Below are 230,615 nucleotides of genomic sequence, written 5' to 3'. Positions count from 1 at the left end.
TCGAATCCCTCTTCCTCCGCCATTTATTTTTCCATCAAGTTGGTTTTTGAACTAGCTTAGTTAGATGGAACAGTCAATGCTCTTTGTGGGCATGGGCTAAATTCAGTATATTTTTTATTGGCGCGGGGTGGAGCAGTTCGGTAGCTCGTCGGGCTCATAACCCGAAGGTCGCAGGTTCAAATCCTGCCCCCGCAATATGGTCTGGTAGTTCAGTTGGTTAGAATGCCTGCCTGTCACGCAGGAGGTCGCGGGTTCGAGTCCCGTCCAGACCGCCATTTTTTTATGGCTCAGTAGCTCAGTCGGTAGAGCAAAGGACTGAAAATCCTTGTGTCGGCGGTTCGATTCCGTCCTGAGCCACCATTATCATGCTCTTGGTAATGGCGGTTGTGGCGAAGTGGTTAACGCACCAGATTGTGGCTCTGGCACTCGGGGGTTCGATTCCCCTCAATCGCCCCATTAATTTTTAATACGCGGGTGTAGTTTAATGGTAAAACTCCAGCCTTCCAAGCTGATGTCGTGGGTTCGATTCCCATCACCCGCTCCATATATGGGCCTATAGCTCAGCTGGTTAGAGCGCACGCCTGATAAGCGTGAGGTCGATGGTTCGAGTCCATTTAGGCCCACCATATTTTTTTCTTATTATTCCGCAGTAGCTCAGTGGTAGAGCAATCGGCTGTTAACCGATCGGTCGTAGGTTCGAGTCCTACCTGCGGAGCCATTATGGGGAAGTACTCAAGAGGCTGAAGAGGCGCCCCTGCTAAGGGCGTAGGTCGGGTGACCGGCGCGAGGGTTCAAATCCCTCCTTCTCCGCCATAAATGGCCCCTTGGTCAAGCGGTTAAGACACCGCCCTTTCACGGCGGTAACACGGGTTCGAATCCCGTAGGGGTCATAAAACAAGAAAGAGTAGCAGGCATCTTGCCCGCTGCTCTTTTTTGTATGTTCTTTCCTATTCCTTATATGTAAACCCTCATTATTTTTCTTTCCTTAAATCCCGCATAATGAAATTTGGAGCACTTACAAAGAAGGACTAACCTTTGCTTCAAACAACCAATACTAAATCCTATCTAAATTTTTTACAATTAGTTTTGAATGTAAGTTTATTGGAGCTGAGGGTACTGACTCCGACAGAATGTAGCAGCAAGGTGGAGACCTCACAGGCACTAGCGAGGAGGATTAAAAAAGCTTCTGCTCCACAGATTATTGTGGATGTAAATTTGAATTCGTCCAAAGCTATTAAATGCTTTTCTTTAGATTAACCAATCCAGCAAAAGCATTCTTGTTTTCATCAAAAATAAATTCAACATAAGGAGTATTTTATTTCTCTTTAATTACCCCAAGGATCGGCTATTCACTGTTGTTCGGGCGCTAAATCTTCCTTTAAAGCCCGAAGGAGTGACTGCCCACCACTGTTCGGGCGTTAAATCTTCCTTTAAAGCCCGAAGGAGTGACTATCCACCCCTGTTCGGGCGTTAAATCTACTTTTAAAGCCCGAAGGAGGAGCTCTCTACTGCTGTTCAGGCAATAAATCTTCCTTTAAAGCCCGAAGGAGGGACTGTCCACCACTCCTCGGGCTTTAATCTATCTGTTAGAACATGAAACAATTCCAAGAGGTTCCAGTTCTGCCGTCAAGGTTAGCAAACGTGTTTTATGCTCTTTTAATAGTTGAGAGGGAGGCACTCTTTCTTTTTTGGGGCTTTTCTTCTTTCATATAATCGGTGGATGGTCCTGTATCAGCCCATTCGTTAAAACCACTCTTTGTGGTGATGAGCCAAATTAATTTTCTTGTCCTAAGAGTTTTCTGAATAATTTTAAATCTTTTTTTTAAAAAAAGAGGTTATTCTTTTAACATAAAAGGGTATTGATAAGAATACTTCAAAAATAACAGAAAAATTCCTACGGTCGGTTTGCATTTTCTTTAGGCTCTTTTCTCTTTTCCTTTCATTCGGCAAATTACATATMCCTTTTGACATTGGGTGACTATTCACTTTCCTGCCATAATTTTTTCGAGTTTACGGGCGGGATTTTATCTTTTTATGAAGGAAAAATTGTCTGGTGCGGATAGAAAGGGTGGAATATCCGGTATTTATGGGAGATTCACCAATTTTTTGTCAAAAAAGCAAGGAATTTTTGTCAAGGGATTGTGGCGGATAAAGAGAATTATAGTTCAAAATTGGAATATTCATTTCAAAGGGATTTCAATGTGAAACAGCATGCAGGGGCATGCGACTCCTTTTGAAAGTATGGACAAAGGCGGTTAGAGCATTTGTTTCACCTTCACTTCAATAAGGGCTTTAATGGGAGAGCAAAGGGGTTCCAATCTTTCCAGAAAAATGCCGGGTATTTCAGACAAGGCCTCGACGGGATGGTTCACATTCTTCGCAAGGGCTTTTGTTTTTGCCCGGAAAAGAGAGGAGCAGCCATAATGGCAAAGAAAAGATGCGTGGCTATGCTGTTGGCAGGGGGACAGGGCAGCAGGCTGAAAATGTTGACAAGGAATATTGCGAAACCCGCAGTTCCGTTTGGCGGGAAGTACAGAATCATCGATTTCACTTTAAGCAATTGCGCAAATTCAGGCATTGATACTGTCGGCGTGTTGACCCAATACCAGCCGATGGTGCTGAATTCCTACATTGGAATCGGAAGTGCGTGGGATTTGGACAGGAAGGATGGAGGGGTAACGGTCCTGCCGCCTTTCAGCGAGTCCTCCGAAGTGAAGTGGTACACGGGAACTGCTTGCGCTGTTTACCAGAACCTGAATTACCTGAAGCAGTATGACCCGGAGTACGTCCTCATTTTATCGGGCGACCATATTTACAAGATGAATTATGAACTTATGCTCCAGTACCATATTGAAAAAGGCGCCGATGCCACGATATCGGTCATTGAGGTGCCTTGGGCTGAGGCTAGCCGTTTTGGCATTATGAATACGGGCCCGGATATGAGAATCATAGAATTCGAGGAGAAGCCGGATGTTCCAAAAAGCAACCTCGCCTCAATGGGGATTTATATATTTAATTGGAATGTGCTGCAGGAGGGCCTTGAAATGGATTATATAAATGGGGATTCGAGCCATGATTTTGGGAAGGATGTCATTCCCCGTCTCGTTGAGGAAGGCAAGCGGCTTGTGGCCTATCCTTTTGCGGGGTACTGGAAGGATGTTGGGACGCTCGAAAGCTTCTGGGAGGCAAATATGGATTTGCTGGATGATACGTGCGGGCTGGATTTGTTCGATAACGATTGGAGGATTTATTCGGTCAATCCGAACCAGCCGCCACAGTTCATTTCAAGTGATGCGATGGTTGTGCACTCACTTGTCAATGAAGGATGCACCATCGAGGGAGACATTGAACGCTCCGTTGTTTTCCAGGGGGTCACAATTGAAAGAGGGGCCGTGGTCAAGGATTCTGTTATCATGCCAGATGCTATTATTGGCAAAAACACATTTATCGAGAGGGCGATTGTCCCTTGTGATATGCAAATTCCGGATGGCGTGGTGATTCGCCCGGAAAACGGGGAAGTTGTACTCGTTAATAAAGAAATGATTGAAAAGAGATATTTAGCAACTTAATTTTCAAAGGAGGGGCAAAAAATGAAGAAACAATTATTAGGAGTGATCGATGCCGCGACATATCACGAAGACTTGCAAGAGCTGCTGCCGCACAGGCCGGTTGCCGCCCTGCCCTTTGCAGGGAGATACCGCCTGATTGACTTTGTCCTTTCAAGCATGGTGAATTCAGGAATCAGCAGTGTGGCAGTTTTTCCAATGTCAGGCTATCGGTCATTAATGGACCATCTTGGTTCGGGGAAGAATTGGGACTTGAACAGAAAGAGGGACGGGTTATTTCTTTTCCCGGCTTCTCCATCTGAAGCTGATAAAGAGTCTGGCATCGGGTGCTATTCACACTATGCCGAAAATCTTGATTTCTTTTACAGGAGCTCCCAGAAGTACACGTTGATTTCCAATTCATTTACCGTAATCAATACGGACTTCACCAGCCTTTTAGAGAAGCATATTGAGTGCGGATGCGATTTGACCGAGGTATATAAAAACGGGCGCGCGCTCGATATTTATCTGCTCGAAACCTCGCTCCTTATCGATTTAATTGAGAGCCGGGCCGAAACCGGGTATACGTGCATCAAGGACGTATTTGAAGATATGTCCAGCCCTTATACGGTGTGCAGATATGAATATGAAGGCTATGCGAAAAGGGTGGAAACGATTCAGGGGTATTATAAAACGAGCATGGAATTGCTTGATGCCCGTGTATGGAATACTTTGTTCAAAAGGTCACAGCCGATCTTTACAAAAGTGAAGGATGAGCCGCCATCCCGCTACTATGCGGAGTCAACGGTGAAAAGAAGCCTTATTGCCAATGGATGCCAGCTGAAAGGGAAAGTCGAAAACAGCATTATTTCAAGGGGAGTCACAATCGATAATGGCTCAATTATCCGAAACAGCGTGATTATGCAAAAGTGCCAGATTGGGGAAAACTGCGTACTCGATGGCGTCATCCTTGATAAAGATGTAACGGTTGAATCAGGCACTGTCCTGATTGGAAATCCGACGAATCCTATCGTCATCCGCAAGGGTTCTTACGTGGAGAATGCGAAACTGCCGGCGAATTCTCTCATGATTTTATAGGAAACGCTCAAGAACCTGAAGCAAGACAAACCTTATTAATAAAGGCCAGCTCCAGATGATCTGGAGCTGGCCTTTATACTATTCATTGGTCATTTCTTGTTATCGTCATCGTCTACATAGCTGTCCTTCCGCTTGTAATGGACGTCCCCCATTTGCGACTCCAACCCTTTCCTATCCAGCAAGTCCTCCAATTCCTTCAGCTTTTCATTGTTTGGATTGAATTGACGGTTTCCGCCTTCCATGTCATTGGAAAGGAATTCTTCAATGTCCTCTGGCGGAGCCTCTTCGTTGATGCCGTTTTTGTAGAGCTCGTCGTAGCTGTCGTAATCGCCAACAAGATCCTGGGGCCCTTCGGAAGTGCCGTAGCGGGCAACTTCCTCAAAGGAGTCATTTGTATCGATGACGCCTCCTTCGCTTCTTCCGCGGAAAGAATTTGGTACAGAAGGTTCAAGAATTTCCTCCTCAACAGGCCTGTCATTGGCAATTGTCCGGTCAGGTGTATGCTCGACACAATAGAGGGTGGAAGGCAGTGCTTCCAAACGTTCATATGGGATGTCTTCCCCACACTCCCGGCAGACGCCATAGAAACCATCATCGATTGCTTTAAGTGCTTCCTTCACCTTTTCCAGCTGTGAATCGGCATGGCCGTCCAAGGCGAAGCTCTTTTCCCTTTCAAAAAGCTCGGTTCCGAGGTCGGCAGGGTGGTTGTCGTAAGAGGACAGTTCCCCAACCGTTTCTGTTTCTTCCTTGTCGCGGTCCGCGTATCCGCCTTTCATTTCAAGCTGCTGCTCCAAAGCGTTTTCTTCTTCCTTCAATACATATTTCAATGAGTTCAATTGGTCTTTCGTTAACATACAGTTCACATCCGTTTCATTGCAAATTGGCTGTACTTAGGTTTTTCCCCTTACGCCCTGTGGCGAAACATTGTGCAAAGGAAGATGGTATGATGCTAGTGGTTTGGTTTGTGGGCCAATTTTCCAAAAAAAGAAAGCGGTGTGTGATAGACTTGAACAAATGAGCCAAAGGGAAGAGGAGAGGCGTGGTATGGGGATTTTTGTTAAGGAAGGGGCGCTTGAGGTACGGGAGCTACAGAAGGGGGATGCGGTCCTGTTGGCGAAATGGCTTTCCGACCCGGCAGTGCTTGAGTTTTATGAAGGCAGGGATAATCCGTTCGATTTGGAAAAGGTGATGGAAGTGTTTTACCAACCAGACGATGGTGAAACGAGATGCATTGTGGAGTATGAGGGGAAAGGGATTGGATATATTCAGTATTACAGGCTGGATGCAGAGACGAAAGCCGTATATGGCTATGAAGATGGATTCATATATGGAATGGATCAATTCATTGGGGAGCGTTCGTATTGGAACAGGGGGATTGGCGCGGCACTCGTTTCTTCGATGGCGGAGTACCTGGTTGGCGTGGAGAATGCGGATCGGGTCGTGATGGATCCGCAGGCCGGTAATGCCCGGGCGCTGAGGTGTTATGAAAAATGCGGATTCGAAAAGGTCAGGCTACTGCCGAAACGAGAGCTGCACGAGGGAGGATATCGAGATTGCTGGCTGATTGAATATAGAAAAGCGTAAGCGAACGTTTAGCGCAGTACAGACTTGGGGACATGGGTGCGTACTTACAAATATAAAAAAGCTCCCGCCGAAGCGGAAGCTAGGTGAAATGGCCGATGAAGAGGCCTATGGATAAAAGGAATCCGAATATTGTGTTTGTCTGGGCTGTTGATTTCATGGCGGGCATCATTTGGATTGGGACTTTGCCTGCCTTGAAGCCTTTGATTGCCTTTACAGCTTTCGGCGCGCTCAGGATGACGATTGCCGCCCATGGGGAAGCGATGCCAAGGCCAATCATGATTGCAACGAGAGCGTATGATGCGATGAACATGGCTGCGAGGAAATGGATTGCGTTTTCCCTGCCAAGCAAGATCGCCAGGGTTTTCCTGCCGAACTCCTTGTCGCCATCATGGTCGCGGATGTTGTTGGCAAGCAGGATTGCACCAACTAGGATGGAGACAGGGATGGAAACGAATACGCTTGTCGCCGATACGAATCCTGTTTGGATAAAGAATGAGATCAGGATGATCAGGCAGCCCATGAAGAACCCGGCAAACAGTTCGCCAAACGGTGTGTAGGCAATCGGGTACGGGCCTCCTGTATACAGGTAGCCGGCGAGCATCGATACGCTTCCGATGACGGCGATCCACCAGCTTGTTTCCATGCAAATATAGACGCCGAGCAGGATAGAGATGCCGTATAGGATTAGTGCAAGCTGCATGACAGTTTTTGGCTTGATTCCGTCGCGGACGATGGCGCCGCCTATCCCGACGGAATGCTCGGTGTCGAGGCCGCGCTTGAAATCATAGTATTCATTGAACATATTCGTAGCTGCCTGGATGAGCAGGCACGCAATCAGCATGGCAAAAAAGAGACCGAAATGGATTGTTCCTTCCTGGAGCGCAAGCGCTGTACCGAGGAAAACGGGTACGAATGCGGCTGTAAGGGTATGTGGCCTTGTCAGCTGCCACCAGGCGCGAAATCCGCGGTTTGATTCTGGAATATGGGGGGTGCCGGTCTGTACGTGTGATTGCATGAAGAACACTCCCTTATAATTAAATTCTGACTAGAAATCTACTAAAAATGGCCAAAAGGCCACCAGTCTTAAGTGTATGGAATTGATTGGAGCCTGTCAATGACTTTTTCCTGGCAGCTGGAAGCGAGGAAGGGATTTTATTTCCAATGAGAGAGACGAATTTGAGCATTGAATCAGGTTTGGCTTCGCGTTGAGAGTGGAAAAAAAGGCGGGTGGCTTTCTTTCGGACGGGAATGGAAATTTCCATCGGTTTGCAGGCGGCGTTTGTCGAGCTTTGCGGCAGAATACGGTATAATAAGGAATGAACCCGGTTGGTTGTGACAAGTGTTATTGACACTCCAACGGACAGAGTAGTATCCTAAATTGGGTTTAGGTTGAATGGATAACAGCTTTGGCTGCTGTTTTGGAGGGAATTTTGTGGTTACCATTCATGAAACGGAACTGAAAGAAGCAATCCTTCTTGGCATTGAAAAAGCAGGGGAAGAGGGCAGGCCAATCCTTGTAAGCGAGGTGCAAAAGGCTGGCGCCTTTGAAGCCCTTTCTTTTTTTGATAGCGGCAGAATGGATTTTTTTGGTGAGCGATTTTACTGGAGGGACCCGGATGGCAACTATTCCATCGCTGGGCTCGGCATCGCCGCCCAATTAAGCTCCGGCCTGGGGAATGGCCGGTTTTCATATATTGGCCGCAGCTGGAATGAGCTTATCCAGGGCGGAATCATCGTTAACCCTTTTAAAAGGGCAGGGCTTGGGCCAGTCATGTTCGGCGGCTTTTCCTTTGATCCGCTAAAGCCGAAAACGGCGCTTTGGTCCAAATATCCGGACGCCCTTTTTCATATTCCAAGGTTTATGCTGACCGTAGCAGGCGGGGAAGCGTTTTTAACAACAAATGTCGTATGTACGAAGCATGACGGCATTTCGCTATTCAATAAGGTTGCGGCTGAAAGGGAATCCTTGTTCAGGAACTTTGCAATCCAACTGGACATGGAAAAACCGCATCTCGAAGAAATTGAAGAAATCGGGGCGGCCGAGTGGAAAGAGATTGTTTCGGAAGCGGTAAGGCAGCTTCAGGACGGCCCTCTTAAAAAAGTTGTCCTTGCAAGGGAGCTGCGCCTCCATTTTGATAAAGAAATCGAAAGTGGCCTTATACTAAGGAAGCTCGAGCAGGAACAAAAAACGAGCTTTATTTTTTCATTTGAATCCGGCGGGGATAGCTTCATCGGGGCGTCTCCTGAGCGGCTTATCCAGAAGCATGGGCAGGCAGTAAGATCAGCGTGCCTTGCGGGCTCGATACCGCGCGGGCAAACCGCTGAGGAAGACTCCGTTCTCGGCAACCTGTTGTTGTCCGATGAGAAAAATCTTGAGGAACACCAATATGTGGTCGACATGATCCGAGGGGCAATGGAAGAGACGTGCGAACGGGTCGACATACCTGAGCGGCCGCAGTTAATGAAGGTCCGCGATATCCAGCATTTGTATACCCCTGTTGAAGGTATCGCCAAGGATTCGGCGAGCCTCCTTGATATGGTTGAAAAGCTCCACCCCACCCCGGCGCTCGGGGGGCTTCCAAAAGAAGCGGCGGTGGAGAAGATTCGTGAACTGGAAACACTGGATCGGGGCTTTTACGCGGCTCCTATCGGCTGGATGGATTATGCGGGGAACGGGGAATTCGCGGTTGCAATCCGTTCGGGGCTCATCCAGGGAAAGGAAGCCTCGCTATTCGCAGGCTGCGGTGTTGTCGCCAATTCAGACGTGGAGAGTGAATATTTGGAAACCGGGCTGAAGTTCAGGCCGATGCTTTCAGTTCTTGGAGGAGTAAAGGAATGAGTCATCAAAATGCATTGACAGCTTATATCGCCGCTTTTGTGGCAGAGCTTGTCCATAACGGAATAAGTGATGTTGTTGTTAGCCCGGGATCCCGCTCGACGCCGATGGCGATGGTCATGGCAGAGCACCCGGGATTGAATGTCCATGTCCATGTGGATGAACGTTCCGCGGCTTTTTTCGCGCTCGGGATTGCTAAGGCAAGCGGAAAGCCCGCAGCGCTGTTATGTACGTCCGGTACGGCTGCCGCCAACTACTTCCCAGCAATTGTCGAGGCCCGTTATTCACGCGTGCCTCTTCTTGTGCTGACTGCGGATAGGCCCCATGAATTGAGGGATGTGGGCGCGCCGCAGGCAATTGACCAGATCGATTTGTACGGTAAGCATGTAAAATGGTTTAGTGAAATGGCATTGCCCGAGGAGTCGGCAGACATGCTGCGCTATGCCAGGATGGTATGCGGGCGCGCTGCGGCAGTGGCTCTTCAGGCACCAGCCGGTCCGGTCCACCTGAATTTTCCGTTCCGGGAACCTTTGATCCCCAACCTTGAAAACGAGCGGCTTTTTGAGCTCGCCGAACGGGCGGAAGGGTATGTAACGGTCACACATGGAAAACGGGTATTGGACCGTGGAGGGCTTGAGAGGATTGCCGCGGAACTGGGAATGTATGAAAAAGGCATCATTGTATGCGGCCAGCTTGACAATGGCGATTTTTCCGAAAAGGTTGGAGAGCTTGCTGAGGCGACTGGGTATCCAATCCTTGCCGACCCGCTCTCCCAGTTAAGAAGCGGAAGCAGAGCTGGAAAATGGATTGTCGATGCCTACGACTCTTTCTTGCGCTTCGATGATGTAAAGCAAAGCCTCAAGCCGGATGTGGTGATCCGTTTTGGCGCGATGCCAGTATCCAAGGCATTGGCTATTTTTCTAAAAGAAAACCGTAATGCCAGGCAATTCGTTGTGGATGGCGGAGGTGGCTGGCTTGATCCGCATGCCCTGTCCACCGAAATGGTTTATTGTGACGAAGCGCTCTTTTGCGAGGGGCTCCTTCCATTCTTGGAGAAGAAGAAGCGTGGCGGGGATTTTGCCGGCCAGTGGCTAAGGCTTAATTCAATCGCAAAGACAGCGATGGATGCCGCGATGGACCGTGAGGAAATGAATGAGAGCCTCGTTTATCGTGAGCTTCCCGAATTGCTTCCCGAAGGTTCGTCGCTCTTTGTCGGGAACAGCATGCCGATTCGCGATCTCGACAGCTTTTTCTGGCTGAACGATAAAAAAATCAATGTGCTGGCAAACAGGGGGGCGAATGGAATCGACGGTGTTGTTTCCACCGCGCTTGGGGCGTCGCTTTACGTGGGTCCGATGTATCTTGTGCTCGGCGACCTGACGTTTTACCACGACTTGAATGGCCTTTTGCCAGCCAAATTGTATAACCTTGATATAACCGTCATTGTTATCAACAACAATGGCGGCGGAATCTTCTCGTTCCTTCCCCAGGCAGGGCAGGCTAAGAATTTCGAGCGCCTTTTCGGTACCCCGCTAGATGTTGATTTTTCCCATGTAGTTAAGATGTATGGGGGAAGTTTTAGCCGTGTACACGATTGGCCTTCCTACAGGGATGCTATCTTGTCGGCGAAAAACGAGCCAGGCCTGAAGGTTATTGAGGTTGTAACGGATCGGGAAGCGAACGCTGCTGATCATAGGAGGCTATGGGCATCTGTTTCCCGGGAAATAGCAAAGCTTGGAGACGGGGAAGAATGAACATAGAACTTGAAGGCGCAACCTTCCATGTGGAGATGTGCGGGAAGGGTGCGCCACTTTTGCTCCTTCACGGTTTTACAGGTAGCAGCGGAACATGGATGCCATTTTGCGAGACGGTTGGCCGCCATTCTTTCATGATTTGCCCCGACCTGCCAGGACACGGAAAGACAATTGTGGAAGGCGGAGCCGGCTCTTACAGCATCGAGTCGGCGGTTCGCGGGCTGAAGGAAATTCTTGATGTTCTCCAAATTGAAAAGGCTGATGTTCTTGGCTACTCCATGGGAGGGCGCCTCGCCTTGGCTTTTGCGTTAACGTATCCCGAACGGATGGGGAAGCTGATTCTCGAAAGCGCTTCGCCTGGGCTTGAAAGTGAAGGGGAGCGCAATTCCCGGCGCATGAAAGACCGTGAACTGGCAAATTTTATAAGAGAGCATGGGATTGGGCCTTTTGTCGATTATTGGGAGAACATCCCGCTTTTTAATTCGCTTCAAGCCATGCCCGGACTGGTAAAAGAAGCTGTACGGAAGCAGCGGCTTGAAAATTCGCCTGATGGGCTCGCCAATTCACTCGTTGGAATGGGTACGGGAGAACAACCGTCCTATTGGGACAGGCTTCCGGAACTTGGAACCGAAGTGCTGCTTTTGGCAGGTGAGCTTGACGAAAAGTTCTGCGGGATTGCCGGCAGGATGTCCAAGCGGATTAAATCGCCCAAAGTTGTCATTGTCGAAGGTGCGGGCCATGCAATTCATGTGGAGAATCCGGGAAAGTTTGGTACAATAATAAGTGGGTTTTTGACACATACATAATAGGAGGTTTTCCATTTGGCAGTAGAATGGGTTGCAGAACGCAAATACGATGAAATTCTATATGAAACTTATAATGGCATTGCCAAAATTACCATCAATCGTCCGGAAGTGCACAATGCATTTACGCCGAAAACAGTTATGGAAATGATCGACGCCTTTGCTTATGCAAGGGATGATTCAAATATCGGGGTAATCGTCCTTACTGGTGCCGGAGATAAGGCATTTTGTTCAGGAGGAGACCAAAAGGTACGCGGCCATGGCGGTTATGTAGGCGAGGATGAGATTCCGCGTCTGAACGTCCTTGACCTACAGCGATTGATTCGCGTCATCCCTAAACCAGTCATCGCGATGGTTAAGGGCTATTCAATTGGCGGCGGCAATGTGCTTCAGGTCGTGTGCGACCTGACAATCGCTGCTGATAATGCGATTTTTGGACAGACTGGCCCTAAAGTTGGAAGCTTTGACGCCGGGTACGGTTCAGGCTATCTTGCCAGGATTGTCGGGCATAAAAAGGCCCGCGAAATCTGGTACCTATGCCGCCAGTACAATGCTCAGGAAGCGCTTGACATGGGCCTTGTCAACACGGTTGTTCCGCTAGAGAAGGTGGAAGAAGAAACAATCAAATGGTGTGAGGAAATCCTTGAAAAGAGCCCGACAGCTCTTCGCTTCCTGAAGGCTGCAATGAACGCGGATACGGACGGGCTTGCCGGCCTCCAGCAATTCGCGGGGGATGCGACACTTCTTTATTACACTACCGACGAGGCGAAGGAAGGCCGCGATTCTTTCAAGGAAAAGCGCAAGCCGGACTTCGGCCAGTTCCCAAGGTTCCCTTAAACCGGGAAGAGATTCATGGCGCATTGGCCAATTATTTTATTTCATTCTGCAGCTTGATGGGCACGCCCATCAGGCTGTTTTGCTATAGAAGGTGGATTGAATGGCAAACACATTGCCTCTTTTTTTAAAAAAACGCGCATTTCTGACCCCGGAACGGAAAGCCATCAGCTTTGAGGGTGATACGCTAACGTTTGGCGAGCTTTACAGCAGAAGCATGGTTGTTGCAGGGCAATTGGCTGCGGCCGGGGTAGGAAACGGAACCTATACAGCTGTTCTCGTAAAAAACAGCATGGAGGCGGCGATATTGCTGTACGCGCTGCAGCTTTGCGGAGCCCCGGCAGTCATGCTGAACAATCGGCTGTCCCCGTCCGAACTTTCCTATCAGTTAACGGATGCGAAAGCGGAATTCCTCATTTACGATGATGCATTCAAGGAGAAGGCGGAGGGTTCGGCGGCAGGGCTCGTGGGATTGTTCTGTATGTCAATGGCGGAATTGCATGATACGGATCCTGCAGTCTTCACTGTCCCCGATGATGTGCTATTGGATGAGGTATGCACAGTGATGTATACATCCGGTACGACCGGCAGCCCGAAAGGAGTCGTCCAAACCTATGGCAACCATTTTTGGAGTGCTTCAGGTTCAGCCTTGAACCTTGGTTTGTCCACGGATGATACATGGCTTTGTTCGGTTCCGCTTTTCCACATAAGCGGGTATTCCATTCTGATGAGAAGCATCATTTATGGAATGCATATTGTTCTCCACAGCCACTTTGACGAGGTAAAGGCAATTGAAGACATATACTTGAAGCGAGTGACAATCATGTCTGTTGTCAGTGCAACGCTGGCCAGAATGATTGACAAGCTTGGTGAAAGGGGCCTCCCCGAAGCATTCAGGTGCATGCTGCTTGGAGGAGGGCCCGCCCCGCTGCCATTATTGGAAGTATGCAGGGAGAAGGGGATTCCGGTCTATCAAACGTATGGGATGACCGAAACAGCCTCGCAATCTGTGACACTTTCCCCGGAATACAGCCTCTCCAAGCTTGGTTCAGCCGGAAAGCCGTTATTCCCGGTTTCCATGAAAATCGAGCTTCCCGATGGCAGGGAGGCGCCAACAGGAGAAGCGGGGGAAATCCTTTTGAAAGGCCCGAATGTCACACCCGGTTATTTGAACAGGCCGCGAGAGACAGCGGAGAGAATTGTCGACGGCTGGCTGCATACGGGCGACATCGGCCGTCTTGACGAAGAAGGATTCCTCTATGTTCTCGACAGGCGCTCCGACCTGATCATCTCCGGCGGGGAAAACATCTACCCGGCGGAAATCGAAGCTGTACTCCTTTCCCATCCGGAAATACGGGACGCGGGGGTGGCCGGAATGCCCGACAGCAAATGGGGCCAGGCACCGGCAGCGTTTATTGTTCCAAAAGGGGACATTACGCTTTCAATTGATGAGCTGCGCCAGTTTTGCCTTGGCCGGCTCGCGAAGTACAAGGTTCCGAGGGAGTTTCATTTTGTTTCCGAACTTCCGAGGAATGCATCAAACAAACTGTTGCGCAGGAAACTGCCCGATATGATTGGGGAGCGGGAACAATGAACCTGTCTGCCATAGTGATTCGTATTATTTCCATGCCTTTGAAACAGCCCTTCCATACGCATCTCGGGACAGTAAGGGAGCGGGAAAGCATCATTGTGGAAGCGATGGACAACGATGGAAATGCCGGATTTGGGGAGGGGGTCGCTTTTTCTTCCCCCTGGTACACCGAGGAAACTGTCGGTACAAGCTGGCATGTGGCGACGGAATTTCTGATTCCTCTTTTAAAAAAAGCACAAGTTTCCCATCCAAACGATGTCACCCGCCTGTTCAGGAGCGTCCGCCGGAACCATATGGCAAAGTCCGCCATTGAACTCGCACTTTGGGATTTGTATGCGAAGCAAAGGCATGTATCGCTCTCGAAGCTGCTCGGCGGGGAGGCGGAACGGCTTCCGGCAGGGGTCGTTGTTGCGGCGGGTAATGAAACAGAAGCGCTCGAGCAAACGGCCAAGTATGTGGAGGAAGGCTATCAACGGATTAAAATCAAAATCAATCCGGCCAATGATTATCAGCTTCTGTCGGGGATTCGGGCATCTTTTCCCGATTTGCCGATTATGGCGGATGCAAACTCGGCCTATACATTGGACGATGCGGACAGGCTGAAGGCGCTCGATGAACTTGGCCTGCTAATGATTGAGCAGCCGCTTGCCCATAATGATTTCCTTGAGCATGCAAAGCTGCAGTCGCTGCTCTCCACCGCCATATGCCTTGATGAAAGCATTAACTCGTTTGAGGACGCGGTCCTTGCTGCGGAGCTTGGCAGTTGCCGGGTTATTTCAATTAAGGCAGGAAAAGTTGGCGGGCTGCACGAGGCGGTTCGGATCCATGATTTTTGCAGGGAAAGGGGAATCCCGGTCTGGTGCGGCGGAATGATTGAATTCGGGATATCGCGGGCTCACAATATCGCGCTTACATCCCTCCCCGGCTATACAATCCCAGGCGATATTTCATCATCCTCCCGTTTTTGGGACGAGGACATTATCACGCCGGAAGTAAGGGTGGAAAACGGCTGGATTTCCGTTCCGAAGAGTCCGGGGATAGGGTATGAAGTCAATCGAAGCCGCCTCGGGCGTGTGACGATAAAGAAAGAGGCTTTCCGTTTCTAAGAACGGTAAGGCTTTTTTTGCTTAATTGGAGCCTTAACTGCTCTACTCATTCGATTAGTATTCGCGGTGATTCGATTAATTCTTCCCTTATTTCGATTAGAAGAGGACTTTTAACCCTCCGTTTTAAGGAATCCAAAAAACCGGCCCCAAATTAATTGGGACCGGCTTTCTAATTAGTGGCCATGAGGCTGAAATGTCTTGCAGTCGGTTTCATGGCTTGTGTCCGCTGTTTCGCCGGTATGGCTAACAACATAAATTTGATCTGCACCGCATTTATTGCCATGTTCCCAAAACGTGCAATTGTTTACCTCGCAAAGCACATCTTTTGCCACTCGTATCACTCCTTATTAGTGGGATACGAGTATAGTTTCCGAAAGGCTATGACAAAGCATCCATGGGAATAAAACACTAATCCGCCTTGTTTTTCTCTTGTTGCCGAAGATATTTTTTGTCATGCATGAACAGGCTCCAAAAATAGATAAACCCCGGAAATAGAATCGCAAATCCAACAATGTACGTTGCAAAAACCGCCCTAAACGAATTGGGATCGGTGAAGGCGGAATGGATGGTTACATCGGGATAAACAAGGTATGGAAGATGTGCCCGTCCATATACATAGCTTGCCACAAGGTACTGAGCGGTTATCGCCACCACGGCCAGGCGGGGCATGCCAATCATCCGTCTGCCATCCTTTTTGGACGGAAGGAAGAGGGCCAGGCCGCCAAGCAGGAACAGCGCCAATGACAAATAAAGCAGTGGAAGATTGTCCATCATCCGATCATAAAGCCAGGCCACTTCCCTATTTAACGTAATCATGATTGCGAGGGCCATCACCATTGAAACAGGGCCAAGGATGAGGGCGTCGCGCCTGTATATCCGGTAGGCATGGTGTTCGTGGGAGACTTTTGAATAATCCGCAAGCAGCAACGAAGAAAGGAACAATGTTGAACTGATTGCGAAGCCGAAAAAGGCATATTCATTCGGGCTCGTAAATAGCCTGGCCAGATTCAACGTTTGCCGCCCGTCAATCGTATCTATATAATGGCCGTGGGTAATCGGGAGAACGCTCATTAACAGCCCCGGTATTAGAAAGCCGCAAATGCCTGACACAAATGTTAAAGGCTTTCTGTATTCCTCGGCAATATTTGAAAAGACAAGGAAAGCGCTCCTTAAAGTGAGCAAAATCAGGATTATGCTTCCGGGAATCAGCAAAACGGTACCCAACGTATAGGCACCTCTTGGAAAAAGGCTGTAAACAGCCACAACAAGTGCGACAATGAATGTATTCGTAACCTCCCAGGTCGGCGAAAGATAGCGGTTTGCAATCGTTGTTGCCGATGTGTTTTTCCTGTTGATATAGACCATCGACCAAAAGCCCGCGCCAAAGTCCATGGTTGCCATTACGGCATAAATGAAGACAAATCCCCATAAAATCGTGATTGCGATATAGGCATCAACCAACTCGGCACCTCCTATGTATTCGAACTAAAGAGCTGTCCATTGCCGCCTGAAGCACGGTCGAGGTCTCTTTGGAGAGGATTCTTTTTAAAAAAGTGAAGCAGGACAAAAATCGCAGCTGCAGCCAGGATGATGTAAACAATAATAAAAGAGATGAAGAGCGGTCCCAGGTTTGTTTGTGTTGTGACCGATTCAGCGGTTGAAAGCATCCGGTAAATATTCCATGGCTGCCGGCCTGTACAGGCGAAAATCCAGCCGAATTCAATCGCCAGGATGGAAAGCGGTCCGGAAGCAACAAAAAGCCACAACATCCATTTTGGGTATTTCCCTTTTTTTAAGAATCTTTTCCAAAACAGCCCCAAGGCAGAAATTAGAATGAGGTAGGTTCCAATAAAAACCATTCCATTAAAAAGGGTATGGGTGAAAAGCGGCGGCCACTCGCTTTCCGGCCACTCATTCAATCCTTTTACGACCGTGTCAAAGCGGTTTCCTGCCAGAAAACTTAGCGCCCATGGGATTTCGATCCCGTACTTTACAGATTCGCTTTCCCGGTCGGTCMCCCCGCCAATCGCGAGCGGCGCGTACGATTGTGTTTCAAATAAACCTTCCGCTGCTGCCAGTTTCTCGGGCTGGTATTTGTGGAGCATCTGGGCGGATTCATGCCCGTTTACGGCTGTGAGGAGTGAAAAGATACCCCCAATAACAAGCGATAGGGTTAGCGCCTTTTGGTGGAAACGGTAAATCCTTGAACCGTGTTCAGCGCGAAGCATTTTATAGGCTGCGACCATCGCAACAACGAATGCGCCGACGACATAGGCGGAGACAGCCACATGGGTCGCTGTCACAAAAAAGCTCGGATTGAAGAAAGCTTCCCAAGGGTTCACATTGACAATTTCACCGTTTACGATGTCAAAGCCCGCGGGTGTTCCCTGGAAAGCGTGGACGTTTGTGATCAGCACGGCGGAAGCCAATCCACCGAGCGCGACAAGTATAAGACTTGCTATTCTCATCCAAGGTTTGATTCTTTCCGCCGCGTACACATAGATGGACATGAACAGGGCTTCAACAAAAAAGGCGTAAATCTCGATTTGAAAAGGAAGCGCCATGACCCGTCCGATCACTTCCATAAAACCAGGCCATAACAAAGAAAGCTGCATTCCTGCGATCGTTCCTGTCGGGATGCCTACCCCCAAAAGAACGGCAAAAGCTTTTGTCCACCGCTTTGCCATGACCACCCATTCAATATTTTTCGTTTTTTGATACAGCAGTTCAGCGGCGAGAATCATCAGCGGCAGGCCGACTCCGATTGTCGCATGGATAATATGAAAGCCCATTGTCGTTCCGAACAGGGACCGGGCTATGACTAAATCGCTCATTCCACTCTTCCTTTCAAAAATGCATAGCAACAGTGTTGACGAGGCGGCAATATTTTAGACGCGTTTCCTCGTCAATGAGCGGATTTTAATAAAAAAACACCCGTTTGCCGGCGGGGCAACGGGTGCTCTCGTGGTGAACAAGGATTAATTCATCGCCTTGTTCAGCGTCTCAAGATTTTTTTCCATTAATGAAAAATAGGTTTCTTTGTCTTTGATGTCTTTTTCTGTCCGTGTGGCGAGGTTATGGACCTGGATAATTTTCGCGCCCGTCTCTGCCTGGACGGTTTTTGCGAGTTTCGGGGAGATGTTCTGCTCAACAAGGATATAGTTGATGCCGGCTTTTTTTACGGTCGAAATAATCCTCTCCATATCTTTTTGGGTCGGCTCGCTTGCCGTTGACATTCCCGCGATCGAAACTTGTTTTATCCCATATCTGGATTCCCAATAGCCGAACGCGGCATGGGAGACGATGATTTCTTTATGCTTCGCGTTTGCAGCGGCATCCTTGAACTTCTGGTCCAACTCGTCAAGATCGGAAGCGAGGTCCTGATAATTCTTTTCGAATTCAGCCCTGTTTTCCGGTTGCTCTTCAGCCAATGCTTTTTCAATCTCGGCTGCAAGCGACTTTGCATAAACCGGGTCAAGCCAGACGTGCGGGTCGATACCCCCATGATGATGCCCATGTTCCCCGGCTTCTTCCTCATGGCCGTGATCTTCGCTTTCTATCTCTGTTTCGTGGCCGTCTTCAAGTTCGATATCCTTTGCGGCAGCCACCATCTTCACTTGTTCGTTTTTCAGGCTGTCCTTTGCCTTTTCCACAAAACCTTCCAGGCCTAGGCCTATATAGACAAACAGGTCTGATTCGGCCAGAGAAATCATATCCTTTTGGGACGGCTCATAGGAATGTTCGTCCGCGCCTGGAGGGTAAATGGAATGAACCTCCACATGCTTTCCGCCAATTCTTTCGGTAAAATATTGAAGGGGGTAAACGGTTGTGTACACGGTAAGTGCTTCTTTTTTATCCTTGTGTTCCGGCGTCTGCCCGGCAGTGCCGCCACATGCCGAGAGAAGCATGCCGGCAATCAGGAATATTAACGCCAGTGTCTTTTTCTTCATTCGTTGTTCCTCCTCTTAAATCGTACTGATTCCGATTTAAATTCCAAAAAAATATAGTTAATACGTAATGATTCCGATTTGTTGACTGGTTTATCATACACAAAAATCATACGGAACGCAAGCATTAAAAATTGTTTTTTCTTTATACATTCCGGTATTCTATAAAAAGGAACTTTTTGCGGCAAACAGCCGCGGCAAATCTACAATAAAAAGGTGAGAGAATAATGGAAATGCTGAATGAAATTTTGGAATACAATAAAACCTTCGTGGACAAAAAAGAATATGAAAAATACCAGACAACCAAATTCCCGAATAAGAAGATGGTTATTTTAACATGCATGGACACGAGGCTATTGGAACTTTTGCCAAAAGCGATGAATCTCAGCAATGGCGACGTAAAATTAATTAAGAATGCTGGCGCGTTAATCGCCCATCCTTTCGGCAGTATTATGCGCAGCGTCCTTATCGCGGTTTATCAACTTCAGGCAGAGGAAGTGATGGTGATTGGCCACCATGATTGCGGGATGAGCGGAATGAAGGCGGAGCCGGTGGTGGAGTGCATGAAAGAAAGGGGCGTTGCCCAAGAAACGCTTGATACACTCAACTATTCGGGTATCAACATCGAGCAATGGCTCCACGGATTTGAAAATGTAAGCGACAGCGTCAAACACAGTGTCGAGATGATCAAAAATCACCCGCTTATGCCAACGGATGTCCCGGTACACGGACTTGTCATCAATCCCGAAACAGGGGAGCTTGACCTTGTTGTAAATGGGTATTGATCAAGCGGCACTAAATAAATGGATTAGATTCTAATAAAACATTGCGGTTGATTGGTGCTCCTGGCACACCTTGCCCGCCGGACGCTGAATGGTATCTTCGAAATTGCCCACGCACGAAGAAAAAGCGAAGCATTTTCGAGGAGCCGGTGCGCTCCGCTCCAATCAACTTATGCTCCAAATTAATTTTATAGTTCAACCATTTTCAGGTGTTTTTTTCCTAGCCGGCCATTCTTCCGGTACGGGGTCGATTCCTCCGGTGTGGAGAGGGTGGCATTTAACAATCCTTTTAGCCGCCAGCCATCCGCCCTTAAGCGCCCCGAAACGTCGGACCGCTTCAAGCCCGTATGTGGAACAGGTCGGATAGAACCTGCACGTCGGCGGTTTTAAAGGAGAAATGGCAATCTGGTAAAAACGGATAATTCCAATGAAAAGCTTCTGCAGCATAATGATTTCTCCCTTTGGTGTTTTTTTTCATCACTGTACCATAAAACAGGTAAAGCGTCTAAAACATGAATTTCCTAAAAGTAGATGAATTTAGTCGGAATTTATGGTAGGATATAGGAAGAATGCTTAAAGGAGTGAAGCAAATGCCTTCAGTTGAGAGCTTTGAACTTGACCATAACGCCGTGAAAGCCCCTTATGTCCGCCACTGCGGCGTCCATAAAGTCGGCAGCGACGGGGTTGTAAATAAATATGACATCCGTTTCTGCCAACCGAATAAGCAGGCGATGAAGCCTGACTCCATCCATACTCTAGAACATCTGCTTGCGTTCAACATTCGCAAACATGCCGATAAATATGACCATTTCGATATTATTGACATTTCCCCGATGGGCTGCCAGACAGGCTACTACCTTGTCGTAAGCGGTGAACCGACAGTGGAGGAAATTATTGATTTGCTTGATGATACGATGAAGGATGCCGTCGAAATTACCGAGATCCCGGCTGCGAACGAGAAGCAGTGCGGCCAGGCAAAACTTCATGACCTTGAAGGCGCGAAGAAGCTGATGCGCTTCTGGCTCGGACACAGCAAAGAGGAATTGAAGCAAGTATTCGCTTAATTAAAAGGATTTGGGCTTTCTATATAAATTAAACTAAAGAATTGCCATGCAGGACCGAAGTGCCTGGAGCGCAGGTCGAGCAACATGAAAAACATAAGTTTAATTTATATATTTCCCCAGGATAGCAAGCCCTAACGATAAAACACAAAAGGCTTCCCGGCAATGTGGTCCGGGAAGCCTTTTAGCTGTTGGCAACGTTTCTGGTGCTATCTTTTGAATCATCTTTTCCTTTCGGCAGGGAATCCATCGAATCGACCGAATGTTTAAAAGCATAGGCTTTATTTGTCACAATAACAGTCAGCCAAATGACGGCAATGCAAATGATGATGCTGAAAATCATGACAATGACCATTTCCGTCCCCCGTTCCATACAGCCATATTTGCCGGCTGTTTCTTTTGGTTCCATTGTAGCATAGCAGAAGTGGAAAGGCCAAAGGACTGGTTTCCCAACCACTTTTATACGAAAAAAAGAGCCTATCGCTTTGTGTGAAGGCTCCCCTTTTCCCAACCCCTATGTATTTTTAATGTATATTTCTAGGATAGAAGGTTACGGGGCGCTGCCCGTAGTCATCCTTGGCAAACTTTCCTTTCAGGCTCTCTATTAGATAAATTCCCATCAGGTCATACAGCTCCTGCTTGTCCATATCCTGGATCAAGGCTAGCAGGTCTTCATGCGTCATTTCCTCAAGAAAGGCAAATGCAAGCATATCAATATCTTCCTCATCCCCGGTAAGTTTGTTGCGGTATAATTCATATAGCTCATCAACCAATTTCACAACATTCACCTCCAGACAAGAAGAAAGTTTTTGCCTATTATTTTAATACCCTTTGTTAAAAAAAGTATTCCTGTTCAAGCTTCGCACCGTTGAATAATTGCACCCTGTTTGAGGGAAACAAATCATAATACGGTTTTGAAGGGGGCTCCTCGGAATGGGCCAGGACAAGAAAACATATTATATCGCTGTTGAGAGCGGCGAAATTTCCAGGGATGAAACGAGCTCAACCTGGAGTTTTAAAATAAAGGCCACGGATGAAGAAATTACTGAGTTGCGCTCCCTATTCAATGAGAATTATGCGAATGAATGGAAGAACTTTATCAGGGCTCACATTCCATTTAGGGAGTACCACCACGATAAGGAAAATAATGCTATAGATGAAAAGCTGAAACAAATCTATCAGGCCATCCATGATTTAGGGGATGAGCAGGCAAAGAACCATATAGAAGAAATGGGGATCCTTTCCGAAAATCCAATGGCTTGAATTTTCAATCCCCAGCAAGCTGCCGGATTGATTCTGGGACTGAAATGCCCTTGATTTTATTAAAGTTGGAATAGTTCCCTTCCATCTCCTGTTCCATTGTAACAGAATTGCCTGTGATGGAAAGCTCTATTTCCGCCTTTGCATTAAAACGGGAAGGGAAAAAGCTTTTTCTGTTAACAACAAGTTCATAATTGAAACTTTTAATGTGCAGGTTTTCAAGCAATTCATTATTACGCTGCAGTTCGGCAGGCATGCTTGCAGTAATGATTTTTTTCAAATCCTTCCTATGCTTATCCCCCGCCGCCTTTAACGTAATAATAAATTCTTCGCTGTTTTCCACCAAGGAGAGGATGGGGTGCAATCCATCTGCCTTGTGAAGCTCTGCTGCGGGATTCATTTGCAAGCTCGCTGCGCCGGCCCGGGCTGCCTGCTCAGGCGTTACCTTTATCCACCCGGCCCCACTTTCATTATTTAGGTACATGCCATCGTCAGTATAGTATGTTTCCGACATTTGGCGAAGGCCGGAAATTGAATCTTCAATGGTTGAAGTTTGGTGGAAAGCCGCCGGAGCCGTCACCATATCGGTATGAATTTCCGAGAAATGCTTCTGCCTTGTTCCCGCTCCATCTACCTCCATAAACTGCGTAACCTCTAGATCGATAGACAGGCTTCTCAGGCTTTCAAATGCCGTATCTGCTTTTGCGAGGATCTGTTCCACGGTATAAGAATCGGAACTTGCCTTTTTCGGCCCGCTTTTGTTCCAGTTACAGCCGGCCATTGAATAGAGAAGGGTAATGGCTGCGGCGATGGCCAATATTTTTTGCAAAAGAAATGCCTCTCCTTCCAAAACTTTCCCTTCCTATCATTTAGCCTTATCTTCGTGGATAAAAACCATCGTTCGAAAATTTTCGCCATTTATTTGAATGAAGTGTAAATCACGACTAATATAAAATTGAGAGGATCAAGGGGAGAAACCCAATTTAGTGAGGTAACGTATGAAACAATTTACGGATACAAACGGGAATAAAGTCGAATTATCCTTTTGCCGGAATGCTTTTTCGGAAAAACAGGGCCACGTTCTTGTCATTTGCCTGCATAACGGTAAGTGGCTGTTGACGAAGCACGGTCATCGAGGACTTGAATTCCCAGGCGGAAAGGTGGAACTAGGCGAAACACTTGAAGGAGCGGCCCGCCGCGAAGTCCTTGAGGAAACAGGGGCGGTTCTCTGCGAATTGCATTGGATTGCGGAATACCGGGTGACAAGCCCAGCAGCTTCTTTTGTCAAAGCTGTTTTTTATGGAGTAGCCAGGGATGTGCAGGTTCGGGAAACGTATTTTGAAACCTACGGCCCTGAATTGGTCGATGGCGATCTTGAGGAACTGAGGTTTGGGGGAAAATATAGTTTTATTATGAAGGACGATGTTGTCGGAGAATGCCTGAAAAGGATAAGGGAATTAAAGCTTCGGGAAAAATAGCGAAGGCTGGCGTGGTTGGCCAGCCGGTACGGTATGGAAGTCGCCAATCCTTTAATTTTTTACGATTTTCTTCTCCAACAAGGCCACGAGCTGGTACATAATCGTCGCGAAGATGGCAATGACGAGGAGCGACAAAAGGACAAGGGTGAAATTGAACACCTGGAAGCCGTAAATAATCATATAGCCAAGCCCTTTTGATGAAACAAGGAACTCACCGACGATGACGCCAACCCATGAGAGTCCGACATTGACTTTTAGCGTGGAAATAATCGTCGGGAAGGATGCTGGCAAAATTGCTTCCCTAAAACATTGGTACCTCGTTGCCCCGAAAGTTTGCAGCACTTTCAGGTAATTCGGGTCGACTTCGCGGAAGGAAGTATAGACGACAATCGTCGTGATGATAACCGAAATAATGGCTCCCATCGAAATGATTGAAAGATAGCCGGGCCCAAGTGCGACGATTAAAATCGGGCCAAGGGCGACTTTCGGCATTGCATTCAGGATGACCAAATACGGGTCCAGGATTTTTGAGAGAATGGGCGACCACCAGAGAATCGCCGCAATCATCGTCCCAAGCAGCGTTCCGAGGATGAACCCCGCAATTGTTTCGCTCAGGGTAAAAGCAAGGTTGGAAAGAAGGCTTCCATCCTGCAGCTTTACGAGCATCAGCTTCCAGATTTTCGATGGAGCGCTGAAAATGAGCGGATCGACCCACTGCAGGCGGCTGCAAAGTTCCCAGCCCGAAAAAAATACAAGAAAGATTAAAGCCTGGAAAAAGCGGACCTTCCGTTTTTCTTTTTTCAGGGACATCAGGTAAAGCGCGTGTTGGGAGCTGATGGACGGTTCATTGTTCAAGCGACTCCAGCTCCTTCCATATTTCTTTAAAAAGCTTGTTGTAGCTCTCATGGTTCCTTGAGTCAAAAGGCTTCAGGCGGCGAATGGCATCCGGCATATCGAAAATTTTATGGATGCGGCCAGGGCTTGGGGATAATAAATAAATCCGGTCGCTCATCGCAATGGCTTCACCGATATCATGGGTGACAAGGATGGCTGTTTTTCCAAGTCCTTTTAACGTGGATGATACAAGGTCCTCAAGCTTCAGCTTTGTTTGGTAATCAAGCGCCGAAAAAGGCTCATCAAGAAGCAGGACCTTTGGTTCGGCAGCAAGGGTCCTGGCGAGGGCGGCCCGCTGCCTCATTCCGCCGGAAAGCTGTTTTGGGAGCTTCCTTTGGACCCCGGGCAGCCCGATTTCCTTTAATAGCCTGATTGCCGCTTCCCGCCGCTCGGGAGTGAGGGCATTTGCGAGCTTCAGGCCAATGAGGACATTTTCCTCAATCGTTTTCCAGGGAAACAGATAGTCCTGCTGGAGCATATAGCCTATTTGTCGCTTTGCGGCTGCTGCCGGCCTGCCGCCTAGCAGCACCCGGCCGCACGTTGGCTCAACCAATCCGGCGATGATGGAAAGCAGTGTCGTTTTGCCGCAGCCGCTAGGGCCGAGGAAGGAGATAAATTCCCCTTCCTCAACGGAGAGCCTGATACCGGAGAGGGCCGTTACTGCCATGTCTTTCGTGAAATAAGTGTGGTGGATTTCTTCAATCGTCAGGAAACTCATGAAACGGCCTCCTTTGCGGCAATCATTTTACTTTTTCAGCAATTTCCGTGTTAACAAGTGTTTGGTGGCCAATCCGCTGTGGAAGTTCGCCTGCTTCGTCCATGATGTCCTGGAGATTGTTCCATTCGTCCTCGTCAAGGATCGGGTCGGTTGCGAATGATCCCTGGCTTTTGTAACGGTCGACAACTGTTTCGATAATGCCTGGATCGGTATCTTCAAAATATGGTTCAATCGCTTTGGCGATTTCCTTTGCATCTGTTTCGGCAACCCATTGCTGTGCCTTATAGAGAGCTTTCGTGAACTTTTTGATGATTGCGGGATTTTTCTTCATATAGCTTTCTTTTGCCATAAATGTGGTATAGGGTAGGTGTCCGGATTCGGTCCCAAATGATGCGACAATATGGCCTTTTCCTTCTTTTTCAAAAATGCTTGCTGTCGGCTCGAACAGCTGGACGAACTCGCCTGTGCCCCCGGCAAATGCATTGGCGATGTTCGCGAAGTCGATATTTTGGATGAGCTGCAAATCTTTGTGCGGATCGATGCCATGCTTTTTCAGGACAAATTCGCCGGCCATTTGCGGCATTCCGCCTTTGCGCTGGCCAAGGAATATTTTGCCTTTCAGCATATCCCAGGAAAAGTTGTCGATTTTTTCACGGGAGACAAGGAAAGTGCCGTCCGTCTGGGTGAGCTGGGCAAAATTGATGACAGGGTCATTCGAGCCCTGTGCATGGACATATATCGATGTTTCGGATCCGACAAGTGCGATATCGGCACCGCCGGAGAGAAGCGCGGTCATCGTTTTGTCTCCGCCCCATGTTGTCGTCAAGTTGACATCGAGCCCCTCGTCCTTAAAGAAACCTTTTGCGAGGGCTACATATTCAGGTGCGTAGAAAATCGATCTTGTCACCTCTGCGATGCGGACTTTTTCAAGCTTCTTTTCCTTTGGCTTTTCCTGGCACGCGGTGAGAAGCAGCATCGCGCCAGCAAGCATCATCAGGGCGGCCCTGAATGGTTTTTTCATGCAAATACCTCCTGGGTAAAATAATTGGGCTGTTTGCTCTTGTGATATCGTATGAACCGGGCGTGATTGTGTGTATGCCCATATTGGAAAAAATAATTGGATGGAGTGATACGGATGGAGATAGCGGATGGACAAATCATTGCGGAGCAGCGGTTCCCGTCACCAAATCCGGATGTCGCCCTGTCTTTGGTCACCTATTATTCCGGCGGCCTGAAGGTAAAAGGGATGCTGGCCAAGCCTTTGGGCTATGAGCCGGCGGATGGTTTCCTCTATTTGCGAGGAGGTATCAAAAACGTCGGCAAGGTGCGCCCTGCCCGGATCGCCCAATTCGCTTCAGAAGGTTTTACGGTTTTCGCGCCATTTTACCGTGGAAACCAGGGGGGCGAGGGGGATGAGGATTTTGCCGGTGAGGACAGGCAGGACGCGTTCTCGGCTTTCCGTCTTCTACAGTCGCTGCCTTCCGTTCGTGATATCCATATTTTCGGATTTTCGCGGGGAGGGGTCATGGCCCTGTTAACAGCACTCGAATTCCCGGAAGCCGCTTCGATGGCGACGTGGGGAGGGGTGAGCGATATGGCGCTTACCTATGTGGAAAGGAAGGATTTGCGGAGAATGATGAAGCGGGTCATCGGAGGTACGCCATTGAAATATCCAGAGAGATACCAGTACAGGACACCGCTTTACAGACTCGAACAGTTGGAGGTGCCGGTCCTAATCATTCACGGTGCCAAGGATGGAAATGTATCAGCGGAACATTCATACAGGCTTGAAAAAAGGCTGAAGGAACTGGGCAAACCAGTCGAAAGCTGGTATTTTGAGGAATTCACCCATTACTTCCCTCCGGCGGTCAACAGGAAAGTTGTCGCGGACGTTACGAAGTGGATGAAAAGCCATAGCGGCAAATGATATGATTAGAGAAAGGTGAATTTGAGGAGGGTCAAGTATGGGAATGCCACTTGAAGTGAATACAATGATCGTTACCAAGGGCAAGGAGCAAAGGCTCGAAGAAAATTTATTCCTTTTGGAAAAAGAAGGATACCGCCTCTATCCAATTGATATTCCTGTCGATATCCGGCGGACCATCGAAGCGGATTCGAGCGGGACGGCAAAAATCCTGAAGGTTGAACTTGAAGGCGGCAAGACACGGATTACGTATGAGCTTATTGCACTTAGCTCACCGAATTGATAGGTATGGTTTTAGTGTTGAAAAGAAGCCTATGATGAATGCTCCCGGCGGCGTGCCGGGGGCGTTTTTTTGTTGTAGAGCAGTTTGGAATTGGGTGTTGCAAAAATTGGATGCGTGATAACCTCGTGTATAAAGTTGGTTTAGGGTGTCGCTCGAATCACGGTTAAGTGCAACTAAAGGGCAAAATCCAGGTGTGGTTGTAAGAAATCCCCGATATGTGACAAGCGAAGGCAGGAATTGGATTAGCTTGTCAAATAAAGCCCTGATATGTGACAAGCGGAGGCTGGAATTTGGTTGGGTTGTCAGATAGAGCCTAGATATGTGACAAGCGTAGGCTGAAATTGGGTTAGGTTGTCAGAAAAATTACATGAACAGTGCCAAAAGAAGCCCAAAATTCGTCCCAGATGTCACACGAGTATAAAGAAATAACAAAAGCACGTGAGGGAAACAGCTCCGTTTTCCTCACGTGCTTTATTTATCCTACCTTATTAACAAACTGCCGACAATTCCTTATTGTATGATCGGTCCGCCTTTTTCAGCGATCTCCGGAGCGACGCCGGAAAACTTATTGAAGTTGCTGCGGAATTTTTCAGCAAGTTCAATTGCCTTTACGCGGTAGGCTTTTGGGTCCTCCCAAGTCTTTTCCGGCTGCAGGACTTCATCAGGAACCCCAGGGACATGAAGCGGAACATGCAGGCCGAAAATGTCGTCCTGGACCGTTTCAATGTTGCTTAACTCGCCTTCAAGGGCGGCCTGGATCATCGCTCGTGTATAGGCAAGCTTCATCCGGCTGCCTGTTCCATATTCACCGCCGGTCCAGCCAGTGTTGACAAGAAACACCTGCGCGTTGTGTTCAAGGATTTTTTCTCCGAGCATTTCCGCATAGCGTTTGGCAGGGAGTGGAAGGAAAGGCGCGCCGAAGCAGGTGGAGAACGTTGCCTGCGGCGAGGTAATGCCGCGCTCGGTTCCGGCCAACTTGGACGTATAGCCGCTTAGGAAGTGGTACATTGCCTGTTCCTTCGTCAGTTTTGAAATTGGCGGCAAGACACCGAAAGCATCCGCCGTCAAAAAGACAATTGTGTTCGGATGGCCGGCAACGCTTGGCGAAACGATGTTCTTAATCGCTTCAAGCGGGTAGGCGGCACGCGTATTCTCGGTCAGCGATCCGTCATCATAGTCGGCAGCGCGGGAGTTCGGGTTGACGACAACGTTTTCAAGGACAGCACCAAAGCAGATTGCATCAAAAATTTGCGGTTCTTTTTCGCGGCTGAGGTTGATCGTTTTTGCATAGCAGCCACCTTCGATATTGAAGACGCCGTTTGCGGACCAGCCATGCTCGTCGTCACCAATCAGGCGGCGGTTCGCATCTGCGGACAGGGTCGTTTTTCCTGTGCCCGACAAGCCGAAGAACAGGGCTACATCGCCTTCGACCCCAACGTTGGCAGAACAATGCATCGGCATGATTCCAGCCTCGGGCAATAAATAATTCATAACGGAAAAAATCGATTTCTTCATTTCTCCGGCATATTCCGTTCCGCCGATCAGAACGATTCGCTTTTCAAAAGAAATGATGATGAACGTTTCCGATTTCGTTCCATCGACTTCCGGGTCGGCCTTGAAGCCGGGCGCGGAGATAATCGAGAATTCCAGATTATGTCCAGGCAATTCCGACTCTTCGGGACGGATGAATAGCTGGTGTGCGAAAAGGTTGTGCCAGGCGTATTCATTGATAACCTGGATTGGCAGCCTGTATTTTTTATCCGCGCCAGCAAATCCATTAAACACGAAGATTTCATTTTTTTGTTTTAAGTAATCAATTACTTTATTATAGAGAGTAGAGAATGCTTCTTCTGAAATAGGCTGGTTAATTGGGCCCCAATCTATTTTGCCGCTGCTTGATTTTTCTTCGACAATGAACTTATCTTCAGGAGAACGGCCTGTATATTTACCGGTCGATACGCTGATTGCACCTGTCGATGTCAGCAGCCCTTCACCACGGCTCAACACTTTTTCAACTAATTCCGGAACGGATAGCTGGACTAGAAGGTTTGCTTCATTCAGCAACTTGAACGGAGTTTCTGGATTATGCACACCAAACATGTATTAATTTCCCCTTTGCCTTTTGTTTATAAAGCGCTTTTTTATCCCACGAATAGTATAGCACATTCATCTAATTGGTCTATACTAATAACAATCTTTTTTATAATAAATTTGGAGGGTTTTCAATGAAGCTGCTGGCGCTGTATGACGGAAATTGTGTCCTTTGCAATAAGTCGAAGGCGAAATCCGAAAAAATCGATTGGCTTGGAAGAGTCCAGTGGCTCTCTCTTCAAGAATATGAAAAGGAAGGCCGCAAGCCCGATTTCAGGGCAATCGACCTTCGCAGGGAGTTGCACCTGATTGGCGGGGACGGGAAGGTTTACAAAGGCTATTTTGCGGTCAGGAAACTGCTGCTCCAATTCCCTGTAACTTTCTTGCCGGCACTTCTCCTTTACCTCCCATTTGCCGCAAAAGCCGGAATTCCAATCTACAATTGGATTGCCAGAAACAGGGTCAAATGGATGGGCGAAATGTGTGCGGATGGAAGCTGTTCAATCTAATGGTTTTTTTATGAAAAACCATAAGAAAAATAGATGGTTTTTGAAGATGGTTTTCTCATAAAAATCATTGACATGCTTCGACAGTGTGGTATGATTTTACCTTGAACGGATACTCTCTTATCCTGAGCCGGTGGAGGGACAGGCCCTATGAAGCCCGGCAACCTGCCTATGGGAAATATTTCCCGGAAAAGGTGCCAAACCTGATGCAAGGCGCATGCCTTGAACGATAAGAGTGAAAGGCGCAAACCACTCAATGCAACCTTTCCTCAAAAGGGAAGGTTTTTTATTTGCAGCCTTACGAATCAGCATCTTAAGGAGCGGGGTATTCATAAAACCCCCAGGTTTACTTCATACTACTTAGGGAAATGAGTACCGTGAAACCGAGGTTGCAAGGCAGGCCGGAAATGTTCCATGCAGCTGACCTCATTTATAAAGAAGATATAGGAGGAATCCAGATGCCATCAAAACGCCGACTATTCACGTCTGAATCAGTGACTGAAGGCCATCCAGACAAAATCTGCGACCAGATTTCCGATTCGATTTTAGATGCGATCCTGGCAAAAGACGCAAATGCCCGCGTCGCTGCAGAAACTTCCGTTACAACAGGCCTTGTCCTTGTAGCGGGTGAAATCACAACGTCAACTTATGTTGATATCCCAAAAATCGTCCGTGAGACAATCCGTGAAATTGGCTATACACGCGCGAAATATGGCTTCGATGCCGATACATGCGCAGTATTGACGTCAATTGACGAGCAATCAGCCGATATCGCGATGGGCGTTGACCAGGCGCTTGAAGCCCGTGAAGGCAGCATGTCGGATGCGGAAATTGAAGCAATCGGTGCGGGGGACCAGGGACTTATGTTCGGTTTCGCCTGCAATGAAACAGAAGAGCTAATGCCGCTTCCAATCTCGCTTGCACACAAGCTTTCCCGCAGGCTGACAGAAGTGCGCAAGGATGAAACACTTCCATACCTGCGCCCGGATGGAAAAACCCAGGTAACGGTTGAATATGATGAAAACAATAATCCAGTCCGAATTGATACAATTGTTATTTCAACCCAGCATGGCCCGGAAGCTACGCTTGAACAGATCCAGAGCGACCTGAAAAAGCATGTTATCGGCCCTGTTGTTCCGCAGGACCTTATGGATGACAAGACAAAATACTTCATCAACCCGACCGGACGTTTCGTCATCGGCGGCCCTCAAGGGGATGCCGGACTTACCGGCCGGAAGATCATCGTTGATACGTATGGCGGCTATGCGCGCCACGGCGGTGGTGCTTTCTCCGGAAAGGATCCGACAAAGGTTGACCGTTCCGCCGCATACGCAGCGCGCTATGTAGCGAAAAATCTTGTTGCCGCAGGCCTTGCTGACAAGGTAGAAGTCCAGCTTGCCTACGCGATTGGGGTTGCCCGTCCTGTATCGATTTCGGTTGATACATTTGGAACTGGCAATGTAAGCGAAGAGGTTCTTGTTGAACTCATTGAGAACAACTTTGATCTTCGCCCTGCCGGAATCATCAACATGCTTGATCTTCGCAAGCCAATCTACAAACAAACAGCCGCCTATGGCCACTTTGGCCGCAATGATGTCGACCTCCCATGGGAGCGTACCGACAAGGCTGACGCATTGAAGGAACAGGCATCCAAATAATTGTGCTTAACGGGAGTTGCATGATATCATGTAACTCCCGTTTTTTATTTGCGTCAATAAAGGAAAAGGAGGTTGGGGACGCGGTTTTGGACTAAAATCCATGTGTTCCGTAATTTTCCTTCGGCTGCAAGTGCAATTTTTTTCTGAAAAATGGTAGTATTAAGTGGTGCCGAAGTAACGGCCATTTAACGAGTAAACATAACCAAGTGACTTTGAATTTAAAACTGTTGGCTGCACCTCTTACGGAAGCATGCCGCAGGGATAATTACAGTCAAAAAAAAGCAATGATCGGAGTAGGTGAACTACATATGTGCGGTTTTATCGGTTGTGTCCATGAACAAGAACAAAGTTTCAGGGACGATGAAAAGAAGATTTTTAAATGCATGAATGATATCATTACCCATCGCGGGCCGGATGATGATGGATACTATTTTGACGAGCATGTGCAGTTTGGCTTCAGGCGATTGAGCATTATTGATATCGAATGTGGCGCCCAGCCGCTGACATATGAAAACGAACGTTATTGGATTATTTTCAATGGCGAGGTCTACAACTATGTCGAGCTTCGTGAAGAGCTAGTAAAGGAAGGGCTGACATTTTCGACAAGTTCGGATACGGAAGTCATCCTCGCCCTGTACAGCCATCTGAAGGAAAAGGCTGTCCAGAAGCTGCGCGGGATGTTTGCGTTTGTCATTTGGGACAAACAGGAAAAGACGCTGTTCGGCGCCCGCGACCATTTTGGAATCAAGCCGTTCTTTTATTATGAAGGCGATGGCAAGACGTTTTTTGCCTCAGAGAAAAAGAGCATCCTGCTTGCGCTCAACAAAGAGGAGCTGAATTATGATTCGCTCCAGCATTATCTGACATATCAATTCGTTCCGGAGCCGGAGACGATGACAGAAGGAATCCATAAACTTGAGCCGGGCCATTATTTTACAAAAAAAGCCGGCGGGAAAATGGAAATTAAACGGTACTGGAAAGCGAATTTCACTCCTGTTTTGAAATCCGAGGATGAGTTCGTCAAGGAAATCAGGGAGGTGCTTTTCGATTCAGTTAAAATGCATATGCGGAGCGATGTCCCTGTCGGCTCTTTCCTGTCCGGCGGTATCGATTCTTCAATCATCGCCTCAATCGCGAAGGAATACCATCCTGCCATCAAGACGTTTTCGGTCGGCTTTGAGCGGGACGGCTTCAGTGAGATTGATGTGGCGAAGGAAACGGCCGATAGGCTCGGCGTGGAAAATATCAGTTACGTGATCACCCCGGAGGAGTATATGGCCGAGGTTCCGAAAATCATGTGGCATATGGATGATCCGCTTGCCGATCCGGCCTGTGTTCCGTTGTACTTCGTCGCACGCGAGGCCAGGAAGCATGTAACGGTTGTCCTGTCTGGTGAAGGCGCGGACGAGTTGTTCGGCGGATACAATATATACCGCGAACCGGGCGACCTCGAAGTGTTCAACAAGATTCCACGGGTAGGGAAAGTTCTTTTAAAAGGAATTGCCAGCATGATGCCTGAAGGAACACGGGGCAAAAGCTTTATTGAACGCGGTGTAACCCCGATGGAGGAGCGCTATATCGGGAATGCGAAAATGTTCACCGAGGAAGAAAAGCGCGAATTGCTGAACGTGTACCGCGAAGGGCTTGATTTTACCGATATTACGAAAAAGCTATATTCTGAAAGCGAAGGCTATAATCCAGTCGACCGGATGCAGTATATCGATATCCATACGTGGATGCGCGGAGACATTCTGTTGAAGGCGGATAAAATGACGATGGCGCACTCACTCGAACTCCGGGTACCGTTCCTGGATAAGGAAGTGTTTGACATCGCCTCAAGGATTCCAGCCGATTTGAAAACGGCCAACGGCACAACGAAGTATATTTTAAGGAAAGCGGCCGAAAGCTTTGTTCCCGCGCATGTACTCAACAGGAAGAAGCTTGGCTTCCCAGTGCCAATCCGCCACTGGCTGAAGGACGAAATGAACTCATGGGCAAAGGATATCATCCGCGAGAGCAACACGGACCACTTGTTCAACAAGCAGTACCTGCTTAAGCTGCTCGATGACCACTGCCTCGGAAAAGCAGACAACAGCCGGAAAATCTGGACAGTACTGATGTTCATGGTTTGGCATCAAGTGTACGTTGAAGATAAGTATTCCTTTGGCGCGAAGCAATCGTATCAGGCCATGAATTAGAATGTTGTTAAAAAGGAGCTTCCCGCTTGTATAGAGGGGAGCTCCTTGCTTTTTTATCAAAAGTCGCTGGCCGCGATTGATCTGCTTATTTCAGGTTTAGGGGTGTAAGGCCCTTATAATACTGGGCTTTTTCGGCATATTCCCTTGTAATCCTCTCCATCTCCTTAATGTCTTCCTCGTTTAGTTCGCGGACAACTTTTGCCGGTCTTCCGAGCGCCAGTGTCCGGGGAGGGATTTTTTTGCCGGGAGGAACGAGGCTCCCAGCCCCGATAAAGGCGCCTTCGCCTATTTCAGCCTTGTCGAGGATAATGGAGCCCATCCCGATTAGCGCGTTTTTCCGGACGATGCAGCTGTGCAATGTGCACTGATGGCCGACCGTTACTTCATCCTCGAGGATGAGCGGGTTGCCGGGGCTTTGGTGGAGGACGGAATTGTCCTGGATATTGACCTTTTTGCCGATGATTGTAGGCGCGATATCGCCCCGGATGACCGTGTTGTACCAGACACTTGATTCAGGGCCGATTGCCACATCGCCCGAAATGGTGACGTAATCTGCGATGAATGCGGTTTCATCTATTTGCGGATACTTGCCTTTATACGGATAGATCATTGAATACTCCCCTTTATCTTTTTCATACATTGAAAGTGTACCGGATTATGTCCATTACTTGCAAAGCAAAATGGGTATCACGGGGACAATTCTATGTTATTATTCTTTTAACGTTAGTTTTCGGTTGCTGCTTAAGTATTCATAATATAGAACTTTGTGAATAACTCGAATAAAGTTATTGTAATCCAGCTCAGCGTCTAGCCCCTCGAGTTCGCTTCGGTCCTTCAGCGCTTGTCGGGGCTAATCAAGGCGCTTGCGCATTTTGTGCTAGGAGGAAGATTTATGTGGAAATGGGAAGCAGACGGCGAAGCAAAAGCCGTCATCGTGATGGTGCACGGAGCGATGGAGCATCATAGGCGCTACGGGTGGCTGATTGAAATGTGGCGCTCATCCGGGTTCCATGTCATCATGGGCGACCTTCCCGGCCAGGGGATGACCACGCGCGCATACCGTGGCCATATCGATTCGTTTGATGAATATTTAACTGAAGTGAAGGAATGGATAGAGGCGGCGTATATATACGGCTTGCCGGTTTTCCTGTTGGGGCATAGCATGGGCGGGCTGATTGCCATCAGGCTCCTGCAGGAAGAAAAACTGACAATAGCTGGAGTGATTCTGTCATCTCCATGCCTCGGGCTTGTCCATGAGCCGCCAAAGTTTATCAACTTCCTTTCCTATGGCCTCAACCTTGTAATCCCTTCACTAAGAATGAAATCGGGGATTACGGTTAAGATGGCGACACGGAACAAGGAAGTCCAGGAATTTGATTTGAATGACACTCTTTATGTGACGAAGGTTTCGGTCAGGTGGTACCGGGAGCTGCAGGATGCGATGAAAGCAGCGTTCCATGATCTTGGGCACATCCAGGACGTCCCAGCGCTTGTCATGCAGGCGGGGAATGATTTGATTGTCAGCAAGAAAGCGGTCAGGAGCTGGTTCAACCAGGCGCCGCTATCGGAAAAAAGGATCAAGGAATGGCCGGAATTCTACCATGAAATCTTCAATGAACCCGAGCGTGACAAGGTATTTGAATACGCCCACGACTTTGTCAATGGCCAGTTGCGGGAAATCGGTTATGTAATTGACTAGACTACAAAATGCCAGCACGGGCATCCACAAGTGATATCAGGCACGGGGATTAACCCGTCCCGGATTCCAGAAGCCCGTGCTTTTCGAATGATAGGTGATAACAATGGCAATCCCAATGAAACCGGCCAGTTTAATGGCTACAACATACCGGAAGATTTTCCCGGCAGTTAAAGACGAATTATCTTATTGGAAAAAAAGGGCCGAAGCCATCCCGAATAAGGAACTGCGCACACAGGCTTTGGCGAGCATAGACACGAAAGCGTTCCATTGCGAAGGCGGGGCCATCCTCGCGCTCATCGCAAAAGAAGAGTATAAAAAGGCGATTTCGTTCATCGTTGCCTACCAGACAATTAGCGATTATCTTGATAATCTTTGCGACAGGAGTACGTCGCTTGACCCGGATGATTTTGCAAGCCTCCATGATGCGATGTTCGATGCGCTCATCCCGGGCGAGCCGCACGGTGATTACTACAGCAAGCGTGAGGACAGGGATGATGGCGGTTACCTTGCAGAGCTTGTCGGAAAATGCAACTCAGTCCTCGCTTCCATGGAGAGGTATCCGGTTATCAGGGACCACCTTCTCGAATTGTGCGGCTTCTACTGCGAGCTTCAGGTACATAAGCATGTTACCCCTGAAGAGAGGGAACCACGCCTGCAGGAATGGTTTGCGCGGCATAAAACACGGATGCCGGAAATGGAGTGGTACGAATTTTCCGCCTGCTCCGGTTCGACGCTCGGCATTTTCTGCCTTGTCTCGTATGCCCTTGGGAGCGATTTTAGCGAACGGGAAGCGGAAAAGGTGATGAACGGTTATTTCCCTTATATCCAGGGGCTTCATATCCTGCTTGATTATTTCATCGACCAGGAGGAGGACCTCGCGGGCGGGGATTTGAATTTCTGCTTTTATTACAAAAACCAGGAAACGCTGTTCAATAGGCTGAGGCATTTTATGGAAGAGGCGGACCGGCATACGGAAGGGCTGCCGAACCAGCGATTCCATAGGCTGATCAACCGGGGCCTGCTGGGCATTTACTTGTCCGACGAAAAGGTCCGCAAGCAGGAAGGGGTCCGGAAGCTTGCGAAAAAAATCATCAAGTATGGCGGCCCTGTCAGCCGATTTTTCTATGTTAACGGCATCGCCTACCGTTTTTTCCAAAAAGTCATGCCAAATTAACAAAGAGGCATCCACAGTATTTATTTTGCGGATGCCTCTTTTTTACCTTTTTTCGATAGCAATTATGAAAGGTGGATTGTTCTTCTGATTGATGAACTCATATTGAAGGACATGCGCCTCTTTCTGGTCAAGCTCGCTTGCAAATTCGAGCAGGCTGTCGCGTTCGTTTGCCCCTCCCTCGTGTCCGTGATAGATGACGAGGACAATGATTCCGCCGGGTGCCATTATTTCGAGCAACTGTTCAATTGCCGCAATCGTTGTTCCAGGTTTGGTGACAATGCTCTTGTCACTTCCCGGCAGATAGCCAAGATTGAAAATGGCCCCCTGCAGTTTCCCGTGATACTTGGCGGGAATCAGCTCCATGGCCCGTTCATGGCCGGCATGGAAAAGTGTTGCCCCCCTTTTCACACCATTTTCGGCAAGCCGTTGCTTAGTTGCCTCAAGCGCCTCCGATTGGATGTCGAACGCAAAAACCATTCCATTTTCGCCTGTGAGCCGGGTGAGGAAAAGCGTGTCATGGCCGTTTCCCATTGTCGCATCGATAGCGGCACCGCCTTCCGTGACGGCTTTTTCCAACAGGATCCTTGCAAAAGGAAGGACGCCATCAAGCTTCATTGCAACTACCTCCAATTTCTCTTGCACCTATGCGGCTTTTATAAAACTTTCCTTGCCAGCTGTCCCGCCGCTTTAGTTCCGCATCAATTGAGTTCAGCACTTCCCATTTATTGACGCTCCACATTGGTCCGATCATCAAATTGATTGGCCCGTCCCCGGTTATCCGGTGGACGATCATTTCAGGCGGCAGGAGCTCCAGCTGGTCACAAACAAGATTTACATACTCATCGAACTTGAGGAATTCAAGGAGCCCTTTGTCATACTGCTTCACCATCGGCGTTCCTTTGAGGAGATGGAGCAGGTGAATTTTGATTCCCTGCACGTCAAGTTTCGCAACTTCACGCGCTGTTTCAAGCATCATCTCTGTCGTTTCAAGGGGCAGGCCGTTGATAATATGCGTGCAAATGCGGATATTATGTTTGCGGAGCTTTGCGACGCCTTCTTTGTAGCAGTTGTAATCGTGCGCCCGGTTGACCAGGCTTGCAGTCCGTTCGTGGATAGTCTGCAGGCCAAGCTCGACCCATAAGTACGTGCGCTCATTCAACTCTGCCAGGTACTCGACGACATCATCGGGGAGGCAGTCTGGCCGAGTCGCAATTGATAGTCCGACAACGCCTTCCTGCTTAAGGACGGCCTCGAATTTTTCACGCAGCTCGGAAACGGGCGCATGTGTATTCGTAAAAGCCTGGAAGTAGGCCATATACTTGCCATTCTTCCATTTCGTGTGCATTTTGTTTTTTATTTCATGGAATTGGGTCTCGAGTTCATCCGCCCGCTTTCCGGCGAAATCACCCGACCCTGCGGCGCTGCAAAATGTACAGCCGCCATGTGCGACTGTGCCATCCCGGTTGGGGCAGTCAAAGCCGCCATCGAGCGCCACCTTGAAAACTTTGTGGCCGAAGTGGCCCCGAAGATGATAATTCCACGTATGATATCGTTTAGTGTCCATTGCATATGGAAAAGGGCTGGTTTGCGCCAATTCGCACACCTCATTTTTTTACTGTCATTTTGTTGTTGATATTTTGCTTCCCGCCGGATGAACAGGGAGGCACAAACTGAATTTTAACACGAATGGCTTCTTCAGGCTATTTCATTTCTTCCCACTAATTATCAGCTCGGAGACGTGATAGCTGGCGGCTGGGTGAACACACTAAGTATGAAGCTGCTGTTGCAGGTTCCGGCCCGGAAGGAAAACGGGACGTATTACCAATGTTAGGGGGGACTTCATTGGCAACCCGGCAATCAATCGAGGATTTCATCGGCAAATGCCAGCAGACAATCGAATTTGCCCAGGATCAATACAATCATACAGCCAGGCAGGAGCATTACAATGCCGAGGGGTATACTGAAGCGCTAAAAGCTCTCGAAGATGCTTACAATGATATGACTATTCTTGCCATGAGCGCCAATTCCCAGCAGCGCGAACGGCTGAACAGGATGAGGCTTCAGCTCCAGGGCATCCAGAATGACTTGATTCTCCAAAGGCATTAGGAGGGCGTGACTATGAAAAAAAGATCGAAAAAGAATAATCCCGAACAAAAAACACGGAATGGCTACAACAGCCAGGATGTAGAGGTTGGAACCGACCTAAATTTGATTGACCGAGCGAAAAGGGCTTATGAAAAGACAGGCGGCCAGCCGGTGAAATCGAAAATGCATGTTGAAAACAACAAGTATTAGCCATTGGCCAGGAAAGATGGAACTTCCTCCCAAGGCAGTGCCCGTATGGGTGCTGCCTTTTTGGATGATTTTTGCTCCGCTTCACCCCTATGTTCATAAAATCTTCACAATTCGAATCCTTCCTAAACTCCTTTAAAACCATTCCTGTTCCTTGATTTTCCTAAAACCACAAACTACAGAAACTTGCCGTTCACAATTTGGAAACGAGTCAATTTATTTTTGTGATGTTGGTCACAGAATGAGGGGGGGTTCCATGGTTTAAATAAGGTAGCAAAACAGCGGAAATCCTTTGTTAAAGCCTCAACTTCTGCGGGTTTGGACAGATTTTCTTTTGAAAGGAAGAGTGGACGATGGTTAAAAAAGTTATCGCCTGTTTTTTAGTGATGGTTCTTATGCTGCCCGTTTCAGTACTTGGAGAAGAAAAGGAAAACGGGATTTTGAAGATGGAGGAGCTGTCCATCCAGGTTATGCCTGAATTCGCCATTCATCCGAATGACAAAGAAACAAGAAAGCCACCGCTCCTGATTGGCTACCAGGGCAGCCTGATCAACAATTCAGGCAAAGCGCAAAAAGGAAAAATTGAAATTCCCCTGCCCGTGAATGAGGACAATTTCCGGATTGGGTTCGTCGCCGATTATTCCAGCGACCTGTCACAAATGTTTGAGATAAATTATGAGCTCGATGTGAAAAAAGGGACGATCGCCTGGGAAACGAGCCGGGCAATCGAGCCAAATGACCAATATAAATTCGTGATCGAGTTTTACACCGATGCAATCAAAACAAAAGGCACCAAAAAGGTTTTGGATTATTCGTTTAAAAGCTTCGCCGACATTATGCTTGTCAACCTGACCGTACTTGAGCCAATGGAGGCAGCCAATGTGAAGCTCACCCCCTCGGCAACCGAAGCTCCGCATGAGAATCCGTACGGGCTGAAGATGCATACGTACCAGGTAAAAGGGATGAAGGCAGGCGAGGCGAAAGATTTCACACTTTCCTATGACCGGAAAGAAACTCGGACGACGAATGAGCTGCTTGAGGCTGCCGGAAAGACGGCCGAGCCAGCCAAGGCTGCCCAAACGGAAAAAATGCCGCTAGGCCTTACGATTGCCGGTATTAGCGCGGCAAGCCTGCTTGCGTGCGGGTTGCTCCTCCTTTTTTTGAAAAAAAGGCATACTTCAGCCGTGACAGCATCTTTTGAACCCGCTGGCGTTGGTACTAAAAAAGCGCAGCTCCGGAAAATGCTTGTCGATGGGACGATTACCGAAGCAGAGTACAATGAACTTCATAAAAAACTTAACCTATAAAAATGAAAGGAGGCCGACAGCATGTATATTGTTGGAAATGCATCTTTAATCCTTGGAATATTGCTGTCGGCCTATATTCTTGCCGCAACTGCCATGGGCATCAGGTCACAGAGCCAGCAGTGGCTTGGCAGCGCGAGGGGTGGAGTCTTCGGGGTACTCCTAGTATCCATTTCGGCATCCAGCCTGCTCCTTTATTTCCTGGCAGCCGGCAAGTACGAGTATACGTATGTGGCTTCCTATACAAACGAGAGCCTTCCGCTCATCTATAAGCTTTCCGCCTTCTGGGCGGGAAATGCCGGGTCGCTCTTGTTCTGGACGCTGTTGCTTAGCATGTACACGGCAATCATCGCCTTTTCGAAAAACAGCAAGTATACGCCATATGTCCTTGCAGTACTTTCAATGAACCTGCTTTTCTTCTTTGGGGTATTGCTGGGGCTGGCCAACCCGTTTGAACTCTCGGAAACCATCCCCGCGGACGGGAATGGGCTGAATCCGATGCTGCAAAACCCGGGTATGGTCGTCCATCCGGTCACACTGTACCTTGGCTATGTCGGATTGGCGGTTCCGTTCGCGTTTGCGATGGCTTCGCTGATGATAAAAAGCATGGATTCGGCATGGCTGAGGCTGACGAGGAAATGGACCCTCGCCTCATGGATGTTTTTGACCGCGGGCAACCTTATCGGGGCGTGGTGGGCATATGTCGAGCTTGGCTGGGGTGGCTACTGGGCATGGGACCCGGTTGAAAACGCTTCGTTTATGCCGTGGCTTACTGTATCTGCGCTGCTCCATTCGGTGATGATCCAGGAACGGAAAAATATGCTCAGGAAATGGAACCTGTTCCTTGTCATTCTGTCATACGGACTGACCTTGTTCGGAACCTTCCTCGTCCGAAGCGGCATCCTGACCAGTGTGCATGCCTTTGCCGACAGCAGCCTTGGTACATACTTTTTCATTTTCCTGTCATTCATGGTCCTGTTCGCGGCCTACATGGTTGTATCGCGTTACCGGCTCATCAATAACGGGAGTGTACCGGTCACGACTTACTTTTCAAAGGAAAACAGCTTCCTTTTAAATAACTATATTTTGCTCGCCGCGGCCTTCGCCGTTTTTTGGGGAACGATCTTCCCGCTTGTTTCTGAAACATTTCTAGGCGTGAAAATCAACACCGGCGCCCCTTATTTTAAACAGGTTATGGGCCCGATCCTGCTCTCGCTCATTTTGCTTATGGCAATTTGCCCGGCCATCCCTTGGGAAAAAGCAAGCCTGTCACGTTTCCTGAGGCAGATCAGTTTGCCCCTCGGGCTATCCGTCCTGTTTGCTGTCTTTCTGGCGGGGAGCGGCGTCAATGGACTGTTTGCCATTATCGGGATATCGGCTTGCGTGTTCATGCTGGCAACACATGCGATGGAAATCATCCTGGCAGTCAGGGCAAGGAGAAAGGCGACATCCGAAAACGCGGCAACAGCCTTATTGAAGCTTTTTACAAAAAACAGGCGAAGATACGGCGGCTATCTTGTCCATATTGGAGTCGGGGTACTTGCTGTCGGCATCATCAGCTCCCAGGCCTATCCGCTCGAACTGATTAAAACGGTAAACAAGGGTGAGAGTTTCACTATCGGGAGCTACGAGTTAACGTTCAATAGCTTTAACAAAGTAAAAAAAGCCGACAGGGACATCATTTTTGCAGAAATGGGAGTAGCCTATAAGGGGGAAAAACTTGCCCCGGTCCACCCGGAAAAAATCTATTATGACAACTGGGCGGAGCCATCGACAGAGGTGGCTGTAAAGTCGCGATGGAATGAGGATTTGTATGTAGTCCTCAGCTCGTGGGAAACGAAAAACAAGATTACTGTCCTTGCCAGGGTGAATCCGTTCGTCAGCTGGATTTGGACTGGGGGATATATTATGCTGGCGGGCATCCTGGTAGCCTTATCGGGCAGAAGGCAGACAGCTGGAGCTGCCATTGTGCAGCATGTCACAAAAAGGGAGGCGATCCGATGAGCAGAAAAGCAATCTTTCTTCTGGCGTTCTTCCTGGCGTCGCTTCCCGCGGCCGCATTTGCCTCCTTTTCGGAAAATTCCCCGGAATTCAGGGAAGTAACAAGCCAGCTTAATATGGATGGCCACTCTGAACATGATCTTTCAACATGCAAAGTGCGGAAAGCCTATAACAGTGAAGTGGTTGAGATGCTGAACAAAGGTATGGAGCCGAAGGATATTATCAGCTATTACACGGATGAACTCGGCCCCGGGGCACTGAAGGTTCCCGAAAAGATAGGAAGCGGGCTGCTCGCCTGGCTAATGCCGATTGCGGGGCTGGCGGGCGGAGGGGCAATAGCGGCGGTTGCCATGAAAAGGATTACAAAGAGGAACATGCAAAAAGAATCAGCTTGTTTTGCCGGAGAGCCGTTAAGCGGTAGGGAATACGAAAGCCTGGAAGAAACGCTCGACAACGAGCGGAGGAAGTATTTTTAACAAAAAGGGGGCGGTGGGTTTGCTGTACATCATAACGATCAGTGCGCTGCTTGTCTCGGCCTGCCTTTACCTTGTCATCGCACCCTTTTTTGGGGGAGACAGGCTTGCGGCAACAGCCGAAACTGAAAAAGGCCTTGAGTTGAAACAAGTGTATGAGGCCGTCAATGAATTTGAAATGGACGTGTTAATGAACAAGATTTCGGCTGAGGATTTTAACATCCTGAAAGAGTCGTATTACCGCCTTGCAGCAGAAACCATTGAAGAGAAGCGCGAGGTGGATGAAGATATCCGGAAAGCGCTTGCCTTCATCCGCTCAAAAGCAAACACAGCGGATGCCGGACAATAAGTGTAAATGTGGCCGGAACGCCCGAAGCAATAATGGAACTGATTAGAACACATTGGTGTTTTAATAGATAAACATTTACCTGGGGAGGTGAAAGAATGTTTAAGAAACTTTTGGCGATTGATAAAAAAATACTCATTTTCGCCGCGCTCTTCGCGGGGATTGTCCTGTCTGTTGTGACTGTGAAAACGATGGCCTATACGGACTCGCCGGATTTCTGCCAGAGCTGCCACATCATGGACTCTGCGTACGGATCTTTTACGGATTCGACACATTCGACTTTATCCTGCAATGACTGCCATTTGCCGCATGATAGCGTGGCTAAGAAGCTGGTATTCAAGGGAAAGGCCGGAATGGGGCATATGTACTTTAATACGCTCGGGACCGAAAAAATCCCGAACGTGCTGCATGCAACCGAAAAGACAGAAAGGGTTGTCGAGCAAAACTGTATTACATGCCATGAAAGCACACTCACAAACATAGAGCACGATGCAAAGGAAAGCTGCACGACATGCCACCGCAGCGTGCCGCATGGAAAGAATTTTAAAACAAAAGAATTCAATAAGCCGCCTAAGTCCGGCGAGCTGCTTGAACATAAGGGAGGGTTTTAAGGATGTCCAAGTTCCGTTTCGGAGCATACTTGATGCTTTTGGCATTCATTCTGATTATTACGGGCTGCAGTTCCTCCAGTGAACAGGCAGCCGCCAAACCGAAAACAACAGGTCTTTCCAAAGATGAAATCTCAAATGAAGCATTCAAGGACATGTTTCCGCTTCAATACAACAGCTACATGAAGAACGAAAAAATGTCGGACACGAAATACAGCGGTTCCGTCAAACGTTCAAAATATGACCCGGACAAAGAGCCATACCTGCCAATCCTATTTAATGGATATGGTTTTGCAACTGAATATAACGAAGACCGCGGCCACGTTTATGCGCTCGAGGATGTGAAGAATGTCGCAAGGATTACCGATAAGTCGGTTGGTTCCTGCTATACATGTAAATCGACCGCTGTGCCGAAAATGATTGAAGAAATGGGCGAGAAGTATTGGAGCGCCAATTTTAAAACAGAGATTTTCCCTAAGGGTGAAAAGATGGGCCATTCGCCAATCGGCTGTTCCGACTGCCACGACCCGCAGACAATGGACCTTCGCGTAACGCGGCCAAGCTTCGTAAAAGCGATGGAGCGAAAGGGCATCGATGTATCAAAGGCGACAAAGAATGACATGCGCAGCTATGTGTGTGGCCAGTGCCACGTTGAATATTACTTCGACGCAACCAACAGCGAAGTAACCTTCCCGTGGGACAAGGGCTACAAGCCGGAAGACATGTATGAATACTATTCGACAATCGCCAAGGAAAAAGGCTTTGAAAAAGACTGGATCCACAATGTTTCCGGAACCCCAATGCTGAAGGCGCAGCACCCGGATTTCGAAACATTCATGGAAGGCACCCATGGCAAAGCCGGCGTTGCATGCGCGGATTGCCATATGCCGTATGAACGGGTCGATGGCAAACGCAAGATTTCATCGCACTGGTGGACGTCCCCGCTTAAGACAATGAAATCATCGTGCGGAACATGCCATGGCGACAGGGACTTGGATAAGCTGGAAGCAAGGGTGATGGAAATCCAGGATACCCACATGAGGCAATTGCATACGGCGGAAGAAGTTTCCATCAATGCGCATTACTATGTGAATAAAATGATCACCACAGGCGTCAAGTCGGATAAGGTAAAAGCGGCGCAAGAGCATGTAAGGAAAGCCCAATGGTTCTGGGACATCGTCGCTGCGGAGAGCTCCGCAGGCTTCCATAATCCACAGGGAGCGATGGATTCCCTCGCAGTTTCAATCGAAGAATCGAACCAGGCAATCCAGATTGCAACCGAAGAGTTGGTTAAAAAAGGCGTCAATATCGATAAACTGAAAGAGGAAATCGAAAAGGCGAAAAACGCTGTAACAGGCGAAAAGGATAACTTCCAGAAGAAAACACACGCCATCAATGGGGAATTCCCTGCACAGCAGCCGGTTGTTCCGGCAACACCGAAAAAGTAAGCTCAGCCGGGATTTATCTGGAAGCTTGAGCGCCAATAGTCTCAATGGAAGCACTGTAGCCATTTTGGTTACAGTGCTTTTCTCTTATTTGGGATAAAAAGCATTGCACAGTTTTGGGAAAAGGAATAGAATATCCTTTGTGTTTGGAAATGGGAAACAACTTTTTAAAGAAATATGTCTAGCTCTGCGCCCGGCGCCTAGTGTACTTCGGCCCCCTTGCTACGATAAGCCAACATCGATTCGTTTGTGCTCATCGTGCTTCGTGGTCTCAAGTCCATACGACGCTAAACGGGGCGCTTGCGCAATACTAATGAGAAGGGAGAATCAAGATGCCGCGTTCATTATGGCTTTTAATCATCGGAATGGTCGTCAACGTCACAGGTTCATCCTTTCTCTGGCCTTTGAATGCAATCTATATCCATGACCACCTCGGCAAATCGCTAACCACCGCGGGCATAGTCCTTATGCTGAACTCCGCGGCGAGCGTTGCAGGAAACCTGGCGGGAGGAAGCTTGTTTGACAGGCTTGGCGGTTATAAAACAATTTTGCTTGGGATTGGCATTGCTTTGCTTGCATTGCTTGGATTGACATTTTGGAACGAATTTACCCCTTATGCGGTTTTCCTTACAATTGCAGGCTTTGGCGCTGGAATTATTTTTCCGGCAATGTATGCAATGTCGGGAGCTGTCTGGAAGGAAGGGGGAAGGCGCGCATTCAATGCGATTTATGTTGCCCAGAACCTTGGTGTAGCTGTGGGTGCGGCGCTCGGCGGTTTAGTTGCCAGTTTTTCGTTCCAGCTGATTTTTGTTGCAAACCTGTTCATGTATATCGTCTTTATGGCGATTGCATTTTGGGGCTATAAAAACATCGCCGACCGGGAAGGTGCCCAGACTTCTGTTTTGCAGGAGAATCCCTCGGCCGGTATGAATAAAAAGCTAAAAGCGCTGCTCATCCTCTGTATTGGCTATCTCCTTTGCTGGGTTGCCTATGTGCAGTGGCAGACAACAATCGCTTCTTATACACAGGAAATCAATATAACTCTTACCCAGTACAGTTTGCTTTGGACAGTGAACGGGGCGATGATTGTGCTCGGCCAGCCAGTACTGAACGGCTTTTTGAAACGTTTTGGCCGGTCGCTTAAAACCCAGATGGTGCTCGGCATGCTAATTTTTGTTGTCGCATTCATCGTAGCGGCCAATTCGGGGAGCTTTACAGGATTTATGGCGGGGATGATCATTTTAACAGCCGGTGAAATGCTCATTTGGCCGGCGGTTCCGACAATTGCCAGCGAACTTGCGCCTCGGGGCCGTGAAGGCTTTTACCAGGGAATTGTCAACAGTACGGCAACCGGCGGCAGGATGATCGGACCGGTTCTGGGCGGAATCCTCGTCGACCTGTTTGGCATGTCCATGCTGTTCATGATCCTGATCGGCTTGTTTATCGTTTCAATTGGAACGACTGTCGTGTATGACCGGGGCATTAAGGGGAAAACCCAGCCGGTTCGTGCATAAAGAGAGTCCCGCGCCTTTTTACGGAGCGGGACTTTTTCGATTGTTTATATTAAGATGGATCTATTTTAAAGCTATCAAAACAGGGGGCTGCATACTCCTGATTATGGCGGAAATCTCCGCAATGGCACATTTTCAACCGGGCGGCTTGCATCCCGCGGCAAATTTTAATAAAATAGCACTATGTAAATAGTTTAATGACTGTGAAAAGGAATAGTAGTGATTCCGTCCCGCATTGTAGAGAGCTGGCGGTTGGTGCAAGCCGGCCGGGACCATCATGAACTCGCCTTTGAGTCGCAGGCGTGAAGTGCCAGTAATGCCTGCCGTTTTCCGCGTTAAGGACTGAATGAAGCGAGTGTTTTCACACTAATGTGGGTGGTACCGCGGGAAGATACATATCCTCTCGTCCCTGTTTAAGGGATGGGAGTTTTTTTATTTTGGAAAAAAAGATTGAGGGAGGAAATCGAGATGAGCTTCAACCACAGGGAAATTGAAAAGAAGTGGCAGACGAAGTGGGAGACAGAAAAAACATTTAAAACGGGCGAGGAGAAGGGCAAGCCGAAATTTTACGCGCTTGACATGTTCCCGTATCCTTCTGGGGCGGGCCTCCACGTCGGCCACCCGGAAGGTTACACGGCGACTGACATCCTTTCCCGCATGAAACGGATGCAGGGCTACAATGTGCTTCATCCGATGGGCTGGGATGCATTCGGACTTCCTGCCGAGCAATACGCGCTTGATACTGGAAACGACCCGGCGGAGTTCACCGAGAGGAATATAAACACTTTCCGCCGCCAAATCAAGGAACTAGGCTTTTCATACGATTGGGACCGGGAAATCAATACAACGGATCCGGATTATTACAAATGGACGCAATGGATTTTCCTGAAGCTGTATGAAAAAGGGCTTGCCTACATTGATGAGGTGTCGGTTAACTGGTGCCCGGCGCTTGGGACCGTCCTTGCGAATGAAGAAGTCATCGACGGCAAGAGTGAGCGGGGGGGCCATCCGGTTGAACGCCGCCCGATGAAGCAGTGGGTTTTGAAAATTACCGCCTACACTGACCGCCTCTTGGAGGACCTTGAAGAGCTTGATTGGCCAGAAAGCCTGAAGGGTATGCAGCGCAATTGGATTGGCCGTTCTGAAGGTGCTGAAGTTACTTTCAGCATAAAGGGCCATGACGACACTTTCACCGTTTTTACTACCCGTCCCGATACGCTTTTCGGAGCAACTTACGCTGTCTTGGCTCCTGAGCATACGCTTGTTGAGAAAATCACAACCACTGACAGGAAAGAAGCGGTTGAAGCGTATCTTGAAAAAATCAAGAGCAAAAGCGACCTAGAACGGACCGACCTTGCGAAAGAAAAGACCGGCGTTTTCACAGGCGCCTATGCAATCAATCCGGCAAATGGTGAAGAAATGCCGATCTGGATTGCGGATTATGTCCTCGCGAGCTACGGGACAGGTGCAATTATGGCGGTGCCTGGGCATGATGAGCGCGACTACGAATTCGCGAAGCAATTCGGCCTGCCGATTGTTGAAGTCGTAGCCGGAGGGGATATTGAAAAAGAAGCCTATACTGGCGATGGCGAGCATGTTAATTCTGGCTTCCTAAATGGGTTAAATAAAGAGGATGCGATCCGTGACATGATTGCCTGGCTTGAAGAGAAAGGCATCGGCACGAAAAAGATTACGTACCGCCTGCGTGATTGGCTGTTCAGCCGTCAGCGCTACTGGGGAGAGCCGATTCCGATCATCCACTGGGAAGATGGCACAAGTACCGCCGTACCGGAAGACCAGCTGCCGCTTGTTTTACCAAAAACAAAAGATATCAAGCCATCCGGAACGGGCGAATCGCCGCTTGCGAACATTGAGGACTGGGTAAATGTGGTTGACCCGGAAACAGGCAAAAAAGGGCGCCGCGAAACGAATACAATGCCGCAATGGGGAGGAAGCTGCTGGTACTATCTGCGCTATATCGATCCAAGAAATAATGAACAGCTAGCCGATCCGGAAAAATTGAAGGAATGGCTTCCTGTCGATATTTATATTGGTGGCGCCGAGCATGCGGTATTGCATTTGCTATACGCCCGTTTCTGGCACAAATTCCTTTACGACATCGGAGTCGTTCCTACAAAGGAACCGTTCCAGAAGCTGTTCAACCAGGGGATGATCCTTGGCGAAAATAATGAAAAGATGAGTAAATCGAAAGGCAATGTTGTCAACCCGGATCATATCGTTGAAAGCCACGGTGCGGATACATTGAGGCTTTATGAAATGTTCATGGGGCCGCTCGATGCTTCTGTTGCGTGGTCAACGAACGGGCTTGACGGCGCGCGCAGGTTCCTTGACCGGGTATGGCGCCTGTTCATTGAGGCAAATGGCTCGGTATCCGCGAAAATCCAAAAAGGTGCGAAAGCGGATAACCTTGAACGCGTGTACCACCAGACTGTTAAGAAGGTTACCGAGGATTACGAAGGGCTTCGTTTCAACGTCGCCATTTCCCAATTAATGGTGTTTATTAATGAAGCGTATAAAGCTGATGTTCTTCCAAAGGAATACATGGAAGGCTTCGTCAAACTTCTTTCGCCAATCGCACCGCATGTTTGTGAGGAGCTGTGGCAAAAGCTTGGCCATACAGATACAATTGCCTATGAGCCATGGCCAACATTTGATGAAACTAAGCTTGTTGAAGATGAAGTGGAAATCGTTGTCCAAATCAATGGCAAGCTTAAGAAAAAGCTGATGGTTCCGTCCGCTGCGACGAAAGAAGCGATGGAAGAACTGGCGATGAAAGAAATCAGCGCCGAGCTTGAGGGCAAAACCGTCCGCAAGGTAATCGCCGTACCAGGCAAGCTTGTCAATGTTGTTGCGAATTAACAGGATACGACATGGCCTGATGGCCGTAATGGTGGCTGAAAAAACAGCTTCATGGGAAACTATAGGGTGAAAAAACATTCATAGCATCCCCCGGAATGCGGGGGATGTTTTTAACAAAGGGGTGTAATCATGGAACCAATTAAAACAATCTCTACGGAAGAGCTGAAAAAGAAGCTTGAGAATGGAGAAAATCTTGAACTGATCGATGTCAGGGAAGACGATGAAGTTGTTTACGGAATGATCCCGGGAGCGAAACATATCAAAATGGGGGACATTCCCGCGCACCTCGAGGAACTGGACAAAAACAAGGAACATATCATCATTTGCCGGTCAGGCGGTCGAAGCATGAACGTCTGCCACTTCTTGCAGCAGCAGGGCTACAAGGTTATCAACATGGACGGCGGCATGCTCGAGTGGGAAGGCGACGTTGAAGTTAAAGGGTAATTGATTTATTTTTTAGGGTACATTAGGGTTTCTATTAAAAAAATGCTTTTCACAGATGAGGTGGAAAGCATTTTTTGTTTTCTTTCAGATAGAAAGTTGATTTGTAGCAGAGGGGGTCGCTAGGTACCTTGTGTTCGGACAGCTTTTCTAAATCCCGGTGTGTATGTGTCCAAAGATGCTTGATGTTTGGACAGCAAAGTGAATTTTTCAGGGATGCGAGTCCAAAGATGCTCGATGTTTGGACAGTAAAGTGAAAAATCAAGGTCCGTGTGTCCAAAGTTGTTCCAAAATCAGAGCAAATTTCCATCGGCTCTAACAAAACTGTTACTTCTTTTTCAAATTCTCCTGCGCCATGCGTACGAGTTCCTTAACCATGCTGCCGCCAAGCCTTCCGCCAACTTTCCCGGCGTCTTCTGCAGCCAGCCTGCCGTTATACCCATGCTGAAGCGGGACTCCGACCTCTTTTGCGGCTTCAAATTTGGCATCTTCGGGACGGTTTGCCCCGACCACCTTTGCTTTCAATTCATCAAGCCCTTTTCTAGCTTCCGGAACGAGAATCTTGTTGCGTCTAGCCATTTAGCCAGCCTCCTTTTTAAGCTTATTTTTCCGCAAAAAACAAACCTTATCCGTCGCCATCTGTTAAAAAGTTGAAATATTGGTAAAACTGTTGGAAAAAGAGGGAGGAAGGCATAATGATCCAGGTGAAACTTTTCGACAAGGAGCATGAAGCAGACCTTGAAACCGATATGAATAACTTCCTGAAAGGGCTCGATGAAAAAAAGCTGCTCGATATTAAATACAATGTCGCAGCCCTTCAGGAAGACGAGGATGATCAGATTTACTGCTTCTCAGCCATGGTTATCTACCGAGCGTGACCAGCGTTATAGTTGGCAATGAAAAAACAATCCGCATTCGTGAAAATAGCCAATAGCTTCATAATAAACTAAATACAAAGGAGCTCCCCACCACATCAATTTTGGCGGAAAGCTCCTTTTTTAACGGACTTCGGTTGCGTATTCAGCCGCGCTTCCGCCGGCAAGCCTGCCGGTCACAAACGCTGCGGTAATATTGTAGCCCCCTGTATATCCATGGATATCAAGAATTTCCCCGCAGAAATAAAGCCCGGCCATCTTTTTGGATGCCATTGTCTGAGGCTCAATCTCCTTTACGGAAACGCCGCCCCCAGTCACAAAAGCTTTTTCAAGCGGGAGGGTGCCATTCACATTGAACGTAAACTGCTTGCACAGTCCGCAGAAAGTACGGATTTTCTCATGTGAAATCTCCGTTCCCTGCGCGCCGGCGTCAATCCCGCTTTGTTCAAGCAAAAACAGCAAATACCGTTCCGGTAAAAGGCCTTTCACCAAATTCTTCATGCTCTTTTTCGGTTCAGCCTTAACAAGCCCGACAATTTCCTGAAATAGCGCTTCGCCGTTCTGATCCGGAAGCACGTCGATTTGCATCCCGACTTCCTTCAGATTCCACTTCTTCATTGCTTTGACTACGAACTGGCTGCAGCGCAGTACCGCGGGGCCGCTTACCCCGAAATGGGTGAATAGCATGTCCATCCTGTGCGTGATGAGCGGCTTTCCTTTCGGGTTCAGCACGCTGACTGCAACGTCCCGGAGCGACAGACCCTGAAGGACTTTGTTTTTAATAAAAGGCTCTTTGGACGTTACGGGCACTTCAGTCGGGAAAAGCTCGGTAATCGTATGGCCGGCTTTTTCAGCCCACACATAACCGTCACCGGTCGAACCGGTATGGGGAACCGATTTACCGCCCACTGCGACTACAACGGCATCTGCTTCCACATCGGAGCCGTTGCCAAGCCGCACTCCTTTTACTTGGCCATCCTTGAAAATGACGTCCCTGACAGGTGAATTCGTGAAAATCTTTACGTTTAACTTCTCTAGTTTTTCAAGGAGGGCGTCGACGACGGATTGCGCTTTGTCTGTTACCGGAAACATCCTGCCATGATCCTCTTCCTTGAGGTTTATTCCAAGGCTCTCGAAAAAGGCGATAATATCTTCATTGCTGAAAATCGAAAACCCGCTGTACAAAAACCGGCCATTGCCGGGAATATGTTTAATAATCTCGTCAACAGGGAGCCGATTCGTTACGTTGCAGCGGCCTCCGCCTGAAATGGCAAGCTTCCGGCCAAGCTTGTCCCCTTTGTCAATCAACAGGACACGCGCACCTTTCTCCCCGGCCGCGGCCGCAGCCATCAATCCCGACGGTCCGCCGCCAATCACGATGACATCATATTTCATAAAAAACACCAACTTTTTTAATCATGATATGTGGTAAACTTGTTTTCTTATTATATACATGGAAGGGCTGCAATGAAAAGAAGACACTTGCCCCGAAATATAATGAGTGTCAGTGGCGCAATGGGGAAAAGAAAGGTACACTACTAATTAGCGTGCCGGAACAGCGAACGTAGCTTCAAGGTAAGCAGCCGCGCTGTGCCATCTTTAACCGGCTCCTGGCAGGATATAGTATTTCTTAAGTGAGAAGGGATTTTATGTCGTCATCGAAATTAATTAGGGGAACATTTATTTTAACTCTTGGAACGATGATCTCCAAGATGCTGGGCTTGTTTTATGTTATTCCATTTACACGTATCGTTGGGCTTGAGGGGACACTGCTTTACCAGTATTCCTATATCCCCTATACGATTTTTATTAGTATAGCCACGGCGGGCATCCCGCTTGCCGTTTCAAAATTTATTGCCAAATATAATGCGATGGATGAATATGCGGTTGGCCGGAAGCTATTCAAATCTGGGCTCGTTGTCATGATGTGCTCGGGAATCCTGGCTTTCCTGGTCCTGTATTTTACAGCTCCATTGCTTTCGACTGGAAGGGAGTTGCCCGCGGAAGACATTACATCCGTTATTCGGGCTGTATCCTTCGCCTTGATCATTGTCCCGTTCATGAGCATGATTCGCGGTTTTTTCCAGGGGCACCAGTCGATGGGGCCGTCTGCGGTTTCTCAGGTTGTTGAGCAAATTGTCAGGATTGTTTTCGTTATTGCGGGTGCTTACATCATCCTGAAATTCCTTGATGGAAATACGGTTGATGCTGTAAAGGCGGCCACGTTTGCCGCATTTATCGGTGCAGTCGGCGGGCTTTTCGTGCTTGGCTGGTACTGGGTGAAAAGGAAGCCGGGGCTTGATGAACTTCTTGAGAAGGATAAAGGGACTGTTGATATTTCCTTAAAGGATATGTATAAGGAAATCCTGATTTACGCGGCACCCTTTGTCCTGGTCGGGATTGCCAACCCGCTTTTCCAGTTTATCGACCAAATCACCTTTGAGCGGGCGATGGTTTCAATCGGGATTAGTGAAAAGGCAGCGGGTGATGCATTTTCAATCCTGAACTTCCAGTCGCATAAGCTCGTTATCATACCTGTGTCACTTGCCACAGCTTTTTCGCTGACGCTCGTCCCAAGCATTACGAAAGCTTTTGTTGAAAATGACCGGAAGAGCCTGAACAGGCAGCTGAACCAGACATTCCAGGTCCTTCTGTTCCTGACCTTGCCGGCTGCGGCGGGGTTATCGCTGCTCGCGGAACCTTTCTACACGGTTTTCTACGGCCATATGGACCTTGGGACGAAAGTGCTCCAGATGTACGCTCCTGTCGCCATCCTGTTTGCCCTGTATTCCGTTACCGCGGCAATCATGCAGGGCATCAATGAACAGAAATGGACAATATTGAGTTTGCTGACGGGCCTGCTTGTGAAATTTGTCCTAAACATTCCGCTTATTAAGATGTATGAAACAGATGGTGCAATTTTGGCTACCACACTCGGGTATGGTGCAGCCATTGCGATTAATTTAGTTATTATTAAAATTTACTCGAAATACAAGTTCAGGCTAGTGTTGCGCAGAAGCCTGTTGATCGTGATTTTTGGCGGATTGATGCTTGCTGTTGCGGCTGGCGTGTACAAGCTTTTGACTGGGTTCCTGTCACCCGCGTCAGAGTTCCAGTCATTGATCATCATCTTGGCAAGCGCACTTGCCGGCGGGATAGTGTACTTCTACTTTTCGTTTAAGACGCGGCTTATCTATTTCCTGTTCGGGGACAAGGTTGACAGGCTCCTGGGCAAGCTGAAACTGAGGGCCTAGCGAATGATGCGCCTGCCCGGTGGGTGGGCGGTCTTTTTTTAAAAAAGGAGGGGTCGGAATGAGAATTGATAAGATGCTGGCCAATCTGGGCTATGGGAGCCGGAAGGAAGTTAAAAAGCTTTTGAAGGATGGAGCCGTGACGGTGAATGACAAGGCGGTTAAGGATGCGAAGCAGCATGTGGATCCGGAGAAAGACGTTGTCATGCTGAACGGCTCTGTGATTGAGTATAAAGAGTTCGTGTACTTGATGATGAACAAGCCGCCTGGGGTCCTGTCGGCGACGGAAGACTCCAGGGATGAGACGGTTATTGATTTGCTTGAATTGGAAGATCAGGTGTATGAGCCGTTTCCGGTCGGCAGGCTTGATAAGGATACAGAGGGCTTGCTGTTGATTACGAACGATGGACAGCTTGCGCACCGGCTGCTGTCGCCGAAGAAGCATGTGCCGAAGACGTACTTCGCGGTTATTGAGGGCGAGGTTACGGAGGCTGACGTAGAAGCGTTTCGTAAGGGCGTCACCCTTGATGACGGATATCACACAAAGCCAGGGGAGCTGGAAATCCTGAAGTCGGGGTTGATGTCGGATATCGAACTGACGATTACGGAAGGAAAGTTCCATCAGGTGAAGAGGATGTTCCAGTCGGTCGGGAAGCGGGTCGTTTATTTGAAGCGGCTTACGATGGGGCCGTTGAAGCTTGATGAAACACTGGAGCTCGGCGAGTATCGGGAGCTGACGGATGACGAGATTGGGATGCTGATGGACTATCAGCCATGAATGCACGGCCGGGGGAGGGAGACTTCCGCCGGCTGTTTTTTATTGGTGTGGGAAGCGAGGGGGCGTGAAAAATCTTTGATTTGGGGGTCGCACAAATCCCGATGAGTAACAAATATTCGCCGAATTGGCTTAAAGGTGTCGCACAAATCCCAAAAGGCTGTTACTCAAATCCTGTTGAGTGGCAAAGCCCGTTCTGGTCCAAAAAATAGACGTCTGCGGCTTTATTTATTGTTCCTAAGTTGTTCACGGTAAACATAATCGGCATTTTTTGTGCTTGTCCATTTGCTTATGAACATGGTACAAAACAGGAATACGCCCATTACGATTAACGACCATTTATATAGACCCATAAAAAATAGTGCAAATCCTCCCACCAGGCTGGCAATGAGGAAAACCAGCAATATGTTCATAATTCTTTCCTTCTTTTTCTCCATAGGCCCCCCTACCTTTAACCCGGTTTTTCGTAATTTTCCTATATTATACATTAAATTTGTAATAAAATGTAAGTATGAATACGCCAAATAGTTTGGGGGGATTCAATGGCAAATAGGTTGATCGCATTTTCTTTTTTATTATTTTTATAGGTTGGCTGTTCAAACAATCAGCCCCTAAAAGAAGCGAAGGGAATACAGGAAAACATTGCTGTTACGAACGATGGTAAAGTAACTTTTAGAATTTTTAATACCGCAAATGTCCCGGAGGAAAGGGTAACGGCTATTAAGAAGGAAGCATTGAAAGCTTACGATGATATTAGGCAAACACTTAAAACCGACTATACCCCTTCGAAAAAAATCAACATTCATCTTCTGGAGGGGAGTGAGGTCTCTTGGGGCCCGAAGGCTGATATAAAATTATACGGCGTTCTGATCGGGAGGGATTCCCTTGTTCACGAACTTACTCATACCTTATCGGGATATGGTAATAATTTTGATTCAAGCAGGGGGTATCTGACTCAGGAAGGTTTTGCGGTTTACATGGAAAATAGATTCGGCAAACAGAAATACCCAATCCATAAAGTAATGAAATTGTTCTTAAATATGGGGAAGGCTATTCCGCTGAATAAGCTGATGGATTTGGATCAGGATGACAGCCTTTTTCGCCCACTCATTAATGGTCCGGATGACTATGCTGTCCAAGCGATGAGCTATTATCATGCCGCTTCCTTTGTAACCTTTTTAATTGATACATATGGATTGGAGAAATTTGAGAAGATTTATAATCAGGCCAATCTCGGGGAAAAGCTTCTCGAAGTGTTTGGTAAAAACGTTGACGAATTGGAGGATGAATGGCTTTCATTCATTGGCGAAAATTATGATGAGCCGGAAATCGACGAAAAAATGAAGATTGAAAATTTCTATACAGTGATTTCCTCAATTGATTCGATTGATCAACAAATTTTCCAACGCTGATTGGATGCCGCACCTTCCGCTTCTTTTTGACTTGCCAATAAGCAGCATCCCCTGCTACTTGGAAAAGAGGGGAGGTTGCGTCCGATGTTAGCCTAATGAAAAGAAACCGCCAGCTTTAGGCGGTTTCCTGTTTTTTACGATGACATTTTTACCCGTTTTTGCGTGGTGGTCCATTTTCCTCTACTTGTGCTTTGGACGAGGTCATTATAGGCCAGGACGTTCAAGTCCCGCTGAATGGTACGAGGAGTGATGCCGAATTCCTCTACAAGGTCCTGTGTTGTCACAGTCCCGTTCTTCGAGATGAACATGTAGATGCACTTGATGCGGTTTAACATACGGTTAGTCGAAGGTTTCAAAAAACCACTCCCTATCCATTTTTCAAACCCTTGGCATATCCTTCTAACGGCGGCAGGTTAAGACCCAGTTAAGAAATCCTTTCCTGGCAGCCACTCCCTTCCAAAACATACTATAAACCTTATGTCTATATTGTATCCCTCTTTCTTGAGGAATTCTACCCAATTTAGTAAATTTACAAAATATTTATGTGAAGTTTACATCTAATATTCGGAAATAACATAAAAAATTCATTAATTTATTCTGTTTTCGATAAACTTATAGTTTAAAGGTGATTTATTTGAATATTTGGCTAACACTCGAGGGACAATAGACGGTGGGGTTTAGCGGGGGGAGTGGGCGGTTTCACGTTTGAGGCCGTCTATTAAACCAGGCTTTGTACTATTCCCATGATTCTCTTGTTAATTGCTTCGTTTTTTAAAAAATTATTGGTAAGATTATTGCCATACGGAAAGTCTTATTTTATGGGCGTTTCCCATACACTATCATGGGAGGTTTTCTAAGTGGGTAAGGTCAACTGGATGGAAGAAGTTGAAAAGAGGAAGGACAATCTTCTTGAAGATACCCGGAAGCTTTTGCAAATCAAAAGCGTGCTGGACGAGGAGGCTGTTTCCACGGAAGCCCCGCTAGGTCAGGGAATCAAGGAAGCCCTTGACTTTATGCTGAATCTCGGCGAAAGCGATGGCTTTGCTGTGAAAAATACCGACAATCTTGCCGGGCACATCGAAATGGGCGAGGGAAAGGAACTCGTCGGGATTCTTTGCCATGTGGACGTCGTTCCGGAAGGCGATGGCTGGACAAGCGATCCGTATTCAGCCGAAATCCGGGATGGGAAAATTTATGCGCGTGGCGCGCTCGATGACAAGGGTCCGACAATGGCCGCCTATTACGGCATGAAAATTGTAAAGGAACTCGGATTGCCGCTGAAAAAACGGGTACGGATGATTGTTGGCACGGATGAGGAAAGCAATTGGCGGTGTGTCGAGCGTTATTTTAAAACAGAGGAAATGCCGGGCCTTGGCTTCGCGCCTGATGCCGATTTCCCGATTATTAATGCGGAAAAGGGCATTTCAGATTTTGACCTCGTTCAGGAAGTAACAAATACCGTGGAAGAAGAAAAGGCGCAAGTTGAAGTGCTCACGTTTGAAGCCGGACGCAGATACAATATGGTGCCTGATTATGCGAAAGCAGCGCTTCTTGTACATAATGGTGAAACGGAAATCATGCAGAAATTCATTGAATTCATGGACCAGCACGGCCTTGAAAAAGATGTCCATGTCGATGCCGGTGACACGATTTTTGAAGTCAAAGGGGTATCTGCACACGGAATGGAGCCGGAGAATGGGAAGAATGCCGGCCTGTATTTAGCTGAATTTATCTCATCGCTGGATGTGGATACGAAAGCAAAACGATATTTCGAATTTGTTTCCCAGTTCTTTTTCAAAGATTCAAGAGGAAACAGGCTTGGGGTTGCGTACAGGGACGATATTTCCGGAGAGCTGACGATCAATGCCGGAAAGCTTGCGTATACAAAGAAAGATGGCGGTATGATCGGCTTGAATTTGCGCTATCCGGTAACGGCCAAAATGGATGAGATTAAGGAGAAAGTTGAACTTGTTGTACCGGAGTATGGCTTCCGCATTGGCAGGTTCACAAATTCAAATCCCCATTATGTAGAGGAGAATGATTTCCTTATCCAGGTCCTAAAGAAGGTTTATGAGGAGCAGACCGGCGATCCCGCTGAGCTGATTGCAATCGGCGGAGGGACGTATGCGAGGTCGCTCAAGTCCGGTGTTGCGTTTGGGCCGCTTTTCCCGGGCAGGCCGGACATTGCCCATCAGAAGGATGAGTACATGTTCATCGACGATCTTCTGAGGGCTGCGTCAATTTATGCCCAGGCCATCTATGAACTGGCCAGGGAAGAATAAGTGGAGGATATTATATGGAATATGTTGTTTTAAACGGGGAAATTATTGAACGGGACAAGGCGAAAATCGATGTAGAAGACCGGGGCTATCAATTCGGGGATGGTGTTTACGAGGTTATCCGTGTCTATAATGGAAGGATGTTCACCGCACTTGAGCACCTCGAGCGGCTTGTATCAAGCGCGGAAAAAATCGGCATGAAGCTCGGATGGCCAATTGAGGATCTTGAAAAATTATTTAATTCGTTAATTGAAAAAAATCAGCTCGGCACCGGAATTGTGTACATGCAGGTAACAAGGGGCACTTCCCCCAGGAGTCACGCCTTCCCACCGGCAGGAGTTGCCCAAACCCTTGTCGCTTATACAAGGGACATGCAGCGTCCGGCGAACAATCTTGCCAACGGCGTGAAAACGATACTGGCTGAGGACATCCGCTGGCTTCGCTGTGACATCAAAAGCTTGAATTTGCTTGGCAATATCCTCGCAAAACAAAAAGCCGCCGAAGCTGGGTGCTATGAGGCCCTCCTCCATAGAGGGGAAACGGTTACCGAGGGCAGTTCCTCGAATATTTTTATCATTAAGGACGGGACAGTCTTTACCCACCCGGCCAACAATTTGATTTTGAACGGAATTACGAGGCAGACGCTCGAAAAATTATGCGTAGCAACCGGAATTCCGTTTGTAGAAAAAGAATTTTCCGTAGTAGACATGCTGGCAGCCGATGAAATTGCCGTTGCGAGCACAACTACGGAAATTGCGGCGGTCGTTGAAGTGGATGGCCAGCCTGTTGGCAGCGGAAAACCTGGACCTGTATCAAGAAAACTACAATCCCTGTTCGAGCAGGAGATTGAAAGGCAATGCGGAAAGCTTGCCATGAATAGCTAAGCGGCTTCTCTTCAGTGGAGCCCGCAGGAAAGGGCTGCCCCGGGATGAATGGGCAGCCCTATTTTTTTAAAACATAAGAAAAAGAAATTGCAGCCATATCGAAATATAAAAATATCGCTTGATAATATGGAGCATGGAGCTTGTACATCTTGTTGAAAATAAGGAATGTTTAACCTTATTTGGGGATGGTTTGCTAAAATGTACTTAAAGGGTGGATGGTATGAGCCATTATTTTTTTGCGGGTAAGATTCCAGAGGAAACGAAGCTTGCCATGAAAGGCAATATGGATGAGTTAAGAAAACAGTTTCCTTTCCGGCGCTGGGTCCATCATGAGGATTTGCATATTACCCTCGCTTTTCTTGGGGCGGCCCCGGAAGGGAAATTGGAAAAAGCGTGTTCACTTGTCGGGAGAGCACTCGCAACCACTGATGCATTCCCGCTCGCAATGAACGGTCTGGGAACCTTCGGACGAAAAGATAGCCCGCGGGTGTTTTGGGCATCGCTTTCAAAAAGTGAACAACTAACGAAACTAAGGGGCAGTGTATTTACTGCATGTGAAGAGGCGGGATTCCAATTGGAAACGAGGCCGTTCTCGCCCCATGTAACACTTGCTCGAAATTGGGAAGGCGAAGGCCCTTTTATTCCAGGAAAACTTGATGAACAACCGCTCAATCTCGGATTTATGCTCGAAGAAGTTGTCCTATACAGAACAAACATCGGCACAACCCCGAAATACGAGCCGATAAAGCGGTTCAGGCTAAAGAGCCTGGGACCGCAATAAAGAGAGAGAGAATAGAATGCAAGAGGGGCAGGAGCCGGCAGATGAAAATATTTTATTTTATTGTGAACCCGAAGGCGGGAAACGGCAAATGCGGGACGGTTTGGCAAAAAACCGAGCAAAAGCTCAAAAGCCTTCACATTCCCTACCATGCTTTTTTTACTGAATATCCGGGGCATGCCATTGAACTGTCCCGGCTCGCCGCAAAAATGGCGGATGGGAAGGAGTCTGTCGTGGTTGCGGTGGGCGGGGATGGCACAGCCCATGAAGTGCTGAATGGCCTCGGACATTATGCTGATGCCAGCTTTGGGTTTATTCCTGCCGGAACGGGGAATGATTTCTCACGTGGGTACAATGTTCCATCCGACCCGAGTGAAGCCCTTGGCCATCTTATCGGAATGCGGGAGATGGCCTCTACAAACACTGATAGCGGTTCCCTTTCCCTGAATGGCACGACAAGTCTTTTTATCAATAATGCCGGGGCTGGATTCGATGCGCTCGTGTCGAAAAAAGCGAATGAATCACGCATGAAAGGCCTCTTCAACCGGCTGTCGCTAGGGAAGTTGGTTTATGTGTATTGTTTACTGAAGGAGCTCGCTGCGTATCAACGAACGGCAGTCCGGGTCACGGTTGATGGAATTGTCCATGACTTTCCTGAGGCATGGTTTGTAACCGTTTCGAACCAGCCCTTTTATGGAGGCGGCATGATTATTTCACCTGGGGCTTTGCCCGATGATGGTGAACTTGATATAACGATTGTCCACAGTCTGTCAAAAGCGAAGCTGCTGCTCGTTTTTTTGAGCGTTTTTTGGGGAAAACATACTTCTTTCAGGGAAGTACTTATGTTGCGCGGAAAAGAAATTACGGTCCAGTCATTCTCTCCCATACACGTCCATGCGGATGGCGAATATATCGGCATGGCAAACATAGGAGAATTTAAAGCTGTCCCAAAGGCGGTCAGGCTGGCTGCATCGGGAGACCGGGCAACACACTTGGAAAAAAGGGGTGAGGCGAATGGATTCGGTTAATCGTCCATTTTTTGCATATCTAGATGCCATGAATACAATCACTGTTTTGCTTCCGCTGCCCCTTAATGATACGGAGCCAACTTCGTTCAGGCTTGAGAATAGGCTTGGCGGGAATGGGCTCTCCATAAAAGAACGCCATGAAATCGAAGGATACAGCAAGTTTATTTGTACATTTCCAGGCACTTACTCTTTTGGGATGGACCATTGGGTAATAAGCGGAAACGGCATGAGGACAGACGTTCAAATTGGTGCTGTCACGAGGAGCAAGGAGTTTGACCGGGAATTCTTTTACGAGGGGGAGGACCTTGGTTCCTTTTGCCAATACGGCCGTACGTCCTTTAAGGTGTGGGCCCCCACAGCGACAAATGTGAAGCTGAAGATTTTTCCGCCAGATGAAAACCATTTTGAATTGGTGAAAATGGAAAGGGAAGAAAAAGGGGTATGGGCCGTAGAGCTTGGCCGGGACCTTGAGCATGCTAGGTATACTTATATGGTTTCAGTTAACCAGGAGTGGAGAGAGGCGGTCGACCCCTATGCGGTAGCCGTGGCCGCGAATGGATCTCATGCGATTGTGGCGCGCCTTGAAAAAACGGGTGTTCCAAAAGTTCAACTTGCTCCGTTCAGCCACCCAGCGGATACGGTTATTTATGAAACCCATATTCGCGACTTTACGATTCATCCTGACAGTGGCGCCGTAAACAAAGGATTATATAAAGGGGCTGCGGAAGCGGGGACAGCGGGGCCAGACGGGAAACCAACGGGGTTGGCCCATGTACGGGAACTTGGGGCCACCCATATAGAATTTTTGCCATTCAACGATTTTGCCGGGGTTGATGAAACGAATCCACGGGCGGAATACAATTGGGGCTACAACCCTTTGCATTTCAATGTTCCGGAGGGAAGTTATTCAAGCAATCCGGCCGACCCTTACGCGAGGATACGGGAATTGAAGGAAATGATTGAATCCATTCACGGGGTTGGCATAAGAGTGATCATGGATGTCGTTTATAATCATGTGTTTATCCGGGAAAAATCATCTTTTGAATTGCTTGTCCCGGGATACTGGTTCCGTTATAACGAGCATGGCCTGCCTTCGAATGGAACCGGGGTCGGCAATGATTTTGCCTCCGAGCGCCTAATGGCGAGGAAATTCATCCTGGATTCCGTCCGCCATTGGGTTAGGGAATACAATATTGACGGGTTCCGTTTTGACTTGATGGGCATCCTTGATATCAAAACCATGGCTGAAATACGAAAAGTGTGCGATAGCCTGAAGCCGGGAATGATTATCATCGGCGAAGGGTGGGAACTCAATACTCCAATCACGCAGAGTGAAAAAGCAACCATCCGCAACCAGCGTAAGCTTCCATCAATCGGGCAATTCAATGACCGTTTCAGGGATGCCATCAAGGGAAGTACATTCAATTTGTATGAACGCGGGTATGCCCTCGGAAACGGAACGTATACTGAACAGACAAAGGAAGCAATTGCAGGAAGCGTTGGAGCCTTTTCCGGGGAGCCGCTTTTCAGCAATCCCGGCCAGTCCGTCAATTATGTTGAATCCCATGACAATCATACTCTTTGGGATAAGCTTGAGGCATGCCTGGCCGATGCAGGTGATCTCCTGAAAAGGAAGTGCCACCGTTTGGCGACAAGCCTCGTCCTTCTTTCCCAGGGGCTACCATTCCTCCACAGCGGACAGGAGTTTTTCCGGACGAAGCATGGTGACGGAAACAGCTACAAGTCGCCTGAAAACATCAACTGGCTCGATTGGGAAAGAAAAGCGGCCTTCGCCGATAATGTCCGCTACATTCAAGGGATGATTGAAATCAGAAAAGCGCTACCCCACTTCAGGATGAGAAGCAGCGAACAAATCCGGGACACCCTTACTGATCTTCGGCTGCCGCCGCCGCTTATCGGCCTTCACTATAAGGGTGGGTGGGGGCAGATGGAGGCCATCCTTCTTGTGAATCCGACTGTATTCATCCACCAGCTATCGCTTCCGGAAGGTGAATGGCATGTCCTTGCCGATGACCTCCATGCGGGAACCACCCCGTTAAGGACAATTCCCCCTCATGCAAATGCATCCATTGAACCAGTCAGCGTCATGGTGTTGGTAAAGGATTAAGCAGAGAATGGGGCTATTGCTTTTTTCCGCCAATCAAGTACTGCATTTTAGCGGCTTCTTGCCAGCTTTGGAATGAAATAAATAGTGTTTAAGAGTATTTTTTTATCCTTCCCCTTGACGAAAAATGGCGAAAGGGGATAAAATTTATTAGATGGCTATTGAAATTGGCAATAGCTGTCTTTTTCTTTCTACTCAATATTCACGTTTAAGCTAACTATAGACTTTGGCAAAATAGATCCGGGAACAAAAACCGATGGCTGCCGGACACAATGTAGGTGACTAATTTTGGATTATCTATTAGGGGAAGACTGGGAAATAACCCCGGCCGGGGGAGCCACGGGGAAAGCTTATTTTGCAAAGCACCATGAACAGCGGCTTTTTTTGAAGCGCAATTCCTCACCCTTCCTTGCGGTGTTGTCCGCTGAAGGAATTGTTCCGAAGCTGGTGTGGACAAAGAGGCTGGAAAATGGGGACGTCATTACCGCCCAGCAATGGAAAAGCGGACGTGAACTGGAATCCCATGAAATGGGCCAGGAACGTGTTGCGAAGCTACTAAAGAAAATCCATTGCTCCGAGCCGTTGCTTGCTATGCTTCGGAGGCTTGGCAAGGCGCCTGCCCTTCCTGAAAGAATCCTCGGGAAACTTGAAGACAGCCTCGACCCTGGTGTCTCGGCTATGCCGGCAGTCCGGGAGGCAAAGCTTTTTTTGGAAAAAGAAGTCGGAAATCTCGCATCGGCTGAACAGGTCGTGTGCCATGGCGATGTTAACCATAATAATTGGCTTCTTGGAGAAGATAGCCGACTGTATTTAATTGACTGGGACGGCGCGATGGTCGGCGACCCAGCGATTGACCTGGGGATGCTCCTGTACTGGTACATCCCCGAGCAGGATTGGGGAGATTGGCTGAGCCGTTATGGCGCCGTGCTAACACCGGAGTTGAAGCTGCGGATGAAATGGTATGCTGCTGCCCAGGCAATCGAATCCATTCAATGGCATAAAAGGAGAAGCCGTTTTGAGGAAATGAAAAAATGGTCGGACTTCCTTTCAGGGCTATTATAATTGCCCGGAAAATTGGTCGATGTCATCCACCCAATTCTGTAGCCGGCCCTGGTTCATTTCGATATGTGCATCAAGGTCCGCGCTTTGGGCGCCATGCTGGCCATACTCATAAATTTCCTGGAGAATGCCTTTTACATTTTGGTTGATGCCTGTCTTTGCCATAAGGGATTTAACGAGCCGTTCGACCTGCTCGCATTCGGCGACAGAGCCGCAGCAATCGATTTGGTGGCTGCTCAGGATATCCCTTAGGACAGAAGCTTTGTCCTGGTTGTTCAATGGCATGTGCATCCATCATCCTTTCCACAATATCAATCCGACTGAAATTAGAGGAATCCATGACTAGCTTATGGATTCCTCCGTTTGTTTATGCAGCTGGCGCGCAGGGGAAACATCCCAAACCAGCTTGCAAGCTTAAAGCCTTCATGTTAAAAATAAGAATGTATGTCATCATATAGTCGTAAAGAAATAACCAGCTTGTACACCATACCGCCGTGCGGCAAGGTTCCCGAAGCTGGGTGAGAAAATAGGAGTGTACGTATGAGATTTCGCAATAAACCGTGGGCCGGTGAAAAAATCCGGCAATATCCGCACTATGTCATTGCCGCGCCTGAAACGCATAAAGGAAAGTGGCATGAGGTGTTTGGCAATAACAACCCCCTCCATATTGAAGTAGGCACAGGCAAAGGCAGGTTCATTACCGGCATGGCTGAAGCGAACCCTGATATCAACTATCTCGGCATCGAACTTCACATGGGTGTCCTCGCATCCGCGCTTGACCGCCTTATTGAAGCGGAACTGCCAAATGTAAAATTGCTAAATGTCAATGCAGCCGAACTGCTTTCGTATTTTGCGAAAAATGATGTAAGCCGCCTCTACTTGAACTTTTCGGATCCATGGCCAAAAACGAGGCATGAAAAAAGGCGCCTCACCTATAAAAGCTTTTTGGCCCTGTACGAACAAATTTTGATTGATGGCGGGGAAATCCACTTTAAAACAGATAACCAGGGGCTGTTTGAATTTTCACTTGTCAGCTTTTCCGAATATGGAATGCTGCTGAAGGATGTCAGCCTTGATCTCCACAACAGCGGATTTGAAGGAAATATCATGACCGAGTATGAAGAAAAGTTTTCCGAAAAAGGCAACCGCATTTATAGATGCGAAGTACAATACCGATCTTAAATAATACGCGTCCATCCATCCGGGTGGGCGCGTTTTTGGTTCAAACCGGAAAAGCGGTTCCAATCATGGTAAAATGAAAAAAGTACAAGGAGGGGATAATCGATGGAGCGCTTGAAAGTAGGCGGACTCAAGCTTGTCTGGCTAAAGGGCGGTGTTACCCATATGGATGGCGGGGCTATGTTCGGGGTCGTCCCAAAACCGCTATGGGAAAAGAAATATCCATGCAATGAAAAAAATCAGATAGAACTCCGGTCGGACCCTATCTTAATCCGGCATGAAGGTAAAAATTATTTAATTGAATCGGGGATGGGGAATGGAAAGCTGACAGAAAAGCAAAAGCGCAATTACGGTGCGACAGAGGAATCCGAACTGGAATCCGAGCTTGAAAATGTTGGGCTGAAACCGGAACAGATTGATTATGTCCTGATGACCCACCTTCACTTTGACCATGCATGCGGACTGACTAAGCCGAATCCGGATGGATCATACTCGTCCGTTTTCCCGAACGCCAAAATTATCGCATCAAAAGTGGAATGGGATGAAATGAGAAATCCGAACATCCGGTCCAGGAATACATACTGGGAAGAAAATTGGCAAGCGATAGAAGGCCAGATTGAACCGTTTGAAGACAAATGGGAGCATGGGCCCTTTACGATGGTTCACACAGGAGGGCATAGCGATGGCCACTCCATCATCCTAATTGAGGATAGTGGTGAATTGGCTGTCCATATGGCTGATTTGATGCCGACCCACGCCCACCTGAACCCACTTTGGGTCCTGGCCTATGATGATTATCCAATGGATTCAATCTTTGCGAAGCAAAAATGGATTAATCATGGACTGGAAAAAGGGGCCTGGTTCACGTTTTACCATGACGCGTTTTTCCGCGCGGTTAAATGGGACGGGGAAGGGCAAATTGCAGAGTGCGTCAAAAGAGTAAGGGAACAATAGAGCATCCGTCTAGAACCATTCCAAAGGTAATAATATCGAACCGGCTGATGGCCCATTTCGAATGGCAAGCTATCATTCGGGAACCTGATTGGCCTGGGCTGAATCCATTGAAGAAAAACAGCCTTTTAAATGAGCAAAGGAGACCTGGGTTGCGGTCTCCTTTTTTAGCTAGAGCCTGTACACATCAAGGATTGTTCCGGTCGTGGCATCGGCTACAAATTCAAATTGTTCGCTTCGATCTTCAAGTTCGGGGGAGGTTCTCGTAATTCCGCCCCTGTACACCCGATATTCTATGCCGTTTTTTTCAAAAGGGACTGCCTCCATGTGGATCCACGAGCCGCTTACTTGCCCTGATAGCCTGAATTGGCTCCTTGCATGGCTTAGGACCTTTTGTGCCGGCACATCCATATTGTGTGAAATCGCGGCATTGACCGCATATGCTCCAGCAGCCCCTGCCACTGCCCCGAGCAGAAAAGCCTTCCAATTCATACAACCACCCCTTCGATAATCAATCAACCGCTGCATCTCTTTTAGTATAGCCCAGATTGGCAGCCGGTTCCTATAGATTTATTCTTGCGGGTCTGGAAACTAGCGCGAAAGTTCTGTAAAATTAATTCTGTACATAAAAAACAGCCATTGGCTGAAAAAACAATTAGGGAGTGCGCCATGAACGAGAGAACGTTGGAGCTTTTCAAAACATTGACTGAATTGCCCGGGGCACCCGGGAACGAGCATGCTGTCAGAAAATATATGAAAGAACGCCTTGCGCCCTATTCGGATGAAATCATCCAGGATAATCTCGGCAGCATTTTCGGTGTAAAAAAAGGCAAGGAAGGCAGTCCGAAAATAATGGTCGCCGGACATATGGACGAAGTTGGCTTCATGGTAACAGCAATCACTTCAAATGGCATGATCCGTTTTCAGCCGCTTGGAGGCTGGTGGAGCCAAGTCCTGCTTGCGCAAAGGGTCCAAGTCATTACCGATAAAGGACCGGTAATCGGGGTAATCGGTTCGATTCCTCCCCACCTGCTTGATGAGGCAAAGAGGAACAAGCCGATGGAAATAAAAAACATGCTCATCGATATTGGCGCGGATGACAAGGAAGATGCAGAGCGGTTAGGCATCAGGCCTGGCCAGCAAATCTTGCCAACTTGCCCATTCACGCCGATGGCCAATCCGAAAAAAATCCTCGCCAAGGCATGGGACAACCGCTATGGCTGCGGGCTGGCTGTCGAATTGCTTGAAGAGGTAAATGGCGTGGAACTACCGAATACACTGTATTCCGGCGCGACTGTCCAGGAGGAAGTCGGCCTTCGCGGCGCACAGACAGCTGCCAATCTAATTAAACCGGACTTGTTCCTGGCTCTTGATGCTAGTCCTGCGAACGACGCTGCCGGGAATAAGGAAGAGTTTGGCCAGTTGGGCAAAGGGACATTATTAAGGATTCTTGACCGGTCCATGGTCACCCATCGCGGCATGAGGGAATTTGTGCTCGATACGGCTGAGACACACAATATCCCATATCAATATTTTGTATCGGCTGGCGGAACGGATGCCGGACGGGTCCACACTTCCCTGGAAGGAATCCCGAGCGCGGTTATCGGTATATGTTCCCGTTACATCCATACACATGCTTCAATTGTGCACGTGGATGATTATGCGGCTGCAAAGGAATTGCTCGTAAGGCTTGTTAAGGCATTTGATAAAACAACAGTGGAAACAATTAAATCACAAAGCTGACATCAACACTGGAAATAGGCACCACCAGCGCTAAATAGTCTTTTATCATTCTGATTCGATTTCCATTGCGGGAGCGGAAGGAAGTTTTAAGCAAACAAGCCGGAATAGGGGATGGTGCCTTCGCCGAACATAGTGGCGAAGGCATCTTTGTTGTAAGGGGCGTTACAGGTATTTTCGGCATAATGGAGGTCAAAAAAAATGAAAATTATTATAGGTTCAGAAAACCCGGCTAAGATTGCAGCCGTCAAAAATGCGTTTAACTCGTCAGGCGTGGAATTCCTGGCAATCGATGTCCCATCTAATGTTTCAGCTCAGCCTTTTTCGGACGAGGAAACGATAGAGGGGGCAATCAACCGAGCCATGGCCGCCCTGGAACAGGGAGATGGAGAAATCGGGATCGGCCTCGAAGGCGGAGTGCATATGACAAAACACGGGCTTTTCCTTTGCAACTGGGGGGCACTGGCAGAGCCGGGCTATCCCCCAATAATCGCGGGCGGGGCGAGAATACCCCTTCCCGATGAAATTGCCGGAAAGCTGTTGGCCGGCCGGGAACTCGGCCCAGTAATGGACGAATTCACGAAAAAAAAGAATATACGAAAAAACGAAGGGGCTATCGGAATTTTTTCAAATGGCCACATCGACCGATCCGAAATGTTCACCCACTTGACAAAGCTTTTGGCGGGGCAATACGAATATCGGAAAGCAGGCGGCACCCACTTGTAATTCCCATGGCTGGCAAATTGCTGGGAGAGGGTTGTCACCAGTTCCCTGTGAGAGTATGATAGAGGGTAAAGAAGAATTTTGTCGGAGGGTGCGGTTATCCGATCATCCTCTTTCATGCTCCACACAAATGGCCAGCTCGGGTGAACCGGCCAGCCGGGAGGGAATAAAATGGGAAGAATTTTTCGTGCCATCTCGTTTCTGATACTAACCGCCTTTTTACTATCCGCTTGCGGAAAGGCTTCGTATAAGGAAGAAAGCGCGAAAGCCGTAGAAGCGGCCAAAACCGCGTTTAGCGAAAAAGCAAAAGTGCCGAACCAAAAAAACAAAGACATCGATTTTTATTTGCCGTTCGGATTTGAGATAAAAGAGAAAACGCCGAACAACATCATATTGAAAAATGGTTCTAAAACATATATTTTGTTCTACAATCCAAATGAGGATAAGGAAAGCAAGGTAGTCTATAAAGCATCTGTTGCCCAGTACGAAAAGCTTGAAACGAACAAAGAGTTTAAGGGAAAGGGCAAACTTGGCTTTTTGCTGGTAGAACAGTTGGATGGCGGCATGAACATCCTGACCACGGGAGTCGGCGGTGTTAAAATTACAACAGAAACTAAAACCTCGAACCTTGGGGAAGATGCAAAAGCGATGATGCAAATCGCCAATTCAGCCAAAATTAAAAAATGAAAACTCAGCGGTAGGCCGTGCCTCCGCTATTTTGTTTGTTAATGGCATGGTTGGGGAAAAATAAGGTGAAACGCTACCATCTCCGCTATTGCGAGCCGCGATTTAAGGGGCAGCTCCCATGGCGGGACGAATGATTAGACCTGAATGAAACAGCTTGATATGATGGGAACAAAGGTTTTTGCCAAATGGTGAAACAGGAGGAATTCATAATGAAACAGTTAGAGTCGATGGAACAGTTCGAAGAGATGAAAAACGGGGGAAAGCATGTTTTCATGTTTTCCGCGGACTGGTGTCCGGACTGCAGGGTCATTGAGCCCGTTATGCCGGACATTGAAGAGAAATTCAATGAATTTACGTTTGTGTATGTGGACAGGGACAAATTCATAGACCTGTGCCAACAGCTCGATGTATACGGAATCCCAAGTTTCATTGGCTTCGAAGGCGGAGAGGAACTCGGCCGTTTTGTCAGCAAGGACAGGAAAACACCAGAGGAAATCGCAGGATTCATAACGGGCCTGCGCTAATCGGCTGAACCTCCATCCCTCGTTTTGGGATGGAGGTTTTTGTGAGAATATAAAGAAATATAAGTATTTGTCTCGCTTGCTGCTTCTCTCTCGCCAATATGGCGCAGACGGCCGCAGGCACTTATCTACGGCTGATGTTTATCATTTTTTATAAAAAAAGACAATTTAGGATTGAAATTCGAGGTAGCATCGGCCGGCAAATAACCTTGTAAATATAGTATCGGAGGATTTTTATAAATGAAAATGGATAGCAGGAAAATGAGGAGAACGCTTGAGGAGAGGCTCTCTAAGCCCGGCCGGGTGTTTACATATAACAGGGACAAGGATGAACTGAGGGTGGAAAATGAGGAGAGCGGAAAAGGAATCACTGTCTCCTTAGGAAGCATTGTCGCCAAATGGCACCAGAAAAAAGAAACGGCAATCGATGAAGTCGTTTATTATATAGAAGAAGGCTTACAAGCAATGGACAGCGAGGCGACGATAACAGGAGGGGAGAAAAAAATCTTTCCTGTTATCCGCTCCGCATCTTTTCCGGGTGAGGCTGAAGAAGGCAATCCGTTCCTTTATGATGACCATACAGCAGAAACAAGGGTGTACTATGCGTATGATATGGGGAACTCCTATAGACTGATTGATTCGCGCCTGGCAAAAAAGGAAGGATGGGAACATGGGCAAATCAGGGAAATGGCGATGTTCAATGTAAGATCCCTTCCTGCCCCGCTAAAAGAGGACACGGTCGCCGGAAACACATTTTACTTTTTGAATACTAATGATGGCTACGATGCGAGCAGAATCCTCAATAAAGGCTTTCTTGTGGAGATGAGTGCCAGAATCAACGGTACAATGGCGATTGCCATTCCCCACCAGGATGTCCTGATTATCGCCGATATTCGCAACGATACCGGCTATGACGTGCTTGCCCAAATGGCGATGAGCTTTTTTGCTGAGGGTAAAGTCCCGGTAACCGCATTGTCCTTTCTTTTTGAAAATGGGGAGCTTGAGCCAATCTTTATTCTTGGGAAAAATAAGCCTCGGAAAAAAGACGGCAAATAATTTCATAGGTCTTTTCTCCTATCTTTTAAAAACAGGAATTTGCAATGTTTTCCCTAAAGCACAACCATTTGCCCAATCATTTGCAATTTCGCTAAAAATCGTTGAATCCTGTCGAAGTTTTGCGAAATCCTGATAAAATAGAGAGAAGAAGTTTTTCAGGAAAGAGTGATGGATTTGAGATTTATTAAAAATCTATATAGAAAACTGATAACCAACTCGGAAGAGCCTGATGTTGAGGAAACGGAAGTCCAGGCCCAAGCACCAGCACCGATAAGGAATCGTATAAATAAAGAACTTGAAGCAAAAATCATCTATGATTACCCAAAAGGCAATTTCCGGTTTCCGCTGATTCCGGATGAAAGAAGGCCAAGGGAGAGAAAACTCCCTCTGCAGGAAGATGCCAAGAAGAAACAGCCCGTCCAACGGAAAGAAGAACCGGTAAAAAAGCGGGAAATGCCACAAAAAAAGGTAAGGCCTTTTACCCCCACCGAAGTTCCTTCACCTATTTATGGCTATTCAAAACCAGCCAAGAAGGAAGAGGTTGAATATGAACTGAGCGGTTTCCTGGCAACCGAAGAAAACATTCCTAACGGAAAAGAGGGGCATTCCGGTCCGGTCCATCCACTTGAGGGTGTGCAAAACGGACGGGAACTCCCTAGGGATGTTGGAGCTCCGGAGCGTTTTAGGGAAGAGGATGTCCCTTACATAAACATGGAGAAAACACCATCAACCGAATTGATGACGGAACCTATCGGAAATGGGCTGGCGGTATCGAAGGACGTGGAACCAAATGCTTTTTTAAAAAATGGCCAATCTCAGCCATTGCAGGGTGGCACTCCTTCCTTTAATAAAAGTGAACAGGCCCAGCTTCAGAATGGTGGCACTCCTTCCTTTGATAGAAGTGAACACTCCCAGCTTCAAGATGTAGTCAATTCTTCTTTTGATAAAAATCAACAGGCCTCATTGCCTGCAAAGGAGCAGCATTTAACGGAAGAGGATGCCCTTCACAGATTGCTGAAGGAAGGGCTGGATGTGAACGGCAAAGACAGGTGCGGAATCGAGCATGAGCCGGTTGAAGTCATCTCTGCCGCTAACGTTGAAGCCCTCCCACTTCCACCTTCGAATACTGAATCCCTTCCTGCTCCTGTAACCGAAGAGGGGGCAGAAGTGGTTTCCGCTCCGGCAGCTGAAGAAAAAACAGAAGTGGTATTTGAACAAACAGTTGCGAACGAGATAGAATTGGTCACCGAATCCGCAGATGAAGTTAAAACAGAAATGGATGCCATACTGGCAGCTGAAGAAAAAACAGAAGTGGTGTTTGAACAAACAGATGCGAACGAAATAGAATTGGTCTCTGAGTCCGCAGATGAAGATAAAACAGAAATGGATGCCATACCGGCAGCCGAAGAAAAAACAGAAGTGGTATTTGAACAAACAGATGCGAACGAGATAGAATTGGTCACCGAATCCGCAGATGAAGTTAAAACAGAAATGGATGCCATACCGGCAGCCGAAGAAAAAACAGAAGTGGTATTTGAACAAACAGATGCGAACGAGATAGAAGTGGTCTCCAAATCCGAAGATGAAGATAAAACTGAAATGGATGCCATACCGGCTGCGGAAGAAAAAACAGAAGTTAGCTCCGGATTTGCAGTTGTAAATAAAGCTGAAGTGAGTTCCGGCCCGGCTGATGGACTGAGCGCCACGATAGCCACGCCGGCAGCTGATCCAAAGCCTGCCATTGAGAAAAAGCAATCGGCAGGGCGCTCCCATTTGCCGTTTAACGTCCTAATGCTGAAGCAAGATAAAAGAAAGTTTGAGGAAAACAGGATAAAGAAAAACCATGTGGTCAATTCCAATCCTATGGCCGATAAGAGGCCGGCCACTATAGATAAAAAAAATGATGATTCCGTTCCTGTCCCCCAATACTTCTTTCCGGGGATGGACCTCCTGAACCCCCCGGTGAAAGTTGAAGCGGATCCGGGATGGCTTGAGGCAAGGCGAAGTATGCTCGATGAAACGTTGTTCAATTTCAACGTCGGTGCGAAGGTTGTCAATGTGACACAGGGTCCGTCCGTCACGCGTTTTGAAGTCCATCCCGAACCGGGGGTAAAAGTAAGCAAAGTAACAAATCTCTCCGATGATATTAAATTAAGCCTGGCAGCCAGGGATATAAGGATTGAAGCCCCAATCCCGGGGAAGCATACGATTGGAATAGAGGTTCCAAACCCGTCATCGCGCCCTGTCCTAATTAGTGAAATCATCGGCAGCAGCGTGTTCGCGGAGAATCCTTCTCCACTGACAGCTGTACTTGGCCTTGATATTTCAGGCAAACCGATTGTCACGGACTTAAAAAAAATGCCGCACGGGCTTATCGCCGGCGCGACCGGATCCGGGAAGAGCGTATGCATCAASTCGATTCTTGTCAGCCTGCTTTACAAGGCAAGCCCGGATGATTTAAAACTTTTGCTCATTGACCCCAAAATGGTTGAGCTCGCGCCGTATAACCGGATTCCGCATTTGGTCAGCCCGGTCATTACGGATGTTAAAGCTGCGACCGCTTCCTTGAAGTGGGCGGTTGAAGAGATGGAGAGGCGCTACGAACTGTTCGCCCATGCCGGCGTCCGCGATATTAACCGTTTCAACGAGCTTGCGCTGGAAGCGAAGCGCTATTCGGAAAAACTGCCGTTTATTGTCATCATAATTGATGAACTTGCCGATTTGATGATGATGTCACCAGCGGATGTTGAGGAGGCGATTTGCCGGATAGCCCAGAAAGCCAGGGCTTGCGGCATCCATCTTATTATTGCGACCCAGCGCCCATCGGTTGATGTCATTACTGGCCTGATAAAGGCGAATGTTCCGACCCGGATCGCATTCTCTGTTTCTTCGCAAATCGATTCGCGGACCATTATCGATATCGGCGGCGCCGAGCGGCTGCTTGGCCGGGGCGACATGCTCTTTTTGGAAAATGGTTCTTCGAAACCGGTTAGGCTGCAAGGGACCTTCGTATCGGACGCTGAAATCGACAAGGTTGTTTCTTTCGCAAGGGAACAAAAGAGCCCAGAGTATTTGTTCGAACAGGAAGAATTGCTTAAAAAAGCACAGGTTACCGAGGAAGAAGACGAACTTTTCTATGAAGCATGCGAGTTTGTTGTCGAACAGGGCGGCGCGTCTACATCAAGCCTCCAAAGGCGCTTCAAGGTTGGCTATAACCGCGCTGCAAGGCTGATTGATATGATGGAGGAGGCTGGATTCATTTCGGGAGCCCGGGGAAGCAAACCACGGGATGTCCTCATTACCGAGGCCGATTTGGAATCCATGCAGGAAGCAGGCCCTGTCCATTATTGATGTATGGCTCAGTGATAAGGGAGAATACTGAAAATATCCGAATTTAGTCTTTGGGCGGCAAACATGCTATAATTCAATAATATTAAAACTAGCGTTAAGTGTGGCACATCTTTCCAATTAGCAAATGCCATTGCGTGTCATATACTGTTTTACAGAAAGACGTTTGTTGGAGGTTCTTTATATGACTATTTACCATTTAGTAGGTATCAAGGGGGCCGGAATGAGTGCACTTGCACAAGTTCTTCATGATAAGCAGTTTGAGGTGCAAGGCTCCGATGTAGAAAAGCGGTTTTTTACCCAACAGGCTCTTGAGCAATCCGGAATAAAGATCCTTCCGTTTCAAAAAGAAAATATCCAGCCAGGAATGGTTGTCATCGCGGGGAACGCATACCCGGACACCCACGAGGAAATACAGGAAGCATTCAGGCTAGGCCTTGAGGTTATCAGATACCACCGTTTCCTTGGTGAATTCATGCAAAATTTTGTCAGTGTCGGCGTTACCGGCGCACATGGAAAGACATCGACGACAGGGCTGCTTGCCCATGTTATGAAAGGGGCAAAGCCAACTTCCTACCTGATTGGGGACGGGACAGGCAAGGGAGAGCTCAATGCCACTTATTTTGTGTTTGAAGCATGTGAATACAGGAGGCACTTCCTGTCCTATTACCCTGATTATGCAATCATGACGAACATAGACTTTGACCATCCCGATTATTTTGCCAATATCGAGGACGTTTTTTCAGCATTCCAGGAGATGGCCCAGCAAGTTAAAAAAGGAATTATTGCATGTGGAGATGACGAGCAGCTTCAAAAGATCCAGGCCCAAGTGCCGGTACTCTTTTACGGATTTGGCGAAGATAATGACTTTCAGGCACGCAATGTCGTCAAAAGCCCTGAAGGGACAACCTTTGACGTTTTTGTCCGCAATACATTCTTTGATACGTTCTCCATTCCGGCGTACGGGGACCACAATGTCCTGAATTCCTTGTCCGTTATCGCACTTTGCCATTATGAAGGAATTGACGTGAACCTGGTAAAAGAGCAGCTGAAAACATTTGAAGGCGTTAAAAGAAGATTTACCGAAAAGGAGTTGGGCAGCCAGACCGTCATAGACGATTATGCCCACCATCCAACGGAAATCAAGGCGACGCTTGACGCTGCGCGGCAGAAATACCCGGAAAGGGAAATTGTAGCGGTGTTCCAGCCCCACACCTTCACAAGGACTCAGGCGTTTCTGCAGGAGTTCGCTGACAGCCTTAGCAAGGCGGATAAAGTGTATCTGTGTGACATTTTCGGATCAGCAAGGGAAAAACAGGGCAAACTCTCCATTATGGATCTCGCGGAAAAGATTGGCGGGGCGGAAATCCTGTCAGAGGAAGGCACGGATATTCTCCGAGGGCATGAAGGCAGCGTTATTATTTTCATGGGAGCCGGGGATATCCAGAAATTCCAGGAAGCCTATGAAAAGGCCTATACCGCTTAGAGCCCGTGAATAAGGTGAAAAAAGGATGCAGGCTTGCCTGCATCCTTTTCTGTATTGTATCACCTCTAAAAGGGCGTGAATCCCCAAATGGGCCGGCTGGAATATACAGCAACTGTCCCTAAAGGTCCGATTGGTGAAATGCAGTGTAACTTGCCGCTGTGGCTTTCAGCGGCCTAGTTGAACCAATCGGGTTCGTATTGCCGCTTAATCTCCGCCTTAGCGATGATTCTAGCGGCGGAAGAACGCGGCTAACCATCGGCGGGAAACCGTCGTTACCGGAAGCTTCACACTACTTCAAGTTCTCGGGATTCAGCATTTCAAGTTCCGGGAGGACGAACCGGCCATCCTTCCTGATTAACACATCATCAAAATAAATTTCCCCGCCGCCGTATTCAGGCCGCTGGATGTTGACCATGTCCCAGTGAATATTGGAATGGTTTCCGTTATATGCGTCATCGTAGCATTGGCCAGGCGTAAAATGGAAGCTGCCGTCAATTTTTTCATCGAACAGAATATCCTGCATCGGAGTTTGGATATACGGGTTCACCCCAATCGCGAATTCCCCTACATAACGCGCTCCTTCGTCGGTGTCAAAGATTTTATTGATGCGTTCGGAGTCATTTGATTCAGCTTCAATTATTTTGCCGTCTTTAAATGTCAGCTTGACGTTTTCAAAGGTGAATCCCTGGTATGGCGAAGGTGTATTGTACGTAATTGTGCCGTTTACCGAGTCACGGACAGGGGCCGTATAAACCTCCCCGTCCGGAATATTCATGTTGCCTGCGCATTTTATAGCGGGTATATCCTTGATTGAAAAGGACAAATCGGTCCCCGGGCCGGTAATGCGGACCTTATCCGTCCTGTCCATCAATTCAACAAGGCTATCCATCGCGGCCGCCATCTTGCTATAATCCAAATTGCAAACATCAAAGTAAAAGTCTTCAAATGCTTCGGTGCTCATTTTTGCGAGCTGGGCCATAGAGGAGGTAGGATAGCGAAGAACAACCCATTTTGTTTTCGGTACCCTGATATCCCGGTGGACCTTCTTTCCGATTGTGCTTCCATGGATTTTCATTTTCTCATCCGGGACATCCGCATGTTCATTAATGTTATTTCCGGACCTGAGGCCTATGTATGCGTCCATCTCCTTCATGACAGCCGCTTCAAAATCAGCCATCATTGAAAAATTCTCCTTTTGGGCGTCCATCAGGAGAGCCCGGTCAACCTGGTGGTCTTTCAGTGATACGAACGGGTAGCCTCCCGCCGCGTAGGCTTCCTTAACAAGCGCGATGACAAGCTCACGCTGCAGCCCAAAGTTTTCAATTAGTACTTTTTCTCCCTTTTTAAGCTGGACAGAGTAATTAATCAGGTTTCTGGCCAGTTTTTCAATCCGTGGATCTTTCATGCTTCAGCCTCCAATATTCTCCAAAGTGCACTTCAATTATTAGTTTAACCGAAAGAGGCGGCAAAGTTGACCAATTAGATTCTTTCACATAATATTTTTATATAAATTAAACTAAAGGATTGCCATGCAGGACCGAAGTGCCTGGAGCGCAGGTCGAACAACGTGAAAAACATAAGTTTAATTTATATAGATAGGGAAGGAAATAAAATAGTTTTATGGAAATAATATTAATGCTCCCTGTTTATTGAAATGCGGTATGGGTAAAAGTAAGTGAAGATTAACGGAGGTGCGGTGTTTATGGTAATAATCCTTTACTTAAGTGTGGCGCTCATTGCCATTGCATTTTTGGTCCTTGTAATTTATTTGGCGAAGACACTTAAATCGCTGCAGGGCACCTTGGAGAGTGTCTCGAAGACACTTGTAGGCCTTGAGAGCCAGCTTGACGGGGTAACGAAGGAAACAGCAGTGCTTTTGCATAAAACGAATGCTCTTGCGGATGATATACACAGGAAATCCGAGAGCCTGAACACTGTTGTCGATGCTGTAAAAGGTGTCGGAATGTCCGTCAACAAATTCAACCAATCTGTTCAGACGATTGTCGGATCCGTGGACAGGCAAATCGATCAAAACAAGGAAAAAATTTCGCAAATTGTCCAATGGAGCAATGTCCTGCTTGAATTGAAGGACAAGTGGAATGCAAGAAAACAGACAGCAGCCGCTTCAGCGTTAAAGAGCGAGCCAACAGCGCCCCGAGCACAACGGGGGAATTTAGAATAAGGAGGCAATTTCAATGGCAGGAAGAGACAATGAATACCGGGATTATGATGACAGGAATGTTACCTCTAAGGATTTTCTGGCAGGTGCGGTGATTGGCGGCCTTATCGGTGCGGCCGCCGCATTATTCCTTGCCCCTAAATCCGGGCGGGAGCTGCGTGAGACAGTTTCCGGCCAGGCAGTGGCCCTAAAAGAAAGAACGGCCCAGATGCGGGAATCGGTTATGGAAAAGACTAACGAGCTTACGAGCATGACCAAGGAAAAAACTGCTGCATTGGCGCAAGCGGTAAGTCAGCAATCCACAAACCTGATGGACAAGGTTAAAGGCAATGGGGACGGCCAACAGGAAGCAGAACAGCAAGAAAATGAAACGGAATACATTCCTTTGGAAATGTCCAATAAACCATTCGAGGATCTAACCTTATCCGACGATGCGGAAGTAAGGGAAAAGCTTGAAGAGGTCAAGGAAGCCTTGGATGAAGAGGAAACGAAATACAGCTGATTTTTGAAACCAATTATTTGCCCGATGAGGCGGTGAAGTGATACGATTGCTTCACCGTTTTCTATCGTTTGGAAAATAGAAAAGAAATAAAGTGAGGGAAGCAGGCCAATGATAAACACGCTTGAATCGATTGAACAGCTGCAGGATATATTGCAGAAGGAACCAAAAGTGATGATATTAAAACATAGCAGCACTTGCCCGATCTCACATGCGGCGTTTGAGGAATACGGGGATTTTGCGGGACAGGACGACATCCCGGCCTGGATGCTGATTGTCCAGGAATCCCGGCCGCTTTCAAATTATATTGCAGAAACGTATGGCATCAAACATGAATCGCCGCAGGCTATTCTATTTCAGGGAGGAAAGCCAGTGTGGAATGCTTCACATTGGAAAATAACAAAGCGTTCTCTCGCAGAGGCGGCAAATGCGTAAAAAAGGCATCCATGATGCCTTTTTTTCGTATCATTTTTTGGTTCTTCACCACAAAGAGTGGTTTTTAAGAATGCCCTAATACCGTATCATCCGCCGACTGTGCGACACACTAGTTGAAAGTTTCCCCTAAAGTGAAAGTACCGCTTTTATAAGATACTACAGGAGAAAAAAATCAAATCTTCTTGCCAGGCAGCAGGACTCATAGCCACTGGCATTCCTTCGGGTATTAAAAGAAGATTTAACGCCCGAACAACATTGGGCAGCACGTCCTGCGGGCATTAAAAGAAGACTTACTGCATGAACAGTATTGGATAGCCTTACCTTCGGGCGCCAAAAGGAAGATAAGCCACTTCCATAGGGCTTATTTTTATATAAAAAAACGAGAATTTAGAATAATCTATAGGCTTTAGTGCTTAAAAGCGTTTAATTAATAAAGAAATAATGGTGACAAAGCAAAAACAATGAAGTATAATAAACCCTATTACACAAGTTTGTACCATGGCAGGGCATTTAGCCAGCCATTTATTTAATAAAACACAACATCAGATTGTCAGATGCCCGGCTTGTAGCCAGGCACGGAAAGGATGGATTGGCATGAATGAATTGGACAAGTTGAGAGCCCGCATCGATGAACTGAATATGGATCTTTTGGAAATCATCAATGAACGGGGAAGGCTGGCACAGGAAATCGGGCGGGTAAAGGAAAACCAGGGGGTTTACCGTTTTGACCCGGTACGGGAAAGAAAAATGCTTGATGTCATTAAACAAAAAAATGACGGCCCTTTCGAAAATTCGACGATTGAACATATTTTTAAAGAAATTTTTAAAGCAAGCCTGGAATTGCAGGAAGATGATCACCGAAAGGCGCTGCTCGTATCGAGGAAGAAGCATCCCGAAAATACGATTATTGAAATTAATGGTGAAAAGCTAGGCGATGGAACGCCACACTTTGTTTTTGGCCCATGCGCTGTAGAATCTTATGAACAAGTGGCCCAGGTAGCCGCACATATGCAGAAAAAAGGATTGAGGCTCCTGCGCGGCGGGGCATTCAAACCAAGGACATCACCATATGATTTCCAGGGCCTTGGAGTTGAAGGCCTGAAAATTCTGAAGAGGGTCGCAAGGGAATACAATATGGCCGTCATTAGTGAAATCGTCAATCCCTCTGATATCGAAATGGCCGAAGAATATTTGGATGTTATCCAGATTGGCGCGCGGAATATGCAGAACTTCGAGTTGCTTAAGGCTGCAGGCGCTGCAACAAAGCCAATCCTTCTAAAGCGTGGAATCGCGGCTACCATTGAAGAGTTCATCAACGCAGCCGAATACATTATGTCGCAGGGCAATGGGAACATCATTCTTTGTGAACGCGGCATAAGGACCTATGAAAAAGCGACAAGGAATACGCTGGATATCACAGCTGTGCCAATTCTAAAGCAGGAAACACATCTTCCTGTCATGGTCGATGTCACACACTCGACAGGAAGAAGGGATCTCCTGCTTCCGGCGGCCAAGGCGGCGCTAGCAATCGGCGCTGACGGCGTTATGGCGGAAGTCCATCCTGACCCTGCGGTCGCATTGTCCGATTCAGCCCAGCAAATGAATCTTGACCAATTCGATCATTTCCTGAGCGAAATTATGGCGTCCAATCTAGTCCGTTCGTAATATAGGCAATTGCCTTCTGTCCATTGGCAGAAGGCTTTTGTTTTTACTATTGCGGAAAAGGGCATTAATATTTATTATGTATGCCTTTCGAATTGCAGCAATCTGCCGCTTGTCGTATGATTAAAATCAATTAATATGTTTACTTTCTCACAAGCGAAATGACTAGCAACGTTCAATTTGATGTAAAATAAACTATATGGCTTGCTTTAAGGAGTGTAATGAAAAATGAATATCACGATTTATGATGTTGCCAGGGAAGCGAATGTTTCAATGGCGACGGTTTCAAGGGTAGTGAATGGCAACCCAAATGTTAAGCCCGCAACAAGAAAAAAGGTTTTGGAAGTCATCGACAGGCTTGGATATCGCCCGAACGCAGTCGCAAGGGGCCTTGCCAGCAAGAAGACAACAACGGTGGGGGTCATTATCCCTGACATCTCCAACATCTTCTTCGCCGAGCTTGCACGAGGGATTGAGGATATTGCAACAATGTATAAATATAACATCATCCTAAGCAATTCCGACCAAAACAAGGACAAGGAACTGCATTTATTAAATACTATGCTTGGCAAGCAAGTGGATGGCCTAGTTTTCATGAGCGGCAATATTACGGAGGAACATGTTGAAGAGTTTAAAAAGTCACCTGTTCCAATTGTTCTGGCTGGTTCAATCGAACAGTCCGAGGAAATCCCATCCGTCAATATAGATTATGAACAAGCTGTATTTGACAGTGTAAAGGATTTTGTGGACCGCGGACATAAGGACATTGCTTTTGTGGTAGGCCCCCTTCATGAGCCAAAAAACAGCGTGAAGAAGCTGGGAGGCTACAAGCGAGCGCTTGAAGAGGCTGGCCTGCCGATCAATGAAGAATATATCGTTGAGGGTGATTATACCTACGATTCAGGTATGGAGGCGATCCAAAAGCTGATGGGTGCAAAGAAACGCCCTACCGCCATCCTGGTCGGTTCGGATGAAATGGCCCTTGGCGTAATCCATGGGGGATTGGATATGGGTTATTCCATCCCTGAGGACTATGAAGTCATAACTTCCGATAATACAAGGCTCTCAATGATGGTTCGGCCGCAATTGACGACAATTGTCCAGCCATTGTACGATATTGGCGCAGTTGCGATGAGGCTCCTGACAAAGTATATGAACAAGGAGAAAGTTGAAGAGCATACCGTTGTGCTTCCCCATAGAATTGACTACAGGAAATCGACGAAGTAAAGATTTAAAAAGAAGGCCCGGCTTAACTTGTCCGGGCCTTTTTGTATGATGTATAGCGAGCGATTAATGGAATTAAAAATGAGATGGCTTTATGTGGTGCGCCAATCCCCCCGCGTGAAATCAAGAACCTAAATTCTATTTAAAAGCCACGCAGTTACTTGATGCGTGGCCTTTTAGTCATGTTGAGGGAGCTGGATTGGACCGGATGGGATATAGCGCCTTTTCGAGTGTAAGCTGGTTTTTCTCGGTGATTTCCGCTTTCCTGGGAATGGGCTTGTACAAGCCAACTTGATCCTCCCATGTAGCTGGGAGCTCGACCGGTGCCTTTTTCTGCCACCGTTCCAGCCATTTCTCGGGAAGTTTTCCGCCGTGGTATCCTTTACCGGCCATTTCCATCCAAATAAGGGCCCAGGCACGGGGAACCACCCTCCAAATATCGTAGCCCCCGCCCCCGACGGCAATCCAGCGCCCATCGCAATATTTGTGGGCGATTTCGTGGGCGAGCTTTGGTATTTCACGGTAAATATTCATCGTTCCATATAAATGGGTGAGCGGATCATAATAATGCGCGTCAGCCCCATTTTGCGTCAGGATAACATCCGGTTTGAAAAAGTCGGCGACTTCCCTAATGGCTGCCGAGTATGCATTCAGCCAGGATTCGTCCTCGGTGAACGCATCAAGAGGGATATTAAAAGAATAACCGTATCCTTTTCCCTGTCCCCTCTCATTTATATTACCGGTGCCCGGGAAGAGGTATCTGCCCGTTTCATGGATCGAAAGTGTGCACACATCAGGATCATCATAAAAAGACCATTGGACTCCGTCGCCATGGTGCGCGTCTGTATCAACGTATAGGACCCTTGCCTTGTATTTTTCCTGTAAGTATTTTATGGCGACAGAACTGTCGTTATAAATACAAAATCCTGAAGCCTTTCCCCTGAATCCATGGTGCAAACCTCCGCCAAGATGGAGGGCGTGCATAGCTTTTCCCGACATGACAAGGTCAACCGCGGTGAGGGTACCTCCTACAAGGAAGGAGCTTGCTTCATGCATTCCATCGAAAATGGGGGTGTCTTCAGTCCCAAGCCCATAATTTTCGGCAACTTCACTCGGGAGCCGTCCAGTGCCCGCCATTTTTACTGCCTGAACATACGCCGGATCATGGACCAGGTATAATTCGTCATCCCTCGCTGCCCGTGGAGGAACAATCTCCGAATCCTCCAGGGCTCCCGCCTCTCTTAAAAGATCGATAGTAAGCTTTATCCGAAACTGGTTAAAAGGATGATGGCTGCCGAAATTATACTTCAGCAGTTCATCTGAATAAACGAATGCGCATGAATCACTCATATGGGCATACCCGGTATATTCGGCCACAGCACATGGTGGCCAGCCGCTTTCAAGTCATGGATCAGGCCAACCGGGTTCATCGTCTGGACCCTGATGACAAGGATTTTGAAGCCATCATCCTTTTTATCGGGATAAACGAGGACGCTTTGAATGTTTGCCTTGCGGTTGCGGATGACATTCGCAATTTCATAAAGGGTGCCAGTCCTATTCGGGACTTTTATTTCAATCTGGGAGCCGGGCTGATGGGCGCCTGTCAATTCGACGAGCGTATATAGAAGGTCCGTTTCCGTTACGATACCGACCAGCCTGCCGTCCTGGACTACCGGGAGGCAGCTTATTTTTTGTTCATAGAACAATGCGGCTGTTTCTTCAACAAAGTCAAGCGGATGCCCGGTAATCACATTTTTTTTCATGATTGCTTCCAATGGTTTTTGAAGGTCCTCCAAGTGCTCCTCCCTGCGGAAACTGGACGGTGCGGCTTCTTTTATGTCCCTGTCGGTGACGACCCCAATCACCTTTTGGGCATCATCGATGATGGGAATATGGCGAATCCTTTTCGATTCCATCAGCCGGATGGCATCTTCAATCGTATCGGAAGCCTTCAAAGTTGCGACATTTGTTTTCATGATTTCTTCGACAATCATGATTTGATCCCCCTCAATACATGAATCGATTCATAAACCGGAGCCGATCAAACTTCTGGATCGATTCACTCGCAACCCGTTTGCCAATTCGGACCATCAGGCAATTTGCCGGATGCGAGCAGATTTCCGGGTCGTCGGTCGCATACCATTCAAGGCCGCCGGCGTTCATCATCTTTTCCATCACTTTTCTATATTCCCAAACGTTCAGGCCTGTTCCTTTCAAGTCCCAGTGCCAGTAGTATTCGGTTGTTATTGTAATATAATCTTCCATCGCGTCGTCCATCATTGAAACCTTCAGCAGGTTTTTCCCTACGGAAAATCCTCTGAATTCAGGGATGACTTCGATGGCGCCAAGCTCGATCAAATCTTCCATTTTTCCTTCCGACCAGCGTTCAAGGGGGTCTGGGTACAAATAGGTAACATACCCGACAATCATATGGAGCCTACGCGCAATAATGATGCGCCCTTCTGGCAGTGAAGCGATTTCAATTAAAGCCTGGTGCTGCTGCCGGGGCTGGCGAAAAGCCGTTAAATGCTCGTGGAATTCGTAGCCTGCCAGTTTATCCGGTGAAATGGGCCCTTCAATAATGAGATTTCCGTTTGGAGTTTTTAGCTCCTTCGCGTTGTACGTTTTTTTATGTTCCACTGGGTCACCACCTGCAAATGCTTTCATTATTACTTCTATTATACATAAAATCTCCAAAGAGGAGGTGATTTCACTTAATTTTCTGGAAAGTCGGCAAAAGTTGCAGTACCATGGGCTATTTCGGATGAATTGGCAAAACAATATTTTAAAAATTGTGAATAGGCAATGTTTATACTATAATAATATAAACTTTATGATAAGGGGGAGACAATGCATGAAAATGGAAGTATTGCCAGTCATCGAAGGTGATTACAATTTAAAAAACTATCCCGAAACATATAGCAGCTTTGATTGGAAGGAAGTAGAAAAGGAATTTACGTGGCATAACACTGGCCTCGTCAACGTTGCGTATGAGGCGATTGACCGCCATGCCGAATCCTTCCGCAGGAATAAAGTGGCGCTGTATTACAGGGACCAGAAGCGAAATGAAAAATACACCTTCAAGGAAATGAAAGATTTGTCCAACAAAGCGGCAAACGTGCTTAAAAGTTACGGGGATGTCGAAAAGGGTGACAGGGTTTTTATCTTCATGCCACGCTCGCCTGAACTTTATTTTGCCGTTCTGGGAGCCATTAAGCTAGGCGCGATTGTCGGCCCCCTGTTTGAAGCTTTCATGGAAGGCGCCGTAAGGGACCGCCTACAGGATAGCGGCGCTAAAGTGATCGTCACAACGCCTGAATTGCTTGAAAGGGTTCCAACCGACCTGCCTGATTTGAAATACATATTCCTTGTTGGCGACGGCGTGGACGAATCCGGAAAAATAATTGATTTTAAAAAGAGGTTCGCGGAGGCGGACAAACAATTGAAAATTGAATGGGTCGACAGGCAGGACGGGCTTATCCTCCATTACACATCGGGTTCGACCGGCAAGCCAAAAGGCGTCCTGCACGTCCATAATGCGATGATTCAGCATTACCAAACAGCACAATGGATCCTGGATTTAAAAGAGGAGGACCTTTTTTGGTGCACGGCCGACCCTGGTTGGGTAACAGGTACTTCATACGGCATTTTCGGGCCATGGCTTTCGGGTGTATCGAACCTTATCGTTGGGGGAAGATTCTCACCTGAAACATGGTACAGCATGATTGAAGAGTTCGGCGTCACGGTCTGGTACAGCGCTCCAACCGCGTTCCGGATGCTGATGGGAGCAGGTGACGAGCTTATTAAAAAGTACGATTTGAGCAGCTTGCGCCATATCCTCAGTGTTGGTGAACCCCTTAACCCTGAAGTCGTCAAGTGGGGGATGAAGGTATTCAATAAGCGGATCCATGATAACTGGTGGATGACGGAAACTGGTGGGCAGCTTATTAGCAACTTCCCTTGCATGCCAATAAAACCAGGTTCGATGGGTAAGCCTTTCCCAGGCATTGAAGCGGCAATTGTGGATGACAGGGGAGAAGTCCTTCCTCCATACCGGATGGGGAACCTAGCCATTAAAAAGGGCTGGCCATCGATGATGCACAAGATTTGGAACAATCCTGAAAAGTATGAATCTTATTTCATGCCAAACGGCTGGTATGTAAGCGGTGACTCTGCTTATATGGATGAAGATGGATATTTCTGGTTCCAGGGAAGAATCGATGATGTTATCATGACCTCCGGAGAAAGGGTTGGCCCTTTCGAAGTCGAAAGCAAGCTAGTTGAGCACCCGGCAGTTGCAGAAGCGGGCGTAATCGGAAAACCTGACCCTGTACGTGGGGAAATCATCAAAGCCTTCGTAGCTTTAAGGGATGGCCATGAGCCAACGGATGAACTGAAGGAAGAAATCAGGCAGTTTGTCAAAAAAGGTCTGGCAGCCCATGCGGCACCAAGGGAAATAGACTTCCGCGACAAGCTGCCGAAAACACGGAGCGGTAAAATCATGCGCCGTGTCCTGAAGGCATGGGAACTGGATCTCCCTACCGGTGACTTGTCTACCATGGAAGATTAAGTAACTGCTCAAAAACATAGAGACCGCACCGGAATTTCAGTTTCCGGTGCGGTTTTCAAGTACATGAACCTAATTAGCAGTCCAAATCCCAACTGTATCGGACTGCTTTGTATATTTTCAGGGTATTCGCATCCATTTTGACAGTTGTGGAACAACATGCTTAAACTTTTCAAACAATCGGGCTAATTTTAAAGAGATTGATGTGCAAAAAATGGCTGGAGGAATCTCCAGCCATTTTTCAATGCTTAATTCCTGATTAAACTGTCTGCTAATTCAAGTGAGAAATTTTTTGCAAATAGTTTTACTGTAAGTTCATTGAAGCGGATTTCCTACTCCCACCCAACAGTAACATAGTTGGATGGCGCTGATTCGTTTCCGGCAATATCAACGGCGGTTACATAATAGGTGCCTGGCGCAGCAGGGTAGGAAAGGCCTGTTCCTGCACGGATACTGGCTGCCCTTATGCCGCCTGCCCAGTAGACCCGGTAACCGATAATATCACTTTCATTGATTGCCTGCCAAGTCAGCGTACCGCCCGAATCTGTAAGGGAGACGGATGCTGGCGTTTTTCCGTTTTCAGGCAGCCTGGCATCGGGAACAATGACATTGGACCAGCGTTGCAGCTTCGGAATGAGCGCCGCGGCGTCCTTAAAGTTTGTACCGGCAAGGCTGGTTGCATAGTCAGGATTCAAAATAAGGCCTGATTTTGCAAAGTCGCCAGGAGTCGAGCTGTCTGCCAGGTAATTCCGGTCCCCTATCCTTACATATTTTCCGGAACCGAAGCTATTATCCACCTCGGTCGGAACGTATTTTATGTTAAATAGATCTGTTTCAACAAGCCCTGCCCTTATACACGTTTCCGATGGAAGCATTCCGGAAATCGCACAGAAGGTCTTTTTCACAATTCCGCCCGGCATTTTGAACTGGCTCTTCGGGGCGATTAGTGACGGTTGTACATCGTATGCCGCATTAAGGAGCGAGGCCCAAAGGAAGTTTGTCCGCTGGCTGTACGTCAGGCCGCCTCGCGCCTGAAGCGACTTCGGCGTATCATAGCCTGTCCAAATGCCGAATGTGACGTTCGGGTTCGAGCCAACAATCCATGAGTCATGGTAATCGACCCCCGTACCTGTCTTGCCGGCCCAGTCTGTTTTGAATTTCAGCTTTGCCGGGACTCCGGCTGCGGTTCCGTATTTAAACACATCGCGCATTATATCCACGGTCAAATACGCTGTCTGCGGGCTGAATACCGTCACAGGCTTTGGTTTATGCTGATAGACAATTTTGCCATGCTTGTCGGTTATTTTTTCGATCATGTAGGCGTCGATGAATTTTCCGCCATTTGCAAACGTCGTGAAGGCATTCGTATTTTCTTCAACCGTGACTCCGTTCGCCATGGAACCGAGGGCGGTCGACGGGTTTACAAAATCGTCCTTTAGCAGGGAGGTAAATCCCATTTTTTCAAGATAGTGTGCGGGACGATGTTTCAGGATGTCCTTGTACAGCTTGACCGCCGGCACATTATACGATTTCGCAAGTGCGAACCTGGCAGTTGCAAGGCCGCTGTATCCGCCCCCGTAGTTTTTTGGCCAAATTTTGGCCGGTTCGCTCGGGTCAAGGCGTAGAGGCACATCAGGAAGGATCGTCCCCGGAGAAGCCTTGCCAAGCTCAAATGCAGGCGCATAGACAAGCAGTGGCTTCATCGTAGAGCCGTTTTGCCTGACAGCGTTTGTAGCATGGTTCAGTTCCTTTTTTTTGAAATCCCTGCCTCCGACGAAGCTTAGAATTTTTCCAGTCTTATTCTCAATCAGGATGGCTCCGACTTCAACCGGTTCCATTACCGTAATTTCTTCCTTTGTTTCAGAATCTTCTTTTACCTGTGGTTTATCCGGCCCAAAGTTCGGGTATTTATTTTTGGCTTGTTCCATCGCGTCGTACATTTTTTTGTTGATGGTTGTATGGATGCTATAGCCGTTCTGCTTTAAATCACGTTGGGCAAGCATATAGTATTTATTGTAAAGCTCGTCGTTTTCGGCTAACTCTTTTTCTGAAATGCCCGCTTTTTCGGCGAGTATTTTTGCAAGGATGTCAACGGCCCGCTTTTCTGCCTCAACCATTACCCATGGGTATTTTTCCAGCGGGTCTGCGGACGGCTTCGCAAAATCCTTCGTAATATCATACGCTAGAGCATCTTTGTATTGTTGCTCGGTAATATATCCGCCATTGTGCATTCTTTTAAGGACAACCTTCATCCGGTTCAGCCCGGGTTCGAGGTTTTTCTTGATCTCCTTATCCCTTGTAAAAGGGGTGTACCCGAATGGGCTTTGTGGAAGCCCGGCGATGAAGGCGGACTGGGGAAGGTTCAGATCCTTCGCGTCGACGCCAAAAATCCCTTTAGCGGCTGATTGTACCCCGGCAATGTTCCGGCCAGATGAATTCCGTCCAAAAGTCGCCATGTTCAGGTAGGCTTCAAGTATTTCTTCTTTTTCAAAAAAACGCTCTAGCCGGAGGGCAAGCAGAATTTCCTTCGCCTTCCGCTCAAATGAGACTTCGTTCGTTAAAATCTGGTTCTTGATCAGCTGCTGGGTCAGCGTACTGCCGCCCGACTGGTTGGCGGAATTCGTTACTTCCTGGAGCATTGCTCTCATGATCGCTTTCGGGACCACTCCATTATGCTCGTAAAAATACTGGTCCTCCGTTGCGATAATGGCATTGACCAAGTCCTTCGAAACATCGGAAAGCGTGACGATATCCCGGTCAAGGTCGCTCCGAAGTTTTCCGAGGTATACATCATCTGCAAAATACACATCCGACGTTTCGGTATAGTTGTAGATGTCCCTTTTCATGCTTTCGAAGCTTCGGATGGGTTCGTCCTTCACAAGGGACGCAAAATATCCCGCTCCCGCACCGGCGGCGAATACTCCTCCGGCGATGCCGATTATCAGGAACAGAAGAAAAAGGTTCCAAACAACGCCGTAAGCAATTCTTGCCCTTTTAATAGTTGTATTATTTGTAAGCAACGACTTACCTTGTCTGGACGATTGCCGCTTATTATCATTCATAGAATCCCTCCAAAATCACCTACATTATAGCATAAACAATTGAGGTATATGGCCATGCTTCGAATAATAGAAATATTGGAAAGACTATTTGACAATCAAGGCCCCGCTATGGTAAAAACAGTACTATAGCTTTCGTTTAATATGTAAAGGCTGTGAAAGGATTTAGTAGTTTTTCCATCCCTGGTTCATAGAGAGCTGCCGGCAGGTGAAAGGCAGACCAAATGGAAAAATGAATTACACCCCGGAGCTCTTGCCGATGCCAATTAGGCATCAGGCGACGGACATGGGCCGTTATCCCTTGAGGTGGGGGAATTTTCCCCAAGCCGGGTGGTACCGCGCGATTTTACGCGTCCCTGCATTTTGTGCAGGGGCGCTTTTATTTTGAAAAAAACAGGAGGATGGATGATGAATTTATTGGAGGATTTGCAGTGGAGGGGCATCATTTACCAGCAGACGGATGAGGAGGGGCTAAGGGATACCCTTAAAAGTGAAAAGATTTCCTTGTACTGCGGAATGGACCCGACTGGGGATAGCATGCATATCGGCCACTTGCTGCCATTTTTAACGCTGAGGAGATTCCAGCAGGCTGGCCATCGTCCGATTGTCCTCGTTGGCGGTGCCACCGGACTGATCGGGGACCCTAAGCCAAACACGGAAAGGACGCTTCAAAGCATTGAAACAGTACAGCATAATGTTGAGTGTTTGACAGAGCAACTAAAAGCCATTTTTGATTTTGAAGGCGAAAACGGCGCTATGATGGTCAATAACTACGATTGGACAAAATCGCTCGATATTATTACATTCCTGCGTGACTATGGGAAGCATGTCGGCATCAATTACATGCTCGCCAAGGACACGATCGCGAGCAGGCTTGAAACCGGTATTTCCTTTACCGAATTTACTTATACAATCCTCCAGGGGATGGACTTTAAGCACTTGTATGAAAACCATCAGTGCAGGCTGCAAATTGGCGGGAGCGACCAGTGGGGCAATATCACAACTGGGCTTGAGCTGATTCGGAAAATGGTTCCGGATGGCCCAAAAGCATTCGGGATGACGATTCCGCTTGTGACGAAAGCGGATGGGACCAAGTTCGGGAAAACTGAAGGAGGGGCGGTCTGGCTTGATCCGGAGAAAACATCACCGTATGAATTTTACCAGTTCTGGATTAATACAGCGGATGCCGATGTCGTTAAATACCTGAAATACTTTACATTCCTTTCGCACGAGGAAATTGAAGGCCTTGAAAAGTCCGTCCAGGATGAGCCGCATCTCCGCAAGGCGCAAAAAGCACTCGCGGAAGAGATGACCCGCCTTATCCATGGGCAGGAGTCGCTTGACCAGGCCATCCGGATTACGGATGCGTTATTCAGCGGCGATGTAAGGAGCCTGACCGCATCGGAAATCGAACAAGGCTTCAAGGACGTGCCTTCCTACAAGTTTGCCGGTGAAGAAAACCTTGTCGACTTGCTTGTCGCTGCGAAAATTTCACCATCAAAGCGCCAGGCACGCGAAGACATTACAACCGGCGCGGTTTCGCTTAACGGTGAGAAAGTCACTGATTCCGCCTATTTGCTGGCAGAAACCGACAGGATTGAAGGGCGATTCACCATTGTAAGGAGAGGGAAAAAGAAATATTTCCTAATTCACTATTAAGTTCAAAACAGCCGCAGGCGACCGTACCTGTGGCTGTTTTTATTTTATCCGTTAGGCAACAGCATAATATTAATATCCGTATTGGCAAAAACGGAACCTTTCCTTCTTTCGCTCCTATAATGGAAAGAAGGGGAGGGTTGGCGAATGAAGAAGTGGGTTTGGAATCTTATATTTCTTATCCTTTTTGCCCTTGTAACCTTTTTTGGCGTAGGGCCATTGCTATTGGCTGACGGGGTGTGGATTGAGAGGGTTTTGCCTGCGATTATCGTCCTCGCTGTCTATATTTATTTGAGCTATCTTTATCGGAAAATTGTTTTGGACAAGAAAAAACCCCGGTCCTGAGCGGATCGGGGTTTTTTAATGGCCGATTAACGGCTGTAGAATTCGACGATAAGAGTTTCGTTGATTTCAGCTGGAAGCTCTGAACGCTCAGGAAGGCGAGTGAATGTGCCTTCAAGCTTGTCAGCATCGAAAGTCAGGTAGTCAGGAACAAAGTTGTTCACAGACAAAGATTCTTTTACAACATCAAGGTTGCGGGACTTTTCACGCAGGCTGATTGTTTGGCCTGGCGCTACGCGGTATGACGGAATGTCAACGCGTGATCCATCAACAAGGATGTGGCCGTGGTTTACCAGCTGGCGGGCAGCGCGGCGAGTGCGCGCAAGGCCTAGACGGTAAACAACGTTGTCAAGGCGGGATTCAAGAAGAGCCATGAAGTTTTCGCCATGAACGCCTGCCATTTTTCCGGCTCTGTCAAACAAAGTGCGGAATTGGCGCTCGTTCACTCCGTACATATGACGAAGCTTTTGCTTTTCCTGAAGCTGCAATCCGTATTCGGAAAGCTTCTTGCGTTGGTTAGGACCATGTTGTCCTGGTGCGTATGGACGCTTTTCTAATTCTTTTCCTGTACCGCTTAGGGAAATTCCAAGGCGGCGGGAAATTTTCCAGCTTGGGCCGGTGTAACGAGCCATGAGAGACTCCTCCTTGTGTGTTTTTATTTTGTAAAATAAAAACCGTATGAATCATCAATATGGGCCATTTTGTTTTCATGCACCCTCGCCCCAGCAGCATAGGGTTACAAGATGCACCATCACAGTCGTTTTTTCGTGTGAGGAACAAAATGAGAGCCATAGTGGGTTCACATAGGCTGCGATATTTTACACAAAGAGTATTATATAACTTTTCTTTGTGTTTAGTCAAGGCATAATTCGGGCGGCAACATTTTGCTTCCATCTTTCCTCTTTTTCACATATCCTGTAGATAGATAGTTTGTAAGCGTTTACATAAGGAGGAGAGAAGTTATGGCGGAAAAAGACCTTCAATTGGAAACACGCATGATCCATTCAGGCTATTCACCTAAGGAGCATAAAGGGAGCCTTGTTCCACCCCTTTTCCAGACTTCCACGTTTGTGTTTGATAACGCGGCGCAGGGCGGAAGGCGGTTTGCCGGGGAAGAAGAGGGCTATATTTATTCTCGCCTTGGAAACCCGACTGTAACAGCGCTTGAAGAACGGATTGCCGAGCTTGAAGGCGGAGAAGCTGCTCTGGCATTCTCTTCCGGGATGGCTGCCGTGTCCGCGATCCTGTTCACACTCGCAAAATCAGGCGGGCACATTCTTTGTTCCCAGGGAGTTTATGGCTGCACGTACGGGTTGTTGAAATTGATGGAAGAAAACTTCGGGATTTCCCACAGCTTTTCACCGATGGAAACGCCGGAACAGGTAAAGGAGAGCATCCGGGATACGACTTGCTGTGTGTTCATTGAAACGCCGATCAATCCAACAATGAAGCTGGTTGATTTGAAAATGGTCGCGGATATTGCAAAAGAAAATGGTATTCCCGTCGTTGTCGATAATACGTTTTCGTCTCCTTATCTTCAAAACCCCCTCGCCCTTGGCTGTGATGTTTCACTACACAGCGCAACGAAGTATATTTGCGGGCATGGGGACGTTATCGCCGGAGTCGCTGCCGGCAAGGCGGAGTTCATGAAAAAGGTTGCAATGTCTGCACAAAAGGATATTGGCGGGGTTATCTCCCCATTCGATGCCTGGCTCTTGCTAAGGGGAATTAAAACATTGGCTGTCAGGATGGACCGCCATTGTGAAAACGCCAAGCACCTTTTTTCTTATTTAAAAGATCATCCAAAAGTATCGTCCATCCATTATCCGGGCGATCCGGAGCATCCCGATTTCGGCATCTGCGAAAAACAAATGAAGAAGCCAGGCGGACTCATTTCCTTTACTGTCGAGGGCACGAAGGAAACCGCGCAGGCGTTCATGGACGAACTGCGGTTAATAAAGATAGCGGTCAGCCTTGGGGATGCGGAAACCCTCATCCAGCATCCAGCGACAATGACCCATTCGGGCGTCTCCCCGGAGGATCGGGAAAAAATGGGGATATCCGATACACTGATCAGGCTTTCGGTTGGGCTTGAGGCATGGGAAGATATCCGGAATGACCTCGAGCAAGCTTTTACTAAAATTTAGCCCGCCAAGCAGATTTGCGTCCTTTCCAAGGAACTGCATAACCGATAAAAAAAGGCAGGGCCGGACAATCCGGTTTCCCTGCCTTTTCATTGCTCAAACTTGCTTAAAGGCCGTGATTATACTGCCTTCCGATTAAAGATGGCCGACGAGCGCCGCGGTAAATTTCTCGAGCATCTCCTGGTCAAGTTCATCAAAGCGATTTTTCTCTGGGGAGTCGATATCAAGGACTCCGAGAAGCCGCCCATCCTTGATAAGGGGGATGACGATTTCGGATTGGGAGGCTGCATCACAAGCAATATGGCCCGGGAACTTATGGACATCCTCGACCCTGATCGTTTCCCTTTTCGCCGCGGAAGTCCCGCACACGCCTCTGCCGAATGGAATCCGTACGCAGGCCGGAAGACCCTGGAAAGGTCCGAGCACAAGTTCATTTTCCCCCTCGACAAGGTAAAAACCGACCCAGTTGATCCTGTCAAGGAACTGGTTCAAAAGTGCGGAGGCATTGGACAAATTGGCAATTGTGTTATTCTCGCCTTCAAGCAGGGCGTTTAATTGTTGGATGACAAGTGTGTAATTTTCTTCGCGTGTTCCATTATACATTTGAACATTAAACATATTTCTCACCTGGCTTTCGGAAGTATTCCACTTATTTTAACAAAAAAAGCGCCGTATGGGTGAAAATGTCGACAAACTCTTAAAGGAAAGCAGCAGGCGTACAAAGAATGAAACAAGTAGGGATGTCTGCGATTTGAGGAGCCCATAAACCGGGAGGTCGGCAAAATGCGGAAAAATTCAAAGGAAAAGATTGTTTCAGCCGCTGTTTCACTGTTTAATACAAAGGGGTTTGCCGGGACATCAATCCGGGATATTGCCGCAAAAGCAAACATCAATCCCGCCAATATCGGCTATTATTTTGACAATAAGCTAGGGCTCCTTGAACATTGCCTAACCACCTATTTTGAACACTATCTCGAACAGATTGAATCTGCCCTCTCCCTTCTCGACGAAAGCCCTTCCGCCTGTTTAAAAAAGGTAATCGAAAATATTCTTTATTATCAGTTTTCCGATATTCAACTGTCGAGGTTCATTGTGAGGGAAATGTCCCTGGATTCCCAGACAGTACGGGAAATCATGTCCACCTATTACCAAAAGGAGAAGTTTTACTTCCACGTTATTTTTGAAAACGGCATGGAAAAAGGGGAGTTCCGGAAGCTTTCCCCGGCGTACGCGATGATCCAGTTAAAGGGCCAACTTTCAATGCCGTTCCTTAACCCACACTATATTACCGAAGTTTTGCATGTGTTCCCGCATGAACGGTATTTCGTGCAAAAGTATCTCGAACAACTCCTTTCATGGATTGATGGGGCTGTTTTGGAACATAAGCCGGTCGCTGTATCATAGCGTTGTTGCCGCCTGCAGGAACTGCCCGGTTTGCCAAAATTGAAAACTATGGTCCCGTGACGGGCGGAACGCGAAAAAATCCCTGAATGCAAGGGGTTTTTTTGCTGTGTCCAGGCGGTATATCATTTGCATTTCCGCCTCCGTTGTAGTTGAATAAACTTATCCTTTTTTGGGGGGAAAAAGCGTTTATTAACCCTCGGAAAGGGATTTTTTTTAAAAATATCAAATTAATAGTCAAAAATTGTCGCTTACATGGTATCATAGAGGCAATAAAACGGGTAAAATAGACGTTTTTTTATCATAATCGACGTTTTGTCGTTCATATATGAAGCAGGGGGATACTATGGAGTACATAATCGGATTTATTTTCCTGGCCATCGCATTGTTTATTGCGGGTTATTTTATAAAAAGGAAGCATTACAAGGAAATTGACAAGCTTGAAGCATGGAAGCTTGAAATTATGGATAGGCCGGTCCTTGCGGAAATGTCCCGGGTCAAACAGCTGAACATGACAGGCCAGACGGAAGAGCTATTCGAACGCTGGCGGAGCGAGTGGGATGAAGTCGTGACGGTCATGCTGCCCCAGGTGGAAGAATTGCTGTTTGACGGCGAGGAATACATAGACAAGTACCGTTTTGGCAAAGCGAAGGAAATTCAACGCGCCATCCATGCGAAGCTGGAAGAGACGGAAGAGTTTATTAAAAGAATATTGACGGAACTGAATGAATTGGTAGGCAGTGAGGAAAAAAACAGGATCGAAATCGAACAACTGAGGGAACTGTACAGGAAGGCAAAGAAAAACCTGCTTGCCCACAGGCACAGTTTTGGGAAAGCTGAAAAACGGCTCGAAGAAATCCTTGATGAGGCCGCAGCCGCATTTAAGGAGTTCGAGGAGAGGACCGCTCATGGCGATTACCTTCAGGCCAGGGAAACGGTCATCCTCCTCCGTCAGTTGCTTGAGAATGTTGAAGTGCAAATGGACCGCATTCCTGAATTATTGATTGAATGCCAGTCGCTCGTACCATCGCTAATAGCCGAACTGATGGGTGGATACAGGGAGATGGCTTCAAAGGGGTATTACCTTGCCCATCTGGAATTTGAGGGCGAGGCGGAGAAACTGGAACAGGAGCTTGCCATTTACCTTTCCATGGTCGAGGAAGTCCAGATTGAAAAAGTCGAGCAAGGGATCAAAGGGATCCGCGGCAGGATTGACGCCCTTATGGACCTGCTTGAACAGGAAGTAAACGCAAGGCAATTCATTAAGCAAAACCAGGAAAGTTCCATAGATGTTCTGGAATCCGTCCTTGAAACAAATAACAACCTGAAATCCGAAGTGGCGCATATCCAGGAAACCTACCATATATCGGAAAAGGATCTCGCCGCCCAACGGAAATTCGAGAAAAAGCTATCGGAACTCGCGAAACGGTTCGAGATTCTGAATGAAAAAATAAAATTGAATGAGACGGCCCAAACTTCCTTAAGCACCGACCTTGAAGAAATCAGGAAGGAGCTAGAAGCCCTCCAGGAGGACCAAAAGGTTTTCTCCACAAGGTTGAGCGACCTTCGGAAAGACGAGATGGATGCAAGGGAGACGGTAAGGGAATTGATGAGGAAGATTGGTGAAACCTCGAGAATGGTTGCGCGGAGCAACATTCCGGGCCTTCCGGAGACGTACACGTATTTGCTCGAGGACGGGAATGAAAGCATAAAAAATGTGCAACACAAGCTTGAAGAAAAACCGCTCGATATGGATGCGGTCAAACAGTACCTTGAAATCGCTGAATTGACGATTGAAAAGCTTGCCGAAACAACGAAGGAAATGGTTGAAAATGTGATTCTCGCCGAGCGTGTTATTCAATACGGCAATAGGTACCGCAGCAAATATCCATCGGTTGCCAGAGGACTTTCGGAGGCAGAAAGGCTGTTTCGCCAGTACGAGTACGAGGCTGCCCTGGAACAAGCGGCCACGTCAATCGAGGAGATCGATCCAGGTGCCCTCAAAAAAATTGAAATGTTCGTTTCTAATGACTGATAGTATGTGGGACCGATGCGCGGCAAAAGCCGGCCGGTCCTTTTTTGTTGTCTAGGAAGTTACACAATTGAACTTTGTGGATAACTCCAATTGAGTTATTGTAATCCAGAGCTCCACAAGGAAAGCTGCGGCAGCATTACATCGCACGAAGGAAAAGTGCTTGCACATTTTGTTCTTTTTCCTGGGCTGGGCTTTTTCGATGAAGCATCTTTAAAAATAGGGTTGGAAGTTCGGGCGTTGTGGGATATGCTAAGAAAGGTTTCTCTGGATTAATCGCCTTTTTTCGGATTACATTATAAATAAAAGTTGAATTTCCGTTACGGGAAACGGAGGCAAGCGATGATTTATTTTGACAATAGCGCTACAACAAAACCATATAAGGAAGTATTGCAATCATTTTGGAAAGTATCGGAGGACTTTTTCGGAAATCCCTCCTCGCTCCACGGGGTAGGCGCGAATACAGAACGCCTGCTATCCCAGGCAAGGATGCAAATCGCCGGCCTGCTTGGAGTTGATTCGGAAGAAATTACGTTTACTTCCGGTGGGACCGAAAGCAATAACCTTGCGATCAAGGGAACGGCCTTCGGATATAAAAACAGGGGAAGGCATTTGATTACGACGGCAGCGGAGCACGCCTCCGTGAGGGAGTCGATGCTACAGCTTGAGAAACACGGTTTTTCAGTAACATTTGTATCTGTGGACAGTGAAGGAAGAGTAAATCCTGAAGATATAAGAAAAGCGCTCACGGAAGAAACGATTCTTGTTTCAGTCATGCATGTGAACAATGAAGTTGGCACCATTCAGCCGATTATGGAAATTGGAGAAATTGTCAGCGGTTATCCGAAGGTTCTCTTCCATGTCGACGGAGTACAGGGAGCCGGGAAGCTGCCTCTTGATTTGAGAAAAGCGGGAGTGGACTTGTACACTTTTTCGGCCCATAAATTCCATGGGCTGAAAGGGACAGGCGGGCTTTATGTGAAAAAAGGCATCAGGCTTGAGCCGCTTTTATCCGGTGGGAGCCAGGAGAGGGGCCAGCGCGGGGGAACCGAAAACCCCGCAGGTGCGGTTGCGATGGCAAAAGCCCTGCGGTTGTCGCTCGATAAACGGGCCCAAATGTATCCGGTACTGCTTGATATTCGGACATTCCTGATGGAAGGCCTTAGGAAAATGGATGGTATTGTTGTTAACACACCGATGGACGGAGCGGCACCACATATCATTAATTTTTCCGTACCTGGGATTAAGTCCGAAACGTTCATACATGCCCTCGAAGAACGGAATATCTATTTGTCAACGACAAGCGCATGTTCATCAAAGAAAAAGTCGGCTAGCAAAACGCTGCTTGCCATGGGGGTAGCGGAAGATGTCGCTGGCAGTGCGGTCAGGATCAGCCTGTCATTTGAAAATACGATGGACGAGGCTATGGAAGTTTTACAAGAAATTGAAAAAACAGTTTTAAGACTGAGAAGGGTTCTGAGTTAAATGAATTATGATTTGATTATTGTAAGATATGGCGAAATATCAACAAAAGGAAGAAACAGGGGGAAGTTTGTAGACAAGCTGAAAAGGGCGATCAAGCATGCCCTTTCCGCACACCGCGCCGTCAAAATTGAAGCAGGCAGGGACAGGATGCAAATTTTGTTGAACGGAGAAGACAGCAATGTAATTACCGGCAAATTAAAGAATGTGTTCGGCATCCAATCCTTAAGCCCGGCAATCAGGTCCGAACGGGATTTGGAATCCATGAAGGCCGCCGCCCACGCGCTTATGGAATCAGTGTATGAGGAAGAAAAAACGTTCAAAATTACAGCGAAGCGGTCGGATAAAACATTTGAGCTTGATACGGATGGCATCAACCAAATGTTCGGCGCTTTTATTTTGAAAAGTTTCCCCGGCCTGAAGGTTAACGTAAAGAAGCCGGACATCAACCTCCTGATTGAAGTTAGAAAAGAAGCGGTTTACCTTTCCTGTGTAACGATACCTGGAGCAGGCGGGCTGCCGCTTGGTACCGGAGGAAAGGCCATGCTGATGATTTCCGGGGGGATTGACAGCCCTGTGGCGGGATTCATGATGATGAAGCGGGGAGTCGAACTTGAAGCGGTCCATTTTCACAGCCCGCCTTTCACAAGTGAGCGGGCAAAACAGAAAGTGATTGACCTTGTCGAGAAGCTATCCGAAGTCAGTGGGGGAATCCTCCTTCACATCGTTCCATTTACCGAGCTTCAGCAAACGATAAAAAATCAAATTCCAGAAAACTATTCGATGACTGCCACGAGAAGGTTCATGCTGAAAATTACAGACGCAATCCGCGAAAAACATGGCGGCCTTGCTATTGTCACCGGTGAAAACCTTGGCCAGGTTGCGAGCCAGACTCTCGAAAGCATGTATGCAATCAATGAGGTGACAAACACGCCTGTCCTAAGGCCGCTGCTTACGATGGATAAAACGGAGATCATCAAAATGGCCGAGGAAATCGGAACATTCGAAACCTCCATCCTTCCCTACGAGGACTGCTGTACAATCTTTGTCCCAGCCTCGCCAAAAACGAAACCAAAAAAAGATAAAGTGATTCATTACGAAAGTTTCGTCGAATTCGAACCGATTGTTGAACGTGCCATTGAAGGAACCGAAACCATTAAGGTATTCCCCGGCTATGGCGGCAGGAACCAAGGTATTGATGAACTGTTTTAGCAACTGGCAAAATTTCTAACATTTTGTGAACAATTACCATAAAGTGAATTGAATGAAGCCTTGTGAGATTACACATTATATACTCACAAGGAGGTGAAAACAGATGGCTAACAACAACAGCAATAACCTTCTAGTACCAGGAGCTGAGCAAGCTCTTCAACAAATGAAGGTAGAAATCGCGCAAGAATTCGGAGTTAACCTTGGTGCAGAAACTACTTCACGCGCTAACGGATCTGTCGGTGGTGAAATCACTAAGCGCCTTGTTTCTATGGCTCAGCAACAACTTGGCGGTGGATTTGCCAGGTAATAAAATTAAATAATATGGCTACAAGGAGCGGGKAAAACCGCTCCTTTTTATTTTTTTGAGGAAACGTTGGAAATTTAAAATAGTTCAGAAATTTTATATAATAGAATCGATACATAAAATTGGGAGGGGACATTGATGAACCGAGAAGACTTGATTGCTCCACAGCAGTACAATCTTGTATCGGAAGTTGAACGTTTTTCAGGGATTGGCGAGAAAACTGCCCTGATATGGGAAAACGAATCAGGCACCACCAAGAGGGTTACATATAGAGAATTAATTGAAAAGGTGAATAAGGCAGGAAATGTTTTCCTTGAATCCGGCCTGCAAAAGGGAGATACAGTCCTCGTCGTCATTCCCCGCTTAATCGAGGCGTATGTTGTTTACCTGGCGGCACTGAAAGCCGGGCTTTCGGTTATTCCGAGTTCGGAAATGCTTAAAGAAAAAGATTTGCAATACCGTATTTCCCATGGTGATGCCAAAGCCGTGGTCAGTTATTACCCTTTCACGGGGGAATTCGCAAATGTGGCGCAACCCGGCCTGAAGAAGTTCACAGTTGGGAAACCGGTGGATGGCTGGGAGTTTCTTGATGGCAAAATGGAAACAGCATCCTCCGAGATGGCGATGGCAAAAACGACAAGGGACGATATGGCGTTTTTGTCCTATACATCCGGAACAACGGGAAATCCGAAAGGTGTTGTCCATACGCACGGGTGGGCATACGCCCATTTGCGGACAGCGGCGGAACATTGGCTGTGTATAAAGGAGATGGATACTGTCTGGGCAACTGCCGGTCCGGGATGGCAAAAATGGATTTGGAGCCCGTTCCTTTCAGTCCTTGGTTCGGGGGCAACCGGTTTTGTTTATAATGGAAAGTTTGAACCAAAAAAATATCTCCAGCTTCTTGAAAAGTATGAAGTGAATGTGCTCTGCTGCACGCCGACTGAATACAGGCTCATGGCGAAAGCGGAGGATCTTGCGGATTATAGCCTGCCAAAGCTTCATAGCGCCGTATCCGCTGGCGAGCCCCTAAACAGGGAAGTCATTGACACATTCAGGAACTATTTCGATATTAATGTCCGTGATGGTTACGGGCAGACGGAAAATACACTTCTGATCGGCATTACAAAGGATATGGAACTCAGGCCGGGGTCGATGGGCAAGCCTACCCCGGGCAACAAGGTTGAAATTATTAATGAGGATGGGGACATTTGCAAGGCGGGAGAGGTTGGCGACATTGCGGTCCATATAAGCTCCCCAGCACTGTTTAAAAATTACTACAAGGACCCTGAAAGGACTTCGATGCAGTTCCGGGGCGATTATTATGTTACTGGCGATAAGGCGAAAAAAGACGAAGACGGCTACTTCTGGTTCGAGGGCCGGGGTGATGATATCATCATCAGTTCCGGTTATACGATCGGGCCATTCGAGGTGGAGGATGCGCTTATCAAGCACCCGTATGTCAGGGAATGCGCGGTGGTTGCCAGCCCTGATGAAATACGCGGGAATATAGTGAAGGCTTTTGTCGTCCTGAAAGATGGAGCATCGGCTGACAATGAAAATTTAATCAAGGAACTCCAGGAACACGTAAAAGCACTCACAGCACCATATAAATACCCGCGGAAAATTGAATTTCTTGAAGAGCTACCAAAGACGACTTCCGGAAAAATCCGCCGGGTTGAATTGCGGCAAAAGGAACTGGCTTCGGCTGGCAGAAAATAAATTACGCAGAAGCAGGCGGGCCAGCCGCCTGCTTTGCAATTGAGAGGATAAAGGAGCTGTACGAATGGCGACACTTTGGCATGGAGGGCCAATTTACACATTGGCCGAAGAAGGGGAAAAAGTTGAAGCGGTACTAACTGAAAATGGCAGGATTATCGGCGCGGGAAAGCTTATTGACCTTGAAGCGGGTCCAGATTCACCGATACATAAGCGTATTGATTTAAGGGGTTGCACAATGATTCCCGGGCTGGTGGACAGCCATATCCATCTGATTGGCCACGGGGAGCGCCTTATCAGGCTGGATCTTTCCGGCTACAGAACTCGGAAAGAAACACTTGCTGCCGTTAAAGAATATTCCATGGGGCTTAAGCCAGGGGAATGGGTCATCGGGGAAGGCTGGAATGAGAATCTTTGGGAAATGGGTGAACCATTAACCAAGGGTGAACTTGATCAGCTTGTCCCAGACAGGCCGGTGCTTCTAAAGCGGATTTGCCGCCATGCGTGCGTAGCGAATTCAGTTGCCCTTGAAGCTGCCGGTGTGGACGAAACAAGCATGTCCCCGCCTGGGGGGCTAATTGAAAAAAGTCCTTCCGGGCAGCTTACCGGAATTTTAAAGGATAGCGCACAGGAACTAGTCTATTCCATCTTGCCGGAAGCGTCTGAATCATATTTAATCCGGGCAATCAAGGCGTCCATCAAGGATCTGTACAGCCTTGGCATAACCGGTGTCCATACGGAAGATTTGAATTATTATGGTGGTTTTGAAAAAACATATGGCGTTTTCAAAAGAGCCATTAAAGAAGACGGCTTGAAATTCAGGGCCCATCTGCTAGTCCACCATGGCGTACTCGATGATTTTATTTCGCATGGGCATACGTATTTGGACGGGGATGAATGGATTGAATTCGGGGCGATGAAAATTTTTTCCGATGGTGCACTTGGAGGCAGGACGGCGCTGCTCAGCGAGCCATACAGCGATACGCCTGAAACATCCGGGGTGGCCATTTTTAGCAAGGAGGAACTTGCCGAGCTTGTCGGGAAGGCTCGGGAGAATCAACTGCCGGTCGCCATACATGCAATCGGGGACCTGGCGTTTGAATATTGCCTTGATGCGCTGGAGGCCAACCCCCTTAGGGGCAGGGGGCGGGATCGGCTAATCCATGCCCAAATCCTCCGGAAAGACCTTATTGAGCGGGCCAAAACACTACCCCTTGTCCTTGATTTGCAGCCTGTGTTTATGCTGTCTGATTATCCGTGGGTGATTGATAGGGTCGGGGAAGAAAGAATGCGGTATTCCTATGCCTGGAAAACGCTTTTGGACAGTGGGATTCCGTGCTCCGGTGGTTCCGATGCTCCGATCGAGTACCCAAACCCTTTCCATGGGATTGCAGCCGCGGTAAATCGAACTGTAAACGGCAAGGCATATGGAATTGGTGAGGCCTTATCCACTTTTGAAGCGGTCAGCCTTTTTACAAAAGGGAGCGCATATGCCGCATTCCACGAAAGCGACAGGGGAATGATACGTGAAGGAATGCTGGCCGACTTTACAATCCTGGACAGGGATATTTTTTCGGTCCCAAAGGAAACAATCCATGAAATAAAAGCAGCCATGACCGTTATTGGCGAGGAAATCGTTTTTAAAGGCGCCCAGCCATAAACATCCCTGCATCGAGGCCAAAAAATTCCCCACTGCGCGTATATCATGTATAATGTGTAATATTTCGAAACTGGAAAGAATTGAGGCGCGAAAAAATATGGGGAACAAAACTATTAAAACAGGCGGTTTGCAGGCGGGTTTATCGTATTTGATATGGGGGCTGCTGCCGATTTACTGGAAGCTTCTTGAGCATGTTGGCTCGACTGAAATCCTTGCCAATCGGGTATTCTGGTCGTTTGTTTTCATGCTAATCGTTTTGGGATTAACGAAAAAGCTTCCTTCCTTTTTGGGAATACTCAAAAGCTTTAAAGCGGAAAGGAAACAGCTGTATGCGTTGGGCATAGCTTCATTTTTGATCAGCATCAACTGGTTTGTCTACATTTGGGCGGTTAACAACGGACAAATGATTGAAGCGAGCCTCGGGTATTACATCAATCCCCTTGTCAGCGTTCTTCTCGGGATGATTGTCCTGAAAGAAAAGCTCAGTGGCGCGCAATATGCTTCATTCGCGCTCGCCCTTATAGGGGTGGCAATCATTTCCGTTTCCTATGGACGGATTCCATGGATTGCGTTAACGCTTGCAGTCTCATTCGGGCTGTATGGACTGGCAAAAAAACTCATTAAAGTGGATTCCGCCGTGGGGCTGACATTGGAGACAATGGTTGCGACACCAATCGCTGCTGTTTACCTTTTTTTCCTTTTGGAAAACGGGACGTCCGCTTTTCTTCACTTTGGCTTAGGGACACATTTGCTCCTTGCCTGCGCGGGGGCGGTAACCGCGCTTCCGCTCCTGTTATTTGCGGAAGGCGCCCAGAAGATTCCGCTTTCCATGCTCGGTTTCCTTCAGTACATCGCGCCTACACTTTCACTTATCCTGGGGATCTTTGTGTATGGGGAGCATTTCAGCGGGCTGCAATTGCTGTCGTTCACTTTTATTTGGTCGGCGCTTACCCTTTACTCCCTTTCGAGAACAAAGCTTTTTTCATCCCTTGGGGTGAAAATGCGCAGACATTCATGAAAAAAGGCATCCGCTGTTGAAATGGCGGATGCTTTTCGCTTTTATAAGAAGGTGCGTTTCACTTTTTCCCAGAATGAATTGTCCTTCAGCTTGACTGTTTTGATGATCTTGTTGCTCAGTTTAATTTCGACTTTTTCGACATGCTGGATGCTCAACGCCTCATTGTCCATTCCCATTGTTGGATAATCGTTTCCGTTTTTACCGACCTTAAGGGTTAATGTACGATCGCCGCCCAGGATGAATGAGGAACCCAATGTCCTGAACCGGTTGTTGTTGACAGATGCCAATTCACTTACCTGGATACATGGCAGCAGCGGATCGACAACAGCGCCATTGATCGATTTGTTATAGGCTGTGCTGCCTGTCGGGGTGGCGACAATCATGCCGTCTCCCATGAACGTTTCGAAGTGGAGGTCATCCACGAACACATCAAGGACAAAAGTTTTGACAATCGCCGACCTGATGCTGAATTCATTCAGGCACTGGAAGGTTGTTTCCCCATCAACCGTTACATCGATGGTTGGGTAGCGCCGTACCTCAATTTGCTCGTTTGACACAACATCAATCATTTTTCCGATGTCGTCAATGTGGAAATCGCAATACATGCTTAAACTGTCGGATGTTGTGATGCCTGCATACAGGCAATCATCACGGAACCCTGTTTTCCTGACAGCCTGAAGAAACGTCCCTTCTCCGCCAATGCTTGTTATGATGTTTGCATCCCTGAAATCATTAACGAGTGTAAAGCCGTATTCTTCGGCTAAATCATAAAGCGGAGCAACCTTCTTAAGTACTTCCGAATCCCGCTTATGGTAAAAAAATAAATTTTTCCGGTAAGCCATCCCGAGTCCTCCTCCGTACGGCCGTTGGTTAAATGTATCCTTCAGGCCAATCATTTGGTAAACTATTATTGTTTCTAATCAAGTTTAGCATTTCTTGGCTCATTTTCAAATAATCAGCGGCAGGAAACGGCATAATAGGGGGATGATTGAATGAGTGGAAAAAGATGGGCGGCACTTGGGATTGCTGCCGGCTTATTTATCATATCGGTGGTAGTCAATTTCTTGTCGGGTTTTGCCATTAAAGGCGTTGAAAGCGAACTAGGGGACCTTTTCTCTACTTCCCAAAAAAGTTATGCGGAAGAAGTGCTTCAGGAAGGAAATGAATTTAAGAAAATCATTGTCCTTGATGTAAACGGCACAATCCAGGATACTGGGGAGTCAATGCCTCTCTTAGGAGGCCAGGCTTACAACCATAAGACTTTTATGAAAAAACTTGAAGATGCCGGCAATGACCCGAATGTGAAAGGAATCATCGTCAGGGTCAACTCTCCGGGCGGCGGAGTTGTCGAAAGCGCCGAAATCCATGATAAAATCGTTTCGATTCAAAAAGAAAAAAAGAAACCTGTTTACATATCGATGGCGTCCATGGCCGCTTCCGGGGGCTATTACATATCGGCGCCTGCGGATAAAATTTTTGCGAGCCCGGAAACGTTGACCGGTTCGCTTGGGGTTATTATGCAGGGGATCAATTACGAAGGCCTTGCGAAGAAATACGGTGTCGAATTCATGACAATCAAAAGCGGCCCCTATAAAGACATTATGAGCCCAGCGAGGGAAATGACGTTGGAAGAGAAGAAAATTCTCCAAAGCATGATTAACAATTCCTATGAGGGGTTTGTAAAAGTTATTTCCGAGGGGCGCAAAATGCCGGCCGACCAGGTCAAAAAGATTGCTGACGGCCGAATTTACGACGGGCGCCAGGCAAAAGAACTCGGGTTGATCGACGGTTTCGGCTATCTAGATGATACGATCGCCCAAATGAAAAAAGACAAAAACCTAAGCGGCGCTAAGGTTGTCAGGTATACGGACGGGATTGGGTTCGGATCCTTGTTCAGCATGAAGGCAAAAAGCCTTTTAAGCGGCGATGCGGAATTGCAGGGCCTTCTCCAGTTCCTTTCAAAGTCAAGCTCCCCGCGCCTGATGTACTTATATACGGAGTAAGGGGGATGCACGATGGAGCACAATGAAACACTGGATAATCAGAGCATTCACCCGGGATTAAAGGATGAGGGAATGGAACCGGAAATTAGGGGAAACGCGCTGCCAACCAATAATCCGCCTCTCCGCTTTGCGGGTTTCTGGATGAGGTTTTGGGCTTATTTGCTCGATTTAATCGTTGTCGGAAGCCTGTTCCGCCTTCTTGCCAAGCCGGTTTTCCGGCTATTGGATATCGAGGTGTCGGGAGGACTGTTCTCTGCCGGGACAATTGTGTCAGCCGCCATCTTTTACTTGTACTTTGTCCTTATGACAAAATACTTCCGGCAAACGCTCGGGAAAATGGTATTCGGCCTGGCGGTCATTGGCATAAATGGAGGCAGGCTCACCTGGGGCGACATCCTGTTCAGGGAGTGGATTGGCAGGKTCATTTCCTCCACAATCATTGTCCTGTACCTCATTCCGGCCTTCCATCCAAAAAAACAAGCCCTTCACGATCTATTCGCCGACACGGTCGTAGTCCATACAAGAAGATAAAGCCATAGCCTTCTATCAGCTGTGATTTTTGCTGATGGTTGTGAGAACCTGCGTGGAATTCCGCGCAGGTTTTTTCTTTTTTTGGTAACGATAGAAGTAAACCCCTAAATGGAAAGCTTAGTGGATATTCATATCCCGAAAGGAAGTGGGCGAGTTGGCTTGGGTACTGGCCTTAATATGTGGTGTCATTCTGCTTCTGCTTGCGTCCATTCTTCTATTCATGAACATTACCATCACGGCTTGCTTCAGGTCACATGGGGGAACGAACGAACTGGCGATTGAATGCAAAACATTTTTCGGACTTTTAAAATATAAAAAAACTATTCCCGACCTAACCGGCCTTTTTGCGGAACAACTGGAGGATGGCATAAAGGTGGAAAAAGGATCGGGGAATGGAAAGCCAAGAGAGAAGCAAACTGTCGAGAGTCTGTTGAAGGGAATGAAAGACGGGAAGGAAACCTTGGAAAAGCTCCTGGGAACGTATAAAGAGTTAAAGGGATTTTTAAAATCGGTGACAGTCAGGCGGTTTGAATGGTCGACTGCGGCGGGGGCAGGAGATGCCGCGCTTACAGGCATTGCCGCTGGAGCAATTTGGGCGGCAAAAGGAATGGCCATTGGGCTGCTATCGGAAATTGTAACGTTAAAAGCAGATCCTGCCATTCACGTAACGCCTTATTTCCAATACAGGGTAGCGGCAACCATGCTTTCATGTATGTTTACTTTCCGGGCAGGGAAAGCTATTTCAGCAGGAATAAAGATTTATAAATATGTGAAAAGAGCTAGGCGCGGACAGATTCCAAATGGGATGCCGTTTGATTTTGATTAGCACTTCAATTGTATGAGACAAGGAGGAAAGTATGTATGTCAGACCATCCAATCCAGGGATTGATGACGACGGCGATGGAGAGCTTGAAGGAAATGATTGACGTGAACACGATTATTGGCGATCCGGTTGAAACGCCCGATGGCAGCGTCATTCTTACAGTTTCAAAAGTAGGGTTTGGATTTGCGGCAGGTGGAACTGAATTTAAAGGCGATGGAGGCGGCCAGGATTCAGGAGGCAAACACCCTTTTGGCGGAGGGAGCGGTGGAGGAGTGTCCATTACCCCAATCGCTTTTTTAATTGTAAATTCACAAGGGGTAAAAATGCTCCATTTGGATGAGAGCACCCATCTGCTTGAACGAATTCTTGAAACCGCCCCACAGGCGGTCGACAAGGTTCAGCAAATGATTTCCAAAATGACCCAATCCGGGGGAGGGCAGGACAAAAAGAACAAGGACAGCAACAAGGATAGCGGCAATGGCAATAACAAAAAGGGCAATAAAGACAATGAAAATGATAATGATAGTAACAATCAGGACGGCAAGCAAAAAAGAAAGCAAGACAGCGCGGACTTTGATATTTAACTATTTAAGAAGGACAAGCATGGGTTCACGCTTGTCCTTTTTGCTACTTAAATACATATTCACCTTCGCCGACCAATATGGATGTCCCTTTTAATGCTGGCGCCTCTGTATGAAAAACGACCCGTGAAAGATTATTTTTATACCCTTTTGTAAAAATGATAGAATTACCGCCTAGCATCAAAGCTGCTGAATCACCGTTACCCATGATGTCACATGGGAAGCCAAATAATTCTTGCCATTGACTAGCTGCCGCCAATGGGTCGGAAACCTCAAATACGGCACTTCCGAACACTACATCTCCGGCGGGATGGGGCTTAATGATTTCCGCTTCTGACATTTCCCGAAATCGTTCGTCATCCCTTCCTTTCCATTCGATGATGAAGGGATATGCGAGGCCATTGAAGTCACCATCTATCATCATCATCCGCCATTTGATCAATTGGCCATGGGCATTCATGCGTTTACCTTCTCTAATAGGAGTAACGGCGGCGCCTTTTGAAGCGAGGGAGGAGGCCACTTCATCCAGGTTGTCGGTACGCATGGCAATCCTTCCGAATATCTCCCGGCCGGGCAGATATTTCAGCGCATCCTCGACAAGAAGGTTTGGTTCTTCAGGATCCTTCGCATATTCAGGCCTTTCAATTCCCAAAAACTCAATATAAAAAAGACCGAAATAACAAAGGGCGTTATGGGTTCCCCATTTCGTATGGGACCCTCCCTTTGATGCAGCCAGCCCAAATTCATTAAAAAGTTGGATGCCGGCATCCAGATCATTGACATAATGGACTATGTGGTCCAGTTTAAGTTCTGCCATTCTTCTCCCTCCAGCTTTTAAATTCAATAACCAAATAATACAACTATTTTCCCGAAAGAGGAAAGCTCTGAATTGGATCAAATTTTTAAGGAGATTCTTTCCAATGTATATCTTTTGCAAAAGAGTATGTGAAAAGCTTATATTTACTCTGTACATAGTCGAACAAAGGAGGAAATTAGGAATGGCATCCATTACATTTAAAGGAAATCCAGTAACCCTAATGGGCAGCGAGGTAAAAGTAGGAGATAAGGCACCTTCTTTCACGGTTCTTGCAAACGATTTGTCAGAAGTGACACTTGAAGATTCGAAAGGGCAGGTAAGGCTGATTTCCGTTGTACCTTCACTTGATACGGGAGTTTGCGAAGCTCAGACACGGCGCTTCAATGAAGAGGCTTCCGGCCTTGGCAATGTAAAGGTACTAACAATCAGCGTTGACCTTCCATTCGCGCAAAAACGCTGGTGTGGAGCGAATGGGATTGAGAATGTCCAAACGCTTTCCGACCACCGCGACCTTTCTTTTGGTGAAGCATTTGGGGTTGCTATCAAAGAACTTAGGCTTCTAGCCCGTGCAGTGTTCGTCGTGGATTCAAACGGCACAGTCACCTACGCTGAGTATGTCAGCGAAGCAACGAACCATCCGGATTATGAAGCGGCTCTAGAAGCTGCCAAAAAAGCGGAATAGTGAAATGCGGCCCCGGGATTTCCGGGGCTTTGCTTTTTTGGAAAAAAAGGCCGCACTCCGCTACACTTGTGGAGGAATTCAAAAAAAGCTAGAATTGGATAAGAGAATTGACCTGACGGGGGCGCGTAATATGAAACCATCTCCGGTAGAACGTTTGTTTACCGTTTTTAATGAAACCACTTCCATCATACAGGATGAACTTTCCTGCACTTATCTGGAAGCCCTTGCGGAAACAGGGGAAAACCTCTTCCATGGCACCGTTTTGCAGGAAGAAATGAGCGAATTGAGCACCAAACGGCTTAAGAAAAGTTACGAGGCAATCAGACTTGAGGCGTTTTCGAAGGAAGAGATAAGGAAGGCATTCCAGCTTGCCATTTTAAAAGGAATGAAGGAAAACGTCCAGCCTCACCATCAGATGACGCCTGATTCGGTCGGGATGCTGATTGGGTATCTTGTCCAGAAGTTTGTCAAGGCACCATCGTTCCGGATACTTGACCCTGCGGTCGGAACAGGAAACTTGCTTGCGACCGTAATCAACCAGCAAGCGCATAAGCAAATTGAAGCGGCCGGCCTTGAAATTGATGATAGCCTAATCAAGCTTGCCTATGTAAATGCCAACCTGCAGGAGCACTCGATCCAGCTTTTCAACCAGGACAGCCTTCAACAGGTTTTTATCGACCCGGTCGATGCCGTTGTTTCTGATTTGCCTGTAGGCTATTATCCGGACGACGTAAGGGCTGCCGATTATGAATTGGCAGCATCGGAAGGGCATTCATACTCGCATCATCTGTTCATTGAACAAAGCATGAACCAGACAAAACCTGGGGGATACCTCTTTTTTATCATTCCGAACGGGTTGTTTGAAAGCGCGGAAGCACCAAAACTCCGTGAATACTTGAGGAAAAATGCGCACATCCAGGGGATTCTTCAACTTCCCCTTTCCATGTTCAAATCCAGACAGGCGGCTAAAAGCATCTTAATCCTGCAAAAAGCCGGAGAGGGGATAACTGCGCCAAAGCAAGCGCTGCTCGCCGAACTTCCATCCCTGTCCAATCAGGCTGGAACAGAAAAGATTCTAATGAAGATCAACCAATGGATTGCCGAAAACAAATAATAGCAAGAGCCAGAGCAATCGGAAAGGTTGCTTTTGCTCTTTTCAAGAATTATGCAAACTGACTGAATTAAGGAACATTTTGTCCGAATTTCACAATTTGCCTATATTCCTTGAAATGACTCTTGTAAAGTGGGTAAACTGAAAGCGAGGTAGTTTCTAGTTGCCTAATTGCAGGCTAATAACCCGGCTAAAAAGCTGAACGCCCAAACCTGGCCATCGAATCGCATCCGGAATTCCTGCAAGGCAATGACTGACATCAAAGGAGAGGTTAGAAATGCCGAAAATTTTAGCAATCAATGCGGGAAGCTCATCCTTGAAGTTTCAGCTGCTTGATATGCCAGGTGAAAAAGTAATTACAAAAGGCATAATTGAAAGAATCGGCCTTGGCGATTCTTTTTTCAGCATGGAAGTTTCCGGTGAAAAAGTGAAGGAAACACTAAACATTCCAGACCATGAAGAAGCTGTAAAATTGTTGCTTGACGAGCTGACTTCAAAAGGTGCAATTGCTTCCCTTGACGAGATAACAGGAATAGGGCACCGCGTCGTGCATGGCGGAGAAGAATTCAGCGACTCAGCCCTTATCAATGAAGAAGTAATTGAGAAAATCAAGGATCTATCCGAACTGGCTCCATTGCATAACCCAGCCAACATTACTGGCATTCTCGCGTTCCAGCGGGTCCTGCCTGATGTTCCGGCTGTTGCCGTATTCGATACGGCTTTCCACCAAACCATGCCTGAGAGTTCATTCCTATACAGCCTACCATATGAGTATTACAAAAAGTACGGCATCCGGAAGTATGGTTTCCATGGAACTTCACACAAATACGTCTCAAGAAGGGCAGCCGAAATGCTTGGCCGCCCGGTGGAACAGCTGCGCCTGCTTTCCTGCCATCTCGGAAATGGAGCGAGTATCGCAGCAATCGAACATGGGAAATCGCTTGATACTTCAATGGGCTTTACCCCGCTTGCAGGTGTCACAATGGGAACCCGTTCCGGAAATATCGACCCGGCTCTTATTCCATTTATCATGGAAAAAACCGGGATGACGGCAGATGGAGTTCTTGATGTGCTGAACAAAAAAAGCGGTATGCTTGGCGTATCAGGGTTTTCGAGCGACCTACGCGATATTGAGAACGAGGCTGGGGAGGGAAACCCAAGGGCGGAGCTTGCGCTTGAAGTTTTCGCAAGCAGGATTCATAAGTACATCGGTTCCTATGCGGCCCGCATGTCCGGCGTCGATGCGATTATCTTTACCGCGGGTATCGGTGAGAACAGCGAAACAATTAGGGCGAGGGTCCTAAAAGGGCTTGAGTTTATGGGGGTTTATTGGGATCCGGCATTAAACAAGATCAAGGGCCAGGAAGCGTTCATAAATTACCCGTATTCACCTGTTAAAGTAATGGTCATCCCGACGAACGAAGAAGTAATGATCGCCAGGGATGTTATGCGACTCGGCAATATCCACTAAGTTTTTTTAACTTGAACAAAAAAAGCTGTACCTCTTTAGGGGTGCAGCTTTTTTCTTGCTGTCGTTGGCGCCAAATCTTGATTAAAGTAAGTCAGTGAGATTGCGCGGGATTCGCGATATCTAGAAAATAGGCCAACTATGCTATACTGGAGAAAAGTTTTCGATAGGAGGGCCATCCATGCCGCTGACAGACAGGGAAATGACTGTCCTTTCAGAAATTAAGGACTGGGAAAAGAAGCTTCTTGACTACGAACCGAATGACCTTCAGCTAACGTATGAAAAGTACCTGGAAACCGGTTTTTCAATGCTTCCGGAAGAAGTGCGCAGCCAGTTTTTTTCGCTTGTTGACAATTGGCTGTTCCATCTGAATGCAATCATCCAGGGAACCCAATTCCAGCTTGATGCCAAGGAGAGGATTCTTGCCTCTGCACGGGTTTTCGACAGCAAGGTTGAGAGGATCGAAGACATGAAAGGGCTGGAGATAGACCAGTTGAATTATATTGCCCAGCAGCAGATTGCTAGGCACAGGCTGTATTCCTTTGCCCAGGGCGGGATGTCGGGTACGGGCGGGGCGCTGCTGCTCGGGGCCGACATACCGGCAATGGCTGTCATCAATCTCCGCGCAGTCCAGCTTTTGGCGATGACGTATGGTTACGAAGTAAATACTCCGTTTGAGATGATGACTTCACTCAAAGTTTTCCATACCGCAACCCTGCCTCCGAGACTCCAGGGAGAAAGCTGGGAACAGCTTTTGGAAGAACTGAAGGGTGAAAGGGACAGGTATTTTTATGAGGGAAATGATCAATTGACCGATTCGACGTGGCTGGAAATGCCGATGAGGCAGCTTTTTAAGGGAGCGGTCATTGCCCTTTTCAGAAAAAGAATGGTCCAGGGCCTTCCGCTCGTCAGCATGGCAATTGGCGCGGTATCAAACTATCAGCTTACAAGAAGGGTGACCGAGTTTTCCCATAACTATTACAGGCTCCGCTATTTAATGGACAGGGAGGAACGTTTATGAGTATCCAGGAACATAAAAAGGAAGCGCCAAAATCCGTTTCCTGCAAGATTATTACCGTGAGCGATACGCGGGATAAGGAAACGGACAAAAGCGGCCAATTAATCATGTCCTTGCTCGAATTGAACGGACACAAAGTGGTGGCGTATACGATTGTGAAGGATGAAGCCGAAGCGATTAGGGAAGAAGTTCTTAGGGGCTGCGCCGATCCGGAGGTGGATGTTGTCCTGACCAATGGGGGGACCGGCATTGCGGTCCGGGATGTGACGATCGAGACGGTCACGCAGCTTTTTGACAAGGAAATTACCGGATTCGGGGAGCTGTTCCGGATGCTGAGCTACCAGGAGGACATAGGTTCTGCTGCAATCCTTTCACGGGCTGCCGCAGGAGTTGTAAACAACCGGGCGGTCTTTTCGATTCCCGGTTCTTCAGGCGCGGTAAAGCTTGCCATGAACAAGCTGATCATTCCGGAAATCGGGCATGTTGTCAGGGAACTAAAAAAAGATCTTCCCTAATTCACTAACTAAGGAAACATTCCATTCAAAAATGCGATTCCCTTGAAATCCTTACCGTCGGAATCAAAAGAAAAAGCTCCCTCAACATGCGGGAGCTTTTCTTTATGTATGCATTTTCTCTTCAATAATTGCATCGGAAGCCCTGTACCATAACCAAAGATCATTGATGATTGAGGCAAGCCCGGCAATTTCGGTGTTTAATTCACATGATTTCTCAAAGTTGCTTTCATTCGAAAGGGCAGCCTGTTTTTCGTTGATGGAGTGTTCCAGCTCCTTGATCCGGTCAGGAATCGCCCCCCGGATCTGCTCCCATGAAAAGAGAATTTTCTCCCGGATGTCCGGGCTATATTGCTCAAGGTTCTTCTCCAAATCGGGAATCGGGATGCCAAGGCGGCTATCATATGAAAAAAACTGTTCCATGTCTTTATCCTCCAATGCCATATCAAGTAAATTCTATTTCAGATCGGACAACAAGCACATCGCATGGGGCGTAGCGCGTAATATGTTCGGAAACGCTGCCAATCAAGAACCGTTCAACCGCATTGAGGCCGGTTGCACCGCAAACAATTAAATCAATATTGTGCTTCTTCGCGATTTCTTTTGGAATCAGCAGTTTTGGCGATCCGAATTCAACAATATAAGTTACATCCGAAAACCCGCTCCCCAATGCCTGCCGTTTATATTTTTCAAGCAGGTCAAGGGCGTATTGGTCAGCGCGTTCCGCAATTTCCTGGTCGTATGCTTCGACAATCGAAAACGTCCTTGTATCGATTACATGGACCAGCAGTAGTGAAGCTTGATTCCGGGCGGCGATGCCGATTGCTTTCCTGAACGCTAGTTCCGCTTCCCTCGAGCCGTCAACCGCTACCAAAATCTTTTGATACTTCGTTCCCATTGCCTCTTCCCCCTTAAAAGGAATTTAAACACCTGGTTCCACTTCGCTCCCATCTCAATTATACATGAAAAACGCCCGCATAGACTTTCAACTGTTTGAAAAAATAAGTAATGGACAACCAGTTTTGATTTTACCTACAACATGTGAATGGGGATGGTACGGAATGCAGAAAAAAGGCCAGGGACGGCGCACATCTTTCACCTACGATGAAAAAGGGCTTGGGGAAGTAAGCGCGCAAGTCATGAATGCGTACAACAGCGGATTTATGGGAGAAGAAGAGGCGTTGGAAAAAAGAAATGAATATCCGGTAATGAGAGATGAACTGGAATGAATTACGGAAGGCTGCCAAACGTTTGGCAGCCTTTTGGGTTTAAGCGTGCATGTCTGGCCTCCTGCCCCAAGAAATTTACAAAAGCAGGACATTAACCCAATACCCTCCGCCCCCTGAAGCATATTCTTTAGTGTAATTAAAAATAAATGAGGAGGATTTACATTGAACAATGAGTTTCAGTTTGCGGGGGCGCAGCCTGCCCATTTTGCCCACCATGATTTCATTGATCCAAATGATGAGCGAATCCGTCCATTCGGGTTTGGTTTCGGCCGTCCATTCGGGTTTGGTTTCGGCCGTCCATTCGGGTTTGGTTTTGGCAGGCCATTCGGCTTTGGCTTTGGCCGTCCATGGGGCTTCGGCTTCGGAAGGCCGTTTGGTTTCGGTCTTGGGTTTTTAGGGGGCCTTGCGACGGGAGCATTATTGGCGCCAGGTTACGGTTTTGGGTACGGATACCCTTATTATCCATATTACCCGCCATACCCTTATTATGGTTACCCTTACTATTGGTGAAGTTATAGAAGAAATGGAGTGCCTGCTGATGCCGGCGCTCCATTTCTGTTTGGGGCTACTTTCCTTGATATAGATAAAATGTTTCCGTTAAAAGGTTATTTTGGTAAAATGAAAGTGTTTGCATAACAGTACATATTTTGTAGGAGGCATTGAGAGATGAGGATAGGGGTACCAACAGAAATAAAGAATAATGAAAACCGTGTGGCGATGACGCCCGCCGGTGTGGTCAACCTGGTCAACTTCGGCCATGAGGTTTACATCCAGGCAGGCGCGGGGCTAGGATCTGGCTTCACTGACGAAGATTACAAGTCTGCCGGGGCGGGCATTGTCCAGACAGCTGCCGATGCATGGGACAAGGATATGGTAATGAAAGTAAAGGAGCCTCTTCCGGAAGAATATAAATACTTCTACGAAGGCTTGATCCTGTTTACCTATCTTCACCTTGCCCCCGAGGCTGAGCTGACAAAGGCCATGATGGAGAAGAAGGTTGTCGGTATTGCCTATGAGACCGTTCAGCTGCCAAACAGGGCATTGCCGCTCCTGACGCCGATGAGCGAGGTCGCCGGAAGGATGGCCGCGCAAATCGGCGCCCAGTTCCTTGAAAAGGTCCATGGCGGAAAAGGAATCCTGCTTTCAGGCGTTCCGGGGGTCCAGAGAGGCAAGGTAACGATTATTGGCGGCGGTGTAGCCGGAACGAATGCCGCCAAGATGGCAATCGGCCTGGGCGCGAAGGTAACGGTTATTGATTTAAATCCTGAAAGGCTTCGCCAGCTCGATGATATTTTCGGCTCCGATATCACGACCCTTATGTCCAATCCGTACAATATCGCGGAAGCCGTCAAGGAGTCCGATCTCGTTATCGGGGCGGTCCTTATCCCTGGCGCAAAAGCTCCAAAACTGGTCACGGAAGAAATGATCCAATCCATGGCGCCTGGCAGCGTAGTAGTCGATATCGCGATTGACCAGGGCGGCATTTTTGAAACGACAGACAGGATTACGACCCATGACAATCCAACATATACGAAGCATGGAGTCGTCCATTACGCCGTTGCGAATATGCCGGGAGCGGTGCCGAGGACATCGACAATCGCGCTTACAAATGGAACAGTCCCATACGCGATTCAAATCGCCAACAAAGGCTACAGGCAGGCGTGCCTTGATAATGAAGCGCTGCTAAAAGGAATCAATACCCTGAATGGGCATGTCACTTATCAGGCCGTTGCCGAGGCACAGGGGCTTGAGTACAAGAGCGCGAAGGAATTGCTGGAGCAGGATTAAGCACTCCTCAGCACAAACAAATTGCCTTAGCAGGAATAATAGAAAAAGCAGGCGTACCGTTTGACGGTAGCCTGCTTTTTGGTTGTCTAGGAAATTATACAACCGAACCTTGTGGATAACTCGAATTAAGTTATTGTAATCCAGCTCCACAAGGAAAGCTGCGGCAGCATAACATCGCACGAAGGAAAAGTGTTTTTCTTTTCCGAGGAGCGCCTAGCCCCTCGAGGTCATAAGCCGGTTCCCTCCGGAGGGCAGGCCCATCCTCGGAAATGCTCGCATTTCCTTCGTGCGTGGGCGAATTCAGAGATGCCATTCAGTGTCCTGCGGTCCCCGTCTTATGCTGGTCGGGGCTGACCACTAAGGAAAGCTCCTAAGAATAATCATCGCAGGGACAGGCGCTCTTTGCCTGTCACGAAGGCGCTTGCGCATTTTGTTCATAAGCGGGATTTTTATTTGATAATTTGAAGTTCTTTCGGATACTTTGTGAGAATTTCGAGGCCCGATGCCGTTACATGGACATCGTCTTCAATCCTTACGCCCGCGACGCCAGGTACATAAATGCCTGGTTCAATCGTAAAGACCATGCCTTCTTCAAGCTTCAGCTGGTTGGTTTCAGTTACGGATGGGTACTCGTGTACGTTGATGCCGAGTCCGTGCCCGAGGCGGTGCGGGAAAAATTCCCCATATCCGGCACCGGCAATTACGTTCCTCGCAGCCTGGTCGACTGCCGAACAAGGCGTTCCGGGTTTCCCGGCTTCAATCGCCGCCAACTGGGCTTTGAGTACCGTATCATAGATTTCCTTTTGTTGGTCGCTAATCTCACCATATGCAAGCGTACGGGTTATATCAGAGCAGTATCTGTCGACAACGACCCCAAGGTCAAACAGGACGAAATCGCCCTTTTTAATTTTTGTTTGCCCAGGATTCCCGTGTGGGGAAGCAGCGTTTTGGCCGGTAAGGACCATCGTGCAGAAAGACATTTGGCTGACGCCTTTTTTCTTGAGTTCAAACTCAATGGCGGCCAGGACTTCGAGCTCCGTCTTGCCTTCTTTGATTTCGCTTGCCCCGACTTCAATCGCGTAATCTGCCAATGCAGCCGCTTCACGCAGGGCTTTCAGCTCCTGTTCATCCTTAATTAGCCTTAACGAGCGCATTTTTTCCTCGGCAGATACAAACTGCTTCGCTTCGGGGAAAAGCTTCATGAGTTCTTCATAGCGTTCCACATTCAAATGCTCTTTTTCGATTCCGATCTTTGCCGCAGCATTGGTAAGCCGTTTTGAAACCGAATTATGTATCATTTCCCAAGGATTTTCGGTATCCGTGTAACCGATGATTTCATGTCCCCATCCGGATTGGAGGGCATCATTTTTTTCCATGGCCGGCAGGACCAGGAATGGTTCCTCATCCTGGAATACGGCTAGGCCCAAAAGGCGTTCGTGCGGGTCCGTAAAATAGCCGCTCAAATAAAAAACATTATCCGGAGAGGTTAAAAAGCACACGTCTATGCCATTTTCCTTCATCCAGGCTGAAAGTTTCTGTAATCTTCCGTTCATAAATATCCCCCTCGACAATGTATTTGGAAACAGTCTTATTATATCAATAATGGAATCAGGATATTGGATATTCGCATGAAATTGATGTTAAAAGTATAGTAAGGCAGGAAATATTTAAAAAGAGTGGAACCTATAAGGAAATACTTTAGTGGAAGGGGAATGTAAAATGAAAATTTCGTATCATGGCCATTCTGTCGTTAAAATCACCACAGGAGGAAAAACGATTTTGATCGACCCGTTTATTAACGGGAACGGGCTTACCGACTTAAAGGAAGAAAATGAAAGGCCGGACGTAATCATTGTTTCTCATGGGCATAATGACCATGTTGGGGATACTGTCAGCATCGCGAAACGAAATAATTCCCTTGTAATTGCAAATGCGGAAATTTCCGATTTTTTGAGCTGGCAGGGCGTCCGGACGCATGCGATGCATATCGGAGGGGCGTACCAATTTGATTTCGGTAAGGTCAAGCTTACCCAGGCATTCCATGGTTCGAGCTATGCAACGCCGGATAAACAGCTCATCTATTGCGGCATGCCGGCGGGGATTTTGGTGATGGCCGAGGGGAAAACTGTTTATCACGCAGGCGATACCGGCTTATTTTCCGACATGAAACTAATCGGGGAACGCCATCCAATTGATGTCGCCTTCCTTCCGATTGGGGATAATTTCACAATGGGACCGGAGGATGCGGCTTACGCGGCGAAGCTCCTGAATGCAAAAACCGTCATACCGATGCATTACAATACGTTCCCGCCAATCAAACAGGACCCGTACGCGTTTATAGAAATGCTGGAGGCCGGAAACGGGAAAGTATTGAATCCGGGGGATTCAATTGAACTGTAAATCCACCTTTCCTGTTGGGTGACATTTTTCCCTCCCTTATGCATAAAATGGAACAAGCTTATGTAAGGGGGAAAAACAATGGCAAAAAACCGGTACATGCTATGCTTTTTACTCGCAATCTTCCTCATCTATTACGCCGGGCCGAGGCTTCCGCTTGACTTTGCAAGCTCGGAGGGACTATTCACCGCTTCCTGGACAGTGCTTGCTCTTCTGGTCGTTGGCGGCAACATCGCGGGAGCCCTGAAGGCAAGCGGGCCGGGCCGGGGAAAATCTGCTAGCATGGAAGCGCTAAGGAGGAGGGCCCGTTCCCGCTATTAACCGCCTTTCCGAGAGTTTTCAGCTATCCTGCATTGAATCGGTCTTTTTTTAACCTTATAATAAAATAATTAAGTGAAACTTTTTTCGGCGGCGGTTCTTCTGATGGCGGCCTGCCGGCAAAAACGGGGAAAATAAAAAGTCCGCATGGATAGCGGAAAAGAGTGAAGGGTGAAGGTCTTGGCAACAAAGCACGAACAAATTCTGCAGTATATAGATGAGCTTACTATTGGGGAGAAAATTTCCGTGCGCCAAATCGCCAAGGCGATGAGTGTAAGTGAAGGTACCGCCTACAGGGCGATAAAGGATGCTGAGAATAAAGGGTATGTCAGCACCATCGAAAGAGTCGGGACCATCCGGATTGAACGGAAGAAAAAAGAAAATATCGAAAAACTGACCTACGCCGAAATTGTCAATATCGTTGAAGGCCAAGTCATTGGCGGGAAAGCAGGCCTGCATAAAACATTGAATAAATTCCTGATTGGCGCGATGAAGCTCGACGCGATGATGAGGTATACAGGCGCCGGTAATCTCCTTATTATCGGCAACCGGACTAAGGCGCATGAATACGCGCTGAAAGCCGGTGCAGCCGTGCTGATCACCGGCGGTTTTGATACGGAGGAGCATGTAAAGAAGCTTGCCGACAAATTGCAGCTTCCGATCATATCGACAAGCTACGATACTTTTACTGTTGCAACCATGATCAACAGGGCGATTTACGACCAGCTTATAAAAAAAGAAATCATCCTTGTCGAGGATATCCTTACCCCTCTCGACAAAACGATTTATCTCAGGACAGTCGATACAGTCTGCCAGTGGCATGCTTACAACCGCGAGACAAAGCACGGCCGCTATCCGGTAGTCGACCAGGGAATGAAAGTACAGGGGGTTGTTACTTCAAAGGATATATTGGGCCAGGATATGGATACGCAAATCGACAAGGTGATGACGAAGCAACCAATGACTGTCGGCGGCAAAACGAGCGTTGCGTCTGCCTCGCATATGATGGTTTGGGAAGGCATCGAGCTTTTGCCCGTAGTGGATGACTCGAACCGACTTCAAGGCATCATCAGCCGCCAGGATGTCCTGAAAGCCCTCCAGATGATTCAGCGGCAGCCACAGGTCGGGGAAACGCTTGATGATATTGTGACTAGCCAGATGCTGCTTTCCCAAGGGAAAACAAAAGGGGAGGACTTCTACAGGATTGAAGTTTCACCGCAAATGACCAACCATCTTGGGACGATCTCTTATGGCGTGTTCACGACGATTGTCGCTGAAGCCGCAAGCCGGGTTCTTAGAGGGKATAAAAAGGGTGACCTGGTTGTCGAGAACATGACCATTTACTTCCTGAAACCCGTCCAAATTGACAGTATCCTTGAAATTTACCCGAAGGTCCTTGAAGTCGGCCGGAAGTTCGGGAAAGTGGATGTCGAAGCATTCAGCGACGGGACAATGGTCGGGAAAGCGATGATGATGTGCCAGCTAATGGACAGGCAATAATGTAATAAAAAAACTGCACCTATTTTACGGCGCAGTTTTAAATAAAATGGCTAGGAAATCAGTTTTTTCCTTCAGCTTCCTTAATGGCATAGGGCATATAAAATTTGTAAGCCTTTATTCCCGACCAAATATTGATTCCGCCAAGGATGATAAAAATGGCGGCAATGATATAAGCTACCTTGGAATGGTTTAAGTAAAGCTGATTAAGGCCGAATGTGAGCACGAACAATCCTAGCGCAATACCAGACTTTGCGGAGATCCATTTGCGCTCAGCTGGTTTGGTGCTCCTTACATACTTTATTTTATAAAACACATAAAAGGCCAAGGAAAATACGATAAGGATAACTAGAATTGGCATTGGTAAACCCCCATATAGAATAACTACGTTTTATTGTAGCCGGAAACCGGGCTAAATGCCACCATCCTGCCGGTTTTTATAGACTAACTTTTGACTTGAAGGAGACCGTTTATGGAAAACAAAATTTTCGACGCGATTGAACAGCATGGGACCATCATCATCCATAGGCATGTCCGCCCTGACCCGGATGCATACGGTTCACAATGCGGGCTTGCTGAAATAGTGCGCGCATCCTATCCCGACAAGGTTGTTTATTCAGCTGGCAAGGACGAGGAAACCCTCGCTTATCTTTGTGAAATGGACAAAATTCCTGACAGCGCCTATGAGGGCGCCCTTGTCATTGTTTGTGATACCGCGAACACGGAAAGGATCTGCGATGAAAGGTACAGGCTTGGGAAAACGTTGATAAAAATCGACCACCATCCAAATGAGGATCCATACGGGGATGTCATTTGGGTGGATACGACCGCAAGTTCAACAAGTGAAATGATTTATGAATTGTATCTTTCCGGCAGGGACCGGGGCCTTGTCCTGACTGATGAAGCTGCCAGGCTTCTGTATGCCGGCATTGTCGGGGATACGGGAAGGTTCCTTTATCCGAGCACCACGGATAAAACCTTTGCCTACGCGGGTGAATTGATCCATTACAATTTTTCCAGGACGGATCTGTACGACAAGATGTATGAACTAAGCCCGAATATTATAAAATTGAACGGCTATATTCTTCAGAATTTTGAAATGCGGGAAAATGGGATTGCATCCGTCATCCTGACTAAGGAACTTCTCCAAAAGTATGACGCCCCACCATCCGAGGCTTCGCTTCTTGTCAGTACGCTTGGGAATGTAAAAGGGATAAAGGCCTGGGTATTTTTCATAGAAGAGGATGACCAAATCAGGGTGAGGCTCAGGTCGAAAGGGCCGGTCATCAACGGGGTGGCCAGGAAGTTCAACGGCGGGGGGCATCCGCTTGCGGCAGGGGCATCGATTTTTTCGTGGCCGGAGATGGACGATGTTATCAGTGCATTGAACAAAGTATGTGAGTAGTGAATTTCCAATACGAAGCCATTTTTAGGGCCAACCGGCTGACTGCCGGATTGGCCCTTATTTTTTGTGTACATCAGGCGGCAAGGGTAATATGGAGGACGATGCTGACGTTTGTGAAAAAGATTAGCTCCTTCACCTCAAGCCTGTACTTTTTTCCGTTGAGCGATACCGACCTGTTTTCAATGACCCTCTTTATCAAGTCCCTGTTTTTATAAACCGTTTCGATATCTTTGGCTTTAAGTGTTTTCAAATCTTCGAGGACAGCTTCCTCTGTCTCATGGACACTTAAAAGGTCAAGGTTGTATTTTGCGTGGTTTGTTATTTTAACGGTGATTTGCTGGACGAGAAGATTTTCGATATTCTTTTTATTCAAGTTTTTGAATTCATCCTGCCAGATGACAATATCGTCCTTTAGTTCCTGGATGGTATCCCTTTGTTCCTGGATAAGCAAAGTTTGTTTTTCCTGGAGGACTCCATACATATAGATGAACAAAAGCCAGCTGATGGCGCCCCCGATGGCCATCCCGGCGAAAAAACGCTGCCACGACCGGTCGTTATAATACGGTGGGACCCTCATGAAGAAATAAACTCCTGGGTAAACCATTCGATAAGAAGCGCTCCCGTTTGCGCCCCGCCGAGAGCGGATAATATTAGCAAAATTTGTTTGATAATGTCTTTCGTCTGGCCATCGAATATCCCTTTTTCTAATTCATAGATAGGATCGAATGTACCTCCGATTGCGGCAACAATCGCCCATATCCTTAAAGAGGATGAGAGCCGGGCAATGGCGGTCAGAGCTGGCTGCCCGGTAAGGAAGGCGGCGATTCCCCCGATTAGGGCCCCCCCGAGGAGCACCCCAAGAGCAATAAAATAGCTTTCGATAAAAGAAGAAATAAAGCCGGCCTGATTCATGGCATCAACCCTTTTCATGTCATTGCCTTCCTACTCCATCATATGGACAGACTCTTTAAATTATGATACAGGGAACCCGCAACCTACCTTGCACGTTTACCCCATGGAGACCATGAAAAAGGGGAACATATTTTCTTTTGCCTGGTGAACAACTATAATGGAAGGAGAAGGATATATCAGGGGGGAGTGAGAAAATGTCTTTTATTCACCTTCAAACTTATAGTGCGTACAGCCTGCTAAGCAGCACCGCTTCAATTCCCTCGCTTGTTTCGGAAGCGGGGAAAAAAGGATTCAAGGCCCTCGCCCTTACAGACCGGAATGTCCTGTACGGAGCGATTGAATTTTACAAGGAATGCATAAAACACGGCATTGCCCCAATCCTTGGCTTGACTGCGGATGTTTTGTCCGAAGAGAAGGAAACGGAAGCATTTCCACTCGTCCTTCTCGCAAAAAACAATGCCGGATTCAGGAACCTCCTGAAAATATCAAGCGCGATTCAAACAAAGTCCCGGGACGGGATACCGCTTAAATGGCTGAGGCATTATGCAACGGGCCTCATCGCCATTACCCCTGGCATCCAAGGGGAAATTGAACAATTGCTGCTTGAAGGAAAGGGAGAGGAGGCTGGCGCCCTCGCGCAACTGTATAACAGCATATTTGATGGGGACTTTTATTTTTCCATACAGGACCATGGCCTTGAGGAAGAGAAGGCGCTGCTTGGTGTACTGCCCGACTTGGCTTCAAAGCTCGGGATTGGGCTGGCCGCGGCGAATGCGGTCCATTACCTTGAAAGGGATGACGCGCTCGCGCATGAATGCCTTCTTGCGATAAGGGATGGTGCCAGGCTGCAGGAAGAAGGGCGGAACAAGCTGTCCGGAGAGGAATATTATCTGAAAACGGCGGAGGAAATGGTTGGTCTTTTCGGCGATTTCCCCGACGCGCTTGAAAATACGCTCGACATTGCGGGTAGATGCGCGGTTTCGATTGATTTCGGGCGGTTTCACATGCCCAAATATCCGCTTGAGCCCGGCACAGCGCCTGAACACATGCTTGGCGAGCTTTGTTTATCCGGCCTTAAAGAGAGGCGTCCTGGTTTTGGGGATGAATATTTGGAAAGGATCCAGTATGAGCTTTCCGTCATCAACAAAATGAATTTCAATGATTATTTCCTGATTGTTTGGGATTTTATGAAATATGCGCGGGAACGGGGAATCCTGACAGGCCCGGGCCGTGGATCCGCTGCAGGCTCCCTGGTGGCATATTCCCTCTATATTACCGACGTCGACCCTCTGGAGCATGGATTGCTTTTTGAGCGGTTCCTTAACCCCGAGCGGGTCACGATGCCGGACATTGATATCGATTTCCCCGACAACCGGCGTGACGAAGTGATCGACTATGTAGCTGCGAAATATGGCGAGCTCCATGTAGCCCAGATTGCGACATTTGGGACACTTGCGGCGAAAGCGGCGATACGCGATGTCGGGAGGGCGTTCGGCCTGAGTGTGAAGGAAGTGGATTCGCTCTCAAAGGCAATCCCTTCAAGGAACGGAATTACACTTAAGGAGGCATACCGCGAATCGGCAAGGTTGCGTGAGTTCGTTTCCGAAAGCCCGTTCAACCAAAAGCTTTTTGATACAGCGCTTAAGATTGAGGGCCTTCCAAGGCATACATCCACTCATGCGGCAGGTGTAGTCATCAGCGAACAGCAGCTCGTTGAACTTGTTCCAATCCAGGCGGGGCACAACAATGTATTCCTGACCCAGTATTCCATGGAACATTTGGAGGAAATCGGACTTTTAAAAATGGACTTCCTCGGACTTAGAAACCTTTCGCTCCTCGAGGCAATCGTATCAGCAATCAATCGGGAAGGAAAAAGAAAAATTGATCCAAGGTTGATTCCCCTCGAAGATGAAAAAACGTATGAACTGCTTGCTAAAGGAGAAACGACGGGGATTTTCCAGCTTGAATCGGAAGGAATGAGAAAGGTCCTTACCCGTCTTAGGCCAACGAGGTTCGACGACATTGTCGCAGTCAACGCCCTATACCGGCCAGGGCCAATGGAAAATATACCCCTGTTCATTTCAAGGAAGCATGGGGGCGAAGAAATTGGCTATCCCCATAAGGACCTTGAACCGATTTTGGAAAATACATATGGGGTCATCGTTTATCAGGAGCAAATCATGCAAATCGCATCAAAAATGGCCGGGTTTACGCTCGGGGAAGCGGATTTGCTGAGAAGGGCCGTCGCTAAGAAAAAGAAAGAAGTACTTGACAGGGAAAGGGAACATTTCGTTGCCGGTTCGGTTAAAAAGGGGTATGACAAACGTGTTGCGAATGAGGTCTATGATTTAATTGTCAGGTTCGCAAACTATGGCTTCAACAAAAGCCATTCAGTTGCCTATAGCGTCATTTCCTGCCAGCTAGCTTATCTTAAAGCGCATTTTCCGGCCCATTTCATGGCTGCCCTGCTTAGCTCCGTAACCGGAAATGATGTGAAAATAGCCCAGTATATACGGGAATTGAAGGCCTTGGGCATACCTGTTTTCCCACCGTCCGTCAACAAAAGCGTGTTTAATTTTAAAGCTGAAAACGGAGGGGTCCGGTTTGGGTTTGGAGGGATTAAAGGCATTGGAGGAACGGTTGCTCGGGATATCCTGCAAGAAAGAAAGCGGAAGCCCTATGCCGATCTGTTCGATTTCTGCATCCGCCTTCCGCAAAAAACAGCCAGCCGAAAAACGCTTGAAACATTGGTCCATTCCGGCTGTTTTGATGAATTCGGCAAAGACAGGGCTACCCTGCTTGCGAGCATCGATATTGCAATCGAACATGCACAGCTGATGAGCCCGGGTGAGGATGGCCAAACAGGGTTGTTTTCGGATCAATCGCTAATGCCGGCTCCTAAATACATGGAAGTCGATCCGATAAGCCTTGAGAACAAACTTGCTTATGAGAAGGAAGCCCTGGGCTTTTACCTTTCAAGCCATCCTTTGTCCATGCATGAAACGAAGCTGCTTGCAGCGGGGGCATGCCTGCTTGCTGAATTGGAACCGGGTCCACATGTCCGGCATGCGGGGGTGTATATAAACGCTGTCAAAAAAATCCGGACCAAAAAAGGTGAACCGATGGCTTTCCTTACGATAAGCGATCCGAGCGGAGAGATGGAGGCGGTTGCGTTTCCTGATGTATATAAAAGGCATTCCGGCCTTCTAAATCAGGGCGGATTGGCCGTTATGGATGGAAAGGCCGAAAAGAGGGACGAAAAGGTACAATTCATCATCCGAAGTGCCCGCGATCTTGACAGCTGGCTCAGTGAGAGGCCAAATCGGCGCCTGTATTTAAGGCTCACCGAAGAAAACCAGGAACCCGCCCGGCTTAAGGAACTGAAAAAAATACTTTCATCAAGCAAGGGAGAGGCTGAAGTCGTCCTTCATTATGACGGGAGCAAGACGGTCGGCCTCGGCCCTCGATACGGAGTGGAGCCAACAGATATCCTGCTCGGGCTCCTCGCCGACTTCCTTGGAAAAGAGAATGTTATTTTAAAATAATACAAATCTTTTATGAGCGGGTGATTTCCGCTAAAGCCCGTTGAGAGTGGGTTCCCAGCGTGCAAATTCCTGCTTTACATCAATTCAAGATGTGTTATAGTTGTTAAAGAAAGTGTGGTCTGACCACCGTATTAACGATGTCCTTCCATATCCTAAAGGAGTGAATACCTTGACATTGCGTGAAGAAGCACTGCATATGCACCGAGTGAACCAAGGGAAGCTGGAATCTAAATCGAAAGTAGAGGTAAGGAACGCCAAGGATTTAAGCCTTGCTTATTCTCCGGGGGTTGCTGAACCTTGCAAGGAAATTTACGATAAGCCTGAAACAGTATACGATTATACAATGAAGGGAAATATGGTAGCGGTGGTTTCCGATGGGACAGCCGTGCTTGGGCTTGGGAATATTGGGCCTGAAGCCGCACTTCCCGTCATGGAGGGAAAAGCTGTCCTGTTCAAGAGCTTTGCGGGTGTGGATGCGTTTCCGATTTGCATTAACACAACGGATGTTGAGAAAATCATTGAAACAGTCAAGCTCCTTGAGCCGACGTTTGGCGGGGTAAATCTTGAAGATATAGCCGCGCCTAAATGCTTCGAAGTGGAGGAAAGGCTTAAAAAAGAAACAAATATACCAATTTTCCATGATGACCAGCATGGTACAGCCATCGTTACTGTAGCGGGCCTGGTCAACGCCCTGAAGATTACCGGCAAAAAAATGACCGAAATCAAGGTTGTCGCAAACGGTGCGGGCGCGGCGGGAATTGCAATTATCAAGCTTCTTTACAGCTACGGTGTCCGAGATATCATTATGTGTGATACAAAAGGGGCAATCTATGAAGGGCGCCCAACCGGAATGAATGCCATTAAGGATGAAGTTGCCCGGTTTACGAACAGGGACAGGCTTCATGGGAACCTGGAGGACGTAATCAAAGGCGCGGATGTGTTCATCGGTGTTTCCGTTGCGGGAGCTTTGACGAAAGAAATGGTTGCAACGATGAACGAAGGACCGATCATTTTCGCGATGGCAAATCCGGTTCCGGAAATCATGCCAGAAGAAGCCAAGGAAGCCGGTGCGCGCGTGATTGGGACGGGACGGTCGGATTTTCCGAACCAGGTCAACAATGTCCTTGCTTTTCCTGGAATTTTCAGGGGTGCCCTTGATGCACGGGCGACCCATATAAATGAGAAAATGAAAGTTGCGGCGGTTGAAGCGATTGCGAGCCTGATTAACGATGATGAACTGAACGAGGATTATGTCATCCCGGGCCCATTTGATGAAAGGGTCGCGCCAGAGGTCGCATCCGCGGTAGCCAAGGCAGCGATGGAAACAGGGGTTGCCCGCCTTCGCGTCGACCCGGAAGAGGTAAAGGAAAAGACAAAACGCCTTTCATTGATAGGTAGAAATAAGTGAAGGATTCTATAAAGAGCAAATCCCAAAACTCAAAGGTATACATCGAAATCGTCAAGCAGCTTCGGGAAATGATTGCTGCCGATGGCCTGAAAACCGGGGACAAGATACCTTCCGAGCGGGAATTGTCCGAGCGCCTCAATGTGGGGCGCTCCTCTGTTAGGGAGGCTCTCCGGGCACTGGAATTATTGGGCCTTATCGAAACGAGAAGGGGAGAGGGCACTTTTATCCGCGACTTCCAGGGCAACTCGCTCGTCCAGCTCCTTAGCACCTTTATCCTCCAAGATGAAAAAGCCAGGCGGGATGTGAAAGAAACGAAATATTTCATTGAAATGGACTGCCTGAGGCTCATCCTTCAAAAAAAATTCCGCCCAAGTCTGGAAGAGATATATAGCATGGCCGTTTCCGTGGAAATCGATGATGATGAGTTTTTCCACAGGTTGATTTTGTTGGCCGACAATCATTTGTTTTTGCGTATCTGGGTCATTTTAAAGGACTATTACCATTCCCAGGGGTTTAAAAAAGAACGTGCCCGCCCTGAAGAGTACAGGGCTCTTCTCGATGCCCTCTCTGCAGGGAAAGAGGGATTGGCAATAGAAAAATATATGGAATTGAGAAAAATGTCTAAATCCTAGCGACAGAAAGCGGCATCTTTTTTTAAAAAAGTGCCCTATAGTATGGACAGGCCATGCCTTGGCAATCCGGGGCCATTTTTAATCTTTAAGTGGTCTGGCCACTGTTGGTGCTACGCATTCGGAAAGTTTTTCGCTATACTATAGTATGACGAAAAAGCCGATACTCAACAGCCAATGTGGAAATGCCAGGTTCCCGGCCCGCCGGAAAACACCTATGTATACCGGAAGCATTGCAGTTCCCGGTTTTCATTCCACTCTTTAAACTAGGGAGGTACTAACTTGCTAAAAGAGCTATTTACAAAATCGAAGAAGAAAAAATATGCGGCAATACCCTCTGAAGCAGCAAAGCAGGACGTCCCTGAAGGCATCATGACAAAATGCCCTGGTTGCAAGAAAATTATTTATACACGGGAGCTTGCGAAAAACCTGAAAGTTTGTTTTCATTGCGGACGCCATTATCCAATGAACGCCCGTGAAAGGATCCAGAGTTTCCTTGATGAAGGAAGCTTTGAAGAAATGGATGCGGGAATGATTTCCGAAAATCCGCTTGGATTCCCGGACTATCTGGAAAAGCTTGAAAAAGACCGAATCAAAACCAAAATCAATGAAGCGGTTGTGACTGGGACCGGAACTGTGAACGACATTAAGGTATCAATCGCGATTATGGATTCAACTTTCCGTATGGGCAGCATGGGTTCCGTAGTTGGTGAAAAAATCACCCGCGCCGTAGAGAAAGCTGGGGAACTTGGGGTGCCGTTTATCATTTTCACGGCTTCCGGGGGCGCGAGAATGCAGGAAGGCGTATTAAGCCTTATGCAGATGGCAAAAACGAGTGTTGCCCTGAAGCGGTTTAGTGATAATGGAGGGCTGATCATTTCCATCATGACCCATCCGACAACAGGGGGGGTTTCCGCGAGTTTCGCTTCGCTTGGGGATTATAATATCGCCGAGCCGGGCGCGTTGATTGGATTCGCCGGAAGACGAATTATTGAACAAACAATCAGGGAAGAACTGCCTGAAGATTTCCAGACGGCAGAGTTTTTGCTGAAGCACGGCCAGCTTGATGCGGTGATTGACAGGCATGAGCTGAAAGGCCAGATTGGGACAATTCTTGAACTGCATCAGCGTGGAGGTGAACTTGTTTGGTAGGGGAACTGGAATTTGAAAAACCGATTATCGAGCTAAGGAAGAAGATTAGTGAATTAAAGGAATATACAAATAAAACGGATGTAGACCTATCCTCTGAAATTGAGAAGCTGTCGGCGCGGCTGGAGAAACTTGAAGCGGATATCTATTCTAATATCAAGCCGTGGGACCGTGTGCAAATCGCCCGCCATCCAAACAGGCCGACAACCCTTGACTATATCGGGTTTTTATTCGACAGTTTTATGGAATGCCACGGTGACAGGCTATATGGGGACGATGAAGCCATCGTCGGCGGCATCGCGAAGTTTAAAGGGGTGCCGATTACGGTTATTGGGCATCAGCGGGGAAAAGATACAAAAGAAAATATCAGGCGGAATTTTGGTATGCCTCATCCCGAGGGGTACCGGAAAGCTTTAAGGCTGATGAAGCAGGCTGAAAAGTTCAGCCGGCCAATTATTTGTTTTATCGATACAAAAGGAGCCTACCCGGGCAAAGCAGCCGAAGAGCGTGGCCAGAGTGAGGCGATTGCCCGCAATCTCTTTGAAATGGCAAGCCTGAGCGTTCCGGTTGTCTGCATTGTAATTGGGGAAGGCGGCAGTGGCGGCGCCTTGGCACTTGGCGTCGGGAACCATATCCTTATGCTTGAAAACTCGACTTATTCCGTTATTTCGCCAGAAGGGGCGGCGGCGTTGCTATGGAAGGATGCATCCCTGGCAAAACGCGCCGCGGAATCGATGAAAATTACCGCACCGGATCTGAAAGAGCTCGGAATCATTGATCATATCATTCCTGAGGTCCGTGGCGGCGCCCATCGGAACGTTGAAGCACAGGCGCATGAAATCGAAAAGGCGCTTTTCCGGTCGCTGAAGGAATTATCCAGGCTTTCCGGTAGTGAACTAAAGGAACAGCGGTATGAAAAATACAAATCGATTGGCGAGTATTCGCTTTTAAATGACTATATCGGGGTAAATTGAAGCGTGCTTTCCGAAGCACGTTTTCTTTTGTTGTCTAGGAAATTATAGAATTGAACCTTGTGGATAACTCGAATTAAGTTATTTTAATCCAGCTCCACAAGGGAAGCTGCGGCAGCATAACATCGCACGAAGGAAAAGTGTTCTTCTTTTCCGAGGAGCGCCTAGCCCCTCGAGGTCATAAGCCGGTTCCCTCCGGAGGGCAGGCCCATCCTCGGAAATGCTCGCATTTCCTTCGTGCGTGGGCGTATCCAGGGATGCCTTTCAGTGTCCTGCGGGCCCCGTCTTATGCTTGTCGGGGCTGACCACTAAGGAAAGCTCCCTAGAATAGTCATCGCAGTGACAAGCGGTTTGTGCTTGTCGCGAAGGCGCTTGCGCACTTTGTTCGTGTCGCAGGCTTTTCCTTGCCGCAAAAGGTACTTGCACTTTCTGTTCGATGCCAAGAAATTATACTTTTTTGATTTATAACAAAGACTAAAGGAATAGCACCACGCTAGGAAAAACCGTGGGATTCGTTAAAAAGTCCAGGAATTTTCTTATTAAACGCTTACACTTGACTGTAAGTCCGATTTTTGTTTTTTCGTTGCGATTAAGTTGTTAGACCTCTTACTTAATGGTATTTTATAAATGACAGTTTGTTACCTTTATAACAAAGTAAGGCTTTTCCGAAAACCGTTTCTTCATACGGCGAGAATAAATATGGGGTGAATTGTTCAATGAGAAAAATTGGAGTTTTGACAAGCGGCGGGGACTCCCCCGGAATGAACGCTGCCATCAGGGCAGTCGTCAGGAAGGGAATTTATCATGATATCGAGGTTTACGGAGTGTATGGGGGGTTTGCCGGTTTGATTAATGGAAATATCCAGAGGCTTGGATTAGGATCTGTCGGGGATATTATCCATAGGGGCGGCACAATGCTCCAATCAGCGCGGTGCCTTGAATTCAAGACGAGAGAGGGACAAACGAAAGGGATCGAGCAGTTAAAGAAGCATGGGATTGAAGGACTTGTTGTAATTGGCGGGGATGGTTCCTATCTTGGCGCTAAAGCGCTGACCGAACTTGGGTTTCCTTGTGTCGGCGTGCCGGGAACTATTGACAATGATATTCCAGGGACCGAATTTACAATCGGGTTTGATACTGCATTGAATACCGTTATTGATGTAATTGATAAAATCCGTGATACGGCAAGCTCCCACGAGCGCACCTTCATCATTGAAGTAATGGGCCGGGACGCAGGGGATATCGCCCTTTGGGCAGGGCTCGCCGGCGGGGCGGAAACGATTCTCATCCCGGAAGAAAGCTATGACATGGAGGATGTTGCCGAAAAGCTTCGCCGCGGGAATGAGCGCGGGAAAAAACACAGTATCATCGTCGTAGCCGAGGGAGTATGCAGCGGAGTGGAGTTTGCCCGCAAATTAAAGGAAGCAACAAATATTGATACTCGGATTTCCGTTTTGGGTCATATGCAAAGGGGCGGTTCCCCAACCGCGACTGACCGTGTTCTTGCAAGCAGGCTGGGAGCGAGGGCTGTTGAGCTTTTAATCGGAGGGCGCGGCGGAAGAGCGGTGGGAATCGAGCGCAACCGGCTGGTCGATTATGACATCATTGAAGCGCTTGAAGAGAAAAAGCATGTTCTCGACCTTGATTTGTATAAATTGTCACAGGAATTATCTATTTAATGTTTGACGGGAGGATATAGCATGCGTAAGACAAAGATTGTTTGTACAATTGGGCCGGCAAGTGAAAGTGTGGATAAACTGAAGGAATTAATGGTGTCAGGGATGAATGTGGCTCGCCTTAACTTCTCGCATGGTGATTTCGAGGAACATGGTGCAAGGATTGAGAACATCAGGAAAGCTGCTGAAATGACCGGCAAGACTGTCGGAATTCTTCTTGATACGAAAGGGCCGGAAATCCGGACCCATAATATGCGGGATGGCGCGATTGAACTGCAGGCTGGAAATGATATTACAGTTTCCATGAACGAGGTTGAAGGGACGCCTGATATGTTCTCCATTACATATCCAGGCCTCATTGAAGACGTTCACTTAGGATCGAAAATCCTTCTCGATGACGGCCTGATTGGACTTGAGGTTACAGAAATCGATAAGGATAAACAGATAATCGGTACAAGGATCCTGAATTCAGGCACCCTAAAGAACAAGAAGGGCGTCAATGTACCTGGCGTTTCGGTCAACTTGCCTGGAATCACGGAAAAGGACAAAAAAGACATCCTTTTCGGAATTGAACAGGATATCGATTTCATTGCGGCTTCGTTTGTAAGAAGGGCAAAGGATGTTCTTGAAATCCGTCAGCTTCTTGAGGAAAATAATGCGTCACACATTCATATTATTCCTAAAATCGAAAACCAGGAAGGCGTCGATAACATCGATGAAATCCTCGAGGTTTCGGATGGCCTGATGGTTGCCCGTGGTGATTTGGGCGTTGAAATTCCGGCCGAGGAAGTTCCGCTCGTACAAAAAATGCTGATCCAGAAATGCAATGCGGAAGGAAAGCCTGTCATTACAGCGACGCAAATGCTCGATTCGATGCAGCGCAACCCGAGGCCTACAAGGGCGGAAGCAAGTGACGTTGCGAACGCTATCTTTGATGGGACGGATGCAATTATGCTTTCCGGTGAAACGGCAGCCGGGCTCTATCCTGTTGAGGCTGTCCAAACGATGCACAGTATTGCATCAAGGGCCGAAGAAGCATTGAACCATAAAGAAATCCTCCAGAAGAGGAGCAGGGATACGGATACGAATACGACAGAGGCGATTGGCCAATCGGTTGCCTATACGGCCCTCAACCTGCAGGTCAGCGCGATCATCACTCCTACTGTCAGCGGCCATTCGGCACGGATGGTTTCGAAATACCGCACGAAGGCTCCAATCGTAGCCGTGACATTCGATAAGGGCGTACAAAGGCGTTTAAGCCTGGTTTGGGGCGTATATCCGCAAATTGGCAAAAGAGTGAAGTCAACCGATGAAATGATGGACAGTGCGGTCGGTGAAAGCCTGAACAGCGGCATTGTTGAACATGGGGATCTTGTCATCATAACTGCCGGGGTTCCAGTTGCGGAAGCTGGGACAACGAATCTAATGAAGATCCATATTGTTGGCGATATTCTTGCCAAAGGCCAGGGGATTGGCAAAAAATCCGCCTATGGAAAAGCGGTTATCGCCCGGAATGCTGAAGAAGCTCTTGCCAAAGTTGAATCTGGGGATATACTGATTACCATCGGCTCGGACAGGGAAATGGTACCGGCACTTGAGAGGTGCAGTGCGCTGATCACCGAAGAGGGCGGATTGACAAGCCACGCCGCGGTTGTTGGCCTGAATCTTGGCATTCCGGTTATTGTTGGCGTGGAAAACGCAACAGAGATGTTAAAGGATGGACAGGAAATAACAGTTGATGCAACTAGGGGAGTAATCTACAACGGGCATGCAAGCGTGTTGTAAAGCTGCAAAAAGAAGGGAGAGCCATCCCTTCTTTTTGTTTAAACGGCCGCTTACACTGTTCTAAAGGGAGATTGGTGAAAGATGTTTCGAACTTATTTCTTTCTGCTCATTATTCTTGTCCCCGCTGCCGAAATTGGCATTTTGCTCTGGTCGGGCAAAACAATAGGTGTCCTCCCTACCGTATTCCTCATTTTATTAACCGGGGTACTGGGGACGTTTTTGGCGAAAAGCCAGGGGTTGAAAGTCATCCGCCAGGCGCAGCAGCAAATGGGATATGGCCAAATGCCGGGGGAAGCCATCCTTGATGGCATTAGTGTCCTTATTGGGGGAACGTTCCTTCTTACTCCGGGATTTGTAACGGATTTGGCCGGGCTTTTCCTTTTAATCCCGCAAACCAGGACGTTTTTTAAACGATGGCTTGCTTCGCTTTTCAGAAGATGGATGAACAAGGGAACAATCAGGATCATTAAGTGAAAATGAAAACGCCGGCTGGGGAAGCCGGCGTTTTTCTATTGCTTCGTTTCAGTGCCTTTGATGAAAGCCCAAAGATCTTCGAAAACATGTGCGCGTTTTAACGTATTAAAAATGACGAGGACGACCGGCCCTGCTATCAGGCCCAGAAACCCGAGAAGCTTAAAGCCGACGAAGAGAGCGACAAGCGTTGCCAGCGGATCGAGGCCGATGCTGGATGACAGGATTTTAGGTTCCATGATTTGCCTTTGAACGAGTACGATAATATACAACACGCCAAGGCCGATTGCGAGGCCCATATCACCAGCGACCGCCTCGTACAGGATCCACGGTACAAACACGGTTCCGGTGCCAAGATAAGGGATGATATCAACAATCCCGGCAACAAGCGCGATTGTAATTGCGTAATCGACACGCAGGATCAGGAGGCCGACCAGGATGATGACAGTCGTAATAGAGATAAGGGTAAGCTGTGCCTTAAGGAAGCCAAAGAGCGCTTTTTTTAAATCGGCGAACACCGTCCTGCCGCTTGCCCTTGCTTTCACCGGCATAACCCTGCCTCCCATGGCGGACAGCCGGTACCAGTCCTTGCTGATGAAAAATGTCGCCAATAACGAAAAAATCAAGACTGTCGCGGCATTTGGAAACCAAGACAATATCATTGGAATATTACCGAAAAATCCATTCAGGAATTGTCCGACCGTTGTACCGAACTTTTGTCCGACATTCTGGACATTTTTCATAATCGTTTCCTGTTGCCCAGCGTCGAGGTTGTTGAATAAGCCGGTAAGCTGGTTGTATAGTGGAATAATCTGCGATGCGAACATTTCCTCGCTATAACGAATCATTGTGTTCAGATGCCTTGGAAGGACCTCCGCAAGGTATGTGGCGCCGCTAACAATTTCGGCCACCAAAAGTGTTACGAGACCCGCAAATACCGCGAAAATTATGACCAAAGTAATGAGGACCGCCAGCGAACGCGGCATTCGGCCCTTTTTTTCAAAAAAATCAACAAGGGGGTTTATCAGGAAGGCTATGGCAAATGCAATGAGGAAGGGGTATGTTACCGCCGATACGTAATAAAACGCGATAAACGCCCCAATCACCAGCCCCACCACAACAAGCAGCCTCATTGTCCGGGCTATGTAAACAGGATTCAAACGCTCGATTCCTCCTTTTGGAAATAAGATGCGAGATAGTATAAGTTTAACATTTTGCAAATCATTATGCATTAAGGCTATACTTTAAAATGGCGGATTATGAATAGCGTTTGGAAAAGGGCTTTTTTAGCTTCCTCCGATTTTCTATCAGAATAATATTTTTAATTTTTCCAATTCCTTTTCATTCACAAAAATCTGACAATTGGTTATAATAAGACATGAAAGCGCAATCTTTTTTACATAGTTCTAATTATTATGATTAAATAATTGTGTATAGTGTAAAGTGAAGGGGAATTCTTTCAGGACAAACGTGTTTTAATTGGAGTGGCGGGGCAGCGGCATTTGCTTTATTTGAGGGCAGATGCTCATTTTTTGGAATTATTCCGAGCAAGCGCTCATGCAATCCAGCCGGGAACACCGGCCTTCCAACTACACTATAGGAAAAGGGTATGGGGAAATTACAGTTTGCAAAGGAGAGGTTTGGCATGTCAGTTACACGTGGACTAGAAGGGGTTGTCGCAACAACCTCCTCAATCAGCTCGATCATCGATGATACATTGACGTATGTCGGCTATGACATTGATGATCTTGCAGAGAATGCTAGTTTCGAAGAAGTCATTTATTTGTTATGGCACCGGAAATTGCCGACAGAGGCTGAGCTAGAGGAGCTAAGGGGCCAGCTTTCCGCTGAAGCGGGGCTGCCACAGGAAGTGCTTGACCATTTCAAAATGTATCCGATCAAGTCCGTCCATCCGATGGCTGCTTTAAGGACGGCCGTTTCATTGCTCGGCCTATATGATGATGAGGCAGATGCAATGAGCCAGGAATCCAACTACAAAAAAGCTGTCCGCCTCCAGGCCAAAATGCCTGCGCTCGTGACGGCTTTCGCCAGAATCAGAAAAGGGCTCGAGCCAATTGCCCCGAGGAAGGACCTTGGCTTTGCCGCCAACTTCCTGTACATGCTGACAGGAGACGAGCCGGATGCGATTGCCATTGAGGCTTTTGACAAGGCGCTTGTCCTGCATGCGGACCACGAATTGAATGCTTCCACCTTTACAGCAAGGGTTTGTGTCGCCACGCTTTCAGATGTATATTCCGGAATTACAGCTGCGATTGGCGCCCTTAAAGGCCCGCTCCATGGCGGTGCGAATGAAGCAGTGATGAAGATGCTGACTGAAATTGGCTCCCTTGAGAATGTCGAACCATATGTAAGGGGCAAGCTTGATAATAAAGAAAAGATTATGGGCTTTGGACACCGTGTTTACCGGAAGGGCGACCCGCGCGCTAAGCATCTGCGGGAAATGTCCCGGAAACTGACCAAATTGACCGGCGAACCACACTGGTACGATATGTCGGTGAAAATAGAGGAAATCGTTACCGGCGAGAAAAACCTTCCGCCGAATGTCGATTTTTATTCCGCTTCGGTATACCACAGCCTTGGCATCGACCATGATTTGTTCACGCCAATTTTTGCAATCAGCCGTGTGTCGGGATGGCTTGCGCATATTCTCGAGCAATATGACAATAACAGGCTGATCCGCCCGCGCGCCGAGTACAATGGACCGGGGATGCAAAAATATATCCCGATAGGGGCGCGCTGAACCGCCTGCCGGATTGGTTTACTTTTCCGAAGAAACTTGATGTAATGAATAGAGCGGGGGAACGTGCAAACTGGCCTGCCCCCGCTTTTACAGGTTAGGAGGGGCCTTCTAACCTTTTAAAAACGCAGTTTTATTTTAATAGGATTCATCAGTGGAGGGAGAAATGACAATGCAAGGTGAAAAAATCACAGTCCAAAACGGGGTATTGAATGTCCCTAATAATCCAGTAGTCCCATTTATTGAAGGAGACGGAACCGGCCCGGACATTTGGGCTGCATCAGTAAGGGTTCTTGATGCGGCAGTTGAAAAGGCATATAAGGGTGAAAAGAAAATTGTCTGGAAAGAAGTGCTTGCCGGAGAAAAGGCGTTCAACCAGACTGGCGAATGGCTCCCGCAGGAAACGCTTGATTTAATCAACGAATATTTAATCGCCATCAAAGGGCCTCTGACAACCCCGGTTGGCGGCGGAATCCGTTCCCTGAACGTAGCGCTTCGCCAGGTACTCGATTTGTTCGTTTGCCTGCGTCCTGTAAGATGGTTCGAAGGCGTGCCTTCGCCGGTCAAGCGCCCACAGGATACCGACATGGTCATTTTCCGTGAAAACACGGAAGATATTTACGCGGGAATCGAGTATGCAAAAGGGTCAGATGAGGTTAAGAAACTAGTCGAATTCCTGCAAAACGAAATGGGCGTAAACAAAATCCGTTTCCCTGAAACTTCCGGTATCGGGATCAAACCGGTTTCCGAGGAAGGGACATCCCGCCTTGTCCGTGCAGCGCTTAATTATGCAATCAAGGAAGGCCGAAAATCCCTGACCCTCGTACATAAAGGGAACATTATGAAATATACAGAGGGCGCGTTCAAGAACTGGGGCTATGAACTTGCTGAAAAGGAATTCGGCGATAAGGTCTTCACATGGGCCCAGTATGACCGCATCAAGGAGGAAGAAGGGGTTGAAGCCGCGAATAAGGCACAGGCAGACGCGGAAGCAGCTGGCAAGATCATCGTGAAAGATGCCATCGCGGATATTTTCCTCCAGCAAATCCTGACACGCCCGAAGGAATTTGATGTCGTTGCGACAATGAACCTGAACGGCGACTATATTTCCGATGCGCTTGCGGCGCAGGTAGGCGGAATCGGCATCGCCCCTGGCGCCAACATCAACTATGAAACTGGCCATGCCATTTTCGAAGCGACCCACGGCACCGCTCCTAAATACGCGGGCCTTGATAAGGTGAACCCATCTTCGGTCATTTTGTCCGGAGTCCTAATGCTTGAGCACCTAGGCTGGAACGAAGCAGCGAATTTGATCGTGAAATCGATGGAAAAGACAATTGCTTCCAAGGTTGTCACGTATGACTTTGCACGCCTGATGGAAGGCGCGACTGAAGTGAAAACATCCCAATTCGGCGACGAGCTTATTAAAAATATGGAATAATTGGGCCGGACAGCCCAGGCACCCTATTTGCATTTCATGGCGGCGGGGCCATCGCATCCCGCCGGCATCCCAGTTTAAAATGATAACCAGGGAGGAAACGACATGTCATTGAAACGCAAAAAGATTTCAGTCATCGGCGGGGGCTTTACAGGGGCAACGACCGCATTCCTGCTCGCCCAAAAAGAGCTTGGCGATGTAGTCCTTGTTGATATACCGCAGATGGAAAACCCGACAAAGGGGAAAGCTCTTGATATGCTGCAGGCAAGCCCGGTCCAGGGATTTGATGCCAACATTACGGGAACGTCCAGTTACGAGGACACAAAGGATTCCGATATCGTTGTTATTACCGCGGGGATTGCCCGGAAGCCAGGCATGAGCCGTGATGACCTCGTCCAGACAAACCAAAAGATTATGAAGAGCGTTGCGCAGGAGATTGCGAATTACTCACCTGACTGCTTCATCGTGGTTTTGACCAATCCTGTCGATGCCATGACCTATACAGTTTTCAAGGAAACGGGCTTCCCTAAAAACCGTGTCATCGGGCAATCCGGCGTTCTTGACACCGCAAGGTTCCGCACCTTTATCGCCCAGGAACTCAACTTGTCTGTAAAGGATATTACTGGCTTCGTCCTTGGCGGCCACGGGGACGATATGGTGCCGCTCGTCCGCTATTCATATGCTGGCGGCATCCCGCTTGAAACCCTTATTCCCAAGGAGCGCCTTGAGGCTATTGTTGAGCGTACACGCAAGGGCGGAGGCGAAATCGTGAACCTTCTAGGCAACGGAAGCGCCTATTACGCGCCTGCTGCCTCCCTGGTTGAAATGTGTGAAGCAATCCTGAAGGACCAGCGCCGAGTCCTTCCATCAATCGCCTATCTTGAAGGCGAGTATGGATACGAAGGCATCTATCTTGGCGTTCCAACCATTCTCGGAGCAAACGGCATTGAGAAGGTAATCGAGCTTGAACTGACAGAAGACGAGAAAGCCGCCCTTGACAAGTCCGCGGAGTCAGTGCGGAATGTCATGGCTGTGCTTGCATAATGCGGTGAACGAAATTCGGGGGAGCTTCCCCCGAATTTTTTGGCTGGATGGAAGTTTGACCGAAGATTTTAAAACTAGATTTTATTAATGGCAGTGTTGATTTTTACTACGTTGATTGTAGCGTAGGGCACCGACTCCTGCGGGATGCAGCGGCAAGGTTGAGACCCCACAGGCGCTAGCGCCGAGGAGGCTCAACTGACGCCCCGCGGAAAGCGTGTGCCCGGAGCGGAAATCAACAGCCAATTTTAACAGAGCCTGAGGATAAGTGAAATTTTGTTTTGTTAAACTACTTTACAAAAAGGTATCCATAAAGGAGGGCGCCAACCATGCTTTTAGGAAAAAAAAGAAAGCTTGGCAGAAGGATAGAAGAAATGTCGGTGGGGGAAAAACTTGCCCTTACCGAAAAAATTGAAGACAAGGATCTGCTTCTTTATTTGGGGCTGACAAATGACGCGAACCCTTTATACATACAGCATGATTATGCATCCCAAACCCCTTTCGGAAAACCGGTTGTGCCCGCTATCATGCTGATCGGGATTATTACATCCGCCATATCCAAGTACCTGCCTGGCCCGGGAAGCCATATCCTTGCCCAGGACCTGGAATTCCCCAAACCCGTTTACCACTATGGAACAGTTGATTTTCTGCTCGAAGTAACGGATGTGGACCAAAAATCACATACGGTCACAATTCAAGTAGAAGGCAAGAACGAAGCCGAAGAAAACGTCGTCACCGGCAACATAAAGGTCTGTCCTCCACATCGCCTCTCGCGTATGGACGGCAGTGCGCTCGATAACTTTTAAGGGCAGCCAATGGCTGTCCTTTCGCCATTCTTGAAGGCTAAAAATATTTACTATAGTATAGTGTTAGGGGAAGTTATAGAGATAACAGGGGTAATTCATTCTCGCGGAGGTCGTTATGAAGAAAAAGGTACTGGTTGTCGATGATGAACAATCGATTGTAACGCTGCTAAAATACAATCTTGAGCAAGGGGGATATGAAGTTCTTACAGCGATGGATGGTGAGGAAGGCAGGGAAAGGGCGATAAATGAACGCCCGGATATGATTATCCTTGACCTAATGCTCCCCCGGATCGACGGCATTGAAGTTTGCAAGCAGCTCCGCCAGCAAAAAGTGATGATCCCTATCCTGATGCTAACGGCAAAGGATGACGAATTGGATAAAATACTTGGCCTGGAGCTTGGCGCGGATGATTATATGGTTAAGCCTTTCAGTCCGCGTGAAGTTCTGGCGCGCGTAAAAGCGATTCTCCGCCGGACAGAACAATATCAGGAGAAGCAGCAGGAAAAGGCTGAAGAGGAAGAAGCAGTCCTGATTGGGGACTTGAAAATTTATCCGGAAAGGTTCGAAGCTTTTTTCAAAGAGGAGCTCCTTGCCCTGACGCTAAAGGAATTTGAACTCCTGAATTGCCTGGCGCAAAATAAAAACAAAGTCCTGACAAGGGACCAGCTGCTAAGCACCGTCTGGAATTATGATTTTGCAGGGGACACAAGAATTGTGGATGTACATATTTCCCATCTCCGGGAAAAAATTGAGGCTGATTCCAAAAAGCCCGACTATATAAAAACAATCAGGGGACTGGGCTATAAAATGGAGGAGCCGAAGGGCGAATGACAAAATACAGGACGAGGCTTTTAACCGCAATGGTCCTTTTGACAGTCGCTGTCCTTCTGGGGCTTGGCATCCTCCTCGGCCAGCTCCTAAAAAATTATTATCTAGATTCATTTTACGAGCGGCTTGAAAAGGAAAGCCGCCTGCTCCGAATGTATATCGAGGATTACGGGGGCATCCTAGGCGCTGACAGGACTGAATTGGGGAAATTCGGCAACAAGCTTGGCGCAGGCATCCTATTGGTGGACGAGAGTGGCGGAATCCTCTACAACAGCAAGGAAAACGTCACCGCTCCCGATGATTTAATCACGGATATTGTTTTGGGGGATAACAAAAAAAAGCGGTTCTTCAAATTGAAGGACAAGCAGGAAGTCCATTATTATTGGACAGAATTGAAAAAAGGGAGCGATACGGAAGGATACCTGTTCCTGAGCCTGGCTTCGAGTGAATTAAAGGACGCCTATAAAAATATTTGGTGGTTCATCTCGCTAAGCCTTGGCCTTGCCCTTGCAATCATTGTGCTTTTGGGCATGAGGATTACACGTAAGTATGCAAAGCCCATAGAATCAGCTTCCAATGTGGCGATGGAGCTTGCAAAGGGGAATTACAGGGCAAGGACCTATGTAGAGGACAGAATCGATGAGACCGGGCTGTTAAGCTCATCCATTAACGTCCTGGCCCGCAACCTTGAGGATATGTCCAAAACCCGCGATATGCAGCAGGAGAGGCTGATGACCCTGATTGAAAATATCGGCAGCGGGCTAGTCCTGATCGACAGCCGCGGCACGATTAACCTTATAAACCGTGGGTACAGGGAATTATTTGAAGTGGAACAAGCCGACGTATTATACAAGCCTTATTACGAAGCCATTCGTTTCAGGGAAATCCGGGAAATGATTGAAGAGATTTTCATGACTGAACAAAAACAGCGGCGGCAGTTTATTTTGCCTGTTTTAATTGAACGGAAATATTTTGACGTATCAGCATTGCCTATTATCGGAACGAACAATGTCTGGAAAGGCGTATTGCTTGTTTTTCACGATATAACCGAACTGAAAAAATTGGAACAAATGAGAAAGGACTTTGTCGCGAATGTCTCGCATGAGCTGAAGACGCCCGTTACTTCAATTAAGGGATTTGCCGAAACGCTGCTTGATGGCGCGATGAAGGATGAACAAGCGCTGCAGGAGTTCCTGTCGATCATCCTTAAGGAGAGTGACCGGCTCCAAATGCTGATTGAGGATCTTCTTGAATTGTCAAAATTGGAGCAGCATAATTTCAGGCTTGATATCTCTGTATTCAGCCTCGATTCAATCGTAAAGGACATTGTGGCAATCCTTGAAGGAAAAGCTTCAGAAAAAAATATCAGACTTATTGTCCATCCTGTTCCTGCCGAGATTGAGATGGAAGGGGATCCATTCAGGATGAGGCAAGTATTGATCAACCTCCTTTCAAATGCAATTAACTATACCCCCGCGGGCGGAAAAGTTGAACTATCCATTCGCGAAGCCGGAAAAGAAGTGCTCATTTCCGTCAAGGATACCGGTATAGGAATAGAGAAGGAAGAGGTATCGCGGATTTTTGAACGCTTTTACAGGGTCGACAGGGCGAGAAGCAGAAATTCGGGAGGCACGGGCCTTGGGCTTGCGATTGTAAAGCATATTGTTGAAGCCCACAGGGGAAGGATTACAGTAAAAAGCATCCCGGGAAAAGGGAGCGAATTCATCCTTGAATTCCGCAAGCTTGCCCGGGGAAGATAACCAAGGAAGAAACGGCCCCTTTACAGTAAAAGGAAGGTTTTACGATCAGGGCTGGTTTTGCAAAGGAACAGGAGGAATAGAAGTGGAAAAAAAGAAGCTCGTTTTAATTGATGGAAACAGCATTGCCTACCGTGCTTTCTTTGCCTTGCCTTTCCTCAATAACGACAAGGGCATCCATACGAATGCCGTGTACGGTTTCACGATGATGCTGATGAGGATTCTGGAGGATGAGAAACCGACACATATGCTCGTTGCATTCGATGCGGGCAAAACGACATTCCGCCACGCTACATTCAGTGAGTACAAAGGCGGAAGGCAAAAGACGCCGCCCGAGCTGTCCGAGCAGTTCCCGTTTATCCGCGAATTATTGGACGCTTACCAGGTACCAAGGTACGAGCTTGAGAATTATGAAGCGGATGACATAATTGGAACCCTTTCGCTTGAAGCCGAAAAAGAAGGCTTTGAAGTTAGGGTCATTTCGGGCGATAAGGACCTTACACAGCTGACATCCGAAAAAACGACTGTCGGCATTACCAGGAAGGGCATTACCGATATTGAGGAGTACACTCCAGAACACATAAAAGAAAAGTACGGCCTTGAACCGTGGCAAATCATTGATATGAAAGGATTAATGGGTGATTCGTCGGACAACATCCCCGGAGTTCCCGGAGTCGGTGAAAAAACGGCAATAAAGCTTCTTAAGGAATATGAAACACTGGAAAACCTCCTTCAGTCAACGGATAAGGTGAGCGGGCAAAAACTGAGGGAAAAGCTCGAAGAATTCAAGGAACAGGCGAGGATGAGCAAGGAACTCGCGACCATTACGAGGGAAGCCCCGGTTGAAGTAAAACTTTCCGAAATGTCCTATGAAGGCTTTGACAGGGAGAAAGTCCTTGCCATTTTTAAAGAACTTGGCTTCAACTCGCTGCTGGACAAACTTGGAGAAGATATCGGTGAAGTTGAAACAGCGGCAGATTTGGTGGAAGTCGATTTCGAGGCTCCTGATGAAATTGATATAGAACTGTTTGGCGGCGAAACTGCCTTTTATATTGAAATCCTTGAGGACAATTACCATTACGCAGAAATCATTGGCATGGCCGCAGCAAGTGAAAAGGGGCGGTTTTATTTTTCCGAGGAAAAAGCCCTTCAGTCTCCCGCTTTCAAACAATGGGCGGAGGATGAAACGAAAAGGAAAATTGTCTATGACGCGAAAGCAACCGAGGTGGCACTCCGCAGGCGAGGTATCCACCTTAAAGGTATTGTATTTGATGTTTTCATAGCAAACTACATCATTGACCCTTCTGCGAATATTGACGACCTTTCCACAATCGAGAAAAAGTATGGAATTAGGAACGTCCAGGGCGATGATGCGTTTTACGGAAGGGGAGCAAAACGGAAGGTTCCCGGTGAGGAGGAACTGGCCGGGCATCTTGTCAGGAAGGCAGTTTCGATAGCCGAGCTAAAGCCACTTTTGGAAAAAGACCTGCGTGATAACAGCCAATACGAATTGTTCACCGAGCTTGAGATGCCGTTGACCCTTGTCCTGGCGGATATGGAATCAACGGGAATAAAGGTTGATCTTGCACGGCTAAAGGCGATGGGCAGTGAAATACATGATAAACTCGAAGTCATTGAAGAGAAAATCCATGAGATGGCCGGAGAAAAATTCAATATCAATTCGCCGAAACAGCTCGGGACGATTTTATTTGAAAAGCTGGGCCTTCCATCCGGCAAAAAAACAAAAACGGGGTATTCGACTTCCGCCGATGTTCTTGAGAAGCTAGCGGGAGAACATGAAATCATCAGGCTTATCCTTGATTACCGGCAGCTTGGAAAATTGCAGTCGACTTATATTGAAGGGCTCCTGAAGGTTGTCGATCCCAAAACGGATAAGGTGCACACCCGCTTCAACCAGGCACTTACGGCAACAGGAAGGCTGAGTTCAACGGACCCGAACCTTCAGAACATCCCAATCCGCCTTGAAGAAGGGCGTAAAATCCGCCAGGCGTTCATCCCATCCGAGGAAGGCTGGGTCATTTTCGCGGCGGATTATTCCCAGATTGAATTAAGGGTACTCGCCCATATCGCAAATGATGAAAAATTGATTGAAGCGTTCCGTGAGGGCGAGGACATTCATACAAAGACAGCAATGGCGGTCTTCCATGTCGGACCGGATGAAGTCACGTCGAATATGCGCCGCCATGCCAAGGCGGTTAATTTCGGGATTGTTTACGGAATCAGTGATTTTGGCCTTTCCCAAAGCCTTGGCATCACAAGAAAAGAGGCTGGCAAGTTCATTGAACGGTACCTGCAAAGCTATCCTGGAGTCCATGATTACATGGAGGATATCGTAAAAGTGGCCAAGCAGAACGGGTATGTCACAACGCTCATGCAAAGGAGAAGATATATACCTGAAATCACGAGCAGGAATTTTAACCTGAGGAGCTTTGCCGAAAGGACCGCCATGAACACGCCAATCCAGGGAAGCGCCGCCGATATCATCAAGAAAGCAATGATCGAAATGGATAAGGCGCTGAAGGATAAGGGCCTTAAAGCCCGCCTTCTTCTGCAGGTGCACGATGAATTGATTTTTGAAGCGCCGCCGGAGGAAATTGAAACGCTCGAAAAACTTGTTCCGGATATTATGGAGAATGCCCTCGAGCTGAACGTGCCCCTCAAAGTTGATTACTCATACGGGCCAACCTGGTATGATGCAAAATAGGCGTGAACATTTAGATCGAAGGGTGGGCTGTGAATGCCGGAACTGCCGGAAGTAGAAACCGTCAGGAAGACACTTGAACAACTTGTTATTGGAAAAAGAATCAGCAATGTATCGATCTTCTGGCCAAAAATGGTCAAAAACCCGGAGGACACAGTCCAATTCACCGATGCGTTAAGGGGGCAAAGCTTTCTTGAAATCGGCAGGCGGGGRAAATTCCTGATTTTTTATACCGAGGATTATGCCCTTATCTCCCATTTGCGGATGGAGGGTAAATATTCATTGGAAAAAGCCGGCGACCCGGTGGATAAGCATACCCATGCGATTTTCCTGTTCGAAGATGGTACTGAACTGAGATACCGGGACGTGCGGAAATTCGGGACGCTTCACTTATTCCTGAAAGGGACGGAATTCAGCCAGCCTCCTCTTTTCGGGTTGGGGCCAGAGCCTTTTTCCGATGAATTTACTGTCGAACATTTGGCTGAAAAGCTCGCGAAGACAAACCGGAAAGTAAAGACCGCCCTGCTCGACCAGAAGATTCTTGTAGGCCTAGGGAATATTTATGTGGATGAGGCGCTCTTCAGGGCGGGCATCCATCCGGAGAGGCCCGCAAACTCTTTGGACGGTGCAGAAGTAATGAAGTTGTATGATGAGATTGTCGCCACGCTTGGCGAAGCGGTTGAAAAGGGCGGCAGCACCATCCGTTCCTATGTGAACTCCCAGGGGCAAATAGGCATGTTCCAGCTTGATTTGCTTGTTTACGGGCGAAAAGGTGAAGCTTGCAAAAATTGCGGGACCCCGCTTTCAAAAGGAGTGGTCGGCGGCAGGGGTACACATTACTGCCCTAATTGCCAAAAGCTTTAATCGGGAAGCAGGCACTTTCTAAATCGTTGCCGGCTGCGCATTATTTTGGTATTTGGAAATTATAAGTGATCGGGGTAATCACTATGTCATTGACAATCGGTTTAACCGGCGGAATCGCCAGTGGTAAAAGTACGGTGGCAAGCATGTGCGGGGAAATGGGCATACCGGTCATTGACGCGGATGTCGAGGCGCGGCTCGCTGTCGAACCGGGTGAGCCGGCATACGAGAAAATAGTTGAATCGTTTGGGCCTGGAATCGTATTGCCGGACGGGGGGATAGACAGGAAGGCGCTTGGGGCGGTCATCTTTAATGACGATCAAAAGCGGCTTTTGCTAAACGGGATTGTCCACCCAGAAGTACGAAAGAGGATGGCTGAAAAGAGGGAAGGGGAAGAGAAGTCGGGTGCCGCAGTCATTATTCTCGATATCCCGCTTCTTTTCGAAAGCAAATTGGCACATTTGGCAGATAAAACACTTGTCGTCTATGTCGACAGGGATACACAGCTTTCACGGCTGATGGCAAGGAATTCTTTTTCAAAAGAAGAGGCGGAAGCGAGAATCGGCTCCCAAATGCCACTTTCCGAAAAAGCAGCCATGGCCGATGCGGTGATTGATAATAATGGAGAAATTGAAGAAACAAAACGGCAGCTCATTGAAATACTGGGGCGCTGGCGAAAAGAATTTGGCGTCTAGCCAGTTTTGGATACAGGCATTCCCTTTGGATGGGTGCCTGTATTTTTTATATAGCCATTTTTTAAAAGTTTCTTCACCATAAGGAGTGGTTTCCTCTTTTATTTACCGAAGGAAGTGCTGGCCACCGCTGTTCAGGCGTTAAATCTTCCTTTAGTGCCCGAAGGAAGTGCTATCCACCGCTGTTCGGTCGCTAAATCTTCCTTTAGAGCTCGAAGGAGAGGCCATCCACCGCTGTTCGGGAGTTAAATCTTTCTTTATTGCCTGAAGAAAGTCCTATCCACCGTTATTCGGTCACTATAAGCATTCCGTTAGAATCACAAGAATTCTAGGGGGGGTCAGCCCCGCTGTCTGGCTAGCACACTTGTTATATGCTCTTAAACTATTTTGAAAGGGGGTACTCTTGCTTTTCGAGGGGTTTTCTTCTTCAATTAGTGGCATAATCATATATCAGCCCATTCGTTAAAATCACTCTTTGTGGTAAAGAACCAAAAACAAAGTGAAAAAGGTAAAAAAATATGCACATTAATCATCACAATTCGATTCGATTATGTTATACTAATTATGCGAAATAGCAGATATAAGTATAACATAGTGTGGAAGGAGCCGAATCATGAAGGCGAGAATTGCGATCAACGGGTTTGGGAGAATTGGAAGGATGGTTTTCCGGAAAGCCATCGAGGAAGATAATATTGATGTGGTTGCTGTCAATGCAAGCTATCCAGCTGAAACACTGGCACATTTACTTAAATATGATACAACGCATGGCCCTTTCATTGGCGAAGTGGTGGCGCTTGAAAATGAAATTATTGTCAATGGAAAGCGCGTAAAGCTGATTAGCAATAGGAATCCTGAACAGTTGCCTTGGAAAGAGCTAAATATTGATATTGCAATCGAGGCAACTGGAAAGTTCAATTCGCGGGAAAAGGCAGCCCTCCATCTTGAAGCAGGAGCGAAGAAAGTCATCATTACGGCTCCTGGAAAAGATGAGGATATTACAATTGTGATGGGCGTAAATGAAAGCGCATTAAATATTGATGAGCATGATATCATTTCAAATGCGTCCTGTACGACAAACTGCCTTGCTCCGGTCGCGAAATTGCTAGATGAGAAATTTGGCATTGAAAACGGCCTGATGACAACCGTGCATGCCTATACGAATGACCAAAAGAATATTGACAATCCACACAAGGATTTAAGGCGTGCGAGGGCGTGCGCACAATCCATCATCCCGACAACGACGGGTGCGGCGAAAGCGCTTGCATTGGTATTGCCGCAGCTTAAGGGAAAGCTTCACGGGATGTCGCTCCGGGTTCCGACCCCAAACGTATCCCTTGTCGACCTGGTTGTTGACTTGAAAAAGGATGTAACCATGGAAGAAGTCAATTCAGCGTTCATTGAAGCATCAAGGGGAGAAATGAAAGGCATCCTCGACTTTACTGACGAGCCGCTCGTCTCAGTCGATTTCAATACAAATTCCCATTCCGCGATTATAGACGGGCTGTCGACAATGGTCATGGGCGGCAGGAAAGTAAAAGTGCTGGCTTGGTATGACAATGAATGGGGTTATTCATCCCGGGTAGTCGATCTGGCGCTTTATGTCGCAAAGCAAATTGCTTCAAAGTCGGAGATCAAAGTAGGGTAATACCGGAAAGCCGAATGTTATGTGAAAGCCGCCGTTGAAGGCGGCTTTTTGTGCTAGGTTGAGTTGGTGAGGATGTTATGTATATCCCAGATGGGTGACATTCTGGAGCTGAAAAGCGGTTTAACTGTAATGAAAATCCCGGAAGCGTTACCTTTGATTCTTTCAAGAAAACCGTGTTGGGAGGCCTCCTGTTTTTTTTACCAACAAAGGCATTTCCCCGCAAAAATACGTACCTTAGCCTAAAAGGGAAAACCCACAATAACACCAAAAACCCAGCCCTAAAGACGAACATTATCCCCGCTTTTAAAATTTTCATTTTGATAGGTTGCAAATTATATATAAACAAAGTATACTAGTCATCGTGAACTTCTTGAAATTAGGTAACAATTAATTACTTAAAGGGTTAGGACCTCTCTGGACTAACTTTCCCCCGTGGTAATTACCGGTTACCGTCAATTGTATGGTTTCAGGAATGAAGCGAAAATGTTAGAGGGGGATAATTTTATATGGAAACTATGGGACGACACGTGATCTCCGAACTGTGGGGATGCGACTTTGAAAAGCTGAATAACATGGATTTTATTGAAAAAACTTTTGTAGAAGCTGCTCTAAAATCAGGAGCCGAAATCAGGGAAGTGGCATTTCATAAATTTGCGCCACAGGGAGTAAGCGGAGTAGTCATTATTTCCGAATCCCACCTGACCATTCACAGCTTCCCTGAACATGGATATGCGAGCATCGACGTTTATACGTGCGGCGATTTGAACCCAAATGTCGCAGCGGATTATATCGCTGAAGCGTTGAATGCACAAACACGCGAGAATATTGAACTTCCTCGCGGCATGGGCCCTGTACAGGTCAACCAGGCGAAGGCTCTGTAATTTAATTTCATACTGACGAACGAATCCAAAGAGGCGTAATTGCGCCTCTTTTTATATTTTTCTGGAACTATGGGCAACTCTCATAGTTTGCGCTTTAGCATTGCGTTGGTATTCGAGGCGCATGCGCATTTTGTTCTTTGCTGAAATGTTGTACACTTGGTATAGGAGAGATCAAACCTGCAGTAAATAACGCGGTGGAGGAAGAAATTGTGCTTAAGAATTTGGTGAGGCGTTTTTCGAATGTTTGTGAAACCAGCGAAGGCAACCCTGATGGCGGGCTTCGGACACATTATTACCGTGCCGGCAAAGATTCGTTGTTCACAAGCCTGGAAGGGATTTTGGGCAAGAGGCCGGGATGCAGGATTGTGGAAGCATCAAAAGAACGAGGAGAAATTGCTTGTGAGCTATCCGAACCTTTACCGTGCTTCCTTATAGCGACAATTGTAAATGTCAGGCCGCTCGAAACAGCGGTGGATTTCCATCTTTCAACCGAGCGCCCGGCGATATTGGGGAATTACGGGAAACTGAGGGGAATCGCCCTTGATTTGTATAGGACTTTGGACAAAGCGCATGCATATATTGGCTCCGGGAAAAACAGCGATTAAACCTTGTGAAATAATCCTCTTTTATATAAGATTAAAGATGGCGGGAAAACAATTTTTACCCGGTAGCGACAGTGCGTATTGCCGGAAACAATTGGAGTTGATTGAATGAAATGCCCAGCTTGCCAAAATAGCGGTACACGCGTGCTTGACTCAAGGCCTGTCGATGAAGGGCGTTCCACAAGAAGAAGGCGGGAATGCGAGGAGTGCAGCTACCGCTTCACGACATTCGAAAAAGTGGAAGAAATTCCGTTGATTGTAGTAAAAAAAGAAGGCACCCGCGAGGAATTCAGCCGCGATAAAATATTGCGCGGCTTAATTAAGGCATGCGAGAAGCGTCCGGTCGCACTCAAGCAGCTTGAGGAAATTACGAGTGACGTGGAAAAGGAATTGCGCAGCCAGGGAACCTCCGAAATTAACAGTGAAGTGATCGGTGAGATGGTAATGGACAGGCTTGCGTTAGTCGATGAAGTCGCCTATGTCCGTTTTGCCTCCGTTTACCGTCAGTTTAAGGATATTAATGTATTTATAGAAGAGCTGAAGGAATTATTAAAAAGAGAAAAAAGTTAATGGCAAGTGAGTGGAACTCCATTACATATGCCCGAGCTAAGGCATTCGCTAAACAGGAGCGGATGCCTCATTTTTCTAAAAACAGAGAAAAGGGGTTAAGTTTATGGCCCAGCATTGGCAGGAACTTGTTCCAGTTGACAGATATATCGTCGCTTCGAACGGGCTGCTCCATGAGTATGATAGAAAAACACTTTCTCTTCTCTATCAGCCCCTAATTGGACCTGATTGCTTCAGTGTGTATATGACACTGTGGAGCGAGCTTGAGGAAAACCGTTTATGGTCCGAGGCTTCCTCCCATCATTTTTTAATGAACCTTTCAGSCCTGAACCTGAAAAGGATTTATGAGGCGAGGCTTAAACTGGAAGGAATCGGATTGTTGAAAACGTATGTCAAAAACGAGGAGGACATCCGTTCATTTATCTATGAACTGCAGACTCCGCTAAGTCCGGAGCAATTTTTCGTGGATGGGATGCTCAACGTTTACCTATATAGGAAAATCGGCAAAACACATTTCCTGCGGTTGAAGCGGTTCTTCTGTGATCACGCTATGCCGGAGCAGGAGGGGTATGAGGACATAACAAAGCCATTTCAGGATATATTTGTTTCGGCCCCATCAAACACTCTCCAATATTTACAGGACCATGCGGAAGAGCTTGATGCCGAACAAGGCCAGCAGTTCATCGGCCGGAAATCTGCCCCCACGATTCAGCTTCCGCATGATACGTTCAATTTCGATCTCCTAGTTTCCGGATTGGGGGATTCCCTTGTTCCAAGAAAGTCGCTTACCCCAAAGGTAAAAGATGCTATCTGTAACCTGGCCTTCCTGTACAATATTGATGCGCTTCAAATGAAAAATATCGTTCTCAGTGCTGTGAACGAAAAGGATGAAATAGATATTGAAGAACTGCGGAAGGCAGCAAGGGATTGGTACCAGTTCGAGAATTACGACAAGCTGCCGGCATTAGTTGACCGTGTCCATCCGGTTGCAGACAGGGTCCAGATCGAGGAGCCGAAAACCCAGGAAGAAAAACTGATAAGGTATTTGGAGACAGCCTCACCCTTACAGGTCCTGAAAGACTTATCGGGTGGGGCAGAACCTTCTACCGCGGATTTGCAAGTAATTGAAGGCGTCATGCTGAATCAGCAGCTGCTTCCCGGAGTTGTCAATGTGCTCATCCAGTTCGCCATGCTGAAAACCGATATGAAGCTGACGAAGGGCTATGTGGAACGGCTGGCAGGCCACTGGGCGAGAAAGCAGGTGCGGACCGTAAAAGAGGCGATGGAACTGTCGAGGCAGGAACATGCCAAATATATTGAATGGAGTTCAGGCACCGCGAAATCGCCTTCCGGGAAAAAACAGACGAAGCAAAAGCCAATCCGTACGGAAATGCTGCCTGATTGGTTCAATAAAGAAGAAACCACTTCCACCGGCAAAACGAGCGGTTCAAAGGAAATTGAAGCCAAGAAAAAGGAAGTTGAAGAAATGCTGAAAGCGTTCAGAGATTAGAAAGGAGGGAACTGAATGGAGCGGATTAACCAAACACTTAAAAGGCTTGCGTCCAATGAAGGATTCATGAAACGATATGAACAAATGAAAAGCCAAATCATGAATGACAGGGATGTCAGGGATTTTATTCAAAAGAATCGGGACAGCATCACTGAAAACATGATTGACAAAAGCATGGTCAAGCTTTACGAATACACGAATCAAAGCAAGCATTGCCAATATTGTGAAAGCCTCGAGAAGTGCGGAAACATTATGCCTGGCTATCATCCAGAACTTGTTTTGCAGCCAAATTCAATCGATGTTCAATATGAACGGTGCCCGCGTAAAATAATGGCCGATGAAAAGAGGAAAAACGAACGATTGATCAAGAGCCTGCACGTGCCAAGGGAAATCCTGAATGCTTCATTTGCATCCCTTGATGTTGATGGCCAGCCGGGTAGATTGGATGCGATGCAGAAGGCGGCCTCATTCGTCATCGATTATCAGGCTGGAAAAAACCCAAAAGGGCTCTATTTATATGGGGAGTTCGGAGTCGGAAAGTCATATTTGCTCGGCGCGCTTGCGAATGAGCTTGCCAAGAAGCAAATTTCTTCAATGATCGTATATGTCCCCGAGCTTCTAAGGGAAATGAAGAGTGCTATAGGGGATCATACCCTTAATGAAAAAATAGATGCTTTGAAAAGGGAACCAATCCTGATGCTGGATGATATCGGCGCTGAAGCAGTGTCGAGCTGGACGAGGGATGAGGTGCTCGGACCGATTCTCCAGTTCAGGATGCTGGAAAATCTGCCGACATTCTTTACCTCCAATTTCAATCACAAGCAGCTCGAACACCATTTAACGTACAGCCAGCGCGGGGAAGAAGAAAAAATGAAAGCCCGCAGGATCATGGAACGCATCAAGTATTTAAGTGAGCCGGTCATGCTCGACGGCCCGAACCGGCGCCAGTAAAACGTAAAACCTTTCAAGAAGCCCCCTCTTAGGCGGCTTCTTTTGCTTTGTTCAAAAAAAGCGGGGGACTTCTAATCCCTCCTTGTCCCCCATATATATGATTATAGGAATCAGCGGGACAGGGAGGGATATGGTTGGGAGAAATCATCTTCGAGAACGGGCCAGACGCCATTTGCTTCTATACTCAGTTGCAAAAGCATTTACAGGACGCCGGGTGCGGAATCGAAATTCAGATTTTGGAAGACCGCCATTGCACTAAAATACTTTATGGGTCCCTTGATAGGGATTCAATTAATAAATTTGCGCAGGCTTTTTGGGGATACCTTACTGATGCCAAATGGGACGAGTGGTTCAGAGGGATTTTGCAGGATGCGTATTATTTCAGCGATCCGGCCGAGCAGCAGCAAATTGTTGATATTATGCATTCCATCCTTGAAGGAGACAGGAGGGAGCTGTTCGTATTCCTTGGAGAAAATGGGCCGGAGGGGTATGTCAAGGATTCAATTGGCCAGATATTGCTGGGAGGAACAAGTTTTTCTTTTGATTCTTTTGTAAAATTCAGGCTGCGCCCTTTTTTTGACTATATGGAGGAAGTGGCGGCCCTTTCCATTGATGAATATAAAATGGAGCAGGAATACTTGATTTTCATAGAGTCATTGAGGGAGTTCGTCCAGGGGCGCCCCGCGCGGATGAAGTTGCTCCATGTACTTACAGGGGAAGAAATTACATTTTACGATGAAAAATTGGCCGAATTGAAGAGGGCCGACCTTGCAAAAATGATTGACAGGAAACTATTGATTAACCATCCGGTGTATGTGGATTCGTATTCGATTGCCCCGTTGCTTTCAATTGCACCTTCAACAATCCATCTTTACGCGGACGAACCGGAGATGCCACTTATCAGGACGATCATGAATATCTTCGAGGAAAGGGTCGAGCTCCATAAACCGGCTGATTTCCCGGCAAAGGCTTAGGGATGGAAGAAATGGAAGTGCCAGCTTGATTTTTTTGCGGCAACTACTTATAATAACGTACATAGCAACTATTGAAGCAAAAGTAATGATAAGGACAAGGGCGTTTCTTTACGGCTTGCAGAGAGGGAAGGATTGGTGGAAACTTCCCAGCACGAATGGAATGCTTACCCCCTTTAAACTCCAGCCGTGAAAATGGAAATGAGTAATTGCTGGCGGCCGCAGCCGTTATCTGTTCAAAGTCATTTTTTCAAACGGGCCGGTGTGCCTGTTTAAATGAAAAATTGGGTGGAACCACGTGCATAATAGCTCGTCCCTTTTCCAGGGGCGGGCTTTTTTATTTTTTGGCTCTGTTATCCTTGAATGTTGATTTCCACTCCGGGGACATGCTTTCCGCGGGGCGGACCGTGGAGCCTCCTCGGCGTCTTAAACGCCTGTGGGGTCTCCACGTGCCGCTGCATCCCGCCGGAGTCAGTCCCCTCCGTTCCAATCAACTTCATTGAAATCAAAACTCACCTTTAACTGAGCCTTAATTAAAAAATAAATCCCAGGTGGATTTTCGCCTGGCTTAGCAATAGAAGGAGGAAAAAGACATGGCAGAATTAAAAATTACGTTCCCTGACGGAAATGTGAAAGAGTACCCGAAAGGCACTTCAACAGAAGAGATCGCAGCATCTATCAGCCCTGGATTGAAGAAAAAAGCAATCGCAGGCAAGGTCAACGGGAAAATGTACGACTTGAGGAGGCCGATTGAAGAAGATGCATCCGTGGAAATCATCACCCAGGATTCTCCGGAAGCGCTCGAGGTGCTCCGCCATAGCACTGCCCACCTGATGGCGCAGGCAATCAAGCGTCTGTACCCTGAGGCGAAGTTTGGCGTCGGGCCTGTCATTGAAGGCGGATTTTACTATGACGTTGACCTACCTGAATCATTGACTCCGGAAGACTTGCCGGCAATTGAAAAGGAAATGGCCAAAATTGTTAATGAAAATGTTGAAGTTGTCCGCAGGGAGGTCAGCCGTGATGAAGCGGTTGCTTTCTTTAAGAAAATCGGTGATGAATACAAGCTTGAGCTCATTGAAGCGATTCCTGCCGATGAAACTGTCACCATTTATGACCAAGGGGAGTTTTCCGATCTTTGCCGCGGGGTTCATGTCCCTTCAACAGGGAAAATCAAGGAGTTCAAGCTTCTGAGCATTGCCGGAGCTTATTGGCGCGGAGACAGCGACAATCAAATGCTGCAGCGGATTTACGGTACTGCATTTTTCAAAAAAGAGGATCTTGCCGAACATCTTCGCCTGCTGGAAGAAGCGAAGGAGCGTGACCACAGGAAAATCGGCAAGGAGCTGAACCTGTTCACAAACTCGCAAAAAGTCGGCCAAGGCCTGCCAATCTGGCTCCCGAAAGGTGCGACAATCCGCCGAATCATCGAGCGCTACATCGTTGATAAGGAAACAAAGCTGGGCTATGATCATGTCTATACTCCAGTCATGGGAAGTGTCGACCTGTACAAAACATCCGGCCACTGGGACCACTATCAGGAGGATATGTTCCCGGTAATGGAAATGGATAATGAACAGCTCGTCCTCCGCCCGATGAATTGCCCGCACCATATGATGGTGTACAAAAATGCAAAGCATAGCTACCGTGAGCTGCCAATCCGGATTGCGGAGCTGGGGCTGATGCACCGCTATGAAATGTCCGGCGCCCTTTCCGGTTTGCAAAGGGTACGCGGTATGACATTGAATGATGCCCATATCTTCGTCCGTCCCGACCAGATCAAAGAGGAATTCAAGCGGGTAGTGAATTTGGTTCTCGATGTTTATAAGGATTTCGACATCAAGGACTATTCGTTCAGGCTTTCTTACCGTGACCCTGAAAATACGGAAAAGTATTTTGATGATGATGAAATGTGGGAAAAAGCACAGGCTATGCTGAAGGAGACAATGGATGAGCTTGGACTTGAGTATTTCGAGGCGGAAGGCGAAGCCGCATTCTACGGCCCTAAGCTTGATGTCCAGGTTAAGACGGCGCTCGGCAAGGACGAGACATTGTCGACGGTCCAGCTAGACTTCCTGCTTCCGGAGAGATTTGACCTTACGTATGTTGGCGAAGATGGAAAGCCGCATCGCCCGGTTGTTATCCACCGCGGTGTCGTTTCCACAATGGAACGTTTTGTCGCGTTCCTCATCGAGGAATACAAGGGGGCATTCCCGGCATGGCTTGCGCCTGTCCAGGTCCAGGTCATTCCAGTTTCTCCAGCCGCCCATTACGAGTATGCGCGCAAAGTCCAGGAGCAGCTTCAGATGGAAGGGATCCGGGTTGAAATGGATAACCGCGAAGAAAAAATCGGCTATAAAATCCGGGAAGCGCAAATGCAGAAAATTCCTTACATGCTTGTCGTTGGCGACAAAGAGGTTGAGGAAGGCGCAGTCAACGTCCGCAAATACGGCGAACAAAAGTCGGAAACGATGCCATTTGAAAACTTTGTTTCAATTTTGAAAGAGATTGTAACTCGATAAAAAAACAGCTGCCGGATTTCTTGTCCGGCAGCTGTTTTTGTTAAATTCGATCGTTGCGGTCGTCATCCAAAACGCTCCGCTTTTTATCGAAATCCGTGTCACCCTCCGATTCGATGTGCGCCTCTTCACGCTTGACGTTCTCAACCACCCTCTCGGTCGACTGGACTTCCTTCTTGCCGATAACGAGTTCTTCCGTTACGACAGGCCTTTTTGTTACTTCCACTTTTTCCTCCACGATCGGAACGCGGATTGTTTCATCGTCTCCAATTTCCCCGGCTTCGGCATTGTAACCATCGACCTCGCGACGCTCCACGTAGACCTCTTCACGGGATACAGGGACATTGATGGACTCCCGTTCCTCGACTACGTCCTTGTGGACTTTTACTTCGCCAGTCTGGACACGTTCCTTTTGGACGTCAAGCTGCTCTTCACGAAGCTTTAACGTACGTTCATCCTCCGTATCGAGCGTGTCGGCATAAAGCCCGCTGCGGGAAACTCCAGTACCATTTTGGTTCATATAGCCGTACCCTGTTTCACCTTCCACAGCCATCCCGGAAACTTCGGTATCCTCGAACAGGACAATCCTGCCTGCCTCCAAATCGCCCGCGTACTCCCGGGCTTCATTTTTCCCCAGTCCGAACCCGACGAGGCGGTCGTAATAGGTTGTTTCTCCCGTGTTGTCTGGGCCTTCAAAAGCAGAGGCGAGGCTTTTGAAAAAACCTCTGTTTTCCGCCGTCGCATCCCCGTCCAATCTTTCCTCCTGCAGGCCTGTCAAATTTCCGAGATGGGCCATGGTTCCGTCTGTTTTTCCGAATACGGACAGGTTGTTCAGCGTATTTCCTTCTTTTTGGTAACGGTCAATTGCTTCTATGAGTTCCTCTTCAGTGTTATACACTCCAACTACTCGTTTAGCCATTTTCTATCACCCTCCAGAAATTTTTTGGACAGCCCTCAAAAAGAGAGCGTATGTGCCGTTTTCCCTTTATATCGCGATGGAAAACAAACAAACGGTGGTAATGGCGGGTTTTTTTGGAAAAAAGTTTTCGACATTTCCAAAATTGATTGTTGAACTTTGTTAAAAGGTCTGGTACAATAACTAACGTTGCCTTTAACAAACAGCATGTTTGACACCCAGGTGGGTGTATGATATAGTTACAAAGGTGAAAGTGAATACGAAATTTAGGGAAAGAAGAAGCACCCGCTTCTCACCTGGCTGACGCCTAGGCAGTTGGCAGGTTTTACGTAACAGGTTTTTAATAAAAACCTTTTTCTGTTCGTAAAAGTGTGGGTGTATGCATCCGCGCTTTTTTTAATGCAATAAAACCTGTCCGGCCTGGTGCTGGAAGCCCTTTGCCCCGGACAACGTATTCGTTATTAAACCTTGGAGGTGGCTAACTATTAGCAAAGACATGTTGTTGAACGAAGGTATTCGCGCCCGTGAAGTCCGGTTGATCGACCAGAATGGCGAGCAGCTCGGAATTAAATCGAAATTTGAAGCCCTGGAAATCGCAGGCCGTGTAAATCTTGATTTGGTGCTTGTCGCACCGAATGCAAAACCTCCGGTAGCCCGGATTATGGATTACGGCAAATTCAAATTCGAGCAGCAAAAGAAAGAGAAAGAGGCGCGCAAGAACCAGAAAATCATCACAACGAAAGAGGTACGCCTCAGCCCGAGTATTGATGAGCACGACTTTAACACAAAGCTTCGCAATGCGATCAAATTCCTTGAAAAAGGCGATAAAGTAAAAGCATCGATCCGCTTTAAGGGCCGTGCAATCACCCATAAGGAAATCGGCCAGCGCGTTCTGGACCGTTTTGCCGAAGCGTGCAAGGACGTTGCGACGATCGAATCCCATCCAAAAATGGATGGCCGGAGCATGTTCCTGGTTTTAGCACCTAAAAACGACAAGTAACAAGGAGGACATCCCAATGCCAAAAATGAAAACTCACCGCGGCGCTGCCAAGCGTTTCAAAAAGACCGGATCTGGTAAACTGAAGCGTGGCCACGCTTATACAAGCCACTTGTTCGCAAACAAGTCCACAAAAGCAAAGCGCAAGCTTCGCAAATCAGCAATGGTTTCTAAAGGTGACTTCAGACGCATTCGCCAATTGTTGGACAATATTAAGTAATATCGAGCGATCGATTCATATAGGAGGGAAATTACATGCCACGTGTAAAAGGCGGTACTGTTACGCGCAAGCGTCGTAAAAAAGTTCTAAAATTAGCAAAAGGTTATTTCGGTTCAAAACATACATTATACAAAGTTGCAAACCAGCAGGTTATGAAATCCCTGATGTACGCATACCGCGACCGTCGCCAGAAGAAGCGCGACTTCCGTAAGCTTTGGATTACTCGTATCAACGCAGCTGCACGCATCAACGGCCTTTCCTACAGCCGTCTAATGCATGGCCTTAAGCTTGCAGGCATCGAAGTAAACCGCAAAATGCTTGCTGAGCTTGCTGTCAGCGACGCAGCAGCATTCGCGGAACTTGCAAATGTTGCAAAGCAGCAATTCGATAAATAAGAACAACTGTAAAGCCATTTCCTAAAAAGGGAATGGCTTTTCTGCTATATTATTTAGGTTGAATCAAAAGATTTAATTCAACCTAAATACATTATGCTTGTTTTTGGGGGGAGAAAATGGCCGCGGTGTACGGATATCTTTTTATTATAAATATATTAGCCTTTGCGATGATGGGGATTGATAAGAAGAAGGCCAGGCGGGGCGCCTTCCGGATCCGGGAACGGACCCTATGGCTTGTAGCGCTTGCCGGGGGAGCCGCCGGGGCAGCATATGGTATGAATTATTTTAGGCATAAAACAAAGCACTCTGCCTTTAGATACGGATTACCTCTTTTGGCATTTATGGAAATCGGCGTGATTGTGTACCTGGAGTTTCTTTAGTAAGAGATGGACATAAGTTTGCGCAAATGTTCCCTGACGGAGCCATTCCATTCAATTGAAGCATGCGGATACGATTTCGCCAATTCGCTTTTGATAAAAAGGAAATCATCATGCGTCATGCCTTCAAGCTTATCTGCATTCTTAGGCCATAGGAAAATTGAGATAACGCCAAATGAATCGCCTGTAATTCCAAGGTATTTTTCGCCTTCAAACACCGCTCCTTTGTATGTAAGGCGAAAATTTTTTCTGGGATTTGCCTTATCATCAAGGAGAAAAAAACGCTTTTGTTTTTTTGCGGATTCCAGCTTTCTTGGTAGGCTGAACATCACCCTTGTTAATTTGTAGAGAATAAAGGCAAGTAAAATCAAACCTGTTAGACGCAAAAGCAAGATTAACGCCCTCCCGTAATCGGTAGCAAGCCCGATTTTTAGTTCTGAACCTATCTATACGGATTAGAACGGAAAAGGTTACATGTTTTGGGCAAAATGATAAGGAGGAAGCCATGAAAGTAAAGAAACTATTTCACATGCAAAGAGCACTTGACGACTATATCGAGGAAAAAAACCGGCTGGAAAATGTGGATTTGTTTGATCAAAAAGTTCTTGCTCTGTTAGTTGAAGTCGGGGAATTGGCAAATGAAACTCGCTGTTTCAAGTTCTGGAGCAAGAAGCCATCGTCGCCCCGGGAAACAGTCCTTGAGGAATTCGTTGATGGCATTCATTTCATCCTTTCACTTGGGATCGAATGCGGATTCACTTCTGATATTGAATTCGCTGGCGAACCTAAAGGGAATGTAACTGAACAATTCAACGACGTTTTCAGGACGATTTCTTCTTTTCAAAAAAGCCGTTCACAAAGCGATTATCAAACCATGTTCAGCTCGTTTTTGAGCCTTGCGAACCTGTTGGGTTTTACGGAAACCGATATTGAAGAGGCATACCGCATGAAAAATGAAGTAAATTATGAAAGACAGCAAAACGGCTATTAGCAGAAAATTTTTACAAATGTTCTGCCGTTTTGTATAATGGACTGGTCAAATACATAAAAAAGGGAGTCATAGGTATGGCAAAACTGGATGAAACATTGCAAATGCTTAAGGCACTGACGGATGCAAAAGGAATTCCGGGAAATGAACGCGAAGTCCGCGAAGTCATGAAAGAATATATTTCTCCTTATGCCGATGAAGTCACAAACGATGGCCTCGGCAGCCTGATTGCCAAGAAAACCGGCAAGGAAGGCGGACCTAAAGTAATGGTCGCCGGCCACCTTGATGAAGTCGGGTTTATGGTAACCCAAATTGATGAAAAAGGGTTTGTCCGCTTCCAGCCTGTTGGTGGATGGTGGAACCAGGTTATGCTTGCCCAGCGTGTAACCATCGTTACCCGTAAAGGCGATGTTACTGGCGTAATCGGCTCAAAGCCTCCACACATTCTGACTGCCGAGGCGAGAAAGAAGCCAGTCGAAATTAAGGATATGTTCATTGATATCGGTGCAACGAGCCGGGACGAAGCTTCCGAGTGGGGAGTTCGCCCGGGTGATATGATTGTTCCGTACTTTGAGTTCACGGTCATGAAGAATGAAAAAATGCTGCTTGCAAAGGCATGGGACAATCGAATCGGCTGCGCCATTGCCATTGATGTCCTAAAGCATCTACAAGGTGAGGAGCATCCAAACGTTGTTTATGGTGTTGGTACGATTCAGGAGGAAGTCGGCCTGCGCGGTGCGAGGACAGCCGCCGCCAAAATCCAGCCTGATATCGGCTTTGGCGTCGACGTCGGGATTGCCGGCGATACTCCAGGGGTTACTGAAAAAGAAGCGCTTGGAAAAATGGGCAATGGCCCGCAAATCATCCTTTATGACGCATCGATGGTCTCCCATAAAGGATTGCGCGATTTCATCACCGATACAGCCGACGAACTGAACATTCCTTATCAGTTCGATACAGTTCCAGGCGGCGGAACCGATGCTGGCGCCATCCATTTGTCCCATAATGGCGTTCCATCGTTGGCGATCACAATCGCGACCCGCTATATCCATTCTCATGCGGCGATGCTACACCGTGATGACTACGAAAATACAGTCAAGCTGATTGTTGAAGTTATTAAACGACTCGACAAGGAAACAGTCGAGAAAATTAAATTGGGTTAACAGCAAAGCTCCCCTGACTCAGGTCATGGGGAGCTTGTTTTTTAAGATTTTTTCAATCCGCCTTCAAGTGCCTGGAGCATTTCTTTTTTCTCGTTTTCCGAAGAATTGTTCCAGATGATTTCAAATAAAACGCCAAGCCCCGGAAGCATTTTTTCCTCGCCATTCTGGATGGCATCGACAATTGTATCCTCAAGTTCCTGTTGGGTATTGTCGTGAATGTTATGGATAACAGCGGCACGCAAATTAAGGTCCATCGTTTCATCCTCCTTTTTAATTTTCATTCATCCCTATCTTTTTCTATTTCAGGTTTTAATATGTACGGCCGTTGAGCTATAATAGGAAAATGAGTGATGAAGAAAGGGGGAACAGCGGTGAAACATATCCAATCCGCACAAAACCCTCAGGTAAAGCAGTGGAAGAAGCTGGCGATGAAAAAAGAACGGGATCGGTCCGGCATGTTCTTGGCGGAAGGCTTTCATCTTGTCGAAGAAGCAACCAAAAGCCCGGGAACAGTCGCTGAACTGATTGTATCCGAAGGAACCGATATTCCTGCCAGCATTGATTATAAAAATATTCCGATGACTGTCGTTACGAAGGATATTTTCAAAAGCCTATCAGAAACAGAAACCCCTCAAGGGATCATGGCGGTATGCAGGCAGCAGTCCGGCGAAGCTTTTTTTGAAAATGCGGAAACTTTCCTCCTGCTGGATGCCGTTCAGGACCCGGGCAATCTCGGGACGATGATCAGGACCGCCGACGCAGCGGGTATTGATGTTGTCATAGCGGGAACAGGGTCCGTTGATATTTACAACCCCAAAGTGCTCCGTTCGGCCCAGGGGAGCCACTTCCACCTTCCAGTCCTGTCAGGAAGGCTTGAGGAATGGATTCCAAAGCTGATTGAAAAAGGCATAGCCGTATATGGGACCGCGCTTGAAGGGGCGAGGAATTATACGGAAGCCACGCCAGCGGAAAGGTTCGCGCTTCTAGTCGGAAATGAAGGGAATGGCGTTTCGAAAGATCTTTTGGAAAAAACGACCGAAAACCTGTACGTCCCGATTTACGGAAAAAGCGAGTCACTGAACGTCGCCGTCGCGGCAGGCGTGCTGTTATACTATTTGCGACTGCATAAGGGCCAGTGAAAGAGGAATTACAAGCAAAGTTTTGGCGGCGTTGATTTTTCCGCCGAAAGAATTTGAAACAAAAGCGGAAATACGCTATAATAGCAACTAAATTTATACAATAAAAACAATGACGGAGAAAAGTACCTTGACCGTAGCCTTTTAGGGAAAAAGTGCCCTGGACTGAAAGCACTTTTAGGCAAAAAGCAAGCGAAGTTCACCTCCAGAGTTGGCACCGGGACCATCCGCGCTGGATGTAAAGGTGCACCGGCAGAAGCCGTTATCTCAATGAAGCGAACACAAATGTTCTATACATTCGTGTTTACAAGGGTGGTACCGCGAACACAAGCCTCGTCCCTTATTTGGGATGGGGCTTTTTTTGTTGTCTAAAAGTGCACCGTACTTAACCCGGATTGATAAAAGGAGGAATATACCCATGCAGGAAAGATTGACGGAATTGCAAAAGGAAGCCATTGAAAAAGTGGCCCAGGCGTCCAGCCTGAAGGAATTGAACGATGTCCGCGTCGCCTATCTCGGCAAAAAGGGGCCTATCACAGAGGTGTTGCGCGGAATGGGCAAGCTGTCCGCGGAAGAACGCCCGAAAATGGGGGCGCTTGTGAACGAGGTTCGCGAAGCGATTGAAGCGGAAATTTCCGCCAAGCAGCAGCAGCTTGAAGAAGCGGCGGTCAATGAGCGTTTGGCTTCGGAAACAATCGATGTGACATTGCCAGGAAGGCCGGTCAGGACCGGAAGCCATCACCCATTAACAAAAATTATCGAAGAAATCGAAGACCTGTTCATTGGGATGGGCTACCAAATCGCCGAAGGGCCTGAGGTTGAAAAGGATTATTACAACTTTGAAGCCCTTAACCTGCCAAAAGGCCATCCAGCGCGCGATATGCAGGATTCCTTCTATATTACTGAAGAAACACTGCTTCGCACCCATACTTCCCCTGTCCAGGCAAGGACGATGGAAAAGCAGGGCGGCAAGGGCCCAATCCGGATCATCTGCCCAGGCAAGGTATACAGGCGCGACAATGACGACGCGACCCATTCACACCAATTCATGCAAATTGAGGGCCTTGTTGTCGGTGAAAATATCCGGATGAGCGATTTGAAAGGGACCCTTGCCGAGTTTGCGAAAAAAATGTTCGGCGATGACCGCGAAATCAGGCTGCGCCCAAGTTTCTTTCCGTTCACCGAACCATCCGTGGAGATGGATATTTCCTGCAAAATTTGCGGCGGCAATGGCTGCAGCGTCTGCAAGGGAACAGGCTGGATTGAAATCCTCGGCGCCGGAATGGTTCATCCGAACGTCCTTGAAATGGCCGGTTATGACTCGAAGAAATATACAGGGTTTGCTTTCGGCATGGGCCCTGAGCGGATTGCGATGCTGAAGTATGGAATTGACGACATCCGCCATTTCTACACGAATGATATTAGGTTCTTAAAGCAATTTTCAAGCCAGGAATAGGCCGAATTTTTGAAAAGAGGAGGATGAACGAATGTTTGTTTCATATAAATGGCTTCAGGATTATGTCGATTTATCCGGCGTAACGGCTGAAGAGCTTGCGGAAAAAATAACAAAAAGCGGAATCGAAGTTGAAGGGGTCGAAACCCTGAACGATGGAATCACTGGGGTCGTAATCGGGCATGTCCTCGAGCGCGAACAGCATCCAAACGCGGATAAACTGAGCAAATGCCTTGTTGATATTGGCGAGGAAGCCCCAGTCCAGATCATTTGCGGCGCGCCGAATGTTGCGAAGGGGCAGAAAGTAGCCGTCGCTAGAACGGGTGCTGTACTGCCAGGAAACTTCAAGATTAAAAGGGCGAAACTCCGGGGCGAAGAGTCGAACGGAATGATTTGCTCGCTGCAGGAACTTGGCATGGAAGGCAAGATTGTGCCAAAGGAATACGCGGAAGGTATCTTCGTTTTCCCGGAAAACGTGACGCCTGGAGAAGACGCCATCGCGGCGCTTAACAGGGATGACAAAGTCCTTGAACTCGGACTTACTCCGAACAGGGCGGATTGCCTGAGCATGCTTGGGGTTGCCTATGAAGTCGGCGCGATTTTGGGAAGGGAAGTAAAGTTTCCTGAAATCAAGCTGGACGAAGCCAGCGAAAAAGCTTCCGATTATATTAAAGTAACGGTCGAAGCAAAAGAAGACAATCCGTTGTACGCGGCGAAAGTAATCAAAAATGTCAAAGTCGGTCCGTCGCCGCTTTGGATGCAGACGCGCCTCATGGCGGCAGGGATCCGACCGCACAACAATGTTGTCGATATTACAAACTATATTTTGCTTGAATACGGCCAGCCGCTCCATGCATTCGACTATGATAAGCTAGGCTCCAAGGAAATACTTGTCCGCCGCGCTCATGATGGCGAAACGATTGTGACGCTGGATGATGCAAAGAGGACGCTCACTTCCGACCATCTTGTTATTACAAATGGAACAGAGCCGGTCGCGATTGCAGGCGTGATGGGCGGAGCGAATTCGGAAGTGGATTCAACTACAACGACTGTCCTGCTTGAGGCGGCCTATTTTACAGGAGGCACGATCAGGAAAGCGTCGAAGGACCACGGCCTCCGCAGCGAAGCAAGCGCCAGGTTCGAAAAGGGCGTTGATCCAAACCGGGTGCGTGAAGCGGGTGAAAGGGCCGCGGCACTCATGGCCGAGTACGCGGGCGGCGAGGTTCTCGAAGGCACTGTCGAAGTTGATACATTGAAAGTGGAACCGGCTGTCGTTTCAATTACGATGGAAAAGCTGAACACCTTCCTCGGAATGCAGCTTTCAGTGGATGAAGTGACAGACATTTTCGCTAGGCTGAAGTTCGATGTGTCCGTTGAAGGGGATACCGTCACGGTTATCGTACCGACACGCCGCGGCGATATTACGATTGAAGAAGACTTGATTGAGGAAGTCGCCCGCCTTTACGGCTACGACAACATCCCAAAAACTCTTCCAGCTGGCGAGCAATCGGCTGGGAAACTGACTCCTTACCAGGCGAAACGCCGTGTGGTCCGCCGCTATCTTGAAGGCGCGGGGCTATATCAAGCGGTAACCTATTCTTTAACAAGTGAAGAAAAGGTTGCCCAATACGCGCTTGAAAAAACAGAGGCGATCAAGCTGGCGATGCCGATGAGTGAAGAACGGAGTCTGTTGCGCCTAAGCATCGTCCCACATTTGCTTGAAGTATTGAAATACAATGGCGCGCGCCAAGCGGACAGCCTCGCAGTTTATGAAACAGGAGCCGTGTTCCTATCAAAAGGCGGCGAACTTCCAGTCGAAGAAGAACACCTCGCAGCTGCTGTAACAGGGCTATGGGTTTCAAACCCATGGCAGGGCGAAAAGAAGCCTGTTGATTTCTATGTCCTAAAAGGAATCCTTGAAGAGCTTTCCGAAAAGCTAGGCCTTGATGGCCGGGTCGAGTTTGCGCAGGCGCAGCTTGACGGCATGCATCCGGGAAGGACTGCCGACATTTTGCTTGATGGGAAGCGGATCGGCTTCATTGGCCAAATCCATCCTACCATGCAAAAAGAGCTTGATCTGAAGGATACGTACGTATTCGAATTGAAACTAGGCGAATTGCTGGAAGCTGGAATTGAGCCGCTTCACTATGAGCCAATTCCAAGGTTCCCTTCTATCACAAGGGACATCGCGCTTGTCGCCGATAAGGAAACACCGGCCGGAAAACTGCGCAGCATCATCCTTGAGGTGGGCAAGCCCCTATTGAAGGAAGCATCCGTGTTCGACCTTTACGAAGGCGCAAATATGGAAGCCGGCAAAAAGTCAATTGCCTTCTCATTGAAGTACGCGAACCCTGAAAGGACGCTTACGGATGAAGAGGTAACAAAGGTACATGAAAAAGTGCTTGAAGCTTTGAAGGAACAGGCTGGCGCCGTCCTAAGAGGATAATTTTAAAAAGTTGATGAAATGAACAAAAAGAGCCGTTACCCGCTTGGGGTCCGGCTCTTTTTGTTTCTAATAACAAAGATATGGTTAACGTCTTTATAATGGTAAAATAAATCCTTAAATGAGGTAGCAATTTGAATGGGATTTTTAAGGAGAATGAAATAATTATATTTAATGCAAAAAATCCTAAGGTACAAGAAGTAAACGGTTTAAAAGGCTTTATCCTAGCTAAGGTTTTTGATGAGAATCAACAAAAATATTTATATGCAATAACTGAGTTAAGGACATGAATTGTATACTCATGTTATTCCGATGAACTAGTTTCAACGCATGAATACTATGTGGAGGATATCTAGGTTCAGAAGTCATATTTTAATGGAACCATTTGGGGTGGAATATAGTGAGTTATAAGGTTATATTGCTAAAGGTATTCTTGGTGTTAGTAGGAGTACTACTTATTATATTTACAAAGAAATTGGGCGATGAGGCTATTAAAAGAAGAGGGCTGCATGTTTTCCTAGCTGAATCTTGGATAGGAGCATTACTAGTCTTAATTACCAATGGATTAATTAAGAGATTGACACCAAACATCACCAGATGCATATATTATCTTCTCGGGTTAGTGATTATTCTAATTGGTTTATTAATACAGAGTTGATTGGCAGATCGATTGATATAGAAAATTGCTAGAGAAGGAGGTAAGTACGTTAAATGAAAATAAATAAAGAGCATATTTTAGAAAGGCTTAGTAGTCTGTTAAACAAAAAATTAACCGCCATTGGAAGAGCTGGAAGCATGCTCTGGCTTGGTTTTGGTGAATTGGTTCCGATGAAAAATTTCCGTGGGGAAATTCGAAACGTAAATGAATATGCACTTCATGTCTCGTGTTCCTGGAGATTAACGGATGGGAAGAAAATCATTGTTGCATCTAGGGATATGTATTTTCCTAAAATGGGCATGTCTGATGAAAATTTTGATTGGGATGTGTTAGGTAACAATCGATTTGACGAAAGGGTTAATATCCTATGCCGAGAAATCGAAACTCATGTAATTAATGTTGATGAATTAATTGTTGATCAACATGGTGGGCTGACAGTTCGTTTTAATAATGGGCTTGAGTTTGAGGTATTTCCAGACGACTCTTTCGAAGAAGAATATTGGAGATTTATTTCTTATGCCAATGGGTCGGAACATTTGGTTGTTTTCCAAGAGGAGTAAATTAGTCATTTTTTCAGGATTCTACAGGACAATTTACCCAAGATGCTTCTGGAAACGCCATATCCTACTCGACACATGTAATTAAGGGGACAAAAGATTGGATAAGAGTTGGACAAGTAACAGAAAGACAGAGTCGTACCGGTATGACTTAGCGAGGAATCTTGAGAACCCCAATGGGAAATCGCAATTAAAAAAGACGAATGGCAATTACCATATAGCACCGAATATAAAATACTATCGTGTCCCTTTTTTGAGTCTAGCCAATCATCATGTTGAAAATTAATGGGGGTACCCTATGAGTATAAATAAATTATCCTTAATAACCTATGATACTTTTGACAAAGAACAATTTAATTTCACCGTATTGAATAATGGTGAATTTATAGAATTATCATCTAATGATAATCTAACATTACTAACAGATATTATACGGGGTGTTGGCGTTAGTCCAAATTTTTCTTTTTTATTAAGTAAAAATTACTTGTCTTATTTCAATGAATATTTAAAAAACAGCAACTTTAAGAAAAAGGATTACGGAAACTCCTTATTTTTTCAAATCAAATTAACTCACACCAAAGAAATAGCAAAGTATTCACAACTAATAAAGTTTTTAACCATGTATGACCAATTTTTATGTTTCTATTATGATTCAGAAGTGTTTTTCAACGATGAAAAAGAAGTAACAGTTAAATTAGGAGAGGTCTCCCCATTCATATCTTACTCTCATGATTTAAACGGAATTTTAATCTTTTGTAATAATGAAGGATTTTATAAATTATCTGCAATAAAAAATATATTACCTTCTTATGAAGTTGATAATCACATTTTCATGAATAAAGTTGGGAATGGATATGAAGAAGTATAGAACAAATAAAGCCAGTTCCTAGGTAGACGAGGCCTAGCCATTCGCCAAATCAGAAAATAGAAAGAGATGGGGCAGACCTTTCAAAATACCATATTGGGTCGAATTGTTTTTTTACAAGGGCAGTGGACAGTAATGAGAGGAACCCTGCCTGGTGGATTTAATTTTTAGGCGGGCAGATCGTCATGTGTGAGCATTAAAGATAAAGTATGAGTTCATCATTAAAATAAATTGAATTGTTTTAAAAGACGGTTATCATTCTTTCGATAACCGTCTTTTTTTATGGCATATTGTCCAACTCCACACAATAACCAAAACCTTTAAAACTTACCCCTTCTCTTGGCAACCAGCGCCATGGCTTTTTGTGTATTCGCAAAATGCAGTTTGACGAAGTGGGGCAGGGCGGATTGCCCTTTGGCCAAAATGAGTTTGGCGGCCGCTTCGTCCACTTTGGCGCCAGCTCCCTTTGGAATGGTGAATCCAGCCTCTTCGCCAAGCTTTTCAAAATGCCGTATGAACGCATACCTCGCAAGAATCGACGCCGCCGCGACAGATAAATGCAGCCCCTCCGCTTTTGTGCTGAAAAAGACATTTTCCCTGACAACCTTTTTCTGCCCTCTAAGGTGGGCGTAGTAAATTTCAGGCTTGGCAAACTGGTCGACAAGGATTGCTTCCGGTTTTTCTGGGGCGATTTTTCCGAGAAGATGGTTGAGCGCCTGATTATGCAGGATAGCTTTCATTTTCCCCTGCGTCATTCCCGATTGCTGCAGCTCGTTGTACTTTTCATTATGTAGGGTGAGGAGGCTGAACGGAATGACGTTCTTGATGTCCTTAGCGATGGTAATGATCTTTTCATCGTTCAAATCTTTTGAGTCCCGGACCCCAAGCTCCTTTAGTAGGGGAAGGTCCTGTTGTCTCGCATAGGCCGCTACCACCGTAATGGGGCCGAAGAAGTCGCCTGTTCCCACTTCATCCGAGCCGATGACCGACAAATGGCCGAAATTGGGAGGCAAATGCGAACCGGGTGCCGGCTTCGATGCAGTGTTTTTTTTACCAACTGCCGGCTTAGAAGGCTGGAGACCGTTCCATCGCGCCGCTTCACTCTCAGCAGCCGCTCCCTGGAAGAGGACCTTGCCGGATTTATAGGCTGTAATCGTGCAGGAAGGCGTTTTTGCCGAAAACACGCTGCCGGTCGGGAGCTTATCCAATAAAAATTGCGAATAATGTTCTTTTAATTTTGCTATATCAGCCTGTGTGGCGATCATGACAGCGTGGCCCACAACGTAGCACCCCTTTTGGAAGATTCACTAATATAGGTTGAAAAAACTATTACACACTATGTATTCGAATGTTAGTTGATTGGAGCGGAAGGCACCGACTCCTCGAAAACGTACCGCGTTTCCTTCGTGCGTGGGAAAATTCAAGGATGCCGTTCAGTGTCCTGCGGGATGCAGCGGCAAGGTGGAGACCCCACAGGCGCTAGCGCCGAGGAGGCTCCTTACTGCTCCTGCGCCAAAGAATATTCGAAGAAGCTGTCTTCAGCTCGTCGAAAATCTGCATGATGCTTTTCAAAGATGCTTTTTCATGAAGATATTCGGGTAGTTGCTTTGACGCCCCGCGGAAAGCGTGTACCTCGGGACAGGCAAAAGGCAGCCTGTCCCTGCGATGATTATTCTCGGAAGCTTTCCTTGTGGAGCGGAAATCAACGGCAAGGTTACATTAGAATATAAATTCTTTGATTCAACCTATTTATCAGCTTATTTTACCATACTTTCGCGGACCAATAATGATAGGCAATTATCGACATTCCCCGCAGTCATGCCTTCACGCGGGACAGCTTCTATTTCGCTTTTCCAGTAAACCTTGTTCATGGTATGATAGGGAGTAGGATTCTTTGAATGGAGGCAACTACGTGTCGAATGTAAATAAAAACCGGACAACGGTCGATATATATGGGCAGCAATATGTCATTATTGGGCCGGAAAGCTCGAGCCATGTAAGGCTTGTCGCATCGCTTGTCGATGATAAAATGCGGGAAATCGGTTCCAAGAATCCTTCTCTTGATGTGAATAAGCTGGCTGTCCTCACCGCAGTGAATGCCGTTAACGATTTTATCAAGCTGAAAGACCAGTATGACCGGCTGAAATCAGAACTGGAAAGGGAACACGAATAGAAATGGTTGATTTAGTACTTATTTTTCTTTTCATTTTTGGCTTTTTTATAGGCCTTAAACGGGGGTTTATCCTGCAGTTATTTCATCTGGCTGGTTTTGTCGTCGCCTACATCGTCGCTTATATGTATTACGACAGCCTTGCGCCTAAGCTGAAGCTGTGGATTCCCTATCCGACTCTCGGAGATTCTTCGTCACTTTCTGTCCTCATGTCTTCTGCCAATATGGAAGAAGCTTTTTACAGGGCGTTTGCTTTTATCGCCATCTTCTTTGCGGTAAAGGTGCTCGTTCAAATCATTGGTTCAATGTTCGACTTCATCGCGCATCTTCCAATCCTGAGGACACTGAATGTTTGGGCTGGAGGGCTGCTGGGATTCGCGGAAGTGTATTTGATTGTCCTTTTGCTCCTGTATATTGCTGCGCTGGTCCCAATGGATGCGATTCAGAAACCACTTGAAGAATCGGTCATTGCGGAAGCGATTATTAAAAATACGCCGATCATTTCGCAGCAATTGAAGGAATTGTGGATAGAATATGTGGCTGCTTGAACTTCTCTGACAGCAGGGGAGTTCTTCTTACTTTAATGGAACTTTAACCACGCAAGTTCGTACAACGAATAAGGCAGGTGCTCATTGGGATGGAAAAAAATAAAAAAGATGTCATTGCCCTTCTAGAAACAATCGCGATTTACCTTGAGCTGAAGGGGGAAAACCCGTTCAAGGTTTCCGCATTCCGGAAAGCCGCTTTCGCCCTTGAAACGGATAACAGGAGCCTTTCGGGCATTACTGATTTTACCGCCATTTCCGGCATTGGGAAGGGGACGGCCGCGGTCATTGAGGAATACATTCAGGAGGGCAGTTCCTCCGTTTTAAAAGAATTGCAGGAGGAGGTCCCCGCCGGGCTTGTTCCCCTTTTGAAGCTTCCGGGGCTCGGCGGCAAAAAGCTGGCAAAGCTGCATGAAATGCTTGGGATTGAAGATATCGCCGATCTCGAGGAAGCGTGCCGGATGCATAAAATATCCGAACTTCCGGGCTTTGGGAAAAAATCGGAGGAGAAAATCCTCGCGGCAATCGAAAAGGCCGGTGAACGCCCGGAAAGGCTTCCGCTCGCCTATATGCTGCCGATCGCGGCAAAAATCGAAGCCCAATTGGCCAAAATGGATGGAATTGAGAAATTTTCGAAAGCAGGAAGTATTAGAAGATGGTCGGAAACAATCAAGGATCTTGATTTCATCATTGCCACAGCCAACCCTGAATCGGTCAGGGAACAAATCCTCTCACTTCCGGATATAAAGGAAGTTATCGGTGCGGGGGATACAAAAGTATCGGTTACGTTCGGCTTTGATTATGATATATCCGCGGATTTCCGCATGGTCGGGAGTGAAGAGTTTGCAACCGCGCTTCACCACTTCACAGGTTCCAAGGATCACAACGTACGGATGCGGCAGCTCGCAAAGGAGCGCGGCGAAAAAATCAGCGAGTATGGTGTCGAAACAGAAGACGGGATAAAAACCTTTGCCACGGAATTTGACTTCTACTCCCATTTTGGCCTTCCTTTCATTCCCCCGGAATTACGGGAGGATGGGCGTGAAGTAGACAGTTATTCACCGGATATAGGACTTGTGGACATACTAGACATAAAGTCGGATCTCCATATGCACTCAACATGGAGTGATGGAGCCCATACGATTGAAGAAATGGCGGAAGCCTGCAGGGCAATGGGCTATTCACATATCGCCATAACGGACCACTCCCAGTTTTTGAGGGTGGCGAATGGCCTGACCCCTGAACGTATCCGGGAGCAAATAGAGGAAATAAAACGCCTGAACGAAAAATATACCGATTTTAAAATTTTGACGGGGATCGAGATGGATATTCTCCCGGACGGGTCGCTCGATTTTGATGATGATCTGTTGAAAGAGCTTGATATTGTCATTGCGTCGATACATTCCGCTTTTTCGCAGCCGCGTGAAAAAATTATGATGAGGCTGAGAACAGCCCTTGAAAATCCGAATGTCGATATTATCGCACATCCAACCGGCAGGCTTATTGGCCGGAGGGACGGTTATGATGTGGATATCGACTTGCTGATCGACCTTGCAAAAGAAACGAATACCGCGCTCGAATTGAATGCGAATCCGCACCGGCTCGACTTGTCTTACGTCCATTTGAAAAAGGCGGAAGAGGCTGGAGTAAAGATCGCCATCAATACGGACGCACATAAAACCGCAATGCTAAGCCATATGGGCATCGGTGTCGCGGCAGCCAGGAAAGGCTGGATCAAAAGCAGCTCTGTACTGAATACGTACAAATTGGAGGATTTGCTTCAATTTTTGCATCACAGAAGCTGACAACACACTTAGGCAAAAAGGAGAGGTTTCTCCATGCAGGAAAGAACGTTGAAAGTCCTTGAGTTTTTCAAAGTCAGGGAGCAGTTAATGGGCCATGCGTCTTCACCGCTTGGCCGCGATAAAATTTCCAGGCTTATCCCGTCTTCGGACTTTGAAGAAGTCGAAAGGCTCCAGGAGGAAACGGATGAGGCAGCAACGGCGCTCCGCCTTAAAGGCAATGTGCCGCTGTCCGGCATCCACGATATACGCGCCCATATTAAAAGGGCGGAAATTGGCGGGACGTTAAGCCCGACTGAACTTGTCCAAATCGCGAGCACGATTTCGGCGAGCAGGCAAATCAAACGGTTTATCGAAAACTTACATGAAGACAACAGCGAAGTACCACATTTATTGGATTATGTAAGCAGAATCATTCCGCTGGCCGAGCTTGAACAGGCAATAAAAATTGCGATTGATGAAGGCGGTGAAGTACTCGACACAGCGAGTGACACATTACGGGCGCTTCGCCACCAGCTCAGATCGAATGAGTCGAGGGTCCGTGAAAAACTTGAAAGCATGATCCGTTCATCAAACGCACAGAAAATGCTGTCCGATGCCATTATCACGATCCGGAACGACAGATTCGTCATTCCGGTCAAGCAGGAATACAGGGGCCATTACGGTGGAATCATCCACGATCAAAGCTCCTCCGGGCAAACGCTGTTCATCGAGCCACAATCGATTGTCCAGCTAAACAACCAGGTCCAGGAAATCCGGATAAAAGAGCAGGTGGAAATAGAAAGGATTCTGGCTGAGCTCTCCGCAAGGGCAGCCGAACACAGCGCTGAATTAAAGGTTATTTCTGATGTGCTGGGAGAGCTTGATTTTATTTTTGCAAAAGCGCGCTACGGTCGCACAATCAAAGGTTCGAAGCCAATAATGAACAACGAGGGCAGGATTGCGCTGTACAAAGCGCGACACCCATTGATTTCAATGGATAAAGTCGTCCCGAATGATATCGTACTTGGCAAAGATTATACAACAATCGTCATTACCGGTCCGAACACAGGCGGAAAGACTGTAACGCTGAAGACAGTCGGCCTGTGCACGCTGATGGCGCAGGCGGGCCTTCAAATACCCGCCCTCGACGGATCGGAACTGACAGTCTTCGATGCGGTGTATGCAGACATCGGCGATGAGCAATCAATTGAGCAGAGCTTGAGTACGTTTTCTTCCCATATGGTCAATATTGTCGATATCCTCAACAAGGCAGACAGTAACAGTTTCGTCCTGTTCGATGAACTTTGCGCGGGAACCGACCCTCAGGAAGGGGCTGCGCTGGCGATTTCAATTTTGGACGATGTATACAAGCGTGGGGCAAGGGTGATTGCAACGACCCATTACCCTGAATTAAAAGCGTACGGCTACAACCGGGAAGGGGTCATGAATGCAAGTGTGGAGTTTGACATCGAGACGCTAAGCCCGACGTACAGGCTTCTTCTTGGCGTTCCGGGGCGAAGCAACGCCTTCGAGATATCACGACGCCTTGGGTTGAATGACCGCGTTATCGAAAATGCCAAGTCTCAGGTTAGCGAGGACAGCTCGCAAATCGATAACATGATCTCAAAGCTTGAGTCAAGCAGGCGCGACGCTGAAAACGAGCTTGCAGAAGCCCATGATTTCCTGAAACAGGCCGAAAAGCTTCATGCCGATTTACAAAAGCAGGTTATCGAGTTTTATGAACAGCGGGATGCCATGATGGAAAAAGCGGCTGAAAAAGCAGGCAAGCTCGTTGAAAAAGCTACCGAAGAAGCGGAAGAAATCATTGGCGACCTCAGAAGGATGAGGCTTGAGAAGAATGCGGAGATCAAGGAGCATGAACTGATTGAAGCTCGGCAACGGCTCGCGGGGGCTGCCCCAAAAGTCAAAAAAACAGAAAAGCCCGGAGCGAAAAAGGCCGCCAAGCATGCCTTCTCGCCTGGCGACGAGGTCAAGGTCATTACCTTTGACCAAAAGGGAACCCTTCTTGAAAAAACATCCGATAACGAATGGTCTGTCCAAATTGGAATTTTAAAAATGAAGGTTGCCGAAAAGGACCTTGAATACATGAATACGCCAAAGCAAAAGGAAGTAAAACCGATGGCGATCGTCAGAGGCAGGGACGCCCATGTCCCGCTTGAGCTTGATTTGCGCGGCGAACGATACGAAGATGCATTGTTCAAGGTGGAAAAGTATATCGATGACGCCCTTCTTGCGGGCTATCCGCGGGTTTCCATCATCCATGGAAAAGGCACCGGGGCATTAAGGCAGGGAGTGCAGGAATATTTGCGGAACCACCGGTCAGTCAAGAAAATACGGTTTGGCGACGCGGGAGAAGGCGGGACAGGAGTTACAATCGCCGAGTTTAAATAACGGTTGGGGAGCTAAACGGTATGGAAAGCTTTTGGCAAAATGAATTTATCCAGATTGCAGCCTACTACAGTCTTGTCATTCTTTGCATTGTCCTTTTCCTGGCTGCATTTGAGCTCGTTACAAAGTACAAAAACTGGGAGGAAATCAAAAAAGGGAATGTAGCCGTGGCCATGGCAACCGGAGGGAAAATGTTCGGCATCGCTAACATTTTCAGGCATGCAATCGAGGAACACACTTCGGTCCTTGCGATGATTGGCTGGGGCGTATACGGTTTCGCCCTGCTGCTTGTCGGCTATTTCATTTTTGAATTCCTTACCCCGAAATTCAATGTCGATGAAGAAATTGAAAAAGACAACCGTGCCGTCGGGTTTATATCAATGGTGATTTCAATCGGATTATCGTATATAGTCGGAGCTGGAATCTAAACGGAGGAAACAAGGGTGGAAACACTTGCGAAAGTATTATTGGGCCTGTGCGGCTTGTTCATGCTGATAGGCATCATTTATATGGCGTTTTTCGCCTGAGAAGGGAACCGTTGCATTATGCAGCGGTTTCTATTTTTTCATGGATAGAGAACGGGGTGATTTGTAAATAGGTTGATTGAAGCGAAGGGCACCGACTCCTCGAAAATCCTCAATTATGCTATCGTATAATTTTCGTGCGATGCAGATTCGAGGAAGCTTCCTTGCGCTACCGCGTTTCCTTCGTGCGTGGGCAAATTCAATGATGTCCAGCGGGATGCAGCGGCAAGGTTGAGACCCCACAGGCGCAAGCGCCGAGGAGGCTCAAATGACGCCCCGCGGAAAGCGTGTGCCCGTAGTGAAAATCAACACCTCTATTTTTATAGATTATTTTATTCGGAAAAAAGTATCTGTTTGTGGAAACGCGGGGGATGGATTATAATGGAATGAATAGATAGAATTTTCAAAAACTTCTTTTATAAGGAGGTTACCCATGATTGAGATAAAGCCTTGGCTCAAGCATTATCCGGAAGAAATCCCCGCATCCATTGAGTACCCGGCAGAGTCCTTGCAAAGCTATCTGGCCAAATCCGCTGAAGAATTCCCCAATAAAGCGGCCATCCATTTTATGGGCAAAGAGCTCACGTTCCGGGAAGTGAGGGAAAGCGCCGAAAAATTGGCCGCCTATTTGCAGGCTCTCGGGATTAAAAAAGGCGACAGGGTTGCTGTCATGCTACCGAACACTCCCCAGGCAGTCATCGGTTTCTATGGAATCCTGCTCGCGGGAGGGGTGGTCGTCCCAACCAATCCTCTTTATATGGAGCGAGAACTGGAATATCAAATGAAGGATTCAGGGGCACTTGCAATCATTACCCTCGATATATTGTATCCGCGTGTTTCAAAAATTGCCCATAAGACCGATTTGAAGCACATCATTGTAACCACTATCAAGGACTTTCTCCCATTCCCGAAAAACCTTGTGTACCCTTTCATCCAGAAAAAACAATACGGGATTGTTGTTAAGGTAAAACATGAAGGGAGCAACCATTTACTGACTGAAATCCTGAATAAGCCGGCAGGTCCCATTGAGCACTATCCGCTTGATTTTGAAGAGGATCTGGCCCTTCTCCAATATACCGGAGGAACGACGGGTTTCCCGAAAGGAGTCATGCTCACGCACAAAAATCTCGTCGCAAATGTGTTGATGTGCAACAAATGGATGTACAAATGCCGGCGCGGCGAGGAACGGGTTCTTGGCATCCTACCGTTTTTCCATGTGTATGGAATGACGACAGTGATGGTTCTGTCAATCATGGAGGGCCATAAAATGATCCTGCTTCCTAAATTTGACCCGGAAACAACGCTGAAAACGATTCAAAAGCAGCGGCCAACCTTATTCCCCGGAGCGCCAACCATTTATATCGGCCTTTTAAACCATCCGGACCTGAATAAATATGATTTGTCTTCAATTGATTCTTGTATCAGCGGTTCGGCACCGCTCCCCGCCGAGGTCCAGCAGGAATTTGAAGAAGTGACCGGAGGCAAGCTTGTGGAAGGATATGGACTGACGGAATCTTCTCCGGTTACCCATTCAAACTTCCTTTGGGATCGGCCAAGGATAAAGGGGAGCGTCGGGGTTCCATGGCCGGATACGGATGCGGCAATCCTTTCTCTAGAAACTGGGGAACGCCTGCCGCCCGGGGAGATAGGCGAAATAGCCGTTAAAGGCCCGCAGGTAATGAAAGGATATTGGAACCGGCCGGAGGACACGGCGATGACCCTTAGGGATGGCTGGCTTTTGACAGGAGATTTGGGCTACATGGATGAGGATGGCTACTTCTATGTCGTAGACAGGAAAAAGGATATGATTATCGCCGGGGGCTTTAATATCTACCCAAGGGAAATTGAAGAAGTCCTCTATGAACATCCAGCCATCCAGGAAGCGGTCGCCGCTGGGGTTCCTGACCCGTACAGGGGTGAAACCGTCAAAGCGTATATTGTCTTAAAGGAAGGTGTCTATGCGACCGAGGAAGAGCTGGACGAATTCGCCCGGAAGCATCTAGCTTCCTACAAGGTACCAAGGATTTATGAGTTCAGGAAGGAACTTCCGAAGACCGCAGTCGGAAAAATACTCAGGCGCGTACTCATAGATGAAGAAAGGAAGAAACTTCAGGAGGAAGAACAAAAGCATGCATAGAAGGGGGGAGCCGGGCCAAGGCTTCTCTTTTTTCTCGTATCGGGATTTCCCTTTTTTGCCCGTTCATTATAAGATAGAAGTAACAGCGTTCCGCCCAATGCGGAGCTTGCCGGCCGCTTGACAGGGGAACCAGGGCAGCTTTATTATTGAATTATGAATGACTGTTCATTCATTTCATGTGTTGCTTTCTTCGAGGGAGGGTATAGTGGTGAAGAAAAACAAGCCAAAATACATGCAAATCATCGATGCCGCCGTATCCGTCATCGCCGAAAACGGCTACCACCAGGCACAGGTTTCGCGTATTGCCAGACAGGCGGGAGTAGCGGATGGGACGATTTACTTGTATTTTAAAAACAAGGAAGATATCCTCATTTCTTTATTCGAAGAAAAGATGGGGTCGTTTATTGAAAAAATCGAGCCTGTTATAGCAGGAAAACAGTCCGCGGCAGAGAAGTTATTACTGTTGATCGATTCCCATTTCCGGATCCTTTCCGGTGACAGGAGCCTAGCGATTGTCACCCAGCTTGAGCTGAGGCAGTCGAACAAGGAATTGCGGCATAGAATCAATGAGGTTCTGAAAGGGTACCTGAAACTCATTGATGAAATCCTGCTTGAGGGCAAACAAAAAGGGGAATTTTCTTCTTCGCTCGATATCCGCCTTGCGAGGCAGATGATTTTCGGGACGATAGATGAAACGGTCACCACATGGATTATGAATGAGCAAAAGTACGATTTGCAATCATTGAGTGCTCCGGTCCATGAGCTGCTGCTGAATGGATGCGGAGCGGGCACATCCAGGCCTTCAAAAAGCCAAGTTTTATGAGGGGGGATTTGTTTGGAATTTTTAAAATGGACAAATGAAGGCGGCATTGCGGATATTGTGATCCAGCGGCCGCCGGCAAATGCACTATCGTCACAAGTTTTGAAGGAGCTATCATCCATCCTGGACGAAATTGAGACGGATAGGGAAATTAAAGTGCTGCTGATTCGAGGCGAAGGAAGGTTTTTTTCCGCGGGGGCGGACATTAAAGAGTTTACCACCATTACGTCCGCGGAGGATTTTTCCGGCCTTGCGCGTCTTGGACAAAATTTGTTCGACAGGATGGAAAAATTTCCGAAGCCGATTATCGCGGCCATTCATGGGGCAGCGCTCGGCGGGGGGCTTGAACTGGCTATGGCCTGCCATTTCCGCTTGGTTAGTGAAACTGCCAAACTTGGGCTTCCTGAACTTCAGCTTGGACTTATTCCCGGCTTTGCCGGTTCCCAAAGGCTTCCGAAATTTGTCGGTACGGCGCGGGCGGCGGAAATGCTGTTCACTTCCGAGCCAATCACAGGGCTGGAAGCTGTCCATTATGGGCTGGCAAACCACGCCTATCCGGAAGAAGAGCTGTTGGAACATGCCTTCACAATGGCCAAAAAGATTGCCAAAAAGAGCACTGGTTCATTAAAAGCCGCCATCGAGCTTTTGAATTATTCAAAAACAGGCGAATTTTATCAAGGCGTAGACAGGGAAGCCGAGCTGTTTGGCCAGGTCTTCATATCTGCTGACGGCCAGGAAGGCATCCAGGCGTTCATCGAAAAACGCGAACCGAACTTCAAAGGGGAATAGAACCCCAAAAACCGGGATAATCACCCGGTTTTAAGTTGGCCTTTTTGAAAGCGTTTTACTTTTGGAATCATCCAATCTATTAAGCTCGCTATTTGTTGAACTGAATTTCGGGAGGGAAAGCAGTATGAATATTTTTGTGCTGATGAAAAGGACATTTGATACGGAAGAAAAAATTTCGTTGTCCGGCGGTAAAATCAATGAAGATGGCGCGGAATTCATTATTAACCCGTATGACGAATATGCCGTCGAAGAAGCAATCCGGGTAAAGGACGCACACGGCGGAGAGGTAACGATCGTGTCAGTCGGAACCGAAGAGGCCGAAAAGCAGCTGCGGACCGCATTGGCAATGGGTGCTGATAAAGCCGTCCTAATCAATACAGAGGACGATATCGAGTACGGCGACCAATTTACGACAGCAAAAATCCTTGCCGAATTTTTAAAGGACAAAGAAGCAGACCTGATCCTTGCCGGGAACGTGGCCATTGATGGCGGCTCTGGCCAGGTTGGTCCCCGGGTTGCGGAGCTCCTCGGCATACCGTATGTAACGACGATCACCAAGCTTGAGATTGAAGGCGGGACGGCAAAGCTCGTCCGTGATATCGAAGGCGATTCGGAAGTGGTAGAAGCATCACTGCCGCTACTCGTTACCGCCCAGCAAGGACTGAACGAGCCTCGCTACCCATCGCTTCCGGGAATCATGAAAGCCAAAAAGAAGCCGCTTGATGAATTGGAACTCGATGACCTTGATCTTGAGGAAGATGACGTCGAGGCGAAAACAAAAACAATCGAAATCTTTATGCCTCCAAAGAAAGAAGCGGGAAGGGTTCTCCAGGGTGATTTGCAGGATCAAGTAAAAGAGCTGGTCCAGCTCCTTCATTCCGAAGCAAAAGTCATCTAATCGCACTTCTTTCACCCAGGCAAATAATGCAAGGAAAATAAATTTGACGACCGAAGCAAGATTGATTATGCGCAGGAGGTAGAGGATATGGCGAGAAAAGTGTTGGTTTTAGGAGAAGTCCGCGATGGTTCGCTTAGAAACGTCTCATTTGAAGCGATTGCAGCGGCGAAAACGGTTGCAGAGGGCGGAGAAGTTGTCGGCGTTTTGATTGGTGATTCTGTAAGCGCTTTAGGGAATGAGCTTTATCAATACGGAGCGGACAAAGTCATTGTAGTGGAAGACGAAAAGCTGAAAAACTATACACCGGATGGTTTTTCACAGGCGCTGACGGCGGTCCTGGAGTCCGAAAAACCGGAAGGCCTGATTTTCGGGCATACAGCGATGGGGAAAGACCTTGCGCCAAAAATAGCCGCGAAACTTGGCAGCGGCCTCATTTCCGATGCGACGGCAGTCGAGGCCGCAGGCGGAAACCTTGTTTTCACAAGGCCAATTTATTCAGGTAAGGCTTTTGAAAAGAAAATCATTACCGACGGGCTGATTTTTGCGACAATCCGCCCGAACAATATTGCCCCGCTTGAAAAAAATGACGCGGCAAATGGTACCGTGGCGGCTGTCACAGTAGAAATCAAGGATTTGCGCACGATCGTAAAAGAAGTTGTCCGGAAGGCAAGCGAGGGTGTCGACCTCTCGGAAGCCAAGGTTGTTATCGCCGGAGGCCGGGGCGTAAAAAGCGCTGATGGCTTCGAACCGCTCAAGGAACTGGCCAATGTTCTTGGCGGTGCGGTTGGGGCTTCAAGAGGCGCCTGTGACGCGGATTACTGCGACTATTCGCTCCAGATCGGCCAGACGGGCAAGGTCGTCACGCCGGATCTTTATATTGCCTGTGGCATTTCAGGGGCAATCCAGCATTTGGCCGGCATGTCGAATTCGAAAGTAATTGTCGCAATCAACAAGGATCCGGAGGCAAACATTTTTAAAATTGCTGATTACGGGATTGTCGGGGACCTGTTTGAGGTTGTTCCCCTTTTGACCGAGGAATTTAAAAAACTGAAAATCCATTCCTAGGCGTGAGTTTAAAAAGGGCGGTTCAATCCGCCCTTTTTCCTTATACAGCCAACTGTCAGGAATAGCGAAAGCGTGGCCAGGGCAGGATAAAGCTGAAACATATTATTAGCATGCCCCCCTGAATGGTGGTATACTTTCGTTAGATTTTAGTATCAATTTAGGAGGCTATTTTTATGGCAATTTCAAATGTAACAGACCAGAATTTCGCTGGTGAAATCGGCTCCGGCCTTGTTCTTGTAGATTTTTGGGCGCCTTGGTGCGGACCTTGCAAAATGATTGCTCCAGTCCTCGAGGAAGTCGATTCCGAAATGGGCGACAAAGTGAAAATCGTCAAGCTTGATGTTGACCAAAACCCAGAAACATCCGCAAAATACGGCGTAATGAGCATCCCGACTTTGCTTGTTTTCAAGGACGGGGAACAGGTTGACAAAGTTGTTGGCTATCAGCCAAAGGAAAACCTTGTAAGCCTTCTCGAAAATCATTTGTAAAATCCATCCCCTGCCCAATACGCGGCCGGGGATTTTTTTTGTCCAAAAAAAGTCTTTCCGTAGCCGCCAATTTAGTCAGTTTTGTGAATTGTCCCAGGAAACTGTTGACGATGAGAATCATTCTCTTTTATAATCGTAAATAGAAATGATAATCATTTTCAACTAAACGAAACAGCAGGAGGAAATGCGAAATGTCTTTAAAGGTAAAATTGGTAGCTTCACTGGCAGTATTATCACTTGTCCTTGGGGCTTGCGGCTCGAAGGAAGAAGGCACCACATCCACAAAATCCAATACTGAACAAAAAGAAACAAATAAAAAGGAAGAAGCGGCTGAAAAGGAAGAAGCCTCATATGGCGATAGCTTCAAAGAAGCAGTTGCGGAATTGGAAAAAGCCAAGGAAGGCAAAGAAGTCGATTACGATAAAGTCACAAAAATCTACGAAGACAATCTGAAAGAGCTTGTCCAAAAGAGAGACCAGGAGCTTGAGGACACAATGGACCAGACGATCACCACAGCACTTCAGGCCGGCAAGGACGGATCACTCGATAAAGTTGTCGTAAAGCAAATTTTTGATAAGTTGATGCAAAAAGTATTCTATACAACTATGAAACATGAATTCAAAGAAGTTGCCGAAAACTGGGGCAAGCCGGAAGCCGTAAAAGAAGAAATGGAAGAAGCAAAGGAATTTTACTCCATTATCCAATCCACTGTTGAAAAGCGTGACGCCGCTTATGGAACATCAATGAAGGATGCGATTGATGGCGGCTTTGCCGAAATGGAAAAAGCAATTGAGGCCAATGATCAACTTGGCTTCCAGCTTGGGAAACAGGTTGTCGACAAAACGATAATGAAAACATTCTACCTTGCTACAGGCGCATTCCCTAATGGCTATGCAACCAAAGCTGCGAACAAAGCGAAGGAAGATGCCGAAGCCGCAAAGGTTGAACAATCGGAAGGCTGGGCATTCTTCCAGTCTATCAAATCCTATATCGCGAAGCATTCACCAGAAGAAGCTGCATTGATCGAAAAGCAATTCGACCTACAGTCCGATGTGAAAGCAATTGACCCTGAAGCAATCAACAAAGCGTTTGTCCGCGGATTTGCAAAGGTTGCCTTGGATGAATATACTGAAAGCATTGAGAGCTGGGGTGAAGACAAGGCAGTAATTACCGGTCTTGAAGGCGCATTGTTCATTGATATCATCGGTTCCGACCTGAAAGCTTCCCTTGGAGAAGAAGGCTACAAGGCCCTTGCCGAAAAGGCCCAGGCCTATGTAGACGCAACGAAAGCAAAAGACAAAGCTGCCGGCGAAAAGCTGTTCAATGAATTGAAAGCATCTCTTCAATCCGTTATTGACAGCGCGAAATAATCTGAGTAAACAAATCCGGAAAAACCTTGTCAACCAAGCAAGGTTTTTCCTATTTTCATGCCCGGCGGCATCCATTACATAGATGAAAGAGGCGTTTGGTTAATGAAAATCCTAATTACGGGTGGTGCCGGGTTTATCGGCTCGCATCTAGTCAGGGCACTTCTGAAGGAAGGCCATGAACTAGCTGTTATCGATGAATTCCACCCCTACTACTCGCCTGAAAGGAAAAGGGAGCAGCTTGATTTTGCCAGGGAGGCTGGGAGTTTTTCCTTTTTCCAAAAAGGGTTGCTGGCCGACGAGGAAGAAGTGGGCTTAATCTTTAAAAAGTTCCGGGCAGACTGTGTCATTCATTTGGCCGCGATACCCGGGGTCCAAAAATCGCTCGCCGCCCCGCAGGAATATGTCGATTATGATATAAAAGCGACAATCAATGTGCTGAAATTTTCAGGGGAAACGAATGTGAAGCATGTCCTGTTCGCTTCCTCGTCCTCCGTTTATGGCGATCTTCCCAATATTCCCGCAACGGAAGAAATGGCCACAGGGCGGGTTGTATCTCCATACGCCGCGGCAAAATACGGCGCGGAATCCTTTTGCCATGCGTATGCATCCCTGTATGGCTTCCAGATGACCATCCTCAGGTTCTTTACCGTATTCGGCCCATGGGGTAGGCCGGATATGGCGATACCGGGATTTATTAAAAGTATGATCCGCAACGAGCCAATCACCCTCTATGGCGGAGGAACAGCGAGGGATTATACATATGTTGATGATTGTGTGAACGGGATTGTTTTGGCCGTTAAAAAAGCCAAAGGAAATGGTACATATAATCTAGGTTCCGCCAAGCCGATTTCAATTGAAAAAGTAGCCGATACCCTGGCGGGGCATTTTTCCGGGGCAAAGGTGCTTCGGGCCGGAAGGAGGCTTGGCGATGTCGATTTTACATGGGCTGATATTACAAAGGCAAAAAGGGAACTTGGGTATTCCCCGCAAATAAGCTTTGAGGAAGGCATCGCCAGGACAGTCGAATGGGCAAAGCGCCATGAAAAATAGACTCGGGAAAAAGGGGCTTCTGTACGCCGGCGGGTTATTTTTCCTGCCTGTGTTCTTATACTTGTCTGCCCGGCACTTCAGCGGAGAAGAGATTCGTGCCGGACTGGCGGGTTTTTTTCTTGAAAATCCGCTCATTATCATTAGCGTGACAATCGCGTATTTCCTGTCATTCTCCTTCAGGGCGGCAGCATGGAGGCTTTACCTAGGAAACAGGGCAAGGTTTGGCAGCTGCCTGCAGGCGATCCTTCTCAGCCTGGCAGTCAATCATCTATTTCCTGTCAAAATCGGGGACGCTTTCCGAATCGGGCTGCTTACCCAAAAGGAAAAGCATATTAAAGCTGATGAATCCGCTCATTCGGTCATTGTCCTTCGCTTGTTGGACATTTTCATCCTCTTGCTGCTTTCGGCGGCCGGCATCCTTATTTTAAAGAAGAGCTTTGTTGTTGCGATTCCCGAGTGGGCGTTTAGTGCAGGCATCATCATGGCATTTTTGTCCGCTTATGTTCTTTATCGGTTTTATCCGTCTTTCTTTACAAAGCACTTGTCGATGGTAAGGCAGGCTTTTACACCAAGAAGGTTTATCCCGATTGCCATGCTTACTATTGCCAGCTGGCTATTGGAAGGGGCAGTCGTCTTAGGGGTAGCGGCTTCGATAGGGAACCCGCTCGGGCCAATCCAGGCGGTTTGGGTCAATTCCGTTACCGTCGGTGGCCAGGTTTTCCAAATTACCCCGGGCGGAATCGCGACTTATGAATCTATTATGGCGATTGCTCTTGCAAGCTTTCAATTTCCTGCCGACAAGGCATATGTGGTTGCCCTGGTCAGCCATGGATATAAATTTGTTTTTTCATATGCGGCGGGGGTTGCGCTGTTATTTTTTACACCTTTTAAAACAATCTGGCGGCTTCGCAAAAAGGGTAGGACTGGAGGAAACGCTACATGAAACAAGCTTCTGCTTTTGAAAAATTCGCGGCGAGGTGCTGGAATCTATTAAATGAAGGCAAACCGTTCACGCCTATTTTCACGGTCGGCACAATGCTGATTTACAGCCTTCCACGCCTTGGGCAGGATGGGTATTTGGCGGATTTGCTGGTTGGCTTTTTGGCCGTCATTCCGCTTCTCGCTCTTTATTTTATTTATGATTTTCCTTTATTTATGAGGAACTATCTCTGGATTCCGCTCGTTGGATTCCTGCTGTACTGGCACCATGTAAATTATCCGCTTATCTTCCTTTCGATCGGGCTATATTTCTTTTTCACGGTCTTTTTCTGGGGAACGCTTTATTATCACCTTCGAATCGGCACGGACTGGCTGAATTTTACCCGTTTCTGGAAACTCGTGCTGAAAAACAGCGACTCCACGAGCGGGAATGCACAGGAACAGCTGCCAAAATTCCTGCTCATTCTACTCGTTTGGGACTATGCGGCCGGCCTGCCCGCACGTGGGTTTGCCGAAATGGGGCCCCTTGTTCTGTTTTACGCGGGAATCCTTGTTTTCGCCTTCATTTTGCATAAGTATTTATTTGACTGGAAACCAGCACCGTATTCCGCCTACACAAGGGATATTGAAGCGCCGGTGTCCGGTGCGGTGAATAGCCGGGTCATCGTCTTTGTCATCGATGGGATGCGCAAGGAGCGGTTTGAGCAGGCGAATACGCCATTCCTTGATAATTTGCGCAAAAATGGCACAGACTACAGCCTGATGGAAACGGTCTATCCGGCAAGGACTGTCGTCTGTTTTTCATCAATGTTTACCGGTACATATCCGTTTGAACATGGGATTACTTCGAATATGGTTTGGAAGCTTGGCCTTAAAGTGGAGAGCATTTTCGATTCACTTAGGAAAGTGGGTAAAAAGGGATCGCTATTGGGCATTGCCCATCTTGTCGATTCTTTCGGTGAAAGGGATGTCGACACGGTGACCGCAGTTATGCATAAGGACAAGGCAGACAGGAATATAATCGAGCGGGCGAAAATGATCATGGATGAAAAAGATCCGGATCTCCAAATTATCCAGCTGATCGGCACGGACCAGATTGGGCACAGCCGCGGCGTCCTGTACGATGAGTACATTGAAAAAATTGAAGAGGCCGATGCGCTCGCTGAGGAATATTACAATTGGCTCAAAGAAAAAGGGAAGCTTGAAAATGCAACCTTCATTGTCTGCGCCGACCATGGCCAGGCTGACGGAATCGGGGGGCACGGCCATCTCGATGAGGGGGAAAGATATGTGCCCTTCTTTATGCACGGCCCGGCCATTGAGCAGGGGAAACGGATTGATGAAAAACGGAGCCTTGTTTCACTTGCCCCGACGATCGCCTATCTCCTTGGCGCCCCGTTCCCATCGCATAGCCGCGGACCGATTTTGACGGAGGCAATTAGAAGGGATGCAGTGAAATGACAAGGAAAATTGTTGTGTTTTTGCCAGCCCATAATGAAGAAGAATCAATACCTCACGTGATCAGGAAAATTCCCCGCCACTTCAATTCGGCCGTTGAAGTGGAAGTGCTCGTCATTGACGACGGCTCAACCGACAATACGGTTTCCGTTGCGAAAAAAGCGGGTGCCGACCATGTGTTTTCTTTTAAAAAAAATCAGGGCCTTGGGGCGGCTGTCCGGAAGGGCCTCCAGCTTTGCGTGGAGCTTGGCGCCGATATCGGGGTTATGATTGATGCAGACAACGAATACCCGGCCGACCAGATTCCCGACCTCGTGGAACCGATTCTATTGGGTAATTCCGATTATGTAATGGGTTCACGTTTCCTCGGGACGATTAAGGGGATGCGCTGGAACAGAAGGATCGGCAACTATTGCTTCACCATGCTCCAGTCCATCCTGCTCGGGCGGTGGATTTATGATGGGCAATCCGGAATGAGGGCTTTTTCGAGGCTTGCGATGGAGCATGCCGAAATTGAGCATGATTACAATTACGCCCAGGTTATTACGTTGAATTTGCTGAGGAAGGGCTTCCGGATGAAGGAAATCCCAATCCGTTACCAGGTAAGGGAAACGGGCGAATCATTCATTAAATTCAAGGCGTATATGACATCCGTCCTGCCGGCGATTGTCCGTGAAATGAGGAAGCCGGTAGTAAAAGTAGACAGGATTCCGGAGCAAAAGAGGACGGAAGATGGCATGCATGTGACTGGAAATATGAAAATTAAATGACAACCTTTTAAGTTGGATTGACAATGAAGTTGATAATCATTATCATTGTCATTGGGAGGGACAGATTAGATGAAAAGATTTTCTTTTTTTTGCCTCGTATTGATTTTCATTCTCACTGGAATTCCGGCAAACGGAGTCCAAGCTTATTCGTATGGCGACCCGAACGAGGAGAAGGTAGCCGAAGTTTATAAACAAATGGTTGTGAAATTAAACCAGAACCCTCCGAATTATAAAGATGCCCTTGCGTTGTTCGCTACTGTGAGGGAAGAAATTGATATGCATATGGGCCCTGAGCCTGGCAGCATTATTCAGGAGAACCTTGATAAGAAAGAAAAGATCCAGGCGATTGAAAATATGGAAAAACTGCTTGTTTTGAATATTGCAAGGCGGCTGGAGAGCATCGAAAAGAACTTTGAACAATTTGATACTAGCAAAAAGCTGCTTGCCAAGGGTTTTGCGACCTACGATGCAATTTCGCCAAAAGTAGAGGCAAAGGACCCGGCGACAGATAAAAAGATACGCGATGATTTCAATGTTGCGCTTGAATCGCTTGGAAACCCCGGACTTTTTGGGGTAGGCAAGAAAGAACCCAACCTTGATGAATTTATTAAAAGGAAAGACGATATCCTTTCAGCACTCAAGGAGCAATTCGAAATCAAGAACCTTGAGGTGGGGCATTTTTCCGAAAGCGCAAGTGAAGTTGAATCGAATAGCGGGAAAAAGGATTGGACCGATGTTTCAAACCTGAGAAACTGGATTCCGCTCATCCTGATTGCCGCTGTGATTGTTGGAGTAGTCATTTATACAGCCAGAAAAAGAAAAAAATAAACCGCGCCGGTTGGGCGGAGTAATGGACGGCAGGAGGAGAAGCAGCTGTGGAAATACAAGCATTATTGATCACCTTCCGTGAAGTGTTGGAAGCCTTGTTGATTGTAGGGATTATTACCACGTACCTGAAGAGGGTGAACCAGAAGCAGTATACGAAATATGTATGGCTGGGAGCGGGGCTTGCCGTTGTGGCGAGTATCGGAGTCGCGATCCTTTTCCAGGTCGTGTTCACCGGCTTTGCGGCAATGGGCAGTGAAATTTACCTGAAAATCGGGATCATGGTCGTTTCCACAATCCTGTTAACCCAGATGGTCTTCTGGATGGCCGCCCACAGCAAGGATATAAAGGGCAATATGGAAGGAAAGATGAACAAGTTCATTTCGACCGGAAATATCATCGGAATGGTTATCCATTCATTCCTCGTTGTCCTTAGGGAAGGGATTGAAACAGTCTTCTTCTTCGCCGCGATTACTGGCGGGAATATCGGAGCCGCGATGCAGGGCTGGGGGGCAATCTCAGGTGCATTGATTGCAGCCGTTGTCTGCTACTTCTTCTTCCGCGGAACAATGCGAGTGCCGCTCAAGACATTCTTCAAGGTTACGGGCGCGTTCATTATCCTGATTTCAGCCGGCTTGCTCGTCCAGGCTATCTCAATGATGCAGGATATTAACCTGATCGGCAGCGTTATGCCGCATGTGTACGATATCACCTGGTTCATGCCGGAGCATCCGATCGACTACATGCATTTTGTCCGCGATACTGGAACAACGCCGCTCATTTCGGGTGATGTTGGCATCTTCCTGAAAGCCCTGTTCGGCTACTCTTCAATGCCTTCAATCGAGGAAGTGCTCGCCTACATCGGCTATTTCGTGGCGATCTATCTGCTCACTTCTTCTGGGGAAAAGAAAGCCCCCGCCAAAGAAAGGCATTTCAAGGCTGCTAACCCAACTGAAGCACAAGCGAAATAATGATGTTTAGTTTAAAAGTACAAGGCGGCTGCCTTGTACTTTTTGGCATTCTGATGTCCCCGTTTTGTGGTAATCTATTTGATATTCTGATCTACAGGCTATGCGGAGGTTTTTGAAAAAATGGGGCGATTGAGTATGAAGATGCTCATGGTTTGGACATCAAAGTGAATTTTCAAAGGGTACGTGTCCAAAGTTGTCTAATGTTTGGACAGCCAAGTGAATTTTCGAATGGCGCGTGTCCAAAGAAGCCCGATGTTTGGACAGCAAATAGGGTTTCCACAACTTCAGTGTCCAAATGAAGCTGGGATTCATTCATGTTACACAACCACATCCCAAAGCTTTCCGTCCAAAGAAGCCTCGTGTTCTTGACAGGTTCCCGGTAAGCCAACCCAATCAAGTCCAAGGTTTCCGCAAGTTTAATAGGCAGCCCATTTATTTCAGTAAAGATGGTGATGTTTTGAAAAATTCCCGTTCGCTCGCGGAGAATGCCCTTAAGCTGTATTCTCTTCTGGCAATTCTCGTTACGGCATTTGCACTTTTCTTCTATATGAATCCATATATCTCGTCTTTTGACGCGGCTGATTTTGCACTGGCCATTAACAGGTTTGACTTGTTGGCCATGCAGCCACATTTCCCGGGGTATCCTTATTTCATTCTTGGTGGAAAACTTTTCGCATCTCTAACAGATAACCCGGCGAAGGCGCTGTCGCTGTTCAATACTCTTTTTTACATCACGGCCCTGTATCCCGTCTACAGGCTGTTCAAGTCGCTCGGAACGGGAACATACACCATCCTCGCAACCGCGGTTTTGTTCACTTCCAGCTTTCTGCTTGTTTCTGTAAGCCAGCCGATGTCCGAAGGCGCGGCGCTTGCCGCATTGTGGTGGTTTCTTTGGAGCCTGCAAGCCGCTTTTTTAAAACCAGCAAAAAAAACCATCATCACGAGTTTATTCTGGCTTGGAATTCTGCTCGGAATCAGGCTTTCCTATCTTCCTTTTGCGCTGGGATTACTCCTATTGTTCTGGCGGGAATGGCGTTCCGGCGCTCTAAAGGCCGGTGCGCTTATCCGGTACGGAGCCATCGCGATACTCTTCCAGCTTATCTGGGTTGCGGGGCTGATTGCCACGGAGGGAAGCGTAACGGGATTTTTAAAACTTGCGCTTTCGTTTACAGGAGGGCATTTTGAGGAATGGGGAGGAACCGCTGCCAGTTCAGCGGCACCCATGTGGGAAAGATTTTATACCCTCACTGCAAGAAATATTTTTTGGACAGGTCTTTCCGCACATTCACTAATCATTGCCATTCTGCTTGGAATACTCACGGTAATTTCCTTGTGTAGGTTAGTGAGGGGAAACAAGGTCACCACCCAATTCACAATAACTCTTACCTGGCTGTTTTCCGCCTACTTCCTTTGGGCCCTATTTGCCCAAAATATTGAGAAAGCGAGGCATGCGCTGCCTCTTTCAGGGATACTTATCATCCTTTTGATGGCGGTTCTTTTTAAGAAAAGGCCAAGAAACGTGGTTATTCTGCTTTGCMCCTCGCTTATCGCCGTCCAAGCCATAACGGGAATAAAGCTACTGCGGGAACAGGCGGCACAACCGCCGGCGGTTTACCAGCTTGCAGACCATGTGGAAAGCAAGGGGGGAAAGGTAATTGTGTACACATGGGAGGAATCGCGTGTATTAGAGTATCTCCATGTTCCATTTTCCCATAAGAAAATATTCACGTTTGATGTATTTTTGTACGATTCGGGGTTATATGAAGATTATACGATCCTGCTGACGGGAAAAGTGGTCGAGGGCTTCATTGAGCAGGGGGTGGACATCCGTGGTAAAATTGAAAAAGTGGGGGAGTTCCATTCAAACCCGCTATTCGAGCCGGTTTACAGTGATATCACTTTATATAGATGGAAAAAGCAATGAGAGGGGGTGGCCGGCAAAATGAATGAAATAATCAAGCAGAAACTAGCCTTGCTGCCGGACCAGCCTGGATGCTATTTAATGAAGGATCGGCAAGGGACAATCATTTATGTTGGAAAGGCAAAGGTGCTGAAAAACAGGGTCCGTTCCTATTTCTCCGGTTCGCATGATGCAAAGACGCAGCGGCTGGTCGGAGAAATCGAGGACTTTGAATACATTGTCACCTCTTCAAATATAGAAGCGCTCATCCTTGAACTGAATTTAATCAAGAAACATGATCCAAAATACAATATCATGCTCAAGGATGACAAGACGTACCCTTTCATAAAGCTGACAGCCGAGCGGCACCCGAAACTGATCATTACGAGGAAAGTGAAGCGCGACAAAGGGAAATATTTCGGGCCCTACCCAAACGTCCAGGCGGCAAATGAAACGAAAAAGCTGCTCGACAGGATTTACCCGCTCAGGAAATGCGCGACGCTACCCGACCGTGTCTGCCTTTATTACCACCTCGGGCAGTGCCTGGCACCTTGCGTAAAACAGGTGCCCGAGTCGGAGTACAAACGGATGACCGATGAGATTACAAGATTTCTTAACGGCGGATACAAGGAAATCAAAAAAGAGCTTACCGAGAAAATGATCGAGGCCGCCGAGCAGCTAGATTTCGAGCGGGCCAAGGAGTTCCGCGACAAGATTGCGCATATTGAAGCGACAATGGAAAAACAGAAAATGACGACGACCGATTTTACCGACCGTGACGTTTTTGGGTATGCCGTCGACAAAGGCTGGATGTGTGTCCAGGTCTTTTTTGTACGCCAGGGAAAGCTCATTGAGCGTGATGTGTCGCTATTCCCGGTTTACGGCGAACCGGAGGAGGAGATGCTGACGTTCCTTGGCCAGTTTTACTCGAAGGCAAACCATATCAAGCCACGGGAAGTCCTCATCCAGGATAGCGTTGACTGCCAGATGGCGGAGCAGCTCTTAGAGGTAAAAGTCCTTCAGCCGCAGCGTGGACCAAAAAAGGATCTCGTCAAGCTGGCTGTGAAAAATGCGCAAATCGCCCTGAACGAGAAGTTTTCACTCATTGAACGGGATGAGAACAGGACCATCAAGGCAGTCGATAATCTTGGCGCGCTGCTTGGCATCCATACTCCGAACCGGATTGAGGCGTTCGACAACTCGAACATCCAGGGAACCGACCCGGTATCGGCGATGGTCGTGTTTATGGACGGAAAGCCGTATAAAAAGGAATACCGCAAATACAAGATTAAATCGGTTAAAGGCCCGGATGATTATGAATCGATGAGGGAAGTGGCGCGGAGAAGATACTCACGCGCATTAAAGGAAGGCCTTCCACTACCGGATATGGTTATCATCGATGGCGGGAAGGGGCATGTCGAGGCAGTAAGAGACGTCCTTGAAAATGAACTTGGGCTTGATATTCCGCTCGCCGGCCTCGTAAAGGATGAAAAGCACAAAACATCCCAGCTCCTTTACGGCAATCCGCTGGAAATAGTCCCGCTGCCGCGTAACAGCCAGGAATTTTACCTGCTTCAGCGAATCCAGGATGAAGTCCACAGGTTTGCAATTACCTTCCACAGGCAACTTCGCGGAAAGAGTGCGTTCCAATCGATTTTGGACTCGATTCCGGGAATTGGCGAAAAGCGAAAGAAGCTCCTTCTTAAAAATTTTGGATCGGTAAAAAAAATGAAGGAAGCCACACCGGAGGAAATCACCCGTATCGGCATCCCGCAGCCAATTGCCGAGGAACTTTTGAAAAAATTGAACTCTTAAGGATTGCCGAACAAAAAACAGCTGTGCTATAATGATGGTTAATTTCATATACTATCACTTTGAATTCTAAAGTGAAGGTAGAGGCGCGGGCTTCAAGAGTAAAAATCCGGAGAAGAATGGATTCTGTGAGGGATTTTGAAAGGGGAGACCGCCGAAGCGGCGAATGGATCCATTCCGGATGCTTGCTGGTCCTGCATTGAATAAGTGCAGGATTGTCAGGGTTTACTAATCCTGGAGGGCTATCTCACATAGATGCGTAGAACATTCACGTATCCGGGCAATGAGATAACTCTCATTGCCCTTTTTATTTGTGCAGATACCTTACTTAAAAAAGAAAACGAGCAAAGGAAAGTAGGGGAAACAGTGGCTATTATTGTACAGAAGTTCGGCGGTACCTCTGTTGGGACGCCGGAACGGATCATGAACGTAGCAAGGCGTGTAATCGAAGAATGTGAAAAAGGCAACCGTGTAACGGTCGTCGTCTCGGCGATGGGAAAAACAACGGATGAACTCGTGGGGCTGGCAAAACAAATTACCTCATCTCCTTCAAAACGTGAAATGGACATGCTCCTAACAACAGGAGAACAGGTAACCATCTCGCTCCTGGCAATGGCACTGAACGCACTTGGCCAGGAGGCCATATCGTTTACAGGCTGGCAGGCGGGGATTAAGACTGAAGATGTTCACGGCAACGCGCGTATCATGGACATTGACCCGCAACGGGTGCTCACAGTTCTTGAGGAAGGAAAAGTGGCGATCGTCGCTGGATTCCAGGGAATTAGCGGCCAGGGGGAAATCACGACACTTGGGCGCGGCGGTTCGGATACGACAGCCGTTGCCCTCGCCGCAGCCCTTAAAGCAAGCCGCTGCGAAATTTATACGGATGTTACCGGGGTATTTACGACAGACCCGAGGATTGTGAAAAGCGCGAGGAAGCTGCTCTCGATCTCTTATGATGAGATGCTTGAACTTGCCAATCTTGGCGCGGGCGTCCTGCATCCAAGGGCGGTCGAATTTGCGAAGAATTACGGCATCCCGCTTGTTGTGCGGTCCAGCATGGTAAAAGAAGAAGGGACAATGATCGAGGAGGAAGTATCCATGGAAGAAAATTTAATTGTTCGCGGCGTCGCGTTTGAAGATCAAATTACACGGGTTTCGGTGATGGGCCTGGCTGAATCTCTTAATGGCCTGCCAGCTATCTTTGCTTCACTTGCCAAGAATGGCATTAACGTAGATATCATCATTCAAAATATTACCGGTGACGGAACGGCAAACCTTTCCTTCTCCATCAAAACGGAAGATCTTGAGAAAACGATTGAAGTTCTTGAAGCGAGCCGGAAAGCTTTAGGCTATGGGAAAATTGAAACGGAAACAGGCCTCTCGAAGGTTTCCATTGTCGGCTCGGGTATGGTATCGAATCCGGGTGTCGCGGCTCAAATGTTCGGTGTCCTGGCGGATAAAGGCATCCAGATAAAAATGGTCAGCACATCGGAAATAAAAGTTTCCGCTGTCGTAGAAGATACATTCATGGTTCCAGCGGTTGAAGCGCTCCATGACGCGTTTGCCCTTTCAGGCAGCGGAATCCATGCGTAGAAATCAATGGGAAAAAGCCCCCTATCATTTGTGAAGGGGGCTTTTCTTATGCTTCTACGGGGTCCTTGCTATCCCACTTGACCGTGAAAACAGCGGTTCTATCATTTTTGACCGGATGTTCAAAGGCTTCGGCTGTTACGCCTTTTTGCATTTCAATCTGCTGTGCGAGGAATCCGGCTTCCAGCTGAAAATACGACTCGGCCTTGGAGGGAACCCGGGAAGGAAGCAGGACGGCGTCCAATTCGAATTCCATTTCATTTTTTGTTTCTTTTCGGATGTTCAAATTGCCCCATGATGCCCGGACAAAAAATGTTTTAACCTCATCAATTGTCTTTAACGGATATTTCCTGGCTAGCAGTTTTCCTGCCCAATAAAGGAGTTCCGGGGTGTGATTGCCAAGAAGTTCAGGCAAAAGGATTTCCCTGATCAATTCATAGCCAAATTTGGTTACAGTTTCGGTCGATTGCAAATCAGAAGTGGTATGTTCTTTCAAAAGACTCCCTCTCTTTCTACCATTCTATTATATACATTTTTTCTGCTTGTAAGCGTAAAAATTATAAACAATCCGATTTGAATTGCTTTTTTTCGGACGTCCAATCTGTTTCTTTTTTGACAAAAATAGACGTGCTGCAGCGATTTTTTCCACTATACGATAATATTATATCAGTATATTTCTAACATTTCGCAAATAGAAGAAATAATGTATGCGTTTCCTTGACGCTATCTTCCAGTGGGAGTAAAATGAACATGTCACAAGAATGTAACCAAAGGTTCATAACTTTTTCACAATGATGATAGGTTTATATTCTCAGAGGGGAGCCTTCATCGCACTAACTTAGGGGGTATGATTATGGCGGGTAACAGAGAGTTTTTTAACCGCAGGCTTCATTCACTGCTGGGCGTCATCCCGGTCGGGGTTTTCCTTACCCAGCACCTGTTTGTGAACTATTCAGCAACAGGAGGGCCGGAATCATTCAACAGGGTAGCGGATTTTATGGGGAATCTTCCATTCCGTCTTGTCCTTGAAACAGTCATTATTTATCTTCCTTTGCTTTACCATGCAATTTACGGGCTTTATATCGCTTTTACTGCTGACAATAATCCGGGCAGGTACGGATATTTCCGGAACTGGATGTTTACCCTGCAGCGTATTTCAGGGGTGATCACCCTTATTTTTGTCAGCTGGCACGTTTGGGAAACAAGGGTTGCCGCTGCGTTTGGAGCGACTGTAAATTATAACATGATGGCAGACATTTTAAGCTCTCCTTTCATGGTTGCTTTTTACTTCATAGGGGTTATTTCTACTATTTTTCATTTTGCGAACGGGCTTTGGTCATTCTTTGTCAGCTGGGGTGTCACAGTGACACCACGCTCACAAAGGATTTCTACCTATTTTACGATAGGCCTCTTCTTTGCCCTTTCCTTTGTCGGGATTCGCGCCTTGCTAGCGTTTATGTAATCTGACGGGCCTGATAGATTTGGAATTAATTAGGGAGTGACTTTAGAATGGCAAAAGGAAAGATCATTGTTGTCGGAGGCGGGCTAGCCGGATTGATGGCAACCATCAAGGCAGCTGAAGCCGGAGCACAGGTTGAACTATTTTCACTTGTACCGGTAAAGCGGTCCCATTCCGTATGTGCACAGGGCGGCATTAATGGCGCCGTCAATACAAAAGGTGAAGGCGACTCCCCATGGGAGCACTTTGACGATACAGTCTACGGTGGCGACTTCCTCGCCAACCAGCCTCCTGTCAAGGCAATGTGTGAGGCGGCGCCTGGTATTATCCATTTGTTCGACCGGATGGGCGTTATGTTCAACAGGACGCCGGAAGGCCTTCTGGATTTCCGCCGCTTTGGCGGAACGCAGCACCACCGTACGGCATTTGCAGGAGCCACTACCGGGCAGCAGCTGCTTTATGCGCTGGACGAACAGGTCCGCCGCTTTGAAGTGTCAGGCCTTGTAACAAAGTATGAAGGCTGGGAGTTCCTCGGAGCCATTGTTGATGAAGAAGGGACTTGCCGAGGTATTACGGCGCAGAACCTGACGTCCATGGAAATCAAAGCGTTTCCGGGCGATGCCGTCATCATGGCGACAGGCGGGCCTGGAATTATTTTTGGAAAATCAACAAACTCAATCATCAATACCGGAGCAGCCGCAGCCATTGTGTACCAGCAAGGTGCCTACTATGCGAACGGCGAGTTCATCCAGATTCACCCAACAGCAATTCCCGGCGATGACAAGCTTCGCCTGATGAGTGAATCCGCGCGCGGTGAAGGCGGCCGTATCTGGACATACAAGGACGGAAAGCCTTGGTACTTCCTTGAAGAAAAGTATCCGGCATACGGAAACCTTGTTCCAAGGGATATCGCGACGCGTGAAATTTTTGATGTGTGCGTTAACCAAAAGCTCGGCATTAATGGAGAAAACATGGTCTACCTGGACCTATCCCATAAAGACCCGCACGAACTTGACATCAAGCTTGGCGGTATCATTGAAATTTACGAGAAGTTCATGGGCGACGACCCTCGCAAGGTCCCTATGAAAATCTTCCCGGCGGTCCACTATTCGATGGGCGGCCTGTGGGTTGATTATGACCAAATGACGAACATTCCAGGCCTGTTCGCTGCGGGGGAATGTGATTATTCCCAGCACGGTGCGAACCGCCTTGGCGCCAATTCGCTCCTTTCAGCGGTTTTCGGCGGTATGGTTGCCGGACCGAATGCGGTACGCTACATCAACGGTCTTGAAAGAAGCGCGGACGCGGTTGAGAGCTCTGTTTTTGACAGCCATGTCCGTGAAGAAGAAGCGAAGTGGAACCATATCATGTCGCTTAACGGTACGGAAAACGCTTATGTCCTTCATAAGGAGCTCGGCGAGTGGATGACGGACAACGTGACGGTTGTACGCCATAATGATAAGCTGCGCCAGACGGATGAAAAGATTCAGGAACTTCTCGAAAGATATGAAAATATTGATATTAACGATACTGCAAAATGGAGCAATCAGGGAGCGGTGTTTMCCCGCCAGCTTCAAAATATGCTCCAATTGGCGCGTGTTATCACGATTGGTGCATTGAACCGTGACGAGAGCAGGGGAGCCCATTATAAGCCGGATTTCCCTGAACGTGACGATGAAAACTTCCTGAAAACGACAATGGCCAAATTTGTCGGCCCGAAATCGGCTCCGGATTTCCATTATGAAGATGTCGATACTTCATTAATCCAGCCGCGCAAGCGCGATTACTCGAAAAAGAAAGGGGAGTAGAAACGGATGACTGAAACTATGGCAGCCGAAAAGACTGCAACTGCAACCAGGACAGTTAAGTTTATCATCACACGCCAGGACACACCGGATTCCGCCCCTTATGAAGAAACGTTTGTCCTGCCCTATAGACCGAATATGAACGTTATTTCCGCGTTGATGGAAATCCGCAGGAACCCTGTCAATGCAGATGGGAAAAAGATTACCCCAATCGCTTGGGAAATGAATTGCCTTGAAGAAGTTTGCGGCGCGTGTTCAATGATCATCAATGGGAAGCCGCGCCAATCCTGCACAGCGCTGATTGACAAGCTTGAACAGCCAATCCGCCTTGCACCGATGAAAACATTCCCGGTTGTCCGCGACCTTCAGGTTGACCGGAGTAGGATGTTCGATTCGCTTAAAAAGGTAAAAGCATGGATTCCGATTGACGGAACGTATGATTTGGGACCTGGCCCGCGCATGCCGGAAACAAAGCGCCAGTGGGCCTATGAGTTGTCCAAGTGCATGACGTGCGGCGTCTGCCTTGAGGCTTGCCCGAATGTGAACAGCAAATCCGACTTCATCGGGCCTGCCCCGTTATCCCAGGTTCGCCTGTTCAATGCCCATCCAACGGGCGAAATGAACAAAGCAGAAAGGCTGAATGCCATCATGGGTGACGGTGGGCTTGCGAACTGCGGAAACTCGCAGAACTGCGTCCAATCCTGTCCGAAAGGTATTCCGCTTACAACATCGATTGCCGTGCTTAACCGCGAAACAACATTCCAGTCGTTCCGCAACTTCTTCGGAAGCGACCGAGTGTAACAGAATAATCGATTTAAAAGCTGTCCCGGTGATTGGGGCAGCTTTTTTGTAATTGAGGAGGCGATGGGGATACACATGATCATAGATAAAAGCCATATGCCGAATATGTAAGCTTTGTTATATAATTGTAGGAAGGAGTATAGGCGGAATGGAGGGGGACGATTGAAAGGAAAGGCAATCTGGCCATTGATCTTTATTTTCACAGGTATAGTGGTTCTTGCGGCCGGGGGCTATCAACTTGCCGAGACAAAGGTAAAAAGCGGGGAGTCGTTAAAGGAAGCCAGAAAGCTCGTCGGTAATGCTTCAAATGAATCCGCGGCGGCTCACCTCCCTGGGCAAGAGGCGGGGGAACAATCCGGCAAACCTGATTTTGGGGAAGTTGTCGGCCTTCTGGAAATCCCAGCGATCAAATCCGAGTTAGCGATTGTGGAAGGGACCGACCCGGATGACCTGAAAAAAGGTGTCGGCCATTATGAAGGCTCCTACTTTCCTGGTGAAGGCGGGCAGATTGTCCTGTCGGGGCATCGGGATACAGTATTCAGGCGCCTTGGCGAGCTGAAGACAGGGGACATATTAACGATCCGGATGCCAAAAACGCACACTCACTATGAAATCACAGCCACGAAAATCGTAGACGCGGAAGATCGATCAATCATTACCCTTCAGAAGGATAGGGAAGAATTGATCCTTACGACATGCTATCCGTTCAGTTATGTAGGAAACGCACCCGAAAGATATATCATTTATGGGAAGCCGCTGAAGAGTAAGTAAAATGAGATGCCTGAAGTATGCTTTTGGAAAAAACAACCTATCATACTTCCAATAATCCTTGATGAAGGCTATAATAAAAATGAATGGATATTCATTCATTTTGAAAGGGGGATGGACGTGTCGAGAATAGGCTATATTCCCTCCTTGCCGGAATGGGAGCGGGAATTCATATTTTATTATCCGGTTAAGGTACGGTTTTCGGAAACAGACATGTATGGGCATCTGAATAATACAGTTCCTTTCATTTATTTTGAGTTGGCAAGAATCGAATTTTTTAAGGAAATCGGCTTCATGGGGGACTGGCTGAAACCGGGGAATCCGTTCATTCCGGTTGTGGCAGACCTTCAGTGCGATTTTTTAAAACAGGTATTTTTCGACGAAAATTTAAGGATTTACGTGAAGGCAGACAAGGTTGGCATATCGTCCGTCGACATCCACTATATGGGCAAAAATGAGTCAGGGGAAATATGTTTCACAGGCCGGGGAACAATGGTCCAGATTTCAAGGGAAACCGGCAAAGGCGCGCCTTGGACCGATGAAATGAAAAACCTTCTCTCCAATCCCGGAAGCCGTTAATCTTCAAGTAAAATCAGTCACTTCTGATGCGTTTATTACATACTATATCGTGACTAAATATATACCCATCCCACGGTTCACAACTGGCGAAGGCAAGGAGGGTTACAATACTTGAAGGATAACGGATTCAGCCATAAACCATTACTCACTAAACGGGAAAGAGAAGTTTTCGAACTGTTGGTACAAGACAAAACAACAAAGGAAATCGCTGGTGATCTATATATAAGCGAGAAAACGGTTCGGAACCATATATCTAACGCCATGCAAAAGCTTGGTGTGAAAGGGCGTTCCCAGGCAGTTGTAGAGCTCCTGCGAATGGGAGAACTTGAACTGTGATCATGACCGGCTATCCGTCCTGGAGGCCGGTCTCAATTTTAAATCCTTGAATTTTTTTCGGAAAAAGTAGAAAATAAGAGCAACCAGGGGACGTGAGGAATACCTATTCCCCAAGGTTCCAGGATGGGAGTGGTTAAAGATGAAACAGGCTGAAACGCAAAAGCTTGATATGAATATAGTCGCAAGCATCGAGAAGGATCTTCGTTACATATCTGGTATCATAAAGCAAAAGGGCCGGGAAATGCTTAGCAATTATACAATAACCCCGCCCCAGTTCGTCGCGCTTCAATGGCTTTTTGAAGAAGGGGATATGACAATCGGCGAGCTTTCGAACAAAATGTACCTTGCCTGCAGCACGACAACCGACCTTGTCGACAGGATGGAGAAGAACAGCCTCGTCATGCGGGTCAAGGATCCAAAGGACCGCAGGGTTGTAAGAATCCATCTCCTAGAGGAAGGCGAACGGATTATTGATGAGGTAATCAAGAAACGCCAGGAGTACCTGCAGGATATTCTAAAGAACTTTTCATCAGACGAAATTCAGCTTCTGCACGGCAACATGACTAAATTGCATCAAGAAATGCGAGGAAAATGAGGCGAGAGGTTTGGAACAGCCAATAGGGATCATTGATTCGGGGGTAGGCGGCCTGACAGTCGCCCGGGAAGTGATGCGCCAGCTTCCAAAAGAAAAGATAATATACCTCGGAGATACGAAAAGATGCCCCTACGGACCCCGCCCGGTCCACGAGGTAAAAAAATTCACCTGGCAATTGACGCGTTTTTTGCTTAAGAAAAACATTAAAATGCTCGTCATAGCCTGCAACACCGCAACAGCGGCCGTCCTGGACGATATCCGCCGGGAGCTCGATATCCCGGTCGTTGGGGTTATTTATCCGGGAGCAAGGGCGGCAATCAAGAACACGAATAACTACCATGTTGGAGTAATCGGGACGATCGGTACGGTAAAGAGCGGGGCGTATGAAAAAGCGCTTAAGTCGCTCGTCAGCCGTGTATCGGTCAAAAGCCTTGCCTGCCCGAAATTCGTTCCGCTTGTCGAGAGCGGCGAAGTAGATGGGGATTTGGCACGAAGGGTTGTCGACGAGACCCTCCAGCCAATGCTTGGGGAAAAGCTGGACACGCTTATCCTCGGGTGCACCCATTATCCTTTATTGGAGCCGCTCATTAAGGAAGCAATCGGGAGCGGGGTAAAGGTAATCAGTTCCGGAGATGAAACAGCCCGCGAGGTCAGCACGATCCTGGATTACCGGGGTATGCTTGAAACCGGTGAGGGAACCCCGGAACACGAATTTTATACAACCGGCTCGGATTTGATCTTTTCACGGATAGCATCTAACTGGCTTGGTTATGAAGTGAAAAATGTCAGGACAATTGAATTGGATTAGCGGACAAGCCTCCAGGAATGGGGGCTTTTTCCTATTATATAGGGCTCGAAATCCAGTTTAGTTGTCACTCAACCCTTGTTTGCATGACAATCCAGAGCCGACATCCATTTGAGTTTTTACAATACCCGTTTTCAGCCTGGTTATTTTTTTGTACCGGGACAGGTTTTTCTTTTCGGGCCTGGTCTATTTTTTCTTAGGGCTCGTATACATGTAGTACAAACTGTCTCAGGAGGGATTCTCATGTCCAATAATAAAAAAACAGTCCTGGCATCGGCTGTTCTTGTTTCTACAATGGCTTTGTCGGGGTGCGGGCTGTTTGGGGCGGAAACGGTGAAAAAGATTGACCCGCCAAAAAGTACGGCGTATACAAAGGACAGCGGACTGGCTAGCTCGATTAAGGACAATGCAGCTCCTGAAACCGAGGATACCGTCAAAACGGAACTTTATCTCATCGATAAGAATGGCTATGTCGTATCACAGACACTTAACCTTCCGAAAACGACCGCGGTGGCTACACAGGCAGTGAAATACCTGGTTGAAAACGGGCCGGTATCGGAAATGCTGCCAAATGGATTCAGGGCGGTCCTGCCAGAGGATACCGATGTTTCGGTAAACATTTCGAAGGATGGGATAGCGACGGTCGATCTTTCGAAGGAATTTAAAAACTATCAGGCTCAAGACGAGGAGAAAATCCTTCAATCGATAACATGGACGCTCACACAGTTCGATTCCGTCAAAAAAGTGAAGCTGAAAATGAACGGCCATGAATTGACCGAAATGCCAGTCAATGGAACCCCAATCACTGATACTCTCTCACGTGAATCCGGAATCAACATTGACACGTCCGGAGTTTCGGATTTAATGAATACACGGCCGGTGACGGTTTACTATATCGGCGGGGAAGAGGGCTCCTATTATTATGTACCGGTGACACGCCGCGTCAGCAATACTGTTGCCAACTCAATCGAAGCTGCGGTAATGGAGCTGGCGAAAGGCCCATCCTCCTCCAACCTCGATAGCTTATTTATGAGCGATGTCAAACTTGTCGAAAAGCCAAAAGTCGAGAACGGAAAGGTTACGCTGAACTTTAACGAAGCGGTATATGGCGGCTTCGACACAAAAATCGTTTCCCAGCATCTCCTTGATGCGCTGGTCCTGTCGCTGACAGAACAGGAAGGGATCAAAGAGGTTGCGGTTCAGGTTAACGGAAAGGCGGAGCTTGTCAAGGAAGATGGCAAAATGCTTGCCGAGCCGGTAACGCGTCCTGAAAAAGTGAACACTGGCAGTTTTTAAATCATGAAATTTGTTATACTATATAATGAAATGAGAGAGGTAGGCCCGAAAAGCCGCCTCTTCTTTATTGATGAAACATAAACCGGGAATGCAGGGAGGAAATGAAATGCGTTTTGATGGCAGAGAGCCGTTGCAATTAAGGCCAATACATATTGACACAAATTTTTTGAAACACCCAGAAGGGTCTGTATTGATTTCGGTTGGGGATACAAGAGTCATCTGCACAGCCAGCATTGAAGAAAGGGTTCCTCCCTTTATGAGGGGCGAGGGAAAGGGCTGGATTACAGCCGAATATTCCATGCTTCCAAGGGCGACTGAGACGCGCAACATCAGGGAATCTTCTAAAGGGAAGGTTTCCGGGCGGACGATGGAAATCCAAAGGCTGATCGGCAGGGCGCTGCGGGCGGTTGTCGACCTCGATGCAATTGGCGAAAGGACGGTCTGGATCGATTGTGATGTCATTCAGGCTGACGGCGGAACAAGGACTGCGTCCATTACGGGGGCCTTCGTTGCCATGGCGATGGCATTGAATGGTTTGGTCGAAAAAAGGGCGCTGGCCCGTTTTCCAATTACAGATTTTCTTGCAGCAACAAGTGTCGGGATTCTTGCGGATGGGCAGCCTGTGCTTGATTTGAATTATGTCGAGGATTCCAGTGCTGCGGTGGATATGAACGTCGTCATGACGGGTAACGGGGAATTTGTCGAACTTCAGGGGACAGGTGAAGAAGCGACTTTCTCACGCGCCCAGCTTGCGCAAATGCTTGAGGCGGCGGAAACAGGTTTGCTCGAACTGATCGAAATGCAAAGAGCTGCGCTTGGTGAAGCCATTTCAGGTAAAATAGACAACAACAGGAATTAAGTAGGCAGGAGGAGACGAACGTTGGAAGAAATAATTATCGCAACTAAAAATCCGGGAAAAGCAAAGGAGTTTGAAGCCATTTTTACCGAAAGAGGGGTTAAGGTCCTGACGCTTCTTGACTTCCCGGATGCACCGGATGTCGAGGAAACAGGAACGACCTTTGCGGAAAATGCCATTCTGAAGGCGGAAACAATCTCACAAAAGCTTGGGAAGCCGGTTATTGGGGATGACTCCGGCCTGATTGTCGACGCTCTTGATGGCCGTCCCGGTATTTTTTCGGCGAGGTATGCGGGTGAACAGAAAAATGACGAAGCGAATATTGATAAAGTGCTTTCGGAATTGAATGGGGTACCTGAGGAAAAGCGGACGGCAAGATTTTTCTGCGCGCTTGCGATGGCAGTACCCGGAGAAGAAACGATTACCGTCGAAGGGACGTGTGAAGGACGGATTTTGGAAGAACGCCGCGGCACGAACGGATTCGGCTATGATCCCGTCTTTTACGTAACTGAATTGGGCCGGGCGATGGCCGAACTTTCAAAGGATGAAAAGAATGCAATAAGCCACCGTGCCAATGCATTGAAGGCTCTTGAACGCGTTCTTGACACGAACGGGCCGGTGGAAGGAAAGTGAAGAAAGTCCTTGTCGTCAGCGACAGCCATGGCCTTGAGGAACCACTTTCGGCCCTGCGGGAAAGGCATCCGAATGTAGATATTTTCATCCATTGCGGTGATTCGGAACTGCCGAAAAATGACGAAGTGCTGGAAGGCTATATCACGGTTGGCGGAAATTGCGATTTTCATCCCGGTTATCCGAATGAGGAACTGATCGAAGTGGACGGGATCAAAATTTTCGTCACCCACGGACATCTTTACTCGGTAAAATCCACGCTAATGAACATCCAGTACCGTGCCCGGGAGCTGGGTGCGAATGTTGTCTGCTTCGGCCACTCCCATTTGCTTGGAGCAGAAATGTCAGGAGGCATTCTGTTCCTGAATCCCGGAAGCATCAGGCTCCCAAGGGGAAGGAAAGAGCGGACCTATCTTATCCTCGCAATCGACGAGAATAATGTCGATTTATCTGTATATGATTTTGAGCGCGGGGAGCTGCCCGATCTTCACCGGGTATTCTCTCTCGAAGCGTAAAGTGAAGGGGCAAATTTTTTTGCCCCTTTCCCAATAAAAATTCGTTGACAATCAATTGTTTGCCTACTATAATGATAAATGTTGTCGCACTTACCTGGTTGCTAAGTAAGGGCGGGTGGCGATGAAAACAAACATGTCCCAGTAGCTCAGCACGCTGAATACACTTCAGTGAAGAAACATCAGCGCACCGCCGAGCCGCACCTTGCATATGCTAACTGAGGCAGGGTTGGAAAATAAAAACTAAATACTTCTTTATAATTATGTCCCAGTAGCTCAGCAGGATAGAGCAACGGCCTTCTAAGCCGTCGGTCGGGAGTTCGAATCTCTCCTGGGACGCTATAAACCGGAAAAACCGGCCATCTCATTTCGAGGTGGCCGGTTTTTTATATGAAAATACCAAGGCGATTAATCGTCCTAGTTGGCGGTGCGGCCTGGAAAACGCACAACGTCCAAATTGTTTTTTGACCAGTGCCGTGCTACACTTTTTTCAATAACGACCTAAGGATGATCTGCCATGAAAAAGAAGGGCCGCGAGAATATTGTCTTTTTTCCGGATGTGGAAAGGCGGCTTGCAGAAAAAGGAATTGAGGCCTTACAGGAAAAGCGGTTTAATGAAGCGATTGCCCTCCTTGAGCAGGGGCGTGAACTGGACCGGTCCAATAGCGATATCGCAGCCGCTTTGGTGCTTGCGTATTTTGAAGCGGGAGCGTTGAGAAGTGCGAAAGAGCTTTGCAAGGAAATGCTGCTGGAGGGAGCGGGCGATTATTTTCAGCTTGTGGAAATGTACATCACGATTCTAATCCAGCTGCATGAATACGGGGAGATTACGGAAGTTCTTGAAGCGCTGTTTGATGAAAGGGAGGTTCCGGCAGAAAAGCGGGAACACTTTCTGACAATCCTGCAATTTTCCAAAAGATTGGCCGACAATAATCCGCTACCAAATGCCGTTTCCGAACTCGGTGAAATCGAAGAAGTTAGCCTGGAGGAACAAATTCTGCCCGGGGAAATAGATTTTTTTAAGATACACGATCTTAAGGAACAAGTGAGGATAGCGGGCATTTTGGCCGGGCAGAACATCCAGCCATTCCTGCCGGAAATCACCCGGTTCTTGAGTGAGAAAAAAGGGCATCCCTTTTTCAAAACCCTTCTCCTAAACCTGCTGCGGGAGCAAAACGTCGACAGCAATATTGTTATAAGGAAGTTTGGCGTTGCCGAAAAGGTCAATCCCGTATTTTTGCCGGCTTTGCACGAGCTTTTCCAGGAGCATGAGACAGGCAGAATCCTCGCGGAGGAACTTGAGCACCGCGACCCCGTCCTGCTCGAGAACGTCTTAAGCCTGGTCCAGCGTTACTACTTTGTTGCATATCCATTTGAATTGGAACCCGGGAACCCATCAGCATGGGCTGCGGCTTTCCATTTCATCGCCTTGTCATACCTTGGGTCCTCACATGATCTTGAAGCAATGGCCAAGTTTTATAAGGTGAAGAAGGAGGAGGTTGAGAACGCCATTCATTGGGTTCGGAAGGTGGTTAACACAGTTTTCTGAAAATTTATCCAAAATGCAAAAAAATGTTAAGAGCTTTAATTTAGTAGTAAAATAAATTCTAAGGATGTTTCTTCCAACCTTACAAACAAACCTATATAGGTTCTAGAGAGTTTTCAGAGAATCTGGATTAACTGGAAATTCTTCTGGAATGAGTTCTTACTACAATGCGAGGAGGGGTAGGATGCCAAGGAAAAGGAATGAACAGGCGATTACCTTTACGGGAACCATTGTCAGTCCTCCTATCAACGGATTGATGATTCTCGACGAGCTTATGAGAAAATTTCAATCGGCTAAGCGTTTTTCGCGTGAACGCATCTTTGATGGAATGGACAGAAAGACGGCCGTAGCCGAGGCAAAAGCGCTTTTCCTGCCCAACTCCCGTTATATGAGGGATGCGTTCCTTGAAGCGGAAGCGTCCATTTCCTCGCAGAAGGAATTGCTGCCCCTGTATGTGGAACAGTATAAAACAGCGATACAAAAAATAGAAAAGAAAATAGAAAAAATCAGGAATTCCAAAAAGAAAAATAAAGAAGATCTTATTCTGTATCAACAGTCCCGCATCAAAAAATTAATCAAGAAGATGAATTATTATCTGTACCACATCCAAAACGGCAGCGTCCCAAAAGTGGTCGATGGGACGAAAAAAAGGCTGATTCAATTAAATAAACATAAAATCACCAAACAAGAATGGATTGATTCGAGGACCAATGCCCTCTATTCAAGAGGGGAAGCTTCAAAAGGCGGGAACGAAAATATCAAATTGGATTTTTTACAGGACTGTTCCTTGGAAATGAACGTATTGAATCCATTATCCTCCAAGAAGAATGACCGACTATTCTTTGAAGTGAAATTCTCTGAAAAACACCTCTTTACGATTCTCACCCACCTTGCAAGCGGACAGGCCTATAGTGTACGAATCCTTCGGGAAAACGGTAAATACTATGTCCATGTAACCTTCAACCAACCACTCTCATCCACCTATGATTTTTCAAAAGGCTGTGCCGGCATCGACATTAATCCCGATAATATTGCGGTTACGATTGTCCATCCGAACGGAAATTTCCGAGCGAGTAAAGTTTTTTGGATGGAAGATATCAACCACGTACATTCCAACCGACGGGATTGGATCATTGGGAATACTGTTGCTTCTGCGATCGGCTGGCTAAAGTTACTTGGAATTGAAACCATAGCCATTGAGGACTTATATTTTAAAAACGACTTAAGCAAAAACGCCAAGTTCAACCGTATGAGCAGTAACTTTGTCTATCGAAAAATCATCACCACCCTGATTTCCAAGTGTATCAAAGCAGGCGTTTCCCTTGCGCAGGTCCCGGGCTATTACTCTTCTTTAATCGGGCGGGTAAAATATCAAAAAACATACGGATTGTCCATTCATCAAAGTGCCGCCCTTGTATTAGCGCGCCGTGCCATGGGGTTTAATGAAAAAATTCCGAAACAAATGATGTCAGTCCTTTTTGCCAAGGAAGCAAAAGAGGGGCCTCAGCCAAGTGATTTATTCAAACATTGGAAGAAAGTGCAAGCCTGGTTCTCCGCTGTAAAGGATAAGGCCTACAAAAATAATGAGCAATATAATCATTGGTTTATTAATGACTTTATTAGGTACGCCTCAATAAATGAATAAAGTAAGAATCTTTAAGCCTTTATTTTAGTACGGACATTCGTTAGAATGTAAAAATTCCGATGGAAGGATTGCCGTAAGAGGATAAAGGTAGCCCAGGTAACTCCTGCCCTATGGTGCGCTCATTACGAGACCGAAAGATATAGGTGTTCGCAAGAAGGCTAAACCCTAGACCAGCGGAGGGTTGGACGAACGTCTTTACTGAAGAATCTAAGGTGAATGGTATAATTTGTTATGATTTGAAGGAGCTGGAGGAAATTTCATATCCGATATTTTAGCCGCCAGAGTTGAAAGAACAAAATCGTGTGCTATAATGTAATGGTTGCAATATGTAAACATACAATGATTTACATAAAAAAGTGCGATTCTACCATTGGTAAAATAGGAAATAGATAGCTGGAGGGAACAAAATGTCTGCTACATGGGAAAAATTAGAAGGGAACCGTGGGGTTCTTACTGTAGAAGTTGGCGAAGAAAAAGTTAAGGAAGCATTGGACTTCGCTTTTAAAAAGGTTGTAAAAAAAGTAAATGCGCCTGGTTTCCGTAAAGGCAAAATGCCTCGCCCACTTTTCGAAAAAATGTATGGTGTTGAAGCATTGTACCAGGATGCAATCGACTACCTTCTTCCTGAAGCATATTCAAATGCAATCGATGAAACAGGCATCGAGCCAATCGACCGCCCTGAAATCGATGTTGAGCAATTTGAAAAAGGCTCAAACTTTATTTTCAAAGCAACTGTTGAAGTAAAACCGGAAGTGAAGCTTGGCGACTATAAAGGCCTTGAAGTGGAAGAATTCGATACAACTGTTACCGATGAAGACGTAAACAAGGAAATCGAAACTCTTCAGACTCGCCACTCCGAGCTTGTTGTAAAAGAAGAAGGAAAAGCTGAAAACGGCGATACAGTCGTTATTGATTTCAAAGGGTTTGTTGATGGCGAAGCATTCGAAGGCGGAGAAGCTGAAAATTATTCCCTTGAGCTTGGTTCAGGCTCCTTCATCCCTGGTTTCGAAGAGCAGCTTGTAGGAGTTGCCGCTGGAGAATCCAAGGACGTTGAAGTTTCTTTCCCGGAAGAGTACCATGCAGCTGAGCTTGCTGGAAAGCCTGCAACATTCAAGGTAACAATCCATGAAATTAAAGCAAAGGAACTTCCTGAGCTTGACGACGAATTTGCAAAAGATGTTGATGATGAGGTTGAAACACTTGATGAGCTGAAAGCTAAAATCAAGGAACGCCTTGAGCATGACAAGAACCACCAGAAAGAACACCAAGTTCGTGACTCCGTAGTTGAAAAAGCAGCTGCAAACGCAGAAGTTGAAATCCCTGAGGTAATGGTCCGCAACGAAACTGACCGTATGCTGCAGGACTTCGAACAGCGCCTGCAAATGCAAGGCATGAACCTTGAGCTGTACTTCCAGTTCTCCGGCCAGAACGAAGAAGCTCTTCGCGACCAAATGAAAGGCGATGCTGAGCAGCGTGTCCGCGCAAGCCTTGTCCTTGACGCGATTGCGGAAGCCGAAAAGCTTGAAGTCACTGAAGAAGACATCAATGCCGAGCTTGAAAAAATGGCAGGAATGTACAACATGACTGTAGAAAATATCGTGAATGCTCTTGGCGGAACGGAAGGAATCAAATCCGACCTTCAAAAGAACAAAGCAGTTGAATTCCTGATTGAAAACAGCAAAACTGTTTCCAAGCCAGAGTAATAACAGACAGGGAGCAGTCGCGAGCTTGTTGCCCGTGGCAATGAGCCTGGACAACCTGTTTGGGGAATTTCTGTAAAGCATTTATCCGTCGCACTGTGTGGTGGCGTGAATAAAAATGACGTAAAAGAAAACAAGGCGCGAGTATTCGTGCCTTGTTTTATACAATTTTACGGAAACATATTATAATGAATATATACATAATAAGAAAATCATGGTTGTTCTTCAAAATTAGGCTTAAGCAGCGGGAAAACTGGATATGCTTAAAGGAGTACATATTTTTACGGAAACAAACCGGCAGGCTGGATAAAAATGGAGAGGCTGAATCCAGTGTTACAGAGAGTTAATTGTTTCAGTCAACATACAAAATGTGGTACAATGCAATACATAACGCTACTTTGCTTTTTGGAATTCATAATGCTTTCCATATAAGCTTGCCGGTAGACGCAGCTTTTAATAATGTTAATCCGTTCTTTGAGGGGTGAAAGGTTTGTTCAAATTTAATGATGAAAAAGGGCAATTGAAGTGCTCCTTCTGTGGAAAAACACAGGATCAGGTAAGAAAACTTGTTGCCGGGCCTGGTGTATATATATGTGACGAATGCATCGAATTATGTACCGAAATCGTCGAAGAAGAGCTTGGCACCGAGGAAGAAGTTGAATTCAAGGACGTTCCAAAGCCAAGGGAAATCCGCGAAATTCTTGACGAGTATGTCATTGGCCAGGAAAAAGCGAAAAAGTCTCTGTCTGTAGCGGTATACAACCACTACAAACGTATCAACTCCAATAGCAAAATCGATGATGTGGAACTAGCCAAGAGCAACATCTGCATGATCGGGCCGACAGGAAGCGGGAAAACCCTCCTTGCGCAGACACTTGCGCGCATTCTTAACGTGCCGTTTGCGATTGCCGATGCAACTTCGCTTACAGAAGCGGGGTATGTTGGTGAGGATGTTGAGAACATTCTCCTGAAATTGATCCAGGCCGCAGACTATGATGTCGAAAAGGCCGAAAAGGGAATCATTTATATCGATGAAATCGATAAGATTGCCCGCAAATCCGAAAATCCATCCATTACACGGGATGTTTCCGGTGAAGGCGTCCAGCAGGCGCTTCTGAAAATCTTGGAAGGTACTGTTGCGAGTGTTCCTCCACAAGGCGGAAGGAAGCATCCGCATCAGGAGTTCATCCAGATCGACACGACCAATATCCTATTCATTTGCGGTGGAGCATTTGACGGAATTGAACCAATTATTAAACGCCGCCTAGGCCAAAAGGTTATTGGCTTTGGTTCCGATGTTAAACAGCAGGAAATCAGCCAAAAGGAACTTCTTTCTAAGGTTCTTCCTGAAGATCTCCTTAAGTTCGGCTTGATTCCGGAATTCATCGGGCGCCTTCCTGTAATCGCGAGCCTCGAACAGCTTGATGAGGACGCGTTGATTGAAATTTTGACAAAACCAAAGAATGCCCTTGTGAAGCAGTATCAAAAAATGCTTCAACTGGACGAAGTTGAGCTGGAATTCGAGGATGAGGCACTTGTTGAAATTGCCAAAAAGGCGATTGAACGCAAAACAGGTGCGCGCGGACTCCGTTCCATCATTGAGGGTATCATGCTGGATGTCATGTTCGACCTTCCTTCCCGAGATGATATTACGAAATGCATCATTACGAAGGAAGCGGTCGCTGACAACAGCATTCCAAAGCTAATCCTTGAAGATGGCACCGTCATCGAGGAAGAACGCAACTCCGCTTGAGCGGATATGAAAAAATAAATTAAGCCAAGCTGCCCGGAAATTAATCCGGGCAGCTTTATTTTATTGTCTGGAAAAGTAAACATTTGAACCTTATGACCAACCCTTAAGAATTTCACTTTGCTGTCCAAACCTCAAGTATCTTTGGATACACATCTTTTGAAAATTCACTTTACTGTTCTTTGTGGAATAAACATTGCCAATGCCAGCTTTTTCCCTTTCTGTCCTCTTCATGGAAACGAGTTTCTTACAGTTTTTTGTTTAGTGATTCCTTACAACGGAAATACTATCAAATATCGGAACTATGTTTTTTCAGGAGGGAAAAGGATGAGTTGGACCGGAATCGCCCTATTTATACAACTCTTCTTTGGGATTATAATCGGGTTGTATTTTTGGAATTTGTTACGCAACCAGCGTACCCAGAAAGTCTCAATCGATAAAGAATCACGCAAGGAAATGGAACAGCTCAGGAAGATGAGGGCCATTTCGCTTACGGAGCCACTCGCCGAAAAGGTTCGGCCGGCAAGTTTTGACGACATTGTTGGCCAGAAGGAAGGCATTAAGGCCCTCAAGGCAGCACTATGCGGTCCGAATCCTCAGCATGTCATCATTTATGGGCCGCCAGGGGTTGGAAAGACGGCAGCAGCAAGACTCGTATTGGAAGAGGCTAAAAAGAATTCAAAATCCCCGTTTGAACCATCCTCGGTCTTTGTTGAATTGGATGCGACGACAGCGCGATTTGATGAACGCGGCATCGCGGATCCCCTAATCGGTTCAGTGCATGACCCAATTTACCAGGGCGCCGGGGCAATGGGCCAGGCGGGAATTCCACAGCCAAAGCAGGGCGCGGTAACGAATGCCCACGGAGGCGTATTGTTCATTGATGAAATTGGCGAGTTGCATCCTATCCAAATGAACAAGCTTCTGAAAGTGCTGGAGGACAGGAAGGTGTTTCTTGAAAGCGCCTACTATAACGAAGAAAATGGCTCCATCCCAACTCATATCCATGATATTTTTAAAAATGGCCTTCCGGCGGACTTCCGCTTAATCGGGGCTACGACCCGGACGCCGAATGAAATCCCGCCGGCAATCAGATCGCGCTGCATGGAAGTTTTCTTCAGGGAGTTAAGCCAGGAGGAAATCAGTATCGTCGCGAAAAAGGCGGCCGATAAAGTGGGGATGTCGATTCCGGAATCCGGGCTCGAAATCCTATCGAATTACGCACGGAATGGGCGCGAAGCAGTCAATATGGTCCAGACCGCGGCCGGGCTGGCGATTACGGAAGACAGGAAAGATATTAAAGAGGAAGACATTGAATGGGTAATCCATTCAAGCCAGGCGACTCCGAGGATGGAACGGAAAATCAACGATATCCCGTGTATTGGCCTTGTAAACGGCCTTGCTGTGTATGGGCCGAACTCCGGGGCCCTGCTTGAAATTGAAGTGACGGTCATCCCTGCAAAGGAGAAGGGATCGATAAACATCACCGGCATCGTCGAGGAAGAAAGCATCGGTGGCCAGGGGAAATCGATTCGCAGGAAATCGATGGCGCGGGGTTCAATTGAAAATGTGATTACCGTTCTCAGAACGATGGGAGTCCCGGCGGATGAATACGATATCCACGTAAACTTCCCGGGCGGAATTCCAATTGACGGTCCATCTGCGGGAATTGCGATGGCAACAGGAATTTATTCGGCCATTTACCAGGTTCCGGTAGATAATAAGGTGGCAATGACAGGCGAAATCTCAATCCATGGAAATGTAAAGCCGATTGGCGGTGTTTTTGCTAAAGTCATGGCAGCGAAGAAAGCCGGAGCAAAAACGGCCATCATCCCAGCTGAAAACATGCAATCCATCCTGAAGGAAATCGACGGCATCAACATTGTGCCGGTTAACCATTTAAGTGAAGTATTTGAAATTGCGGTCGCCAAAGATGTGCCAAAAAGCGCAGCATCCCCTAAAAGCGTTGCCAATATGCTCCCGGATCTCGGCGAAGGAAACGTCATAACCGCAGCCAACCAGCTATCCAAGAAAGAATCGGTTTAATGCGCCCTGCGGAAAGCGTGTGCCCGGGGTGGAAACCAACAGCATAGTGAAGGACATTAATAAGCCACGATAACCAACAACGGAAACTTCGGTTGCATTGCAGGGCCGAAGTTTCTTTTTTCGGAAAAGAAGGGGCATACTCCCAGGCGGCCATTACAATACTAAGAAGTGTGCGGCCCTTTTTTACAAATGGGAGCAGTAACGATATATTAGACACGGTTTCCCAAATAAGATAGAATTGTACAAAGACAAATCCTAACTTTAGGATAATTGAATGCATGTTGGAGGTGCAAGGGTAATGGCGGAAACGAATGAAAAAGTCGTCCCCCTTTTGCCGCTTCGGGGATTGCTGGTCTATCCAACGATGGTTCTCCATTTGGATGTAGGCCGGGAGAAATCCGTTCAGGCACTCGAAAAAGCGATGGTTGATGACCATCTGATTTTTTTAACTACCCAAAAGGATATTTCGATAGATGAGCCATCCGAGGAAGACCTGTATACCATCGGGACGCTGACAAAGGTCAAGCAGATGCTCAAGCTTCCTAACGGTACGATCCGCGTATTGGTGGAAGGTCTTAACCGTGCGAAAATAGTGTCATTCGAAGATTTGGATGATTACTTTTCTGTCGCCGTCGAACTGTATGAGGACAAGGTAACGAAGGATGTTGAAGACCAGGCTTTAATGAGGACGATGCTGGATTATTTCGAGCAATACATAAAGATGTCGAAAAAAATCTCTGCGGAGACATACTCTTCTGTCGCCGACATTGAAGAGCCTGGCAGGATGGCGGATATCATTTCTTCCCACCTGCCGTTGAAACTAAAGGACAAACAGGAGATTCTTGAAACAATCGATGTGAAGGAACGGATGGCCAAGGTCGTCGACATCATCCACAACGAAAAGGAAGTCCTGAACCTTGAAAAGAAAATCGGCCAGCGTGTGAAGCGGTCGATGGAACGGACCCAGAAAGAATACTATTTGCGTGAGCAAATGAAAGCCATCCAAAAGGAACTTGGAGAAAAAGAGGGCAAGACAGGCGAAATCGCAGAACTGACGGAGAAAATCGAGCTTTCCGGCATGCCGGAAAATGTCAGGGCTACCGCATTCCGCGAACTTGACCGCTATGAAAAGGTCCCTTCAAGCTCGGCGGAAAGCGCGGTTATCCGCAATTATATCGATTGGCTTGTGGCACTGCCATGGACGAAGAAAACCGACGATGACCTGGATATCGACCGGGCTGAAAAAATCCTGAACGAGGACCATTACGGCCTGGAAAAGGTCAAGGAGCGGGTGCTGGAGTACCTCGCTGTCCAAAAGCTGACCAATTCCCTAAGAGGTCCGATCCTTTGCCTTGCCGGCCCTCCGGGTGTCGGAAAAACAAGTTTGGCAAGGTCGATTGCACGGTCACTGAACCGGAATTTCATCCGCGTCTCGCTCGGCGGGGTGCGTGATGAATCGGAAATCCGCGGCCACAGAAGAACGTATGTCGGCGCGATGCCAGGCCGGATTATCCAGGGGATGAAAAAAGCGGGAACAACGAATCCTGTTTTCCTCCTTGATGAAATTGACAAGATGTCGAGCGATTTCCGCGGGGATCCTTCTGCGGCGATGCTTGAGGTGCTCGATCCGGAGCAGAATTACAATTTCAGCGACCATTATATTGAAGAACCGTATGACCTTTCAAAAGTGATGTTCATCGCAACGGCGAACAACCTGGCAACCATTCCCGGGCCGCTTCGTGACCGGATGGAGATCATCACGATTGCCGGCTATACCGAAATCGAAAAGGTCCATATTACAAAGGATCATTTGCTTCCAAAACAAATCAAGGAAAACGGCCTTTCAAAAGGCACCTTGCAGGTCAGGGAAGACGCGATTCTGAAAACCGTCCGCTACTATACGAGGGAAGCGGGTGTCCGAAGCCTAGAGCGCCAGATGGCGACGATTTGCCGGAAAACGGCGAAAATCATCGTTGCCGGCGAGAAGAAGAAGGTTGTCGTCACCGAAAAGAACCTTGAGGAATTCCTTGGCAAGCCGAAGTTCCGCTATGGCCAGGCCGAGCTTGAGGACCAGGTTGGTGTCGCGACCGGCCTGGCGTATACGACCGTTGGCGGAGACACATTGCAAATTGAAGTTTCCATCTCTCCGGGGAAAGGAAAGCTTGTCCTGACCGGAAAGCTTGGCGATGTCATGAAGGAGTCGGCCCAAGCGGCTTTCAGCTACATCCGCTCAAAGGCGGAAGAGCTAGGCATAGAGCCAGACTTCCATGAAAAACATGATATCCATATCCACGTGCCGGAGGGCGCTGTACCAAAAGATGGCCCGTCTGCAGGGATTACAATCGCTACGGCTCTTGTTTCGGCGCTTTCAGGGCGGCCGATCCGCCGCGAAGTCGGAATGACCGGCGAAATTACGTTGCGGGGCCGAGTGCTGCCGATTGGCGGATTGAAGGAAAAGACATTAAGCGCCCATCGTGCGGGGCTCACGAAAGTGATTTTACCAAAAGATAACGAAAAAGATATTGATGATATTCCAGAGAGTGTGCGCAATGAAATGCAATTCGTGCTTGTTTCCCATGTGGATGAGGTGCTGAAGCACGCGCTGTCGGATGGGGGAAGTGTATGAAGGTAACAAGTGCGGAGATTGTGATTAGTGCGGTGAAGCCGGATCAGTATCCTGATTCGGCTTTGCCGGAGTTTGCGCTTGCCGGCCGTTCGAATGTCGGCAAGTCGTCGTTTATTAATAAAATGCTGAACCGTAGGAGTCTGGCGAGGACGTCGTCGAAGCCGGGGAAGACGCAGACGCTGAATTTCTACCTTATTAATGAAGAGCTGTTTTTCGTGGATGTTCCTGGGTATGGGTACGCGAAGGTGTCGAAGAAGGAGCGCGAGGCGTGGGGAAAGATGATTGAGACGTATATCACGACGCGCGAGCAGTTGAAGGCGGTCGTCCTGATTACGGACCTTCGCCATCCGCCTACTTCGGATGACAGGATGATGTACGATTTCCTGAAGCACCACGGCATCCCTTGCATCATTATCGCGACGAAGGCTGATAAGATTCCGAGGGGAAAATGGCAGAAGCATTTGAAGGTGACAAGGGAGACGCTTGAGGTGGAGAAGGATGACCCGATTGTCCTGTTTTCCTCGGATACGGGGGAAGGAAGGGACAAGATGTGGGCGCTTTTCCAGGAATATATGGACTGATTGGATTGTAGAATAGTACAGGAAAAGGCCTGGCAGCAAGGATTGGAGAACAACCCTTTTGCCAGGCCTTTTATTAGGGCCAGTTAAACTTAGCTGTTGATTTCCACTCCAAAAAGGAAGGCTTCTGAGAATAATCATCGCAGGGACAGGCGGTTTTTTGCCTGTCACGAGGCACACGCTTTCCGCGGGGCGAAGCAGCTACCTGTATCAACTTCTCGAGAAACATCTGTGAATTGGCTCCGTGCAGCTTTGCGACGAGCTGAAGATTCACTTCCTCGAATATTCTATGGCGCAGGAGCATCTTTTGTGGAGCCTCCTCGGCGCTGGCGCCTGTGGGGTCTCCACCTTGCCGCTGCATCCCGCAGAACACTGATTGGCATCATTGAATTTGCCCACGCACGAAGGAAACGCGTTAGCGTTTTCGAGGAGTCGGTGCCCTCCGCTCCAATCAACGCAACTACAATTAAACACTGTCCTTTAACAGAGCATTTTTTTTTAAAACGTCCGACTTTTTATTTTGCTGTCTAATTAGACATTCAAGATTGTCCGGTCATTTCCTCTTGCCGAATACAAACCACGCGCCTATTGCGATGAGGAGAACGGGCCAGAACTTCCAGGCGAGCGACATATTGCTCTGGACAATCCCAAGCCAGGCGCCTACCTTATCCGTGAACAGGAGAAGGATCGTGACCAAAAGAAAGAGGAGCCCCTGAAACAGGCCATTCCCGGTCTTCTGGTAGCGGAGCAGGAAGCCAATTGCGATAATGGCGATGAATGAGCCGATATGGGCTGGCCAGAATGGCACCTTGCCGGCTACATGGAAATGGAGGCCGAACCCTGTCAGTATAATTCCGGGAAGGATGGCGTCATGGTCCCTTGTAAAATATCCCTGGCCCAGGAAGGCGACCCCGACGATAATGAGCAGCGTCGGCCAGGTGAAATAGTTTTGAAGGAAAGAAACACCTGATTGCTCAAGAAAAAAATAAGCCCCGAAACCGATCAGGACAATTCCAGGGAATAATTGTTGGTTCTTCATTAATTGTACCCCCCGCTTCCAGTAAGGTTCTCTTGATATATGGCGGTTTATTTGCTAATGTACATAAGGATGGACAAAATAATTTAATGCGTTGGCTGGCCTTTCCGCCATAGAAAAAAATAAGGCTGACCAAGGCGCCATCGCTTTTATCATATCCAGCTCAGGTGGCCAGCGCCTAGTGTACTTCGGTCTCCTCCTTACGATAAGTCAACATCGATTCACTATGTTCATCGTGTTTCCTTTATCTCGTTCGGAGCCCTCCAGTCCATACGGCGCTAACCGGCCGCCATCGCTTTTAATGATAACATAGAGTTTGGTTTCTGTTCACATTTTTCGGGCAAACAGAGAAATAGCCCGTGATATAATTTGAGTAGTTAGTTACGCGATTACGTTGGGGGTGTTATTAACTAGATGCATATTTTAGTGGTAGGACTCAATTATAAAACCGCCCCAGTTGAAATCCGTGAGCGGCTTACATTTAAACAGGATGATCTTCCGAAGGCGACAAGGACATTGAAGGGAAAAAAGGCGATTCTTGAAAACGTCATTCTGTCGACGTGCAACCGCACCGAGATTTATGCTGTCGTCGATCAGCTTCACACCGGCCGGTACTATATAAAGGAATTCCTTTCCGACTGGTTCGGGCTTGAACAAAGCGAGTTTTCGCCGTTTCTGTTCATTTATGAAGGGGACGGGGCCGTTGAACACCTGTTCAATGTCGCTTGTGGCCTGAACTCGATGATTCTTGGCGAAACACAGATACTTGGCCAGGTACGTTCAAGCTTCCTCCTTTCCCAGGAAGAAGAAACGACCGGGACGGTATTCAACCATCTCTTTAAACAAGCTATTACAGTTGCAAAACGTGGCCATGCTGAAACCGATATCGGTGCGAACGCCGTTTCTGTCAGCTATGCGGCCGTCGAACTTGCGAAAAAAATATTCGGGTCGCTTGAAGATAAGCATGTCCTTATTTTCGGGGCCGGGAAAATGGGTGAGCTTGCCGCCCAGAACCTTCATGGAAATGGAGTAGGCAGCGTAACCGTCATTAACCGGACATTTGAAAAGGCCCAACAGCTTGCGGTCCGTTTCGGAGGCAGGGCGAAACTGCTATCGGAGCTGCAGTGCTCGCTTGTTGAAGCCGATATTGTCATAAGTTCGACCGGTTCGGATAATTTCGTTATATCAAAGGAAACGATGGAGCATGTTGAAAAGCTGCGCAAGGGCAAGCCGCTGTTCATGGTTGACATCGCGGTGCCGCGCGACCTTGACCCGGGGATTGCCGATTTGAATAATGTCTTTTTATATGACATTGACGACCTGGAAGGCATTGTGGAAGCGAACCTGCAGGAGCGCAAAAAAGCGGCCGCCGTCATCATGATGATGATTGAAAAGGAAATTGTCGATTTCAAACAGTGGCTTGGCATGCTTGGCGTCATCCCGGTCATATCTGCACTAAGGGAAAAGGCACTTGCCATCCAGGCAGAAACGATGACCAGCATTGAACGCAAGATGCCGAACCTTTCCGATAGGGATAAAAAGGTATTGAACAAGCATACAAAGAGCATAATTAATCAGCTGCTTAAAGATCCGATCCTCCAGGCCAAAGAGCTCGCAGCACGCCCTGATGCCGAAGAGGCGCTGGATTTGTTTATGACAATCTTTGATATAAAAGAGCTTGTCGAAGAGCAACAACAATCGAAAGCAGCCGAAACCAATAAAGAAATGGTTCATGCACCGCAGGCTTCCTTTCAGTCATAAGAGAGGTTATGTCTATGTTTGACATCCATATGACGCGACTGCACGAATTGACGGTTATTGTTTATGCCTTAAGCGTGCTGTTATATTTCTTTGATTTTATCCACCATAACCGGAAGGCGAACCGCACTGCCTTCTGGTTACTTGCATTTGTATGGATTTTGCAGACGCTTTTTTTATTTTTATATATGTTAAAAACGGGTCGGTTCCCGGTTCTTACGATTTTGGAAGGGCTTTATTTTTATGCATGGGTGCTTGTGACCTTGTCGCTCGCGATCAACCGCCTGCTGAAGATGGATTTCATCGTGTTTTTTACGAATATCCTTGGGTTCATCGTCATGGCGATCCATATTTTCGCCCCCATGCAGTACGAGTCGCATGTCATGGGCGAGCAGCTCATTTCGGAGCTCCTGCTCATCCATATTACAATGGCGATTCTTTCGTACGGGGCTTTTTCAATGTCATTCGTTTTTTCATTGCTGTACTTGGTCCAGTACGATTTGCTGAAAAGGAAAAAGTGGGGGACAAGGCTCGTCCGGATTGCGGACCTGTCACGGCTTGAGCATTTTTCCTATCTGCATGCCGTCATTGGCGTCCCGATGCTTTTGTTAAGCCTGATCCTCGGCCTGCAGTGGGCGTTTATCAAAGTGCCCGAAATGCCCTGGTACGATATGAAGGTCATCGGCTCCTTCCTGCTATTGACCACCTACAGCATTTATTTGTATTTGCGGATTGCGAAAAGCATTGGCGGCAAATCGCTCGCTTTATGGAACATCGCTTCGTTCCTGATTGTCTTGATTAACTTCTTCCTTTTTGGAAAATTGTCGTCATTCCACTTTTGGTATTCATAGACTAGGAGCTCGGAACAGTTAGTGAAAAACCATAACAAATTACATCAAACCATACTAAAATGAAACCCAATCGTTTTGGATGGGACTGTTCAGTGCTCTCAAGCCTAAGTGAGTGTAGTTTCCTGAAAGGGAAATAGCATGATGAACTACGTTAATGGAATCAGGTAAAGAAACACCTGCGGATGTGTCCACCAGTCTGCTGCTCTGTTAGCTATGAGGAAGACCGTTTCCTAGGGTTTGGAAACCAAACACCGAAATAGCATGTCCTATCCATTGACTTTGGCAAGGGGGAAAATACCCGTAATGGAGGCTGGTCAGAAATGACCCACTGTTTTGTGTTAGATGCGGAAGGCCGCAAGCTATCTCCAACAAAAGAAAAACGGGCATGGTATTTAATTCGGAAACAGAAAGCTATTTTGAAATGCAAATTTCCTATGGTGATTCAACTTGCAAGGGAAGTGCCGGAGGAAGAGATTGATTCAACACCCATCCATCTAGGCATTGACGATGGTTCCAAGTTAGTTGGGATTGCTTTGGTACAAGAATGCGGGAAAGAAAATAAGCCTGTATTCAAAGGAACCATTGAACTTCGAATAGATGTAAAGGAAAAATTGGCGGTAAGGCGCGGGTATCGACGATACAGGAGACAACACAAAAAGTATCGTCCAGCCCGGTTTGATAATCGTCCTTCTTCAAGAAAAGAAGGGTGGATTCCTCTAAGCATCAGACAGAAGAAAGATTCTATCTTGCGAGTAGTGAGGCAGCTAACCAAATGGGTGCGTATCAATCAAATATTTTTAGAAGATGTCTTACTCGATATTCGTGCGCTGGAAACAGGCTATAAACCATATCGATGGGAATACCAACAAAGCAATCGCCTCGATGAAAATATAAGAAAGGCAGCCATTCTTCGGGACCAAAATACGTGTCAGGATTGCGGTGCAACAAACACCAGAATGGAAGTGCACCACATTACACCAAGGCGTTTAAACGGCAGTGATTCCATTCATAATTTAATAACACTCTGTTCAACTTGCCATGAAAAAATAGCAGGGGAAGAGTTGCTCCACAGCCAAAGATTCTATCAAAAAATTAAAGGGAGAAGCATTTCCTTCAAGGATGCAATGCATGTAATGCAAGGGAAAACCTATCTGCAAAAAGCTTTGAAAGAAATAGCCCCATTAAACCTTACAACCGGTGGAGATACAGCAAATAAGCGAATTGATTGGGGTATTGAAAAGACTCATGCAAATGACTCCATTGTAATTTGTAATTTAAGGGTAAATCAAGAACAATGTGAGATGAAAGATTGGGTCATAAAACCCATGAAAAAAAGGTCAAACAAGAAAATAAAATCGGCAAACGGTATTTATCACCGGGATTTTGTAAGGTATACAAAACGTAACGGGGAATCCTATATTGCTTATATCACGGCTTTATATCCAGAAAGAAATCAATGTAACATGACAACCCTTGATGGAAAGGTCTTGAAAAGATATGGTCTTTCAAGACTATCCTTGATATGGCGTTTCAGCAAAATTTTTTGGTTTACAAATTCTATGAAGGAGGTGAATCCTGGTAGCATTATAGGATAAGTGTTACAGTTTGTTACACTTTTTGTTACCAGGCTTTTTATGAGAAAAATAATAGTAGGCTCCAGACGAAGTAAATTGGCATTGACACAAACGAATTGGGTCATCGAGCAATTGAAGAAAATCGCCGGACCTTCCTTTGAATTCGAAGTGAAGGAAATTGTGACAAAAGGGGACCGCATCCTTGATGTGACGCTATCAAAAGTTGGCGGCAAAGGCCTCTTTGTAAAAGAAATCGAACAGGCGATGTATGATAAGGAAATCGATATGGCCGTCCATAGCATGAAGGATATGCCGGCTGTTTTGCCAGAAGGCCTGACAATCGGCTGCATTCCGTTCCGTGAGGATCACCGTGACGCGCTTATTTCAAAAGGGCATGTCAAGCTTGCCGACCTTCCAGCAGGAGCGGTCATCGGTACGAGCAGCCTGCGACGTAGCTCACAGATTCTGATGGAGCGGCCGGACCTTGAAATTAAGTGGATTCGTGGGAACGTCGATACCCGCCTTGAAAAGCTAAAGAATGGCGAATACGATGCGATCATCCTTGCCGCCGCAGGTCTTTCCCGCCTTGGCTGGGAAAAAGAAGTCGTTACTGAATTCATTGATGCGGATGTGTGCATCCCGGCTATCGGCCAGGGAGCGCTCGCGATTGAATGCCGTGAGGATGACCATGAATTGCTCGCTATTTTTGAAAAATTCACCTGCGAACAAACCGCCCTCGCAGTCAGGGCCGAGCGTTCCTTCCTTAAAAAAATGGAGGGAGGCTGCCAGGTTCCGATCGCTGGGTTCGCAACAGTCGAAGAGGCTGGGGACATCACGCTGGATGTGTTGGTCGCTTCGCCGGACGGTAAGGAAGTTTACAAGGATACGGTTACAGGCACGGACCCGGAGGCTCTTGGCGAGAAGGCTGCCGACCTTTTAATAGAAAGAGGCGCCAAACAATTGATCGACCGGGTAAAAGAGGAGCTGGACCGTGAATGAAACCGCCGCTGCCCCTTAGCAATAAAAAAGTGCTTGTACCAAGGGGAGCGGGCCATGCCAAATCGTTTTCAAGGCTCATTGAAAAGCATGGAGGGATTCCAGTTGAAATCCCTCTTCTTTCCTTTCGGCCGATTGGGATGGACGAAACCTTGCAACAGATGCTGGCGAAGATTGAGACGTATGACTGGATTGTATTCACAAGCAATGTGACGGTTGATACCTTCCTGTCCTTTTACCAGCAAGGAAGCTTTGGAAAATTGCCTAGAATCGCAGCAATCGGGGATCGGACGGCCTTTTTTTTAAAAGAAAGAGGGTACGAAACGGAGTTTATCCCGAGCAAATATGTTGCAGAAGTATTCGCCGATGAGTTTATCGCACATATTAACAAGGGGTGCAGGGTTCTTATCCCGAAAGGAAACCTGGCAAGGGAACATATTGCAAACATGTTGAGGAAGCATGGGCACATAGCGGACGAAATTGTCGTCTATGAAACGTACTTGCCGGAAGAGAGCAAAGTGAAGCTAAAGGAAATGCTCTCAAAAAGGGCGCTTGATATCCTGATGTTCACGAGCCCGTCAACGGTCGACCACTTCATCGAGGCAGTGGGGGAGGCGGAGCTAAAGGAACTCGCAAACCGCTGTGTTGTGGCGTGCATCGGCCCGGTTACGGAAAAACGGCTGACGTCGCTCGGTATCCCGGTTCATGCAAGCCCGGACCAGTACACGGTGGAGGATATGGTCAACAGCACCATCGCCTATTTGGAAAGCATCGAAAAACGAGATAAAATGTAATAGAGAAAAAGTTTGGTTTCGAAAAGTAAGAGAAAAATGAAATTTGAACCTGTGTAGTAAGAGTAATATGAAATTTGGCTTTTGCCAGAAATGTCCGGAGGTTAGCAGAATGGATTTTCAATTTTCACGTCACCGCCGCCTGCGCACAAGCGCGAACATGAGGGCTTTGGTAAGGGAAACACATCTTCACGTAGAGGATTTTATTTACCCTCTTTTCATTATTGAAGGGAAAAACATCAAGAATGAGGTCCCTTCGATGCCGGGCGTGTTCCAGATTTCAATGGACATGCTTGGAGAAGAAATCGACGACATCGTCTCGCTTGGCATTAAGTCAGTCATCCTGTTCGGCGTTCCGTCAACGAAGGATGAATGTGGTTCCGGCGCTTACCATGACCACGGAATCGTCCAGGTGGCGACCCGGTTCATCAAGGAACGCCACCCGGAGATGATTGTTGTCGCGGATACATGCCTTTGCGAATATACAAGCCACGGACACTGCGGCGTTGTCGAAGGGAACCGCGTCCTAAACGACCCGTCGCTTGAGCTTTTGGTGCAGACCGCGGTCAGCCAGGCGAAAGCGGGTGCTGATATCATCGCGCCTTCCAACATGATGGACGGTTTTGTCGCGGCTATCCGCGCCGGCCTTGATGAGGCTGGTTTCGAGGAAGTGCCGATCATGAGCTATGCCGTTAAATATTCATCCGCATTCTACGGCCCGTTCCGCGACGCTGCCGACAGCACGCCTCAGTTCGGGGACAGGAAGACGTACCAGATGGACCCTGCAAACAGGATGGAGGCAATGCGGGAAGCGGAATCCGATGTGCTTGAAGGAGCGGATTTCCTGATCGTCAAGCCGGGCCTTCCGTACCTTGATATTGTCCGTGATGTGAAAAATAACTTCAATCTGCCGGTCGTCATTTACAATGTGAGTGGAGAATATGCCATGGTGAAAGGCGCCGCCCAAAACGGTTGGATCGACGAGAAAGCGGTCGTCCTTGAAATGCTGACAGGCATGAAGCGTGCAGGCGCAGATTTGATCATCACTTATTTCGCGAAAGACGCCGCCCGCTGGCTTAAAGAGCAGAAGTAAACGGCGGGGCTGGTTTTTATAAAAGTAACCCTCCCGATTTGGTTTAATGGATGAGTTACGAAGAAGGCGGAGAGTAACTTTTCCGCGGGTGTTTAAGTACGGTTTAAAAAGGCCTAAGCCTATCCTAAAACAGAAAGAGGGAAAGCCATGCGCTCTTACGATAAATCAATTGAAGCATTCAAAGAAGCAAAAAAGCTTATGCCCGGCGGGGTAAACAGCCCTGTGCGCGCCTTTAAATCGGTCAATATGGACCCGATTTTCATGGCCCACGGCAAGGGAGCGAAAATTTACGACATTGATGGCAACGAGTACATTGACTACGTCCTTTCATGGGGCCCGCTAATCCTCGGCCACACGAATGACCGTGTCGTTGAAGCGATTAAAAAGGTTGCCGAGCTTGGCACAAGCTTCGGCGCGCCTACTTTGATGGAAAATGAACTGGCGAAGCTTGTGATTGATCGCGTTCCATCGATTGAAGTCATCCGGATGGTATCCTCAGGCACCGAAGCGACAATGAGTGCGCTCCGCCTGGCACGAGGCTATACAGGAAGGAATAAAATACTTAAGTTCGAAGGCTGCTACCATGGCCACGGCGATTCGCTGCTGATTAAAGCGGGTTCTGGCGTTGCGACACTCGGCTTGCCGGACAGCCCTGGCGTTCCGGAAGGCATTGCCAAAAACACGATTACCGTGCCTTACAATGATATGGAAAGCGTCCGCTATGCGTTCAAGGAGTTTGGCGAAGATATCGCCGGCGTCATCGTCGAGCCGGTCGCAGGCAATATGGGCGTTGTCCCTCCTGTTCCTGGATTCCTGGAAGGATTGCGTGAAATTACTTCCGAATACGGCGCCTTGCTGATTTTCGATGAAGTCATGACCGGATTCCGCGTTGATTATAACTGTGCGCAAGGATATTACGGCGTTACGCCTGATTTAACCTGCCTTGGCAAGGTCATCGGCGGCGGCCTTCCTGTTGGCGCTTACGGCGGCCGCGCGGAAATCATGGAACAAATCGCGCCAAGCGGACCGATTTACCAGGCAGGCACACTGTCCGGGAACCCGCTCGCGATGACAGCCGGGTATGAAACATTAAGCCAGCTGACGCCAGAACATTACGCTGAGTTCCGCCGGAAAGCCGATATGCTTGAAAAAGGCCTGACAGAAGCTGCTGTAAAACACGGCATCCCGCACCGGATTAACCGTGCAGGCTCAATGATCGGCATCTTCTTCACAAACGAAGAGGTCATTAACTATGAAAAGGCCAAGACATCGAATCTTGAATTCTTCGCCCAATACTACCGTGAAATGGCCGACCAGGGTGTGTTCTTACCGCCATCCCAATTCGAGGGATTGTTCCTGTCGACCGCCCACACCGATGAAGATATTGAAAAAACAATTCAAGCTGCGGAAACCGCGTTTTCGAAGCTTAAATAATGCTGCTGCCCCCGCCGGGTGTTTTTCCGGCGGGGGKTTTTATTATTTGGGGAATTGGAATAGCGCGGTAGATAGGTGGCTGGAGTGGGGGGAATTTAGTCTAGATGGGTGAAGTGGTTTTCAAAGATTGTCTTCATAACCTTGATGAAGACAGTTTCGGGGGAGAGAGGATTTCAAAATTGTCATCATAACCCCGATGAAGACTGTTTTGAGGTGTAAATGGTTTTCAAATTGTCTTCATACCCCCGATGAAGACATTTTCGAAGGGTGAGTGGTTTCCAATCTGTCTTCATTAAACCTGGTAATACTAGTTTTAAAGGGGTAACTGTAGTTCGAGTGGAATCGTGTGCTCTTTTTACCAAAAAGAGGCAAGTGACAAGCGTTGAAAAACCGCCTATAATTTCTTTTATCTGACATTAAAGGGGACAAAGAATTCGTTGAACCACCAGGAAACAGCACCAAGGGATTTGATTTACAGGAAAGAGAAAGTTTACTTTTGGATTGTTTTGCTTTTTAGCATTATTTCTTACGTTATGTTTGCGGTGTCACTTCTTGCCCTGCCGATTCTAATAGGGTTGCTTATTTTTTCGTTTTTGCTACATGGCCTTATGATGGGGCAAATTAGGACGAATGCGGTGAAGCTGACGCCGGCGCAGTTTCCGGATGTTTATGCGAAAGTGGAAGAGCTATGCGGGAAAATGGAGCTCAAAAAGGTGCCGGATGTGTATGTGATGCAGTCGGGCGGCGTCCTGAATGCGTTTGCCACGCGCTTTTTTCGAAAAAATATGGTTGTCGTCTATTCGGAGATTTTTGATTTAATCGAGGAAGGCTGCGAGGAAGAGTTGACGTTTGTCCTTGCGCATGAATTGGCGCATATTAAGCGGAACCATTTGGGGAAAATGGCGTTTATCCTTCCGTCAATGTGGATTCCGGGGCTTGCCGAAATGTATTTGCGCGCTTGCGAATACACATGTGACCGGTATGCGGCTTATTATAGTGGCAATCCGGCTGCTGCGAAAACGAGCCTTGCGATGCTTGCGATTGGGAGAAAAACGTTTTACCGTGTGAATCAGCAGGAATATATGAATCAAATCAACCATGAAAAAGGTTTTTTCGTTTGGCTGAGCGAAGTGCTGTCAACCCATCCGCCGCTGCCGAAGAGAATTCATGAAATCGAGACTTTCTTTGGCGAAGGGGAACCTTCCGTTATATTCCAAAAAAGAGGGTTTCGCAATTTTGGATATGCTATGGTGATCGTCCTTATATTCGGGGGATTTATTGCATCGGTTGCGACCAGCCTGGGTGCCTTTGCTTCACTGGATCTCTTCCCGGATGAGGAGGAGGATTACTGGGACGTGGAAGAAACATCGCCGCTCATCGAGGCAGTTATAACAGGAGACCGCGACGAGGCCAGGAAGCTTGCCAAGGGCGGCGCCGACCTTGAATTCGAGGATTACAACAGCTACACGGCGCTTGATTGGGCGATTAAGTCCGGGAATGCGGAGATGGTCCAACTCCTGCTTGATGAAGGGGCTGACCCGAACTATGAAACCGGCTATTCAATGACGCCGCTGATGACGGCAGCGGAAAAGGGCAATCCCGATATGGTTCGACTGCTAAAGGCGGCAGGTGCGGACGTGAATTATCAGGATTCCAGCGAAGGCATGACCGCCCTCATGTACGCGGCAATGGGCGAGGACGAGGAAACGGTGAAGCTCTTGCTTGAGTATGGGGCTGACCCGGCAATCAAGGACTACACGAATATGACCGCGTATATGAACGCAATAGATACCGGTTCCGAAGAAATTGCTAATTTACTAAAACCGTAGTTTGTGTGAAACGCATGGGATTCCATGCGTTTTTTTATGGGGATGGTAAGCAGGCAAATTTGTTTGCTGATATAGGTGCTGCAATTACCGATAGACGTCCTTCGTTTACTGATAAACGTCCTACGTTTACTGATAACCCCCCTTCGCTCTTACTGATAAACAGCCTTTGTTTGCTGATAAACAGCCATCTTTTGCTGATAAACCCTTCTTTTGCTGATAAACCCTTCTTTTGCTGATAAACCCTTCTTTTGCTGATAAACCCTTCTTTTGCTGATAAACCCT

215 protein-coding genes, 10 tRNA genes, 2 riboswitches and 5 other annotated features are annotated in these 230,615 nt (G+C 47.5%); of the genes, 178 read left to right on the top strand and 47 right to left on the bottom strand.

The genetic code is table 11. The annotated features are described in order from the left end of the window. The first annotated feature begins 121 nt into the window (after positions 1-121). From ADU24_RS15550 to ADU24_RS15500, 11 genes are all read left to right on the top strand, one after another. Positions 122-195: transfer RNA gene (locus ADU24_RS15550), tRNA-Met, on the top strand. A 3-nt stretch (positions 196-198) separates the two neighbouring features. After that, positions 199-275: transfer RNA gene (locus ADU24_RS15545), tRNA-Asp, on the top strand. 9 nt (positions 276-284) lie between these two features. Then, positions 285-360: transfer RNA gene (locus ADU24_RS15540), tRNA-Phe, on the top strand. 20 nt (positions 361-380) lie between these two features. Then, positions 381-456, top strand: a tRNA-His gene (locus ADU24_RS15535). Positions 457-470: 14 nt separating this feature from the next. After that, positions 471-544 (top strand) — tRNA-Gly (locus tag ADU24_RS15530). A 5-nt stretch (positions 545-549) separates the two neighbouring features. Next, a tRNA-Ile gene (locus ADU24_RS15525) sits at positions 550-626 on the top strand. A gap of 17 nt (positions 627-643) precedes the next feature. After that, positions 644-718: transfer RNA gene (locus ADU24_RS15520), tRNA-Asn, on the top strand. A gap of 4 nt (positions 719-722) precedes the next feature. Then, positions 723-813 (top strand) — tRNA-Ser (locus ADU24_RS15515). A gap of 5 nt (positions 814-818) precedes the next feature. Then, positions 819-890: transfer RNA gene (locus ADU24_RS15510), tRNA-Glu, on the top strand. 1,533 nt (positions 891-2,423) lie between these two features. After that, positions 2,424-3,569 (top strand): glucose-1-phosphate adenylyltransferase, encoded by a 1,146-nt coding sequence (locus ADU24_RS15505; RefSeq protein WP_053367486.1) that lies wholly within the window; start codon positions 2,424-2,426, stop codon positions 3,567-3,569. Positions 3,570-3,590: 21 nt separating this feature from the next. After that, positions 3,591-4,643: a sugar phosphate nucleotidyltransferase gene (locus ADU24_RS15500; RefSeq protein WP_053367485.1), complete on the top strand. Its 1,053-nt coding sequence runs from the start codon at positions 3,591-3,593 to the stop codon at positions 4,641-4,643. 89 nt (positions 4,644-4,732) lie between these two features. Here ADU24_RS15500 and ADU24_RS15495 read toward each other — a convergent pair whose 3' ends face one another. Continuing rightward, complete coding sequence (locus tag ADU24_RS15495; RefSeq protein WP_053367484.1) at positions 4,733-5,497, bottom strand: TraR/DksA C4-type zinc finger protein; 765 nt, start codon at positions 5,495-5,497, stop codon at positions 4,733-4,735. A gap of 196 nt (positions 5,498-5,693) precedes the next feature. On the opposite strand from ADU24_RS15495, the gene ADU24_RS15490 reads away from it, so the two are divergent. Beyond that, the gene (locus tag ADU24_RS15490) at positions 5,694-6,227 is read left to right on the top strand and encodes a GNAT family N-acetyltransferase (protein WP_442853760.1); all 534 of its coding nucleotides are present in this window, start codon (positions 5,694-5,696) and stop codon (positions 6,225-6,227) included. A 79-nt stretch (positions 6,228-6,306) separates the two neighbouring features. Here ADU24_RS15490 and ADU24_RS15485 read toward each other — a convergent pair whose 3' ends face one another. Continuing rightward, positions 6,307-7,242 (bottom strand): 1,4-dihydroxy-2-naphthoate polyprenyltransferase, encoded by a 936-nt coding sequence (locus ADU24_RS15485; protein WP_053367482.1) that lies wholly within the window; start codon positions 7,240-7,242, stop codon positions 6,307-6,309. A gap of 417 nt (positions 7,243-7,659) precedes the next feature. Between ADU24_RS15485 and ADU24_RS15480 the strand changes: the two genes are divergently transcribed. The 6 genes from ADU24_RS15480 (at position 7,660) to menC (ending at position 15,151) form a co-directional block, all read left to right on the top strand. Beyond that, positions 7,660-9,066: an isochorismate synthase gene (locus ADU24_RS15480; RefSeq protein WP_053367481.1), complete on the top strand. Its 1,407-nt coding sequence runs from the start codon at positions 7,660-7,662 to the stop codon at positions 9,064-9,066. Beyond that, positions 9,063-10,817 carry a 2-succinyl-5-enolpyruvyl-6-hydroxy-3-cyclohexene-1-carboxylic-acid synthase gene (menD, locus tag ADU24_RS15475; RefSeq protein WP_053367480.1) on the top strand — a complete coding sequence of 585 codons (1,755 nt, stop codon included), beginning with the start codon at positions 9,063-9,065 and terminating at the stop codon, positions 10,815-10,817. Before ADU24_RS15480 ends, menD begins: the two co-directional genes overlap by 4 nt. Further along, on the top strand, positions 10,814-11,623 hold the full coding sequence (gene menH / locus ADU24_RS15470) for a 2-succinyl-6-hydroxy-2,4-cyclohexadiene-1-carboxylate synthase (RefSeq protein WP_156324594.1): 810 nt from the start codon (positions 10,814-10,816) through the stop codon (positions 11,621-11,623). Before menD ends, menH begins: the two co-directional genes overlap by 4 nt. Positions 11,624-11,638: 15 nt before the next feature. Further along, entirely contained in the window at positions 11,639-12,457 is an 819-nt protein-coding gene (gene menB / locus ADU24_RS15465) for a 1,4-dihydroxy-2-naphthoyl-CoA synthase (protein WP_053367479.1), read from the top strand. Positions 12,458-12,557: 100 nt separating this feature from the next. Then, a complete protein-coding gene (locus ADU24_RS15460; RefSeq protein ID WP_053367478.1) occupies positions 12,558-14,048 on the top strand; it encodes an o-succinylbenzoate--CoA ligase in 1,491 nt (496 codons plus the stop codon). Further along, positions 14,045-15,151, top strand: coding sequence for an o-succinylbenzoate synthase (menC, locus tag ADU24_RS15455; protein ID WP_053367477.1), 1,107 nt, complete (start codon positions 14,045-14,047; stop codon positions 15,149-15,151). Before ADU24_RS15460 ends, menC begins: the two co-directional genes overlap by 4 nt. Positions 15,152-15,324: 173 nt before the next feature. On the opposite strand, the gene ADU24_RS22665 is transcribed toward menC, so the two are convergent. From ADU24_RS22665 to ADU24_RS15440, 4 genes are all read right to left on the bottom strand, one after another. Continuing rightward, complete coding sequence (locus tag ADU24_RS22665) at positions 15,325-15,483, bottom strand: DUF1540 domain-containing protein (RefSeq protein ID WP_082306935.1); 159 nt, start codon at positions 15,481-15,483, stop codon at positions 15,325-15,327. A 76-nt stretch (positions 15,484-15,559) separates the two neighbouring features. Then, positions 15,560-16,612: a cytochrome d ubiquinol oxidase subunit II gene (locus tag ADU24_RS15450; protein WP_053367476.1), complete on the bottom strand. Its 1,053-nt coding sequence runs from the start codon at positions 16,610-16,612 to the stop codon at positions 15,560-15,562. An 11-nt stretch (positions 16,613-16,623) separates the two neighbouring features. Next, the gene (locus ADU24_RS15445; RefSeq protein ID WP_053367475.1) at positions 16,624-17,985 is read right to left on the bottom strand and encodes a cytochrome ubiquinol oxidase subunit I; all 1,362 of its coding nucleotides are present in this window, start codon (positions 17,983-17,985) and stop codon (positions 16,624-16,626) included. A gap of 144 nt (positions 17,986-18,129) precedes the next feature. Beyond that, complete coding sequence (locus ADU24_RS15440) at positions 18,130-19,101, bottom strand: metal ABC transporter solute-binding protein, Zn/Mn family (protein WP_053367474.1); 972 nt, start codon at positions 19,099-19,101, stop codon at positions 18,130-18,132. Between the two features lie 224 nt (positions 19,102-19,325). Here ADU24_RS15440 and ADU24_RS15435 point away from each other — a divergent pair, with 224 nt between their 5' ends. Continuing rightward, positions 19,326-19,883 carry a beta-class carbonic anhydrase gene (locus ADU24_RS15435; protein ID WP_053367473.1) on the top strand — a complete coding sequence of 186 codons (558 nt, stop codon included), beginning with the start codon at positions 19,326-19,328 and terminating at the stop codon, positions 19,881-19,883. Positions 19,884-20,075: 192 nt separating this feature from the next. Here ADU24_RS15435 and yidD read toward each other — a convergent pair whose 3' ends face one another. Beyond that, positions 20,076-20,327: a membrane protein insertion efficiency factor YidD gene (gene yidD / locus ADU24_RS15430; protein ID WP_053367472.1), complete on the bottom strand. Its 252-nt coding sequence runs from the start codon at positions 20,325-20,327 to the stop codon at positions 20,076-20,078. Between the two features lie 143 nt (positions 20,328-20,470). On the opposite strand from yidD, the gene ADU24_RS15425 reads away from it, so the two are divergent. Next, positions 20,471-20,944, top strand: coding sequence for an S-ribosylhomocysteine lyase (locus ADU24_RS15425; RefSeq protein WP_053367471.1), 474 nt, complete (start codon positions 20,471-20,473; stop codon positions 20,942-20,944). A gap of 181 nt (positions 20,945-21,125) precedes the next feature. Here ADU24_RS15425 and ytzI read toward each other — a convergent pair whose 3' ends face one another. Further along, positions 21,126-21,350 (bottom strand): YtzI protein, encoded by a 225-nt coding sequence (ytzI, locus tag ADU24_RS23075; RefSeq protein ID WP_231689623.1) that lies wholly within the window; start codon positions 21,348-21,350, stop codon positions 21,126-21,128. A 115-nt stretch (positions 21,351-21,465) separates the two neighbouring features. Beyond that, positions 21,466-21,720, bottom strand: coding sequence for a DUF6154 family protein (locus tag ADU24_RS15415; RefSeq protein ID WP_053367469.1), 255 nt, complete (start codon positions 21,718-21,720; stop codon positions 21,466-21,468). A 154-nt stretch (positions 21,721-21,874) separates the two neighbouring features. Here ADU24_RS15415 and ADU24_RS15410 point away from each other — a divergent pair, with 154 nt between their 5' ends. Then, on the top strand, positions 21,875-22,204 hold the full coding sequence (locus tag ADU24_RS15410) for a hypothetical protein (protein WP_053367468.1): 330 nt from the start codon (positions 21,875-21,877) through the stop codon (positions 22,202-22,204). 4 nt (positions 22,205-22,208) lie between these two features. Here the strand turns inward: ADU24_RS15410 and ADU24_RS15405 are convergent, their stop codons facing one another. Then, positions 22,209-23,030, bottom strand: coding sequence for a DUF6612 family protein (locus ADU24_RS15405; protein ID WP_156324593.1), 822 nt, complete (start codon positions 23,028-23,030; stop codon positions 22,209-22,211). Between the two features lie 169 nt (positions 23,031-23,199). Between ADU24_RS15405 and ytkD the strand changes: the two genes are divergently transcribed. After that, a complete protein-coding gene (gene ytkD / locus ADU24_RS15400) occupies positions 23,200-23,679 on the top strand; it encodes an RNA deprotection pyrophosphohydrolase (RefSeq protein ID WP_053367466.1) in 480 nt (159 codons plus the stop codon). A 51-nt stretch (positions 23,680-23,730) separates the two neighbouring features. Here the strand turns inward: ytkD and ADU24_RS15395 are convergent, their stop codons facing one another. Genes ADU24_RS15395 through ADU24_RS15385 form a run of 3 tightly spaced genes read right to left on the bottom strand, consistent with a single transcriptional unit; the run spans position 23,731 to position 26,312 of the window. After that, positions 23,731-24,489, bottom strand: a complete 759-nt coding sequence (locus ADU24_RS15395) for an ABC transporter permease (protein ID WP_231689698.1) — start codon at positions 24,487-24,489, stop codon at positions 23,731-23,733. Between the two features lie 34 nt (positions 24,490-24,523). Beyond that, positions 24,524-25,291: an ABC transporter ATP-binding protein gene (locus ADU24_RS15390; RefSeq protein WP_053367464.1), complete on the bottom strand. Its 768-nt coding sequence runs from the start codon at positions 25,289-25,291 to the stop codon at positions 24,524-24,526. A 22-nt stretch (positions 25,292-25,313) separates the two neighbouring features. Next, the gene (locus tag ADU24_RS15385) at positions 25,314-26,312 is read right to left on the bottom strand and encodes an ABC transporter substrate-binding protein (RefSeq protein ID WP_053367463.1); all 999 of its coding nucleotides are present in this window, start codon (positions 26,310-26,312) and stop codon (positions 25,314-25,316) included. 114 nt (positions 26,313-26,426) lie between these two features. On the opposite strand from ADU24_RS15385, the gene ADU24_RS15380 reads away from it, so the two are divergent. Together ADU24_RS15380 and ADU24_RS15375 are read left to right on the top strand one after the other, a co-directional pair. Next, on the top strand, positions 26,427-27,218 hold the full coding sequence (locus tag ADU24_RS15380; RefSeq protein WP_053367462.1) for an alpha/beta hydrolase family protein: 792 nt from the start codon (positions 26,427-26,429) through the stop codon (positions 27,216-27,218). Positions 27,219-27,255: 37 nt separating this feature from the next. Continuing rightward, on the top strand, positions 27,256-27,498 hold the full coding sequence (locus ADU24_RS15375; RefSeq protein ID WP_053367461.1) for a DUF2584 domain-containing protein: 243 nt from the start codon (positions 27,256-27,258) through the stop codon (positions 27,496-27,498). 510 nt (positions 27,499-28,008) lie between these two features. On the opposite strand, the gene pckA is transcribed toward ADU24_RS15375, so the two are convergent. Further along, positions 28,009-29,598 carry a phosphoenolpyruvate carboxykinase (ATP) gene (gene pckA, locus ADU24_RS15370; RefSeq protein ID WP_053367460.1) on the bottom strand — a complete coding sequence of 530 codons (1,590 nt, stop codon included), beginning with the start codon at positions 29,596-29,598 and terminating at the stop codon, positions 28,009-28,011. 125 nt (positions 29,599-29,723) lie between these two features. Here pckA and ADU24_RS15365 point away from each other — a divergent pair, with 125 nt between their 5' ends. The 3 genes from ADU24_RS15365 to asnB all read left to right on the top strand — a co-directional run bounded on the left by ADU24_RS15365 (position 29,724) and on the right by asnB (position 33,951). Beyond that, positions 29,724-30,098, top strand: coding sequence for a thiol-disulfide oxidoreductase DCC family protein (locus ADU24_RS15365; protein WP_053367459.1), 375 nt, complete (start codon positions 29,724-29,726; stop codon positions 30,096-30,098). Between the two features lie 114 nt (positions 30,099-30,212). After that, positions 30,213-30,331, top strand: a riboswitch (SAM riboswitch). 222 nt (positions 30,332-30,553) lie between these two features. Continuing rightward, complete coding sequence (gene metK / locus ADU24_RS15355) at positions 30,554-31,753, top strand: methionine adenosyltransferase (RefSeq protein ID WP_053368961.1); 1,200 nt, start codon at positions 30,554-30,556, stop codon at positions 31,751-31,753. Between the two features lie 308 nt (positions 31,754-32,061). Next, the gene (asnB, locus tag ADU24_RS15350; protein ID WP_053367457.1) at positions 32,062-33,951 is read left to right on the top strand and encodes an asparagine synthase (glutamine-hydrolyzing); all 1,890 of its coding nucleotides are present in this window, start codon (positions 32,062-32,064) and stop codon (positions 33,949-33,951) included. A gap of 85 nt (positions 33,952-34,036) precedes the next feature. Here asnB and ADU24_RS15345 read toward each other — a convergent pair whose 3' ends face one another. Then, a complete protein-coding gene (locus ADU24_RS15345) occupies positions 34,037-34,561 on the bottom strand; it encodes a gamma carbonic anhydrase (RefSeq protein WP_053367456.1) in 525 nt (174 codons plus the stop codon). 282 nt (positions 34,562-34,843) lie between these two features. Here ADU24_RS15345 and ADU24_RS15340 point away from each other — a divergent pair, with 282 nt between their 5' ends. Together ADU24_RS15340 and ADU24_RS15335 are read left to right on the top strand one after the other, a co-directional pair. After that, on the top strand, positions 34,844-35,650 hold the full coding sequence (locus tag ADU24_RS15340) for an alpha/beta hydrolase (RefSeq protein ID WP_053367455.1): 807 nt from the start codon (positions 34,844-34,846) through the stop codon (positions 35,648-35,650). A 103-nt stretch (positions 35,651-35,753) separates the two neighbouring features. Then, complete coding sequence (locus tag ADU24_RS15335) at positions 35,754-36,824, top strand: tetraprenyl-beta-curcumene synthase family protein (RefSeq protein WP_053367454.1); 1,071 nt, start codon at positions 35,754-35,756, stop codon at positions 36,822-36,824. A gap of 42 nt (positions 36,825-36,866) precedes the next feature. Here ADU24_RS15335 and ADU24_RS15330 read toward each other — a convergent pair whose 3' ends face one another. Together ADU24_RS15330 and ADU24_RS15325 are read right to left on the bottom strand one after the other, a co-directional pair. After that, a complete protein-coding gene (locus ADU24_RS15330) occupies positions 36,867-37,439 on the bottom strand; it encodes a class I SAM-dependent methyltransferase (protein WP_053367453.1) in 573 nt (190 codons plus the stop codon). Further along, a complete protein-coding gene (locus ADU24_RS15325) occupies positions 37,429-38,418 on the bottom strand; it encodes a TIGR01212 family radical SAM protein (protein ID WP_053367452.1) in 990 nt (329 codons plus the stop codon). The genes ADU24_RS15330 and ADU24_RS15325 overlap by 11 nt, the downstream gene beginning before the upstream one ends. A gap of 248 nt (positions 38,419-38,666) precedes the next feature. Between ADU24_RS15325 and ADU24_RS15320 the strand changes: the two genes are divergently transcribed. The 11 genes from ADU24_RS15320 to ADU24_RS15265 all read left to right on the top strand — a co-directional run bounded on the left by ADU24_RS15320 (position 38,667) and on the right by ADU24_RS15265 (position 50,128). Next, entirely contained in the window at positions 38,667-38,930 is a 264-nt protein-coding gene (locus tag ADU24_RS15320; RefSeq protein WP_053367451.1) for a YtzC family protein, read from the top strand. Positions 38,931-38,942: 12 nt separating this feature from the next. Beyond that, positions 38,943-39,119 (top strand): hypothetical protein, encoded by a 177-nt coding sequence (locus ADU24_RS15315; protein WP_053367450.1) that lies wholly within the window; start codon positions 38,943-38,945, stop codon positions 39,117-39,119. A 350-nt stretch (positions 39,120-39,469) separates the two neighbouring features. Next, entirely contained in the window at positions 39,470-40,423 is a 954-nt protein-coding gene (locus ADU24_RS15310) for a hypothetical protein (protein ID WP_053367449.1), read from the top strand. Positions 40,424-40,444: 21 nt separating this feature from the next. Further along, on the top strand, positions 40,445-42,424 hold the full coding sequence (locus tag ADU24_RS15305) for a heme lyase CcmF/NrfE family subunit (RefSeq protein ID WP_053367448.1): 1,980 nt from the start codon (positions 40,445-40,447) through the stop codon (positions 42,422-42,424). Beyond that, positions 42,421-42,897, top strand: a complete 477-nt coding sequence (locus tag ADU24_RS22660; RefSeq protein ID WP_082306934.1) for a cytochrome c-type biogenesis protein CcmH — start codon at positions 42,421-42,423, stop codon at positions 42,895-42,897. The genes ADU24_RS15305 and ADU24_RS22660 overlap by 4 nt, the downstream gene beginning before the upstream one ends. Before the next feature lie 19 nt (positions 42,898-42,916). Beyond that, positions 42,917-43,243, top strand: a complete 327-nt coding sequence (locus tag ADU24_RS15295) for a hypothetical protein (RefSeq protein WP_053367447.1) — start codon at positions 42,917-42,919, stop codon at positions 43,241-43,243. 95 nt (positions 43,244-43,338) lie between these two features. Beyond that, on the top strand, positions 43,339-43,851 hold the full coding sequence (locus ADU24_RS15290) for a NapC/NirT family cytochrome c (protein WP_053367446.1): 513 nt from the start codon (positions 43,339-43,341) through the stop codon (positions 43,849-43,851). Between the two features lie 2 nt (positions 43,852-43,853). Further along, complete coding sequence (locus ADU24_RS15285; protein WP_053367445.1) at positions 43,854-45,296, top strand: ammonia-forming cytochrome c nitrite reductase subunit c552; 1,443 nt, start codon at positions 43,854-43,856, stop codon at positions 45,294-45,296. 329 nt (positions 45,297-45,625) lie between these two features. Continuing rightward, positions 45,626-46,807, top strand: coding sequence for an MDR family MFS transporter (locus tag ADU24_RS15280; protein WP_053367444.1), 1,182 nt, complete (start codon positions 45,626-45,628; stop codon positions 46,805-46,807). A 191-nt stretch (positions 46,808-46,998) separates the two neighbouring features. Continuing rightward, positions 46,999-47,218, top strand: a binding site (T-box leader). A gap of 54 nt (positions 47,219-47,272) precedes the next feature. Beyond that, positions 47,273-49,684: a leucine--tRNA ligase gene (gene leuS, locus ADU24_RS15270; protein ID WP_053367442.1), complete on the top strand. Its 2,412-nt coding sequence runs from the start codon at positions 47,273-47,275 to the stop codon at positions 49,682-49,684. 129 nt (positions 49,685-49,813) lie between these two features. Continuing rightward, a complete protein-coding gene (locus ADU24_RS15265; RefSeq protein WP_053367441.1) occupies positions 49,814-50,128 on the top strand; it encodes a rhodanese-like domain-containing protein in 315 nt (104 codons plus the stop codon). 324 nt (positions 50,129-50,452) lie between these two features. On the opposite strand, the gene ADU24_RS15260 is transcribed toward ADU24_RS15265, so the two are convergent. Beyond that, positions 50,453-50,704 carry an alpha/beta-type small acid-soluble spore protein gene (locus ADU24_RS15260; RefSeq protein WP_053367440.1) on the bottom strand — a complete coding sequence of 84 codons (252 nt, stop codon included), beginning with the start codon at positions 50,702-50,704 and terminating at the stop codon, positions 50,453-50,455. A gap of 116 nt (positions 50,705-50,820) precedes the next feature. Between ADU24_RS15260 and ADU24_RS15255 the strand changes: the two genes are divergently transcribed. After that, complete coding sequence (locus tag ADU24_RS15255; protein ID WP_053367439.1) at positions 50,821-51,003, top strand: sporulation protein Cse60; 183 nt, start codon at positions 50,821-50,823, stop codon at positions 51,001-51,003. A gap of 120 nt (positions 51,004-51,123) precedes the next feature. On the opposite strand, the gene ADU24_RS15250 is transcribed toward ADU24_RS15255, so the two are convergent. Further along, a complete protein-coding gene (locus ADU24_RS15250) occupies positions 51,124-52,395 on the bottom strand; it encodes an NAD(P)/FAD-dependent oxidoreductase (protein WP_053367438.1) in 1,272 nt (423 codons plus the stop codon). Positions 52,396-52,649: 254 nt separating this feature from the next. Here ADU24_RS15250 and ADU24_RS15245 point away from each other — a divergent pair, with 254 nt between their 5' ends. Continuing rightward, positions 52,650-54,254: a putative polysaccharide biosynthesis protein gene (locus ADU24_RS15245; protein ID WP_053367437.1), complete on the top strand. Its 1,605-nt coding sequence runs from the start codon at positions 52,650-52,652 to the stop codon at positions 54,252-54,254. Between the two features lie 58 nt (positions 54,255-54,312). Then, positions 54,313-55,029 carry a pseudouridine synthase gene (locus tag ADU24_RS15240; RefSeq protein WP_053367436.1) on the top strand — a complete coding sequence of 239 codons (717 nt, stop codon included), beginning with the start codon at positions 54,313-54,315 and terminating at the stop codon, positions 55,027-55,029. A 221-nt stretch (positions 55,030-55,250) separates the two neighbouring features. Here ADU24_RS15240 and ADU24_RS15235 read toward each other — a convergent pair whose 3' ends face one another. Further along, entirely contained in the window at positions 55,251-55,463 is a 213-nt protein-coding gene (locus tag ADU24_RS15235; protein ID WP_053367435.1) for a hypothetical protein, read from the bottom strand. 297 nt (positions 55,464-55,760) lie between these two features. On the opposite strand from ADU24_RS15235, the gene ADU24_RS15230 reads away from it, so the two are divergent. Further along, the gene (locus ADU24_RS15230) at positions 55,761-56,438 is read left to right on the top strand and encodes a hypothetical protein (protein WP_053367434.1); all 678 of its coding nucleotides are present in this window, start codon (positions 55,761-55,763) and stop codon (positions 56,436-56,438) included. 134 nt (positions 56,439-56,572) lie between these two features. Here the strand turns inward: ADU24_RS15230 and ADU24_RS15225 are convergent, their stop codons facing one another. Continuing rightward, a complete protein-coding gene (locus tag ADU24_RS15225; protein WP_053367433.1) occupies positions 56,573-56,794 on the bottom strand; it encodes a DeoR family transcriptional regulator in 222 nt (73 codons plus the stop codon). Between the two features lie 501 nt (positions 56,795-57,295). On the opposite strand from ADU24_RS15225, the gene pepV reads away from it, so the two are divergent. The 6 genes from pepV to ADU24_RS15195 all read left to right on the top strand — a co-directional run bounded on the left by pepV (position 57,296) and on the right by ADU24_RS15195 (position 64,594). Continuing rightward, a complete protein-coding gene (pepV, locus tag ADU24_RS15220) occupies positions 57,296-58,720 on the top strand; it encodes a dipeptidase PepV (RefSeq protein ID WP_156324591.1) in 1,425 nt (474 codons plus the stop codon). 14 nt (positions 58,721-58,734) lie between these two features. Continuing rightward, a complete protein-coding gene (gene dat / locus ADU24_RS15215; protein ID WP_053367432.1) occupies positions 58,735-59,601 on the top strand; it encodes a D-amino-acid transaminase in 867 nt (288 codons plus the stop codon). Between the two features lie 220 nt (positions 59,602-59,821). Further along, entirely contained in the window at positions 59,822-60,382 is a 561-nt protein-coding gene (gene thpR, locus ADU24_RS15210) for an RNA 2',3'-cyclic phosphodiesterase (RefSeq protein WP_082306933.1), read from the top strand. Positions 60,383-60,423: 41 nt separating this feature from the next. Next, positions 60,424-61,407 carry a diacylglycerol/lipid kinase family protein gene (locus ADU24_RS15205; RefSeq protein WP_082306932.1) on the top strand — a complete coding sequence of 328 codons (984 nt, stop codon included), beginning with the start codon at positions 60,424-60,426 and terminating at the stop codon, positions 61,405-61,407. Continuing rightward, positions 61,394-63,535, top strand: a complete 2,142-nt coding sequence (gene pulA, locus ADU24_RS15200; protein ID WP_053367430.1) for a type I pullulanase — start codon at positions 61,394-61,396, stop codon at positions 63,533-63,535. The genes ADU24_RS15205 and pulA overlap by 14 nt, the downstream gene beginning before the upstream one ends. Before the next feature lie 285 nt (positions 63,536-63,820). Then, the gene (locus ADU24_RS15195) at positions 63,821-64,594 is read left to right on the top strand and encodes a phosphotransferase family protein (RefSeq protein ID WP_053367429.1); all 774 of its coding nucleotides are present in this window, start codon (positions 63,821-63,823) and stop codon (positions 64,592-64,594) included. Here ADU24_RS15195 and ADU24_RS15190 read toward each other — a convergent pair. Next, positions 64,589-64,876: a YtzH-like family protein gene (locus tag ADU24_RS15190; RefSeq protein WP_053367428.1), complete on the bottom strand. Its 288-nt coding sequence runs from the start codon at positions 64,874-64,876 to the stop codon at positions 64,589-64,591. The two genes, ADU24_RS15195 and ADU24_RS15190, sit on opposite strands and share 6 nt — an antisense overlap. 255 nt (positions 64,877-65,131) lie before the next feature. On the opposite strand from ADU24_RS15190, the gene trmB reads away from it, so the two are divergent. Together trmB and ADU24_RS15180 are read left to right on the top strand one after the other, a co-directional pair. Next, positions 65,132-65,773, top strand: coding sequence for a tRNA (guanosine(46)-N7)-methyltransferase TrmB (gene trmB / locus ADU24_RS15185; protein ID WP_053367427.1), 642 nt, complete (start codon positions 65,132-65,134; stop codon positions 65,771-65,773). A 102-nt stretch (positions 65,774-65,875) separates the two neighbouring features. Next, positions 65,876-66,724: a YtnP family quorum-quenching lactonase gene (locus tag ADU24_RS15180; protein ID WP_053367426.1), complete on the top strand. Its 849-nt coding sequence runs from the start codon at positions 65,876-65,878 to the stop codon at positions 66,722-66,724. 168 nt (positions 66,725-66,892) lie between these two features. Here ADU24_RS15180 and ADU24_RS15175 read toward each other — a convergent pair whose 3' ends face one another. After that, positions 66,893-67,213: a PepSY domain-containing protein gene (locus ADU24_RS15175; protein WP_053367425.1), complete on the bottom strand. Its 321-nt coding sequence runs from the start codon at positions 67,211-67,213 to the stop codon at positions 66,893-66,895. A gap of 177 nt (positions 67,214-67,390) precedes the next feature. Here ADU24_RS15175 and ADU24_RS15170 point away from each other — a divergent pair, with 177 nt between their 5' ends. From ADU24_RS15170 to murC, 7 genes are all read left to right on the top strand, one after another. Further along, a complete protein-coding gene (locus ADU24_RS15170) occupies positions 67,391-68,464 on the top strand; it encodes a M42 family metallopeptidase (protein WP_053367424.1) in 1,074 nt (357 codons plus the stop codon). Between the two features lie 198 nt (positions 68,465-68,662). Next, positions 68,663-69,187 (top strand): DUF84 family protein, encoded by a 525-nt coding sequence (locus tag ADU24_RS15165; protein ID WP_053367423.1) that lies wholly within the window; start codon positions 68,663-68,665, stop codon positions 69,185-69,187. Between the two features lie 168 nt (positions 69,188-69,355). Beyond that, positions 69,356-69,871, top strand: coding sequence for a hypothetical protein (locus ADU24_RS15160; RefSeq protein ID WP_053367422.1), 516 nt, complete (start codon positions 69,356-69,358; stop codon positions 69,869-69,871). 209 nt (positions 69,872-70,080) lie between these two features. Beyond that, positions 70,081-70,395 (top strand): thioredoxin family protein, encoded by a 315-nt coding sequence (locus ADU24_RS15155; protein WP_053367421.1) that lies wholly within the window; start codon positions 70,081-70,083, stop codon positions 70,393-70,395. A gap of 237 nt (positions 70,396-70,632) precedes the next feature. Then, on the top strand, positions 70,633-71,448 hold the full coding sequence (locus ADU24_RS15150; RefSeq protein WP_053367420.1) for a DUF1444 domain-containing protein: 816 nt from the start codon (positions 70,633-70,635) through the stop codon (positions 71,446-71,448). A 168-nt stretch (positions 71,449-71,616) separates the two neighbouring features. Continuing rightward, the gene (locus tag ADU24_RS22655) at positions 71,617-74,799 is read left to right on the top strand and encodes a DNA translocase FtsK (RefSeq protein WP_082306931.1); all 3,183 of its coding nucleotides are present in this window, start codon (positions 71,617-71,619) and stop codon (positions 74,797-74,799) included. 181 nt (positions 74,800-74,980) lie between these two features. Further along, positions 74,981-76,282, top strand: a complete 1,302-nt coding sequence (murC, locus tag ADU24_RS15140; RefSeq protein ID WP_053367419.1) for a UDP-N-acetylmuramate--L-alanine ligase — start codon at positions 74,981-74,983, stop codon at positions 76,280-76,282. A 289-nt stretch (positions 76,283-76,571) separates the two neighbouring features. On the opposite strand, the gene ADU24_RS15135 is transcribed toward murC, so the two are convergent. Next, positions 76,572-77,687 (bottom strand): aminopeptidase, encoded by a 1,116-nt coding sequence (locus ADU24_RS15135; protein ID WP_053367418.1) that lies wholly within the window; start codon positions 77,685-77,687, stop codon positions 76,572-76,574. 297 nt (positions 77,688-77,984) lie between these two features. Between ADU24_RS15135 and ADU24_RS15130 the strand changes: the two genes are divergently transcribed. The 5 genes from ADU24_RS15130 to ccpA all read left to right on the top strand — a co-directional run bounded on the left by ADU24_RS15130 (position 77,985) and on the right by ccpA (position 82,284). Then, a complete protein-coding gene (locus ADU24_RS15130; RefSeq protein WP_053367417.1) occupies positions 77,985-78,464 on the top strand; it encodes a DUF948 domain-containing protein in 480 nt (159 codons plus the stop codon). A gap of 13 nt (positions 78,465-78,477) precedes the next feature. After that, positions 78,478-78,963, top strand: coding sequence for a YtxH domain-containing protein (locus ADU24_RS15125; RefSeq protein WP_053367416.1), 486 nt, complete (start codon positions 78,478-78,480; stop codon positions 78,961-78,963). A gap of 108 nt (positions 78,964-79,071) precedes the next feature. After that, complete coding sequence (gene ytxJ, locus ADU24_RS15120) at positions 79,072-79,395, top strand: bacillithiol system redox-active protein YtxJ (protein ID WP_053367415.1); 324 nt, start codon at positions 79,072-79,074, stop codon at positions 79,393-79,395. Positions 79,396-79,989: 594 nt separating this feature from the next. Beyond that, positions 79,990-81,060, top strand: a complete 1,071-nt coding sequence (locus tag ADU24_RS15115) for a bifunctional 3-deoxy-7-phosphoheptulonate synthase/chorismate mutase (protein ID WP_053367414.1) — start codon at positions 79,990-79,992, stop codon at positions 81,058-81,060. A gap of 225 nt (positions 81,061-81,285) precedes the next feature. Continuing rightward, complete coding sequence (gene ccpA / locus ADU24_RS15110; protein ID WP_053367413.1) at positions 81,286-82,284, top strand: catabolite control protein A; 999 nt, start codon at positions 81,286-81,288, stop codon at positions 82,282-82,284. 177 nt (positions 82,285-82,461) lie between these two features. Here ccpA and ADU24_RS15105 read toward each other — a convergent pair whose 3' ends face one another. From ADU24_RS15105 to ADU24_RS15095, 3 genes are read right to left on the bottom strand one after another with little or no spacing between them, the layout of a single operon-like run. After that, positions 82,462-83,631, bottom strand: coding sequence for an acetoin utilization protein AcuC (locus ADU24_RS15105; protein ID WP_053367412.1), 1,170 nt, complete (start codon positions 83,629-83,631; stop codon positions 82,462-82,464). Continuing rightward, entirely contained in the window at positions 83,628-84,275 is a 648-nt protein-coding gene (locus ADU24_RS15100) for an acetoin utilization AcuB family protein (RefSeq protein WP_053367411.1), read from the bottom strand. The genes ADU24_RS15105 and ADU24_RS15100 overlap by 4 nt, the downstream gene beginning before the upstream one ends. Before the next feature lie 13 nt (positions 84,276-84,288). Next, positions 84,289-84,921, bottom strand: a complete 633-nt coding sequence (locus ADU24_RS15095; protein WP_053367410.1) for a GNAT family N-acetyltransferase — start codon at positions 84,919-84,921, stop codon at positions 84,289-84,291. A gap of 214 nt (positions 84,922-85,135) precedes the next feature. Here ADU24_RS15095 and acsA point away from each other — a divergent pair, with 214 nt between their 5' ends. Further along, positions 85,136-86,851 (top strand): acetate--CoA ligase, encoded by a 1,716-nt coding sequence (gene acsA / locus ADU24_RS15090; RefSeq protein WP_053367409.1) that lies wholly within the window; start codon positions 85,136-85,138, stop codon positions 86,849-86,851. 329 nt (positions 86,852-87,180) lie between these two features. On the opposite strand, the gene ADU24_RS15085 is transcribed toward acsA, so the two are convergent. Continuing rightward, entirely contained in the window at positions 87,181-89,910 is a 2,730-nt protein-coding gene (locus tag ADU24_RS15085; RefSeq protein ID WP_053367408.1) for a transglycosylase domain-containing protein, read from the bottom strand. Between the two features lie 143 nt (positions 89,911-90,053). After that, positions 90,054-90,268, top strand: a binding site (T-box leader). A gap of 47 nt (positions 90,269-90,315) precedes the next feature. On the opposite strand from ADU24_RS15085, the gene tyrS reads away from it, so the two are divergent. Next, complete coding sequence (tyrS, locus tag ADU24_RS15080; RefSeq protein ID WP_053367407.1) at positions 90,316-91,566, top strand: tyrosine--tRNA ligase; 1,251 nt, start codon at positions 90,316-90,318, stop codon at positions 91,564-91,566. A 144-nt stretch (positions 91,567-91,710) separates the two neighbouring features. Next, positions 91,711-91,908, top strand: a complete 198-nt coding sequence (locus tag ADU24_RS15075) for a DUF6954 family protein (protein ID WP_053367406.1) — start codon at positions 91,711-91,713, stop codon at positions 91,906-91,908. A gap of 26 nt (positions 91,909-91,934) precedes the next feature. Here ADU24_RS15075 and rpsD read toward each other — a convergent pair whose 3' ends face one another. Next, positions 91,935-92,537: a 30S ribosomal protein S4 gene (rpsD, locus tag ADU24_RS15070; RefSeq protein ID WP_053367405.1), complete on the bottom strand. Its 603-nt coding sequence runs from the start codon at positions 92,535-92,537 to the stop codon at positions 91,935-91,937. A 330-nt stretch (positions 92,538-92,867) separates the two neighbouring features. Here rpsD and megL point away from each other — a divergent pair, with 330 nt between their 5' ends. Continuing rightward, the gene (gene megL, locus ADU24_RS15065) at positions 92,868-94,052 is read left to right on the top strand and encodes a methionine gamma-lyase (RefSeq protein WP_053367404.1); all 1,185 of its coding nucleotides are present in this window, start codon (positions 92,868-92,870) and stop codon (positions 94,050-94,052) included. A 132-nt stretch (positions 94,053-94,184) separates the two neighbouring features. On the opposite strand, the gene ADU24_RS15060 is transcribed toward megL, so the two are convergent. Continuing rightward, entirely contained in the window at positions 94,185-94,667 is a 483-nt protein-coding gene (locus ADU24_RS15060) for a GAF domain-containing protein (RefSeq protein WP_053367403.1), read from the bottom strand. 165 nt (positions 94,668-94,832) lie between these two features. On the opposite strand from ADU24_RS15060, the gene refZ reads away from it, so the two are divergent. The 8 genes from refZ to rarD all read left to right on the top strand — a co-directional run bounded on the left by refZ (position 94,833) and on the right by rarD (position 104,877). Beyond that, complete coding sequence (gene refZ / locus ADU24_RS15055) at positions 94,833-95,453, top strand: forespore capture DNA-binding protein RefZ (RefSeq protein ID WP_053367402.1); 621 nt, start codon at positions 94,833-94,835, stop codon at positions 95,451-95,453. A 343-nt stretch (positions 95,454-95,796) separates the two neighbouring features. Further along, positions 95,797-97,485, top strand: a complete 1,689-nt coding sequence (gene ezrA / locus ADU24_RS15050) for a septation ring formation regulator EzrA (protein WP_053367401.1) — start codon at positions 95,797-95,799, stop codon at positions 97,483-97,485. Between the two features lie 339 nt (positions 97,486-97,824). Continuing rightward, positions 97,825-98,967, top strand: coding sequence for a cysteine desulfurase family protein (locus ADU24_RS15040; RefSeq protein ID WP_053367399.1), 1,143 nt, complete (start codon positions 97,825-97,827; stop codon positions 98,965-98,967). Continuing rightward, entirely contained in the window at positions 98,968-100,176 is a 1,209-nt protein-coding gene (gene thiI, locus ADU24_RS15035) for a tRNA uracil 4-sulfurtransferase ThiI (protein ID WP_053367398.1), read from the top strand. Positions 100,177-100,279: 103 nt separating this feature from the next. Further along, positions 100,280-100,483, top strand: coding sequence for an alpha/beta-type small acid-soluble spore protein (locus tag ADU24_RS15030; RefSeq protein WP_053367397.1), 204 nt, complete (start codon positions 100,280-100,282; stop codon positions 100,481-100,483). 135 nt (positions 100,484-100,618) lie between these two features. Further along, a complete protein-coding gene (gene mbcS / locus ADU24_RS15025) occupies positions 100,619-102,202 on the top strand; it encodes an acyl-CoA synthetase MbcS (RefSeq protein ID WP_053367396.1) in 1,584 nt (527 codons plus the stop codon). A gap of 64 nt (positions 102,203-102,266) precedes the next feature. After that, positions 102,267-103,859, top strand: coding sequence for an amidohydrolase (locus tag ADU24_RS15020; RefSeq protein WP_053367395.1), 1,593 nt, complete (start codon positions 102,267-102,269; stop codon positions 103,857-103,859). Between the two features lie 97 nt (positions 103,860-103,956). Next, entirely contained in the window at positions 103,957-104,877 is a 921-nt protein-coding gene (gene rarD / locus ADU24_RS15015) for an EamA family transporter RarD (RefSeq protein WP_053367394.1), read from the top strand. 41 nt (positions 104,878-104,918) lie between these two features. Here rarD and ADU24_RS15010 read toward each other — a convergent pair whose 3' ends face one another. Then, positions 104,919-105,719 (bottom strand): NAD kinase, encoded by an 801-nt coding sequence (locus ADU24_RS15010; RefSeq protein ID WP_053367393.1) that lies wholly within the window; start codon positions 105,717-105,719, stop codon positions 104,919-104,921. Positions 105,720-105,869: 150 nt separating this feature from the next. On the opposite strand from ADU24_RS15010, the gene sppA reads away from it, so the two are divergent. The 4 genes from sppA (at position 105,870) to ytfJ (ending at position 108,818) form a co-directional block, all read left to right on the top strand. Then, a complete protein-coding gene (gene sppA / locus ADU24_RS15005; protein ID WP_053367392.1) occupies positions 105,870-106,880 on the top strand; it encodes a signal peptide peptidase SppA in 1,011 nt (336 codons plus the stop codon). A 12-nt stretch (positions 106,881-106,892) separates the two neighbouring features. Further along, positions 106,893-107,411 (top strand): RDD family protein, encoded by a 519-nt coding sequence (locus tag ADU24_RS15000; RefSeq protein ID WP_082306930.1) that lies wholly within the window; start codon positions 106,893-106,895, stop codon positions 107,409-107,411. Between the two features lie 154 nt (positions 107,412-107,565). Continuing rightward, positions 107,566-108,237: a DUF2953 domain-containing protein gene (locus ADU24_RS14995; RefSeq protein ID WP_053367391.1), complete on the top strand. Its 672-nt coding sequence runs from the start codon at positions 107,566-107,568 to the stop codon at positions 108,235-108,237. A 35-nt stretch (positions 108,238-108,272) separates the two neighbouring features. Continuing rightward, complete coding sequence (ytfJ, locus tag ADU24_RS14990; RefSeq protein ID WP_082306929.1) at positions 108,273-108,818, top strand: GerW family sporulation protein; 546 nt, start codon at positions 108,273-108,275, stop codon at positions 108,816-108,818. Positions 108,819-108,861: 43 nt separating this feature from the next. On the opposite strand, the gene ADU24_RS14985 is transcribed toward ytfJ, so the two are convergent. After that, complete coding sequence (locus tag ADU24_RS14985) at positions 108,862-109,632, bottom strand: VOC family protein (protein WP_053367390.1); 771 nt, start codon at positions 109,630-109,632, stop codon at positions 108,862-108,864. A 181-nt stretch (positions 109,633-109,813) separates the two neighbouring features. Between ADU24_RS14985 and tpx the strand changes: the two genes are divergently transcribed. From tpx to ADU24_RS14960, 5 genes are all read left to right on the top strand, one after another. Continuing rightward, the gene (tpx, locus tag ADU24_RS14980; RefSeq protein WP_053367389.1) at positions 109,814-110,314 is read left to right on the top strand and encodes a thiol peroxidase; all 501 of its coding nucleotides are present in this window, start codon (positions 109,814-109,816) and stop codon (positions 110,312-110,314) included. 130 nt (positions 110,315-110,444) lie between these two features. Beyond that, the gene (locus tag ADU24_RS14975) at positions 110,445-111,428 is read left to right on the top strand and encodes a class I SAM-dependent methyltransferase (protein WP_053368958.1); all 984 of its coding nucleotides are present in this window, start codon (positions 110,445-110,447) and stop codon (positions 111,426-111,428) included. Positions 111,429-111,702: 274 nt separating this feature from the next. Further along, the gene (locus tag ADU24_RS14970; RefSeq protein ID WP_053367388.1) at positions 111,703-112,896 is read left to right on the top strand and encodes an acetate kinase; all 1,194 of its coding nucleotides are present in this window, start codon (positions 111,703-111,705) and stop codon (positions 112,894-112,896) included. Between the two features lie 178 nt (positions 112,897-113,074). Further along, positions 113,075-113,914 (top strand): EcsC family protein, encoded by an 840-nt coding sequence (locus tag ADU24_RS14965; RefSeq protein ID WP_053367387.1) that lies wholly within the window; start codon positions 113,075-113,077, stop codon positions 113,912-113,914. Further along, a complete protein-coding gene (locus tag ADU24_RS14960; protein ID WP_053367386.1) occupies positions 113,911-114,426 on the top strand; it encodes a MogA/MoaB family molybdenum cofactor biosynthesis protein in 516 nt (171 codons plus the stop codon). The genes ADU24_RS14965 and ADU24_RS14960 overlap by 4 nt, the downstream gene beginning before the upstream one ends. Before the next feature lie 102 nt (positions 114,427-114,528). Here the strand turns inward: ADU24_RS14960 and ADU24_RS14955 are convergent, their stop codons facing one another. Together ADU24_RS14955 and ADU24_RS14950 are read right to left on the bottom strand one after the other, a co-directional pair. After that, the gene (locus tag ADU24_RS14955) at positions 114,529-114,846 is read right to left on the bottom strand and encodes a hypothetical protein (RefSeq protein WP_053367385.1); all 318 of its coding nucleotides are present in this window, start codon (positions 114,844-114,846) and stop codon (positions 114,529-114,531) included. Positions 114,847-114,868: 22 nt separating this feature from the next. Beyond that, positions 114,869-115,321 (bottom strand): universal stress protein, encoded by a 453-nt coding sequence (locus ADU24_RS14950; RefSeq protein WP_053367384.1) that lies wholly within the window; start codon positions 115,319-115,321, stop codon positions 114,869-114,871. A 163-nt stretch (positions 115,322-115,484) separates the two neighbouring features. On the opposite strand from ADU24_RS14950, the gene ADU24_RS23070 reads away from it, so the two are divergent. From ADU24_RS23070 to ald, 3 genes are all read left to right on the top strand, one after another. Continuing rightward, positions 115,485-115,652: a hypothetical protein gene (locus ADU24_RS23070; RefSeq protein ID WP_156324590.1), complete on the top strand. Its 168-nt coding sequence runs from the start codon at positions 115,485-115,487 to the stop codon at positions 115,650-115,652. 162 nt (positions 115,653-115,814) lie between these two features. Then, the gene (locus tag ADU24_RS14945) at positions 115,815-116,162 is read left to right on the top strand and encodes a hypothetical protein (protein WP_197277515.1); all 348 of its coding nucleotides are present in this window, start codon (positions 115,815-115,817) and stop codon (positions 116,160-116,162) included. Between the two features lie 156 nt (positions 116,163-116,318). Then, entirely contained in the window at positions 116,319-117,440 is a 1,122-nt protein-coding gene (ald, locus tag ADU24_RS14940; RefSeq protein ID WP_053367383.1) for an alanine dehydrogenase, read from the top strand. A gap of 449 nt (positions 117,441-117,889) precedes the next feature. Here ald and ADU24_RS14935 read toward each other — a convergent pair whose 3' ends face one another. Continuing rightward, positions 117,890-118,993 (bottom strand): M24 family metallopeptidase, encoded by a 1,104-nt coding sequence (locus ADU24_RS14935; RefSeq protein ID WP_053367382.1) that lies wholly within the window; start codon positions 118,991-118,993, stop codon positions 117,890-117,892. A gap of 166 nt (positions 118,994-119,159) precedes the next feature. Between ADU24_RS14935 and ADU24_RS14930 the strand changes: the two genes are divergently transcribed. From ADU24_RS14930 to ADU24_RS14920, 3 genes are all read left to right on the top strand, one after another. Beyond that, positions 119,160-119,840: a metal-dependent hydrolase gene (locus tag ADU24_RS14930; protein WP_053367381.1), complete on the top strand. Its 681-nt coding sequence runs from the start codon at positions 119,160-119,162 to the stop codon at positions 119,838-119,840. Positions 119,841-119,918: 78 nt separating this feature from the next. Beyond that, positions 119,919-120,158, top strand: a complete 240-nt coding sequence (locus tag ADU24_RS14925; RefSeq protein ID WP_053367380.1) for a hypothetical protein — start codon at positions 119,919-119,921, stop codon at positions 120,156-120,158. Positions 120,159-120,335: 177 nt separating this feature from the next. Beyond that, on the top strand, positions 120,336-121,655 hold the full coding sequence (locus tag ADU24_RS14920) for a CBS domain-containing protein (protein WP_053367379.1): 1,320 nt from the start codon (positions 120,336-120,338) through the stop codon (positions 121,653-121,655). Positions 121,656-121,713: 58 nt separating this feature from the next. Here ADU24_RS14920 and ADU24_RS14915 read toward each other — a convergent pair whose 3' ends face one another. After that, positions 121,714-122,013: a YtpI family protein gene (locus ADU24_RS14915; RefSeq protein WP_053367378.1), complete on the bottom strand. Its 300-nt coding sequence runs from the start codon at positions 122,011-122,013 to the stop codon at positions 121,714-121,716. A gap of 111 nt (positions 122,014-122,124) precedes the next feature. Here ADU24_RS14915 and ADU24_RS14910 point away from each other — a divergent pair, with 111 nt between their 5' ends. Beyond that, a complete protein-coding gene (locus ADU24_RS14910) occupies positions 122,125-123,057 on the top strand; it encodes a DHH family phosphoesterase (protein ID WP_053367377.1) in 933 nt (310 codons plus the stop codon). Between the two features lie 73 nt (positions 123,058-123,130). On the opposite strand, the gene ytrI is transcribed toward ADU24_RS14910, so the two are convergent. Together ytrI and ADU24_RS14900 are read right to left on the bottom strand one after the other, a co-directional pair. Beyond that, positions 123,131-123,634, bottom strand: a complete 504-nt coding sequence (ytrI, locus tag ADU24_RS14905; protein ID WP_053367376.1) for a sporulation membrane protein YtrI — start codon at positions 123,632-123,634, stop codon at positions 123,131-123,133. Continuing rightward, complete coding sequence (locus ADU24_RS14900; protein WP_053368956.1) at positions 123,631-123,969, bottom strand: YtrH family sporulation protein; 339 nt, start codon at positions 123,967-123,969, stop codon at positions 123,631-123,633. The genes ytrI and ADU24_RS14900 overlap by 4 nt, the downstream gene beginning before the upstream one ends. Positions 123,970-124,163: 194 nt before the next feature. Between ADU24_RS14900 and dnaE the strand changes: the two genes are divergently transcribed. From dnaE to ADU24_RS14860, 8 genes are all read left to right on the top strand, one after another. Continuing rightward, on the top strand, positions 124,164-127,514 hold the full coding sequence (dnaE, locus tag ADU24_RS14895) for a DNA polymerase III subunit alpha (protein ID WP_053367375.1): 3,351 nt from the start codon (positions 124,164-124,166) through the stop codon (positions 127,512-127,514). 169 nt (positions 127,515-127,683) lie between these two features. After that, complete coding sequence (locus tag ADU24_RS14890; protein ID WP_053367374.1) at positions 127,684-128,922, top strand: NAD(P)-dependent malic enzyme; 1,239 nt, start codon at positions 127,684-127,686, stop codon at positions 128,920-128,922. Between the two features lie 68 nt (positions 128,923-128,990). Next, a complete protein-coding gene (locus ADU24_RS14885; RefSeq protein ID WP_053368955.1) occupies positions 128,991-129,554 on the top strand; it encodes a GntR family transcriptional regulator in 564 nt (187 codons plus the stop codon). Between the two features lie 279 nt (positions 129,555-129,833). Continuing rightward, entirely contained in the window at positions 129,834-130,703 is an 870-nt protein-coding gene (accD, locus tag ADU24_RS14880) for an acetyl-CoA carboxylase, carboxyltransferase subunit beta (RefSeq protein ID WP_053367373.1), read from the top strand. Continuing rightward, positions 130,697-131,674, top strand: a complete 978-nt coding sequence (gene accA / locus ADU24_RS14875) for an acetyl-CoA carboxylase carboxyl transferase subunit alpha (RefSeq protein ID WP_053367372.1) — start codon at positions 130,697-130,699, stop codon at positions 131,672-131,674. The genes accD and accA overlap by 7 nt, the downstream gene beginning before the upstream one ends. A 713-nt stretch (positions 131,675-132,387) precedes the next feature. Then, the gene (pfkA, locus tag ADU24_RS14870) at positions 132,388-133,350 is read left to right on the top strand and encodes a 6-phosphofructokinase (protein ID WP_053367371.1); all 963 of its coding nucleotides are present in this window, start codon (positions 132,388-132,390) and stop codon (positions 133,348-133,350) included. Between the two features lie 21 nt (positions 133,351-133,371). Further along, positions 133,372-135,132 carry a pyruvate kinase gene (pyk, locus tag ADU24_RS14865; RefSeq protein WP_053367370.1) on the top strand — a complete coding sequence of 587 codons (1,761 nt, stop codon included), beginning with the start codon at positions 133,372-133,374 and terminating at the stop codon, positions 135,130-135,132. An 81-nt stretch (positions 135,133-135,213) separates the two neighbouring features. Then, positions 135,214-135,606 carry an FxsA family protein gene (locus ADU24_RS14860; protein WP_053367369.1) on the top strand — a complete coding sequence of 131 codons (393 nt, stop codon included), beginning with the start codon at positions 135,214-135,216 and terminating at the stop codon, positions 135,604-135,606. A 35-nt stretch (positions 135,607-135,641) separates the two neighbouring features. On the opposite strand, the gene ytvI is transcribed toward ADU24_RS14860, so the two are convergent. Next, the gene (gene ytvI / locus ADU24_RS14855) at positions 135,642-136,763 is read right to left on the bottom strand and encodes a sporulation integral membrane protein YtvI (protein ID WP_053367368.1); all 1,122 of its coding nucleotides are present in this window, start codon (positions 136,761-136,763) and stop codon (positions 135,642-135,644) included. Positions 136,764-137,248: 485 nt separating this feature from the next. Between ytvI and citZ the strand changes: the two genes are divergently transcribed. The 17 genes from citZ to thrS all read left to right on the top strand — a co-directional run bounded on the left by citZ (position 137,249) and on the right by thrS (position 158,156). After that, positions 137,249-138,364 (top strand): citrate synthase, encoded by a 1,116-nt coding sequence (gene citZ, locus ADU24_RS14850; protein WP_053367367.1) that lies wholly within the window; start codon positions 137,249-137,251, stop codon positions 138,362-138,364. Positions 138,365-138,533: 169 nt separating this feature from the next. Continuing rightward, positions 138,534-139,802, top strand: coding sequence for an NADP-dependent isocitrate dehydrogenase (gene icd, locus ADU24_RS14845; protein ID WP_053368954.1), 1,269 nt, complete (start codon positions 138,534-138,536; stop codon positions 139,800-139,802). Positions 139,803-139,904: 102 nt separating this feature from the next. After that, positions 139,905-140,843, top strand: coding sequence for a malate dehydrogenase (gene mdh / locus ADU24_RS14840; protein WP_053367366.1), 939 nt, complete (start codon positions 139,905-139,907; stop codon positions 140,841-140,843). Between the two features lie 326 nt (positions 140,844-141,169). Continuing rightward, positions 141,170-141,646 carry a MaoC family dehydratase gene (locus ADU24_RS14835; RefSeq protein WP_053367365.1) on the top strand — a complete coding sequence of 159 codons (477 nt, stop codon included), beginning with the start codon at positions 141,170-141,172 and terminating at the stop codon, positions 141,644-141,646. 115 nt (positions 141,647-141,761) lie between these two features. Then, on the top strand, positions 141,762-142,478 hold the full coding sequence (locus ADU24_RS14830) for a response regulator transcription factor (RefSeq protein WP_053367364.1): 717 nt from the start codon (positions 141,762-141,764) through the stop codon (positions 142,476-142,478). Next, positions 142,475-144,235, top strand: coding sequence for a two-component system histidine kinase PnpS (pnpS, locus tag ADU24_RS14825; protein WP_053367363.1), 1,761 nt, complete (start codon positions 142,475-142,477; stop codon positions 144,233-144,235). Before ADU24_RS14830 ends, pnpS begins: the two co-directional genes overlap by 4 nt. An 82-nt stretch (positions 144,236-144,317) precedes the next feature. Beyond that, complete coding sequence (gene polA, locus ADU24_RS14820) at positions 144,318-146,957, top strand: DNA polymerase I (RefSeq protein ID WP_053368953.1); 2,640 nt, start codon at positions 144,318-144,320, stop codon at positions 146,955-146,957. Between the two features lie 33 nt (positions 146,958-146,990). After that, positions 146,991-147,818: a DNA-formamidopyrimidine glycosylase gene (gene mutM, locus ADU24_RS14815; protein ID WP_053367362.1), complete on the top strand. Its 828-nt coding sequence runs from the start codon at positions 146,991-146,993 to the stop codon at positions 147,816-147,818. An 83-nt stretch (positions 147,819-147,901) separates the two neighbouring features. Continuing rightward, positions 147,902-148,510 (top strand): dephospho-CoA kinase, encoded by a 609-nt coding sequence (gene coaE / locus ADU24_RS14810; protein ID WP_053367361.1) that lies wholly within the window; start codon positions 147,902-147,904, stop codon positions 148,508-148,510. Positions 148,511-149,120: 610 nt separating this feature from the next. Next, positions 149,121-150,152 carry a glyceraldehyde-3-phosphate dehydrogenase gene (locus ADU24_RS14805; protein ID WP_053367360.1) on the top strand — a complete coding sequence of 344 codons (1,032 nt, stop codon included), beginning with the start codon at positions 149,121-149,123 and terminating at the stop codon, positions 150,150-150,152. Positions 150,153-150,658: 506 nt separating this feature from the next. Then, positions 150,659-151,033, top strand: coding sequence for an adenosylmethionine decarboxylase (speD, locus tag ADU24_RS14800; RefSeq protein ID WP_053367359.1), 375 nt, complete (start codon positions 150,659-150,661; stop codon positions 151,031-151,033). 209 nt (positions 151,034-151,242) lie between these two features. Beyond that, positions 151,243-151,638, top strand: a complete 396-nt coding sequence (locus ADU24_RS14795; RefSeq protein WP_156324589.1) for a cytosolic protein — start codon at positions 151,243-151,245, stop codon at positions 151,636-151,638. 105 nt (positions 151,639-151,743) lie between these two features. Continuing rightward, positions 151,744-152,205 (top strand): transcriptional regulator NrdR, encoded by a 462-nt coding sequence (gene nrdR, locus ADU24_RS14790; RefSeq protein WP_053367357.1) that lies wholly within the window; start codon positions 151,744-151,746, stop codon positions 152,203-152,205. Positions 152,206-152,308: 103 nt separating this feature from the next. Beyond that, a complete protein-coding gene (locus ADU24_RS14785; RefSeq protein ID WP_053367356.1) occupies positions 152,309-153,712 on the top strand; it encodes a replication initiation and membrane attachment family protein in 1,404 nt (467 codons plus the stop codon). Positions 153,713-153,727: 15 nt separating this feature from the next. Then, positions 153,728-154,663 (top strand): primosomal protein DnaI, encoded by a 936-nt coding sequence (dnaI, locus tag ADU24_RS14780; RefSeq protein ID WP_053367355.1) that lies wholly within the window; start codon positions 153,728-153,730, stop codon positions 154,661-154,663. A 134-nt stretch (positions 154,664-154,797) separates the two neighbouring features. After that, the gene (gene ytxC / locus ADU24_RS14775; protein WP_053367354.1) at positions 154,798-155,637 is read left to right on the top strand and encodes a sporulation protein YtxC; all 840 of its coding nucleotides are present in this window, start codon (positions 154,798-154,800) and stop codon (positions 155,635-155,637) included. Positions 155,638-155,713: 76 nt separating this feature from the next. Continuing rightward, positions 155,714-155,955 (top strand) — a binding site (T-box leader). Positions 155,956-156,227: 272 nt separating this feature from the next. Next, on the top strand, positions 156,228-158,156 hold the full coding sequence (thrS, locus tag ADU24_RS14770) for a threonine--tRNA ligase (RefSeq protein WP_053367353.1): 1,929 nt from the start codon (positions 156,228-156,230) through the stop codon (positions 158,154-158,156). Positions 158,157-158,196: 40 nt separating this feature from the next. Here thrS and ADU24_RS14765 read toward each other — a convergent pair whose 3' ends face one another. Further along, on the bottom strand, positions 158,197-159,072 hold the full coding sequence (locus tag ADU24_RS14765; protein ID WP_053367352.1) for a YsnF/AvaK domain-containing protein: 876 nt from the start codon (positions 159,070-159,072) through the stop codon (positions 158,197-158,199). A gap of 264 nt (positions 159,073-159,336) precedes the next feature. Next, positions 159,337-159,472, top strand: a sequence feature (ribosomal protein L20 leader region). 93 nt (positions 159,473-159,565) lie between these two features. On the opposite strand from ADU24_RS14765, the gene infC reads away from it, so the two are divergent. From infC to ADU24_RS14745, 4 genes are all read left to right on the top strand, one after another. Further along, positions 159,566-160,069 (top strand): translation initiation factor IF-3, encoded by a 504-nt coding sequence (infC, locus tag ADU24_RS14760; protein ID WP_053367351.1) that lies wholly within the window; start codon positions 159,566-159,568, stop codon positions 160,067-160,069. A gap of 16 nt (positions 160,070-160,085) precedes the next feature. Beyond that, a complete protein-coding gene (rpmI, locus tag ADU24_RS14755; RefSeq protein WP_053367350.1) occupies positions 160,086-160,286 on the top strand; it encodes a 50S ribosomal protein L35 in 201 nt (66 codons plus the stop codon). Between the two features lie 35 nt (positions 160,287-160,321). Next, positions 160,322-160,681, top strand: coding sequence for a 50S ribosomal protein L20 (gene rplT, locus ADU24_RS14750; protein WP_053367349.1), 360 nt, complete (start codon positions 160,322-160,324; stop codon positions 160,679-160,681). Positions 160,682-160,797: 116 nt separating this feature from the next. Continuing rightward, on the top strand, positions 160,798-161,061 hold the full coding sequence (locus tag ADU24_RS14745) for a DUF1294 domain-containing protein (protein ID WP_053367348.1): 264 nt from the start codon (positions 160,798-160,800) through the stop codon (positions 161,059-161,061). Here the strand turns inward: ADU24_RS14745 and ADU24_RS14740 are convergent. Then, complete coding sequence (locus ADU24_RS14740; protein ID WP_231689622.1) at positions 161,058-161,450, bottom strand: sigma-w pathway protein ysdB; 393 nt, start codon at positions 161,448-161,450, stop codon at positions 161,058-161,060. The genes ADU24_RS14745 and ADU24_RS14740 overlap by 4 nt on opposite strands. Before the next feature lie 113 nt (positions 161,451-161,563). Here ADU24_RS14740 and ADU24_RS14735 point away from each other — a divergent pair, with 113 nt between their 5' ends. Together ADU24_RS14735 and ADU24_RS14730 are read left to right on the top strand one after the other, a co-directional pair. Beyond that, complete coding sequence (locus ADU24_RS14735; RefSeq protein ID WP_053367346.1) at positions 161,564-162,049, top strand: dUTP diphosphatase; 486 nt, start codon at positions 161,564-161,566, stop codon at positions 162,047-162,049. Positions 162,050-162,123: 74 nt separating this feature from the next. Next, on the top strand, positions 162,124-163,209 hold the full coding sequence (locus ADU24_RS14730) for a M42 family metallopeptidase (protein ID WP_053367345.1): 1,086 nt from the start codon (positions 162,124-162,126) through the stop codon (positions 163,207-163,209). 41 nt (positions 163,210-163,250) lie between these two features. Here the strand turns inward: ADU24_RS14730 and sspI are convergent, their stop codons facing one another. Further along, entirely contained in the window at positions 163,251-163,463 is a 213-nt protein-coding gene (gene sspI / locus ADU24_RS14725; protein ID WP_053367344.1) for a small acid-soluble spore protein SspI, read from the bottom strand. A gap of 117 nt (positions 163,464-163,580) precedes the next feature. Between sspI and ADU24_RS14720 the strand changes: the two genes are divergently transcribed. The 6 genes from ADU24_RS14720 to ADU24_RS14695 all read left to right on the top strand — a co-directional run bounded on the left by ADU24_RS14720 (position 163,581) and on the right by ADU24_RS14695 (position 170,324). Beyond that, positions 163,581-164,348, top strand: coding sequence for a TrmH family RNA methyltransferase (locus tag ADU24_RS14720; RefSeq protein ID WP_053368952.1), 768 nt, complete (start codon positions 163,581-163,583; stop codon positions 164,346-164,348). A gap of 100 nt (positions 164,349-164,448) precedes the next feature. Further along, positions 164,449-164,689 (top strand) — a binding site (T-box leader). 74 nt (positions 164,690-164,763) lie between these two features. Then, entirely contained in the window at positions 164,764-165,801 is a 1,038-nt protein-coding gene (gene pheS, locus ADU24_RS14715) for a phenylalanine--tRNA ligase subunit alpha (protein ID WP_053367343.1), read from the top strand. A gap of 31 nt (positions 165,802-165,832) precedes the next feature. Next, on the top strand, positions 165,833-168,244 hold the full coding sequence (gene pheT, locus ADU24_RS14710) for a phenylalanine--tRNA ligase subunit beta (RefSeq protein WP_053367342.1): 2,412 nt from the start codon (positions 165,833-165,835) through the stop codon (positions 168,242-168,244). 131 nt (positions 168,245-168,375) lie between these two features. Next, complete coding sequence (locus ADU24_RS23065) at positions 168,376-168,531, top strand: hypothetical protein (RefSeq protein ID WP_156324587.1); 156 nt, start codon at positions 168,376-168,378, stop codon at positions 168,529-168,531. A 421-nt stretch (positions 168,532-168,952) separates the two neighbouring features. After that, on the top strand, positions 168,953-169,459 hold the full coding sequence (locus tag ADU24_RS14700; protein WP_053367340.1) for a hypothetical protein: 507 nt from the start codon (positions 168,953-168,955) through the stop codon (positions 169,457-169,459). A 295-nt stretch (positions 169,460-169,754) separates the two neighbouring features. After that, positions 169,755-170,324: a hypothetical protein gene (locus ADU24_RS14695; RefSeq protein WP_053367339.1), complete on the top strand. Its 570-nt coding sequence runs from the start codon at positions 169,755-169,757 to the stop codon at positions 170,322-170,324. 317 nt (positions 170,325-170,641) lie between these two features. Here ADU24_RS14695 and rnhC read toward each other — a convergent pair whose 3' ends face one another. Continuing rightward, positions 170,642-171,601: a ribonuclease HIII gene (gene rnhC / locus ADU24_RS14690; protein ID WP_197277514.1), complete on the bottom strand. Its 960-nt coding sequence runs from the start codon at positions 171,599-171,601 to the stop codon at positions 170,642-170,644. A gap of 632 nt (positions 171,602-172,233) precedes the next feature. Here rnhC and zapA point away from each other — a divergent pair. From zapA to ADU24_RS14585, 21 genes are all read left to right on the top strand, one after another. Continuing rightward, the gene (gene zapA, locus ADU24_RS14685; RefSeq protein ID WP_053367338.1) at positions 172,234-172,494 is read left to right on the top strand and encodes a cell division protein ZapA; all 261 of its coding nucleotides are present in this window, start codon (positions 172,234-172,236) and stop codon (positions 172,492-172,494) included. Between the two features lie 2 nt (positions 172,495-172,496). Then, positions 172,497-173,039, top strand: a complete 543-nt coding sequence (locus tag ADU24_RS14680; protein ID WP_053367337.1) for a CvpA family protein — start codon at positions 172,497-172,499, stop codon at positions 173,037-173,039. A gap of 89 nt (positions 173,040-173,128) precedes the next feature. Further along, positions 173,129-174,841: a DNA polymerase/3'-5' exonuclease PolX gene (gene polX, locus ADU24_RS14675; protein WP_053367336.1), complete on the top strand. Its 1,713-nt coding sequence runs from the start codon at positions 173,129-173,131 to the stop codon at positions 174,839-174,841. Between the two features lie 33 nt (positions 174,842-174,874). Continuing rightward, on the top strand, positions 174,875-177,232 hold the full coding sequence (locus ADU24_RS14670; RefSeq protein ID WP_053367335.1) for an endonuclease MutS2: 2,358 nt from the start codon (positions 174,875-174,877) through the stop codon (positions 177,230-177,232). Between the two features lie 20 nt (positions 177,233-177,252). Continuing rightward, positions 177,253-177,657, top strand: a complete 405-nt coding sequence (locus ADU24_RS14665; RefSeq protein ID WP_053367334.1) for a DUF350 domain-containing protein — start codon at positions 177,253-177,255, stop codon at positions 177,655-177,657. A gap of 529 nt (positions 177,658-178,186) precedes the next feature. Continuing rightward, entirely contained in the window at positions 178,187-179,890 is a 1,704-nt protein-coding gene (locus ADU24_RS14660) for a long-chain-fatty-acid--CoA ligase (protein ID WP_053367333.1), read from the top strand. Between the two features lie 208 nt (positions 179,891-180,098). After that, positions 180,099-180,713, top strand: coding sequence for a TetR/AcrR family transcriptional regulator (locus ADU24_RS14655; protein ID WP_053367332.1), 615 nt, complete (start codon positions 180,099-180,101; stop codon positions 180,711-180,713). Between the two features lie 12 nt (positions 180,714-180,725). Next, a complete protein-coding gene (locus ADU24_RS14650) occupies positions 180,726-181,499 on the top strand; it encodes an enoyl-CoA hydratase (RefSeq protein ID WP_053367331.1) in 774 nt (257 codons plus the stop codon). Between the two features lie 124 nt (positions 181,500-181,623). Continuing rightward, the gene (locus ADU24_RS14645) at positions 181,624-182,397 is read left to right on the top strand and encodes an electron transfer flavoprotein subunit beta/FixA family protein (RefSeq protein ID WP_053367330.1); all 774 of its coding nucleotides are present in this window, start codon (positions 181,624-181,626) and stop codon (positions 182,395-182,397) included. A gap of 87 nt (positions 182,398-182,484) precedes the next feature. Further along, a complete protein-coding gene (locus ADU24_RS14640; RefSeq protein ID WP_053367329.1) occupies positions 182,485-183,462 on the top strand; it encodes an electron transfer flavoprotein subunit alpha/FixB family protein in 978 nt (325 codons plus the stop codon). A 173-nt stretch (positions 183,463-183,635) separates the two neighbouring features. Continuing rightward, positions 183,636-183,950: a thioredoxin gene (gene trxA, locus ADU24_RS14635; RefSeq protein WP_053367328.1), complete on the top strand. Its 315-nt coding sequence runs from the start codon at positions 183,636-183,638 to the stop codon at positions 183,948-183,950. A gap of 191 nt (positions 183,951-184,141) precedes the next feature. Then, positions 184,142-185,320: a hypothetical protein gene (locus ADU24_RS14630; RefSeq protein WP_053367327.1), complete on the top strand. Its 1,179-nt coding sequence runs from the start codon at positions 184,142-184,144 to the stop codon at positions 185,318-185,320. Between the two features lie 102 nt (positions 185,321-185,422). Continuing rightward, positions 185,423-186,370, top strand: a complete 948-nt coding sequence (locus tag ADU24_RS14625; RefSeq protein ID WP_053367326.1) for an SDR family NAD(P)-dependent oxidoreductase — start codon at positions 185,423-185,425, stop codon at positions 186,368-186,370. Next, entirely contained in the window at positions 186,360-187,313 is a 954-nt protein-coding gene (locus ADU24_RS14620; RefSeq protein WP_053367325.1) for a lysylphosphatidylglycerol synthase transmembrane domain-containing protein, read from the top strand. The genes ADU24_RS14625 and ADU24_RS14620 overlap by 11 nt, the downstream gene beginning before the upstream one ends. Continuing rightward, positions 187,310-188,770, top strand: a complete 1,461-nt coding sequence (locus ADU24_RS14615; protein WP_053367324.1) for an alkaline phosphatase family protein — start codon at positions 187,310-187,312, stop codon at positions 188,768-188,770. Before ADU24_RS14620 ends, ADU24_RS14615 begins: the two co-directional genes overlap by 4 nt. Next, on the top strand, positions 188,767-189,537 hold the full coding sequence (locus ADU24_RS14610; RefSeq protein ID WP_053367323.1) for a glycosyltransferase family 2 protein: 771 nt from the start codon (positions 188,767-188,769) through the stop codon (positions 189,535-189,537). The genes ADU24_RS14615 and ADU24_RS14610 overlap by 4 nt, the downstream gene beginning before the upstream one ends. A 69-nt stretch (positions 189,538-189,606) precedes the next feature. Next, positions 189,607-190,365, top strand: coding sequence for a hypothetical protein (locus ADU24_RS14605; RefSeq protein ID WP_053367322.1), 759 nt, complete (start codon positions 189,607-189,609; stop codon positions 190,363-190,365). Positions 190,366-190,412: 47 nt separating this feature from the next. Continuing rightward, positions 190,413-191,333, top strand: a complete 921-nt coding sequence (locus ADU24_RS14600; RefSeq protein WP_053367321.1) for an FTR1 family iron permease — start codon at positions 190,413-190,415, stop codon at positions 191,331-191,333. A gap of 457 nt (positions 191,334-191,790) precedes the next feature. Continuing rightward, positions 191,791-193,257, top strand: a complete 1,467-nt coding sequence (locus ADU24_RS14595; protein ID WP_082306927.1) for a hypothetical protein — start codon at positions 191,791-191,793, stop codon at positions 193,255-193,257. An 18-nt stretch (positions 193,258-193,275) separates the two neighbouring features. Then, positions 193,276-195,048, top strand: a complete 1,773-nt coding sequence (gene uvrC, locus ADU24_RS14590; protein ID WP_053367320.1) for an excinuclease ABC subunit UvrC — start codon at positions 193,276-193,278, stop codon at positions 195,046-195,048. A 70-nt stretch (positions 195,049-195,118) separates the two neighbouring features. Then, positions 195,119-195,298, top strand: a riboswitch (Lysine riboswitch). Positions 195,299-195,411: 113 nt separating this feature from the next. Beyond that, complete coding sequence (locus ADU24_RS14585; RefSeq protein WP_053368949.1) at positions 195,412-196,641, top strand: aspartate kinase; 1,230 nt, start codon at positions 195,412-195,414, stop codon at positions 196,639-196,641. A 46-nt stretch (positions 196,642-196,687) separates the two neighbouring features. On the opposite strand, the gene ADU24_RS14580 is transcribed toward ADU24_RS14585, so the two are convergent. Then, positions 196,688-197,134 (bottom strand): YslB family protein, encoded by a 447-nt coding sequence (locus ADU24_RS14580; protein ID WP_053367319.1) that lies wholly within the window; start codon positions 197,132-197,134, stop codon positions 196,688-196,690. A 357-nt stretch (positions 197,135-197,491) separates the two neighbouring features. On the opposite strand from ADU24_RS14580, the gene ADU24_RS14575 reads away from it, so the two are divergent. The 20 genes from ADU24_RS14575 to yihA all read left to right on the top strand — a co-directional run bounded on the left by ADU24_RS14575 (position 197,492) and on the right by yihA (position 218,974). After that, positions 197,492-198,100, top strand: coding sequence for a succinate dehydrogenase cytochrome b558 subunit (locus ADU24_RS14575; protein WP_053367318.1), 609 nt, complete (start codon positions 197,492-197,494; stop codon positions 198,098-198,100). A gap of 47 nt (positions 198,101-198,147) precedes the next feature. Beyond that, positions 198,148-199,905: a succinate dehydrogenase flavoprotein subunit gene (gene sdhA, locus ADU24_RS14570; protein ID WP_053367317.1), complete on the top strand. Its 1,758-nt coding sequence runs from the start codon at positions 198,148-198,150 to the stop codon at positions 199,903-199,905. 18 nt (positions 199,906-199,923) lie between these two features. Beyond that, positions 199,924-200,703 carry a succinate dehydrogenase iron-sulfur subunit gene (sdhB, locus tag ADU24_RS14565; RefSeq protein ID WP_053368948.1) on the top strand — a complete coding sequence of 260 codons (780 nt, stop codon included), beginning with the start codon at positions 199,924-199,926 and terminating at the stop codon, positions 200,701-200,703. Positions 200,704-200,865: 162 nt separating this feature from the next. Further along, complete coding sequence (locus tag ADU24_RS14560) at positions 200,866-201,474, top strand: class D sortase (RefSeq protein ID WP_053367316.1); 609 nt, start codon at positions 200,866-200,868, stop codon at positions 201,472-201,474. Between the two features lie 111 nt (positions 201,475-201,585). Next, the gene (locus ADU24_RS14555; RefSeq protein WP_156324586.1) at positions 201,586-202,050 is read left to right on the top strand and encodes an acyl-CoA thioesterase; all 465 of its coding nucleotides are present in this window, start codon (positions 201,586-201,588) and stop codon (positions 202,048-202,050) included. Between the two features lie 111 nt (positions 202,051-202,161). Continuing rightward, positions 202,162-202,386, top strand: coding sequence for a helix-turn-helix domain-containing protein (locus tag ADU24_RS14550; RefSeq protein ID WP_048825928.1), 225 nt, complete (start codon positions 202,162-202,164; stop codon positions 202,384-202,386). A 139-nt stretch (positions 202,387-202,525) separates the two neighbouring features. Continuing rightward, entirely contained in the window at positions 202,526-202,981 is a 456-nt protein-coding gene (locus ADU24_RS14545; protein ID WP_053367315.1) for a MarR family winged helix-turn-helix transcriptional regulator, read from the top strand. Positions 202,982-202,991: 10 nt separating this feature from the next. Next, positions 202,992-203,789: a glutamate racemase gene (gene racE, locus ADU24_RS14540; RefSeq protein ID WP_053367314.1), complete on the top strand. Its 798-nt coding sequence runs from the start codon at positions 202,992-202,994 to the stop codon at positions 203,787-203,789. 240 nt (positions 203,790-204,029) lie between these two features. Further along, positions 204,030-205,082 (top strand): GerMN domain-containing protein, encoded by a 1,053-nt coding sequence (locus ADU24_RS14535; protein WP_053367313.1) that lies wholly within the window; start codon positions 204,030-204,032, stop codon positions 205,080-205,082. A 106-nt stretch (positions 205,083-205,188) separates the two neighbouring features. Then, complete coding sequence (gene rph, locus ADU24_RS14530; protein ID WP_053367312.1) at positions 205,189-205,941, top strand: ribonuclease PH; 753 nt, start codon at positions 205,189-205,191, stop codon at positions 205,939-205,941. Between the two features lie 21 nt (positions 205,942-205,962). Continuing rightward, positions 205,963-206,571: an XTP/dITP diphosphatase gene (locus ADU24_RS14525; RefSeq protein WP_053367311.1), complete on the top strand. Its 609-nt coding sequence runs from the start codon at positions 205,963-205,965 to the stop codon at positions 206,569-206,571. After that, complete coding sequence (locus ADU24_RS14520; RefSeq protein ID WP_053367310.1) at positions 206,568-207,083, top strand: metallophosphoesterase; 516 nt, start codon at positions 206,568-206,570, stop codon at positions 207,081-207,083. Before ADU24_RS14525 ends, ADU24_RS14520 begins: the two co-directional genes overlap by 4 nt. A 262-nt stretch (positions 207,084-207,345) precedes the next feature. Further along, positions 207,346-207,419, top strand: a tRNA-Arg gene (locus ADU24_RS14515). Positions 207,420-207,597: 178 nt separating this feature from the next. Continuing rightward, positions 207,598-208,629 (top strand): tetratricopeptide repeat protein, encoded by a 1,032-nt coding sequence (locus ADU24_RS14510; protein WP_053367309.1) that lies wholly within the window; start codon positions 207,598-207,600, stop codon positions 208,627-208,629. Positions 208,630-208,810: 181 nt separating this feature from the next. Next, positions 208,811-210,271: an IS200/IS605 family element transposase accessory protein TnpB gene (locus ADU24_RS14505; protein ID WP_053367308.1), complete on the top strand. Its 1,461-nt coding sequence runs from the start codon at positions 208,811-208,813 to the stop codon at positions 210,269-210,271. A gap of 407 nt (positions 210,272-210,678) precedes the next feature. Beyond that, positions 210,679-211,974, top strand: coding sequence for a trigger factor (tig, locus tag ADU24_RS14500; protein WP_053367307.1), 1,296 nt, complete (start codon positions 210,679-210,681; stop codon positions 211,972-211,974). Between the two features lie 487 nt (positions 211,975-212,461). Further along, on the top strand, positions 212,462-213,724 hold the full coding sequence (gene clpX / locus ADU24_RS14495; RefSeq protein WP_053367306.1) for an ATP-dependent protease ATP-binding subunit ClpX: 1,263 nt from the start codon (positions 212,462-212,464) through the stop codon (positions 213,722-213,724). Between the two features lie 324 nt (positions 213,725-214,048). Continuing rightward, positions 214,049-215,767: an ATP-dependent protease LonB gene (gene lonB, locus ADU24_RS14490; RefSeq protein WP_082306926.1), complete on the top strand. Its 1,719-nt coding sequence runs from the start codon at positions 214,049-214,051 to the stop codon at positions 215,765-215,767. A 298-nt stretch (positions 215,768-216,065) separates the two neighbouring features. Further along, positions 216,066-218,393, top strand: coding sequence for an endopeptidase La (gene lon / locus ADU24_RS14485; RefSeq protein ID WP_053367305.1), 2,328 nt, complete (start codon positions 216,066-216,068; stop codon positions 218,391-218,393). Continuing rightward, positions 218,390-218,974 carry a ribosome biogenesis GTP-binding protein YihA/YsxC gene (gene yihA, locus ADU24_RS14480; protein WP_053367304.1) on the top strand — a complete coding sequence of 195 codons (585 nt, stop codon included), beginning with the start codon at positions 218,390-218,392 and terminating at the stop codon, positions 218,972-218,974. Before lon ends, yihA begins: the two co-directional genes overlap by 4 nt. Before the next feature lie 73 nt (positions 218,975-219,047). Here yihA and ADU24_RS14475 read toward each other — a convergent pair whose 3' ends face one another. Both ADU24_RS14475 and ADU24_RS14470 read right to left on the bottom strand, forming a co-directional pair. Continuing rightward, a complete protein-coding gene (locus ADU24_RS14475) occupies positions 219,048-219,275 on the bottom strand; it encodes a hypothetical protein (RefSeq protein WP_053367303.1) in 228 nt (75 codons plus the stop codon). A gap of 249 nt (positions 219,276-219,524) precedes the next feature. Next, complete coding sequence (locus ADU24_RS14470) at positions 219,525-220,010, bottom strand: LiaI-LiaF-like domain-containing protein (RefSeq protein ID WP_053367302.1); 486 nt, start codon at positions 220,008-220,010, stop codon at positions 219,525-219,527. Between the two features lie 411 nt (positions 220,011-220,421). Here ADU24_RS14470 and hemA point away from each other — a divergent pair, with 411 nt between their 5' ends. The 8 genes from hemA to ADU24_RS14430 all read left to right on the top strand — a co-directional run bounded on the left by hemA (position 220,422) and on the right by ADU24_RS14430 (position 230,333). Further along, positions 220,422-221,768, top strand: a complete 1,347-nt coding sequence (gene hemA / locus ADU24_RS14465; RefSeq protein WP_053367301.1) for a glutamyl-tRNA reductase — start codon at positions 220,422-220,424, stop codon at positions 221,766-221,768. A 14-nt stretch (positions 221,769-221,782) separates the two neighbouring features. Further along, positions 221,783-222,616, top strand: a complete 834-nt coding sequence (locus ADU24_RS14460; protein WP_053367300.1) for a cytochrome c biogenesis protein — start codon at positions 221,783-221,785, stop codon at positions 222,614-222,616. 320 nt (positions 222,617-222,936) lie between these two features. Next, positions 222,937-224,211, top strand: coding sequence for an RNA-guided endonuclease IscB (gene iscB / locus ADU24_RS14455; protein WP_053367299.1), 1,275 nt, complete (start codon positions 222,937-222,939; stop codon positions 224,209-224,211). A gap of 39 nt (positions 224,212-224,250) precedes the next feature. Beyond that, positions 224,251-225,189 (top strand): hydroxymethylbilane synthase, encoded by a 939-nt coding sequence (hemC, locus tag ADU24_RS14450; RefSeq protein WP_053368946.1) that lies wholly within the window; start codon positions 224,251-224,253, stop codon positions 225,187-225,189. Beyond that, positions 225,186-225,980 (top strand): uroporphyrinogen-III synthase, encoded by a 795-nt coding sequence (locus ADU24_RS14445; RefSeq protein WP_053367298.1) that lies wholly within the window; start codon positions 225,186-225,188, stop codon positions 225,978-225,980. Before hemC ends, ADU24_RS14445 begins: the two co-directional genes overlap by 4 nt. A gap of 109 nt (positions 225,981-226,089) precedes the next feature. Next, complete coding sequence (hemB, locus tag ADU24_RS14440; RefSeq protein WP_053367297.1) at positions 226,090-227,070, top strand: porphobilinogen synthase; 981 nt, start codon at positions 226,090-226,092, stop codon at positions 227,068-227,070. A gap of 147 nt (positions 227,071-227,217) precedes the next feature. Then, complete coding sequence (hemL, locus tag ADU24_RS14435; RefSeq protein ID WP_053367296.1) at positions 227,218-228,504, top strand: glutamate-1-semialdehyde 2,1-aminomutase; 1,287 nt, start codon at positions 227,218-227,220, stop codon at positions 228,502-228,504. A gap of 437 nt (positions 228,505-228,941) precedes the next feature. After that, on the top strand, positions 228,942-230,333 hold the full coding sequence (locus ADU24_RS14430; RefSeq protein WP_053367295.1) for a M48 family metallopeptidase: 1,392 nt from the start codon (positions 228,942-228,944) through the stop codon (positions 230,331-230,333). Between the two features lie 34 nt (positions 230,334-230,367). Here the strand turns inward: ADU24_RS14430 and ADU24_RS23370 are convergent. Further along, the coding region (locus tag ADU24_RS23370; RefSeq protein ID WP_197277513.1) for a hypothetical protein at positions 230,368-230,615 on the bottom strand (248 nt) is incomplete at its 5' end.

The organism is Bacillus sp. FJAT-27245, from assembly GCF_001273955.1.
In the GTDB taxonomy this organism is placed as follows: Bacteria; Bacillota; Bacilli; order Bacillales; family Cytobacillaceae; genus Bacillus_D.
This window is presented reverse-complemented; position numbering and strand designations above follow the sequence as displayed.

Excerpts from the sequence above, each read along its gene's own strand:
- ADU24_RS15505 (WP_053367486.1), top strand. The coding sequence starts at position 2,424 with ATGGCAAAGAAAAGATGCGTGGCTATGCTGTTGGCAGGGGGACAGGGC.
- ADU24_RS15500 (WP_053367485.1), top strand. The coding sequence starts at position 3,591 with ATGAAGAAACAATTATTAGGAGTGATCGATGCCGCGACATATCACGAA.
- ADU24_RS15495 (WP_053367484.1), bottom strand. The coding sequence starts at position 5,497 with ATGTTAACGAAAGACCAATTGAACTCATTGAAATATGTATTGAAGGAA.
- ADU24_RS15485 (WP_053367482.1), bottom strand. The coding sequence starts at position 7,242 with ATGCAATCACACGTACAGACCGGCACCCCCCATATTCCAGAATCAAAC.
- menD (WP_053367480.1), top strand. The coding sequence starts at position 9,063 with ATGAGTCATCAAAATGCATTGACAGCTTATATCGCCGCTTTTGTGGCA.
- menH (WP_156324594.1), top strand. The coding sequence starts at position 10,814 with ATGAACATAGAACTTGAAGGCGCAACCTTCCATGTGGAGATGTGCGGG.
- ADU24_RS15460 (WP_053367478.1), top strand. The coding sequence starts at position 12,558 with ATGGCAAACACATTGCCTCTTTTTTTAAAAAAACGCGCATTTCTGACC.
- menC (WP_053367477.1), top strand. The coding sequence starts at position 14,045 with ATGAACCTGTCTGCCATAGTGATTCGTATTATTTCCATGCCTTTGAAA.
- ADU24_RS15440 (WP_053367474.1), bottom strand. The coding sequence starts at position 19,101 with ATGAAGAAAAAGACACTGGCGTTAATATTCCTGATTGCCGGCATGCTT.
- ADU24_RS15435 (WP_053367473.1), top strand. The coding sequence starts at position 19,326 with ATGGAAATGCTGAATGAAATTTTGGAATACAATAAAACCTTCGTGGAC.
- yidD (WP_053367472.1), bottom strand. The coding sequence starts at position 20,327 with ATGCTGCAGAAGCTTTTCATTGGAATTATCCGTTTTTACCAGATTGCC.
- ADU24_RS15425 (WP_053367471.1), top strand. The coding sequence starts at position 20,471 with ATGCCTTCAGTTGAGAGCTTTGAACTTGACCATAACGCCGTGAAAGCC.
- ytzI (WP_231689623.1), bottom strand. The coding sequence starts at position 21,350 with ATGGAACCAAAAGAAACAGCCGGCAAATATGGCTGTATGGAACGGGGG.
- ADU24_RS15410 (WP_053367468.1), top strand. The coding sequence starts at position 21,875 with ATGGGCCAGGACAAGAAAACATATTATATCGCTGTTGAGAGCGGCGAA.
- ytkD (WP_053367466.1), top strand. The coding sequence starts at position 23,200 with ATGAAACAATTTACGGATACAAACGGGAATAAAGTCGAATTATCCTTT.
- ADU24_RS15395 (WP_231689698.1), bottom strand. The coding sequence starts at position 24,489 with ATGTCCCTGAAAAAAGAAAAACGGAAGGTCCGCTTTTTCCAGGCTTTA.
- ADU24_RS15390 (WP_053367464.1), bottom strand. The coding sequence starts at position 25,291 with ATGAGTTTCCTGACGATTGAAGAAATCCACCACACTTATTTCACGAAA.
- ADU24_RS15385 (WP_053367463.1), bottom strand. The coding sequence starts at position 26,312 with ATGAAAAAACCATTCAGGGCCGCCCTGATGATGCTTGCTGGCGCGATG.
- ADU24_RS15380 (WP_053367462.1), top strand. The coding sequence starts at position 26,427 with ATGGAGATAGCGGATGGACAAATCATTGCGGAGCAGCGGTTCCCGTCA.
- ADU24_RS15375 (WP_053367461.1), top strand. The coding sequence starts at position 27,256 with ATGGGAATGCCACTTGAAGTGAATACAATGATCGTTACCAAGGGCAAG.
- pckA (WP_053367460.1), bottom strand. The coding sequence starts at position 29,598 with ATGTTTGGTGTGCATAATCCAGAAACTCCGTTCAAGTTGCTGAATGAA.
- ADU24_RS15365 (WP_053367459.1), top strand. The coding sequence starts at position 29,724 with ATGAAGCTGCTGGCGCTGTATGACGGAAATTGTGTCCTTTGCAATAAG.
- metK (WP_053368961.1), top strand. The coding sequence starts at position 30,554 with ATGCCATCAAAACGCCGACTATTCACGTCTGAATCAGTGACTGAAGGC.
- asnB (WP_053367457.1), top strand. The coding sequence starts at position 32,062 with ATGTGCGGTTTTATCGGTTGTGTCCATGAACAAGAACAAAGTTTCAGG.
- ADU24_RS15345 (WP_053367456.1), bottom strand. The coding sequence starts at position 34,561 with ATGATCTATCCGTATAAAGGCAAGTATCCGCAAATAGATGAAACCGCA.
- ADU24_RS15340 (WP_053367455.1), top strand. The coding sequence starts at position 34,844 with ATGTGGAAATGGGAAGCAGACGGCGAAGCAAAAGCCGTCATCGTGATG.
- ADU24_RS15335 (WP_053367454.1), top strand. The coding sequence starts at position 35,754 with ATGGCAATCCCAATGAAACCGGCCAGTTTAATGGCTACAACATACCGG.
- ADU24_RS15330 (WP_053367453.1), bottom strand. The coding sequence starts at position 37,439 with ATGAAGCTTGATGGCGTCCTTCCTTTTGCAAGGATCCTGTTGGAAAAA.
- ADU24_RS15315 (WP_053367450.1), top strand. The coding sequence starts at position 38,943 with ATGAAAAAAAGATCGAAAAAGAATAATCCCGAACAAAAAACACGGAAT.
- ADU24_RS15310 (WP_053367449.1), top strand. The coding sequence starts at position 39,470 with ATGGTTAAAAAAGTTATCGCCTGTTTTTTAGTGATGGTTCTTATGCTG.
- ADU24_RS15305 (WP_053367448.1), top strand. The coding sequence starts at position 40,445 with ATGTATATTGTTGGAAATGCATCTTTAATCCTTGGAATATTGCTGTCG.
- ADU24_RS22660 (WP_082306934.1), top strand. The coding sequence starts at position 42,421 with ATGAGCAGAAAAGCAATCTTTCTTCTGGCGTTCTTCCTGGCGTCGCTT.
- ADU24_RS15290 (WP_053367446.1), top strand. The coding sequence starts at position 43,339 with ATGTTTAAGAAACTTTTGGCGATTGATAAAAAAATACTCATTTTCGCC.
- ADU24_RS15285 (WP_053367445.1), top strand. The coding sequence starts at position 43,854 with ATGTCCAAGTTCCGTTTCGGAGCATACTTGATGCTTTTGGCATTCATT.
- ADU24_RS15280 (WP_053367444.1), top strand. The coding sequence starts at position 45,626 with ATGCCGCGTTCATTATGGCTTTTAATCATCGGAATGGTCGTCAACGTC.
- leuS (WP_053367442.1), top strand. The coding sequence starts at position 47,273 with ATGAGCTTCAACCACAGGGAAATTGAAAAGAAGTGGCAGACGAAGTGG.
- ADU24_RS15265 (WP_053367441.1), top strand. The coding sequence starts at position 49,814 with ATGGAACCAATTAAAACAATCTCTACGGAAGAGCTGAAAAAGAAGCTT.
- ADU24_RS15260 (WP_053367440.1), bottom strand. The coding sequence starts at position 50,704 with ATGGCTAGACGCAACAAGATTCTCGTTCCGGAAGCTAGAAAAGGGCTT.
- ADU24_RS15255 (WP_053367439.1), top strand. The coding sequence starts at position 50,821 with ATGATCCAGGTGAAACTTTTCGACAAGGAGCATGAAGCAGACCTTGAA.
- ADU24_RS15250 (WP_053367438.1), bottom strand. The coding sequence starts at position 52,395 with ATGAAATATGATGTCATCGTGATTGGCGGCGGACCGTCGGGATTGATG.
- ADU24_RS15245 (WP_053367437.1), top strand. The coding sequence starts at position 52,650 with ATGTCGTCATCGAAATTAATTAGGGGAACATTTATTTTAACTCTTGGA.
- ADU24_RS15240 (WP_053367436.1), top strand. The coding sequence starts at position 54,313 with ATGAGAATTGATAAGATGCTGGCCAATCTGGGCTATGGGAGCCGGAAG.
- ADU24_RS15235 (WP_053367435.1), bottom strand. The coding sequence starts at position 55,463 with ATGGAGAAAAAGAAGGAAAGAATTATGAACATATTGCTGGTTTTCCTC.
- dat (WP_053367432.1), top strand. The coding sequence starts at position 58,735 with ATGGAATATGTTGTTTTAAACGGGGAAATTATTGAACGGGACAAGGCG.
- thpR (WP_082306933.1), top strand. The coding sequence starts at position 59,822 with ATGAGCCATTATTTTTTTGCGGGTAAGATTCCAGAGGAAACGAAGCTT.
- ADU24_RS15205 (WP_082306932.1), top strand. The coding sequence starts at position 60,424 with ATGAAAATATTTTATTTTATTGTGAACCCGAAGGCGGGAAACGGCAAA.
- pulA (WP_053367430.1), top strand. The coding sequence starts at position 61,394 with ATGGATTCGGTTAATCGTCCATTTTTTGCATATCTAGATGCCATGAAT.
- ADU24_RS15190 (WP_053367428.1), bottom strand. The coding sequence starts at position 64,876 with ATGCCATTGAACAACCAGGACAAAGCTTCTGTCCTAAGGGATATCCTG.
- trmB (WP_053367427.1), top strand. The coding sequence starts at position 65,132 with ATGAGATTTCGCAATAAACCGTGGGCCGGTGAAAAAATCCGGCAATAT.
- ADU24_RS15180 (WP_053367426.1), top strand. The coding sequence starts at position 65,876 with ATGGAGCGCTTGAAAGTAGGCGGACTCAAGCTTGTCTGGCTAAAGGGC.
- ADU24_RS15175 (WP_053367425.1), bottom strand. The coding sequence starts at position 67,213 with ATGAATTGGAAGGCTTTTCTGCTCGGGGCAGTGGCAGGGGCTGCTGGA.
- ADU24_RS15170 (WP_053367424.1), top strand. The coding sequence starts at position 67,391 with ATGAACGAGAGAACGTTGGAGCTTTTCAAAACATTGACTGAATTGCCC.
- ADU24_RS15165 (WP_053367423.1), top strand. The coding sequence starts at position 68,663 with ATGAAAATTATTATAGGTTCAGAAAACCCGGCTAAGATTGCAGCCGTC.
- ADU24_RS15160 (WP_053367422.1), top strand. The coding sequence starts at position 69,356 with ATGGGAAGAATTTTTCGTGCCATCTCGTTTCTGATACTAACCGCCTTT.
- ADU24_RS15155 (WP_053367421.1), top strand. The coding sequence starts at position 70,081 with ATGAAACAGTTAGAGTCGATGGAACAGTTCGAAGAGATGAAAAACGGG.
- ADU24_RS15150 (WP_053367420.1), top strand. The coding sequence starts at position 70,633 with ATGAAAATGGATAGCAGGAAAATGAGGAGAACGCTTGAGGAGAGGCTC.
- murC (WP_053367419.1), top strand. The coding sequence starts at position 74,981 with ATGACTATTTACCATTTAGTAGGTATCAAGGGGGCCGGAATGAGTGCA.
- ADU24_RS15135 (WP_053367418.1), bottom strand. The coding sequence starts at position 77,687 with ATGAAAGATCCACGGATTGAAAAACTGGCCAGAAACCTGATTAATTAC.
- ADU24_RS15130 (WP_053367417.1), top strand. The coding sequence starts at position 77,985 with ATGGTAATAATCCTTTACTTAAGTGTGGCGCTCATTGCCATTGCATTT.
- ADU24_RS15125 (WP_053367416.1), top strand. The coding sequence starts at position 78,478 with ATGGCAGGAAGAGACAATGAATACCGGGATTATGATGACAGGAATGTT.
- ytxJ (WP_053367415.1), top strand. The coding sequence starts at position 79,072 with ATGATAAACACGCTTGAATCGATTGAACAGCTGCAGGATATATTGCAG.
- ADU24_RS15115 (WP_053367414.1), top strand. The coding sequence starts at position 79,990 with ATGAATGAATTGGACAAGTTGAGAGCCCGCATCGATGAACTGAATATG.
- ccpA (WP_053367413.1), top strand. The coding sequence starts at position 81,286 with ATGAATATCACGATTTATGATGTTGCCAGGGAAGCGAATGTTTCAATG.
- ADU24_RS15105 (WP_053367412.1), bottom strand. The coding sequence starts at position 83,631 with ATGAGTGATTCATGCGCATTCGTTTATTCAGATGAACTGCTGAAGTAT.
- ADU24_RS15100 (WP_053367411.1), bottom strand. The coding sequence starts at position 84,275 with ATGATTGTCGAAGAAATCATGAAAACAAATGTCGCAACTTTGAAGGCT.
- acsA (WP_053367409.1), top strand. The coding sequence starts at position 85,136 with ATGAAAATGGAAGTATTGCCAGTCATCGAAGGTGATTACAATTTAAAA.
- ADU24_RS15085 (WP_053367408.1), bottom strand. The coding sequence starts at position 89,910 with ATGAATGATAATAAGCGGCAATCGTCCAGACAAGGTAAGTCGTTGCTT.
- tyrS (WP_053367407.1), top strand. The coding sequence starts at position 90,316 with ATGAATTTATTGGAGGATTTGCAGTGGAGGGGCATCATTTACCAGCAG.
- ADU24_RS15075 (WP_053367406.1), top strand. The coding sequence starts at position 91,711 with ATGAAGAAGTGGGTTTGGAATCTTATATTTCTTATCCTTTTTGCCCTT.
- rpsD (WP_053367405.1), bottom strand. The coding sequence starts at position 92,537 with ATGGCTCGTTACACCGGCCCAAGCTGGAAAATTTCCCGCCGCCTTGGA.
- megL (WP_053367404.1), top strand. The coding sequence starts at position 92,868 with ATGGCGGAAAAAGACCTTCAATTGGAAACACGCATGATCCATTCAGGC.
- ADU24_RS15060 (WP_053367403.1), bottom strand. The coding sequence starts at position 94,667 with ATGTTTAATGTTCAAATGTATAATGGAACACGCGAAGAAAATTACACA.
- refZ (WP_053367402.1), top strand. The coding sequence starts at position 94,833 with ATGCGGAAAAATTCAAAGGAAAAGATTGTTTCAGCCGCTGTTTCACTG.
- ezrA (WP_053367401.1), top strand. The coding sequence starts at position 95,797 with ATGGAGTACATAATCGGATTTATTTTCCTGGCCATCGCATTGTTTATT.
- ADU24_RS15040 (WP_053367399.1), top strand. The coding sequence starts at position 97,825 with ATGATTTATTTTGACAATAGCGCTACAACAAAACCATATAAGGAAGTA.
- thiI (WP_053367398.1), top strand. The coding sequence starts at position 98,968 with ATGAATTATGATTTGATTATTGTAAGATATGGCGAAATATCAACAAAA.
- ADU24_RS15030 (WP_053367397.1), top strand. The coding sequence starts at position 100,280 with ATGGCTAACAACAACAGCAATAACCTTCTAGTACCAGGAGCTGAGCAA.
- mbcS (WP_053367396.1), top strand. The coding sequence starts at position 100,619 with ATGAACCGAGAAGACTTGATTGCTCCACAGCAGTACAATCTTGTATCG.
- ADU24_RS15020 (WP_053367395.1), top strand. The coding sequence starts at position 102,267 with ATGGCGACACTTTGGCATGGAGGGCCAATTTACACATTGGCCGAAGAA.
- rarD (WP_053367394.1), top strand. The coding sequence starts at position 103,957 with ATGGGGAACAAAACTATTAAAACAGGCGGTTTGCAGGCGGGTTTATCG.
- ADU24_RS15010 (WP_053367393.1), bottom strand. The coding sequence starts at position 105,719 with ATGGCTTACCGGAAAAATTTATTTTTTTACCATAAGCGGGATTCGGAA.
- sppA (WP_053367392.1), top strand. The coding sequence starts at position 105,870 with ATGAGTGGAAAAAGATGGGCGGCACTTGGGATTGCTGCCGGCTTATTT.
- ytfJ (WP_082306929.1), top strand. The coding sequence starts at position 108,273 with ATGTCAGACCATCCAATCCAGGGATTGATGACGACGGCGATGGAGAGC.
- ADU24_RS14985 (WP_053367390.1), bottom strand. The coding sequence starts at position 109,632 with ATGGCAGAACTTAAACTGGACCACATAGTCCATTATGTCAATGATCTG.
- tpx (WP_053367389.1), top strand. The coding sequence starts at position 109,814 with ATGGCATCCATTACATTTAAAGGAAATCCAGTAACCCTAATGGGCAGC.
- ADU24_RS14975 (WP_053368958.1), top strand. The coding sequence starts at position 110,445 with ATGAAACCATCTCCGGTAGAACGTTTGTTTACCGTTTTTAATGAAACC.
- ADU24_RS14970 (WP_053367388.1), top strand. The coding sequence starts at position 111,703 with ATGCCGAAAATTTTAGCAATCAATGCGGGAAGCTCATCCTTGAAGTTT.
- ADU24_RS14965 (WP_053367387.1), top strand. The coding sequence starts at position 113,075 with ATGCCGCTGACAGACAGGGAAATGACTGTCCTTTCAGAAATTAAGGAC.
- ADU24_RS14960 (WP_053367386.1), top strand. The coding sequence starts at position 113,911 with ATGAGTATCCAGGAACATAAAAAGGAAGCGCCAAAATCCGTTTCCTGC.
- ADU24_RS14955 (WP_053367385.1), bottom strand. The coding sequence starts at position 114,846 with ATGGAACAGTTTTTTTCATATGATAGCCGCCTTGGCATCCCGATTCCC.
- ADU24_RS14950 (WP_053367384.1), bottom strand. The coding sequence starts at position 115,321 with ATGGGAACGAAGTATCAAAAGATTTTGGTAGCGGTTGACGGCTCGAGG.
- ADU24_RS23070 (WP_156324590.1), top strand. The coding sequence starts at position 115,485 with ATGCAGAAAAAAGGCCAGGGACGGCGCACATCTTTCACCTACGATGAA.
- ald (WP_053367383.1), top strand. The coding sequence starts at position 116,319 with ATGAGGATAGGGGTACCAACAGAAATAAAGAATAATGAAAACCGTGTG.
- ADU24_RS14935 (WP_053367382.1), bottom strand. The coding sequence starts at position 118,993 with ATGAACGGAAGATTACAGAAACTTTCAGCCTGGATGAAGGAAAATGGC.
- ADU24_RS14930 (WP_053367381.1), top strand. The coding sequence starts at position 119,160 with ATGAAAATTTCGTATCATGGCCATTCTGTCGTTAAAATCACCACAGGA.
- ADU24_RS14925 (WP_053367380.1), top strand. The coding sequence starts at position 119,919 with ATGGCAAAAAACCGGTACATGCTATGCTTTTTACTCGCAATCTTCCTC.
- ADU24_RS14915 (WP_053367378.1), bottom strand. The coding sequence starts at position 122,013 with ATGCCAATTCTAGTTATCCTTATCGTATTTTCCTTGGCCTTTTATGTG.
- ADU24_RS14910 (WP_053367377.1), top strand. The coding sequence starts at position 122,125 with ATGGAAAACAAAATTTTCGACGCGATTGAACAGCATGGGACCATCATC.
- ytrI (WP_053367376.1), bottom strand. The coding sequence starts at position 123,634 with ATGAGGGTCCCACCGTATTATAACGACCGGTCGTGGCAGCGTTTTTTC.
- ADU24_RS14900 (WP_053368956.1), bottom strand. The coding sequence starts at position 123,969 with ATGAATCAGGCCGGCTTTATTTCTTCTTTTATCGAAAGCTATTTTATT.
- dnaE (WP_053367375.1), top strand. The coding sequence starts at position 124,164 with ATGTCTTTTATTCACCTTCAAACTTATAGTGCGTACAGCCTGCTAAGC.
- ADU24_RS14885 (WP_053368955.1), top strand. The coding sequence starts at position 128,991 with ATGATTGCTGCCGATGGCCTGAAAACCGGGGACAAGATACCTTCCGAG.
- pfkA (WP_053367371.1), top strand. The coding sequence starts at position 132,388 with ATGAGAAAAATTGGAGTTTTGACAAGCGGCGGGGACTCCCCCGGAATG.
- pyk (WP_053367370.1), top strand. The coding sequence starts at position 133,372 with ATGCGTAAGACAAAGATTGTTTGTACAATTGGGCCGGCAAGTGAAAGT.
- ADU24_RS14860 (WP_053367369.1), top strand. The coding sequence starts at position 135,214 with ATGTTTCGAACTTATTTCTTTCTGCTCATTATTCTTGTCCCCGCTGCC.
- citZ (WP_053367367.1), top strand. The coding sequence starts at position 137,249 with ATGTCAGTTACACGTGGACTAGAAGGGGTTGTCGCAACAACCTCCTCA.
- icd (WP_053368954.1), top strand. The coding sequence starts at position 138,534 with ATGCAAGGTGAAAAAATCACAGTCCAAAACGGGGTATTGAATGTCCCT.
- mdh (WP_053367366.1), top strand. The coding sequence starts at position 139,905 with ATGTCATTGAAACGCAAAAAGATTTCAGTCATCGGCGGGGGCTTTACA.
- ADU24_RS14835 (WP_053367365.1), top strand. The coding sequence starts at position 141,170 with ATGCTTTTAGGAAAAAAAAGAAAGCTTGGCAGAAGGATAGAAGAAATG.
- ADU24_RS14830 (WP_053367364.1), top strand. The coding sequence starts at position 141,762 with ATGAAGAAAAAGGTACTGGTTGTCGATGATGAACAATCGATTGTAACG.
- pnpS (WP_053367363.1), top strand. The coding sequence starts at position 142,475 with ATGACAAAATACAGGACGAGGCTTTTAACCGCAATGGTCCTTTTGACA.
- coaE (WP_053367361.1), top strand. The coding sequence starts at position 147,902 with ATGTCATTGACAATCGGTTTAACCGGCGGAATCGCCAGTGGTAAAAGT.
- ADU24_RS14805 (WP_053367360.1), top strand. The coding sequence starts at position 149,121 with ATGAAGGCGAGAATTGCGATCAACGGGTTTGGGAGAATTGGAAGGATG.
- speD (WP_053367359.1), top strand. The coding sequence starts at position 150,659 with ATGGAAACTATGGGACGACACGTGATCTCCGAACTGTGGGGATGCGAC.
- nrdR (WP_053367357.1), top strand. The coding sequence starts at position 151,744 with ATGAAATGCCCAGCTTGCCAAAATAGCGGTACACGCGTGCTTGACTCA.
- dnaI (WP_053367355.1), top strand. The coding sequence starts at position 153,728 with ATGGAGCGGATTAACCAAACACTTAAAAGGCTTGCGTCCAATGAAGGA.
- thrS (WP_053367353.1), top strand. The coding sequence starts at position 156,228 with ATGGCAGAATTAAAAATTACGTTCCCTGACGGAAATGTGAAAGAGTAC.
- ADU24_RS14765 (WP_053367352.1), bottom strand. The coding sequence starts at position 159,072 with ATGGCTAAACGAGTAGTTGGAGTGTATAACACTGAAGAGGAACTCATA.
- infC (WP_053367351.1), top strand. The coding sequence starts at position 159,566 with ATGTTGTTGAACGAAGGTATTCGCGCCCGTGAAGTCCGGTTGATCGAC.
- rpmI (WP_053367350.1), top strand. The coding sequence starts at position 160,086 with ATGCCAAAAATGAAAACTCACCGCGGCGCTGCCAAGCGTTTCAAAAAG.
- rplT (WP_053367349.1), top strand. The coding sequence starts at position 160,322 with ATGCCACGTGTAAAAGGCGGTACTGTTACGCGCAAGCGTCGTAAAAAA.
- ADU24_RS14745 (WP_053367348.1), top strand. The coding sequence starts at position 160,798 with ATGGCCGCGGTGTACGGATATCTTTTTATTATAAATATATTAGCCTTT.
- ADU24_RS14735 (WP_053367346.1), top strand. The coding sequence starts at position 161,564 with ATGAAAGTAAAGAAACTATTTCACATGCAAAGAGCACTTGACGACTAT.
- ADU24_RS14730 (WP_053367345.1), top strand. The coding sequence starts at position 162,124 with ATGGCAAAACTGGATGAAACATTGCAAATGCTTAAGGCACTGACGGAT.
- sspI (WP_053367344.1), bottom strand. The coding sequence starts at position 163,463 with ATGGACCTTAATTTGCGTGCCGCTGTTATCCATAACATTCACGACAAT.
- pheS (WP_053367343.1), top strand. The coding sequence starts at position 164,764 with ATGCAGGAAAGATTGACGGAATTGCAAAAGGAAGCCATTGAAAAAGTG.
- pheT (WP_053367342.1), top strand. The coding sequence starts at position 165,833 with ATGTTTGTTTCATATAAATGGCTTCAGGATTATGTCGATTTATCCGGC.
- ADU24_RS14700 (WP_053367340.1), top strand. The coding sequence starts at position 168,953 with ATGAAAATAAATAAAGAGCATATTTTAGAAAGGCTTAGTAGTCTGTTA.
- ADU24_RS14695 (WP_053367339.1), top strand. The coding sequence starts at position 169,755 with ATGAGTATAAATAAATTATCCTTAATAACCTATGATACTTTTGACAAA.
- ADU24_RS14680 (WP_053367337.1), top strand. The coding sequence starts at position 172,497 with ATGGTTGATTTAGTACTTATTTTTCTTTTCATTTTTGGCTTTTTTATA.
- polX (WP_053367336.1), top strand. The coding sequence starts at position 173,129 with ATGGAAAAAAATAAAAAAGATGTCATTGCCCTTCTAGAAACAATCGCG.
- ADU24_RS14670 (WP_053367335.1), top strand. The coding sequence starts at position 174,875 with ATGCAGGAAAGAACGTTGAAAGTCCTTGAGTTTTTCAAAGTCAGGGAG.
- ADU24_RS14665 (WP_053367334.1), top strand. The coding sequence starts at position 177,253 with ATGGAAAGCTTTTGGCAAAATGAATTTATCCAGATTGCAGCCTACTAC.
- ADU24_RS14660 (WP_053367333.1), top strand. The coding sequence starts at position 178,187 with ATGATTGAGATAAAGCCTTGGCTCAAGCATTATCCGGAAGAAATCCCC.
- ADU24_RS14645 (WP_053367330.1), top strand. The coding sequence starts at position 181,624 with ATGAATATTTTTGTGCTGATGAAAAGGACATTTGATACGGAAGAAAAA.
- ADU24_RS14640 (WP_053367329.1), top strand. The coding sequence starts at position 182,485 with ATGGCGAGAAAAGTGTTGGTTTTAGGAGAAGTCCGCGATGGTTCGCTT.
- trxA (WP_053367328.1), top strand. The coding sequence starts at position 183,636 with ATGGCAATTTCAAATGTAACAGACCAGAATTTCGCTGGTGAAATCGGC.
- ADU24_RS14630 (WP_053367327.1), top strand. The coding sequence starts at position 184,142 with ATGTCTTTAAAGGTAAAATTGGTAGCTTCACTGGCAGTATTATCACTT.
- ADU24_RS14625 (WP_053367326.1), top strand. The coding sequence starts at position 185,423 with ATGAAAATCCTAATTACGGGTGGTGCCGGGTTTATCGGCTCGCATCTA.
- ADU24_RS14620 (WP_053367325.1), top strand. The coding sequence starts at position 186,360 with ATGAAAAATAGACTCGGGAAAAAGGGGCTTCTGTACGCCGGCGGGTTA.
- ADU24_RS14615 (WP_053367324.1), top strand. The coding sequence starts at position 187,310 with ATGAAACAAGCTTCTGCTTTTGAAAAATTCGCGGCGAGGTGCTGGAAT.
- ADU24_RS14610 (WP_053367323.1), top strand. The coding sequence starts at position 188,767 with ATGACAAGGAAAATTGTTGTGTTTTTGCCAGCCCATAATGAAGAAGAA.
- ADU24_RS14605 (WP_053367322.1), top strand. The coding sequence starts at position 189,607 with ATGAAAAGATTTTCTTTTTTTTGCCTCGTATTGATTTTCATTCTCACT.
- uvrC (WP_053367320.1), top strand. The coding sequence starts at position 193,276 with ATGAATGAAATAATCAAGCAGAAACTAGCCTTGCTGCCGGACCAGCCT.
- ADU24_RS14575 (WP_053367318.1), top strand. The coding sequence starts at position 197,492 with ATGGCGGGTAACAGAGAGTTTTTTAACCGCAGGCTTCATTCACTGCTG.
- sdhB (WP_053368948.1), top strand. The coding sequence starts at position 199,924 with ATGGCAGCCGAAAAGACTGCAACTGCAACCAGGACAGTTAAGTTTATC.
- ADU24_RS14555 (WP_156324586.1), top strand. The coding sequence starts at position 201,586 with ATGGACGTGTCGAGAATAGGCTATATTCCCTCCTTGCCGGAATGGGAG.
- ADU24_RS14545 (WP_053367315.1), top strand. The coding sequence starts at position 202,526 with ATGAAACAGGCTGAAACGCAAAAGCTTGATATGAATATAGTCGCAAGC.
- ADU24_RS14535 (WP_053367313.1), top strand. The coding sequence starts at position 204,030 with ATGTCCAATAATAAAAAAACAGTCCTGGCATCGGCTGTTCTTGTTTCT.
- rph (WP_053367312.1), top strand. The coding sequence starts at position 205,189 with ATGCGTTTTGATGGCAGAGAGCCGTTGCAATTAAGGCCAATACATATT.
- ADU24_RS14510 (WP_053367309.1), top strand. The coding sequence starts at position 207,598 with ATGAAAAAGAAGGGCCGCGAGAATATTGTCTTTTTTCCGGATGTGGAA.
- ADU24_RS14505 (WP_053367308.1), top strand. The coding sequence starts at position 208,811 with ATGCCAAGGAAAAGGAATGAACAGGCGATTACCTTTACGGGAACCATT.
- tig (WP_053367307.1), top strand. The coding sequence starts at position 210,679 with ATGTCTGCTACATGGGAAAAATTAGAAGGGAACCGTGGGGTTCTTACT.
- lonB (WP_082306926.1), top strand. The coding sequence starts at position 214,049 with ATGAGTTGGACCGGAATCGCCCTATTTATACAACTCTTCTTTGGGATT.
- lon (WP_053367305.1), top strand. The coding sequence starts at position 216,066 with ATGGCGGAAACGAATGAAAAAGTCGTCCCCCTTTTGCCGCTTCGGGGA.
- yihA (WP_053367304.1), top strand. The coding sequence starts at position 218,390 with ATGAAGGTAACAAGTGCGGAGATTGTGATTAGTGCGGTGAAGCCGGAT.
- ADU24_RS14475 (WP_053367303.1), bottom strand. The coding sequence starts at position 219,275 with ATGCTCCTGCGCCATAGAATATTCGAGGAAGTGAATCTTCAGCTCGTC.
- ADU24_RS14470 (WP_053367302.1), bottom strand. The coding sequence starts at position 220,010 with ATGAAGAACCAACAATTATTCCCTGGAATTGTCCTGATCGGTTTCGGG.
- hemA (WP_053367301.1), top strand. The coding sequence starts at position 220,422 with ATGCATATTTTAGTGGTAGGACTCAATTATAAAACCGCCCCAGTTGAA.
- ADU24_RS14460 (WP_053367300.1), top strand. The coding sequence starts at position 221,783 with ATGTTTGACATCCATATGACGCGACTGCACGAATTGACGGTTATTGTT.
- iscB (WP_053367299.1), top strand. The coding sequence starts at position 222,937 with ATGACCCACTGTTTTGTGTTAGATGCGGAAGGCCGCAAGCTATCTCCA.
- hemC (WP_053368946.1), top strand. The coding sequence starts at position 224,251 with ATGAGAAAAATAATAGTAGGCTCCAGACGAAGTAAATTGGCATTGACA.
- ADU24_RS14445 (WP_053367298.1), top strand. The coding sequence starts at position 225,186 with ATGAAACCGCCGCTGCCCCTTAGCAATAAAAAAGTGCTTGTACCAAGG.
- hemB (WP_053367297.1), top strand. The coding sequence starts at position 226,090 with ATGGATTTTCAATTTTCACGTCACCGCCGCCTGCGCACAAGCGCGAAC.
- hemL (WP_053367296.1), top strand. The coding sequence starts at position 227,218 with ATGCGCTCTTACGATAAATCAATTGAAGCATTCAAAGAAGCAAAAAAG.